The organism is Microcoleus sp. AT3-D2, assembly GCF_036705715.1.
Classification (GTDB): Bacteria; Cyanobacteriota; Cyanobacteriia; order Cyanobacteriales; family Microcoleaceae; genus Microcoleus.
Genome location: NZ_JAUBVE010000004.1, coordinates 1 through 162,303, shown reverse-complemented (window position 1 = coordinate 162,303; position 162,303 = coordinate 1). Strand labels below are relative to the sequence as shown.

138 protein-coding genes, 1 tRNA gene, 2 pseudogenes and 1 riboswitch are annotated in these 162,303 nt (G+C 45.5%); of the genes and pseudogenes, 79 read left to right on the top strand and 62 right to left on the bottom strand.

Annotated features, from left to right (window positions below):
- Nucleotides 1–6 precede the first annotated feature (6 nt).
- Nucleotides 7–444 carry a GUN4 domain-containing protein gene (locus tag QUB44_RS03485; RefSeq protein ID WP_333363141.1) on the bottom strand — a complete coding sequence of 146 codons (438 nt, stop codon included), beginning with the start codon at nt 442–444 and terminating at the stop codon, nt 7–9.
- A 228-nt stretch (nt 445–672) separates the two neighbouring features.
- A tRNA-Cys gene (locus QUB44_RS03480) sits at nt 673–743 on the bottom strand.
- A 201-nt stretch (nt 744–944) separates the two neighbouring features.
- Between QUB44_RS03480 and cpdA the strand changes: the two genes are divergently transcribed.
- The 3 genes from cpdA to QUB44_RS03465 all read left to right on the top strand — a co-directional run bounded on the left by cpdA (nt 945) and on the right by QUB44_RS03465 (nt 4,345).
- A complete protein-coding gene (gene cpdA, locus QUB44_RS03475) occupies nt 945–1,724 on the top strand; it encodes a 3',5'-cyclic-AMP phosphodiesterase (RefSeq protein WP_333363138.1) in 780 nt (259 codons plus the stop codon).
- Between the two features lie 191 nt (nt 1,725–1,915).
- The gene (locus tag QUB44_RS03470) at nt 1,916–3,394 is read left to right on the top strand and encodes an alpha-amylase (RefSeq protein WP_333363135.1); all 1,479 of its coding nucleotides are present in this window, start codon (nt 1,916–1,918) and stop codon (nt 3,392–3,394) included.
- Nucleotides 3,395–3,568: 174 nt separating this feature from the next.
- A complete protein-coding gene (locus tag QUB44_RS03465; RefSeq protein ID WP_333363132.1) occupies nt 3,569–4,345 on the top strand; it encodes an SDR family NAD(P)-dependent oxidoreductase in 777 nt (258 codons plus the stop codon).
- 129 nt (nt 4,346–4,474) lie between these two features.
- On the opposite strand, the gene cofG is transcribed toward QUB44_RS03465, so the two are convergent.
- Complete coding sequence (gene cofG / locus QUB44_RS03460) at nt 4,475–5,428, bottom strand: 7,8-didemethyl-8-hydroxy-5-deazariboflavin synthase subunit CofG (RefSeq protein ID WP_333363129.1); 954 nt, start codon at nt 5,426–5,428, stop codon at nt 4,475–4,477.
- Between cofG and QUB44_RS03455 the strand changes: the two genes are divergently transcribed.
- The 5 genes from QUB44_RS03455 (at nt 5,412) to QUB44_RS03435 (ending at nt 9,456) form a co-directional block, all read left to right on the top strand.
- Nucleotides 5,412–5,618 (top strand): hypothetical protein, encoded by a 207-nt coding sequence (locus QUB44_RS03455; protein WP_333363126.1) that lies wholly within the window; start codon nt 5,412–5,414, stop codon nt 5,616–5,618. The two genes, cofG and QUB44_RS03455, sit on opposite strands and share 17 nt — an antisense overlap.
- Nucleotides 5,619–5,790: 172 nt before the next feature.
- Nucleotides 5,791–6,873, top strand: a complete 1,083-nt coding sequence (gene psbA / locus QUB44_RS03450; RefSeq protein ID WP_333363123.1) for a photosystem II q(b) protein — start codon at nt 5,791–5,793, stop codon at nt 6,871–6,873.
- A 467-nt stretch (nt 6,874–7,340) separates the two neighbouring features.
- A complete protein-coding gene (cbiE, locus tag QUB44_RS03445; protein WP_333363159.1) occupies nt 7,341–8,549 on the top strand; it encodes a precorrin-6y C5,15-methyltransferase (decarboxylating) subunit CbiE in 1,209 nt (402 codons plus the stop codon).
- A gap of 170 nt (nt 8,550–8,719) precedes the next feature.
- Complete coding sequence (locus QUB44_RS03440; protein WP_333363120.1) at nt 8,720–8,992, top strand: hypothetical protein; 273 nt, start codon at nt 8,720–8,722, stop codon at nt 8,990–8,992.
- A gap of 74 nt (nt 8,993–9,066) precedes the next feature.
- Nucleotides 9,067–9,456: a hypothetical protein gene (locus QUB44_RS03435; protein WP_333363118.1), complete on the top strand. Its 390-nt coding sequence runs from the start codon at nt 9,067–9,069 to the stop codon at nt 9,454–9,456.
- Between the two features lie 66 nt (nt 9,457–9,522).
- Here the strand turns inward: QUB44_RS03435 and QUB44_RS03430 are convergent, their stop codons facing one another.
- Nucleotides 9,523–9,867 carry a helix-turn-helix domain-containing protein gene (locus QUB44_RS03430; protein WP_333363115.1) on the bottom strand — a complete coding sequence of 115 codons (345 nt, stop codon included), beginning with the start codon at nt 9,865–9,867 and terminating at the stop codon, nt 9,523–9,525.
- Between the two features lie 111 nt (nt 9,868–9,978).
- On the opposite strand from QUB44_RS03430, the gene QUB44_RS03425 reads away from it, so the two are divergent.
- From QUB44_RS03425 to QUB44_RS31075, 3 genes are read left to right on the top strand one after another with little or no spacing between them, the layout of a single operon-like run.
- On the top strand, nt 9,979–10,230 hold the full coding sequence (locus QUB44_RS03425) for a thioredoxin family protein (protein ID WP_333363112.1): 252 nt from the start codon (nt 9,979–9,981) through the stop codon (nt 10,228–10,230).
- Nucleotides 10,231–10,239: 9 nt separating this feature from the next.
- Nucleotides 10,240–10,776, top strand: a complete 537-nt coding sequence (locus QUB44_RS03420; protein ID WP_333363109.1) for an MOSC domain-containing protein — start codon at nt 10,240–10,242, stop codon at nt 10,774–10,776.
- A gap of 3 nt (nt 10,777–10,779) precedes the next feature.
- Nucleotides 10,780–10,887 carry a 3-alpha domain-containing protein gene (locus tag QUB44_RS31075; RefSeq protein WP_445299865.1) on the top strand — a complete coding sequence of 36 codons (108 nt, stop codon included), beginning with the start codon at nt 10,780–10,782 and terminating at the stop codon, nt 10,885–10,887.
- A gap of 62 nt (nt 10,888–10,949) precedes the next feature.
- On the opposite strand, the gene cphA is transcribed toward QUB44_RS31075, so the two are convergent.
- Together cphA and QUB44_RS03410 are read right to left on the bottom strand one after the other, a co-directional pair.
- The gene (gene cphA, locus QUB44_RS03415) at nt 10,950–13,667 is read right to left on the bottom strand and encodes a cyanophycin synthetase (RefSeq protein WP_333363106.1); all 2,718 of its coding nucleotides are present in this window, start codon (nt 13,665–13,667) and stop codon (nt 10,950–10,952) included.
- A gap of 337 nt (nt 13,668–14,004) precedes the next feature.
- Complete coding sequence (locus QUB44_RS03410) at nt 14,005–14,898, bottom strand: cyanophycinase (protein WP_333164500.1); 894 nt, start codon at nt 14,896–14,898, stop codon at nt 14,005–14,007.
- A gap of 330 nt (nt 14,899–15,228) precedes the next feature.
- Here QUB44_RS03410 and trmD point away from each other — a divergent pair, with 330 nt between their 5' ends.
- Nucleotides 15,229–15,924, top strand: a complete 696-nt coding sequence (gene trmD, locus QUB44_RS03405; RefSeq protein ID WP_333363103.1) for a tRNA (guanosine(37)-N1)-methyltransferase TrmD — start codon at nt 15,229–15,231, stop codon at nt 15,922–15,924.
- Between the two features lie 80 nt (nt 15,925–16,004).
- Here trmD and QUB44_RS03400 read toward each other — a convergent pair whose 3' ends face one another.
- Complete coding sequence (locus QUB44_RS03400; protein ID WP_333363100.1) at nt 16,005–16,364, bottom strand: hypothetical protein; 360 nt, start codon at nt 16,362–16,364, stop codon at nt 16,005–16,007.
- A 119-nt stretch (nt 16,365–16,483) separates the two neighbouring features.
- Between QUB44_RS03400 and ispF the strand changes: the two genes are divergently transcribed.
- The 5 genes from ispF (at nt 16,484) to larB (ending at nt 20,769) form a co-directional block, all read left to right on the top strand.
- Entirely contained in the window at nt 16,484–16,963 is a 480-nt protein-coding gene (gene ispF, locus QUB44_RS03395) for a 2-C-methyl-D-erythritol 2,4-cyclodiphosphate synthase (protein ID WP_333164498.1), read from the top strand.
- 67 nt (nt 16,964–17,030) lie between these two features.
- Nucleotides 17,031–17,579, top strand: a complete 549-nt coding sequence (locus tag QUB44_RS03390; protein WP_333363097.1) for a hypothetical protein — start codon at nt 17,031–17,033, stop codon at nt 17,577–17,579.
- Complete coding sequence (locus QUB44_RS03385; protein WP_333164475.1) at nt 17,557–18,129, top strand: PIN domain-containing protein; 573 nt, start codon at nt 17,557–17,559, stop codon at nt 18,127–18,129. The genes QUB44_RS03390 and QUB44_RS03385 overlap by 23 nt, the downstream gene beginning before the upstream one ends.
- Nucleotides 18,130–18,169: 40 nt before the next feature.
- On the top strand, nt 18,170–19,930 hold the full coding sequence (locus QUB44_RS03380; protein WP_333164473.1) for an ABC transporter substrate-binding protein: 1,761 nt from the start codon (nt 18,170–18,172) through the stop codon (nt 19,928–19,930).
- Nucleotides 19,931–19,965: 35 nt separating this feature from the next.
- A complete protein-coding gene (larB, locus tag QUB44_RS03375) occupies nt 19,966–20,769 on the top strand; it encodes a nickel pincer cofactor biosynthesis protein LarB (RefSeq protein WP_333363093.1) in 804 nt (267 codons plus the stop codon).
- A gap of 492 nt (nt 20,770–21,261) precedes the next feature.
- Here the strand turns inward: larB and QUB44_RS03370 are convergent, their stop codons facing one another.
- A complete protein-coding gene (locus QUB44_RS03370; protein WP_333164468.1) occupies nt 21,262–21,873 on the bottom strand; it encodes a hypothetical protein in 612 nt (203 codons plus the stop codon).
- A gap of 326 nt (nt 21,874–22,199) precedes the next feature.
- Between QUB44_RS03370 and QUB44_RS03365 the strand changes: the two genes are divergently transcribed.
- From QUB44_RS03365 to QUB44_RS03355, 3 genes are all read left to right on the top strand, one after another.
- Nucleotides 22,200–22,412: a high light inducible protein gene (locus tag QUB44_RS03365; protein WP_333084124.1), complete on the top strand. Its 213-nt coding sequence runs from the start codon at nt 22,200–22,202 to the stop codon at nt 22,410–22,412.
- A gap of 143 nt (nt 22,413–22,555) precedes the next feature.
- Nucleotides 22,556–23,095 (top strand): photosystem II reaction center PsbP, encoded by a 540-nt coding sequence (gene psbP, locus QUB44_RS03360; protein WP_333057481.1) that lies wholly within the window; start codon nt 22,556–22,558, stop codon nt 23,093–23,095.
- Nucleotides 23,096–23,214: 119 nt separating this feature from the next.
- Nucleotides 23,215–23,862, top strand: a complete 648-nt coding sequence (locus QUB44_RS03355) for a nucleoside triphosphate pyrophosphatase (RefSeq protein ID WP_333363090.1) — start codon at nt 23,215–23,217, stop codon at nt 23,860–23,862.
- Nucleotides 23,863–23,953: 91 nt separating this feature from the next.
- Here QUB44_RS03355 and QUB44_RS03350 read toward each other — a convergent pair whose 3' ends face one another.
- Nucleotides 23,954–24,868, bottom strand: coding sequence for a calcium-binding protein (locus QUB44_RS03350; protein ID WP_333363087.1), 915 nt, complete (start codon nt 24,866–24,868; stop codon nt 23,954–23,956).
- A 303-nt stretch (nt 24,869–25,171) separates the two neighbouring features.
- On the opposite strand from QUB44_RS03350, the gene eno reads away from it, so the two are divergent.
- Together eno and QUB44_RS03340 are read left to right on the top strand one after the other, a co-directional pair.
- Nucleotides 25,172–26,452, top strand: coding sequence for a phosphopyruvate hydratase (eno, locus tag QUB44_RS03345; protein WP_445299864.1), 1,281 nt, complete (start codon nt 25,172–25,174; stop codon nt 26,450–26,452).
- 30 nt (nt 26,453–26,482) lie between these two features.
- Nucleotides 26,483–26,614, top strand: coding sequence for a hypothetical protein (locus QUB44_RS03340; RefSeq protein ID WP_333363084.1), 132 nt, complete (start codon nt 26,483–26,485; stop codon nt 26,612–26,614).
- A 93-nt stretch (nt 26,615–26,707) separates the two neighbouring features.
- On the opposite strand, the gene argC is transcribed toward QUB44_RS03340, so the two are convergent.
- A complete protein-coding gene (gene argC / locus QUB44_RS03335) occupies nt 26,708–27,766 on the bottom strand; it encodes an N-acetyl-gamma-glutamyl-phosphate reductase (protein WP_333363081.1) in 1,059 nt (352 codons plus the stop codon).
- A gap of 438 nt (nt 27,767–28,204) precedes the next feature.
- On the opposite strand from argC, the gene QUB44_RS03330 reads away from it, so the two are divergent.
- On the top strand, nt 28,205–29,221 hold the full coding sequence (locus QUB44_RS03330; protein ID WP_333363078.1) for a sulfate/molybdate ABC transporter ATP-binding protein: 1,017 nt from the start codon (nt 28,205–28,207) through the stop codon (nt 29,219–29,221).
- Nucleotides 29,222–29,341: 120 nt separating this feature from the next.
- On the opposite strand, the gene QUB44_RS03325 is transcribed toward QUB44_RS03330, so the two are convergent.
- Nucleotides 29,342–29,683 (bottom strand): low temperature-induced protein, encoded by a 342-nt coding sequence (locus tag QUB44_RS03325; protein ID WP_333363075.1) that lies wholly within the window; start codon nt 29,681–29,683, stop codon nt 29,342–29,344.
- A 448-nt stretch (nt 29,684–30,131) separates the two neighbouring features.
- A complete protein-coding gene (hisF, locus tag QUB44_RS03320) occupies nt 30,132–30,923 on the bottom strand; it encodes an imidazole glycerol phosphate synthase subunit HisF (RefSeq protein ID WP_333363072.1) in 792 nt (263 codons plus the stop codon).
- 685 nt (nt 30,924–31,608) lie between these two features.
- On the opposite strand from hisF, the gene QUB44_RS31070 reads away from it, so the two are divergent.
- From QUB44_RS31070 to nadB, 4 genes are all read left to right on the top strand, one after another.
- Entirely contained in the window at nt 31,609–31,956 is a 348-nt protein-coding gene (locus QUB44_RS31070; protein ID WP_445299863.1) for a zinc ribbon domain-containing protein, read from the top strand.
- Nucleotides 31,957–32,509: 553 nt separating this feature from the next.
- Nucleotides 32,510–33,469 carry an adenylate/guanylate cyclase domain-containing protein gene (locus QUB44_RS03315; protein ID WP_333164454.1) on the top strand — a complete coding sequence of 320 codons (960 nt, stop codon included), beginning with the start codon at nt 32,510–32,512 and terminating at the stop codon, nt 33,467–33,469.
- Nucleotides 33,470–33,724: 255 nt separating this feature from the next.
- Nucleotides 33,725–34,159, top strand: a complete 435-nt coding sequence (gene psbU, locus QUB44_RS03310) for a photosystem II complex extrinsic protein PsbU (RefSeq protein WP_333164451.1) — start codon at nt 33,725–33,727, stop codon at nt 34,157–34,159.
- Nucleotides 34,160–34,480: 321 nt separating this feature from the next.
- Entirely contained in the window at nt 34,481–36,133 is a 1,653-nt protein-coding gene (gene nadB, locus QUB44_RS03305) for an L-aspartate oxidase (RefSeq protein ID WP_333363068.1), read from the top strand.
- A gap of 21 nt (nt 36,134–36,154) precedes the next feature.
- Here nadB and QUB44_RS03300 read toward each other — a convergent pair whose 3' ends face one another.
- The 4 genes from QUB44_RS03300 to btpA form a co-directional block, all read right to left on the bottom strand.
- Entirely contained in the window at nt 36,155–36,424 is a 270-nt protein-coding gene (locus QUB44_RS03300) for a hypothetical protein (RefSeq protein WP_333164448.1), read from the bottom strand.
- Nucleotides 36,425–36,998: 574 nt separating this feature from the next.
- The gene (locus QUB44_RS03295; protein WP_445299862.1) at nt 36,999–39,134 is read right to left on the bottom strand and encodes a CHASE2 domain-containing protein; all 2,136 of its coding nucleotides are present in this window, start codon (nt 39,132–39,134) and stop codon (nt 36,999–37,001) included.
- A gap of 542 nt (nt 39,135–39,676) precedes the next feature.
- Entirely contained in the window at nt 39,677–40,600 is a 924-nt protein-coding gene (locus QUB44_RS03290; RefSeq protein ID WP_333363062.1) for a vitamin K epoxide reductase family protein, read from the bottom strand.
- A 156-nt stretch (nt 40,601–40,756) separates the two neighbouring features.
- A complete protein-coding gene (gene btpA, locus QUB44_RS03285; protein ID WP_138921119.1) occupies nt 40,757–41,644 on the bottom strand; it encodes a photosystem I biogenesis protein BtpA in 888 nt (295 codons plus the stop codon).
- Nucleotides 41,645–42,439: 795 nt separating this feature from the next.
- Between btpA and QUB44_RS03280 the strand changes: the two genes are divergently transcribed.
- Nucleotides 42,440–43,426 carry a GDSL-type esterase/lipase family protein gene (locus QUB44_RS03280; protein WP_333363059.1) on the top strand — a complete coding sequence of 329 codons (987 nt, stop codon included), beginning with the start codon at nt 42,440–42,442 and terminating at the stop codon, nt 43,424–43,426.
- Between the two features lie 282 nt (nt 43,427–43,708).
- Here the strand turns inward: QUB44_RS03280 and QUB44_RS03275 are convergent, their stop codons facing one another.
- Nucleotides 43,709–44,761 (bottom strand): Gfo/Idh/MocA family protein, encoded by a 1,053-nt coding sequence (locus QUB44_RS03275; protein WP_006635844.1) that lies wholly within the window; start codon nt 44,759–44,761, stop codon nt 43,709–43,711.
- A 508-nt stretch (nt 44,762–45,269) separates the two neighbouring features.
- On the opposite strand from QUB44_RS03275, the gene QUB44_RS03270 reads away from it, so the two are divergent.
- On the top strand, nt 45,270–45,917 hold the full coding sequence (locus tag QUB44_RS03270) for a PEP-CTERM sorting domain-containing protein (protein WP_333363055.1): 648 nt from the start codon (nt 45,270–45,272) through the stop codon (nt 45,915–45,917).
- Nucleotides 45,918–45,953: 36 nt separating this feature from the next.
- Here QUB44_RS03270 and QUB44_RS03265 read toward each other — a convergent pair whose 3' ends face one another.
- The 3 genes from QUB44_RS03265 to def form a co-directional block, all read right to left on the bottom strand.
- Complete coding sequence (locus QUB44_RS03265) at nt 45,954–47,291, bottom strand: PrsW family glutamic-type intramembrane protease (protein ID WP_333363053.1); 1,338 nt, start codon at nt 47,289–47,291, stop codon at nt 45,954–45,956.
- Between the two features lie 177 nt (nt 47,292–47,468).
- Entirely contained in the window at nt 47,469–47,669 is a 201-nt protein-coding gene (locus QUB44_RS03260) for a hypothetical protein (RefSeq protein ID WP_199292547.1), read from the bottom strand.
- Nucleotides 47,669–48,229, bottom strand: coding sequence for a peptide deformylase (gene def, locus QUB44_RS03255; protein ID WP_333363155.1), 561 nt, complete (start codon nt 48,227–48,229; stop codon nt 47,669–47,671). The genes QUB44_RS03260 and def overlap by 1 nt, the downstream gene beginning before the upstream one ends.
- Nucleotides 48,230–48,330: 101 nt before the next feature.
- On the opposite strand from def, the gene QUB44_RS03250 reads away from it, so the two are divergent.
- The gene (locus tag QUB44_RS03250) at nt 48,331–48,843 is read left to right on the top strand and encodes a DUF1648 domain-containing protein (protein ID WP_333363050.1); all 513 of its coding nucleotides are present in this window, start codon (nt 48,331–48,333) and stop codon (nt 48,841–48,843) included.
- Nucleotides 48,844–49,081: 238 nt separating this feature from the next.
- Here QUB44_RS03250 and QUB44_RS03245 read toward each other — a convergent pair whose 3' ends face one another.
- Nucleotides 49,082–49,537, bottom strand: coding sequence for an aspartyl protease (locus tag QUB44_RS03245; protein WP_333363047.1), 456 nt, complete (start codon nt 49,535–49,537; stop codon nt 49,082–49,084).
- 119 nt (nt 49,538–49,656) lie between these two features.
- Here QUB44_RS03245 and QUB44_RS03240 point away from each other — a divergent pair, with 119 nt between their 5' ends.
- Nucleotides 49,657–50,952 (top strand): pentapeptide repeat-containing protein, encoded by a 1,296-nt coding sequence (locus QUB44_RS03240; RefSeq protein WP_333363044.1) that lies wholly within the window; start codon nt 49,657–49,659, stop codon nt 50,950–50,952.
- Nucleotides 50,953–51,656: 704 nt separating this feature from the next.
- Here QUB44_RS03240 and QUB44_RS03235 read toward each other — a convergent pair.
- Nucleotides 51,657–52,280 (bottom strand): TenA family protein, encoded by a 624-nt coding sequence (locus QUB44_RS03235; protein ID WP_333363041.1) that lies wholly within the window; start codon nt 52,278–52,280, stop codon nt 51,657–51,659.
- 55 nt (nt 52,281–52,335) lie between these two features.
- On the opposite strand from QUB44_RS03235, the gene QUB44_RS03230 reads away from it, so the two are divergent.
- The 3 genes from QUB44_RS03230 (at nt 52,336) to QUB44_RS03220 (ending at nt 54,212) form a co-directional block, all read left to right on the top strand.
- A complete protein-coding gene (locus QUB44_RS03230) occupies nt 52,336–52,530 on the top strand; it encodes a hypothetical protein (RefSeq protein WP_333363038.1) in 195 nt (64 codons plus the stop codon).
- 35 nt (nt 52,531–52,565) lie between these two features.
- Nucleotides 52,566–53,528 (top strand): glycosyltransferase family 2 protein, encoded by a 963-nt coding sequence (locus QUB44_RS03225; protein ID WP_333363036.1) that lies wholly within the window; start codon nt 52,566–52,568, stop codon nt 53,526–53,528.
- A gap of 84 nt (nt 53,529–53,612) precedes the next feature.
- A complete protein-coding gene (locus tag QUB44_RS03220) occupies nt 53,613–54,212 on the top strand; it encodes a glutathione S-transferase family protein (RefSeq protein WP_333363033.1) in 600 nt (199 codons plus the stop codon).
- Nucleotides 54,213–54,214: 2 nt separating this feature from the next.
- Here QUB44_RS03220 and QUB44_RS03215 read toward each other — a convergent pair whose 3' ends face one another.
- From QUB44_RS03215 to QUB44_RS03205, 3 genes are all read right to left on the bottom strand, one after another.
- The gene (locus QUB44_RS03215) at nt 54,215–57,694 is read right to left on the bottom strand and encodes a tetratricopeptide repeat protein (protein WP_333363030.1); all 3,480 of its coding nucleotides are present in this window, start codon (nt 57,692–57,694) and stop codon (nt 54,215–54,217) included.
- Nucleotides 57,687–58,718, bottom strand: a complete 1,032-nt coding sequence (locus QUB44_RS03210) for a caspase family protein (protein WP_333363028.1) — start codon at nt 58,716–58,718, stop codon at nt 57,687–57,689. The genes QUB44_RS03215 and QUB44_RS03210 overlap by 8 nt, the downstream gene beginning before the upstream one ends.
- A 403-nt stretch (nt 58,719–59,121) precedes the next feature.
- Complete coding sequence (locus QUB44_RS03205) at nt 59,122–59,337, bottom strand: hypothetical protein (RefSeq protein ID WP_333363026.1); 216 nt, start codon at nt 59,335–59,337, stop codon at nt 59,122–59,124.
- 188 nt (nt 59,338–59,525) lie between these two features.
- On the opposite strand from QUB44_RS03205, the gene QUB44_RS03200 reads away from it, so the two are divergent.
- Nucleotides 59,526–59,699: a DUF3122 domain-containing protein gene (locus tag QUB44_RS03200; RefSeq protein ID WP_445299861.1), complete on the top strand. Its 174-nt coding sequence runs from the start codon at nt 59,526–59,528 to the stop codon at nt 59,697–59,699.
- Between the two features lie 80 nt (nt 59,700–59,779).
- Complete coding sequence (locus tag QUB44_RS03195) at nt 59,780–62,503, top strand: cation-transporting P-type ATPase (protein ID WP_333363023.1); 2,724 nt, start codon at nt 59,780–59,782, stop codon at nt 62,501–62,503.
- A gap of 138 nt (nt 62,504–62,641) precedes the next feature.
- Here the strand turns inward: QUB44_RS03195 and QUB44_RS03190 are convergent, their stop codons facing one another.
- A complete protein-coding gene (locus tag QUB44_RS03190) occupies nt 62,642–64,606 on the bottom strand; it encodes an adenylate/guanylate cyclase domain-containing protein (RefSeq protein ID WP_333363020.1) in 1,965 nt (654 codons plus the stop codon).
- A gap of 773 nt (nt 64,607–65,379) precedes the next feature.
- On the opposite strand from QUB44_RS03190, the gene QUB44_RS03185 reads away from it, so the two are divergent.
- The 4 genes from QUB44_RS03185 (at nt 65,380) to QUB44_RS03170 (ending at nt 67,640) form a co-directional block, all read left to right on the top strand.
- Nucleotides 65,380–65,652, top strand: coding sequence for a hypothetical protein (locus QUB44_RS03185; RefSeq protein ID WP_333363018.1), 273 nt, complete (start codon nt 65,380–65,382; stop codon nt 65,650–65,652).
- Complete coding sequence (locus tag QUB44_RS03180) at nt 65,612–65,983, top strand: potassium channel family protein (protein WP_333363149.1); 372 nt, start codon at nt 65,612–65,614, stop codon at nt 65,981–65,983. The genes QUB44_RS03185 and QUB44_RS03180 overlap by 41 nt, the downstream gene beginning before the upstream one ends.
- A gap of 476 nt (nt 65,984–66,459) precedes the next feature.
- Entirely contained in the window at nt 66,460–66,732 is a 273-nt protein-coding gene (locus QUB44_RS03175; protein WP_333363015.1) for a hypothetical protein, read from the top strand.
- Between the two features lie 539 nt (nt 66,733–67,271).
- Entirely contained in the window at nt 67,272–67,640 is a 369-nt protein-coding gene (locus QUB44_RS03170) for a four-helix bundle copper-binding protein (protein ID WP_333363012.1), read from the top strand.
- 96 nt (nt 67,641–67,736) lie between these two features.
- On the opposite strand, the pseudogene QUB44_RS03165 reads toward QUB44_RS03170, so the two are convergent.
- Nucleotides 67,737–67,859, bottom strand: a pseudogene (locus QUB44_RS03165) (winged helix-turn-helix domain-containing protein); the annotation flags it as partial.
- A 351-nt stretch (nt 67,860–68,210) separates the two neighbouring features.
- On the opposite strand from QUB44_RS03165, the gene QUB44_RS03160 reads away from it, so the two are divergent.
- The 7 genes from QUB44_RS03160 (at nt 68,211) to QUB44_RS03130 (ending at nt 77,795) form a co-directional block, all read left to right on the top strand.
- Nucleotides 68,211–68,528 carry an HPF/RaiA family ribosome-associated protein gene (locus tag QUB44_RS03160; RefSeq protein WP_333363009.1) on the top strand — a complete coding sequence of 106 codons (318 nt, stop codon included), beginning with the start codon at nt 68,211–68,213 and terminating at the stop codon, nt 68,526–68,528.
- 165 nt (nt 68,529–68,693) lie between these two features.
- A complete protein-coding gene (locus tag QUB44_RS03155; RefSeq protein WP_333363007.1) occupies nt 68,694–69,848 on the top strand; it encodes a baeRF7 domain-containing protein in 1,155 nt (384 codons plus the stop codon).
- Between the two features lie 327 nt (nt 69,849–70,175).
- Entirely contained in the window at nt 70,176–71,237 is a 1,062-nt protein-coding gene (locus tag QUB44_RS03150) for an AI-2E family transporter (RefSeq protein ID WP_333363004.1), read from the top strand.
- Nucleotides 71,238–71,303: 66 nt separating this feature from the next.
- Nucleotides 71,304–72,113 carry a glucose 1-dehydrogenase gene (locus QUB44_RS03145; RefSeq protein ID WP_333363001.1) on the top strand — a complete coding sequence of 270 codons (810 nt, stop codon included), beginning with the start codon at nt 71,304–71,306 and terminating at the stop codon, nt 72,111–72,113.
- A 663-nt stretch (nt 72,114–72,776) separates the two neighbouring features.
- A complete protein-coding gene (locus QUB44_RS03140; protein ID WP_333362998.1) occupies nt 72,777–73,730 on the top strand; it encodes a polyphosphate kinase 2 family protein in 954 nt (317 codons plus the stop codon).
- Between the two features lie 1,256 nt (nt 73,731–74,986).
- On the top strand, nt 74,987–76,099 hold the full coding sequence (locus QUB44_RS03135) for a mechanosensitive ion channel domain-containing protein (RefSeq protein ID WP_333362995.1): 1,113 nt from the start codon (nt 74,987–74,989) through the stop codon (nt 76,097–76,099).
- Nucleotides 76,080–77,795, top strand: coding sequence for a mechanosensitive ion channel domain-containing protein (locus QUB44_RS03130; RefSeq protein WP_333362991.1), 1,716 nt, complete (start codon nt 76,080–76,082; stop codon nt 77,793–77,795). Before QUB44_RS03135 ends, QUB44_RS03130 begins: the two co-directional genes overlap by 20 nt.
- Before the next feature lie 114 nt (nt 77,796–77,909).
- Here the strand turns inward: QUB44_RS03130 and QUB44_RS03125 are convergent, their stop codons facing one another.
- Both QUB44_RS03125 and QUB44_RS03120 read right to left on the bottom strand, forming a co-directional pair.
- Nucleotides 77,910–79,538: a cation:proton antiporter gene (locus QUB44_RS03125; RefSeq protein WP_333363146.1), complete on the bottom strand. Its 1,629-nt coding sequence runs from the start codon at nt 79,536–79,538 to the stop codon at nt 77,910–77,912.
- An 87-nt stretch (nt 79,539–79,625) separates the two neighbouring features.
- Nucleotides 79,626–79,714: riboswitch (Fluoride riboswitch) on the bottom strand.
- A 221-nt stretch (nt 79,715–79,935) separates the two neighbouring features.
- Nucleotides 79,936–80,949 (bottom strand): Gfo/Idh/MocA family oxidoreductase, encoded by a 1,014-nt coding sequence (locus QUB44_RS03120; protein ID WP_333362988.1) that lies wholly within the window; start codon nt 80,947–80,949, stop codon nt 79,936–79,938.
- A 525-nt stretch (nt 80,950–81,474) separates the two neighbouring features.
- Here QUB44_RS03120 and QUB44_RS03115 point away from each other — a divergent pair.
- Entirely contained in the window at nt 81,475–81,774 is a 300-nt protein-coding gene (locus QUB44_RS03115; protein ID WP_106149950.1) for a ferredoxin, read from the top strand.
- 345 nt (nt 81,775–82,119) lie between these two features.
- On the opposite strand, the gene QUB44_RS03110 is transcribed toward QUB44_RS03115, so the two are convergent.
- The gene (locus QUB44_RS03110; protein ID WP_333362985.1) at nt 82,120–83,775 is read right to left on the bottom strand and encodes a SpoIID/LytB domain-containing protein; all 1,656 of its coding nucleotides are present in this window, start codon (nt 83,773–83,775) and stop codon (nt 82,120–82,122) included.
- Nucleotides 83,776–83,984: 209 nt separating this feature from the next.
- Complete coding sequence (locus QUB44_RS03105) at nt 83,985–85,172, bottom strand: M20 family metallopeptidase (protein ID WP_333362982.1); 1,188 nt, start codon at nt 85,170–85,172, stop codon at nt 83,985–83,987.
- Between the two features lie 301 nt (nt 85,173–85,473).
- Here QUB44_RS03105 and QUB44_RS03100 point away from each other — a divergent pair, with 301 nt between their 5' ends.
- The gene (locus QUB44_RS03100) at nt 85,474–86,940 is read left to right on the top strand and encodes a glycosyltransferase family 87 protein (protein ID WP_333362980.1); all 1,467 of its coding nucleotides are present in this window, start codon (nt 85,474–85,476) and stop codon (nt 86,938–86,940) included.
- Nucleotides 86,941–86,998: 58 nt separating this feature from the next.
- Here QUB44_RS03100 and QUB44_RS03095 read toward each other — a convergent pair whose 3' ends face one another.
- Nucleotides 86,999–87,223: a helix-turn-helix domain-containing protein gene (locus tag QUB44_RS03095; RefSeq protein WP_332942898.1), complete on the bottom strand. Its 225-nt coding sequence runs from the start codon at nt 87,221–87,223 to the stop codon at nt 86,999–87,001.
- A 222-nt stretch (nt 87,224–87,445) separates the two neighbouring features.
- Between QUB44_RS03095 and QUB44_RS03090 the strand changes: the two genes are divergently transcribed.
- Nucleotides 87,446–87,679: a hypothetical protein gene (locus QUB44_RS03090; protein WP_332942899.1), complete on the top strand. Its 234-nt coding sequence runs from the start codon at nt 87,446–87,448 to the stop codon at nt 87,677–87,679.
- Nucleotides 87,680–87,722: 43 nt separating this feature from the next.
- On the opposite strand, the gene QUB44_RS03085 is transcribed toward QUB44_RS03090, so the two are convergent.
- The 8 genes from QUB44_RS03085 to QUB44_RS03050 all read right to left on the bottom strand — a co-directional run bounded on the left by QUB44_RS03085 (nt 87,723) and on the right by QUB44_RS03050 (nt 103,371).
- On the bottom strand, nt 87,723–88,532 hold the full coding sequence (locus QUB44_RS03085) for a DUF3226 domain-containing protein (protein WP_333362975.1): 810 nt from the start codon (nt 88,530–88,532) through the stop codon (nt 87,723–87,725).
- Nucleotides 88,529–89,626: an AAA family ATPase gene (locus QUB44_RS03080; protein ID WP_333362972.1), complete on the bottom strand. Its 1,098-nt coding sequence runs from the start codon at nt 89,624–89,626 to the stop codon at nt 88,529–88,531. The genes QUB44_RS03085 and QUB44_RS03080 overlap by 4 nt, the downstream gene beginning before the upstream one ends.
- Before the next feature lie 81 nt (nt 89,627–89,707).
- Nucleotides 89,708–91,501, bottom strand: coding sequence for an aspartate--tRNA ligase (gene aspS / locus QUB44_RS03075; protein ID WP_333362969.1), 1,794 nt, complete (start codon nt 91,499–91,501; stop codon nt 89,708–89,710).
- A gap of 228 nt (nt 91,502–91,729) precedes the next feature.
- Nucleotides 91,730–92,317 carry a hypothetical protein gene (locus tag QUB44_RS03070; protein WP_333362965.1) on the bottom strand — a complete coding sequence of 196 codons (588 nt, stop codon included), beginning with the start codon at nt 92,315–92,317 and terminating at the stop codon, nt 91,730–91,732.
- A gap of 380 nt (nt 92,318–92,697) precedes the next feature.
- The gene (locus tag QUB44_RS03065; RefSeq protein WP_333362962.1) at nt 92,698–93,327 is read right to left on the bottom strand and encodes a macro domain-containing protein; all 630 of its coding nucleotides are present in this window, start codon (nt 93,325–93,327) and stop codon (nt 92,698–92,700) included.
- Nucleotides 93,328–93,676: 349 nt separating this feature from the next.
- Nucleotides 93,677–94,651 carry a diguanylate cyclase gene (locus tag QUB44_RS03060; RefSeq protein WP_333362959.1) on the bottom strand — a complete coding sequence of 325 codons (975 nt, stop codon included), beginning with the start codon at nt 94,649–94,651 and terminating at the stop codon, nt 93,677–93,679.
- Nucleotides 94,652–94,661: 10 nt separating this feature from the next.
- On the bottom strand, nt 94,662–97,757 hold the full coding sequence (locus QUB44_RS03055; protein ID WP_333362956.1) for a response regulator: 3,096 nt from the start codon (nt 97,755–97,757) through the stop codon (nt 94,662–94,664).
- 124 nt (nt 97,758–97,881) lie between these two features.
- Nucleotides 97,882–103,371 (bottom strand): PAS domain S-box protein, encoded by a 5,490-nt coding sequence (locus QUB44_RS03050; RefSeq protein ID WP_333362953.1) that lies wholly within the window; start codon nt 103,369–103,371, stop codon nt 97,882–97,884.
- Nucleotides 103,372–103,967: 596 nt separating this feature from the next.
- Between QUB44_RS03050 and QUB44_RS03045 the strand changes: the two genes are divergently transcribed.
- From QUB44_RS03045 to QUB44_RS03035, 3 genes are all read left to right on the top strand, one after another.
- Nucleotides 103,968–104,171, top strand: a complete 204-nt coding sequence (locus tag QUB44_RS03045; RefSeq protein WP_333362950.1) for a hypothetical protein — start codon at nt 103,968–103,970, stop codon at nt 104,169–104,171.
- Nucleotides 104,172–104,571: 400 nt separating this feature from the next.
- Nucleotides 104,572–105,969 (top strand): magnesium transporter, encoded by a 1,398-nt coding sequence (gene mgtE, locus QUB44_RS03040; RefSeq protein WP_333162129.1) that lies wholly within the window; start codon nt 104,572–104,574, stop codon nt 105,967–105,969.
- A 154-nt stretch (nt 105,970–106,123) separates the two neighbouring features.
- The gene (locus tag QUB44_RS03035) at nt 106,124–107,047 is read left to right on the top strand and encodes a hypothetical protein (protein WP_333362947.1); all 924 of its coding nucleotides are present in this window, start codon (nt 106,124–106,126) and stop codon (nt 107,045–107,047) included.
- A gap of 310 nt (nt 107,048–107,357) precedes the next feature.
- On the opposite strand, the gene QUB44_RS03030 is transcribed toward QUB44_RS03035, so the two are convergent.
- Nucleotides 107,358–107,876: a hypothetical protein gene (locus tag QUB44_RS03030; RefSeq protein ID WP_333162133.1), complete on the bottom strand. Its 519-nt coding sequence runs from the start codon at nt 107,874–107,876 to the stop codon at nt 107,358–107,360.
- Nucleotides 107,877–107,896: 20 nt separating this feature from the next.
- A complete protein-coding gene (locus QUB44_RS03025) occupies nt 107,897–108,979 on the bottom strand; it encodes a ParM/StbA family protein (RefSeq protein WP_172185049.1) in 1,083 nt (360 codons plus the stop codon).
- Nucleotides 108,980–109,301: 322 nt separating this feature from the next.
- Between QUB44_RS03025 and ftsH2 the strand changes: the two genes are divergently transcribed.
- From ftsH2 to QUB44_RS03000, 5 genes are all read left to right on the top strand, one after another.
- Complete coding sequence (gene ftsH2, locus QUB44_RS03020) at nt 109,302–111,188, top strand: ATP-dependent zinc metalloprotease FtsH2 (RefSeq protein WP_333162135.1); 1,887 nt, start codon at nt 109,302–109,304, stop codon at nt 111,186–111,188.
- 133 nt (nt 111,189–111,321) lie between these two features.
- Entirely contained in the window at nt 111,322–111,732 is a 411-nt protein-coding gene (locus QUB44_RS03015; RefSeq protein ID WP_333162137.1) for a hypothetical protein, read from the top strand.
- A gap of 237 nt (nt 111,733–111,969) precedes the next feature.
- The gene (locus tag QUB44_RS03010) at nt 111,970–113,259 is read left to right on the top strand and encodes an aminopeptidase P N-terminal domain-containing protein (RefSeq protein ID WP_333362943.1); all 1,290 of its coding nucleotides are present in this window, start codon (nt 111,970–111,972) and stop codon (nt 113,257–113,259) included.
- Nucleotides 113,260–113,570: 311 nt separating this feature from the next.
- Nucleotides 113,571–116,498 carry a PAS domain S-box protein gene (locus QUB44_RS03005; RefSeq protein ID WP_333362940.1) on the top strand — a complete coding sequence of 976 codons (2,928 nt, stop codon included), beginning with the start codon at nt 113,571–113,573 and terminating at the stop codon, nt 116,496–116,498.
- 6 nt (nt 116,499–116,504) lie between these two features.
- Nucleotides 116,505–117,734 (top strand): ATP-binding protein, encoded by a 1,230-nt coding sequence (locus tag QUB44_RS03000; protein WP_333362936.1) that lies wholly within the window; start codon nt 116,505–116,507, stop codon nt 117,732–117,734.
- 15 nt (nt 117,735–117,749) lie between these two features.
- Here QUB44_RS03000 and QUB44_RS02995 read toward each other — a convergent pair whose 3' ends face one another.
- The 5 genes from QUB44_RS02995 to QUB44_RS02975 all read right to left on the bottom strand — a co-directional run bounded on the left by QUB44_RS02995 (nt 117,750) and on the right by QUB44_RS02975 (nt 125,868).
- Nucleotides 117,750–118,331 (bottom strand): HAD family hydrolase, encoded by a 582-nt coding sequence (locus QUB44_RS02995; protein ID WP_333362933.1) that lies wholly within the window; start codon nt 118,329–118,331, stop codon nt 117,750–117,752.
- 282 nt (nt 118,332–118,613) lie between these two features.
- Nucleotides 118,614–119,738, bottom strand: coding sequence for an ATP-binding protein (locus QUB44_RS02990; protein WP_333362930.1), 1,125 nt, complete (start codon nt 119,736–119,738; stop codon nt 118,614–118,616).
- Nucleotides 119,735–122,140, bottom strand: a complete 2,406-nt coding sequence (locus QUB44_RS02985) for a WD40 repeat domain-containing protein (RefSeq protein ID WP_333362926.1) — start codon at nt 122,138–122,140, stop codon at nt 119,735–119,737. Before QUB44_RS02985 ends, QUB44_RS02990 begins: the two co-directional genes overlap by 4 nt.
- 1 nt (nt 122,141) lies before the next feature.
- A complete protein-coding gene (locus QUB44_RS02980; RefSeq protein ID WP_333362923.1) occupies nt 122,142–124,451 on the bottom strand; it encodes a WD40 repeat domain-containing protein in 2,310 nt (769 codons plus the stop codon).
- Nucleotide 124,452: 1 nt separating this feature from the next.
- On the bottom strand, nt 124,453–125,868 hold the full coding sequence (locus tag QUB44_RS02975) for a transcriptional regulator (protein ID WP_333362919.1): 1,416 nt from the start codon (nt 125,866–125,868) through the stop codon (nt 124,453–124,455).
- Nucleotides 125,869–126,164: 296 nt separating this feature from the next.
- Here QUB44_RS02975 and QUB44_RS02970 point away from each other — a divergent pair, with 296 nt between their 5' ends.
- Together QUB44_RS02970 and QUB44_RS02965 are read left to right on the top strand one after the other, a co-directional pair.
- On the top strand, nt 126,165–126,797 hold the full coding sequence (locus QUB44_RS02970) for an ATP-binding protein (RefSeq protein WP_333362916.1): 633 nt from the start codon (nt 126,165–126,167) through the stop codon (nt 126,795–126,797).
- A gap of 54 nt (nt 126,798–126,851) precedes the next feature.
- Nucleotides 126,852–127,592 carry a response regulator transcription factor gene (locus QUB44_RS02965; RefSeq protein ID WP_333362913.1) on the top strand — a complete coding sequence of 247 codons (741 nt, stop codon included), beginning with the start codon at nt 126,852–126,854 and terminating at the stop codon, nt 127,590–127,592.
- Nucleotides 127,593–127,688: 96 nt separating this feature from the next.
- On the opposite strand, the gene QUB44_RS02960 is transcribed toward QUB44_RS02965, so the two are convergent.
- A complete protein-coding gene (locus tag QUB44_RS02960; protein WP_333182164.1) occupies nt 127,689–128,651 on the bottom strand; it encodes a glycosyltransferase family 9 protein in 963 nt (320 codons plus the stop codon).
- Between the two features lie 172 nt (nt 128,652–128,823).
- Between QUB44_RS02960 and ispD the strand changes: the two genes are divergently transcribed.
- Both ispD and QUB44_RS02950 read left to right on the top strand, forming a co-directional pair.
- Nucleotides 128,824–129,516, top strand: a complete 693-nt coding sequence (gene ispD, locus QUB44_RS02955; RefSeq protein ID WP_333362910.1) for a 2-C-methyl-D-erythritol 4-phosphate cytidylyltransferase — start codon at nt 128,824–128,826, stop codon at nt 129,514–129,516.
- Nucleotides 129,517–129,640: 124 nt separating this feature from the next.
- A complete protein-coding gene (locus QUB44_RS02950; RefSeq protein WP_333362907.1) occupies nt 129,641–130,291 on the top strand; it encodes a Uma2 family endonuclease in 651 nt (216 codons plus the stop codon).
- A 75-nt stretch (nt 130,292–130,366) separates the two neighbouring features.
- Here the strand turns inward: QUB44_RS02950 and QUB44_RS02945 are convergent, their stop codons facing one another.
- From QUB44_RS02945 to QUB44_RS02930, 4 genes are all read right to left on the bottom strand, one after another.
- The gene (locus QUB44_RS02945; RefSeq protein WP_333362904.1) at nt 130,367–131,104 is read right to left on the bottom strand and encodes an SDR family oxidoreductase; all 738 of its coding nucleotides are present in this window, start codon (nt 131,102–131,104) and stop codon (nt 130,367–130,369) included.
- Nucleotides 131,105–131,208: 104 nt separating this feature from the next.
- Nucleotides 131,209–132,093 (bottom strand): NmrA family NAD(P)-binding protein, encoded by an 885-nt coding sequence (locus QUB44_RS02940; RefSeq protein ID WP_333362901.1) that lies wholly within the window; start codon nt 132,091–132,093, stop codon nt 131,209–131,211.
- Between the two features lie 14 nt (nt 132,094–132,107).
- On the bottom strand, nt 132,108–132,539 hold the full coding sequence (locus QUB44_RS02935; RefSeq protein WP_333362898.1) for a nuclear transport factor 2 family protein: 432 nt from the start codon (nt 132,537–132,539) through the stop codon (nt 132,108–132,110).
- 86 nt (nt 132,540–132,625) lie between these two features.
- Nucleotides 132,626–133,393 (bottom strand): SDR family oxidoreductase, encoded by a 768-nt coding sequence (locus QUB44_RS02930; protein WP_333362895.1) that lies wholly within the window; start codon nt 133,391–133,393, stop codon nt 132,626–132,628.
- Between the two features lie 176 nt (nt 133,394–133,569).
- Here QUB44_RS02930 and QUB44_RS02925 point away from each other — a divergent pair, with 176 nt between their 5' ends.
- Nucleotides 133,570–134,526, top strand: a complete 957-nt coding sequence (locus tag QUB44_RS02925) for an AraC family transcriptional regulator (protein ID WP_333362891.1) — start codon at nt 133,570–133,572, stop codon at nt 134,524–134,526.
- A 54-nt stretch (nt 134,527–134,580) separates the two neighbouring features.
- Nucleotides 134,581–134,913, top strand: coding sequence for a hypothetical protein (locus QUB44_RS02920; RefSeq protein WP_333149882.1), 333 nt, complete (start codon nt 134,581–134,583; stop codon nt 134,911–134,913).
- A gap of 165 nt (nt 134,914–135,078) precedes the next feature.
- On the opposite strand, the gene QUB44_RS02915 is transcribed toward QUB44_RS02920, so the two are convergent.
- A complete protein-coding gene (locus QUB44_RS02915; protein ID WP_333362888.1) occupies nt 135,079–136,011 on the bottom strand; it encodes a LysR family transcriptional regulator in 933 nt (310 codons plus the stop codon).
- A 261-nt stretch (nt 136,012–136,272) separates the two neighbouring features.
- Here QUB44_RS02915 and QUB44_RS02910 point away from each other — a divergent pair, with 261 nt between their 5' ends.
- The 4 genes from QUB44_RS02910 to QUB44_RS02895 all read left to right on the top strand — a co-directional run bounded on the left by QUB44_RS02910 (nt 136,273) and on the right by QUB44_RS02895 (nt 138,810).
- On the top strand, nt 136,273–136,566 hold the full coding sequence (locus tag QUB44_RS02910) for a hypothetical protein (RefSeq protein ID WP_333162172.1): 294 nt from the start codon (nt 136,273–136,275) through the stop codon (nt 136,564–136,566).
- Nucleotides 136,567–136,657: 91 nt separating this feature from the next.
- The gene (locus QUB44_RS02905) at nt 136,658–136,921 is read left to right on the top strand and encodes a hypothetical protein (protein WP_333162174.1); all 264 of its coding nucleotides are present in this window, start codon (nt 136,658–136,660) and stop codon (nt 136,919–136,921) included.
- A gap of 81 nt (nt 136,922–137,002) precedes the next feature.
- Nucleotides 137,003–138,067: a tetratricopeptide repeat protein gene (locus tag QUB44_RS02900; RefSeq protein ID WP_333362884.1), complete on the top strand. Its 1,065-nt coding sequence runs from the start codon at nt 137,003–137,005 to the stop codon at nt 138,065–138,067.
- 233 nt (nt 138,068–138,300) lie between these two features.
- Nucleotides 138,301–138,810 (top strand): N-acetyltransferase, encoded by a 510-nt coding sequence (locus QUB44_RS02895; RefSeq protein ID WP_333362881.1) that lies wholly within the window; start codon nt 138,301–138,303, stop codon nt 138,808–138,810.
- A 243-nt stretch (nt 138,811–139,053) separates the two neighbouring features.
- Here QUB44_RS02895 and QUB44_RS02890 read toward each other — a convergent pair whose 3' ends face one another.
- Nucleotides 139,054–140,631 carry an adenylate/guanylate cyclase domain-containing protein gene (locus QUB44_RS02890; protein ID WP_333362878.1) on the bottom strand — a complete coding sequence of 526 codons (1,578 nt, stop codon included), beginning with the start codon at nt 140,629–140,631 and terminating at the stop codon, nt 139,054–139,056.
- An 88-nt stretch (nt 140,632–140,719) separates the two neighbouring features.
- Here QUB44_RS02890 and QUB44_RS02885 point away from each other — a divergent pair, with 88 nt between their 5' ends.
- From QUB44_RS02885 to accD, 4 genes are all read left to right on the top strand, one after another.
- Complete coding sequence (locus QUB44_RS02885; RefSeq protein ID WP_333362875.1) at nt 140,720–140,980, top strand: hypothetical protein; 261 nt, start codon at nt 140,720–140,722, stop codon at nt 140,978–140,980.
- Nucleotides 140,981–141,299: 319 nt separating this feature from the next.
- On the top strand, nt 141,300–142,130 hold the full coding sequence (locus QUB44_RS02880; RefSeq protein WP_333362872.1) for a prepilin peptidase: 831 nt from the start codon (nt 141,300–141,302) through the stop codon (nt 142,128–142,130).
- 61 nt (nt 142,131–142,191) lie between these two features.
- On the top strand, nt 142,192–142,407 hold the full coding sequence (locus QUB44_RS02875) for a hypothetical protein (protein ID WP_333102041.1): 216 nt from the start codon (nt 142,192–142,194) through the stop codon (nt 142,405–142,407).
- 181 nt (nt 142,408–142,588) lie between these two features.
- Entirely contained in the window at nt 142,589–143,539 is a 951-nt protein-coding gene (gene accD / locus QUB44_RS02870; RefSeq protein WP_333362869.1) for an acetyl-CoA carboxylase, carboxyltransferase subunit beta, read from the top strand.
- Between the two features lie 142 nt (nt 143,540–143,681).
- Here the strand turns inward: accD and QUB44_RS02865 are convergent, their stop codons facing one another.
- A complete protein-coding gene (locus tag QUB44_RS02865; RefSeq protein WP_333362866.1) occupies nt 143,682–144,887 on the bottom strand; it encodes a transposase in 1,206 nt (401 codons plus the stop codon).
- 307 nt (nt 144,888–145,194) lie between these two features.
- Here QUB44_RS02865 and QUB44_RS02860 point away from each other — a divergent pair, with 307 nt between their 5' ends.
- The 6 genes from QUB44_RS02860 (at nt 145,195) to QUB44_RS02835 (ending at nt 149,973) form a co-directional block, all read left to right on the top strand.
- On the top strand, nt 145,195–145,386 hold the full coding sequence (locus tag QUB44_RS02860) for a hypothetical protein (RefSeq protein ID WP_006633443.1): 192 nt from the start codon (nt 145,195–145,197) through the stop codon (nt 145,384–145,386).
- 145 nt (nt 145,387–145,531) lie between these two features.
- The gene (gene psbV / locus QUB44_RS02855) at nt 145,532–146,020 is read left to right on the top strand and encodes a photosystem II cytochrome c-550 (protein WP_333035576.1); all 489 of its coding nucleotides are present in this window, start codon (nt 145,532–145,534) and stop codon (nt 146,018–146,020) included.
- A 154-nt stretch (nt 146,021–146,174) separates the two neighbouring features.
- Nucleotides 146,175–146,675 (top strand): photosystem II cytochrome PsbV2, encoded by a 501-nt coding sequence (gene psbV2 / locus QUB44_RS02850; protein ID WP_190733403.1) that lies wholly within the window; start codon nt 146,175–146,177, stop codon nt 146,673–146,675.
- 125 nt (nt 146,676–146,800) lie between these two features.
- The gene (gene petJ, locus QUB44_RS02845) at nt 146,801–147,139 is read left to right on the top strand and encodes a cytochrome c6 PetJ (RefSeq protein WP_333216837.1); all 339 of its coding nucleotides are present in this window, start codon (nt 146,801–146,803) and stop codon (nt 147,137–147,139) included.
- A gap of 512 nt (nt 147,140–147,651) precedes the next feature.
- On the top strand, nt 147,652–148,665 hold the full coding sequence (locus QUB44_RS02840) for a CHAD domain-containing protein (RefSeq protein WP_333363143.1): 1,014 nt from the start codon (nt 147,652–147,654) through the stop codon (nt 148,663–148,665).
- Nucleotides 148,666–148,890: 225 nt separating this feature from the next.
- Nucleotides 148,891–149,973, top strand: a complete 1,083-nt coding sequence (locus QUB44_RS02835) for a hypothetical protein (protein WP_333362863.1) — start codon at nt 148,891–148,893, stop codon at nt 149,971–149,973.
- Nucleotides 149,974–150,161: 188 nt separating this feature from the next.
- Here the strand turns inward: QUB44_RS02835 and QUB44_RS02830 are convergent, their stop codons facing one another.
- The 4 genes from QUB44_RS02830 to QUB44_RS02815 all read right to left on the bottom strand — a co-directional run bounded on the left by QUB44_RS02830 (nt 150,162) and on the right by QUB44_RS02815 (nt 156,757).
- Complete coding sequence (locus tag QUB44_RS02830) at nt 150,162–150,659, bottom strand: 2TM domain-containing protein (RefSeq protein WP_333362860.1); 498 nt, start codon at nt 150,657–150,659, stop codon at nt 150,162–150,164.
- A gap of 309 nt (nt 150,660–150,968) precedes the next feature.
- A complete protein-coding gene (crtA, locus tag QUB44_RS02825) occupies nt 150,969–151,805 on the bottom strand; it encodes a cyanoexosortase A (RefSeq protein WP_333362857.1) in 837 nt (278 codons plus the stop codon).
- 1,016 nt (nt 151,806–152,821) lie between these two features.
- Nucleotides 152,822–153,562: a PEP-CTERM sorting domain-containing protein gene (locus QUB44_RS02820; RefSeq protein WP_333362854.1), complete on the bottom strand. Its 741-nt coding sequence runs from the start codon at nt 153,560–153,562 to the stop codon at nt 152,822–152,824.
- 1,620 nt (nt 153,563–155,182) lie between these two features.
- Nucleotides 155,183–156,757, bottom strand: a complete 1,575-nt coding sequence (locus QUB44_RS02815) for an outer membrane protein assembly factor BamB family protein (protein ID WP_333362851.1) — start codon at nt 156,755–156,757, stop codon at nt 155,183–155,185.
- 127 nt (nt 156,758–156,884) lie between these two features.
- On the opposite strand from QUB44_RS02815, the gene QUB44_RS02810 reads away from it, so the two are divergent.
- A complete protein-coding gene (locus tag QUB44_RS02810) occupies nt 156,885–158,972 on the top strand; it encodes a thioredoxin domain-containing protein (RefSeq protein WP_333362848.1) in 2,088 nt (695 codons plus the stop codon).
- 163 nt (nt 158,973–159,135) lie between these two features.
- On the opposite strand, the gene QUB44_RS02805 is transcribed toward QUB44_RS02810, so the two are convergent.
- From QUB44_RS02805 to QUB44_RS02795, 3 genes and pseudogenes are all read right to left on the bottom strand, one after another.
- The gene (locus tag QUB44_RS02805; RefSeq protein ID WP_333362845.1) at nt 159,136–160,224 is read right to left on the bottom strand and encodes an ABC transporter ATP-binding protein; all 1,089 of its coding nucleotides are present in this window, start codon (nt 160,222–160,224) and stop codon (nt 159,136–159,138) included.
- Nucleotides 160,225–160,419: 195 nt separating this feature from the next.
- Nucleotides 160,420–161,481, bottom strand: a complete 1,062-nt coding sequence (locus tag QUB44_RS02800; RefSeq protein WP_333362842.1) for a spermidine/putrescine ABC transporter substrate-binding protein — start codon at nt 161,479–161,481, stop codon at nt 160,420–160,422.
- Between the two features lie 51 nt (nt 161,482–161,532).
- Nucleotides 161,533–162,129: pseudogene (locus QUB44_RS02795) on the bottom strand (ABC transporter permease); the annotation flags it as partial.
- Nucleotides 162,130–162,303 lie beyond the last annotated feature (174 nt).

The window sequence follows — 162,303 nt, the reverse complement described above, 5'->3', positions numbered from 1 at the left end:
CAAATGCTAAAACTTCGTTGTGCTTACCTCAACGACCTCTTGGCTATTTGAGGCTTTTGCAAAACCGGGATGCTCCCTAAGCCAGCCTTCTTCAGGAAGCCACCATTTTAGGTAACCAGCACCTAGTTCACTGAAGGTAGAGAAGCTTGCTTTAGCCCGTCTTTCCTGACAAATTATTTTCCATAGCCTATTTTGAATACTAAAACCAAACTTCGTATCACTGTAATACTGCCATAGTAAATCGATTGTGCATAAATCTGTGCAAGGGAATTTCTCAATATCTTCAATTGTTAAGGATTCATAATCTCTCTGATTTTTTCCACTAATCGTTAAGATTAATTTTGTTGTCTCAGCATCAGCTCGTAGCCAATTCTTTTTAACTAACAAGTCGTGTAGCTTGGTGTAATCTGCATCAACTTCAGATAAAAGTTGAATTTCAGCCATAGTATATACCTATTCGATCTATGATTACCTTTGATATTAGAAGATTGTCCTACTGAACTGAGTCAATCAAATCAATCCGCAATTTCACCATTAATCTCATCAATCAGCGCTTCTAGTCCATCTGAATTATGCACCAACCGAGCCGGCCGCTGTTATAAAGCCAAAACTCAAGAGGGTTTTCTCGATCGCCCAAACGGCATCTTAGCCACATCTAACAAAAATTAAAAAAGGCGGCACCCAGATTTGAACTGGGGGTGGAGGTTTTGCAGACCTCTGCCTTACCACTTGGCTATGCCGCCGTCACGTCTGAAATTTGACGTTTTCTTATAGTACACCAAATCTCGAAAATTTTAACATACCTGTCAAAAATTTCGTAAAGCGCAGCTATCCCCAACGCGCCTTGGTCCCCCAAGGGTAGGGAATCGCCCTTTTTTCCCATATCCCCAAAACCCTTGTGGGAAGGTAATCTAGAACTATAGCAACGACCCGCAACACCAGCCATGACACCAGTTTCTCCCCTACTCGTCGCCCAAATCACGGACACTCACTTGTTTGCAGAGATCGATCGAGAATGGAAAGGCCTCTCAACAGCCCGCACCCTCCAAGCAGTTCTCGATCGCTTGCAACAGATACAGCCGCCGCCCGACTTACTCCTACTCACAGGCGACTTGTCCCAAGACGAAACACCAGAATCCTACCAGCGCCTCGTATCCCTCATCGCCCCCCTAGGAATACCCGCCTACTGGATACCTGGGAACCACGACAACATCCCAGTCATGGCAGAAATCTTAAATCAACCGCCCCTTTCCCCAGAAAAATCATGGATGCTAGGAAACTGGCAATTTCTATTACTTTCGAGTGTGGAAGCCGGATGCGACGGCGGGCGGCTTTCCCCAGAAAGCTTGCATTGGCTCGACTCTCAACTGCAACAAACCGGCGATCGACCAGTTATCATTGCCTTGCACCATCATCCGCTGCCGATCGACTGTGAAATAATGGATGGAATGATGCTGCACAATGCCGATGAATTTTTGGCAATTGTCGATCGATATCCTCAAATCAAAATCGTCCTCTGCGGCCATATTCACCAAGAATTTCAACAACAGCGGGGGTTAGTTACCTACTTGGGGACACCCAGCACCTGCATCCAACTTTTACCCAAAAGCCATCCGATTATAGTTGACGAAATCCCCCCGGGATTTAGATTGCTTGAATTGGCGATCGACGGCACTTGGAACACCAGAGTTGAGCGAGTTGCCGAAGCATCGCCACCCTTTTAATAATTTTCTATAGCCTGAAAATAATTATTATCAAATTTACATTTTTTTGTCAATCCATCAACAGATAGATTGTGGTGAGCAACCCCATCTATTATGATATTTATTAACGATAGATTGCAGACCTACGTAAACTAGCAAGCTACGAACAAAAATCTATCTGGCAACATTACAAAATAGCAAAAACTAAATATATGTCTGAAGCCAATGGCGTCATGATGCAGTATTTCCACTGGTACAGCCCCGACGACGGCAGCCTGTGGAATCAGCTAGCGAAATCTGCAAAAGATTTAGCGAAAATCGGCGTTACATCTCTGTGGTTGCCACCCGCCTATAAAGGAACGGGCGGCGGCATGGATGTGGGTTACGGCGTCTACGACTTATTCGATTTAGGTGAGTTCGACCAAAAAGGGTCAGTACGGACGAAATACGGGACAAAAGATGAGTATTTGGCCGCGATAAAAGCTGCCCAAGATGCAGGAATTCGGATTTATGCCGATGTTGTCTTCAACCACAAATTAGGTGCCGACGCAGAAGAAGAAGCCGAAGCCACACCCTTCAATCCCGACAACCGGAATGACACCGTAGGCGAATATCAAAAAATCAAAGCTTGGACGAATTTTACCTTCCCCGGCCGCGATAAAAAATATTCCAGCATGGAGTGGCATTGGTGGCATTTTGACGCCATTGATTACAACGTTTACAACACAGAAACCCATGCGGTTTACCTGCTAAAAGGTAAAGAATTTGATCAAGGAGTAGACTTAGAAAAAGGTAATTATGACTACCTGATGGGTTGCGATTTAGATATGGACAACCCAGAAGTCAGCGGCGAATTAAAATACTGGGGTGAGTGGTATGTCGATACAACAAACGTTGACGGCTTTCGCTTCGATGCCGTCAAACACGTTAAAGCAGAATTTTTCCAAGAATGGTTGGAACACGTCCGCCACTATGCCCAACGCGACCTATTTGCCGTCGGCGAATATTGGTCTTACGAAGTGGAAGCTTTGCACTACTTCCTAGAAGCAACCAACGGTAAAGTAGCCTTATTTGACGCACCCCTCCACTACAACTTCCACGCTGCTAGCAAAGCCGGCAATAACTACGATTTGCGAACAATTTTTGATAACACTCTCGTCCAACAGCAACCCGCCCTCGCCGTTACCTTGGTAGACAACCATGATTCCCAACCCTTACAATCCCTAGAATCAGTTGTCGAGGCTTGGTTTAAACCCCTTGCCTACGCTTTAATTCTGCTGCGGCGCGAAGGATATCCGTGCATTTTTTACCCGGATTATTACGGCGCTAACTATAAGGATAAAGCAAATGATGGCAATGAATACGAGATTTGGTTAGACAAACATCAGTTTATGGTAGATAAGTTCTTGTTCGCGCGCCAAACTTATTCCTACGGCAATCAGTACGATTACTTCGACCACGCCAACACCATTGGCTGGACGCGACTCGGAGATGAAGAACATCCGGGCGGCATGGCTGTGGTACTCAGTAACGGAGGCGATGGCACTAAGTTTATGGAAGTCGGACAGCCGAATCGAACTTATATTGACATCACCGAACACATCCAAGAACCCATCACTACGAATGAGGATGGTTGGGCTGATTTTAGGTGTAACGCCGGTTCAGTTTCTGTCTGGGTGCCGCAGCCGTAAGGAGGGTGTTAACAGCAAAAAGTAAAAAGCAAGATATCTTTTTACTTTTTGCTTTCATATCTTTGATAACTAAAATCTATCTATAGTTAGGACTAAAGCTCTCTCTCTAGTCCTATTTTTAGGCTATGCGATCGCGTATAATATTTAATATTATTTTATTTTACATAAAAACTTATGAAACTTTCACAAAAAGTTGCCGTTATTACCGGCGGCGGGTCGGGAATTGGTCGTGCAGCAGCAATTTTAATTGCCAAGGAAGGCGCAAAAGTTGCTGTTATCAATCGCACTTTAGAAACCGGGCAAGAAACCGTCCGCCATTTGGTCAATGAAGGAGGCTGCGGGCTAGCTATTGCCGCAGATGTGGCGGATTCTCGGCAAATGCAACAGGCATTTCAAACAATTATTGACGAATATCAAAGAATTGATATTGTGTTGGCAAATGCAGGTATTAACGGTGTATGGTCGCCGATAGAAGAAATAGAACCCGAAGAGTGGGACAAGACAATTAACACCAACCTCAGAGGAACATTTTTGACTGTGAAATATGCTGTTCCTTATCTAAAAAAACAAGGAGGTTCCATCGTTATTACATCCTCGATTAATGGCACCAGAAGTTTCAGGAAAGTGGGGGCCACAGCTTACGCTTCCAGCAAAGCTGCCCAAGTAGCTTTAGCGAAAATGCTGGCGCTAGAACTTGCTCCCAGCCAAATCCGAGTCAATGTGATCTGTCCGGGTGGGGTGCTGACAGCCATTGAGGAAAGCACGGTTAAGCGCCATCTTGATGACATTCCACTCGATCCTGATGCGATTCAAGACCTGATTCCTTTGACTGATAATACCGCAGGTTCGAGCGAAGAAGTCGCCCAATTAGTTTTATTTCTGGTATCAGATGCGTCCAGCTTTATCACAGGTACTGAAGTCTGGATTGATGGTGGCGGTTCTTTGATTTAAAATCTCTATAGCAGCAATTTAAAGAATCTTGCTACCAATTCCCATTACCCATAATTAATAACTGACAATCAAGCAATTTGGTCACAAGCCCCCGGATTTATCAGTAGGCTCAATTCTTCAATCTAAAATCTAAAATCGATTGACTCTCCAGTTTTTTACAGCAGTTTGCAATGTCTGCGGCAGCCACTTATCGTATTGAGGATAAACAGGCAAACGCTGCACAAGTTGCCATCCCGATGCTGCTAAAATTTCTGTTAAAGTTTGGTGTTGCAAGTGAGGATAATCGGGATTAACTTCATCCCGCGGCCCAATCCCTCCTAAATCTCTAGCACCTGCTTCTAAACAAGCCAGCAATATGTCTGGTTGTGCAACTAAATTGGGCGGAATTTGTAGGGCAATTTCATCAGGTAAAATGCTGCGGGCGATCGCAATTACTTCCGGCATTTTTGTAGCATCAAAAACTTCACCGTCCCAACTTTGCTGATTTCCCGGACTGTGTGGCTGGAGGATAACTTCTTGAATGTGATAGTAACGCGAATGAATCCGGGCGATCGTTTCTAAAGTCTCCACCCAATCTGCCTCACTTTCCCCAATTCCCAGCAGCAAACCAGTTGTAAACGGAATCTTTAATTCCCCAGCCCATTCTAACTGTTGCAGCCGCAGCGCCGGCACTTTACTCGGTGCGTGTCGGTGAACCGTTTGTAACAAATGTGGGGCAAGCTGTTCTAGCATCAGCCCCATCGATACATTTACCTCTTTTAACAGTGCCATCTCCTCAAAGCTGAGTGGCCCCACATTAGTATGCGGCAAAAATCCCAGAGCAAGCGCCAGTTCGCACAAATCGTACATCCGCTGCAACCAAGCTTTTCGCCGTTGACTGTGAGGATGTACCTCGCCGCTGAGGATGAGAATTTCAATTACACCTTGAGTTTGCAGGAACTTGAGCTGTTTTTCGGCTTCTGCGAGTGTCAGCCAAGGACTTTGCAGCGGTTCTGCCCGAAAATTGCAATAGGTGCAGCGGTTATAACACTCGTAAGTGGGAACCAGAGTATAAGCAGGGCTGTAGGTGACGGTGCGGGACATTCCTTGGGACTTTTATCGATCGGACTTACGCAACAACATATATCTGTGCAGTGCGAGTTTTGCGGTTGGCGATCGCAACACTTCATCTATCTTAACACTGACGCCCGTCCCGAATCTCGTTGCCTCGGTAGATTATGAGTATTCTTCATTGGTGGGCGATCGTCCAAAAATTCCGCACTCTGCTTTTTAAAACACCATACAGCAAGCATTCTGGCTTATTATCAGCGCAGCTTATGACATTCATAATAAAAACTGTGCTTAAAAGGCCTTTACAAACTGAAATAAAAGCTTTATGTTTATTTACATGGCGGAACACAAAGCCGTCACGAACATTGAAAACCAAATAAAGCAATCATAAACAGATGACAACAACCTTACAGCAGCGCGAAAGCGCCAACGTCTGGGAACGCTTCTGCGAGTGGGTCACAAGCACAGACAACCGGATTTACATCGGTTGGTTCGGCGTCTTGATGATTCCTACCTTGCTCAGCGCCACCATTTGCTACATCATCGCCTTCATCGCTGCTCCTCCAGTGGACATCGATGGTATCCGCGAACCAGTAGCAGGTTCCTTGATGTACGGTAACAACATCATCACAGGTGCTGTTGTTCCTTCATCCAACGCCATCGGCTTACACTTCTACCCAATCTGGGAAGCAGCTTCCTTAGACGAGTGGTTGTACAACGGCGGCCCTTACCAATTGGTAATTTTCCACTTCCTGATCGGTGTATTTTGCTACATGGGTCGTGAATGGGAATTGTCCTACCGCTTAGGTATGCGTCCTTGGATCTGCGTAGCTTACTCTGCACCAGTGGCAGCAGCAACCGCAGTATTCTTGATCTACCCAATCGGACAAGGTTCCTTCTCTGACGGTATGCCCTTGGGTATCTCCGGCACATTCAACTTCATGATCGTGTTCCAAGCCGAGCACAACATCCTGATGCACCCCTTCCACATGTTGGGAGTTGCTGGTGTCTTCGGTGGTAGCTTGTTCTCCGCCATGCACGGTTCCTTGGTAACATCTTCCTTGGTTCGTGAAACAACCGAAACCGAATCACAAAACTACGGTTACAAATTCGGTCAAGAAGAAGAAACCTACAACATCGTTGCAGCCCACGGCTACTTCGGTCGTTTGATTTTCCAATACGCTTCCTTCAACAACAGCCGTTCCTTGCACTTCTTGTTAGGTGCATGGCCAGTAGTCGGCATCTGGTTTACCGCTTTGGGTATCTCCACGATGGCTTTCAACTTGAACGGTTTCAACTTCAACCAATCGATTATCGACTCTCAAGGTCGTGTCATCAATACTTGGGCTGATGTCATCAACCGCGCTAACTTGGGTATGGAAGTAATGCACGAGCGCAATGCTCACAACTTCCCTCTCGACTTGGCTGCTGGTGAAACAACTCCCGTAGCTTTGGTTGCTCCTTCTATCAACGGTTAATTTTTAACTTGAGATTAACAAAAAGCGCTCCTAGAAATAGGGGCGCTTTTTGTTTGGAGAAAAATATTTTTTTATACTTTATTCACATATCTAGTTCGGTAAAATAAGCGTTATAACTGGCATCTTGCACCATTGTTAATAAGCCTTTCACGGGCGGGTTCTCCTGCCCAACCCTACTCCCCACAAGAAAATCTACTCTTTGTGGAACAGGCCGGACAGCCTGTTAAGCGAGAAGGATGCAAGATGTGAGTTATAACTTTTGTACTGAGGATTTCAGTGCGATCGAGTTTTATGAGGACTGAAGTCCTCACTATAAACCAATTTTATTCTGGTTGTTCGAGCGGACATAATATGATTAACGATTAACGACTAATAACTAATAACTAATAACTAATAACTAATGAGTGATGATTATCGAGTTTGATGATTCCGATGCAGCCGGAAACGAGATTAGCGGTAAGCATTCAATGCACAAATGGCTTTCGGTGGTGGGGATTGGCGAAGATGGACTTTCAGGGCTGGGCCCGATCGCCTTTACCCTCCTCTCTCGATCTCAAGTCGTTGTTGGTGGCGCCCGTCACCTAGCAATGCTACCAACCAACGACACCCGCGAAAAATTGGTTTGGGCATCGCCTTTGCAGACAACAGTTGACGACATCATCCGCCGCCGGGGACAGTCTGTGTGCGTGATCGCAAGCGGCGATCCCATGTGTCACGGCATCGGCGTCACGCTGTCGCGCCAGATTCCCATGGAGGAAATGACTGTGATTCCGGCGGTATCGGCTTTTAGTCTTGCTTGCGCCCGTTTGGGTTGGCCGCTGGCCCAAGTTGAGACTTTCAGTTTGACAAATCGCCCGATCGCATCGATCGCCCTTGCTTTGTCACCGGGGGCGCGGTTGCTGGTGTTGAGCGCTGACAGACACACGCCGAGAAAGGTGGCACAATTGTTGACGCAGCGAGGGTTTGGTAGCAGTTTGATGACCGTGTTCGAGCGGATGGGAGGGGGATCGGAACGGCGGATCGAGGGGGTAGCAGCAGCCTGGAATGCAGCGGATTTGGCTGATTTGAACACGATCGCGATCGCAGTTGCAGCCGATCGCGAAACTGTGATTTTCCCTCGTACCTCCGGTTTGCCGGATGCTGCTTATCGCCACGACGGCCAACTTACCAAGCGGGAGGTTAGAGCCGTTACTCTGTCAACGTTAGCACCGATTCCCGGAGAGTTGCTTTGGGATGTGGGGGCGGGCTGCGGCTCGATCGCGATCGAATGGATGCGGAGTCATCCTCGGTGCAGGGCGATCGCGATCGAACGCCATCCGACTCGATTGCAATACATCGCTGAAAATGCCTCGACTTTCGGCGTTCCCGAACTCGAAATCGTGGCGGGAGAAGCGCCGGAAGCCCTGACAAATTTGCCTCAACCGAATGCTATTTTCATCGGCGGCGGTGTCACCGCAGAAGCTGTGCTGGAAAATTGCTGGAATGCTTTAGGTGAAGGCGGCCGATTAGTTGTTAATGCCGTGACAGTTGAGAGCGAGTTTAAAGTTTTGCAATGGCACGATCGTTATGGCGGGGAACTAATTAGAATTGGGATTCAGCGAGTAGGGGCGATCGGTTCTTTTCAGGGTTGGAAGCCGCTTGCGCCGGTGACTCAGTGGGCGGTTGTTAAGGGGTAATACCAATTCTGATTGGATCGGAATGATTTAACCACAGAGTACGCAGAGAACACAGAGGAAGAGATGAGAGAGATGAATCATTCCGATGAAGAGTGGATTTGATATAAAAGGCGATCGATCTTTTTCCAATAAAGCTATAATCAATAATATCCTCTGGAATGAGAGTGATAATGCCAGACGAATCATTTGTAGATCCTTATTTAGATCGACTGTTTGAAAACTATTCCAATACTGAAGTTATCGAACTACAGCAATATCTGTCTGAATGGGATAGAGGAACTTATCGAACTGTGGCCCAAAGTGTGTTAGACCATTCACAAAGAAAAGGATTTGATCCACTCAAATATTTGCGTAAAGCACACAACTTCAACACCAGAGGTGCTGTAAGTTCCTCGCACGGGATATCGGCAGGATGGAGCCGCTGTTTACCGAAAGGGCAATGAGTTTTTAATTGTGCGACCTGACCAGTATGGTGTTGAGAAAATCGTGACTTATGGCATTAATGAGGAATAGCGATATGGCACAAGTTCAGAACAAATTAGCGTTGGGGCAGGATATTATTGTGCAACTTTTGGCACAGTTGACAGTTGACTATCAAAACACTAAATCAGAGCGCAAAGAGATATCTCAGAGGTATCTTGGTTCCGAGGAAGATTTTTCGTTTCTGGAGGAGCTTGAGTTAGTAACAGTAAGTATTCGCGGTTATGCTAGTCAGATTGAGGAGCGCGCAGAGGTTGAGAATCGCGAGCAAGCGATCGCAAATTTACATCAGCTTAGGGTATTCGATCGTTCTGCGATCGCTCAGTTTTATGATGAGACGCGATCGGGCTATCTTCAAATGCGAGCCTATATCCGAATGCTGGACTATTTGCGGTTGCTGGTGTTGGAGTATTTGCAGATGCAATAAAGCTTGAGAATTGGCATTCAAAGAGTAGGGGCGATCGGCTTGCTATGTGAACTTAACCCACCTCTATCAGATACTTCCGAACTTGCGATGCAACGCTTCGATACGATCAAGAATTTCAACAAACTCCTGACCGAAGAGCGTTAGGTGATACTCAACGCGAGGTGGAACTTCTGGATAGCTTATTTTTTCAAGAATTCCAAACTGAACCATCTTTGCCAAACGCTCGTTCAGAACCTTTGTAGTCAACCCTTGCTTGGTTCTCACTAACGCTCTTGGGCGATTTACGCCATTGCGAATCTGCATCAGAATGTGAAGCGTCCATTTACACCCTACACAATCCTCAAACATGGCAACAAAGTTGCTTGAGGCTTCAGAAAAATTTTTGGCGCCCGGCTGGTCTGGTGGATTCACATTTGTAACCAAAACGTACCTACCTTACCAAAACGTACTCTCTTGCAAGCGGAACTTCGAGCCTTCTATAGTCTCCTGCATAGCCAACTATAGCAACAAGGAGCTACGGCAATGAAAAGCAAAGGAATTTTCTATATGGGTCGTGGAGATTGCGGGGTGTGCATTCAGGCGGATCGAGCCATTGTGCAGGCTCTCGATCGCGATCGTTACGAAGTCGAGTATGTCGATTTGACAGATCGCCCGGAGTGTGTAGCAGAAGCGGTGGCGGCGGGTGTTAAAACCGTTCCGGCGCTGGTTTTTGACGGGCAAGTTTTCCATATCAACTTTGGGGCGGAGTTATCAGCCCTAGAACTCGCGAGTTAGCAGCGACTTATGGATGTTCCTCTTCTCGTTTCAATTCAAGTGGGTTTGCCAAGACAGCTTGGTACTGAAGACGCAGCCGATCCAAGGTCGGGGCCTTGGACAACTGGATTCTTCAAGGAACGCATTACTGGGGCGGTTTATCTGGGCAAAACAAATCTTGTGGGCGATGGGCAAGCCGATCTCAACTTGCACGGTGGCGTTGAAAAAGCCGTCTTAGCTTATGCTGCAACACACTATCCCAAGTGGCAACAGGAGCTTCATTTACCGGACTTTCCCTACGGTGCATTTGGAGAAAATTTCACGGTAGCGCATCAATCTGAAGAAGATGTTTGCATCGGCGACATCTACAGGATTGGGGAGGCTCAAGTTCAGGTGTCGCAGCCACGAGAACCCTGTTGGAAACTGGCGCGACGATGGCGGATAAAAGACTTGCCAAAACGAGCGATCGCTAATGGACGACTCGGTTGGTATTTCAGAGTTATGACAGAGGGGGTAGTAGAAAGTGGGCTTCCTCTGATTCTTGTGGATCGTCCGCTACCGGAGTGAAGTGTGGCACGAGTCAACAATGCCTTCTATCGATATCGGGAGGATTCTTCAGAACTTGCTTCATGCCCGCTTTTATCTGCTAGTTGGAGGCGATATTTTCTGACTCGTTAAACAAATAGGTTGGGTTTCCTCAAAGTTCAACCCAACCTATTAATTAAATGAGACTTAAGAATTTAGCCTTGATTCACAACGGTCGGTTTCAAACTTTCCTCATTAGATCGATCAACAAAGCTTTGACTTACGGCAGATTCCTGAATCGGTTTCCGGGCTTCAATTAAACTCAGAGCTTTGTTGACACCTTCAGGTAAAATCACTACCAAACTGCCGGCAGGAGCCTCATCTAAAGCTTTGTTAACGGCCGTTGTTTCGTCGAGAATCAACTCGTATTCAACTTGAGATTTCTTTGCGGTTCCTGCAGAAATCGCCTCTGCAATTCCCTGGCAAATTAACTTTGCCACAGCACCGGGTTCTCGCCCGCGCCTGTCAATATCTTCTTTGACAATAATGCGATCGAACATCTCGGCCGAAAGTTTACCCAGCGTGACAAAATCTTCATCTCGCCGATCTCCGGGCGCGCCGACAACCCCGATCCGCAGCCCCGGCCAATTCAGCACGAAACTGCCCAAAGCTTTGTAGCTGTGCGGGTTGTGGGCGTAGTCGAGTAAAGCGTGATAGCTGCCCAAATTAAACAAATTCATCCGCCCGGGAGTTTGACCGACCGATGCTTGGAAGCTTGACAAAGCAGCCCGAATATCTTCTATTTTCAATCCTTGGGCAAAAGCCGCCAAACAAGCTGCTAAAGCATTAGCAATCATAAACGGCGCCCGCCCGCCCATCGTCAGCGGCACGTTCACAGCCTGCTCAATTCTCAGCGTCCAATCGCCTTTCAAAATCGACAAATACCCATTTTCGTAAATCGCTGCCAGCCCGCCCGCAGCGGTATGTTTGGCAACCAGTTCGTTGTCCGGGTTCATAGAAAAATATGCAATTTGAGCCTTGACACGCTGCGCCATTTGTGATACCAGCGGGTCGTCTGCATTCAAAACTGCATAGCCTTTGGGCATTACCGACTCGACGAGGACGCTCTTGAGTTTGGCTAGTTGTTCCACGGTGTCGATGTCGCCAATGCCCAAGTGATCGGCTGCGACGTTCAAGACGACGCCGACATCGCACTGATCGAAGCCGAGGCCCGATCGCAAAATTCCGCCTCTAGCGGTTTCCAGCACCGCCACTTCCACCGTCGGGTCAGACAAAATCAATTGAGCGCTCTGTGGCCCGGTATTGTCTCCGGTTTCTACCAAATAATCGCCGATGTAAGTGCCGTCGGTAGTCGTGTAGCCAGTAATCTGACCGGTCTGCTTGACAATGTGAGCAAGCAGGCGAGTGGTTGTAGTTTTGCCGTTGGTTCCCGTTACCGCTAAAATCGGCACCCGGCTGGGTTGAGGCGAGGGGAAAAGCATATCGAAGACGGCACCGGCCACGTTGCGGGGTAAACCTTGACTCGGGGCGACGTGCATTCTGAAACCCGGTGCTGCGTTGACTTCGACGATGACGCCGTTGACATCGCGCAGGGGTTGGGAAATGTCGGGAGTTACTACGTCAATGCCGGCGATGTCCAAACCGATAATTTTGGCGACTCTGGAAAACAGCCAGACGTTTTCTGGGTGGATTTCGTCGGTGCGATCGACTGCAATGCCACCGGTACTCAAGTTGGCTGTCGCCCGCAAAAATACTCTTTCGCCGGCCGGCACTACGGAGTCCATCGCGTATCCTTGTTTTTGCAGCAAATCCAGGGACAATTTGTCGATCGTGATCCGGGTGAGCACGTTGTCGTGTCCATCTCCTCGCTGCGGGTCGCGGTTTACTTCTTCAATAAGCTGTTCTACTGTATACCTGCCGTTGCCCACGACGTTAGCGGGTACTCGTTCTGCGACTGCTATGACTTGCCCGTTGACTACCAATACTCTGTGGTCACGGCCGACGTAATAGCGCTCTACTATCACGCTTTTTGTTTTTGATGCCGCGCTGGCTAAGTCGTAGGCTTCTTCTGCTGCTTCCCAGGAATTGATGTCGATCGTAATGCCGCGGCCGTGGTTGCCGTCTAGGGGTTTGAGGACGATCGGATAACCGCCGACATCTTCGATCGCCCCGCGCAGTTCATCCAAATAATTAATCACCGTTCCTCTGGGAACCGGCACACCAGCGCTGGCGAGGATATTTTTGGTACCTTCCTTGTCGCAGGCAAGTTCTACCCCCAAAACTCCTGTGCGGTTGCTCAGAGTTGCCTGAATCCGCTTTTGGTGAACCCCGTAGCCGAGTTGAATCATAAACCTGGCGCTCAAAGGTATCCAAGGAATGCCGCGCGCTTCTGCTTCCTTAATCAGTGTTTCCGTGCTCGGCCCCAAGGCCGCCGAAGCAGCAAACTCTCTCAGGTCTCTCAAATCTTGGATTAATTCTGCTGCTGGATAAGTGCCTGTCTCGGCAATGCTTTGGCACAGTCGCACGCCCGCCCGGGCTGCATAGCGACCTGCTTGTTCGTTTTGATACTCAATTACTACTTGGTAAATACCTGGGGTCGCAGTTTCGCGGGTACGGCCGAACCCGACCGGCATTCCTGCCATTTCCTGAAGTTCTAGGGCGACGTGTTCGATTACGTGTCCCATCATTGTGCCTTCTCTGACCCGTTGCAGGAATCCTCCCTGATGGCCTGGGGAACAGTGATGGTCGTTCAAACTCGGAAGTGCGGCGATCAACCCTTCATAGAATCCAGGAATTTCCGCTGTGGTTTTATCTGCCCACTCCTCTAAATCCAGACGCATCAGGACGAGTTTCTGGCGTCGGATGCTCCAGTAGTTGGGGCCGCGTAAAGTCTGGATTTTAAGTATTTTCATGGCAGTTAGAGGGGTATGGGGCGCGAAATCTTATAGATAATTGGAGCATTTATTCAATTTCGATCTAGATTGCTCGATCGACTGTTCGCTGCGAACAGTTTGGGAGTGAATTTCCAGTTATGGGCTACCCAATTGAAAATTCATGCCCCTGCGATCGGCTAAAAACAAGTACAGGTCAATGGCTAGCAAAAATTCAAAGCCCGAAGTTAGAATTTTCTGTGATTCTGCCTGCTGGGGTCAGCCCGTGGCTGCTTCGGAATCTATTCTTTGTTGTATCCATGATTCGGCCGGAATGCCGCCTAATTTCTGCCGAATCAATGACAAGAGATGTTCTACGTTAGTTGGCTGTGCGGCATTCGGGGGGCCAGCCAGACTCGGAACACGCTCCTGATGGCATTGGTTTGCCTTGGGGCATATTGTAGCAATCTCCGTGACACAGAACGTGCAACCGCATATTGAACAGACTTAAGGGTTCTGTCGCTCCTACCATAGACTCATTGGTATAAAAATTTTCCCTAGAATCAACAATAGTCACAGTGCCTTTACCGAGAATTTTCATAGTATCGTCTCCCTCAAACAAGGCGCAGGTATCTTCGTCAATACCAATAGCGAGGCGATCGGGATGGCAAGCCACAGCCGACAGCAAGCGAGCCATGCGGTTGCGGTTGTGAAAGTGCTGGTCTACGATGATCTCAGGAATAATGTTAAGTCCGTTTGCCATGTCTACTAAAGAGCGGTTCGGTGACGCACCACTCCCACCGCCTGCAATCATGTGATATCCCATCACCGCAGCACCTGCGCTGGTGCCAGCGAGGGTAATCTTGCCTTCGAGAGTTTCTTTGCGAATTTTCTCCATCAGCGGGGTGTCCGCCAGCAGCCCGCAGAGCCGCAGTTGGTCGCCGCCTGTGATGAATACGCCCGTACAATCTTCTAAGTAATCTTTCCAGACGGGGTTTTCGGCTTGTGCGCGTTCGCGGATGTCCACTACTTTGACGGCGCTAACGCCCATCTCGTCAAATATGGTGCGGTAGCGGTTGCTAATTCCTTCGGGATCTCGCGAAGCGCACGGGATGATGGCCAGCCGAGCGTTTGCACCCCCAGCACGGCAAAAAAAGGTATTCAGAATCTCTCGCCCGTGAACTTTGTCTTCGGCTCCCCCGATGACCATAATCGAGGTTTTTGTGCGCTGGGGAATATTGTGTTCAAGGGCTTGAGATGTCAACTGCTGCATGGTATGTCTTCCTCTGTTGGATGTGAAATTCAATTTTGCCGTTGCTGTGGGTAGAATAGGGCTTTTTAAGAATAAATATTTGTTTGCGAGCGAGGTGCGATCGCCGATCGCAGTATCCCGCAGTTGTTTGGGGGCGAGTTTACTTGCAGTCGCTGTCATGAAAAACCGATTATTTTTGTACAAAACCGACCCGCAGACACAGGAAGAGAATTTAACTTGCCAAAATTTTCAGAAATTATAAGAAATTATAAAGAATAAAGCAATTACTGAAAACTGAACTCCCTCTAAAGGTCAAACTAGAGGTGATGTATCAATGAAATTCCAATAATTGTGCGATTTGACGTTGTTACCCTATTTCCAGAATTTTTCCGGGCTCCCCTAGAGTCGGGACTGATGGGCAAAGCCTTAGCTAAAAAGATTGCTGAGGTGAATTTTGTCAATCCCCGCGATTTTACCACAGACAAACACCAGCGAGTCGATGATGAGCCTTACGGGGGGGGAGTGGGGATGCTGATGAAGCCGGAACCGATTTTTGCTGCGGTGGAGTCGCTGCCGATTTTGCCGCGGCGGGAGGTGATTTTGCTGACTCCCCAGGGGGAACCGATGCAGCAGGCGATGTTTCGGGAGTTGGCAGCCGATCGCGATCAGTTGGTGTTGATTTGCGGTCATTATGAAGGTGTGGACGATCGAGTGCTGCATTTGGTAACTCGCGAGGTGTCTTTGGGGGATTTTGTGCTCACGGGGGGCGAAATTCCGGCTTTAGCTTTGATAAATGGAGTTTTGCGATTGCTGCGGGGAACTGTGGCGAAGGAAGATTCCCTAAAGTTTGAGAGTTTTGAAGACGGACTTTTGGATTATCCGCAGTACACTCGACCGGCGGATTTTCGGGGATTGAAGGTGCCCGACGTGTTGCTGTCTGGTAATCACGCAGAAATTGCTCGCTGGCGCAAGCAACAGCAAATTGAAAGAACGCGCCAAAGGCGATCGGATTTGTACGATCGGTGGTTGCAGGAGAGGGGAGAATAAGGTTTGAGGATGTAGCCGTTATTAGTTGGATCTTCAGGGATGATTAGCACTTGAAAGCTAATAGAACTCCCCAGGCAGAACTAAGTTACAGTTTTGCTTATTGAAGCTGTCAATCCTTCAGCAGCTAAAAGATGTCTTAGTCGATCGGTCTCAGCTTTAGTTCCGACAAAAACAGAACCAGGCATCTTCTTTTTTAAGTTCATCGCTTCAGCTAATGACAATTCCATAGCCTGACGCAGGATTTTTGTTACAACTGTTGCACGTTGTTCTTTTTCCAATACAATCAAGTTCCAAGTCCCTTCTTTTGCTAAAATCTCTTTTCTCATTTCGTTAGGTATAGCATCACTATTATCTAACTCGATTGCCTCCCCGCAATAATGACAGCTATAAGATAGATGCCAGACAACTTTTTTGTCGAAGACAGACTGACCAACCGACATCTGTATGTCTTTGCTACAATTACCGCAAAGTCCGTAAATCAAGACCATTATTTTTCAGCAATCTCTCCGGAAACATGAAATAATTGTCTTTTGCTATACTTCCCAAACATCTACTTTACATGAACATCCGCATCGGCAACGGCTACGACATTCACTGCTTAGTTCCAGAACGCCCCCTCATCCTCGGCGGCGTCCACATTCCCCACGAATTAGGCTTATTAGGACACAGCGACGCAGACGTACTTACCCACGCTATCATGGATGCCATGCTTGGAGCTCTGAGCTTAGGAGATATCGGGCTGTATTTCCCTCCAACTGACCCGAAATGGAAAGGTGCTGATAGTCTCGTCTTGCTGGCACAAGTCAATCAGTTAATATTAGATAAAGGCTGGGAAATCGGCAATATTGATTCGGTGGTAGTGGCCGAACGTCCGAAGCTGAAACCGCATATTGAGCAAATGCGCGATCGGCTTTCTGCTGTCCTACAATTAAAACCTGACCAAATCGGCATCAAAGCTACTACCAACGAAAAATTAGGCCCGGTGGGGAGAGAAGAAGGAATCGCGGCTTACGCTGTAGTTTTGTTGGGCAAAAAATAGAACTATAGAATCTCTAATTGACTGTAAAGTTAATCTCAAATCCAACATCGCTAGGAAGCCTGAAATCATGGACACTGACACTTGGGAGTTACAATTACCCGTAGACGCGGATGTGATCGCGTTGGATAAGGACGATAACATAGTCGTGCTAATCGAGGTTAAAATTATTCAAGCTCAAGAACCAGCCGCGAAACAGAAAATTATCGATCGCGCGATCGATTGGCTGAAAGCTGTGTTAGCTAAGCTGTCTGAAAAAAACGCCCTCGTTCCCTATGCTATGTTTATTGACGCGGAACAAATTTTGATTTTCAAATGGGATGGTGTAAATTTATCGGAGCCTGTTTGCACTCTAAATACTGGTGAAATATGTCGCTATTATATGCCGAGTTTTGGCAGTCGATGGCTCTCTGAACGTACCATTGGGGGGCTGATAGAATCGTGGCTGCATGACTTAGATTATAACTGGAAATCCGAAATTCCTCCAGCATCAGAACAGATATCAGCCATCGGTTTGCTGCCATTACTCGCAAGTGGAACAACAAAATCAGGAGTGGAATTAGGTGGCAATTATATATATCGAGACCAACTTTCTGATGAGTATTGCTACAGGGCGTGAGGCTGAAGCAATTATGTTGCTCAGAGATTTGTCCTCATCAGTTCAGTTAGTCATACCCAGCGTTTGTTATATGGAGGCTTGGTCAGCTTTCGAGGACGAGTTGAAGCGACAAAACTCTTTTAAGGAACAGCTAAGCCGTCAAATTAGCGAAACAAAGCGAGATGTGACCTCTGAAAAGGTCGCCTCTCTATCTTTTCACCTAGAAGAGTCATTAGTTTACTATCTTGAACGAATAGATGAAATTGAATTGCGGTTGCGTGAAGCAATTTCTATGATGTCATGTAATGCCGAAATGATTGCATTAAATTCCGAGATTATTCAAGCAAATTTAAACACACCTATCATCAAAAAAGACCCAACAGACAATTTGATTCTACACTGTATCCTCAGTCATGCCCGATCGCATTCTACAGAAACCAAAGTATTTCTCAGCGGTAACGTCAAAGAATTTGGTCTACCGGAAGTTCAAGATGTTTTGCGAGAAGCCGGGATTACAAAGTATTTCTCTGTCACTAAAAACTTTCTCGGTTGGTTACAATCTCAGTCATAGTTGCACGCAGATGGTAAACTAAAAAATTATGAAAATTTCTATGATGCTACATTCAAGACTGCGCTGGCTGGCGATTTTACTGGCGGCAATTGCCACCCTAACTCTGTCTGCGTGTACTCCAGCCCGATCGAACTTAGTAAACAGACTCATCGTTCCCACCCCCAGCGGCCCGGCCACCTTTAACTACCCCCTCAATCAATCTGCATACAGCGTCTTTGGTTATATGTACGAGGGATTAATCAACGAAAACGGCTTGACATCCGAGTTAGAACCCGGTTTAGCTGAATCATGGGAAGTTTCTAAAGATGGCAAAAAGATTGTCTTTACCCTGCGAGAGGGATTGAAATGGTCGGACGGGGAACCGATGACTACTGATGACATTATCTTCAGTTATGAAAAAATTTATTTCAATGACAAAATTCCTAGCGGTTTGAAAGATATTCTGAGGGTTGGCATCAGTGGCGAATTTCCAAAAGTTAAAAAAATTGACAGCCGCCGCGTTGAATTTTCCGTTGCCGAACCCTTTGCTCCATTTATTAGATATGCTGGCGGAATCCCGATTTTACCAGGTCATATTTTACAGGAAGCTGTAGAAAATACAGATGCAGACGGCAACCCTAAATACCTGGCTACTTGGGGCACTGATACTGACCCTAAAAAAATTGTCGGAAATGGTCAGTACCGAATGCTGAGTTATACTCCTAATCAGCGCGTTGTTTTGGAACGAAATCCGTATTTTTGGCGCAAAGATGCTGAGGGAAATCCTCAACCTTACATCCAGCAAATTGTTTGGCAAATTATCGAAAATACTGATAATCAACTGCTGAATTTTCGATCGGGTGATTTGGATACTCTGAACGTGGAACCGGAAGTGTTTCCGCTGCTGAAACGGGAGGAAAAACGCGGCAAATATACGGTATTCAACGGCGGCCCCGATACTGGCAGCGTGTTTATGTGTTTCAATCTGAATAAGGGGCGCAATGCTCAAAATCAGCCGTTTGTAGACCCGGTTAAGTCTCGCTGGTTCGCGAGTAAGGAATTCCGGCAGGCGATCGCCTACGGCATCAACCGATCCGCCATGACTAACAATATTTATCGCGGACTTGGCGCGCCCCTGCATTCCCCAATTCCGGCGCAAAGCCCGTTCTACCTGTCCCCAGAACAGGGATTGAAAACTTACAGTTACGATCCGCAAAAAGCCAAAGAGTTACTGTTAAGTGCTGGTTTCAAGTATAATAGTAACGGCGAATTGTTGGATGCTGATGGCAACAAGGTGCGATTTACTTTGTTGATGGCGGCAGGTAAAAAAGTTCGGGAACAAATGGCAACGCAAATTAAGCAAGACTTGGGCAAACTGGGGATGCAAATTGATACGCAGTTCCTGAGTTTTAACACTTATGTGGAAAAGCTGCGGTTGACGCGGAATTGGGATACTTACCTCGGCGGTTTTACGGGAGGTACTGAACCGCACAGCGGCTACAATATTTGGTCTGTTAACGGCACGCTGCACAGTTTCAACCAGGGCCCGCAAGCCGGAGAACCGCCGATTAAGGGTTGGAAAGTTGACGACTGGGAACAGAAAATAGATGACCTTTACGTGAAAGCTTCTCAGGAGCTCGATGAGGCGAAGCGCAAGGAACTTTATGCTGAAACGCAGCGGATTATAGCGGAACAAGTGCCGTTTATCTATATGGTGAATCCGCTGACTTTTGAGGCCGTGCGCGATCGCGTTTCGGGAATTCGCTACAGTGCCCTCGGCGGTGCTTTCTGGAATTTGTACGACCTGAAAATAACAGAATAGTCAGCAGTCAGCAGTCATTAGTCAGTCATTAATTAATGGAACCTAAAATTTTACAGAAGTTACTCGAATCTGTCGCGACAGGGGATATTAGCCCGATCGCAGCTTTGGATAAATTAAAGCATTTTGACTTTGAACAAGTCGGCGATTTTGCCAAAATTGACCACCACCGCACTTTAAGAACTGGTTTTCCTGAAGTAATTTGGGGCCCAGGGAAAACGCCAGACCAAATTGTTGAGATTATCGAGGCGATGCGCGGGCGAAATTCTGCGGTGATGGCGACACGAATCGAACCGGAAGTTTTCGAGCAACTGCAACAAAAAATACCCGATTTGTGCTACTACCAAAAGGCTCGAATTTGTGCAATTTCTCCCAATTCCCCAACTCCGCAGCATCCGGGTACTGTGACTATTATCAGTGCGGGAACGGCAGATTTGCCTGTAGCGGAAGAGGCGGCAATTACTGCGGAACTTTGCGGTTTTCAGGTGCGACGTTTGTGGGATGTCGGAGTTGCCGGCATTCACCGCTTGCTGAGCAACCGGCACGTGATTGCTGATGCTGATGTGTTGATTGCGGTTGCGGGTATGGAAGGTGCTTTGGCGAGTGTGGTTGCGGGTTTGGCAGATTGTCCGGTGATTGCTGTGCCGACAAGTGTAGGTTACGGCGCGAGTTTTGGCGGGATTGCTCCTCTTTTAACTATGCTCAATTCTTGTGCGGCTGGTGTGGGTGTGGTGAATATTGATAATGGGTTTGGGGCGGCAATGTTAGCTTGTCAAATTCTCAGAAGTGCGGGCAGAGTGGGGAGAATCGGAGAGGGGGAGAATCGGAGAGAGGGAGAATAGTTACAAACCCCCTCTCTCAGATAAGACTAAGGCAAACTGCCACAGGACGATCGATTTTTAGGGTGCATCTTGCACCATTCTCGCTTAACAGGCTTTCCGGCCTGTTCCACAAAGAGTGAGTTTTCTTGTGGGGAGTAGGGGTTGGGCAGGAGAGCCCGCCCGTAAAAAACCTAATTGAAAATGGTGCAACATCTCAGGTGCGTCAGACTCCGTTATTGAAATATTATTGAAGATTTCGGGTAGTAGAGCACCTTATATCAAACCCGTTAGCATGGGAATAGTAAATTCGAGTTGACTGTTCACTGTCAACAGTCAACAGTCAACACTCAACAGTCAACATCATTCCGGTGGCACCGGAATGATATTACTATATATGTCAGTTGCGTCCAGGACTGCCAGACTCGGCGGTTGAAACCGCGTCTACACTTGCTTCTCGTCTCTGCAGAGGAGGACTAAAAAATACAGGAGGTATTATTAAAGCCGGGTTTGAGATTACTTGCTGCCTAGCCAAATCGGATAAGCAGAAGAATCCTCAGCTTTTAACTTTTGCGCCTGATAACTCTTGCTAGTCCAAGTAGCTACTGTTTGCAGGTTTTCTGTCAAACAACTTTCGCTGCCAAAAGCTTCAAATCCCAAAGTCCACCACGCGCTGCCGTTAATGTTCAACTGAGTAAGTTCCACGGTGCAACCTTGGGGAATTGGGGCTTCCACAGGCACAGACATCAGGGAACCAGGGGCCGAAACTTGATAAAGACGCTGCGCTCGCTTTTTCTTGACTGCCACCCACTTTCCTGTCGCTATAATATCCGCCGGTATCGGCGCCATCGTGTCCGCACAAACCCACTTCAGCCACTTTTCGGCTTTGCCTTCCCAGCGATTGGCGAACTGCATCGTCCCCAACTCTCCCTGACGCCACTTTACCTCCAAGGTTTTCCCACGTAGCTTCACTCCCAAGTAGTCGCAGCTTGGTATTAGTAAATATATGTCTTCCCGCTCTTCAGGAGGCGAAAGATACCCGCCGAGACTCTCGCTTCCAAACCATTGATTGATTGATTTTGGCAGTGCACCGCTATAAAACCACCGCATTTCCAGACTGGCCCGCATAAATTTTTCCTCCGTTCCACAATTTTCGTCAAACCCAGACTGGATTTGCCATACACCATCGACTTTTGTGCCTCTCCACTCTATCCTCCCCCCTCCGGGGCCCAGAGTCTACCCACAGTCATACCATTTTAGATTTTAGATTTTAGATTTTAGATTTGGAAAACACTGACTATATAAGGGTTTAGAGCTGGCCTACAGTTGGATTTTTTTTTAAATATGGTGTCAGAGCGAGGTCTTTAAAAAAAAATTCTCACAATCCTTTACATATCTTCACAAGTCTGTTACATTTAGTTACAGTACACTAAAAACCATTTAGGAAAAAAAACATGAGTAACCGAGGCTTAATGCTGGACGACCAAGGCAAAATGAACAATTTTGCGATCGAGCCGACAGTATACATCGATGACGAACCCCGCACCGGCTTTACCCCCTACGCTGAACGCTTAAACGGCCGCCTTGCCATGATTGGCTTTGTTTCTCTCTTGGCTTTAGAAGTTTCGACCAAGCACGGGCTGATTAGCTGGCTGACTCAGCTTTAATGACTTTGTTAACAATTAAACTATATGGCTATGGATCGCGGGCGGTACACAAACAGCGATCCATGGCTTAACTATTTTTAGGGGCAAGGTTTGGTGAGACAATTAAAATTAAATATTTTTGTTTTACTCTACCCGTAAAAAGAATGCTCAAACGAATTGCGGCAATACTTCTGGTGGTTCTAAGCCTCACCTTGACCGGTTGTGTGTCTAAAGTCACCGGGCTCAAAAGCTACGTTGATACTGGCGACGGCTATCAATTTCTCTATCCTAACGGCTGGCTGCCGATCGCGGTTTCTAACGGGCCCGATGTGGTGTTCCGCGATTTGATTCAGCAAACTGAGAACGTCAGCGTGGTAATCAGTCCAGTCGCGAAGGACAAAACTCTGGCGGATTTGGGTTCGCCGACGGATGTGGGATACAAGCTCAGCAAAAGTGCGATCGCCCCGGCTGATTCCGGCCGCGAAGCTGAATTAGTCAATGCAGAAGCTCGTGAATCGCGATCGAAAAACTATTACATTTTAGAATACGCCGTTAAGTTGCCAAACCAAGAACGGCACAACTTAGCGAGTGTAGCAGTCAGCCGCGGCAAACTTTTTACGCTTAACGTTTCCACTACCGAAGAACGCTGGCCCAAAGTAAAAGAAGCTTTTGAGAAAGTTGTTAAATCTTTCTCTGTTTATTAGGTTTAAAAAGTAATTGGGAATGGGGAATGGGGCATGGGCGTTGGGGATGGGGAATAGTTTCTTTTTGTTCCTTCTTCCTTCTTCCTTCTTCCTTCTTCCTTCTTCCTTGTTAACTTATTATGAAAATTCCAACTTTCGTATTAGCTTCAGCTTCTCCCGCGCGCCGCCGCCTGCTAGAAAATGCTGGCATTCAAGCTGTGATTTGCCCCAGCGACTTTGATGAAGGGCAAATACAAATGAAAGATGCCACTAATTTAGTGCAAGTTTTAGCAGAGGGAAAAGCTGAGGCTGTAGCTAAGTTTTTACTAGCTAATTCTCACCCCCAAATCTCCAATCCCAAATCTTGTTTGGTGTTGGGATGCGATTCAATTTTGCTCATAGATGGCGAAATTCACGGCAAACCCAAGGATGCGGAAGAAGCAATCTCGCGCTGGCACAAAATGCGCGGTAAGGTGGGCGAACTCTATACGGGTCATGCTTTAATTGATACTAGATTCGATGACTTTGATCAGGCAAGGTCGCGATCGCTCATTCGCTGCCAAGTTACAAAAGTTCATTTTGCCGAAGTTACCTCCCGCCAAATAGCGGCTTACGTCGCTACCGGAGAGCCCCTCGCCTGTGCAGGCTGTTTTGCACTCGAAGGTAAAGGCGGTTTGTTTGTAGAACAAATCGAAGGATGCCACACAAATGTGATTGGTTTAAGCTTACCTCTGCTGCGGCAAATGCTCACCGAAATGGGATATGATGTGGCGGATTTCTGGTCTTGAAATCCAGAATTGGGAAACGAATGGAATGGTTTGTAGCCAGGGCTTTAGATCCTCTCCTAGGACTCAAGTGCTTACTACAAACCTATGAGGATTACCCTAGAACGATCGCCTCATCCGATACAGATATAAACTGAAGTTGATCCGGCGAAACATCCTTCACCAAACCCAAGATATTGCCGGTGCTAGCTTCCCGAATCACCGTCGCCTTAGTATTTAAAATTCTAAAATCAGCAGTGCGAGGAATTCCCGGAGGAAAAGGGCCACTGCTGTCATAATCTCTGGCATCACCAATTGTTAAAAACCTTTCGCTCAAAACAATATCATTTCGCGTCAATCCAGACGCCAATCCAATTACATCACCTTCAGCCGGATTGTAATCGAGAATAAAATCTGCCGGCACTTCATCTACATCAAAATTGCCACTAGGAGGCGGTTGAATCGAACCAATTTCTCCCGAAGTGCCTCCCACTTCTGTGCGGAGGACAAACAAATCTGCGCCTTCACTTCCCCAAAGTCTATCAATTCCAGCATCACCGATTAGAGTATCGTTTCCACTCTCTCCTACTAAAGCATCATTCCCTTTACCGCCGCGAATAAAGTCATTGGCTGTACCTCCATAAACGTAGTCATCACCTTGATCTCCGCTGACAAAATCGCTGCCACATTCTCCATAAAGAATGTCAAAATCTTGGCCGCCGCGAATAGTATCGCTGCCGCAACCTCCGATTAAAGTATCTGTGCCGCTGTTACCGTTCATCAGTTCCGCACCACCGGAACCTCTGACAAAATCGTTACCCTCTAAAGCCCGCAAACCTCCGGGAGTATTCCGCAGAATTCCGTTTGCTAATTGAACTGCGTCGTCATTGGGAGTTAAGTCAAAAAAGTTGGGGTCACTGGCTGGATTTGGCAATGGCCCTGTGAGTAATTTGGTGTTTGGGGGATCAGCAATAATAGGGTCTGAATTTTCAGCTAATGCTCTAATTTCTCCAAGATTTGTTCCTAACATCCTAATTTTCTCCTTTTTTGATTGACTTTGTTGACATTCTGATTTTAACAAAAATTCCAATTAATAAATCTGCGGGAATCTGGGGTTAAAAACAATCAAATTACTGTCAAACTTGTCGGAGGTCTTTATTCAACAAGCCTAGCTTATTGACACCTGTCTGCTCGTCCAAATCCGCAAATATTTTGAACTGTGCACCAATAATTCTGGGGATCGCGTACTCTATTACCCGTCAGCAGTCAGCGTGGGAAAACCCGGAGACTGCTAATTGTCATGAAACCTTGAGTTAAGTCAGGAATAATTAATATGCTAGACACTGCGATCGAATCTATTCAAGCCAGAGAAATCCTCGACTCCCGTGGGCGCCCCACCATTGAAGCTGAAGTTTACCTAGCCAACGGTGTTGTCGGGATCGCCCAAGTCCCCAGCGGTGCCTCTACAGGCTCTTTTGAAGCCCACGAACTTCGCGACGACGACAACAAACGTTATAACGGCAAAGGAGTCCTAAAAGCCGTCGCTAACGTCGAACACAAAATTGCTCCGGCTTTGGCTAATCTAGATGCGATCGACCAAGCGCTGGTAGACAAAACCATGATTGACTTGGACGGTTCCCCCAACAAATCCCACCTCGGCGCAAATGCCATTCTTGGAGTCTCCTTAGCCACAGCAAAGGCGGCCGCCGAGACTTTAGGACTCCCCCTTTACCGCTACTTGGGCGGGCCCTTGGCGAACGTTTTGCCCGTACCACTGATGAACGTGATCAACGGGGGCTCTCACGCTAACAATAATGTGGACATTCAAGAATTTATGATTGTCCCTGTGGGCGCGCCATCTTTTAAAGAAGCTTTACGCTGGGGTGCAGAGGTATTTGAATCCTTGAGTAAAGTCTTAAAAGCTGAGGGTTTGCTGACTGGTGTGGGTGATGAAGGCGGTTTTGCGCCTAATCTTAAATCCAATCAAGCAGCTTTGGATTTGTTGATTGCAGCTATTGAAAAAGCTGGCTACAAACCGGGTGAACAAGTTGCTTTAGCTTTGGATGTTGCTGCTAGCGAATTTTACAAAAATGGGCAGTACACTTACGACGGTGTGGCTCATTCGCCTGCCGAATTAATTGATTATTTGGATGGTTTGGCCAGTCAATATCCGATTGTTTCCATTGAAGATGGTTTGCATGAAGACGATTGGGAAAGTTGGGTAGCGCTGACGCAGAAAATGGGCAGCAAAGTTCAATTGGTTGGTGACGATTTGTTTGTTACTAATCGCACGCGGCTGCAAAAAGGAATTGATTTGAAAGCTAGCAATTCGATTTTGATTAAGCTGAATCAAATTGGTTCTTTGACCGAGACTTTGGATACGATCGACCTGGGCAAACGGAACAGCTATCGAGCCGTCATCAGCCACCGTTCCGGTGAAACTGAAGATACCACAATTGCCGATTTAGCGGTAGCGACTCGCGCCGGCCAAATCAAGACTGGTTCTTTGTGTCGCAGCGAACGAGTTGCCAAATACAACCGTTTATTGCGGATTGAAGACCAATTGGGCGATCGGGCAATTTATGCTGGGTCGATCGGTTACGGGCCAAAATAATACTTGGTAATCGGGCATGGGGAATTGGGCATGGGGAATTGGGCATGGGGAATTGAGAATTGGGCATGGGGCATCGGGAATTGGGCATCGGGCATCGGCAATTTACATCCTGTAGGGGCGGGTTTTACCAGAAATAATTGCCTAAAACCAACAATCTCGTAAACCCACCAATTACCAATTACCAATTACCAATTACCAATTACCAATTACCAATTACCCATGCCCCATGCCCCATGCCCCATGCCCAATTCTCAATTAAGGATAGAAAGCCAATTGTGGCAAACCCAAAGTTTCTTCCCAACCCATCATCAAGTTCATGCACTGGATGCCTTGACCGGCTTGTCCCTTAATTAAATTGTCGATGGCCGATAGCACAATCACCCTGTCAGTACGCGGATCGACTTCGATGCCTATATAACAAAGATTCGTGCCGCAAGCCCATTTTGTTTGCGGGTAAACTCCAGCCGGCAACACTTTTACCCAAGGAGAATTACGGTAAAAAGCACTGAAAATTGTGATTAAATCTTCCCTCACCAAACCCGGATCGCGCAAAGTTGCGTAAACAGTCGCCAGAATTCCCCGCACCATCGGAATTAGGTGGGGAGTAAACTGAACTTTAATATCATGTCCGGCTAAATCGCTACAAATTTGCTCGATTTCGGGCGTGTGGCGGTGGCGGCCAACGCCGTAAGCGCCCAGAGAACCCTCTGCTTCAGCCAACAAGAGATTAACTTCGGCTTTGCGCCCCCCCCCAGAAGCACCGGATTTGGCGTCGATAATTGCTGTTTCTGGCACAATGAGGCCTTGTTTGAGCAAAGGTGCCAGGGCTAATAAACTAGCCGTGACGTAGCAGCCGGCACAGCCTACTAACTGAGCGTCTTTAATTTGATCGCGATACAATTCTGGCAAACCGTAAACAGCCGTTGCAGCTAAAGCAGAGTCCGATCGTTCGCCTCCGTACCAAGCTTTGTAAGTTTCCAGATTTTCAAATCTGTAGTCAGCCGACAAATCCAAGACTTTGCAGCCTTTTTCGAGCAGCGTCGGTGCCATTTTACAAGCTAAACCGTTCGGCAGCGACAGAAACACAACTTCACATTTTGCCGCTATTTTGTCTAGGTCGATCGCCTCGACTGTCAAATCAATGCAGTTAGTCAGATGCGGGTAAAGGCTGGAATAAGGTTTTCCTGCACTGCTATCCCCGCCCAAATAAACTACTTCAGCCGCCGGGTGGTCCGCCAGCAGTCGCACAAGTTGCACGCCGCCGTACCCTGAAGCGCCGATAATTCCTACAGGCACACGTCCAACATCTCCCATTTTCCTTTATCCCCTCAGCCGTTGAAGTCAAAAACGCTTGAACTTTTGCTGCATTGTAGTACCAAACGCCAACTTTGGTGGCAAAGAATTGTGTTGTTTTGTTCTGGAGGTGCATTTTTGTTAATTTTCGGCTGTTTGACACCGCCCAAAACCGATACAAAGCCCCGACTCCTTTCCTGGAGAGCCCAAAATTTTATACCAAAGTTCCATCTTCCAGATTCCAAGCTGCAAGTAAATCTAAAATCTAAAATCTAAAATCGACTGACCGATCGCCAAAACCCTAAAATTAACAAACTGATGTGCGATCGTGCTATAAAAAAACTTACCTTAACCCATCCACAAACCGGAGATTAACATTTTTCCCTCTTGCCTCTTGCCTCTTGCTTCCTGTATCCTGCCTCTTCCCTCTTCCCTCTTCCCTCTTCCTTCTTCCTACCTATGGGCATAGTCGTAGAAAACGTATCAAAACAGTTTGGCAGTTTCCAAGCACTCGATCGAGTCAGCTTAGAAATTGAATCGGGTTCCCTAGTCGCATTGCTTGGCCCGTCAGGTTCCGGCAAGTCTACACTGCTGCGACTGATTGCGGGTTTAGAAATGCCCGACTCCGGCAAAATCTGGCTGACAGGTCAAGATGCGACCAATACTAGCGTCCAAGACCGCAAAATTGGGTTCGTGTTTCAGCACTACGCGCTATTCAAGCACATGACAGTGCGAAAAAACATCGCTTTCGGGCTGCAAATTCAGAAAACACCACCCGCAAAAGTCAAATCGCGGGTAGAAGAATTGTTGAATTTAGTGCAATTGGCAGGATTGGGCGATAGATACCCGTCGCAACTTTCAGGGGGCCAGCGGCAGCGGGTGGCCCTCGCCAGAGCCCTGGCTGTGGAACCGAAAGTGTTACTGCTAGACGAACCTTTTGGAGCTCTCGATGCCAAAGTTCGCAAAGATTTGCGTGCTTGGTTGCGGCGACTGCACGACGAAGTACACGTTACCACAGTCTTTGTGACGCACGATCAAGAAGAAGCGATGGAAGTTGCCGATCGAATTACAGTAATGAATAAAGGTAAAATCGAACAAGTCGGCACACCTGCAGAAATTTACGACCATCCAGCTAGTGCTTTCGTAATGAGTTTTATCGGGCCAGTCAATGTATTGCCCAGCAGTTCAAGAATGTTTCAAGGCAACGGCTTTGACTCAGCCAACCCGGAGATTTTCTTGCGCCCTCACGACGTAGTAATTGAAACTACAGAAAATAGTGCAACAGTGCCTGCAAGAATCAGTCGCTTGATTCATTTGGGATGGGAAATTCAGGTAGAATTAACATTAGATGACGGTCAAGTAGTAAACGCTAATTTGACGAGAGAAAGATTCGATATTTTGCACTTGCAGCCCCAGCAAAGAGTGTTCGTAAAGCCGAAAGGTGCCAAGTCCTTTCCACTTTTTTATTCAATCTGATACCAATTCTGAAAAGTAGAGATAAATTTAGATTGGATACGACATTTCAAGGGACACGGCGCGACGCCGTGTCCCTAATCTTTTATACTGACAACTTTCGGCTGACAACTGCGCGCTGAGTTAGTCTTTGATGTTACCAACAGCTTTTTTGACTTGTTGCTCAAAGGATGTAGCGTTTGTGTTGGAAGGGTTTTTCATTTTTTCAATGTCAGCGGCTCCCTGAACTTCGTTGGGCCCTTCGCTCGCTTTTTTTTGAGTTTCTTCCAAGGACATTGGTTTTTTCAGTACAGCTTCTTGAGATTCTTTTTCAATTCCTAAAAGTTGGTCTTCACCTTTGGTGGGGCTGCTAGTAACTGCAAAAGCCGGGAAAGCATTAGAAACAAACATCAAAGCACAAAAACAAACAGCTATTAAAGTGCGAACTAAACGCTTGGCAGGAAAGTTAAAGCTGATAAAAGACATACACAATTTCTCCGTTTTTACAAATTTTAATTGCTGAGATTGTTGACAGGCTGAAGCTCACTCAACTTCTGCACAATCTTTAACTCAAGTTTGAGAAAAGCAAGTGTTGCTCTCTTTCAAATTGAGCTAATATATAATATTTAGCTGAAAAAACTGGTATTTGAAATCCTTCTCAGGGAATATTTCTAGATGACTGGCGTCGATCGCCCCAAGAGATTTATGTAGAAGGCACTTGTGTAGAATCAAAAAAATTCTCTATAAGTGCCTTCGGATGCGCCTCACATACCGGTATCAATGTCAGTAACTGGTTTGATCGTGGGGTGGGGGGGTTTATTTAGCCTGTTTGCAATGTGAGAGGGCGCTTGAGTGAACCCGCAGAGCGGTTTATGGAAAATGTTGCAAGAGATTAAGATATGTTCCCGACTATCCACTATCCACTATCCACTGACTAATGACTAATAACTAATGGCTGCTGCTGTCGCACGGGAACTTGACATTTTGCTAGATAAGTTTTAATTTCTCCTACACTGAGTTGCCCGTAATGCAGCAGGGAAGCCAGCAGTGCAGCTTCTGCTTTGCCCTCAGTCACGGCTTCGTAGATGTGGTGACAGTTGCCGGCGCCGCCGGAAGCAATGACGGGAATTTCGACAATTTCAGCGATACTCCGGGTTAATCCCAAGTCGTAGCCGGCTTGAGTGCCATCAGAGTCCATGCTTGTCACGAGAATTTCCCCCGCGCCACGCTGTTCGGCTTCTTTGGCCCAGGCGATCGCATCTTTGCCGGTATTTTCTCGCCCTCCGCGCACGTACACGTCCCAACCAGGATTGTTCGCATCTTGCCGTTTGCGGGCGTCGATCGCCACTACAATGCACTGATTACCAAATCGATCGCTGGCTTTGTCAATTAAACTCGGATCGCGCACCGCCGCCGAATTAATACTCACCTTGTCTGCGCCCGCCCTCAATAAACTTTTAATTGTGTCTAAGGATTGGATACCGCCGCCCACCGTCAAAGGGATAAATACGCGATCGGCCGTTCGGTACACCACATCGATCATAATATTCCGGTCTTCGTGAGTCGCCGTAATGTCCAGAAACACCAACTCGTCAGCACCCGCATCATTGTAAACCTGAGCCATTTCTACCGGATCGCCAGCATCCTGAAGATTGACAAAATTGACACCTTTGACCACGCGACCGGCTTTCACATCTAGACAAGGTAAAATTCTTTTCGACAACATACAATTCTCTTCCAATTTAACTTACTCGGCGGGAAGTGCCCCGCTATAACTGTACTCATCTTAGCGGTGGAATGAAAACCAGGGTTGTTTTTTGCCGTCCTGTTTGTGGTCTTCACTCTTAGCTGGAGAACGAGTTAAACAGGCAAGAAATAACCAATATCTCAGATATCACAAGACGGTAACAATCAATATTTTTTTTAAAATTTTGATAAATAACCGTAAATGTCGCAACGATTGCCACAACAAAGCCGTCAAAATCGAGATATATGAACTAAACCTATGCAGAGCATTTATCAACTTATTTGAATAACGAGCATCTTTCCCGAAGTTCTAGTTAACGCATGACAAGCAATCAATTTAGTACCCACAAAAAATACTAACTTTTTGTGATAAATTCCTCAAATTTATAGGAAAGATGGGGGTCGTTTTTGCTATTAACCACAAATTATAAAAATCTAAACTGTAAGCAGCATAAACTATATCGCAAACATCAAGATTCCAATCATCGCCCTAAAGCCCGTATAGTGCCATAGCTAACGAAAAGATGGCAAACGCTCGTGAGGAATCCTAGGAAAAAATGTCTCCCAAATTGGTGCCGGAAAACAAAATCATCCTTGTTGACAATTTGGCAGTAAATAACCGGGTAAAAAAATCCATGCCTAGCTAAAGTAATTAGCGATGGCGGATGGTCAAATTTGACCATACAAGTCAAAGACAAAGCTGCAATAGAGGTAAAACTTACCTCGAAATTGGTCGGTTTTTCGCACCATCGAGTAAGAGTTGCCACCTAGGCCTGAATCAGGTTGGTACCCAGCCGTTAGCAGTGCGTAGCTGGAGTTGTTCCAACTGCAAAACTAAGCACGATAGAGGTGTGAATTCTGCTATCATTATTGGCGATGAAGGGCTTGGATTATTAGCGTTAGGAACTAGCACTACTGCCCATGGACGGAATGTAAGTCTGATGGTTGCAAGGAAATCTTCGGTACGATCGGCTGTTCCGGTTGAAATTGGCAGCCTACACCATAGGGAGTAGTGGGCAGAAGTCTGGATCTGCATACCAGCCCACACCCCCTACCCCCCGCCTAGCTCTACCGTGTACAGACAAGTTGATCGCTGACCCATATTGTAGAACCCCTGTTTCCTAGATTCTTGATTTCTCGTTTTGCCGAATCAATAACTTAAAATTCATGAAAATAAGCTTCCTTTCTGAGATTCATGCGAAACTTGGGTTTCAGGAATTGTGTTGAAAGATTTCGGACTTGTGTGTACACGCTAGCCGCCTAGCCAGAGAGCCATTTTCCCACTTTTTTCTGGCCCATCAAAATAAATAAAAGTTGTCTCCCCTCCGGGGCAGGCAGTATGATCAGGTACAATCTTGGTAGACAGTCTGTTTTTACTGCCTGCTTTGGTAGAGCGAATCATAAATACCTTCGCTAGCTCGATCGAATTTATGGTTCACAAATCCTGCAGGGGCTAGGTGCATCGACGATAGACTAAAAAATCTAAAATCTGAAGTCTAAAATCTCAAATCGGTTAATTTTGTGTCGTTTCTAGGACTGTTGTGACGAGTGCAACCCAATCCACATATGGTACTTCGCACAGAAGGCGGCAATCGCTACTTGCCGCTCTCCGGCAGCAATTGCTGGACAGTAGGGCGGAGCGATGACAATAATTTTGTACTGACAGATCGCTGGATTTCCCGTAATCACGCGATGTTACAGCAAATGGAGACAGGAGAGTTCTACCTGATCGACTTGGGCAGCCGCAATGGTTCCTTTGTCAACGGGCGGCGGGTCAGTATTCCTGTCACTCTCCGAAATGGCGATCGGATTATTTTCGGTCAAACCGAATTGGACTTCTACAACCCAACCGCCGGCCACCGGCACGATCCACCAATACACGAGACAGACTCTGAAGATTTTACGGCGACTTTGACGGTGCGTAGCCTGATTAGCGTCATGGTAATGGATATCCGAGACTTTACAGTTTTGACTAGGCAGCTAGACGAAACCCTCCTCTCGGAAGTTATCGGCAATTGGTTCCGCAAAGCAGGACAGATCATTCGTGAACACGGCAGTTGGGTGGACAAATACATTGGTGATGCCATCATGGCAGTCTGGTTCCACAAAACCAGCGATGTCAGCAGCGAGGAAATGATGCGGATTTGCCAAGCTTTGAGCGAACTGCACAAAGCAACAGACGAACTCAGCAGCCGTTACCCCCTTCCTTTTCCTTTGCGAGTCGGGGCCGGAATCAATACCGGTTATGCAATGGTGGGAAATTCTGGCAGCAGCGACCGATCGGACTATACCGCCTTGGGAGATACTGTAAACGCAGCATTTCGCCTGGAATCTTGCACCAAGCAACTCGGCAAGGATATCGCTGTGGGAGAAACTACCTACAAATACTTGACGCAATTGGGGGCGCAGGGCGCTTTCGAGCAGCACACCGTTGCTTTGAAGGGTTACGAGAATCCCAGCGTGGCTTACGGCGGTACCTATGCTGACTTGAACGCTTTTCTCAAAACGAAAGGAAAAAGTTCTTGATAGCGAGAAAATTGGGGGCGGGGCAAAAATTAACTCTTTAAAAGGGCAGTCCGAGTTTTTAATTGGGAGTGCCTTTGATAAACTTGCCTGCGATGCTTAAAAGTCAGCTAATGTCATATATTGTCCGCCTTGTCAATACCCAAATGTAAAGTTTATAACAGCCCTCTACTTATTGCGGATTTATCTGAAAAACTGCATAAGCAAAATGGTAGTCTCTACATAAATGCTGTGTATGAAATTGGGAGACAAAACTTCATGAAACGATTGGGTCGTCTATTGGCAGTATTGGGCTTAGTGCTGGGCTGCTTTGCATGGGCTGGAGACCAAAGCGCGATCGCGGCGTCATTAAGCCGTATCGTCTTGCCATCATCCTCGCTCCTAGCTGTTGAAGCTCCGGCTAGAACCAATCGCGCCGATGAGAAGCTTGCCACAGAATACGGCAAAAAACTTGATTTGAACAACAGCGCCGTCCGGGACTTTCGCCAATATCGAGGGTTGTATCCCACTTTAGCTGGACTAATTATTAAGAACGCTCCTTACGAAAAAGTTGAGGACGTACTCAACATTTCAGGTTTGACGGAAGCTCAGAAAAAAGTGCTGCAAGCTAACTTGGACAAATTCACCATAACTGATGTCGAATCAGTCTTTATTGAAGGAGATACCAGGTTGAATAACGGTCTCTACGACTAGGTAGCAGCGGGCCTCATTTGAAGGCAGAAGTCATTGGGCAGAAGGCATTCGGCAGAAAGAAAAGATTTTTTCTCTTAGGCTGATGACTTCTGCCTTTAATTTATCAAGACTTACTTTCAACCACCATTCGGCAAAAGCCGACCAAAATTCGCTAGATTGAAATCAGCGGGTTCCCCTGATTCATCTAAAATCTAAAATCTAAAATCTAAAATCTAAAATCCGTTGACTGACATTAGTTCAAGTCCCCAGATTCATCTGTAGACTCAATTCTAAAATCTAAAATCTAAAATCTAAAATCTAAAATAGACTGGCGGCAGACTTATGACTGACAAATTTGACGTATTGGTAATAGGTGCTGGCGCGGCGGGTTTGTACACAGCACTTTGCCTGCCAGAGCATTTGCACGTGGGCTTGATCAATAAAAATACCCTGCCTGTTTCTGCCAGCGATTGGGCTCAAGGAGGAATTGCGGCGGCGATCGCCCCTGAAGATTCCGCAGCGCTGCACGTTCAGGATACACTGGCTGCCGGAGCCGGTCTTTGCGATTTGGAGGCGGTGAAATTTTTAGTCGAGGAAGCTGGTGCTTGCATTGACTCCCTCGTGAAAATGGGCGTTGCATTCGATCGCACCGGCCCAGATTTAGCCCTCACCCTAGAAGCCGCCCACTCCCGCCGCCGAGTTCTCCACGCCGCCGACACTACGGGCAAAGCCGTCATCAGTACGCTGACAGCAAAAGTATTAAGTCGCAAAAACATTCAACTCGTATCCCCTGCCTTTGCTTTGAGTCTGTGGCTAGACAAAACCGGGCGCTGTCAGGGGATTAGCTCGATTTGTGGCTCACAAGTCAAGTGGCTGCAGGCCAAAGCCGTGGTGCTGGCGACAGGCGGCGGCGGACAGGTTTTTGCTCAAACAACCAATCCGTCGGTAAGTACCGGGGACGGGGTAGCAATTGCGTGGCGAGCCGGGGTGCTGCTGCGAGATTTAGAATTTGTGCAGTTTCACCCGACGGCACTGAGCAAAGTGGGCGCGCCTCGGTTTCTGATTAGCGAAGCGGTGCGGGGAGAAGGAGCTCATTTGGTTGACAGTAAGGGATATCGCTTTGCCTTTGACTCTCACCCCAGCGGGGAACTCGCCCCTAGGGATGTTGTCAGCCGCGCTATTTTCCGCCACTTGCAGAAGACGGGGGAACCTCATGTTTGGTTGGATTTGCGCCCGATTGCGGTCGATCGACTGCGCTACAGGTTTCCGAATATTATTCAAGTTTGCGCTGACTGGGGAATTGATATTTTTTCCGAACCGGTGCCGGTGACGCCCGCTGCCCATTACTGGATGGGAGGAATTGTCGCTGACAAGTTTAACCAAACTTCGATTCCGGGTTTGTACGCGGTGGGAGAAACTGCCAGCACGGGGGTACACGGCGCTAATCGGTTGGCGAGCAATTCGCTGCTGGAATGTCTGGTTTTTGGGGCGCAGATGGGACTTTTGCAGCTAGAAGGTGCAAGGCCCGAGGCATTCGCCGATCAGTTCGAGGCAGGGGAAATTTTGGAAAAATCGATTTCTGAAAAGGACATTGAGGCGATCGAAAAGTTGCGGGTCGAATTGCCGAATTTGGTGTGGCAGAGTGCGGGAATTTGCCGGGGACAGCGGGATTTGGAAAGTGCGATCGTCCAACTTGAGATTTGGCGGCAAGAATTTGCTTCGTTGCCTTTGAGTCAAACGCTTGATAATTTACGACCCGGACAAATTATTGATTTTTCGCCTGCTGAGGCGGAGAATAGCTCAATTTTGCGAAATTGGGGAGAAGTTGGCAATTTATTGGATATCGGCTATTTAATTGTCAAAAGTGCTGCGTTTCGCACTGAAAGTCGCGGCGGTCATTACCGAGTGGACTATCCCCTCACCGACCCGGATTGGTGCAGCCATACTTTAATTAACCAATCCAATTGGTACAAATCTCCGCGAATAGAAGATTGAAAATTTATTGAAAATTTGGGGTCAGCGCGTTCCCGTACCGTCACTTTTGGGGTTCCCGTTCGGGTCTGGTTCGTATTGTTGGGGATTTCCCAACCTAGAGGTTGGTGCAAGTGTCCAAACTCTGGGAGTCGATCGCGTCGCGATCTTGCCCACGCTACGGGCTTTTGTGAAATTGCTAGTTGAGTTGCTGGCAAGTTGAGCCGCATTTGCGGTGCCGACTATATTCACTTGCAGGCAGGCTGCCAGGGTTGCCGTTGTTGTGAGCTGAATCAAAGTACGCATAGTATTCACAGGCTTATTCCAATCACCGCAATAGATCCACGTCTGTACCACCTATTATATCTATCAATTTCCGTATTTCCACTGATATCTTTACATTTACTTTAATTAACTTTCCTAAGTTTACATAAACTTTTTACATTAAGGCTTTTTGGCGATTTAAATTTGGTTTCAGGTTGTGATTTATTTTAATATTTTGTAACATTTAGATAAGACGGCAAGTTGGTCTCATAAGTTTCATCTTTGGCTAAATCTATCTAATGACAGATGACGGATTAGAGGATTTTAAACTATGTGATTTTAGATTTGAGATTTCACTACTTTGGACATTTTTTTGATCGGTTTCAAAAAGCTTAGAAGGCTTACAGTTTAAGGATCGAGCTATTTTTTAAAGTTAGCTGCACAGGGGACGCCTGAAATAATATCTCCCTCACGGCCCAATTAGGGTTTGAGGTCTAAAATTTACTCAAAGTTTGTCTGAAGTAATTGAAATTTTAGATAAAAAAATTGAATAATTATAAATGACTTATCAATATCGAGGTGGGGACTTTACCTACAGTTGCATTATATTTTTAACTTGTCTTGATTAATAAAAGTGATATTGATTTTTCCCGCGTTCCTTAGCACGATACATCGCAACATCGGCATTCTTAACTAAAATCTCTGGCTCCTGACCGTCAATGGGATATAAACTAATGCCAATACTTGTAGTTACAGAAACTGTATGTTCTTCTAAAATAAAAGGCTGCATGATGGCGTCGCAAATTTTTTGGGCTACTTTCGCAGCTTCCTCGTGACCGGGAATTGCGGGCAAAATGACTGTGAACTCGTCGCCGCCCAACCGCGAGATAGTATCGCTGCCGCGCAAGCATTTTTTGAGCCGACTGGCAACTGTTTTTAAGAGTAAATCGCCCACATTGTGTCCGAGAGTGTCGTTGATTGACTTAAATCCATCTAAATCTAAAAACAGTAAAGCTACCAATTCCTGAGTGCTGGAGGCTATTTCTAGAGACCGATGCAAGCATTCGTAGAACATTTGGCGGTTGGGCAAACCGGTAAGAGCATCGTGATAAGCTTGGTGGCTGAGCTCAGCATTTTTTTGTTCTAGGGCATTTGCCCGAAGTTGGCGCTCGGTAATGTCTCTGATTGCTCCGACTAAAAATAGGTTGCCGGCAGCATCTTGATGCAGGGATCTTTTAGTCGCAATCAGATGCGTAATTCCGTGAGCATCAGTAAAATATTCTTCATTTTCTCGCGGCTGGTGAGTTTGAAATACTAATTCGTTTTGCTGCCAAAATATCTCGGCTTCGGCTTGGGGAAATAAATCGTAATCGGTTCGGCAAGTTAAAATTTCTAAAGGATAGCCAATAAACCGACAATAGGCCTGATTCAAAACTATGCAGCGGTGATTTCGATCTTTGACAAAAATGGGGTCGGGAATTGTATCTATTAACGATTGTAAAAATTCTTTAGACCGTTTTAATTCTTCTTGCAAATGAGCCAGATAACCCACAACAGCAGCACCCGAACCCACAAGACTGAGGATTGGAGGAATTAAGGGTAGCCACCAACCTGCTAAGAATGCTAAGTATAAACTGGCACTGAGACCTAGACAGATACTTAATAAACAGTAAGCCGATCGACCAAGCGATCGCAAATTCCAACTCACATTTGCTCCCGCCCAAGACCAAAGTAAAATCCACAGCAACTCCGCAGCCTCTGGCCAGACATTGATACCCCCGCGCCCGTCGAGGGCTGCACTCAAAATTTGGCTCAAGAAATGAGCCTGAAGCTCGACTCCCGGTATTTGCTGGGGAGGACTAAACCAACCTGAACTGTAAGAATTTTGGTAAAAGTCTCTGAGGCTGGGGGCATTTGAGCCGATCAAGACAACGCGCGATCGTACAAAATCAGCAGGTACTTTGCCAGAAAGCACATCGCCCATCGATGCAGTGCGAAAACTGCCTCGCGGGCCGCGCAGGTTGGTCAAAATTTGATAGCCGCGGCTGTCCGATCGAACGTAAGCACCGTCATTCGGTTGAAAAGGCCGAAAAACCCCCTTGCCTAACTGCAAGTATTTAGGATTGACTCTTGCTCGTTGAGCGGAAATGCCTTCGCTTTTGAGGTAAAGCAAAGCCAGTCTGAGTGCGAAACTTTGATGAGTTTTGCCGTCTCCGGGCCAAGCGTAGAGCAAAGTTCGCCGCACTTTTGAGTCAGCGTCGATAACAACGTTGTTGAAACCGATTCGATCGAGCTTGTCAAGTACCGGAGGCGGGCGAACTCCGAAGCGGGTTTCGTCTGGCATCAACTCAATGCCGATTAAGTTGGGAATAGTTTTAAAAGTTTTGAGCAATTCGGCGTTACCCGGTTGAGTTGGCAAATCTCGGTAAACGTCGAGGCCGATCGCCCGCGGCTTGCCAGCGTGCAATTTTTGCAGCAATTGGGCCAATACAGCATCCGAAATTGGGTAGCCGTATTTTTGCAAGTCAGCTTCCTTAATTTCTACAATGACGATGCGCGAGTCAATGGGTTCGGCCGGCCGCCAGCGCACAAATTGGTCGAAAGCAGCCCATTCCCATACCTGAAAACATCCGAACCAGCGCATGACAATGACCGTACTAGCAACGGCACTCGCAGTAATCAATACTCGGCGTTCTCGATCAACCCATTTTTTGATAGTTTTTAGCATATTTTGGGGATTTTGGTCTCGCCCTGTGAGCATCTAAACTACTACTACGTATAGGTTTTACATCTCCGGGGCGAGTCGATTTTAGATTTTAGATTTTAGATTTTAGATTTTAGATTTTAGATTATCCAATTTTTTGGTTTTTTGGTGCGGGCGAGTCGATTTTAGATTTTAGATTATCCAATTTTTTGGTTTTTTGGTGCGGGCGAGTCGATTTTAGATTTTAGATTTTAGATTATCCAATTTTTTGGTTTTTCGGTGCGATCGGGCTGCAAAAGCAGAAACCGGGTTTCGCAACCAAAATATGTCATTTCAACAATCATTCTGGAAGCAGAAACCCGGTTTCTTGCATTTTTATGTAAAAGTTTTAGTAGTTATTCGCAGATCTAAATAGTAGAGGCCCACAACTTGTTTTATTTTTTTTCGTTCTCACTAACTTTTATTATTTTTTTATTGATTATAGATGCAAGATTTTAGATTGATTTCGCAGCACGAGCTAAGGATAAAATAAGTTAAAAACTAGGATATTTCCTGCCCATCAATCTAAAATCTGTCATCTATAATCTCCAACTTTCCTGTCAGTTTTGAAAGTTGCGGGGGCCGGTGTAACCCGATAAATCAGCGAGTTTATCCAAAGATTGTGTCCCCGCATAAAACTGACCATTAATCTCCCAAGTCGGGAAACCTTTAATATTAGCCGCAGCAGCTTGGCAAATCTCAGCGCGGGAATTTTGGCCTTTGGGATCGCATTCAAAATAATCAATTATTTTGGCTGCTTCTTTGCCGAACAGCATTTTTTGGTCGTGGCAGTGGGGACACCAGTAAGCGCCGTACTCTTTAGCGCCGATTTGTCGGAGGTGGCGGGCCAAAGAAATTTGGGCAGGACCGGAGGTTGTAGTGACGGCAGGGGGTACAAGTCCGGGGGTAGAGACAATAGGAGGAGGTGAGTTGACGCTGTTATAAAGTCCCAAGGCGCCGATCGAACTCACCATTGCCACCAAAATGCCTGTAAACACCAACTGTCCGATATCTTCCCACTCGCGCCCGACTAGCACCAGCACAAACAGCGACAGCGCAAATAAGGCGGAAGTGATGCAGTAAATGCACAGTTCCTGAATTTCAAAAGCCATCAAATACATCAAATAGCTGCTGAAAATTACCATCGCAGCGGTGATGATAAATAGCGCTTGCCAAGTTTTGTTTTCTAGTTGAGAGTGCAGTCCTTTATTGGTGGCGGGATTGACGGCTTTGGGGGCCAATGCCAGGACTGCTATGCTCAGGTAAGCCAGACAGCCTAACAAACTTAAAGGCACTGTGCCAAAGACTGTAGCGTAGGGGCTGTTGAGAACTTTGTCGCAGCCGCTGGTGGGACAAATGACCGAGCCAGTCGTGAATTTAGCGATCGTGAGATAGGCCGTTTCTACGACGCCTATGGCTGCGATCGCTGCCATCACAGTCCGAGACCAGCGATGAATCCAAGGGGTTGAACGTCGGCGAATCATTTTTTGATTTGGTAATTTGGGAATTGGGAATTGGGAATTGTTGACTGTTGACTGTTGACTGTTGACTGTTGACTGTTAATTGTTAACTAATGACTGATGACTGATAACTGATGACTACTGACTACTGCCAACAGTCAACAGTCAACAATTCCTATTTTACGTTTTACTTGTGACTTTGCCCGGTTCCGGTGTTGGCCCTCTTGAGCCATTAGCATCTCTATTTTCCTGTTCGCGCTCTTTCTGTGACAAGCTGCGGCGGGCGGCTTCTACAAACTGACTGACACGGATCGGATCTATAGGCTGCTCGATGCGGCCGTTTCGTTTCAGGGAACTCGATACGATTACGCCGTCAGCGGCCTGCATGAGGGTGGAAATGTTTTCCCACGAGGCGCCGCTGCCGATGAAAACTGGAATTCCCGCCGCTGCTGCACTCGCGAGTTCTAAGTCTTCGAGATTGGGAGGGCTACCAGTTGTCCAGCCGGAAAGGATTACGGCGTCGGCTAAAGCTCGCCCGATCGTCTCTTGGACGGCTGTGGTCAAATTAGGGCTGCCTAGGGGGCGCCCGTGCTTGACTAACACGTCTGCTAATATTTTGACATCGCTGCCCAATTCCCGGCGGTAGCGCAGTAGCTGGTGAGCTTGGCCTTCAATTAAGCCTTGGTCTGTAGCCATGATGCCGTTGAGGACGTTGACGCGGATGAATTGAGCTCCTGTGCAGGAGGCGATGGCGATCGCGCTGTGGGCGTCGTTTCGCAGCACGTTAACGCCGATCGGCAGCGTCACGAGATTTGTTAGCCTCTCAACTACCAGAGTCATGGCACTTACCACCGCCGGATCTACGCTGTCTTTAGCAAAAGGAGCGTCGAAAAAGTTCTCGACAATGATACCGTTTGCGCCACCAGAAGCCAGCGCTGTAGCCTCTTGCTCGGCTCTTCCGATAATAGCTTTGAGGTTCCCGCCCCAGCGGGGAGAAGTTGGCAAAGGCTGTAAATGTACCACACCGATTATGGGATTCGGCGTTTTGAATATTTGTTTTAAGTCCACGGATTTTCCTGAAACCACCAAGTTCACCAAAAAACGAGCGGGAAGCCCCTGACTTTACGCATGGGGATGAAGGCGGCTGCGACGACCGTCGCCTTAAATCCCCTTTCGGGGTTGGAGAGGTCGGGTGGCCTCTCCGGTGAGGCATGGTTGCCTCAATCTCCCTTTCGGGGTAATGTTCGCTTCGAGAATGTTTAGTGAGCTTGTTAGGCTGAAAGCACTGGTTTGACCCCATTAAGCCTGTTTAACTCTCAGCGATAGAGCGGAAAACTAGCGTCGCATTTTCCGGTATCGTGACTCAAAAAACGTAGGTCTGATCCTGTCTCTGGTAAGGTTTGGGCTTTCGGTTCAATCTCGCTCATAGAGCCGGACTGTCTTGAAAGCCCCCGCTTTTAAGCGTGGGGTTCCTTACTGACGGCTGACGGCGGATTTTGACGGTATATTCTAGAATTCTATATCCACGGGGGCGATTCAGTTGACTTAATCGGGTCGCCCAGTTGCTCAAACCCCGCAGCCATAACAGTTTAGATTTTAGATTTTAGATTTTACATAGGCGACCCGCTCACCTCACTTAAAGACGGATACTTGCTTCTAGGCAGGAGTCCTGGAAAGCAAAAAAGTTTATATTTTAGCGATATCTCCCAGATTCATCTGTGGAGTCAATGCTTTAATCTTTAATCTTTAATCTTTAATCTTTAATCTGCTGACTACAATCGGGGCTGAAAGCTTGACTGCAGTTGCATTCTTTTTTATACCTTGGTGTCGGCAGGGTTTATCCTTCTCTATCGAGGTTGACTGGTGGAAGTTGTTCTCATAATTTTGGCTGTCACCGCAGGATTGGGGGCGGCAATCGAAGTGCTGCTGCGGGTGCTGCTGGGTTTTGGTAATCCTTTGATTTACATTGCCGATGCCGAGTGCGGCTATTTGTTGGCGCCGAACCAGAAGGTGCGCCGCTTGGGCAACCGGATTGAGATTAACGAGTATTCGATGCGTAGCGGAGCGATCGCCCCGATCGCCCCTCCAGAAACTCTGCGCGTCTTGCTGTTGGGAGATTCTGTCGCCAACGGAGGTTGGTGGACACATCAGACAGATACGATCTCGGAAATTATGGCTCGGAATTTGAGACTGCTAGTACAGAATCTGGCGAGCGGTGCACAATTAGGTTCACAAGTCAACTATTTAAATTTTGAAGTTCTAAACGCCTCAGCGAATTCTTGGGGGCCGAGGAATCAACTTGCTTACGCCAAGCGGTTCGGTGTTTTTGGGGCAAAGGTTTTGGTTTTGCTGCTCAATACGGACGATTTGTTTGCATCGGCTCCTTGTGATCTGGTTGTGGGGCGCGATCGATCTTACCCGGATCACAAACCCCGATCGGCGACACTAGAGTTATTGAGCCGCTATCTGCTACCTGCAGTGCCGACTCCCCAATTGGCAGCACCCGGAGCCACCAGCGGCGATGTAGTAGGCTGCAACTTAGAGGCTATTCGCCAAATCCAGAAAATAGCTGTATCCGCCAACATCGAGTTTTTGCTAGCCGTCACGCCCAAGCGGGGCGAACTCGGCGGCCCGGGCCCTCGCGACTGGGAAGTCAATGCTAGAGCGCGTCTCGCCGAACTCGTAGAAACAGAGAAAATTACTTACATAGATTTTCTTCCCATTTTCAATTGTGCGGCCGAATTTCCAACTCTGTATCGAGACAGCATTCACCTCAGTCCTCAAGGAAATCAGCTAGTTAGCAAAACCATCAGTCGTCAAATAGCCGCTCTTTTTTGGCATAAATCGTGACTTCACCTAAAGACGGATACTTGCCCACGACTCCTGTTGTCGAGAGCAAAAAAGTTAAAACCTTAGTTCAAGCCCCCAGATTCATCTGCAGAGTCAATCTAAAGTCTAAAATCGTTCGACTGAGCGCAACTCGACGCACGCGCTCACCGAACTTCTCACGCCGAATTGTCCAATTTCAAATCGGCTGACATCGAATCCGGTTGCATGGGAACAGTTACCCTCTTCAACGAACAACAAACCCAAACTGTAAAAGCACCCGGAAACGACACGATTTGTCTCGATTTAGCTAACTTGCAAAGTAGACTCTAGCTCTTTCGGATACCAAGCTTGACCGTCGAGAGCCATTTGCTCAATCAAACTCGCAAGCCGCAGAGCTTTGAGAGCTTGTTCTCCTCCCACAGAAGGCTGATTTCCACCCCGCACGCAATTAATAAAATGCTCCAATTCTGCGTGGAGCGGTTCAATATTGCTAGTGTAAACTTTCTCGATCAACCCATCTTGACGGTAAAGCACCTGACCGTAATCGGTCACATAATTGGCGGTTGTTTGCCGGTGAATCAAGATTTCGTTGTTGAGAAAATCTGCCTCTGTCAGAGAATTCTTGCAGTGAGCCACGATTGAACGGAGTTTGCGGTGCGTCACCTTACTGGCAGTCAGGGTGGCGACAATGCCGTTAGCAAAGTTCAACGTCGCTGTCACGTAGTCTAAATAACCTGAATCTGAGGCCCTGCTGCCGCTGGCGGTCAGCTTCACCACTTGGGAATCTGCCAATTCCAAAAGCAAGTCGATGTCGTGGATCATTAAATCCAAAACTACCGATACGTCGTTAGCCCGCTGGGAATAGGGACTCATCCGGTGAGCTTCCAATGCCAGTAACTCTTCAGTTTTCAGCACTTTGCCGAGTTCCTGAAAAGCTGGATTGAAGCGCTCGATGTGACCCACTTGTAAAATCCGGTGGGCCTCAGCAGCCGCGTTGACCAAAGATTCGGCTTCGGCAATGCTAGCCGCGATCGGCTTTTCAATTAAAACGTGAACACCCGCTTGGAGACAAGACATCCCCACAGGGTGATGCAGGCGAGTTGGAACGGCGACGCAAACTGCATCTACGTGGGCGAGCAAATCTCGGTAGTCTTCAAAGAAGCGAACCCGGTATTTGCTTGCTACATCTATTCCCCGCTCTACATTTATGTCTGCAACACCCACGAGTTCGATATCTTTTAGCAAGCTCAGAACTCGCGTGTGGTGCTGGCCCATATTGCCAACCCCAATCACCCCAATGCGGAGGGGTTCGGGTTGACTTCGCTGGGCGAAAACGTTTGCGTATCCCAATGACATCCTATCTAGCACTCCTGGATTCTCCTCCACCACCACAGGAATCAAGCCCCTTGGCTTCCCTCAGCTACTCACAGCCATCCAGATAGTACCACAGTCAAACTATTTGTGAAGAATTTCTAAGTTCAGTTGCGATTATCGCATCCGGCTATTAAGCATTAGCTACTCATACACAAGGGCAGAATACTGGGGTAAGATGTCTGGAAACTGCGTATTGACAAAACCTCTTAAGTGTGTATAAGCATCGGGACGATCGTCCGCAGCATCACCACAACACAAACCGGTCGGAATATTTGGCGATAACGATCAAACATTTTTCTGGTTTCTGTTCACAAGTAATAGTGAAAGTCATAAATTATACAAATACAACAGATGACACATCCGTATTAGTTCGGTTATTTACATTCGGCAATCTTTGACTTCAAAAAAATTTACTTTAAGAATGCGGATAATTACGGGCGATCGCTCACTCAAATAAACTAGACTTACGTAAAGCTTAATATAAAAAACAATGAGTCAAAAACTAAGGCCCAGATTAGGAAGTGCGATCGCTAGCACAATTTTAAGTTATGCAGCAGTGTCATTCGTAGGAGTAGACAAAGCACAAGCCGCCGTACTCACCTACAATTTCCAAGTGGAAAATAGTTCACATAGCGGGTTTTTTAAGTTGAATAACTCCTCGCTTACAGGAATAGGATTTGAAGAAATTGCCGTTTCCGAGGGAAGATTGGAACGATGGGAAAAATATTACAATTTGGCAGGGACTACAGCTTCTTTTGAGCAAGGAGTTTTTCGCGGACTGTATGCAAGTGGCTACTACAGTGTGATGAATGAATATATCAGTCCTCCAGACGAACCAGGAGGGGCTTTTTACTGGGTGCATGAGAGCTACGAATCTTGGTCTATGGGATTGAGATATTTCTCGTGGAGTCACGAGACTGTGCACAAACAGATGAACTATCAATCATATATAGACGATGGATTGCTCATCGTCGATAGCTATATTCCATACTCTAGAGGGTGGGGGTCCTCTGATGTTTCATACACCCTAGTGAATACCGAACCAGAACCAGTTCCGGAACCTCTCACTGCTGGGGGTACAGCTTTAGCATTGGCAGGTTTAAGCTGGTTAAAACACAAGAAAAAAATGGCAGCTTGAGGTGCTCTGGCACATCAACAATTAAGCAGTCAGAAGTCACTTTTCAGAAAATATTCGAGTTGCAAAATTTTGCTCTCGATTCGGAGACAGAGCTCTGGCTTTCAAAATCGCGGCTACCAAAAACGCATAGGACAAAACTCCCACCAACGCCAACAAAAGTACGCTGGCGGCTCCTGACGCATTCCACAAAGCGTGAAGTGCGGAAGCGCTGAAATAACCTACGCCCAAAATTTGCCAGCGCTTCCTGGGTTTGAGGGCGCTCAAACCGATAAAATATCCCAAATAGCCGCTGTAAGCCATGTGTCCGGCGGCGGAACCCAAAATGCGGGGAATTAGCAACTGCAATCCTACTAATTGTCCGGCGTCGGGCCCTGCTTGCAGGGTGACATTTTGGATGACATTGGGAACGTACTGTCCCAGAGTTTCTAACAGTGTAAAGCCGACTGCCGAGGCACTTCCTAACAGAATGCCGTCTAAAGGTTCCCAAACACCGATGCGATCGCGCCACGGATTTTTTAGCCAATTTCCCAGCAACATCGCTCCCAAAACGGGCAGGGCTTTCAGCAATTCTTCCATCAGACCCGCCCCGAAAAACATTCTGGTCAAAAAAGGCAAAAAACTGATTGTTTCGCCTTCGATTGGCAGGCGACCGGGCAAAATTTCTCTAAATACGAATATAAATCCAATTAATAAGGGGCTGCTCAGAATCAGGACTGTAGCTAAAGCCGAACCAAGCAATACCCACCAAGGCTTGTGTTTGCCGCATAGTTGATAGATAAAGTAGTAAGCCGCACCGGCGAGGTAAGCTGACAGCAGCAAGTTGAATGCTGCGGAATTTCCAACGGCGACAAACATCGACACGACAACAATAACTGTGGCGATACCTGGATATAAGTAAGCTTTTTGGCTTAATTGTTTGCCAGTGGAGGCGATCGGGAATAATTGAGTTAAAGTGAGAGCGTCTTTTTCGCTACCAGCAAAATTGCCCGTTTGTAGTGCTCTTAATCCGGGTTGATTTTGGTAAGGGGTTACGGGAGATTCAAATATAAATTCAGGGCCGTCAAGGCCAAGACTGATGCGATCGCCTGTTTCTAAAGTTTGGCAGCGAGAGAGCTTTTTTCCGTTGATATAAGTTCCGTTAGCGCTGTTGAGGTCGCAAATTTCCCATCTCCTCAAAGTACCCTGAGTCAGGGGACGGACTGCGGCGTGGCGACGGGAAACCATGCCGTGGGCGATCGACTCTAAAGTTATTTGACAATTGCGATCGCGTCCGATGACCAATTCCCCATCTTCAGAAAGTTGGTACTTGGATGCTGGCGTTCCCAGAGCGTCTTTGGCTGGCACTTGTCGCAGAAATCCGATTTCATTAGTCATGAGTTATGAGTCATTAGTCATTAGTCATTAGTCATTGGTCATGAGCTCGCGAGCTGTTAGCTGATGTTATTTTTGAGCAATCTTTATTCCACAGTTATTGGTTGTTAGCTGCTGACTAATTACTAATTACTAATTACTCATAACTGCTGACTAATGACTAATGACTAATAACTCTGCTTATAGATTTGCCCTGGCATCCTGAACGGCTGCATAGAAAAATATGCCAGTTAGCGGTACGCTCAGGGCGAGGATGATGCCCGTGACTAAATTGCCAAGTTGAGCTTCTCCCGATGACAGCTCAAAGATGGAGCCGACTGCCGCGATCGCAGTGATGCACGAAAGAGCTAATAGTAAACCACTTTTCGGAGTTCCTGCCATCATACTGATTTTACTGCCTTTGGCGAAAATTTCTGCTTGACTAATGCTTCATTCAGTGCGAGCTTGTTTTCTACTCTGTCTACAAACAGCACTCCGTTGAGGTGATCCATTTCGTGCTGAATTGCCCTCGACAGTAACTCTGTTGCTATCAGGGTTTGTGGGCGGCCGTATTCGTCGCGGTAGGAGACTTCAATGACTTCTGGGCGTTTGACTTCTAAATAAACTCCCGGAATGCTCAAACACCCTTCTTGCAAGATGCAGATATCGCTGCTGCTACTTTTGATGGTGGGGTTGATCAAAACCATTGGGGGTGTGGCAGGGTTTTCCGGATCGCAGTCGAGGACGATTACTTGTTTGTTGACTCCGACTTGGGGGGCTGCCAAACCAATGCCATCCGCACTGTACATGGTTTGCAGCATTTCTCGGACTAGCTGCCGAATTTCTGCATCGACGCTTTTGACGCGCTTCGCTGGCTGCCGCAGGACGCGATCGCCTAATGTGTGTATTGTTAGGGGCGGTTTTTCTAACTTTTTCTTTTCAATCAAAACCTGAGCCGTCATAAAACCTCGCGGGATGTTTGGAAACCCCCAACGAAAGCTGTTGGGGAATGGAATTGGAACCAATACTATTATTTCCAATATTAATCTAATTTTAAGTAGCCATGACTGGAAACACACCAAACCAACGGCCGGTTATTTCTCTGGGACTTTCGCCTGTTGTAGTGGCGGTAGAGCTTTTAGCTGCGATCGCGCTTTTGCTGGCTGTTTTGCTCATCGTCAAGTTTTGGGCGGTTTTGCCCGATCGAATTCCGATTCATTTCGGCTTGGGGGGGCTGGCTGATGCTTGGGGCGACAAGGTGACGATTTGGATCGTGCCGGCGGTGGCTGCCATTATTTTTGCGGTTTTAACTGCGGTTTCGCGCTATCCCCACACTTTTAATTATCCGGTACGGATTACTTCTGAGAACGCTCATCGGCAATATCTGTTGGCGCGAGGCCTTTTGGCTGGGCTGAAGGCGGAGATTTGCTGGCTGTTGGCGTTTCTGGTGCGGCAGCAAATTCTTGTCGCTTTGGGCAATGCTCAAAGGTTTAGCGTGGAGTTACTTTTAGGGTTAGTTCTTTTGATTTTTGGGACGGTTAGCGTGTATTTGCTCAAGGCTTATTCGGCTCGCTAGATGTAAGGCAAAACTCTTACATATACCTAAAAACTTGGTTTTTGGGTTGACTTTTAACCACAGTTAATAATATCTAACCTATAAAAAATAAAGAAAGTTACTTTGTAACGAGGAATGAAATACTAAAAATTTTATTAGGAGTTTAGTCCTCACTACAAACATTTTTGAGGGCGGGTAATTGACTGGACATGATAGGAATCACAGGCGAGAGGTTTGTGCTACGGTAAACGCCGATTGACTAACCCATCAGATATGTTTGCTGATTGTTCATCGGCAATACTCGCAACCGTCGATTTTTCAAATCTGGTTCTAAGCCTAGTTCTTCCATTGGAATCACGCCCAACAAAACAGCAGAAACGCCTTCGGGCAATTCTAAACAATCAAATCTGCCTTCTCTCCCCTCTACAATAATTTGAGCGCCTGCAAAAATTCGACCTTTTTTGATGCCAGCCGATGTTTCTACATCTCTTTCTCCTACTTGTTTTAAGCCTAACTGGCTAATAATGGGAGCTGGCAAGGAAAGCAGAGTTGCTCCGGTATCGACAACAACGCTATCGAGGGTAACAGAGCGAACTTCCTCAGCAGCAATGAATCTCCGTTCGGCCATAACTAGATCGATGAAATTTGTGACGGTGATTGTAGTGATTACTTGACCCATTTGTTTCTCTTGCAGATTGGGGAGTACCAGGGCCATAGTATGTTACCTGTTTGAGTGTAATTAGTGGAGATTTATATTGTAATATTATCTAGAATCCTGCTTGGTTAGTTAAAATCGTTTTATTGACCAGCCACAGTTAGAATTTGCCTCAACGCATGACACCCGAACCAAACTCTTCTCAACCCAATCGCCCTGAATCTAATGTGACTGTAGAAAGTCTGAACGGTGCGAACCCTAATGTGCCACCAGACTCAGGGACAATCGTCGCTAGTCCTGAACCAGAAAAACCGCTGCCGCCCCCGCCTCCAACTCGCAAGGTTTTATTGCAGCTGCAGCCGGAACAAACGACTACTGAGAAGTCGGGGGCCGTGCTGACGCTGGGGTTGATCGCTGCGATGATTTTTGGGCTGGCCAATGACAACATTTGGCTGGGCTTAATTGGCGCCGTGGGTGCAATCAGCATATCGCTGCGGCTGATGTGGCCGAGTTGGGGCAAAATTTGGGCGCAGGTAATTCCGCCGACTTGGCGCACTCTGATCGTCGCCTGCTTCGGGCTTTTAGCTGGGATTGTTGGCTTGCTAATGCTCAGCGGTAGTAATACTGAACCGGGAAGCCGCAACATCCAAATCAACTGGGACGCCATCGGCGCTCTCGGCGAGTTGATCGGCGCTTTGGGCCAAATTTTGATCGCGATTTTGGGCGTTTACGTGGCTTGGCGGCAGTACGTGATCTCGAAAGATTTGACGATTCAGCAAAACAGAATTACGCAGCAGCAAACGATCGATGCTTATTTTCAAGGGGTTTCCGACTTAGCCCTTGACGAACAAGGGTTTTTGGAAGACTGGCCGCAGGAAAGGGCGATCGCAGAAGGCCGCACCGCTGCGATTATGAGCAGTGTAGATGCTGAAGGTAAAGCTAAAATTCTGCGGTTTTTGTCGCAGTCTAGATTGGTTACTCCTCTGAAGCGCGATCGGCTTTTAGGCCGCCCCATCCTTGACGGCGACGGCGGCTACGCTGAAGACAGAGATCACGGTATCCGCGTTATCGATCTCAATGTCATGTTAGCGGGTGCTGACCTGGCTGGAACCGATTTGCGGTGGACGGATTTGAGCGAAGCCAACCTCGTCCGCGCCAATCTCAGCAAGTGTGATTTAGTGAAAGCCAACCTCTCGCGCGCTGTCTTGTACGACGCCAATCTCGCTCGCGCCGACATGAGAGCCGCCGCATTATTCTACGGCTCGGCACAAACTGCATCCCCCCGCAGCCGTACCGAATTTCCCAACTATCAAACGGGCGAACATACCGGCGCTGTGGTTGAACGCGCTGATTTCACCGCTGTCAAGCGGCTGTCGGATGAGCAGCGCTATTACTGCTGCGCTTGGTGCGGCTCGAAGTCGAGAGAGACTATTCCCGGCGGCTGCGAAGGGATTCCCAATAAACTCGGACGTTAAAATTAGCAGTACGGCTGTACTTACGTATATATTTGGCGATCGCTCGGCAGCGGACTATACTTTAATTTTAAATCTACAGTCTTTCGCTGTTTTAGCAATGACAAATACTGATTTAGGGTTAGAAGTAATTCCGCGCCTGGAGCGATCCAAAAGCCGGGAATGGTTAATTTTTGTCGCTGCTATATGCTTCCTGATGGGACGGTAAATGGCACATATAAATCGCTAATTTAGGCTACAGCTATGCAGATGATGGGCATCAGCATTCTGTGGCTTTTTATCTGTTTCCTTTGGTGATGTGCGGCTTCACGACTCTTAGAATGCAAGTGGGAGTAGCAGGGCTAATAATTAATAGTTGGGCATTTTGGGGAGCATTTCGGGTGGTTGCAAGCTTTTAGTAAAGTTGCCATGATTTAGCGCGGTGGCTATTTATTGGATATGTGAAAAAGGTTGAGCATTACAGTCGGCTATTTCGGTTTTTGTTCTTTAGCGTTACTGATTAACTCCGGTGCTCTGCCACTGGTTGAGCCCTACGCTTACGGCATTGTCTCGCTTTTGATGGGACTCGGTTTAGTGTTGAGTAGTTAGCCTTGTTGGGAATATGCTGTTATGAAAGTATTGGCTACATTCCTGCTGTACATAACTGTTAAATTTACTGCGTGTAGGTAGCTTAAGATAGTTATCCATATCTTTTGCACAAACTTAATTTACTCTATTTCCCAAGCTGCCTGAAAAAAGTCTCTTTCGCATAGCATAGCGTAGCGATAGGTTGCTTCAACTTCTGGCCCAGCCTCTGTGTAGCGATCGACCAAACTTTCCAGCCGTTTTGCTAAAATCTCAAAATCCGGGCTGCTATAGGTGGAAATCCAGTCGCTAAAGGCGTGTTCCGGTATATTAGGTTTAGCTAGCTGCTGTCCCAAAAAAGCATACAACTGCAAGCAAGGAGTCATGGCGGCTGCTGTCAAACCTACACCACTCCCCCAGGCTGTCGCTAATAAAAAATCTGTGTAGCGGCGGGTAGCGATTCCCGGTTTTGCCTCTTGCAAGTTTACACCCCATTTGGCTGCATATCCTTGATGCAAACGAAGTTCTTCTAAAACGCCGCTAGCGAGATTGTGGAGGATTTCAAACCCCTCCCAATCGGGTGCTTTTGCCGCAGCGATACTGTAAGCGCGAGCGAAGGCTCCCAGAAAAAATGCGTCTTGTGCAACGTAATATGCAAAACTATTTTGGGGTAGGCTGCCGTCAGCAATGCCTCTGACAAAGGGATGTTGCAGACAAGCTTCGCTTAAGTCTTGATTTGCTTGCCAAAGATAATTAGAATTTGTCATGCAATTTTGAATCGATGGGTTATGATTGTAATTTTTATAGTCTGACTAAGCATCTATGATAACAGATGTTTTAGATTGGCGTGTGTCATTCTTATGGTATCTTTTATTTTTCGTATTTAAGAAAATAGATAAGTTTTGGTATGCGGTTATTTTGTGGGCTGCTGTTGTCTGGCTCAAAGAGCGAAATTACGTGCCGAACCTCTCTCGTGAAGCAGCTAGGGGGTTTGGGGAAAAAGAAAATTTTGATTAAACGGTTGAAAAACCGATTTTTAAACAGAAACTGCAATGAACGATACACCTAAGTATTCCTTTGTAATTCCTATCTATAACGAAGAAGAAAATCTCGCTGAATTGTATCGGCGAATTAGTGCCGTGATGGATCGAATGGACGGCCCAGTAGAATTAATTTTAATCAATGATGGCAGTCGCGATCGCTCTCTAGAACTTTTGCGAGAATTGCACGAAAAAGACTCGCGAATTTGTTACCTCAGTTTGGCCCGCAATTTCGGTCATCAAATAGCTGTAACTGCTGGTTTAAACTTTTCTAGCGGTCAAGTTGTAGTCATCATGGACGGCGATTTGCAAGACCCACCAGAGCTAATTATAGATATGGTAGAACAGTGGCGGCAGGGCTATCAAGTTGTTTATGCTCAACGCACTCAACGCCGTCAAGAAGGTTGGTTTAAGCGGTTGCCTGCTTATATGTATTATCGCATTTTGCGCCATCTTGCTGATGTTGATATTCCGATAGATACCGGAGATTTTTGTTTGATGGATAGGTGCGTGGTAGATGTACTCAACGCCATGCCAGAACGCAATCGTTACATTCGGGGACTGCGGGCTTGGATTGGTTTTAAACAAACGGCGGTTAAGTTTGAACGTGATCCGCGTTTTGCAGGCGAGGTTAAGTATACCTTCAGAAAATCTTTAAGTTTGGCGATGAATGGTTTAGTCTCTTTTTCAAAAGTTCCCCTCCGACTTTCGATTTATATGGGGTTATTTGCTGCATTTATATCTGTGTTAATGGCTTTTTTGATTTTGTATTGGCGGCTTTTTTATCCAAGTTCTGCCTTAACTGGTTTGACAATTGTGATGATGGCGGTTTTCTTTTTGGGTGCGGTGCAGTTGGTGAGTATTGGGATTTTGGGCCAGTATATAGGGCGTATTTACGAGGAGGTGAAGGGTCGCCCGCTTTATACGCTGGCAGAAGTTGCTGGTTTTGGCGATCGACACCGATCGCCAAAATAATTTTAGCAAACAACGGTTAACTCATCGTGTCTAAATTATCTAATTTATGAGATAATTTAAGATCGTAAAATCTTCTCAAGACTCATGTTTAAACTTTACGAGTATTCGCCCTCGGGCAATTGCTATAAAGTTCGCTTGCTCTTAACTCAACTTAATATCCCCTTTGATCGCACAGAGATTAATATTCTCCAAGGAAAAAGCCGCACACCTGAATTTTTGGTCAAAAATCCCAATGGCCGCATTCCGGTGTTAGAAATCGCACCGGGTAAATTTCTGTTTGAATCGAATGCGATTATGTTTTATTTGAGCGAAAAAACTGAGTTTTTCCCCACGGATAAATTTGAACGGGCTCAAGTCATGCAGTGGTTGTTTTTTGAACAGTACAGCCACGAACCTTTTATTGCTACTTCTCGTTTTTGGTATTTGACAGGGAAAGCACAAGAATATCAGGAAGCACTCCAACAAAAACAAGCACCAGGTTATGCTGCTTTGGGGGTGATGGAACAGCATTTAGCAGAAAATGAGTTTTTTGCGGGCGATCGCTATACAATTGCTGACATCGGTTTATTTGCTTACACTCACGTTGCTGACGAAGGCGGATTTGATTTAACGAGATTTCCAGCAATTCAAACTTGGATCGATCGCGTAAAAAGTCAACCTCGATATATAAAAATTACACAATGAAATTAAAATGAGGCTAATTGCATCAAAGCTCGAAATCGTTCATCATCTCGGATACTGTCAAAATCTGGGTTGTGTTTTGCTGCGCTTCGGCTTCGACGAGGTGCAATATCAATCGCTTTCTGTAGATTATCGATAGCCTGTCCAATATCACCTTGTAGTGCGTAGCAGCAGGCTTTACCGTAATAGCCACTCTCATGCTTAGGATCTTGCTTAATCGCTTGTTCACACTCAGCAAGGGCTTCTGTGTATCGACCAGCCCTAGCCAAAATAATGCCACGATTACCCCTGTATAATACTTCTTTAGGCTCTAAGTTAATTGCTTCATCAATAGCTGTAATAGCTTTCTCAAAATTCTTGAGAAGACTTAATGCTAGTGCTTGAGTGTTCAGTGCTTGATGATTCTTAGAATCAATCTCAAAAGCTCGATCGCAAGCAGCAAGAGCTTCTTCATATCGCTTTATATAAAGGAGAGCAATCCCTTGATTTACCCAATTTTTAACAGATTTAGGATCAAGGTCTAGGGCTTTTTGATAACTTTCAAGCGCTTCCTCATATCGATCTAGATTATAGAGTGAGATCCCTTGATTTACCCAAGCATCAACAGATTCAGTATCGAGGTATAGCGCTTTTTGCAAACTTTCGAGCGCTTTCTCATATCTCTCTAGATTATTGAGTGTCTTCCCTCGATTTAGCAAAGCATCAACAGATTTAGGAGCGAGGTATAGCGCTTTTTGCAAACTTTCGAGCGCTTCCTCATATCTCTTTAGATTAAGTAGTACAGCCCCTCGATTTACCAAAGCATCAACAGATTTAGGAGCGAGGCCTAGCGCTTTTTGATAACTTTCCAGCGCTTCCTCATATCTCTCTAGATTAAAGAGTGTATTCCCTCGATTTACCCAAGCATCAACAGATTCAGTATCGAGGTATAGCGCTTTTTGGAAACTTTCGAGCGCTTCCTCATATCTCTTTAGATTAAGTAGTGCAGCCCCTAGATGTACCCAAGCATCAACAGATTTAGGAGCAAGATCTAGCGCTTTTAGCAAACTTTCCAGCGCTTCCTCATGTCGCCCTAGCTTATAGAGTGAAACCCCTCGATTTACCCAAGCATCAACATATTCAGGATCGAGGTCAATCGCTTTTTGACAACTTTCCAGCGCTTCCTCATATCGCTCTAGATGGTCTAGAGCAACACCCTGCCCAAGAAAAGTGGATGCATTACCTTGGTCTAACTCCAGTGCTTCCTGATAGCAATCCAGTGCATCCTTGTAACGTTCTGCACTTAGCAGTAAGCCACCGAGAGTTGAAAAAAGAGCATACATCAGTTTCGGATGGCAGTGAGTTAATTTTTCACACTGGCTTTTCGCTTGCAACAGTGAATCAGTTCTTTCTCTGAATGTATTGCAACGTAAAGACTTATATATCAGTCCTGCACACTTTCCTAGACTATCCTTGAGATCGCCAACATATCCCAACAGGGATTGAATAGATAGCTTAATTTGTTTGGCCAATTCCTCAATTGCTTGTTCCGAAGGAGTATTCTCACCTTCAAATTTAATCTTGTAGTTTGTTGGGTCTGTATATATCAAAATCCCGCCAAAGCTAATAACTATTCCCGAATCTTCAAAAAATTTGCCTGTCGCTTTGGGAAGCAGATTCAGGTTCTCTTCACTCATCTCTGCACGAATGAAAGCAAAGGGAGCCATAAATACATCTGGTACTTGCAGATAAACTGCGGTAAAGACCTGTTCAATATATTTTTGGAGTCCTTCCTTTCCCTTGCCAAAAAGATTGTAATAGAGAAACTCTGCCATCAGTTCTCGCCACCCCTCATCCTCATACTGATCGGGTAAAAACATTTCAGGAGTAACAAGATCATCCGCTTGTTTCTGGAAGTAATCGGCTAGTAAAGCATGAGTTTTGCGAAACTGAGTTTGATCCTCCTGAAAATAGGACTGCCGAAAGACATCCCGCGCCACATCATCTAAGCGGTAGTGCCCTTTGGTAAACTCAACAAAATCTAAGTCTTTCAACGATTCAAAGTAACCCTCTGCATTATCCGCATCTTGTTGTAAGCCTAATTCAACACTTCCAAGCAAATATTGAATCATCGCCAGATCGAACCATCGACAACAAGCTACCACATACAAAACTTTCCGATTCCGGCGCTCTATCCCCTGCAAAAGTAAATCAGAGATCGCTTGGTTTCCTTTGGAAAAATCAGGTTTTTCACCTTGCTCTAGTTGCTTCCGTACCCAATCTAGATAATAGGGTAATCCCTGTGTTGCCTTGTAGATTTTGGCGCGTATACCGCCATTTTCAATGCCAATTTGCTTGAGATAGTCCTCTGTATCCTTCTTGCTAAACTTCTTAAGTGGCACCTCAAGGAGCAACTTCCGATCCTGGTTGAGCTTGCGCCAACCCTCATCTGCTTGCAGCGATCGCCGCCCTACAACCACGAGCCTTACTGGTTCAGAAGACAACGCAGTATCTTCGACCAAATACTGCCACAGCCATTGATTCAGGTAAGACTGTGCTTTTTCATAGGTATCCAAAATCAGCACCAGCGATCGTCCTCTGCTGTGGGCAATTTGCATCAGACTTTCAGCAAATGCCTGCGTCAGTTTGGAAACAGGCTGTAACATAAGAGCCTGTAGCTCAGGCTGGTCTTTGGTCGCAGGGTGATTCCGCACTCGCTGCTCGATCGATTCTTGCAAGCTGTCTGCATCCTCTCCGATCGCCGATAATGCAGAAAAACCTACCCCTGAAACATTAAAAGATGTCGGCTTACTTGAGGTGGAGGTCAAGCCTATTGGGCGTAGCCAGATGAAGCGTTGAAACCAGCTTGTAATCTTCTTTGCTTCTTCGCTGCTAGTTGTTTTACCATCAATTGACTCATGACTCAACTTGTATAGAGTTAACTCAAACTGCTGCTCTTTTTGTTTAAATGAATCAGTGATCGTTTCACCTCCAAAACGCTCAACAGCCTGCTCATGTACCTTTCGCATCAATTTTAGGGGAGTTTCGATATCAGGCGTTTTCGCAAAACAAATCTCCAGAAAATCAACTTTGCCTGCATGGGCATCCTTTAACCGCCCCAGTAACGTTGTTTTACCAACTCCGCCAGTTCCGCAAAGATTGAATAGCAAGGGTTGTCCCTCATATTCGTTGAGTGCTAAGGCAAAGCGTTCTAACAGCTTTTTCGCCTCCTCTCGTTCAATGTAATGTCTATCTGGCACTCGCGATCGCATCGGAGATTGACGATTCATCTCGGACTGAGCTGACTGCTGAGTCTTTTTCTTTGCTAATTGTGCCGCTTCTAATCGTGCCTTCAGGTTATCAACTTCTTCGCGTTTGTCCTTCAGTTCGATATTTAGATTTGACGGCCTTGTCAGGCTGGTGTAGCCTGCTGCCTTTTTCTCTAAGTCTGCAAGCACCGTTTGGGCAATAGCCAGTGTTTCTTCCAAAGCAGCGCAATCATCCATTGACTTCCCCATCTCTCAATCTTGCTTCCAATTCTGCCACCTCTCGCCGTTTTTCCTCTAGTTCAATCCGCAGATGACCTGGCATTTGCAGCCTCCCATAGCCAGCAGCCTGTTCTTCTAGAAAAGCCAGCGATCGCTTCGCCATTGCCAAGGCAGGGGTCATCACCTCTTGATTTGTCATCACCCTAGGCAACTCTGGACTCTGGGTTTGGCTGGGCAGTCCCTTGCCGCCGCGCAACAGTGCCACTGGGAAATCCTCCGTCGCTGCATCAAAAAACGGGGTTTGTTCTGCGTGACAGAGGTTACGGGCACTCTCTGAAACCGTTTTTCCCAAGTGAGTCATGACGTTGGAAATTGTGACGAGGCGATCGCCCGGTTGATTTGCCGCTCCCTTCAGCGCCTCAATCAGATGATAGGTATAGAGACTGAGGATGCGATCTGGACGCACCCAAGAACTTTGATTTCCTCGTGATGAGGTGAACACCGCCCGGCCTTCCCCCTGCTTCAGGGCATCAATCACCCCTTTCGGCAACGCTGTAGGCAAAAAGTCTGCGGGCAGATTATTCTTAGCGGTAGCCATCCCCTCCGCATGACAACTATCAATGATGACCCAGAGACGTTTAGCCTTGATATTGCGTAACTTCTCACTCAATGTTTGGGCTGAAAGGGCTGTTTGTGGAATGGCTTGCCCATCAAAATCATGTTGGAGTAAGTAGTAAGCATTACTGGCGAGGTCAAACATACCATGCCCAGAATAGTAAATGACGATCGTGGCCTCTGGGTCTGCCTCTGCAGATCCTTTTAACCAGTCCAGATCATCCAAAATGGCACTGCGAGTCGCACGCTGGTTCTGTAACAACCGGACATGATCGGGGGTATTGGGATATGCACAAAAATTTGCGTCAGTGAGCACATCTTTGAGCGCTTGAGCATCCTTGGCTGTTTCTGGAAGCGATCCCCTGGGGTCAGCAGTATTACCAACACCAATCAACAGCGCATAACCGTGGGTAAATAGATCGGACATCTAAAAAAAACTCCAGCACAAAACAACAATCCCTCAACCCGACTTAATAATATATAGTTACTAAACCCAGAATAAACTAAAAAACACAATCAAGCTAGCTCAAAAATAAATTCTCGACTAAGCTGTTAGTTTCATGGCTTACTCGTTATCGCTACCTTTCTCCCTGTTTCGCTCGCTCGCCTCGCAGCCTTTGCTACTTTCAAAGCCTACAAACTACGGACATTATTCACGTATAAATGCGTACCACTTGACCAATATTTCAACACCTATCTGTATCTTTTACAAGCCAACCGCGCCGCGTTCCTACTTTAATAGGGGGCAGATTTTCTCCCTGTATTAATTGACCGAATTCTGGAGTAAAAACCAGCGTTTATTCTGCTCCGTAGATGGTAAAAATGTTTTCCTACTGCCAATAATTCTGTCCTTTTCCATAAACAGCTTCAGCGACAAAGCCATTGGCAAAGCGCAACTGTGCGTTGCACAAACAAGCTTTGTAGAAATCCGGCTGAGTGTCCCAAAATATGGCATCTGCCGCCTGTTGAAGGAAAATCAATAGCACCGCAGCAAAAATCAGAATCAAGATAATCGGACTCTTGAACTGATTAAGCAACAGTATCAATGCGCTCGATTTACAGCACTTTCCGATGCTATGAGCTACAATTAAGAATTACGGCTTTCTGGCCGTAGTTGGATTTAGCTTGAAACTCCCTGCAACCAGAGCGGCTGCGCTCGATTTAGACCCGCTGTTTGTAGGTTTAGGACGCGGAGTTTGCTACTGTGACGTAAATCGAAGAATATCCAGCGCAAATGCTCTACCCATCCCGGCAAAACCTGCGAGATCACAACGGAAATTCCTGGCAGGCGATCGCCTTTAAGTGTATTCATCCCGATGGTACTGCGATTGTCTCTACTTTTTGGAGTTTACCGATCGATCGAGTGCGACCGCAGACATACTCTAAATCTGAGAGAGGTTTCGCCTGAAAAACCCTCCCAAAGACAGTCTTAAATTATCCCTAACAGAGGTTAATATAAGGCGGTTAAATTTATTCAAGCATCTGAGCATGACATCTTCTACTATTGACAATCTCACTCAACAGCAATGGCATAAGCAATCTGTTGCCGATGCTCAGAAATATCTGAGGACAGATTTAGAAGCGGGATTGTCAGAAGCAGAGGTGTCTGAACGTCAGAAACTTTATGGTTTCAATGAAATCAAAGGGAAAGCAGGGAAAAGCCCGATCGTCCGTTTCCTGATGGAATTCAACCAACCCTTGATTTATATTTTGTTAGTGGCTGGCATCGTCACCCTGCTGCTAAAGGACTGGGTGGATGCGGGGGTGATTCTGGGCGTGATGTTGATTAACGCCGTGATTGGCTTTATCCAAGAATCGAAAGCCGAAAATGCGATCGCCGCCCTAGCCAAATCTGTCACCACTGAAGCCACCATGATTCGAGATGGGCAAAAGGTTCGGCTCAACTCCCGCGAACTGGTTCCTGGCGATGTGGTATTACTGGCATCCGGTGACAAAGTGCCTGCTGACGTGCGGTTAGTTAATGTGCGTGACTTGCAGGTGAGTGAATCTGCATTGACAGGGGAATCTGTTCCCGTCCAAAAAGCAACCGAACCCCTAGCCGCTGAAACGGTTTTAGCCGATCGCAGCAACATGGCTTATGCCGGAAGCTTGGTGACATTTGGGCAGGCAAAAGGAATTGTGGTAGCCATCGCCAACCAGACCGAAACAGGGCGAATTTCGCAACTGATGGATCAAAGCACTGGGCTGGAAACACCACTTACTCGCAAGATTGAGCAATTTAGTAAGAGTCTGCTGTACGTCATTCTAGGGTTGGCAGCATTCATTTTTGCTGTAGTGATGGGCAAAGGAGGAAGCTGGACAGACGGGTTCAAGGCCGCAGTTGCCCTAGCCGTGAGTGCCATTCCCGAAGGACTCCCAGCCGTGGTGACAGTGACGCTAGCGCTGGGGGTGGAGCGGATGGCCAAGAAACACGCGATTATCCGCAAACTGCCCGCCGTCGAAACCCTCGGTAGTACGACGGTAATCTGTTCGGATAAAACAGGCACTCTCACCGAAAATCAGATGACCGTCCAAGCTATCTATGCTGGGGGGAGTTCCTACACTGTTAGTGGGGTGGGCTATCTAGAGTCAGGCTCGATTTTACAAAACGATCACCCCGTAGAGGTAAGTCAATTCCCCATATTGCAGGAATGCTTGCAGTGTGGCTTATTGTGCAATGACTCTCACCTCCAAGAACAAGAGGGGCAGTTATCTGTAGCAGGCGATCCCACCGAAGGGGCACTGATTGTCTCGGCGCAAAAGGCAGGGTTGACACTGCAAGAACTAGAGCAGGAACAACCGCGACTAGATACAATTCCTTTTGAGTCGCAGTTTCAATATATGGCAACCTTGCATCAGCAAAGAGAACTAGCCGATCGCCACACGATTTATGTTAAAGGTTCGGCAGAGTCTATTCTCAAGCAATGCCATCACCAAATTGATGCAGATGGTCAAAACATCGACTTAAATCTAGAGGAAATTGAGCAAGTTGTCGATCGGATGGCATCCCAAGGTTTACGGGTACTGGCATTTGCTAAGAAAGAAATCTCTGCCCAAAAGCAGGGGATCGATCGCGAAGATATTGACGACTATCTAGTCTTTCTGGGACTCCAAGGCATGATAGACCCACCCAGAGCCGAAGCGATCGCCGCCGTGCGAACCTGTCAGTCTGTGGGAATTCAAGTCAAGATGATCACGGGCGATCATGCCCTAACTGCCGCCGCGATCGCCCGTAAAATGGGACTGGGCCACGAAGAAGATGCCCTAGTGTTCACTGGGAAGCAACTGGCAGAAATGGACGATCGAGAACTGGCGAATGCCGTTGAAGCTAGTAATGTGTTTGCGCGGGTTGCTCCTGAACAGAAACTGCGACTGGTAGAAGCTTTGCAGTCCAAGGGCGAAATTGTTGCCATGACCGGAGATGGGGTCAATGATGCCCCAGCACTAAAGCAGGCAGATATTGGCATAGCGATGGGGATTACAGGCACGGAAGTTGCTAAAGAAGCAGCAGATATGGTGTTGACCGATGATAACTTTGCCTCCATTGAAGCCGCCGTAGAAGAAGGACGCACCGTTTATGGCAACCTGCTGAAAACCATTGGGTTTATCCTACCCGTCAATGGTGGAGAAGCGCTGACCATAGTGGTGGGAATCTTGGCTGGTACCACCTTGCCAATTTTGCCCGTGCAGATTCTCTGGGTGAATATGGTGAGTTCCGTAGCCCTTAGTGCCACTCTAGCGTTTGAGCCCAAATCGGCTGAGACTATGCAGCGATCGCCCCGCCGTCCCAATGAACCCCTATTAACGAAAAAATTGCTGTGGCGCATCCTGATTATTTCCATCTTCAATCTCATTGCTGTACTTGGAATTTTTGAATGGGCTTCGCAAGCCACAGGTAATATCAATTTGGCTCGGACAATGGCAGTCCATACGCTGGTTTCCGCAGAAACATTTTACTTATTGAGTATTAGCCAATGTATTCCATCTCTGTTTGCGTATTTAAAAGATCGCACTCAAGAAATTGCTTATATTCCTGCGATCGGTGTGGTTGCCGTGTTTATATTTCAAGTTTTCTTTAGCCAGTTGACTTTCATAAACCCGCTATTTGCTACCCAACCGCTTAGTTTTATCCAAGCTCTCATTTGTATCGGTGCAGGGATTCCAGTCATTGTGCCTGCTCTGTTGTTAAAGCGGTTTGCTCCTCTTGCATAATGTGATAGCGATCGCGTAGCACTCTCGTTACCTTAGTAGGAAAGGTGCTAGCATAGGCAGTTTTATCTCCTAGATAATTCAATAAATAACATTGAGTTAAAATAACCCTTAGTTAAGGTTATTTTAACAGTTATTCACCTATCGAGTGCTAGTGGCTAATATTCCTCCCCGCCGACCCAAAAGCCAATAGGTCATCATTTCTCCTCTTCCCTTGACCTCGATCGCGCCCCTGGGTTCTAGTAAGTATTTATTCTGTAATTTGAGATAAGTCGCATCGGTGACTTGAATGTATCCCGGTTTGCCGTGGGATTCCATCCTTGATGCGACATTCACTGCATCACCCCAAAGGTCATAGATAAATTTCTTAATCCCAATTACTCCAGCAATTACAGGACCCGTATTAATCCCCATCCGAATTTGTAGAGATTCTCCAAAAATATTCTGCACGTCTTGCATATAGACTTGCATATCCAACGCCATGTTGGCGATCGCTTCGGCATGATCCGGTCGAGGAACGGGTAAACCACCAACTACCATGTAGGCATCCCCAATGGTTTTAATTTTCTCTAAGCCATACTTTTCAGTGAGTTGATCGAAGGCAGAAAAAATTTGGTTCAAACCTGCTACCAATTGCAACGGCTCTATCCGGGCTGAGATGCTAGTAAAACCTACGATATCCGCAAACAAAATCGTGGCTTCTTCAAAATGTTCAGCAGGGGATTCATTAGTCCGCATCAGGCGATCGGCAATTTCCGCAGGTAAGATATTCAAAAGTAATTGTTCTGACCTTTCTTTTTCTTGGCGCAGTTCTCCAGTTCTTTGCTCCACTCTAGCTTCCAACTCTTCATTAGCCAAATGGAGGGCATTTAGAGAATCCTTCAGTTGTTTGGTCATGCTGTTAAAAACGTTGGCTAATTTGCCAAGTTCAACAATGGAGCTAACCTCCACTTGTTGGTTGAGATTGCCCTCAGCGATCGCTTCTGAAGCAGTGGTGAGCCGCTCCACAGGATGAATAATCCGGCGAGCGGTCAGGATACCCACCAAAATTGCCAAAATCAAAGTTGCTAAACAGAGCAGGATTGTAGTCTGAGTATTGGCATTAATTTGATTCATAAAGTCTGCTTCTGGAATAGTCACCACCACCAACCAGTCAATACCTTTACTATCTCGAAAAGGATCGACTTGGACAAAATAATTTTTACCATCGACGGTAAATTTCAGTTGATGAGATGCTTGGATATTTTGAAAATCATGAAATTGCTCTAGCAAAGCTTGACTCGCTTTTTGGGTGAGGGCGTTGCTACTATTGACAACCTTGAGTCGTTCAACTCGTTGCTCTGGCAGTTGGACAACCTTGTCTGGGTAATATTGAAAGGGCTTTTCCCCTGTAGAAGTGGCAATCATTTCTCCAGAACGTTCCAGAATAAAACTTTGCCCAGTTTTACCGATTTTGAGTTTACTTAAAAAATCCCCAAACATTACCAGATTTAAGCTGGTCATCCACACTCCTTGAAGATCTCCAGTCTTTGTATATATGGGTTTGCCAGCCGCAATGTATAGGTATTTACCTGTAATGTGAGGATACAGTTTTGCCCAAACAGCTTGCTTTTGCTGGACTGGAATTTTATAGTAGGGGCGTTTGCGGGGGTCAAAGTTAGATTTCCCGGCGTTGATAATTTCCCGGCGTTCCCCCTCTGGACTGGTGGTATAGGTAGTCAAAGTGTGGTTATTTTCTACCTCCGAAGTACGGATGACGATCGCGCCATCATCCTGCCGCTCACCAGCAAAAAACTCCTGATTGGGGGTAACAAAAGCTGCGGCAGCAACAAGGGGAAAGGCAGGGAGTTGTCGCCATAGAAACTTCTCTACATCTCTCCCATTATTCAGATAGATGCGGTTTTGGCTCAGGGCTGCATCATAGTTTTCAAAGGATTGAAAGGGAATAGCAACCAGATAAGTTAGATTTTCCTTAATGCGATCGCTAATATCATTCCGCAACTGAGTAGCTACATCATTTACTGCTTTTTGACCGTTTCTATAGGAAAGATAACCAACAACAGCCACTGCTCCAACTGTTTGGACAACAAATGGAACAATTAGCATTATTTGTAGGGAAATTTTTCTGAAAAGTCCAGGTGATAAGGGCATCCTTGATTTACCAAGTATAGTGACCGAAAGCATCCAGGATACAAGCCCCCGGATTCATCTGTGGAGAGATAAAAAACCTGTATCCGATGAAACTTGCCCCCCGAATTTATCCGTGGGGTCAATGCTTCAATCTAAAATCTAAAATCTAAAATCTAAAATCGATTGACTTCTCCCGACATTGATACCTAGCATAAGTTAATAGGAATTTAATTTGCATACGCCTACACCCTACACCTCATACCCCACAACCCTTTCGACAATTTCAATAGGCAATTTATTGCTCTTGTATCACTCTGATGGGAGTATAATAGCCGAAAACGACCCCAACTCTGTTGCTGTCTATGGATGAAGCCCGCCCATCTCGACCCACCATCAATTTTATTGATGAATATTGTGCCTCATGGGGGGGGTGGCAACGCGCCGCAAACCCATAGTTAGTAAGGATTGAGCAAACTTGTGGTCAAAAAAGATAGGCAGCAGAATTGTTACACGCTTGCTTATCGAAAAAAATAATGATACGAAGATTCTACCAGACTCATTTACAAAAATACCTGACGCCATCTCAGTCTTTGGTGATGACAACCTTGCCATCCTTGATGCAATCAGAAAAACAAGTGAGATTAGAACGGCTCTCCCTCCTCTTTTCCCTGTCTAATTACAGCCGAAAGTCGGCGACGTAAATTACAAAGTTTTTGAGATTTACCGAACTTAAAGATCCAATTAATTTGGTGCCCATTAATTACTTAGTCAAGAACCTAAAAAAAGATATCGAAGACGGAGTACATTTGGTGTTGGCGCAAGATGGAGAAAAGTGGGTTAATTATCTCGAACAATATTCTGATGAGGTGGAACAGTTAATCAAGTTAACTCGAAATAAACGCCGCTTTGATCAACAAGGTATGCGGGCTGCAACCCTGATTCGGTCTATCTCAATAGCCTCTTTGTCACCCCCCCAGAGCGATCGTCACTCTAATTGGCGCGGCTGGAATTTATGCGTTTGAGCGCGAACTTCCTAATGGTACTGGTGGCATTAATGACTATGGCACTGCGCTGTGGTGGACTGCAATGTTGATGAGCACGATCGCCTCTGATTACTTTCCGAAGACACCCCAAGGGCGGGTGCTTTGTTTTTTGCTGGCGTTGTGTGCGATCGCGCTAGGTGGTTATTTGACAGCAACGCTGGCCACATTTTTTGTGCGTCAGGATGCTGAGAGCGATCGAGCAGAAATAGCGGCTACACCATCAATTCAAGCTCTGCCAACAGAAATTACTGCACTGCCAACAGAGGTTCAAGCCTGCTTGACGAAAAGGTTTAGACCTGTGAATTGCTGACCTTGGATTTGAGCATGAGGTCGATCGAGCTCGATGCGATACTAGAGAAACGATGATGTCTGTCCAATTATAGATCACCTTTTACTCTAAACTATTCCAACCGAGAGATGAAATTTAAAATTTTGAATCTTACTATAAAAATACCCTCTAAAAAGTCAAATAAAAAACCTTTAAAAGGATGGCTAAAAAAAGTTTAATAAATTCATAATAGCGAATTCCAAAAAACTTGATCCAGGATAAATCTCATATTGAACAGTTAAATAATGTTGACAGTTTTTCTTAGGGTTCAATGGCTAATTTTCTAGGATTTTGAGCCACTGTGGATAATTAAATCAATGTCATCTCCAGTCCTGACTTGCATTTAATTTGACTTTTTTATGATGCTTGCTCTGTAAAGCTTCTAGTATCGTTCCAAAAAGTGTCTGGAGTATTTACTGTTAACCTAGTTCTGTTTATTACATTTACAGGAGAAACTCATGGAAAATACATTGTTTGATCGCACATTCCGCGACAGCGAAGGCCAAATTGTTATAGCTCAAATGCCAAATCTACCACTGAGTGTCGGGATTGTAGCTAGTTTATTAACGCTCATTGTTACAAATGGTAAAATTAATTTAGGGTTGCAGATAGTAGGCTTTGGGTCTTTGTTTACTTGGGCTTGGGAAGAATTGTTTCAAGGCGTTAATTACTTTCGTAGAGCATTAGGTCTGATTGGGCTTGTCGGTCTGATTGCATGGAAATTTCAATAATTAGGTAAGCATAAATCAAATTAATAAGATATATAGCACTTCTCAGTAAAATGAGGTATCGTGGGTAATTGGTAATTGGTAATTGTTAATCAACAACTGCTAATCTCTCCTCTGCATACCTCACTTTTTTGATAAGCGCTATATATTTTTTTATTCTGTAGGTTGGGTTTCGTCCCTCAACCCAACCTACTAATAAGGAATTTTGCGGAAGTAATCGATTGTTCATGATTGATTTATTGTGTAACTACAAAATACCTTTTTAGCATTTTATGCTGTTTTTAGTAAAAGGTTCTGAAAATCAGCTATAACCTGCAATCTACTCCCCTTAAGCCAATTTTTTATTATCTCATAAAATTATTTTGCAAGAGGTCTAGTTATCAGATAAAAATGAAATTAGTGTGAAATCCCCCTAGCTCAATAGAAATAAATGAGTCTTCCCTCATTAGATAGATGTGAGGGGATATTCAAGATCTTAAGGTGAAGCCATGAAGGTGATTACGCCTTTACACTCAACAGAATAAGTTAAAGAGGTTAAAAACATGACACACAATTTGACATTAAACCAAGTTAACCAAGACGTTCAGCAGTGTATTCAAAACTGCTTAGACTGCCACAGTATTTGCTTGAATACGGCTGTCACTTACTGCTTAAAAATGGGGGGAGCACACGCAGAACAGGATCACATTCGGCTGATGCTCGACTGCGCTGAGATTTGCCAAACTAGCGCTAATTTTATGCTCAGAGGCTCGAACCTCCATGCCCATACCTGCGGCGTTTGTGCTGAATTGTGTCAGCGATGCGCTGAAAGCTGTGAACGGATGGGTGACGATGCTCAAATGAAAGCCTGTGCCGAGATGTGCCGGCGTTGTGCTGAGACTTGCCGGAATATGTCGATGGCAATGGCATAAGTATTTCGTTGTATTGCTGGTTGCCGCTATGCAGTGCTTTTCTACACGCACCGCTGTGTAGCGGCAGCGAATTGTTAAGAGCCGAGCCTGTCAAATTTATGATGATTGGTTTGCAGGATTAAAACGATATCCTAGCCCATAAACAGTTTCTATTAGCTGATCGTAGCCGTTTTCTTGCAGTTTGCGTCGCAGCAGACGCATCTGCGCTGCCACTACATTTAAAACTTGGAACTCCATCATTTAAAAAAATATTTTATTATAGCATAAAATTATTTTGCAAGAGGTCTAGTCGTGCAAGCACCATGATGGGAATGCAGACAGTGAGAATCGAAAATTCTGGACAAACCTATGCTGAAAGGCTGATTTTAATTGTGCGATCGCTTGCTATGGGTTAAGCGTGTCACTATCTACCTTTGAGTAGGCCACTTCGGTCACGGAAAGGTCGATGATCGTAAGGGAACGAGTTGTCGAACAAGGGTTGATTAAACCGATCGACACGATGCTGTATGCAGGGAAAAGGGCGCTAATCGCACCACTCCCATAAGACAGCTATTAGAAGAGGATAGACACATGAAAGTTCAGCTCAATACTGATGCCAACATCGAAGGCAACGAGGCGCTGTCTCAACAGGTAGAAGCCATAATTAACGACACCTTAGATCGCTTCAGCCAGCATATTACACGGGTGGAAGTTCACCTTAGCGATGAGAACAGCAGCGAGAAGTTTGGCGCTAATGATAAACGCTGTTTGATCGAAGTCCGTCTCGCTAACCATCAGCCAATCGCAGTCAGCGATCAAGGCCAGATATTGCAGCAGTCCATCAGCGGTGCTGCCGAGAAAATGAAAAAGTTGCTAGACACTACTATCGGAAAGTTGCGCGCTCGCTAAGCGACTAATCTTGACCACATCTCTGAGGCCAACTCTGACCGTCAGGGAAGTTACTCTCCGAAATTTCTCAGGACAAATCAGAAAACAGCAGATGTCCCAGAAAAGACATTCAGCCTGTCCTACCGCTGAGAAAAGCTTGAAAGAAACATTGAACAAAGGTACAAAATGAATTTATTAGCCCTTGATGAATTAACAACTTTAGCCACACAATCAAACTCAACCTGTATTTCGATCTACACGCCAATGGAGCGTTTAGGAGCCGAAACCCAACAAAATCCAATTCGGTTCAAGAATCTGGTACGGCAAGCCGAAGAACAATTGCTGGCGATGGGAATGAGTGAACAGGATGCCAAACAGTTGCTGCAACCGATTCACGAGCTAGATACCTATGAATTCTGGCAGCATCAAAGCGATGGACTAGCAATTCTGCTATCTCCCAATCACTTCCGCTACTACTGCTTGCCGATCTCCTTCCCAAAATTAACGGTAGTTACCGATCGCTTCCACCTCAAACCATTGCTGCAACTGTTGTCTGGAGATGGGCAGTTTTATATTCTGGCACTAAGCCAAAATCAAGTTCGATTGTTTCAGGGAACTCGTTATCACGTCAACGAGGTTGAGTTGACTGATGTACCCACCAGCATTGCAGAAGCATTGCAGTATGACGATCCAGAAAAAAGCCTGCAGTTTCATACGGCGAGCTCACAAGGCAGCAGTGGTGGCGATGGTTCTGCCATATTTCATGGACAGGGAGCCGGTAACGATGACCAAAAAGATCGACTGCTGCGTTACTTCCGCCAAGTTAGCAAGGGGCTAGAATCCTTCTTAAAAAACGAGCAAGCGCCACTAATTTTGGCAGGGGTTGATTATCTCTTGCCAATTTATCAGCAGGCAAACACCTACGCTCACCTACTGCCCGACGGCATCACAGGCAATCCAGAAATGTTGAAACCGGAGGAACTGCATACAAGAGCGTGGCAGATTGTACAGCCTTATTTTGAGCAAGCAAAAGAAGCAACGATCGCCCGCTACCAGGAACTACAAGCCACCGAAAAAACTGCTAGTACGATCGAACAGGTTGTGCCGGCTGCCTATTTCCAGCGCGTTGAATCGTTGTTTGTTCCCGTTGGCGAGCAAGTTTGGGGAGTGTTCGATCCGGAGGCGAATTCGGTTCATATTCACGCTCAACATCAGGCAGGGGACGAAGATTTGCTGGATTTAGCAGCACTGCATACCCTGACCAATGGTGGTAATGTTTACGCCGTAGAGCCAGAAAATGTTCCTCAAGACAAGGCGATCGCAGCCGTTTTTCGCTACTGATGTCATCCCTTCTTGTTGTGGCAAACACTGTCTTTAATGCTGGCTGGCGATCGGCAGCCGTGACAGATTCTCTTGCTACAACAGTTCATGCTCAGGCTTGGGCGCAAACCCCTTTCCCATCGCTAGCTTCTCCCACCATACAATCAGCAGAAAGCCTTTTTTGCTGATCTCCTTGTGCCATGACAACCGATCTTTGGGCCGGGAGAACTGTCTCTGAGAAAAACTCCCCCTACAGGCTCTACAATTCGTCTCTTTAGGTAGATGACATCAGTGTGTCTTTTATTTAATACTGCGGATGAGGAACGGTGGAGAGGTTGACAGGCTGTAATGGACAATCCAAAAATTAACACCAATCGGATGTGGGAACATCTGAACAATGCTCAACTCATTCGCTACCTGCTACTCTTTGCGCTTGGCTGGGCGATCGTGCAGGTGTTGACATATTTTGAAAAGGTTCTGATTGTTTTTATTTTTGCAGCTATTCTCGCCTTTGTGCTGAACTACCCAGTCAAATTTGTATCTCGTTTCATCCCTCGTTGGGTAGCGGTTGTGTTGGTGTTTTTACTTGCCTTGTTGATTCTAGGTGGGTTAATGGCAACGTTAGGATTAGCTATCATTTCCCAAGCACAGCAGTTATTGGGACAGGCTCCTCAATTTTTAGAGTCGGCGATCGCACTGTTGGAAACACTCCAATCGTTTCTGCAAAAGCGCAATATTACGGTCGATTTCAGCACCTTTGAGACACAACTGCGCGAACAAGCCCTCGGCATCATCGGCATTGGTTTTTCCACACTGCAAAATGTGTTATTAAACTTGCTAGATGTGATTGTGATTGCGGTGGTTGGCTTCTTTATGCTGCTAGATGGTAGACGACTATGGAATCTGATCGTGAGGTTGTTTCCAGCCGGCTTACGCGATGATTTAACCAGGGCAATTCAAAAGAATTTTCTGGGTTTCTTTTGGGGTAGGTTGCTATTATCAATCTTCTTCGGCATCTCTACCTTTCTGGTGTTTATTTTGCTGGGTATTCCCTATGCACTGGTCATGGCTGCGGTTGCAGGCGCATTTGACCTGATTCCCGGTATTGGCGCAACGATTGGGATTAGCCTAATCTGCCTGATTATTCTGCCTCAAGGAATTCTGCTCAGTTTGAAAGTTTTAGTGGGTTGCATTGTCTTACAGCAGGTTGAAGAAAACTTACTCATGCCCCGTATTATGCAAGGCTCCATTAATATAAATCCAGTCATTATGTTCTTTGCGCTATTAGTGGGGGCGCGAGTCGCTGGATTGGTCGGAGTTTTTCTGTCGATCCCGATCGCGGGCGTGGCGATCGGCCTCCTGGATATTGATGAAATGCGTGGGGAAAAGATAGAACAACCTTCTGGTTGATGTAGAAGCTAATTGGCTTGAGGTTTCGGTTAAGATATTTTGTTGTGAATCTCTGGGAGAGAAATTATGAAAGGTTTAAAGGGAAAAAACGCACTAATTACTGGAGCGAGTTCAGGCATTGGGCAGGCGATCGCGATTCGTCTTGCTCAAGAAGGTTGCAACATTGCCGTTAACTATCGCAAAAGCCTAGAAGAGGCAGAAGATACTGAAGAAATGGCGATGCAAAAAGCCTGTGGCCAGGCAGCAGAATGCGGGGTTGAAACGCTGCTGATTCAAGGTGATGTTTCTAAAGAAGAGGACATCGTGCAAATGGTGAATCAGGTTGTCGAGCAGTTCGGTAATATCGATATCCTGATTAATAACGCTGGGATTCAAACAGAAAGCGCCTCACATGAAGTTCCAACGGATGAATTCGATCGCGTGATTGCAGTCAATTTACGGGGCGCATATTTGTGTGCGCGGGAAACCATTAAGCACCTATTGAGTGAGCAACGCCCTGGCGTGATTATCAATGTTTCGAGTGTGCATGAAATCATTCCCCGCCCGATGTATATCAGCTATTCCATCAGCAAAGGCGGCATGGGAAATCTGACTAAAACCCTAGCGTTGGAATATGCAAACCGAGGCATCCGTGTCAATGCTATTGCGCCCGGTGCAACGATTACACCGATTAATGAAAGCTGGACGGACGATCCAGAACAAAAGGCAGTAGTGGAAAGCCATATCCCAATGGGACGGGCAGGCACATCGGAGGAAATGGCAGCATCTGTTGCCTTTCTCGTATCAGATGAAGCGGCTTACATTACGGGACAAACGCTCTATATTGATGGTGGATTGACCCTCTATGCTGACTTTCGCGAATCTTGGTCTGCGTAAGTTTTGTTGGAGAAACTATTTGCATGAAATAGGTGATCGCTGTAATTTTACCTAAAAAGTATTTGTTTGGGCGATCGCTTTCTTTACTCACCGGACACTAGATCAAACCGCACTAAGGTGTCATGCAGATATGATTGAACGTGGCAGCCAGGAAGTCATTGCGGATGAGTTAAACCGCCAAGATGTCAAGTAGTGGTATCTTGCTGCTGTGAAGGCGATCGAGCAGGTCTAACCTCTCACTTTAGAATAATTAAAGCAGGTATTCCTACTTCATAAACTTGGAATACGTTGTACCTGGTTTGGGTTTGCCATTGTTATTAAGTGTGCAACACGATCCCATTTATGCAATGTTGTCAAGTCCCATTCGTTGGCATGATTAATATCAAATCCGCACTTCATCGTCCGGCGTAAAATCGAGTCAACAGTCAACCACGGACGGTGCAACCGGAATTTATATAATTTTCATCTGCGTTAATCTGTGTTTATCTGCCTGTATCTGCGGTTTAAAAAAGATAATTTATCGGGTCGCAGATGATAATGGATTGACGCTGATTAACGCAGAGGTCGAGAATATAGATATAAATAATTCCGATGCTAACAGATTGATTTGATATAAGCCCGTCAGAACAAGTCTATTTACCTTGACATTAGAGAGTTAAAAGTATGTCCGATAAACCGAGCAAAAATGATACATCATTAAATCCATTTCCGCTCAAAAATCTTGACGATTTGATTCGTCCTTTTATTGTTCCACCAAAGCAGCAAATTATTATGCCATCAGAGCGAGGAATTTCTCTAACAAAAGACTATGACCCAGCTTACAAAGCCAATCATCTAAAGAAGTCGAAAGCTAAAAGTCAATTAAAGAAAGGTATTAAAGCTTTAGCAGAATATCAAGATATTCTGTATGCCCAAAAAACCCATGCTGTACTAATCATTTTTCAAGCAATGGATGCTGCTGGTAAAGACAGTACGATCAAACACGTAATGTCAGGAATCAATCCCCAAGGATGTCAAGTGCATAGCTTCCAAGCGCCATCGACAGAAGAGTTAAATCATGACTATTTATGGCGTTGTTCCAAAGTTCTACCAGAACGAGGACGGATTGGAATTTTTAATCGCTCTTATTATGAAGAAATCTTGGTAACACGAGTTCATCCAGAAATCCTAGAGCAGCGACCAATTCCACCTAGTTTAATCGACAAGGATATTTGGAAGCGGCGCTTTGAAGAAATCAACAACTTTGAAAAGCGATTAGTCAATAACGGTACGATCATCCTCAAGTTTTTTCTCAATGTTTCTAAGGAAGAGCAGCGAAAACGTTTTTTAGAACGGATCAATCGTCCTGAAAAAAACTGGAAATTCTCTGTTGATGATGCTAAAGATCGTACTTTTTGGGATGACTACATAGCTGTCTATGAAGATATGTTTAATCACACCAGTACGGACTATGCTCCTTGGTACATTATCCCAGCCGATCGCAAATGGTTCACTCGTCTTGTAGTAGCTGGCATCATTTACACTCAGTTGAAGCAACTGAACCTTGAGTACCCCAGTGTCAGCGAAGAAAAGCATCAAGAACTTTTGCAAGCAAAGCTAATTCTTGAGAGCGAGTAATTAAGGTAACGATGAAATCGGGTTAGCCATAATCTGTCACTTTAGAACGATTAAAGCAGGTAAATTTAGACGAAAAGAAAGATATAGACAGCTCTTTTATCAATCCATAACTTCTTCTGATCACGAATTTCTTGATTGTACAAGCCCCCGGATTTATCCGTGGAATCAATCCAAAATCGAAAATCGGAAATCCTCAAGCCCCCGCATTTATCCGTGGGGTCGCCTCTAAAATCTAAAATCTAAAATCTAAAATCGATTGACTCACTCTACAATTCAATTTTTGACTTTTGTAACTGAGCCAAAACTCGCTTTGAGGAAATTTAGAATTACCAGTCTCTTATTTGGGCTTGTTACTTTAGTGTGAGGAATTTGCCAGGAAATCTCTACTTTCGTGGCTGGTGGATTGGATAACGGTGCAGAAATTACCTACAGCCGAAAGCCCAACTATATTAACATTAAGCAGTTTTTAGGCGGTTAGCGATCGCGATTGCAGGATTTACTCTAGTGCTGGCGATCGCGCAAGAAGAGTCACTTTGGTGCTCGTTTTCGTGCATTGATTTGGGTACGCAATCGCATGATCCACAAGTTGCAGCATAAATTACCAACGAGTCTCAATGCACATTAGTTCGCAAAAGCATCACCACCTATGAGGCACTAAAAGATATGAGCGCGAAGTTGGGTTGAGAAGAATTATCGCAAGGCATCGTAAAGTTGTATTCCCATCGCGGGCTTGAGAAAGTTTTCTCACACAACCTTTCTTTACAACGGCCCAGTTTACGGGTTTGACAGGTAAAATAGTATAATTATAAGATACCTTAGAAGGATGCGATCGCATCCTCAATGAGGAGTTTTCGGATACACCCGAAACATCCCTCTAGATGATCGGCTCAATTGAAGAAGCCGTAAAAGCAGAAAATATCCGTCTTAAAAAAGGGGAAGAATTAATTTTCCTTTTTAACGGTTACTCTGGGGAATCCAAATTCCGAAAACTGGAAAAAAAATCATGACTTCTATCCAATCATAAAGACCGTCAGAAATGCAGCTTAAATTTGTCTTCCCCCACCAAAAGCCTAATCAAAACAACTGCGCTCAAAGTAATTGCGGAAGCAGAAAATGTAAGATAGTGGCATTTTACATTGGCTGGGTTGTTGCCTTTTGGGTATTTGTGCAAGGGCTAACAATGCACCCAATGCTACAAGCATTGCACGAGATTCCGACTTTGAACCAACCCGAAACTTGAATGATTAAACTTTGCTATGACAGAAACAATTAATCCGCTTTATATAGCCTCCGAACTGGCTTTAAATAATGGCGATGGCTTAGGGCAAATAAGCTCTGTTTTGGTAGCAGGAGTGGTGACTGCATTAGCGGGAATTGCGCTCTTTTCTATCTTAAGATTACCGTTAAGTTTGTTCGCTCCAGAATTATTAACCCAAACTTATATTCGTGTAGTGGTTGGCTCAAAAAACATACTTTTGGTGTTACTGACTTTCTCAGCAATGGAAGTAATGTTACTTCTAATTTCTCAAAATAAATCGCTTAGTTTAATCGAGTTTTGCCTGAGTATTGGCATCACTATACTTAGCGGCTGGATGCTGTCAAGACTATTTAGAGAATTTTTTAACACCACAATTTTAGGAGTAACTTTTGAGTCAAACCCCAAAGTTAAAGGCGAGTCAATCTTCTTAATTCGGTATTTTGGAGACTTTGCGATCGCTGTAACGTTAATTTTAGTTTTTTGTATTAGCCATAACATCAACGTTGTCGGCATAGTTGCCAGTTTGGGGATTGGAGGTATTGCCATTGCCTTTGCCGCTCAAAAGACTTTAGAGCAATTTTTGGGGGGGATTGTCTTAACCCTCGATCGCCCGTTTACTGTTGGTGACTATATCGGCTTATCCGATGGGCCTACGGGTAAGCAAGGTACTTTTGGTAGAGTAGAAAGTATCGGCTTAAGATCAACCAAAATTCGCACTTCTGGTAAAGGCACGCTCACAATTATTCCGAATAATGCGCTTACCCAAGCTACCATTGAAAATTTTTCAGGTGCAAAGAAAGTCATGTCTGTAATGATACTTGAGTTTCTTAAATCAATATCTGCCGATGAGCAAGCATTGATCCGCCAAATTGTGATGGACTGTACTATGGATATTTTTGGTTTAGATTGGCGTAGTACAGAGGTTTCTTTTAGTGAAAATCAGGCTCAAGTTTCCTTTTTTATTCTGGGTTCTAATGAGTTATCGATGGAACTAAGACGACAATTGCTGGATTTGGCTACCCAAAAAATTACCAAGCAACTTCAAAAACATGATATTTCTTTTATCCTTAACCAACCAACGATTTATGTGGATGCCCCAATTTCTATCTAAACAAGTAATTAGGCGAGCAATTAAACTGACTAGCTTATTTTTAGTGGGTTGTTTGTTGGTGTTTACTCCCATGAGTTTGGCTCAAAATCCTGCTCAAAATTTTAGTCAGGGTTTTGTTAATGGAAGTGCTCCGGTGGTTGTTGATGGGATTCCCCTTTTTAATTTGCAAGCTTTGGAGCGATTTACAGCAAAGGAGCGCACCCAATTTGCTAATAATATTCTCATGGAGGCGATCGCTACTGATCAACCCATAACTTTTGATGTACAGAATGATGATAGTACCAGCGCTACTTCTATTTCCTTAAATAATAACTACCTTCTCACCGTTACAGCAAATGATGTTCTGCCAGGGTTTTCTCGAACTCAACAAGCTAATCAATGGCGGGCTATTCTAGAAACAGCGATCGCCAAAGCTAAAAAAGAACGCACTCCCCAATATCTTTGGCAGAGAAGTCTATGGATTTTGAGCGTAATCGCAGCGCTGATCGTAGTGCGGCTTTTTTTGGGACTAGCAACCAGAATATTTAAGTTTCAAACTGGAATTTTCAGCAAGATTTTTTTTAGTTTTAGCTGGGGTGCGATCGCCATAGTCAGTTCCGAGTGGTTTCCCATCTTACGCAGTCTACGCTATCAGTTTCTTTCCCCATTTTCTCAACCCGACTGGCTGATATTTTTTGGAGCACTAGGAGGCTCTTTTGTCTTGAGCCACTACGCTACAGATTTAGTAAAATTAGCGCTTAAAAAACTAGCTCCCCCTGCCCTAGAAACTATCTATATAGAAATTGTTCAACCGAGCGATCGCCTTTTGGAATTTGCAGTTCTCAGTATTGGTATCAGTTGGTCTGTGAGCTTATTAGAACCATTAGTACCAGTCGTTTATAATCTCCTAAAGCCGATTGTCAATCTATTTTTAATTGGAAGCTTATATTGGTTATCAGTAAAACTAAGTAGCCGCTACCTGCGTACCTACGGATTCAAATTGGGCGGCAAATTTAGCCCTAGTAGTGATGATGCCATTCTAGTGTTTGAGACCATTATTCATATCTTGATCTTTATTGGAGCTTTAGTTGCCTTTGCCAGCAGCCTCAACTTTGACTTGATTGGATTGGTGGCAAGTTTGGGGTTGGTGGGTTTAGCCGTCGCCTTTGCTGCTCAAAAAATTCTCGAACAACTGATTGCGACTTTAGTTCTATATCTTGATCGTCCTTTTGTTACTGGTGACTACATCCGCTTACCAGGTGGAGAATTAGGAAAAGTAGAAAGTATTGGTTTGCGCTCAACCAAAATCCGCTCCCTTGGTACTGGCACAATTATTGTGATGCCCAATTCTATCCTTGTAAGTGTAGAAATTGAAAACGTTACTCTTGCAAAAAAAATCATGGTGTTATTTTATATGGACTTTGCTAGTGTTTTAGGGGAACGAGAATATGCCCTAGTGCAGCAAGTGATCATGGAAAAAACCGCTTACCTATCAGGGATTGATACTAACAGCACAAATATCTCTCAGGCTGATGGAACCGGAAAAAGATTAAGGGTTAGTTTTGCAATTTTAGGTTCTCAAGATAATGCGATTGAAGTGCGTAAACGTCTACTAGAGTTGGCAAGGGCTAAAATTGCCAAATCGCTCTCGATCCATGGGATTGTCTTTACGATGGAAGACCCTACAGTTTATGTGCAGTCCCCGATTACAATCTGATTATTGTTTTGGAGTGTTCAACTTAGGAATTAAAAATCAATAAGTTGCACAATTAAACCCCAGAAGCCTTGCTCCAAGGTAAACTATTGCTCTATTAGTCACCTTATTTATTTTTCATTCCTTATGACGACATTCCACTAGAATGACAGGAATAGGACTGGTTTCTAAGACGGCTTGAGAAACCGATCCTACTAGCACTTCTTCCCAAGGTTGATGCCCTCGTTTCCCGATCACAATATCTGTTACTTGCCGAGCTTGCGCCACGCGGACAATCTCTTCAGTCACAGTGCCAGAAAGACTCAGGAACTCATAGCAAATATCTGATAAGAGTCGTTGTGCTTGTTCTTGTAATTGGGCGATCGCCTTTTTATCTCCCAGGTTATCCACATACAAAACAATCACATCCCCATCACTGCGCCGAGCTAAGTCTGCGGCCTTAGTTAAAACATCTGTTGTTAAGGGGGAAGCGTCTACTGCTGCGAGAAAAACTGGACGACCGGAAATCGCTACTTTTGTCGGGTCAACTTCGCCTTTTTCTAATAGTTTGGGAGCAAAGGTAGGAATTGCCCAAGCACCCAAGGGAGCCGTTACTAAAATTGAGAGGGCTGCGATCGCCAAAATCGTCTCGCCACCAGCAATGCCCTGAGCTAGAGGAATCGCCCCTATCGCCGCCTGTACCGTTGCCTTAGCGGAATTTCCTGGTAGCAGAAACAGCCGTTCTTTCCCAGTCCAATTACTACCCAAGGTGGAAAGATACCAACCGAGCGATCGCCCAATCAGAGTCCCAATCGCCAACACCAGCAAACCAACCAGCAAGGTATTCCCTAATACATTAAGTTGAATACTGGCTCCCAGCAACACAAACAAAATAATTTCCGCGATCGTCCACAAACTATCAAAGCCACCCCGCAATCTTCGTGCTAAAGGCGCATCCAACTCAATCAGGAAAAACCCCGCCGCCATGACAGCTAAATAGCCAGAGAAAACCGGAATATGTTCGGCTGATACTACCAGCCCTAGGGCAAAGCCAGCAGCGACTAGGGAGTCCTGAACCGCAGTTTGAGTCCAGTTTTGCTTGACTAATAGTGACACCAAAATTCGAGCACTAACCCATCCCAACAGCACCCCCAAGGTAATTTGGATGATGATTTGAAATGGCAGCAATTGCAGAGGGCTGAGGGTGATTCCTCCCAGTAAGGTAATGGCTGTAGCTTTCCCTTGGGACAGAAATGCTAGCAGTAGGCTAAACACCAGCAAAAGCAATACATCTGACAAGGCACTTCCCGTCAGAATGGCATCGGGAATTCCTTTTTTTACTCCCCAACCTAGACTTTTTAACCGCAGCATTCCGGGAACAATTACTGCTGGAGATTCTGCGCCAATGATGCAGCCTAGCAGTAGCCCCGTCAAAAAATCAAACTGAAGTAGCCACATCGCAGCGACAGCAATGGCGATGGCCTCGCAAGCTGCAGGCAGAAAGCCTAATCGCAGCGCCACGGTTCCCTGTTGAGATAGCTTTTCGCGATCGAGTCCTAACCCCGCCTTCATCAAAATCACCATCACAGCAATGGTGCGAAGGGAATTCGCTGCGCCCAAAACCTCTGGGCTAATGACATTTCCCAGTTGCGGGCCTAATAAAATGCCCACCAGCACCATACCTACCAGTGCAGGAGCTTTCAGCCGTCGAGCAATCTGCCCGACAAAAAAGCCCATTAATAAAATCCAGATCATACTTTCTAACATCACGCCCCCTTGAAGCTGAATGGATGAACGTGACTTGTAGGGGAAAGATCGAGCCATCCGCACCATCCTACCCTTCCGCCACAAGTCGGAACAGTAGGAGCCATCAGCCTTTTAAACGTTATGAAGATTATTAATAACGAAGGGCGGTTTCGGCGAGCTCCATCGCCATCATTACTTTTATACCACTATTGTTATTAATACCTGTTATACCCAGCCTGAGTATACGAGCGCGATCGCCCAATCGGCCTACTATATGGCTAGTCGGCGTTTTCACCAGACCAATATCGATCGGCAGATTGCGGATTTGCTGAGCAGCACTTTTAGCTGAGTTGTCCTAATGTCTTATGAGTTATAAGCGTTTTTTCCCAAATTCAAATAACCTCCTGTTCGCTCCTTTTTACGAATTTATAAGTGCGATAGTTTGCCCAATCTCGCTCGATCGCCTCGCAGCATCTGCCACCTTCAAAGCGTACAAACTACTGGCATTATCTACGTACAGAGGCGTACCGTTTGACAAATATTCCAACACCATATCGGTGTCTTTGGCAAACAAGCCGCGCCGCGTTCCTACTTTGAGGTTGCGCCGATTTTCTCCCTGAATTAATTGACCGGATTCAGGAGTAAAAACCAGCGTTCCTGCTTCTCCGTAGATGGTGAAAATGTTTTCAGACTGCCAAAAAGTCTCTCCTTTTCCATAAACAGCTTCAGCGACAAAGCCATTGGCAAAGCGCAACTGTGCGTTGCACAAACAAGCTTTGTAGAAATCCGGCTGACTGTCCCAAAATTGAGCTTGACAGTTAACGCTTGCCACTTCCCCGAACAAATCAGTAAATCGGTGCAGTCGCGAAATTGCACCAACTAACGGAAAGCCAAAGAGGGAATGTTGATAAGTCCACCGCTGCGGCGCTGGATGTTGAGGAGTAATAGTAATGTAGCGGGCGTAAAAAACTTTACCGACTAATGGCAAAGATTCTTTGATTGAGGAGTGCAAACCGCCTAACAGTTCGATGTGTTCGATGTGGAGGAGTTTTTGCTTTTGGGTGGCAAGTTCGATCGCCCTTTCTGCTTCAGATACGTCTAAAGATAGAGGATATTCCACCACAACGTGCTTGTCATTTTCTAGGGCCGCCAGGACGATCGCCCCGTGATCCCGGTTCACCGTACAGACAATTACCAAATCTAAATCGTCTCTTTCTACTAGCTTGCGCCAGGAAACCGCAGCTTCTGCCCCGAACCCTTGACAAAATGCTGCGGTTTTATCCGGGGAGTGACCCGCAACTGCTACCAAGTTCGATCGCCCATCAGCTTGAATTGTCTCGGCCCTCAACTTAGCTGCAAAACCAGTACCCACAATCCCCACGCGAATTGGAGAATTAACCGAAAAACCAGAGCGAGTATCAATATTAGTCATGGGATTTGAGATTTAACATTTTAGATAGTTACAGGCTTGTGCTGCAGGGGTTTAGGGTTCTATCGCCCCGATTTTAAGCTGTGGTTGTGGTGCGATTTATTCGATCGAGCCTTCAACACCCAAGTCTTGATGCGATCTAACTATACATTTCAACGCCGGCAGGGACTTGCCTTGCAGCCAGTCTTGCTGAAACTCGATCGACACACCGCATACCAACAACCCGGTTTTTGTGCTGTAGGGCTCAAAACAGGATTTTTCCTAGAAACTGGATTATTTAGCGCAAGTCTTGCGGCAACAGTATCACAAGGCTGAATCCAAGATAGGTATAAGTAATAAAGATGAAATTAGAAAAAGTTATAACTAATCCCATTCAAATTTTTTGTAAATAAGTGTTGCAACCTTGCTTCTTTCCCCTACTATCATAGAGGGAACGAACCTAAGACCTAACCTCAAAGCTAATAGAGCCTTGAAGGTTGCATTAGGAAAAATTATCAATCTTGTTGAATTTTTGAGAGGATTTAGTGCATGGCAACTTACAAAGTTACCCTCATCAGCGAAGCCGAAGGAATTAACCAGACCATTGACGTTGATGACGATACTTACATTCTTGACGCTGCTGAAGAAGCAGGACTCGACCTTCCCTACTCTTGCCGCGCTGGAGCTTGCTCCACCTGCGCCGGCAAAATCACCAAAGGCGAAATTGACCAATCCGACCAATCTTTCTTGGATGACGACCAAATCGAGGCTGGATTTGTCCTCACCTGCGTCGCCTATCCCAAGTCTGACTGTACGATCGAAACTCACCAAGAAGAATCGCTCTACTAAGAAAGGACGCTCTGCGTGATACCCTAAGAAACCCGGTTTCTGGTTTCCCAAATTAAGCTGAAATAGCGCAATTACTTTATGAAACCGGGTTTCTGTGTCTAACATTGCAACAAAGCCGCCAGCAGTCTGTCACTCCCAGCTATGAATTCATAGCGGTTTGAGCAGATAGCTGACCAAATAATTTTAGATTTTAGATGGCAGATTTTAGATTAACTGTGAAACAAATCTAGAATCCAAAGTCTAAAATCTAAAAGTTTAACGGCTAATATTTAGTCCGCAAAGGCGGGCTTTGTTTGTGTAGTGGCGATGATTTAAATCGCTGACTATTAGGCCGAGTCCGATCGACTATTCGCGCCAAAATGTAATGTTATCGCTCAGAGGCAAAACTTGAGCGCCGGGAAAATAAAAGCCCAGAATTCGAGATCCATTCCAGCCCAAATTAGCCAAATTGTAAGAACCAGTCTGACTCATTCCCACTCCGTGCCCGAAACCACCTCCGACAAAAGCATAACCATTGAGAGTTTTGTCGGGATTGTAAATTGGTTCTAGGTAAAAAAGCGTGCTAATCGGCGGGTAAAAAGCATTGCGAATCTCGTCTTTGTCGATATCAATGGGGCCCAAGTCAGTTTGAACCTTCATTTTCAAAACTCGGCCTGCGGGCGACCTTTCTACCACTTCCACCTGAGTGACAGTTTTCAAATTAGCCAGCGGGTGCTGTTTCTTCTGAAGATACTGTTTGAGAAATCCACCAATCGCTGTCAAAGAAGCGGGTTCGCGCCACCGAAATGTGTCTTCTTTTTCCTCATTAAACCCTTTTTCCAAACTGATAAAGCGGCGGAAATTGTTTTCGTCAGACAAACTCTGCTTCGACAAATCCCAAACATTATTAGGGGAATCGACGAGCGATCGCAAATATGGACGTTCCGCGCCCTGCCACACATCGTTAAAAGAGGCTGTCACGCCGCCGCTAGACGCGGAATAGAGCGCGTCTACTAGCTGATTTTCGTAAGTTAGCACCAAACCGCTCGTTTGGGCGATCGCCTTATCACTTTGCGGGTAAACCTCGGTCAAACCCTTATAAACTTGACAGTTAACATCAGCGCACAACTCATAATTATCCACAGCAAACCGACGCAAATTTCTCAGGGCGTAGGTTCTCGCCAAAATAGTTTGAGCGACAATCGCAGCGTAAGGCGAAAAAGCCCCAATTTCGTGAGGAACAACACCCCGCAAATAAGTTTCCGTCAGCACTTTATTCACCAAAGTATAAGTGCCGTAAGAATTTTTTTGCAGGTGCAAACTGCCGCCATAACGGTGAGTTTGTTGAATTGCTTTTTCTGGTTCAGTAGCTGTCGCCTCTTGGGTGGTTTGTTCCAATACCTCAATCACATTTTTCCCAGCAGTCACATCCAACTCATTGCGGTTGAAACGAAAGCCGTTTAAAACCCAAAATGCCTGGGGTATTTGTTTTAAAACTTTGGAATCCAAAAAAGCTGTTTTGTTCCCTTGAGCTTGCAAACTTTGCAACAGCCAGCGCCGCACCAAAGGAGAGTTGTAAATATCTCTTTTCGCCCAAACTTGCCAGCGAAAAGGTTGAGCAATTTCTACTTCTATTCCCTGGGCCCGCCACTGATTGGCGCTATCTTCTGCACTCTCGAAACTGCGGTGGGAGCTCAGAACAACTCGTTCTTCTACTAAGGGCGATTCCAGCGGTTTCGGGGCTATTTCTAACTTGACGCTAGCAGCAGTTTTGGTTTCTATGCCTTGAGGAGTTTTGTAACTCAATGTTAAGCTGTCGCCCGGTAATGCTTTCAGCGTCAGTTTGTCGGTTGCTTTGGTGCCAAACCGCTGCACTACGCCGATTTTGATGGGTCTATTTTGGGGAGTTTGGGCGTATCCCGCAGCGCCCAAAAGGGGCAACAGGCACAATGCGGTGAAAACAGTGCTAGAAATGCAGCTAAACCATTTGTAATTGGGAGTTGGAGGTGCTTGAGCGGACACAGTTATCTATCTCCCGATAGTTGAAATTTGGGGATTTTTGATTGTACGTTAGCACATTTGGCGGCTGCTATAGGGGAATTGCGGAAGATAAGGTGGTTTGGTTGCCAGAATTCTGTTAATTAAGTAGGCGCAAATAAACTTTACACCGAGCAATTTTGAGCCATTACCCACCCCACAATCTGATTGTGGGTAATTGAAGGAAAGCGAATTTACCTACTTACTTGGTGTTTCCAATATTGGTAGGCGGCATAGGCCAAGGTGACAGCGCCGGTGACAATGGCTGCTTCATCAACCTCAAATTGCGGGTGATGGAGGGGATAGTTCGGTTTGTCAGTCAGTCCCACTCCTAAGCGAAACATGGTTCCCGGTGCGTGTTCTAAGTACATCGAAAAATCTTCCGCGCCGAGGGATGGTTCTGGTAAAATCTGGACGCGCGATCGACCTAAAGCTTCTAAAGCCGCAGTTTCGACTAATTGCGTGAGTTTTGGGTCGTTTTGGACTCCCGGCACGCCGCGCTTGTAGGTGAGTTCGTACTTAGCGCCGTAAGTCCCGCAAACGCTAGAAACAATTTGTTCGATCCAAGCCGGCAGGTTTTCGTGGGTTTCCGGATGGAGCGATCGCACGGTTCCCAATAATTTTACTCGATCGGCAATCACGTTCGGCGCTCGTCCGCCGTTAATTTGCCCGATCGTCAAAACCAGCGGCCTCAAAGGATTTTGCGTGCGGCTAATTGCCTGCTGCAAAGTGGTAATTATCTGAGAAGCAATCCAAATTGCGTCGATCGCCTCGTGGGGACGCGCACCGTGGCCGGATTCGCCCATCACAATCAATTCTATGTCATCTGCCGCCGCCGTCAGGGCCCCGTGGCGGATACCGATGCAGCCGCCGGGAATCGTCGGAAAAACGTGCACTCCGAGGATGCCGTCAACATCTTGCATCGCCCCATCTTTAATCATCCATTGAGCACCTTGGGCAATCTCTTCGGCCGGCTGAAACAAGAAGCGGACGTGACCGGGCAATTTTTCCCCTAGCTGAGACAATATCATTGCTGCGCCCAAACCGACGGTGGTGTGGATGTCGTGGCCGCAGGCGTGCATGACTCCCTCGTTGCGGGAGGCAAATTCTAAGTTAGTGCGTTCTTGAATCGGCAAAGCGTCCATATCGGTGCGAATTGCCAGCCACCGGGACTCGCTGCTGTTGCCTTTGATTTCGCCGAGCACTCCTGTTTTGCCGATTCCTTCGATCGCGCGGACTCCGCTGGATGCGAGAACTCCGGCTACGTAGGCGGCGGTTTGATATTCTTGGCCGCTGAGTTCGGGGTGGGAGTGGATGTGACGGCGAATTTCGATTAAGCGGGGTGCTAGGGTGGCGGCTAATTCTTTGATGCGGGGAAGCATGAATTTAGTTGGGGAGTGCGGTACAAGCTGTAGTCAACTAGGGTAACGCAAATGTTTGGGGGTGAACAGGGTTACAAGGGGCTAAAGTGCGATCGGGCTTTTAGATAGCAATCCTATTTCGTTTGTGAATAGGATTTTTTTTTTACCGCAGAGGGCGCAGAGGACGCAGAGAAAAGAGAGAAAAGAGAGTTAGGTTGAAACGGGGAACAAAAGTCAATGTTTTAGGTTCAAATGCTGATTTTTAGTTGACATTTTTTGGTTGTGATATCATCGAAGAGTAATTTTAATAAAATTATTTCCTATGATTAGCTTTGGATTCTGGAATGTAATTATTTTAATTACGATCGCTTTGTTTCTCAAATTCAATTGGCGATTAGATGGCGAAAAAGCAGCATGGCAAGATTCTTTGTTTTTAAAACATCCTTCGATCCAAAGGTTGACTCAGTTTTTTCGTCAACCTTTCGTTAACTTTATTTTGCAAGCAGTTATTGTATTAGTTATCACCCGATTTCTCTGTTATACCGGTTGGTTGGTTTACAATCTGACTACTCGGCTTGAACCGCCTTACTGGGATTTTAAGTGGTTTTATGTGGCGAGTAGATTAGCCCATCAGCATTTGAGTCCCTTTAATGTGGAGGTATTTAACATCGGTTTCTGTAACATCACAAAAGTGTGCGGGTTTATTCCATCTTTTGTTTATCCACCTAATATCATTCCTCCGCTGTGGTTTTTGGGCTATTTCCCGATGAAGACTGCATTCACAATCTGGACTTGGCTGCATCTTATTGCCACAGGTTTTGTTTTATGGGGAGCGAATATCCTGTTAGAGTCGCACTCACGAGCTTTTCGGACTATTTGTAGTATATCAGTTGCATTCCTCTACGGTTTTGTCTTCGATCTTCAAGTTGGCAATGTGGCAACTTTTATTGCGGTTCTGCTCTTGTGGATGTTTATTTGTGCTAGAAAAAATCGGGATATAATTGCAGGAATTTTCTTAGGAATTGCCCTTTTTAAACCAACTTTAGTTATATTGTTTATTCCTTATTTTTTAATCAAAAGACGGTTTCAGCTAGTTTTTATATCTCTAGTGACGGTAACTTTTTTGGCAGTTATAGGTCTAGCTGTAACGGGCAATTCTTTAACAGGATTTATACAGGATGCGACTCGTGGATTTCCACTCTGGCTAAACGATCCATCGAATAATGCTTATATTTCTATGAGTCGCCTTGATTTAAGGGTTATGGGGCCGAGATTTTTCCCCGATAGTCCCTTCGTGGCGAAGCTATTTTCTGACTTGATTGTTCTGCTGCTAGTTGGTTTAGTGAGTTGGTATTTTTACAAAAAACAATCTCGCAATGCTTGGTCAAAAAAGGTTGATTTATCTGAAATGGTGCTAATTTCCACTTTGAGTATTGCTATCAACTATTCTCAGCCCACCAGTTCTGTGATGTTAGCACCGGCGGTGGTTTTTTTGCTGAATGATTTATGTTTTCAGATTAAAAATTGTGCCTTCTCTAGGCAAAGAATGTCGGTTTGGTTATTGGGCGTTGGCTGTGTCATGGTGCAAACCGCTGTGATTCATGGCGGGCTGTTGGTGTTTCTAGGAAAGCGGTGGAACTGGAAGGGGGGGGAATTGCCTTATTTGTTTAAAGTAACTATTTTTTCACTACCGAGTTATGCGATTTTAGGCCTTACGTTAAGTGTTTTAGTCTTAGCAATTACCTCTCTTGGTCGAAAACAGATTGCTGAATTTGACCAACCGAGCTGAAGCAGCAAGTAGACATTAATCTGGCCAAGAGTAAGTAATAGGTAGCGTGTTCACCATGTCATTTTAAGTCATCGGGATTGTCCTCCTCATACACCATTAAATCCCCAGGCTGACAGTTCAGTGCTCTGCACAAAGCGCTAAGGGTTGCTTCGTCAATTCTGGTGAGTCGGCGACGGGTTTTGATTTTAGACACAGAAGTTGGGTGCATCCCAATTAAAGCAGCCAATTCTTTATTGCTGATATTGCGATCGGCCATCACAACTGCCAATTTCCAACGGATCACTGCTGATGCTCAACTGCTAGCGATAACTTTGCAAGCAGATGTTACCATTCTGCAACCTTGACTATCCCTTAAGTTGTCGCTGCGACCATTTATTTTGTCGTAGCGATTGACAAAGGGCAGCGATTGAACTAGACTGAGGATGTACAAACGGAAAAGCGATCGCCCCTGGCCTGGAAAACTTGAGGGCGATCGCAATTCCACTATTCGTGTAATTCAAACTCTATGATATCACAGCCAAAATCAGTTCCCGAACTGCTCCGGGAAGAAATTCCTGATGTACCTCAAGGTAAGCAACCGATTCGTTTGCTGTTGTGTGGCGTTCCCAAAGCGGTAGACAGCATTGTTAATCTGTTGCACGTTTTAGGTTTTGCAGAAGTTGGGGAATGGAGCCCGCCTCTACCATCGCCTCTAGCGGGTGAGGTGATTCGGATTTTAACCCGTTACTGGAAAGAGTAATGTTTGAGGGCGATCGTATCAATTGAAAAAGTGCGATCGTCCATTAACTCACTTCCAAAAGTTGGCTCAAAAACTCAATAAAATTTGCCAAAGCAGGAACCTGCTGTTGCGTCTGTTCGCTCACCCAATTATTATCAGCAATACTTGTTGTATTAGTCTTCCCCGGTTTGAGAACGCTGACAACAGTAGCAACTAAAGCTTTTTCTCTATCAAAATTTTTCCACTTTAAAGATTTTCTCTCTGACTCAGAAAACTCATTTAGATAAGAACTAGCTTTCTCCATGTACGCGGGATAAGCTATCTGTCCGCACTCACACAGCAAAGTATCCAACACACCGGGCGAAGCGTTATCTGGCAAAACATATACTCCTGTACGCGGGCTATTGGTATTTACAACACCAGGGCGATCGGGAAAATTAGGAAAATAACTTCGGAATTTCTTAGCATAGGGTTCGACAATGCGATCGGGAGTTGATTGATCGCAATCGGCAACTATCCCGAATGCTGCCAAGTTTGTTTGATACTCATAATTTGCGAATAAAATGTCATCCAAATTAGTCACAAGATTGCTGCTGCCTTCACCGGCAAAAATTGCTACAGAAATACTATCATTAAATAGAATAGAAGGCATATCAAGACGTTTGTACAAATCTCCTTGTTTGGGATAACGGGGAATAAACTTGTGCCAAAACTTGTCAAATTTACTTTCCAATTCTTTTGACATATCCAATCTTGTCAACTTATCTAATTTGTTCCACTCGTCCCGAAAATCCTTAAAACCCAAAAGCTTGAGAACCTTGCCCGTAAATGCTTGATCGTGAGGTCCTTCTACTCCAATAATGGCGTATTTCACACGCGAACCTCCTGCCCCAAATCCTCCCGCAATCTTTGCAATCTTTCTCGTTCAATTCTAACTGCTTTAGTTTGTGACTCCCGTTTCTCTAAACGATAAAGAACTAAGTCTGTCTCCAAATCGCTAGCATCCAACATCGCATCAACTGTTTCTAAACTATGGGTAGTTGCAAATAATTGAACATTCATTTGCTTGCACCACTGCACAATCCAAGCAAATGAACTACGAAGTGCTTCAGTATGAATTGCTGTTTCTATCTCATCAATTAGCAAAACTCCACCTCTGACTTTTGTCAGCGTTAGAGCAATAAATAGCAAGCGGCGTACTCCATCACCAAAAGAACTTAATGGTGAAATTCCCACTTGTTTGTGGTCAATATAGAGACTGCTACGATTGCCGCCATGCGAGAGAATCACTAAATCAATAATTCCTGAATCCATCACTTGCAATAGCTTAATCACTTCCGGCTTAAAACGCTGAAAAATAGCTTCTGAGAGCAAGCCAACTTGTGACTGTTCTATGCGGTGAGAAAAAGGTGTCACAGTATCAACTGACAGCATTGCATCTGAGCGAATTCGCCGATTCGTTAAACGCTCATTTTCCCAAATTTCAAAAAATTCAGATAATTCATTTGGTGAATCAGATATAATAGCTTTGAGCTCTATTTCTGCACCTCGCAGAGTATTATCAAATCCAAGATCGTCTGAGGATTGACTGTCGTCATCTTCCGATAATTCCACTCCCTCAAATTCTTGGTAAATTGCCCTCGACTCTCTTACTGAAAACTTACCATTACCAGAAACATGAGTTTCCATTGGGTAAAAATCCAATTGTTCTTCTTCTTTATTTTGAGGAAACAGCCATTTTAGTGCCTCCAGTCTTGGCTTGCGAGAATATTTGATTTCTCGTCGCCACGATGTGTTCAGCCATTCCAGCGGATCTAAGGGGCGACAATAGGTTGATATCGCCTCTAAAACGCTGGTTTTACCTGAGTTATTCCCACCAACCAATATGTTGATTTGACCCAAGTCCTGGAAGGTTAAATCTCGCAGGCCTCGGAACCGATGAATGGTTAAATTGTCAAGGTGTTTCATAATTATGATTTAGGCATTTCAACTGAGATGCTTCGCTTCTCTCAGCATGACACATAGGCTTTGCCTAAGTCCCGATCGCCCTTATGACTTGGGCGTATAAGTCGATCGCACTTGCAACTCCTTCAACTGCTTCTCATCCACCCCAGCCGGCGCATTCGTCAGCAAACAACCAGCCTGCTGCGTCTTCGGAAACGCAATCACATCGCGAATAGATTCCTCACCAGCCAACAGCATCACCAACCGATCCAAACCGTAAGCAATGCCTCCGTGGGGCGGAGTTCCATACTCAAACGCATCCAACAAAAAGCCAAACTTATTGTAAGCTTCCTCAGTCGATAAGCCGATCGCCTCAAACACCTTTTCCTGAACTTCCCGCTGATAAATCCGCAGAGAACCGCCGCCGACTTCTGTACCGTTTAACACCAAATCGTAAGCTTGAGCCCTCGCAGTTTTCAAATCATTAATATCGTCAGGATGCGGCGCAGTAAACGGGTGGTGCAATGCTTCCAAACGCTTCTCATCAGCGTTCCATTCAAACATCGGGAAATCTGTCACCCACAGCAGATTCATCTTGTCTTTATCAATCAATCCCAATTCGTTACCCACGAACAAACGCAATCTATCCAAAGTCTTATTTACAGTTGTCACATCAGCCGCTGCGAATAACAACAAATGACCTGGTTGCGCGCCCGTGCGATCGAGCAATTGCTGTTTTTGTGCTTCCGTCAAATTATCCTTAATTGCGCCGATCGTATCAATTTCGCCGTTATCCCGCACGCGGATGTAAGCCAATCCCTTAGCACCGGCTTCGCTGGCTTCCTTAAACAAATCGCCTTTGGAACCCGGTTTAATCCGCACGTTAGAAATCGCATCATTCCCGCCGGGAATCGGCAAAACTTTCACAATTCCGCCCGCAGCAACCGCCCCGGAAAATACCTTAAATCCCGAATCTTTCATCAAATCGGAAACATCGACTAATTCCATACCGAAGCGAGTGTCTGGTTTGTCGCTACCGTAGCGATCCATCGCTTCAGCGTAAGTCAAGCGCGGAAAAGGACGAGGCAATTCTATGCCTTTGACACTTTGGAAAATCTGGGAGACTAAACCTTCGTTTAATTCGATAACTTCTTCTAAAGACATGAAACTCATTTCCATGTCTAATTGTGTGAATTCCGGCTGTCTGTCGGCGCGCAAATCTTCATCGCGGAAACAGCGCGCAATTTGATAATATCTGTCCAAACCCGAAACCATTAACAATTGTTTGAACAACTGCGGCGACTGCGGCAAAGCGTACCATTCGCCCAAATTGACGCGACTGGGCACTAAATAATCTCTCGCACCTTCAGGAGTCGATCGCGTTAAAATTGGTGTTTCAACTTCAATAAAACCTCCCACATCTTCCAGGTGGCGGCGCATCGCTTTGACTACTTGGTGGCGAAGCTGCAAATTGCGACTCATACGATCGCGCCGCAAGTCCAAATAGCGATATTTCAGCCGCAAATCTTCCCGCACGCTTTCGGTATCCGCCGTGGCCACCTGAAACGGTAACTGTTTGCGAACCGCATTTAACAACTCAATTTCGTCAGCATAAATTTCCACCTCACCCGTAGGCAATTTCGGGTTGAGGGAATCTTCGGGGCGGCTGCTGACTCTACCCGTAATTTTAAGCACGTATTCGCTGCGTAAAGCCTCAGCCCCGTGATAGGAATCGGGGGTGCGTTCAGGATCGCTGACAATTTGTACAATACCCGATCGATCGCGCACATCCAGAAAAATCACCCCGCCATGATCGCGGCGGCGATCCACCCAGCCGTAAAGGGTGACAGTCTCTCCGATGTGTTCGCTTCGCAGTTCGCCGCAGTAGTAAGTTCTCATGGTTGGGGGTTATGGACTAAAAATAAAGCTTTTTGATTATAGCGCTTAGTGTCAAAACCTTTTATGAACAGGCAAGATGCCTGTTCCACAAGAAAATTCAATCTTTGTGGAACAGGCATCTTGCCTGTTCTTTAAATATCAACAGGCAAGATGCCTGTTCCACAAGAAAATTCAATCTTTGTGGAACAGGCATCTTGCCTGTTCTTGAAAATGGTGTCATATCTGAGTTTAATGCTTCTTGTCAAAAAACGCCGTCAGCGCGTTCCATGCAGACTTAGCCGCATCCGTCAAGCGAGTGCCGATCGACTCAATTTCCCTCACAATAACGTGCCAATTCTTTTCAGCTTCCGTGTGAATGTGGTCAACAGCTTGTTCGATGCGATCGCGTTCGATCAATTTATTTTGTTCCACCGCTTCTCGCGCTTGTCGCACTGCTTTCAAATAAGCTTCGCGACTGACAACGCCGGCATCTTGCACCTGCGCTTGCGCCCGCGTTTTAATCGCATCTACCACCAGCCAATTTTTCTCAGTTTCTTTTTTAATCAGCCTGACTGCTTCTGTGACTCTCTCGTGGGCGAGATCCTTATTTTGTTCGATCGCCCCGGAGGCCTTATTCACAGCTTTTAAATAAGCTTCGCGGGTGAGTTCGCCCGCTGCTTGCACTTCGGCAGTGGCGCGTTTTTTAATTGCTTCAAACAGCGCCGCAGTTTCTGCGATCGCCTCATCAGTCGCGTCGGGCATCTCTTTTTTGACGAGATCCGTCGTTTCGACTGTTGCCTCTAAAATTGGTTCTTCGGTTACTTTTGGATCTGTCATATCAATCTTCTCCTTTGGTAGCAAACATTTTCAAAAAATCTCACAGTCCCTGGATGCAGACTTTGTAGGTGTAGCGCCAGAAGGAATTGTGGTTTTTTATACGGACTTTGTACGTGTAGCGCCAGAAGGAATTCTGGCATTTAATAAGAACTAGGCAATTCTTGTTCCAGCTATATCAACTTTTGCATCCGCGCTTACCTAGTTGGAATGATCTCAGTTCTATTACATTATATCTACCAAAGTTGCTCTCATGTGTAGGATACCGCCAACTTGTAGGTACGGTTTAGCGCACTTAAATTTGTGATAAGTCTCTATACTAAAAAAACACACACAAATAAACTTGGTTTCTCAACACAACAAAATGGGCAAATTTAATACTTTCAATTTTCTAACTGCAAATCTTCGCTCTCGTCAGTATATAACAAGTGGTGACGCCTTTGAGCGTGCAGCAAAGATTGAGGAAATTCGTACTGAGATAAGAGGATATCTTCGAGCGCAACTTTCATTTGATTGGCGCAGATATGTGGCGGCAGTTTGCCCATTCCCGTACCCATGCCGGGAATAGCGATAGTTCCAATGATATGTTTGACTGGCGTTCCATCTGGGACTGAGCCAAATTTTACGAGAGTCAAAATAGCGCGGGTTGCTAGATAAACATTTACTGTTTCTCTTAAAACTGTGGGAACGCGCATAATTGGTGCCGCTATTAAATAGGGAATTTCAGCATGATCGGTGTCTACAATTTCTGCCCTTCCTACTAATAGTTCGCCGTGATGTCGAGACTGAATTAGTTTTTGCAAGCGTTCAAGAACCTGCCCTCCAAAATATTCGGAAATTTCTAAATCTAAGCCGTCGTCCATGAAACCAAAACTATTCCCCGGACTAACAATAGCATCACATTTCACATCAAATATTGAACCGTGATGTATCTTTACATTTTCCATACTGCCGCAAGTGCTTTCCCACGCTCTAACTAAGCCATCGTCTAAGGTAGCCAGCACAATTTGCATAAATACTCTCTCTTAATTTTAATTGCGAACAGCTAGAGCGATCGCCAATTTAATCCTACAATACTTTACATAAGGCCGCTGAATTTAAAATTTATCTCAATTTAAACTAGCAAATGTTCAATAGCTACGACATTTTTTGCTCGCACACACCCTTAACCTAATACAGGGAGAGCTTTTAACATGGTTGCCACCCTGTCAGGTTTAAATGTGATGAGCTATACTGCATCGTGTTTTCTGGCTGAGGGTCTAAAGTCTGCAAGCTGTTTCCCTATCTTGTTTTCAGTTTACTCTTTCTCGGTTGAACTCACGTTTAATAAATAATGCTTATGGCGCTCCGATATCGCTGTTCTCAAAAGAACTGTTGAGGATTTAAACAGCGTTTGGTGCGTTTATGCTCGTACATGAGTTTGTCAGCCTTTGCCAGCAATTGTTCTAATAAAACTTCATTATTTAAATCCCCAAACTGCACACCAAGACTTATTGATATATAAGCTCGCTCGGACTGTTGATTAAAGCGATCTATATTTTCTTGCAGCCGGGCATGAAAATTAGTAGATGAATTACCCGAAAAGTTAGGAATAAATAAAGCAAATTCATCTCCTCCCAGTCGAGCAACAATATCCGCATCACGAAAGGTTTGCTTCAAAATTTGAGCTGCGTCAAAGATTACTCTGTCTCCCATTTCGTGTCCTAAAGTGTCGTTAATCTTTTTCAAACCATCTAAGTCAGCGAACAAAATAAAATAGGATGTTTGCGTGCGTCGAGCAATTTTCAATTGTTGATCGGCTAGTAAAAAAAAGCCTCGTCGGTTATATAATCCAGTTAATTCATCGGTCACGGATAGCTGCCTTACTTCTGCTTCTGCCCTCAGACGTTCTTGGATTTCATGTTCTAAACGTTGATTTTGTTCTATCAGTTGTTGGCGTTGCTGTTGGATGAGTAATTGATTTTTTACTCGCATCAGCACTTCCTGCTCTTGAAAGGGTTTGGTAATATAGTCTACGCCACCCAGTTCAAAGGCTCGTACCTTGTTTTCCAGTCGTTCGAGCGCACTGATAAAAATAACCGGTATCTGAGCACTCGTTTCCGATGCTTTTAACTTTTGGCAGACTTCGTACCCATTCATCTCCGGCATATTGATGTCAAGTAAAATCAGACTCGGTGGGTCGCGATGAATACCTTGGAGTGCCATTCTGCCGTTGAGGGCTTTACGGACAATATAGCCCTGTGACTCTAGAATTTTGGCTAACAAGCGCAAATTGTCTGGCGTATCATCCACGATGAGAATATTCGTTTGAGCCGCAAGTTTGAATAAAGCTGTCATGGTCTTATTCCTAAATCTGGGTGAGAGTTGCGATCGCTTCAAGCTGAAAGTTATGGACCAGAGATGTCATCGCCGCGATGAAATCTTGTTTCTCCTTGGGAATTTGAGCGATAAGTTCATAAAGCTTATTATCATTAAGATCGAGTGCTGCTTCATGAACTTCTTCAATCCACTGGGTTGGCATCGTTTTCAAGTCTGGAGTAAATATCTTTGGTGGCGAAGCTGATGAGTCTGGCCGAACTTTTTCGGCGTAGCAGTAGCGCACACCCAAGTGATGAGCTATTTTCTCGAAAAGTGTGTCTTCAGTAAACGGCTTGGCAATGTAGTCATCGCAACCGACTTGCAGGCTGGCGACACGATCGTCCTCAAAAGCATAGGCAGTGAGGGCAATGATGCGTGTGATTGGTCTTTTGTCCTGTGACATTTGCCCTGAGTTATCTGCTGATGACTCATGACTCATGACTAATGACTGTTGTGATCGAATCTGTCTCGTGGCTTCATAACCATCCATGACAGGCATTTGAATGTCCATCAAAATCAGGTCAGGGTTCCATGTTTGCCAACGATCGATCGCCTCGGCCCCATTCTCCACCGCACACACCTCAAACCCAACTGACTCCAGCAGTGTCACCAGCAGTTGCCGATTTTCTGGAACGTCTTCTACTACTAGAATTCGGTAGATAGGTTGCCCAGGTGCCAGCCCGATAATCCGATCGCTCGTTTCAGGTTCCTCTAAATCAAGGGACTCTGGTAGTTCCAAAACGACTTTGCAGGTAAAAGTCGAGCCTTGACCTAGGGTGCTTCGCACGGTGATATCGCCTCCCATCAGACGCGCAAACTGACGACTGATAGACAGTCCTAAACCTGTTCCTCGATCGTTGCGACCGCGATTGGTTTGCATGAAAGCGTCAAAAATTGATTCTAAATCTGAGGGAGAAATGCCAGATCCGGTATCCTCAACTTCGAGACACAGGGTAATAGTTGGTTTAATATCAGGTGGATTAGTGGCGCGATCGCGAATTGTACCAGATGGCATATCATCTGATGAAAAAGCTAGTCCGCGCAGGGCTATGCTTCCTGTTGTTGTAAATTTGATCGCGTTCCCCAGCAGATTAATCAAGATTTGGCGAAGTTTTGCTTGATCGCCACAGACATAACGGGGGACAGTAGCATCCCACTCGCTGCTCAGATGTAACCCTTTCTCAGGCGCTTTGATGCTGAACATCTCGTTAATAGAACCCAGCAGTCGATGCAGATTAAAACAGCTTGCACTCAGTACCAATTGCCCTGCTTCAATCCTAGACATTTGCAAAACATCGTCGATCAATGTCAGCAGGTGTTCTCCACTACGGGTAATGATCCCTAAATGCTCTTGAAATTCTTCTGGGATATAGGGGCTGCGGTTCATAAGCTGGGTAAATCCCAGAATGGCGTTGAGTGGCGTTCTGAGCTCGTGGCTCATGTTGGCAAGGAACTGGCTTTTGGCACGGTTGGCTATTGCTGCCCTTTCTGCAGCGTGTTCTAGGGCAGCTTGCGAAAATTCTAACACCGCCAGCATGAGGATATTTCTCATTTCGGCGGCAGCTTCTAACTCTGCCATCTGCCACGGATAAGACATTTCCCGCACTGTCTCTTTCCACAGTTCAAAGGATTTGCGGGGAGACAGGTGCATTTTTCCAATTTCGTCGATCGACACAGAATCGTGTGGATTACCTGCCCAGTTTATGGTTTGAATTTGTTCTGGCCTGAACCAAAGGATGTGGTATGACTTTTGTATGGCGTAGGATAGGAAGATTGAGATTACTAAAACACCGCTAGCTAGCTCTTTGAATTGCTTCGCTTGGGGATACAACTGAGACAAAGAAGCTGTTGCAAACACTCGTTCTTTGTTCTGTTGCAGCAACCACTGCACAAGCTCGTCAACCTCAGCTTCAGATGGTGTTTTACCCACCAATGTCAGACGACCATCGAGCAGAATTGCAGCTCCCTGAGCATGAACTAAATCTAGCATTTGAGAAGCATTTTCGGTCAATACTTGTTCGATAAAATTAGACTCTCGCCGGAATGCCTGCTGAAGTTGCTCCTGAATATTTTTTGCCTGCGATCGGTAAACGTTCAATTCTCGATCTTGCTGATGCACCAGTTCGATCGAGGCAAATTGTCCTAAAAATTCACAGGTTTTGCGAGTTTCGTAATCTACCAATCGCGGGCTGTAATGGTGACAGGCAATTAATCCCCAGAGACGCCGATCGTCAATTAACGAAATCGTCAGTGTCCCAGCCACTCCCATATTCTGCAAATATTCAATGTGGTAGGGAGATACTCCCCTTAACACACAAGCACTTAGATCCTGGGGTGTATCGCTTACGGGATGGTTGGTAGGAATTAGGCGGGCCGGAGTGTAATTGATATTGGGAATTTGGCGCACCCAATTGCGGTAAAACAATTTGCGGGCGGGTACGGGAATATCGATCGCCGGGTAATGCAATCCCAGGTAGCTTTCTAGATAGCTTTCTTTCTCTTCGGCAATCACCACCCCATGGTCATCGGCTTCAAAGCGATAGACCATCACGCGATCGAACCCAGTCATGGCTTTCACTTCTCTAGCAATGGTTTGAGCTAAATCCGAAAAATCGATCGCACTGCGAAAGTTGAGGATAACTGTTTGCAGACGCTGATAAAAATCGATTGAATGATTATTTTCAATAGTCAATTGGGGTTCCAGCTCCAGAATTAACTCATCTGGTAGCTGATGCAGTGTGGTTTTGTATGTATGAATCGTGCCGTCTTTGAGAGGGATTTTTAGATCGAAAACCTTATGAATGTCTAGTGGTTCTTGATCTAGACACCTAACAATTTCTTGTACTCGATCGTGACCAAATAACCCTGGCAATGGCTGACCTAGCAATTCTTCTGCCGAAATGCCAAATAACTGTTCTACATTTTCACTTACTTGTAAAATATTGAGGCTTTTTTCTTGCATCAATAAAACGATTCCATGTGGCTGAATATGACCGGGAGCATATACGGATTCTTCGCTGCATTCCTCTAAATCATTTAAATCAACAGGAGTAAACTGAGAAATTTTGGGTATTTTATTAGGCATCTTATAGCAGTAATTATTAATAAAAATCAAGAGGGTTTTTCACTAATTACCAACAATTAAATTTAATTATTTTTGGCTGTTCCTAATTCCCTAGTCCTAATCAAACGTTTAACTGCACAACAGCTTATAAATCCAATGGAGGAATTCCAATTGGGAAATGGTCTTGAATTAGATTAAGAATTTTTTCAAATTGATACTGGTTGGCGAGTTCCGTCAGATAAGTACCGAATTGAGCGAGTTCTGAGGAAAGTTGAGCTACCAGTTCAATTATCGCAAAATCATCCCCACATAAAGCAGCATCTTCCAACTGAACAACCCATACTGTTGGTAATGTCGCCAAAAGCATTGGATCGAAGGAATCTGAAACAGAAGAGGCAACAGAACAGAGGTAAGAAGGAAAACAATCTGTTCCCCGTTCCCCCTTTTCTGTTTCCTCTTCGTCATATACATACTCTAACCCCAGGTATTCGGCCATCTTAAGAAATAGGGTTTGTTCCCGGAAGGGCTTGCTGATGTAGTCGTTGCAGCCAGCAGCTAAGGCGAGGGCGCGATCGCTCTGGGAAGCCTGGGCCGTAAGTGCAATAATGATACTGTTCTGTCCGTCTTCCATTGCCCGAATTTGCTTCGTAGCCTCGTATCCATCTAACACGGGCATCCGAATGTCCATCCAGGTTAGGTCGGGTTGCCATTGTTGCCAAATCTGCACAGCTTGCTGTCCGTTGGTAGCTTCTTTTACCTCTAATCCTAATTGTGTCAGTAATCTGACCATTAGCAAGCGATTTTCTGCTTGATCATCAACCACCAAAATGCGATGATCCCCTTGACTGGGAGCCAGCCCAATCACGAGGTGATTATTCTCTTCGGGTGTAACATTAACTCCACTGATGGGGCTGACGGGAAGGGTAAATGTGAAGGTACTCCCCTGTCCCAGAGTGCTGCTAACAGAAATTTTTCCGCCCATGAGTTCCAACAATTTGCGACTAATGGTTAGACCTAGCCCAGTACCGCCGGTCAATCGCTTCCCAGCTTGAGCTTGCACAAACGCATCGAAGATGGTATTAAGTTCGACCGATGCAATCCCTAAACCTGTGTCAGCTACTACAAACTGGAGAATCCGCCGAGTTGTGGTTAATGCCCCTGTACCAGAAGCCTGAATGCTGACTTGCAAAGTAATGCTTCCCCGATCGGTAAATTTGATAGCATTACTCAGCAGATTGAGCAAAACCTGGCGCAGTTTTTGAGCATCGACAAGCATAAATTGGGGAACTTCTGGCGCAATCTCGAAACAAAGGCCAAGTCCTTTAGAACTTGCTCGTTCCGCCAACATATTTCGCAGGGAATGCAGCAGCGCAATTAAGTCTAATCCGCTGTCTTCAACTGTGCAGTGTCCCGATTCAATTTTCGAGAGATCCAACACATCGTTAATCAAACTCAAGAGGTGATCTCCACTCCGTCGAATTGTTTGCAGATCTTGTTTTTGGTTGGGAGTTAGGGAGGAGTCATGGGCCATCACCTGAGCAAATCCTAGAATTACGTTGAGAGGAGTGCGTAATTCGTGGCTCATATTGGCTAGGAAGGTACTTTTTGCCAAGTTCGCTGCTTCTGCTGCTTCCATTGCGTGCTGCAGTGCCAGTTCTTTACATTTGCGATCGCTGATGTCTTTGTGCGTTCCAATCATCCGTAAAGGCTTACCATGTTCATCGTAGGCAACGACTTTCCCGTAGTTAGCGATCCACTTCCACTCACCTGACTTGCAACGCACACGATAGTCAAAGGCATACTTAACTGAGCTATCTTGCAAGTGACTATTGAGATCCTCAAAAACCCAGAATTTATCATCAGGGTGAATCATCTGTTCCCACACGTTCACATCCATCACCAACTCGCCGGGCTTGTAGCCCAGCATCTCCTGGTAGTAGGAATTAATGTAAACTTCTCCAGTTTCAATTTTCCAATCCCATAGTCCATCTCCAGAGGCTTCTAGTGCCAGCATTAAGCGCTCCTCACTCAGTTGTAAAGCGGTTTCTGCTTGATGTTGTCGTGTCACATCGATCGCCACACCACCTACTAACATTTGTCCAGATAAGTCGGGGATGAGAAATTTGTAAACCAGAAACTCACCCAGGGTTCCATCTCGACGGGAGGCAATCTCAATCGTTTCAATTAGCTCGTTGGTGTGAGCAACGGTTTGGATATTGTCTAGAAATTGTTGGGCGATGGCGGCGGGGTAAAGTTCAAAAAGGGACTTTCCAATCACATTGTCAGTGGGTAGATCGAAGGTATTGAGATAAGTCTGGCTGGCATAAAGCATTACACCATTTTCATCGGTAATCCAGGCAGGGGCAGGGCTGTGATTCATGAAGGCTTGGAAGCGAGTTTCACTCTCTCGGAGTGCCTGTTCTGCTTGTTGGCGTTCCGCTTCGTTGCGTTTGCGATCGCTAATATCCCGGCAGATACAGAAGTTCATCATCTCATCTTCTAATTCCACCCGGTTCCAGCTAATTTCCACGTCATATACAGAACCATCCTTGCGGCGATGTTGCGTTTCAAACAGCGGAATAACCTCCTCTCTCTGGAGCATAAGTTGTAGTTCTTCCCTCCTCCATTCAGCATCCCAATCAAACACACTCAGATTCAGGGTTTCTTCTAGGGTGTAGCCCAGCATTTGAGCAAAACTGGGACTAGCTTCGACAACATTTCCGACCGAATCCATGACCACAACACCGTCCAGTGAAGTGTTGAAGAAGGTTTTACTCCGCAGGAGTTCCTGTTCTAGTGCAAGTTCGGCTTTTTTGCGATCGCTAATATCTTTCATGAAGCAGTAATGCCCCATAAATTGGTGCTGTTCGTCGTAAGTTGAAATCATCACCACTTGCTTATAAAAAACCGAACCGTCTTTACAAAGTCCTTTCGTTTCAACTTCAACTCTGCCCTCTTGCACCATCAGCCCATAGGCTGCAACCAGTTTTTTCAACTCATCGGGATCTACGGTTTTTTCCCAGGACATCCCGATCATTTCTTCTGGCTGATAGCCTGTCATGTCAGCATAAGCTTTATTCACATAGAGGTAGTGCCCTTGCACATCCAGTTTGGAAATGCCGGACACCGCATTTTTCATCACCTCACTCATTTCTCTAAGCTCTGCTTCTGCGTGTTTGCGATCGGTGATATCTTCAGAAAAACAAAGTAGGTACTGGGGCTGATGCTGCTCGTCGTAAATGGGAATCTTCACCGTATGCAGCCAACGTTTTCCCAGACAATGACTATCAATGATTTCTTCAGCAATATCCTCCGTCTTACCTTTTTCAAAAGCTTCTCTATCCTTTTGGTCAAAAAAGATAGCCTGTTCTGTTGGAAAAAAATCATAGCCACTTTTACCGATCGCTTGTTCGGCTGAAATGCCAAATAACCGTTCGCTGGTTTTATTCCAAAACTGAAATACGCCAAATCGTTTAGGCTGTGCATCCTTAACAAAAACCGCCACCGGTAAATTATCCAGCAGTGCTTGTAAGAAATTGCGAGTGTTTTGGATGTCCTGCTCTACTTTCTTTCGTTTACTAACATCAATAAACGTGACTACAACTTGTATGATTTTACCGTTTTGATCGAACTCCGGGTAGGCATTAACTAATACCCAAACACAACTATCAATTTCTTTTTTAATTCCTAAAACATAATTTTTGAGTGAACTTCCACTGGATAAAACCTGATTTACCGGATATTCCTCTAGGGGCATAACGCTGCCATCTTCCCGCACAAAATGCCAGGTCGGAGATATGGCAGTTTTTCCCAGCATTTGATCCATTGAAAGCCCGAGTAATTCACAGGCTTTTTCATTACATAATTGGATGCTGGTATCTGTCGCATGAATCACAAAACCCGCATTTAAATTATCGATCAATTGCCGATATCTCGCTTCGCTTACCTGTAAAGCAACTTCAGCTTGCTTGCGCTCCGTAATGTCGCTGTGAGAGCCAGCCATCCGAATTATATTACCTGCATTATCCCAAAGTGCCTGACCGCGATCGAGAATCCATTTGTAGGAACCATCTTTGCAGCGAATACGATGTTCTGTGAGATAGAAAGGGGTTTTCTTGGCAAAATGGTCTTGAACGGCTTGCATTACCCATCCCAAATCATCGGGATGTACCCGATTTCTCCATTCATCTACAGTGTTTTGAATTTCCTTCTCTTCATAGCCCAGGATTTCCTTCGAGCGACTAGAGAAGAAGACTTCGTTGGTTTGAACATTCCAATCCCAAATGCCGTCGTTATTACCGCGTACAGAAAGTTCCCAGCGTTCTTCACTTTGACGTAGTGCTGCTTCTGCTTGTTTGCGGTCAGCAATATTCCGGGTAATCTTTGAGGCTCCTATTATATTGCCTGCTTGGTCTTTAATGGGGGAGACACTCATCGAGACATCGATTAATGTTCCATCTTTCCTCAGCCTCTTGGTATCGTAGTGTTCAATGCGTTCTCCTCGCTGGATTTTGGTGAGAATTTCGTTTTCCTCATTTCGATAGTCTGCGGGAATCAGTTTTCTGCCTGATTGCCCTACTATTTCGGCCGCTGTATAGCCAAAAATTGTTTCTGCTCCTACATTCCAACTTGTAACTACACCCTCTAAATCTTTGCTGATAATGGCATCTTCCGAAGATTCAACGATCGCAGCTAGTCGAGCGATCGCAATTTCTGCCTGTTGTCGCTGGTGAATTTCCCATTGCAACTGGCGATTGGCTTTTTTGAATTTATCGACTTCGCGATAACTAACTTGTGCGAGATACACGACCAACATCAGCAGCCAAACTAAAACCAAGCCACCAATTAACACAACATTTGGTAAATGAAAATTCTCCCTTTCTACTAAATCTAAAGTTGGAAAAACATCTATTCTCCAGTCTACATCATAGGCTTTCACTACAACTGTTTTTTGATATGAATTTTGAGAGAAAGACTCTTGACCGTGGAGCAAACTTGTGCCAGCATAGATAGCCACCTTGTACCCGGGTGGCACTTTTAAAATACTTTCAAATAGAGTTTCAAACTTAAAAACTCCGACAATAAACCCATCAAACCGCTTCTCTACAAATAAAGGAAAACTTGCTAGAAATCCTTGACCCCCTTGAACGAGGGAAATATTGCGACTTAAGATAGGTTGACGCAAATCACGAGCTACTTGCAAAGTAATTTTGCGACGCAGTTCCCGATTATAATCGAGGTTTTGCGCTGCCTCATTCCCTGCCAGTGGCACAACCCATCGCACTTTAAATGATGGATCGACTAATGCGATCGCCTGATAACCGTAGAAATCCTTTACATAAGCCTCAGCATCGGCTTCCCAAAGAGCCTTTGGTGTACCGCCATTGGCTTCCCAGCGATTCGCCATTTGCCGAAGCGTCAACACCCGAATGGATAATCCTTCGGTCAGTTGTGACTGAATCGCATTGGCTTCCTGCTGAATTAACTGCTCGATGTGAATTTGTCCGTTGATGGTTAGCTGTTGCCACGTAAATAAAACAGCAAGAGAAGCCACCACACCAAGCAAAAGAGGTAGCAATCGTTTAAGTGGTGTTTGGCCTAAACTTATAATTACTTTGCGTCGAGGGATTACCATAAATTAAGCGATAGATGAATAGATCTGTCTTCATTTTTTTGGGCTATACTTGGGTAGTTTTATGTTGCAGGAAAACCAAGTTTTTAGCCTGAAAACCCGTTAGCGATAAGGAACTTTATAAAGTTTATACCCCCTAACTTGAGCTGTCAAATTCCATAGGCAAAAAATGTTGTTCCTGAACCCATAGCCCTTTAACTAGATTTAGAGAGGGCGATGAGCCACATCTGTTCAAATTGTAAATAGGTATTGTTTGCCAACATTGCCGACAAAACCAGTAGATTTGATGCTCACGAACGTGACGCAGCATTTGATTCGAGCAGCAGGAGCAGTGTGTAATAAAGACCTTTTTTTTAACTAAAGAGTATTTCACTCTTGTTGCAAAGTGCTGTAAGCTCGCTTGAAGCAGCAATAACATGACCCTAGGGAAAAAAATCAAGATGCACTAAAGAATACAACTGCTTAAGGAAAAGACACAACTTTAAACATTTTGTAATAATATTAATAGCGCCAAGAATGTTTATCCCACAATACGCACATTGTTACACACCTTGTAAGGTCACATCTGTTTTTTGAGAATTCTACACTATTCAGAGGCAATGTATGAAGGTATCACGGGCCGACAGTCGGGTGTAAAAAATGCGGTATCCGGAACAATCGATTCCTTCGCCACCGAGGGGATGCTGTTAGTCCCAGAAGCACTGAGACAGGGTGTAACTCAAAGTCAATATTCTCTTATACAGCAGCAGCCTTTAACCTGCATTTCCTACGGCATGATCTTGCCAGTAAGCGACACTGAATGAAAAGAAACAGTCAATAATTTTATTCGCAATCAAAGTTCGACGAACCTGTTGGAAAAAGTGATCGGGCGCAATTCTCCTTTCCTACCAATGAGTGTCGCCGAGCAAGATAAATGTATTTAATCCCCAATCGGCTAAGGTGCTTAGCGCGCACCCGATGGATAGGGGTAATACTAAATCCGCGTTAAAAACCCCTTGCTGCGACTTGACGATTGAAATCGCTCAAGAGTCAAACTTTCGTCCTCGTTGAGAGCGACTAAGAAACAAAGGGGTATTTAAGCCGGATTTCATATAAGCTGCGGATATTGTCAGGGCAAGTGTGATGACCACTGCAACCAGTGGCGTCAATAGGCTCTAAACTGGATTCAGGAAGGCGCGCAGCACAGGTTTAGGAGGGTCATCAGTGACAGAAAAAAGTTATCAATCGTCTTCTCTACCCACCTACGCGCGAAAGGAACTGCGGGAATTAGTTCGATCGCAGTTAAGGGCCCTGTTGGAAGAAGGAGACTTTAAAGGAGCAAAAGCGATTTTGCACCCGGTGCAGGAAGCAGACATAGCTGAAGCTATCGAAGGCCTGCCAGAAACCATGCAAGTAATAGCTTTCCGCTTGCTTTCCAAAGACGAAGCGATCGCAGTTTACGAATATCTCGACTCCAGCGTTCAGCAGTCCCTCTGCGAAAAATTCAAACGCCAAGAAGTCATTGACATTGTAGACAAAATGTCCCCGGACGATCGAGCTAAACTCTTTGACGAACTGCCGGCAATATTAGTCCGCCGCCTCTTAGGTGAATTGAGCCCAACGGAACGCGAAGCTACGGCTCAACTTTTGGGTTACGAAGCCAGTACCGCCGGTCGGATCATGACCCCGGAATATATTTCTCTCAAAGAAAGCTTTACCGTCGCCCAAGCTTTAGACAGAATTCGCTCTTTGGCTAAAACTACCGAAACAATTTATTCTCTTTACGTCACCGACGCCGGACGCAGCTTGACGGGTATTTTATCCCTGCGGGATTTAGTCACTTCGCCCCTCGACAAAACTGTCGGCGAAATTATGACCCGCGACGTAGTTTCTGTTCAAACAGGAACGGATCAAGAAGAAGTAGCTAGGCTGATCCAGCGTTACGATTTTTTAGCTGTGCCCGTTGTAGACCGCGAACAGCGTCTGGTCGGCATCATTACAGTTGACGATGCGATCGACATCTTAGAACAAGAAGCAGCCAAAGATATTTATACCTTGGGTGGCGTCCAGTCCGGTGGCGACAATTATTTTCAGACCGATTTAATCACTGTTGCCCGGAAAAGGGTGGTGTGGCTGTTTGTTCTGCTTTTAACTAATACTGTCACCGGCGCAATTATTCGAGCTCAAGAAGATATTTTGAACCAAGTAGTTGCCCTAGCAGCCTTTATTCCCCTGCTGACTGGCACTGGAGGCAATGTCGGAGCTCAGTCCTCAACTGTTGTAATTCGCGGTTTGAACACTGACGAAATTACAGCAATGGGCCCGTTTCAAGTAATTATTCGGGAGGGGATGGCGGGAGCGCTGCTAGGAGCTATATTGGGGACTGTAGCGACGGGCTGGGCTTACACTCTGCAAGGGAGTTTAGAAGTGGCACTCGCGGTGGGAGTGAGTTTGTTTGCGATCGCAATTTTAGCTTCTATTGCCGGTTCAGCTCTGCCGTTTCTATTTCGTTCTTTGGGTTTAGACCCCGCTTTAATGTCTGCTCCTTTTATTACCACCGCAGTTGATGTCCTCGGGGTGTTGATTTATTTCACTTTAGCTCGAGTAATTTTGCAAATTTAATATATTTAAGTATATTGTTATATAAAAAAAACTATAGTAATTTTCAATTCGGCGATCTACAGCCTCCCTATGCCCTATGCCCTATGCCCTATGCCCTATGCCCTATGCCCTATGCCCTATGCCCTATGCCCAATTCCCAATTCCCAATTAACTTATGTCATCATCCAATTCACCAACGAAAATCCAAAATCCCACGTCCAGCAATTTGTTAGAAACTGCTGAATTGGTTTTTCTTGCTGCCTCTGCTGTGGGTTTGGCTGCTAGTTTGGTTTGGGAACAGAGCGTTTATGCTCAAGTGCCTGTAGTGATTTCGTTGGTGTTGAATTTTGTGAACCGGCAGAAGCTGCACAGGCAAGTTAAAACAAGTACGGCGGCCACGTTCGATCGGGTAAATCAACAAGCAGCTACTACCGATCGCGCGATCGAGGAATTGCAACTCGCTGTAAATGCTTTAGACGAAGCTGTTGCTCAAACATCTCGCGAAAATCTCAATGTTGCGCCTGGAGAAAACGTACACTCTCTAATTTCAGCAATTGAGAACCTGCGCCAGCGACTAATAATTTTAGAAAAAACTATTAAAATGATTCAAAGCGAGATCGAACTCACCAGCCGCCAATTCAAACAGCGACCGGAGTTGCAACAAGTCGAAACTTTGACAACAATAATTCTGGACTTGCAGCAGTTTATCAACGAACTGCCACAGTGGGGCAGTTTGCAGCAGCGGCAGCTAACAGAACTTCAGCAAAAAGTAGACAATGCTTTGGCTGAGCTTTCAGAAGAAATTGCTGTAATTCCCAACCGCGTGCAAGAGGCGCTAGCTAGTCGCGGTGGGGCAATTAACCCACAGTTGAGTTCTGGTTTGAATGCCGATCAAAAGAATGGTTATCGACCTAAAACCCAGAATGAGAAAATTCGCCAGAAATATCCCAGAGCTTATGTCAAGTGGAGTCAGGATGAAGACGAAAATTTGAAGAAAGAATATGCTAGCGGGCAACAAATTGACGAATTAGCTCAGAGATTTCAGCGACAGCCTAGTGCCATTCGTTCGCGATTACAAAAATTAGGATTAATCGAATAATGGTAATATCATTTCCGGTTACACCGGAATGATGTTGACTGTTCACTGTTCACTGTTCACTGTCAACAGTCAACAGTGAACTCGAATTTACTATTCCGATGGTAACGGATTTGATATAATTTGTAACCACAAAAAACAGTCAACAGTCAACAGTCAACAGTCAACAGTCAACTGACAAATAACAAATAACAAAGCGATCGCCCTTTTTTTTCAAAAGAGCGATCGCTTTGTTTATGTATTCAGTACCGGCTGCCAACAGCGGGCCACTAACATCACATCTCAAGGCTTTTTAGCCTTGGTCTACCTCATTTTAGAAATCTTGGGGTAACAAAGAACTTAAACGCTCCAACAAAGGATCGGAATTCCGAGGAGGAGCAACTTCAGCATCAGACACTACATTATCATCCGCCACAGACTCAGACTCAATTGGGCCAGGCTCTACTACTTTTGAAACTTGGGCAAAAGAAACTTGAGCAAACTTACTGTTAACACTTCCCTGCAACTGATCCAACTGGGCGCTGAGTTGATTCAGGTGATGTTCCAGTCCCTCCAAACGGCTTAATTCCTCTGCCGAAACATTGTGCTCAAACTCAGCAAATTTGACCACAAGTTCAGCAATACGCTGTTCCAACCGCTGAAAGCTCTGTGTAGAGCTAGCAGACTCAGATACAGACAAAAACTGCCACAAAGCTTGCTTGCAGAGATTGCTGAAAGTCTGATACTTCGTAAAAGCCAACTCTTTTTCAATAGCGGCCAGCAAAGTTTGATCCGCAGCATCTTCTGTAAACGCCACCGAGAAATTCGCCTTATTTTTTGCCCACAGTGCCATAGGGTTCAAGCCTTAATGCGTTACTTAATCGTGGCTAGCTGAGCCTCAGCATAAATAAACTGTCCCAAAGCATTAGCTTTCCGGGAAGGCTGAGCCAAGTGAGCCTTAAGATTGGCGTCTTTAAGCAAAGGTTGCAAAACCTCCCAGAAAAACTCGCCGCCACCGCCAGTCAGAACCACATCCGTCACCCGTTCCGGCAGCCACTGCACCAAACGTTCGGACAGTTCGTTAGCGAAAGCCTCTCGCAAATCCTTAATAATCGGATCTAAATTAGTCGGCTTAGTCGCTCCTCTCGGACGGTAGAAACGCTGGCCTTCCGGTTTATTCACCGCTTCCAGTAAAGACAGAGATTGAGGGTCTGCTCCCGGAATCTTTGAGGCAACTTGTTCGTAGAACTTGTTCATTGCGAAGGAATCGCTCTTAGAAGCTGCCCGGGCGAACCGGAAACGATCGACCATTAACAAATCGGTAGTTTGGTGTCCAATATCAACAACCGCCACCGACAGTTCGGGCAACTCCGGCGTAAACTCCTTGTTATCTTGAGCCTCGCACCAAATCAGGCTGCCGAACCCTTCCGGCATCACCCAAACGTGACTGATATTAATATCCACACGCTCGCCCCGGTACACCACAACGTGGGGAGAGCGCAGTTGGCTGATAATCTCTTCCTTTTCCTTCTCAAACTGATCCTGCGAATAAAACGGCAAACCCAGCACAACTGCTATTTCGCCCTTCATCTGGAAATATCCAGCACAGGAAAAGACCTTAACCAAAGCATCTACTACTTTCGACTGGTCAGCGCCACCGAGATTAGCGCCAAAATCTGCAGCCAATTGGCCGATCGCGTAGCCCTTGCCCTGGTACTCCAGCCACATATCCAACAGAGGGTCTGTTGCTTTCGACTCAAAGCTGCCGCCACGAACCTTTTCAACGGGCATAGCAGCCACGTTGGCAGGGATGAAAACCACGCTGCTCGGGTTGCGACTCACGCAGGCTTTAGTTGCCGTCCGACCCAAATCAGCACTAATAATCGATTTGTGAGAAGCGATCTTAGTCTGCTGCGTCAGCATAGCCGAATTAGGAACAAGCTGTCTAGTTGTCATTGAAATGTGTTACCTCACTGAGCCTCACCATTATCATGCCTTATCCCTTGACACTGCCACGCTTAAAGACAGTTGGTTTTGCGGCGATTCTTCTAACTCTACCGAGATCGGTATCGAAATCAGCACCAAACATTATATTCGGGACGATCGCCCTTACCGTAACTAACCTAACTTTTTCTGGAGCCATCGTCCTCGAAGCTCTGTTGCCTGAGAGTGCATTGTTAAGTTAAATTTAGTTAAGATTCTGAGTGTAAACTTTTGTCGCACTTCTCCGACACCGCGATCTTACCCGATCTGTCCCCAATTCAAGGCATCCGCATTTATGAAAATTTCTTGGCGAACTATACTACTTTGGACTTTACCCGCCTTAGTCATCGGCTTTTTCTTGTGGCAGGGGGCCTTTGCCCCATCCCCCGCAGAAATGAGCAAGAACACCGCCAGCACCCGTCTGAGCTACGGTCGATTCTTAGATTACTTAAACGCCGGTCGAGTGACCAGCGTTGACCTTTACGACGGAGGTCGGACGGCTATTGTCCTAGCAGTCGATCCCGAACTGGACAATCACGAGCAGCGGTGGCGGGTAGACTTGCCCTCAAATGCCCCGGAACTGGTTTCTAGGCTCAGAGACTCCAAAATCAGCTTCGACACTCACCCACTACGCAACGACGGCGCTGTCTGGGGACTTTTAGGCAATCTAGTATTTCCCCTCTTGTTAGTAGGAGGCCTGTTTTTCCTCTTCCGCCGCGGTGGCAACGTTCCCGGCGGCCCGGGCCAAGCCATGAATTTTGGCAAATCCAAAGCTCGCTTTCAAATGGAAGCTAAAACAGGCGTACTGTTCGACGACGTAGCAGGCGTTGAGGAAGCCAAAGAAGAACTTCAAGAAGTGGTGACATTCCTCAAAAAACCCGAACGCTTCACCGCAGTCGGGGCGAAGATTCCCAAAGGCGTGCTGCTAGTGGGCCCTCCCGGAACCGGTAAAACCCTGCTGGCAAAAGCGATCGCAGGCGAAGCAGGCGTGCCTTTCTTCAGCATCTCCGGTTCGGAATTTGTGGAAATGTTCGTCGGTGTCGGCGCTTCCCGCGTTCGGGACTTGTTCAAGAAAGCTAAAGAAAATGCTCCTTGCATCATCTTTATCGATGAAATCGATGCAGTGGGCCGCCAGCGTGGTGCCGGTATCGGCGGCGGTAACGACGAACGGGAACAAACCCTGAACCAGTTGCTGACCGAAATGGACGGTTTTGAGGGCAATACTGGCATTATCATCATTGCTGCTACGAACCGCCCCGACGTGCTCGACTCAGCGCTGCTGCGTCCGGGACGTTTTGACCGCCAAGTTAGCGTAGATACGCCGGATATCAAAGGCCGCTTGGAAATTTTGGAAGTTCACGCGCGCAACAAGAAGCTGTCTACAGAGATTTCTCTGGACGCCATCGCCCGCCGCACTCCTGGTTTTACCGGCGCTGATTTGGCTAACTTGCTCAACGAGGCTGCTATTTTAACCGCCCGCCGCCGCAAAGAAGCGATTACGATGCTCGAAATTGACGATGCAGTCGATCGCGTGGTAGCAGGTATGGAAGGCACTCCTTTGGTGGACAGCAAGAGCAAGCGTTTGATTGCTTACCACGAAATCGGCCACGCGATCGTCGGTACAATCATTCAAGCCCACGATCCAGTTCAAAAAGTTACCTTAGTTCCTCGTGGACAGGCCCGCGGCTTGACTTGGTTCATGCCCAGCGAAGACCAAGGTTTGATTTCAAGATCGCAAATTTTAGCCCGGATTAGCGGTGCTTTGGGTGGCCGCGCAGCCGAAGAAGTAGTTTTCGGCGATGCCGAAGTAACCACCGGTGCCGGCAACGACTTGCAGCAAGTAAGCGGCATGGCGCGGCAAATGGTGACTCGCTACGGGATGTCTACCTTGGGCCCGATCGCCCTGGAAGCCCAGCAAAGCGAAATTTTCCTCGGCCGCGACTACACAGCGCGATCGGAATATTCCGAAGAAATAGCCTCTCGGATTGACGGACAAGTTCGAGCAATTGTCGATCACTGTTACGACGACGCCCGCCGAATTATTCGCGAAAATCGCACGGTGATCGATCGCTTAGTCGATTTGTTGATTGAAAAAGAAACCATCGACGGCGAAGAGTTGCGCCTAATCGTCTCTGAATACACTTTTGTTCCTGAAAAAGAACAATACGTTCCTCAGCTTTAAGACTTGTTTAAAAATTAAGGGCACGGGAATCCCGTGTCTTTAAAAAGTAGGGACGCAAAACTATTGCCACGTCCCTACTTTTTTATTAAACTGTCAATAATATTAAACCGCATCTAAACACCAATTAACGCAGATGAATACTACATTTGCCCTACATACTAAGAATTCGTCATTTTTTTTAATAGCAGCTTTTATTTTTGTTGGTGTCAATACTTTGAGCGCCCGCGCCGAAAAATCAAGATGTTTTGTAGATATTTGCATCGACTCCAGCAGCGTTGAATTAAGCAAATCCGATATTCCCGGTGCTCCCTCTTATCCAGTCAGAACTATTTTAGTAACTCAACAGTTTAGTAACGATAAATTGTTGGCGCAAATGGAAGTTGACTGCCAGCAACGACAGTTGAGAACTGTCAGAGTTAGCCAAGATGGCGAAAATTGGTCGAATTTCTCTCCGAAATGGACTTTAGTCGATGGCCACTCATCTTTGTCTCGGCTGGTTGACTATACTTGTAAATTGGCGATCGCAGAACAAGAGAATAAATAAGTAGACCCAGAAAAAAACCGAGCACCTATATCTTCAACCCTTGCCCCTTGCGCGTGCAAGTCTGTGTACTCGTAAAATCAGCCGTTTCAACCGCCGAGTGTTAATATTACATTCAATCTAAAATCTAAAATCGGATGAGTGTTAATATTACACTCAATCTAAAATCTAAAATCTAAAATCGGATGAGTGTTAATATTACACTCAATCTAAAATCTAAAATCTAAAATCTAAAATCGAATGACCAACCCCACCGAATATCGGCAAAGACGCGAACAATTAATGGCAAAAATTGGCAGCGGGACGGCGATATTTCGCAGCGCGCCCGCAGCCGTCATGCACAACGATGTAGAATATGCTTACCGACAAGATAGCGATTTTTTCTACTTAACCGGTTTCAATGAAGCTGCGGCGGTAGCAGTGCTCGCGCCACACCATGAAGAACACAAATTTGTGTTGTTTGTGCAGCCAAAAGACTTGGAAAAAGAAACTTGGCACGGTTATCGCGCCGGAGTAGAAGGCGCTAAGGAATTGTACGGCGCGGATGAAGCTTTCCCCATCGCCGAACTTGCCGAAAAATTGCCGAAATATTTAGAAAATGCCGATCGCATATACTATCACTTCGGGCGCGATCGTAGTTTCGACCAAACAGTCCTCAATCACTGGCAGCGCTTGATGGCAACCTATCCGAAACGCGGCACAGGCCCCACAGCAATCGAAGATTCCAACATCATTTTACACCCGATGCGGCTGGTGAAAAGCGAAACAGAATTAGCATTAATGCGAAAAGCTGCTAATATCTCAGTTGCAGCGCACAACCGCGCCCAAGAATTCGCTAAACCGGGCAGATACGAATATGAAATTCAAGCTGAAATAGAACATACTTTTGGCTTAAATGGCTGCACTCCGGCTTACCCTTCAATTGTTGCATCCGGTTACAATTCCTGCGTCCTCCACTACATCGAAAACAACCGCCAAATGCAGGAAAACGATTTGCTGCTAATAGATGCCGGTTGTGCTTGCGACTACTACAACGCTGATATTACTCGCACCTTTCCTGTTAGCGGCAAATTTACAACTGAACAACAGATAATTTATGACTTAGTTTTGCAAGCACAATTGCAGGCAATTAGTCAAGTATATCCGGGAAATCCTTACAGCAAAATTCATGAAACGGCAGTGCGCGCTTTGGTGGAAGGTTTAATGGATTTAAAACTTTTGGTGGGGGACATTGAAGAGATAATTAAAGAAGAGAAATACAAGCCATTTTATATGCACCGTACTGGTCATTGGCTGGGGCTGGATGTGCACGATGTCGGCGTTTATCAGTACGGCGAAAATTCGCAAGTTTTGCAGGCAGGACAAGTGCTGACGGTGGAACCAGGGATTTATATTTCTCCTTATATTAAACCCGTTGAAGGACAGCCGGAGGTTCCTGAAAAATGGCGGGGTATTGGCGTGAGAATTGAAGATGATGTTTTGGTGACGTTGGAAAGTCATGAAGTCTTGACGGCGGGAGTTCCTAAATAATTGTTGAGTGTTGACTGTTGAGTGTTGACTGTTGAGTGTTGACTGTTGAGTGTTGACTGTTGACTGTTGACTGTTGACTGTTGACTGTTTGAACAATACCGATGCAACCGGAAACGATTTATGTAGCGTGCGGATCTGTTCTATGGTTCAATGGAATTTGCTCCTGGACGGGTGGCGACGCACCTTACTTACAACTTGATTGTGTGTACCGCATATAAATTGAATCTGCTGTAAGTTGGCAGTGCAGGCTTGAGCTTTGTTAGTATTGGCTTGAAAAAGCTCAAGCCTTTACTGCTAAACCTAGAGCAATTATGTGTATTGATCCTACCAAGATCGATCGACCTCTGGAAACCTGCGAAGCATTAGTAGCAGAGCAAAAAGAAAAAATTCGGCAACTTGAAGAGGATTTGCAGCAGCAGAGAGAATTGTGCCAGAAATTAGAAGCACAACTCAAAGCAGTCGAGAATGCTAGCTTTTCGGGTTCCGTAACTGAATTTGATATCACCGAGGACGATCGCATTCGGTTAATCGCATCTCTGGAAAAAAGCCAGGAAATGTACCGAACTCTCATCAAACATTATCCGAATGGTTCGGTCTTTTTGTTCGATCGCGATTTGCGCTATACTCTGGTTGACGGCCAAGGTTTGGCAGTAGCTGGTTTGTCCAAAGAACTGTTGGAAGGCAAAACATTGTGGGAAGTATCCCCACCTGAAGATTTGCCCCTTTTTGAGACTACATATCGCGCTGCTTTGGCAGGAAAAGAGAATACTTTTGAATATAAATACGGCGAGCGCATTTATTCAACAACAATTGCTCCAGTCAAAAACGACCGGGAAGAAATTTTTGCAGGAATGGTCGTTACTCAAGATATTACCGAAAAAAAACAGGCAGAAATAGCGCTGGAAGACATCAAAAATCAGCTAGAAATTAAATACCAAAAGCGCACTGAAGACTTAAAAATAGTCAACAATCAATTGCAGGAAGAAATTCTCTCTCGGTGGCGCGCCGAAAAAGCTCTGCGGGAAAGCCAGGAACAGCTAGAATTGTTTTTCTCTCAATCTTTAGATGGCTTTTTCTTTATGATGCTGGACGAACCAGTGCACTGGGACGATACAGTTGATAAAGAAAAAGTCTTGGATTACATATTTGCTAACGGGCGGGTAACGAAGGCAAATGATGCTTTGATAGCTCAATACGGAGGTATTAGGGAACAGTTTATTGGCCGCACGCTTGACTCTTTATTCTCCCACAACTTTACTGGCTGCAGAGAGATAATCAAGCAATTTTTTGATGAAGGTCGGATTCATATCGAAAATGAGAATCGCAAGTTTGACGGGGTTCCAGTTTGGGTGGAAGGCGACTATATTTGCATTTATGATTCCCACGGCAGAATCGTCGGGTATTTTGGCGTGCAGCGCGATATTAGCGATCGCAAAAAAGCAGAAGCAACCCTCAGAGATAGCGAAGAACGCTTTCGGGCGACCGTCGAACAAGCAGCAGTAGGTATTACCCACCCTGACCAAACAGGCCGCTATTTGCGAGTCAATCAAAAATTCTGCGAGATAGTGGGATATACTGCGAGCGAACTGCTATCGCGAACTTGGATGGACGTTACTTACCCAGAAGATATAGATGCAGATTTAAAACAAAACAAGCAATTATTTGCCGGGGAAATTGACAGTTTTAAAATGGAAAAACGCTTGCTGCACAAAGACGGCAGTCTAGTTTGGGTAAATATTACAGTATCGCTAATCAAAGAACCGCTGAGCGGGGCAATTTACAATGTAGTAGTGACAGAAGATATTAGCGATCGCCAAAAAACAGAAGCAGCGTTGAAAGAAAGCGAAGAAAGGTTCCGACAGCTAGCAGAAAACATTGAAAGCGTATTTTGGATGGTAAACGTTCAACCCCAAGAAATTATTTATATCAGTCCGGCTTACGAAAAGATTTGGGGCAGAAGCTGCGCTGATTTGTATGCTTACGGGCGCTTTTTTGCAGATTCCCTCCATCCAGAAGATCGCGAGCGCGTTATTGCTAATTTAACTAGAAAAATTGAGTTGGAAGACGAAATAGAATATCGAATTGTCAGGCCGGACGGCAAAATCCGCTGGATTCGCGATCGGGCTTTTCCGATTATAAATCAATCTGGTAAAGTTTACCGCATCGTGGGCATTGCAGTAGATATTACCGCACGCAAACAGGCAGAAAAAACCATCCGCGAAAGTGAAGAACGCTTCCGCCAGTTAGCAGAAAATATCCAAGATTCCGTCTGGCTAATGTCTGCGGAATTCACCGATTTATTGTATCTGAGTCCAGCTTACGAACAAATCTGGGGGCGCAGTCGCGAAGAATTGTATGCCGAACCCTTAAAAATGATGGAGTGGGTGCATCCAGAAGATAAATGCCTGTTGGAAGAGGCAATGGGGCAAGTGTTGCAAGGCGAGTCCACCAATACCGAATATCGGATTTTTCTGCCAGACGGCACAATTCGCTGGGTGTGCGATCGAGCTTTTCCCATTTACGACGAATCGGGCAACATTTACCGCATCGCGGGTATTGCCGAAGATATCAGCGATCGCAAATTTACCGAAGCCCGCATTCAAGCAGCACTCCGCGAAAAAGAAGTATTGCTCAAAGAAATTCACCACCGAGTCAAAAATAATATGCAGGTAATTTCCAGCCTGTTGCAACTTCAAGCTCAATACATTGAAGACGAAGCAACGCTAACTTTATTTGAAGAAAGCCAGACTCGCATCCATTCGATGGCTCTGATTCACGAGCAACTTTATCAATCCGAAAATCTCGATCAGATCGCCCTGTCCCCCTATGTCGAAAACTTGGTTGCTAATTTGTATCAATCTTTTGGTTGCGGCAATACTTCAATCCAATTTAATCTCAAAATCGCTCCCATTTTTTTAAACATAGAAACAGCAATTCCGTGCGGTTTAATTATTAACGAACTGGTTTCTAACTCTTTAAAATATGCCTTTGTTTCAAGTTTGTGTGGAGAAATAACTATTAATTTTTATGAAATAAATTGCCACCAATTTCATTTAACTATTCAAGATAACGGTCGTGGATTTCCGGCGGATTTTGACGTGGAAAATACTGAAACATTAGGATTGCGATTAGTAAGAATGTTGGCTTACCAATTAGAAGCAAGTATTGCCATTGACAGTCAGCGAGGAACCTGCTACACTCTAATTTTCCAAGAGTTAAATTATCGGCAGCGTATTTAACGAAAAATGAACCCTATACAAATTTTGGTTGTAGAAGACGAAGTTATTGTAGCCCAAGACATAGCAGGCCGATTAAAAAAACTGGGATATGCAGTAACAGCTACAGTTTCTTCAGGAGAAGAAGCTATTCAAAAAGCGATAGAAAACCCGCCCGACTTAGTGTTGATGGATATCGTGCTTAAAGGTGACATGGACGGGGTAACAGCAGCCGAGAAAATCAGAACTAATAGGAATGTGCCGACAGTATTTTTAACAGCTTATGCCGACGATAAAACGCTGCAAAGAGCGAAACTTACAGATCCATTCGGTTATATTATCAAACCATTTCAACAAAATGATTTGCGGGTGGCGATCGAGATTGCCCTGCACAGACACGAAATCGAAACCAAGATGCGAGAATCTCTCAAAGCTGCGGAAGCAGTCAGAGAGTCGGTGGAAGAAAAATCGCACCGCCAAAACCAGTATATTTCAATGGCCGCTCACGAATTGCGGAACCCGCTCAACGCAATTTTAATTTCTGCGGAACTTCTCGATCTAGATCGAACTCGCAGCAGTGACGAATCCCAAGTTAGAACCCTGCGGCTGGTGCACTCAGCTACCCAAAAGATGAACCAGCTAATCGACGATATGCTGTTCATGGGCAGGGCAGAATCAGGCCAACTCAAATGCAATCCATTACCGATAAATTTAGTCGAGTTTTGTCAAGACTTGCTCGCTCAATTGCAGTTAGGAAATGAAGCCAAGCACAAACTAACATTAATCCCTTCAGATGTTACCAGTGCAATATTAGATCAACAATTACTGCACGGCATTATTTCTAACTTAATCGTCAACGCCATCAAGTATTCCCCAAACGGCGGGCAAGTCACCTTGGAATTGGAATACCGTCAACCAGGCGAGGGAGAAAAAGAAGCTATTTTCTGCTTATCCCCTCAGTGTTTGTTTGGCAATTCCCAATTTACAAATATTAACTCTCCCTTACTAATTATGCGTATCCGAGACGAAGGCATCGGTATCCCAGAAACTGAAGTAGGGAAAATATTTGAAATGTTTTACCGCTGCAAGAATAGTGCAAAGATTAAAGGTAATGGTTTGGGGTTAACCATTGTTAAAAAAGCTGTGGAATTGCAAGGAGGGGCGATCGCCTGCGAAAGCAAAATGGGCGTGGGTACAACCTTCACAGTCGCCCTTCCTTACGTAGCACTTTCCTGTAAGACTCAACGACAAACAACTTAAATGCCACTACAAACACTAATCAAAGTGTTGCAAAATCCACTCCACAGCCGTCGCTAAATTTGCTGTAATAAAATCCGGTTTAGTATGATGCTGATACTCACCGCTCAACACGCTTTTCCCGTAACCAGTCTGCACCAAAATGCCAGTACAGCCGGCATTGTGAGCCATATCAACATCAGTCGCTTTATCCCCCACCATAAAACTATTCGGCAAATCCAAATCGTATTCCCAAGCCGCCGCTACCAACATCCCCGTATTTGGTTTTCGCCAAGTCGAATACCGCGTAAATTCGGGGTTTGTTCCGCCTTCGGCTGCGCTTAAATAAGGACAGTAATAAAGAGCATCTAACCTCGCTCCTGCTTCATTTTCTAATAGCTGACACAGGCGTTTGTGCAAAGCTTCTACGTGGCTGATCGGATTATAATCCCTCGCTGGGCCCGATTGATTGGAAACCAAACAGCAAAATATTTCTTTGTCATTTAAACGGCGTACAGCTTCAGCTATTCCGGGGATTAAATGCAAATCTTCTACTTTGTGGATGTAACCGACTTCGATATTGAGAACGCCGTCGCGATCGAGAAATACTGCTCGTTTCATTGTTGTATTGTTGCTTGAAAATTGGGTTTAGGGTGAGGATGCGGCAGTTTTCATTGGTGTTAACTTAAGCCTAAAAACCTTTGTATCTATCGTTTATAGTCGAGTCTAGATCCCCCTAAATCCCCCTTAAGAAGGGGGACTTTGAGTGTTCCAGTCCTCCTCTTTTTCCGCTTGGGACTTTGACTACTCTTGTCCCCCCCTTATTAAGGGGGGTTAGGGGGGATCGGGAAGACTGGACAAGGAAGACTATAGGCTGGCACAGCGAAAATCTAGGTACGAGCGTCATTCTAAAATAGATTGTTTGCCTAGCCATTCGCGGAAACTATCATGATACAAACTATAGCAAACTTCTCCTCCAATTTCTTGTTTATTTAAGAACTCGATCCAATTGTCTAACACTTTTTCAACATCGTATTCATCCCGATCAATTATATTGGATATCGCACTTACAGACAAACCTGTTGTGGATTGTACCAAAACATTGAGGACAGACAAGTCAACTGCCGATAAGCCCTCACCTCTAATCCGCAGCCAGTGGTTTTGATAATACGCTGCTAAACCGGGAGGAAGTTCAGAGGGAAGTGAGGACTCTCCCAGATTAGCATCGGGATGTGAATTCTCGCCGATCGCCCTTAACGTCTGACTCAGATACATGAAATTGTTTTCGCTGACTGTGGCGAGTTGTTGGCAGAATTCGGGTTGAGTTAAATCCGGTGCGGTTGATAGGTATTGCTGAATGTAGTTAAGGACATCTTCCCGATTTTGGGGGGGATAATCTCTTAAATCGAGAGTTTGAGAGGGGGTTTCAATTAATAAACCGGATTTCTCTCTCAAAAACGGGCGGCGGGCGAGGATAAAATAAGTACGATCGCCCAAATATCTCGGCAGATAAAACAGATTTGTGCTGGGAGGCTGACTCGTGCGGGCGATCGCGTCTACAGAATCAATGACTATTATCAACTTTTGGCGATCGTTTAATTTATCGCTAATTTGCTGAAGCAACAAAGACAGAAACCAACTCCCATCATCTGATTCGAGATTTTGAAGTTGAGATCTTAGCTTGACAATTTCCGATGTTTCCCCATTGGTGGCAAGGTATTTGTCAATCAGTTGAGTGCAGACAGAAGCGAGAAAATCTTCAGCTCGATTTTTGCCTTCAACTCCAGCGTTGTAATAGATACTGCGAGGATGGGCGGTGACATATTGGGCGAGGATGGAACTTTTGCCGCAGCCGGGAGTGCCGACAATTGTGAAATAACCGCGGCTGTGGGAGTCTAGAAAGTCGGATATCGCAGAAAAAACAAACTTGCGACCTGCAAAATTCTCGGTTTTTTCTCGCAGGAGTTGCTGAAATTCTATTGGGTAAGCGGCGGTAGAGATGGGAGTTGAGAGAGGTGAGGAATTCATGTTAGTGCCTCCACCCCTTCTAGCCGCAGGAAATATAAGCGACCGGATGTGCCACCTGCGACGATTGTTACTCCATCAGGGGCAATAGCGCAACAGATAATCGCACTTTCACCCGTGAAACTGGCAATGACATTTCCAGTGGCTAAATCCCAGACTTTGAGGTTTTTTTCCCAGGAACCAGAAATCGCCCGTTTGCCATCAGCAGTCACGGCTACTGATTTTACCAAATCGCTGTGACCAGTGAGAGTAAACTCTTCCTTTCGAGTTGTTAAATCCCAAATTTTAATAGTGTTGTCATGTGAACAAGAAATTGCCCGCTTCCCATCAGCAGTGACAGCTACTGCATTTACTGCGTAGCTGTGACCTTTGAGAGTAAACTCTTCCTTTCCAGTGATTAAATTCCAGACTTTGATGGTGTTGTCATCTGAACCAGAAATCGCCCGCTTCCCATCAGCAATGACAGCTACTGCATATACTGAGTAGCTGTGACCTTTGAGAGTAAACTCTTCCTTTCCAGTGATTAAATCCCAGACTTTGACGGTGTTGTCATCTGAACCAGAAATCGCCCGTTTGCCATCAGCAGTGACGGCTACTGCATTTACCCACTGGCTGTGACCTTTGAGAGTAAACTCTTCCTTTCCAGTTGTTAAATCCCAGACTTTGAGAGTATTATCTCTTGAACCAGAAATCGCCCATTTACCATAAGCAGTGACGGCAACTGAATTTATCCAGTCGCTGTGACCAGTGAGGATCAACTCTTCTTTTCCAGTTGTTAAATTCCATACTTTAATGGTCTTGTCCCACGAGCCAGAAATCGCCCTTTTTCCATCAGCAGTGACGGCGACTGCATTTACCCATTGGCTGTGACCCGTGAGAGTAAACTCTTCCTTTCGAGTTATTAAATCCCAGACTTTGGTGGTATTATCTCTCGAACCAGAAATTGCCCGTTTGCCGTCGGGCGTAACGGCAACTGCATTAGGCGAGTCGCTGTAACCCGTGAGAATAAATTGTTCCTTTCCAACTGGATTTATCCAGTCGCTATGACCAGTGAGAGTAAATTCTTCCTCTTTAGTTGTTAAATCCCACACTTTTACGGTCTTGTCCCACGAACCAGAAATTGTTCGCTTGCCATCAGCAGTGACGGCTACTGCATTTACCAAGTGACTGTGACCTTTGAGAGTAAACTCTTCCTTTCGAGTTATTAAATCCCAAACTTTGATGGTTTTGTCTATTGAACCAGAAATCGCCCGCTTACCATCAGCAGTGACGGCTACTGCATTTACCCAGTCGCTGTGACCTTCGAGAGTAAACTCTTCCTTTCGAGCTATTAAATCCCAAACTTTGAGAGTCTTGTCTGTTGAACCAGAAATTGCCAGTTTGCCATCAGCAGTGACGGCTATCGCATTTACTGCTTTGCTATGACCTTTGAGAGTAAACTCTTCCTTTCCAGTTGTTAAATTCCAAACTTTTACGGTGTTGTCATCTGAACCAGAAAGCGCCCGCTTGCCATCCTCCGTGACAGATACTGCATTTACAGAGTTGCTGTGACCTGTGAGAGTAAACAGTTCCTCTCCAGTTGTTAAATCCCAGACTTTTACCGTGTGATCAGATGAACCAGAAAGCGCCCGCTTACCATCCTCCGTGACAGCTACTGCATTTACCGAGTTGCTGTGACCTTCAATGCTAAACAGTTCCTTTCCACTCGACAAATCCCAGACTTTCAACGTGTTGTCCGATGAACTAGAAAGTGCCCATTTGCCATCCTCTGTGACAGTGACTGCATTTACCGAGTTGCTGTGACCTTTGAGAGTAAACTCTTCCTCTCCAGTTGTTAAATTCCAGATTCTGACGGTGGTGTCCCAAGAACCAGAAATCGCTCGTTTACCATCCTTCGTGATAGCGACTGCATTTACCCAATGGCTGTGACCTTTGAGGGTTCGTAGCAATCCCCTGCGAGGGGGAGTTAAACAGGGTGTCAAAGGACGCAACCAAGGTGCTGCTTTCCACTGCTTTGCTACCTCCAGCATTGTCTGAATCAGAGGTATTTCAAAGTACCGTAAGCGCCCTAACAATTGCCCTGCCAGTTGCGTCTTATCTCCATCCAAAATATCGGCTGACATCCACAGTACCGCTTGAATCAAGTTCAGGGCTTTCGCTGCTTCTGGGTTGTAATGTGGGTGAGTTACTACTTCTGAATCGTCTACTAAATTAAAATCATCAATAAGTGCCTGCACTCCCAACTCAGGATGCTGAATCTTTGCCATCAGAAAGTTAAAATCTGTCAGTTTTTGATAATACTTTTCTAAATTCCCTGACTTGACATGATTTGGCAGTAAGCTGCCCAGATAAGCGCGTTGATAGGAAAGTGGTTTGGCAGCTAACTTGTCAGTAAATTCTCCCATCTCACGCTATCCCCTTTTCTAAATACTCAGTAATCCCTTCTAGCCGCAGGAAATATACTCTGCCGGATTTGTCGCCTGCCACAATTGTGACTCCATCGGGTGCAATAGCGCAACAGGCGATCGCACTTTCACCGGTGAAACTGGCAATGACATTTCGACTCGACAAATCCCAGACTTTGAGGGTTTTGTCAAATGAACCAGAAATTGCCCGCTTGCCATCCTCCGTGACGGCTACTGCATTTACCGAGCTGGTGTGACCTGTGAGAGTAAACTGTTTCTTTCGAGTTGTTAAATCCCAGACTTTGAGGGTGTTGTCAGATGAACTAGAAATCGCCCGCTTGCCATCAGCAGTAACGGCGACTGCATATACTGAGTACCTGTGACCTTTGAGAGTAAACTGTTCCTTTCCAGTTATTAAATCCCAGACTTTGAGGGTGTTGTCCGATGAACCAGAAAGCGCCCGCTTGCTATCAGCAGTTACGGCGACTGCATTTACCGATTTGCTGTGACCTTTGAGAGTAAACAGTTCCTTTCGAGTTGTTAAATTCCAGACTTTGAGTGTGTTGTCATCTGAACCAGAAATCGCCCGCTTGCCATCAGCAGTGATAGCGACTGTATTTACCGATTTGCTGTGACCTTTGAGAGTAAACTGTTCCTTTTGAGTTGTTAAATCCCAGACTTTGAGGGTTTGATCCCACGAACCAGAAATTGCCCGCTTGCCATCAGCAGTGACGGCGACTACATATACTGAGTTGCTGTCACCTTTGAGAGTAAATTCTTCCTTTCGACTTGTTAAATTCCAGACTTTGAGGGTTTGATCCCACGAACCAGAAATCGCCCGCTTGCCATCAGCAGCGACGGCTACTGCATATACTGAGTCGCTGTGACCTTTGAGAGTAAATTCTTCCTTTCCAGTGGTTAAATCCCAGACTTTGAGGGTGTTGTCCCACGAACCAGAAATTGCCCGCTTGCCATCAGCAGTGACGGCTACTGCATTTACTGAGTTTCTGTGACCTTTGAGAGTAAATTCTTCCTTTCCAGTGGTTAAATCCCAGACTGTGAGGGTGTTGTCCGATGAACCAGAAATTGCCCGCTTGCCATCAGCAGTGATGGCTACTGCATTGACTGAGTTACTGTGAACTTTGAGAGTAAACAATTCCTTATGTAATGAGTTGCTGTGAACTTTATTTACTGAGTTACTGTGAACTTTGAGAGTAAACTGTTCCTTTCCAGTGGTTAAATCCCATACTTTGAGGGTGTTGTCCGATGAACCAGAAATTGCCCGCTTGCCATCAGTAGTGACGGCGACTGCATATACTGAGTTGCTGTGACCTTTGAGAGTAAACAGTTCCTTTCGAGTTGTTAAATCCCAGACTTTGAGTGTGTTGTCATCTGAACCAGAAATCGCCCGCTTGCCATCAGCAGTGACGGCTACTGCATATACTGAGTCGCTATGACCTTTGAGAGTAAATTCTTCCTTTCGAGTTGTTAAATCCCAGACTTTGAGGGTTTTGTCAAATGAACCAGAAATCGCCCGCTTGCCATCAGCAGTGACGGCCACTGCATTTACCCAGTCGCTGTGACCATTGAGAGTAAACTGTTCCTTTCCAGTTATTAAATCCCAGACTTTGAGGGTGTTGTCCGATGAACCAGAAATCGCCCGCTTGCCATCGGGGGTGACGGCGACTGCATTTACTGATTTGCTGTGACCTTTGAGAGTAAACAGTTCCTTTCCCGTTGTTAAATTCCAGACTTTGAGTGTGTTGTCAACTGAACCAGAAATCGCCCGCTTGCCATCAGCAGTGACAGCGACTGCATTTACCGAGTTGCTATGACCTTCGAGGGTGCGTAGTAGTCCCCTGCGAGGGGGAGTTAAACAAGGTGTCAAAGGACGCAACCAAGGTGCTGCTTTCCACTGCTTTGCTACCTCCAGCATTGCCTGAATCTGAGGCATTTCAAAGTACAGTAAGCGCCCTAACAATTGTTCCGCCAGTTTTGTCCGATCTCGATCCAAAATATCGGCTGACATCCACAGTGCCGCTTGAATCAAGTTCAGGGCTTTAACTTTTTCTGGGTTGTATTCTGGGTTAGTTACTGCTTCAGAAGCGTCAACCAAATTGAAATCATCAATAAGTGCCTGTACCCCAAAGTCAGGATGCTGAATCTTTGCCATCAGAAAGTTAAAATCTGTCAGTCTTTGATAAAACTTTTCTAAATTCCCTGACTTGACATAATTTGGCAGTAAGCTTCCCAGATAAGCACGTTGATAGAAAAGTGGTTTTGCCGCTAACTTGTCAGCAAAGTCTCCCATCTCAATCCATCCCCTGTTCTAAATACTCAGCAATCCGTTGATTGACTTCTTTAAAAATCTTCCGCTTTGAATCCATCTCCCGTTTGGCTTTCAGAAAGTCAAGGAAACTAGCATGATAGATGGTGTAGCAGATTTCTCCTTCTACATTCTGCTTTTTTAAATACTCAACCCACTCGTCTAGAACCTTTCCCACATTGCATTCATCCTTCTCGGCAATTCCAGCAATCATCTCGCAGGGAATCGGCGTGGCAATCTCTAGTAAAATATACAAGACAATCTCCATCAATTGCCCTGGCTTAGCTTCCATCCCCATTCGCACCCAATGGCTTTGATAATACTCTTGCAGCCCGTCTGGTAATTGCTTTAAATCCAAGTCTTTGTAATAGCCCTTAGCAATTGCTGGCAAAACATACCGCAAATACATAAAATTGTTTTCGCTTTTGTTTGCCACTTGCTCGACAAAACTTGTATCGGTAATGCTGCGGGTTTGAAGCCATTTTCTCAGTTTATTTTTATATTCAGAATCGGTATTTATCACATAGTCAATATAATTTTTGATATCCTTCTGATTGAAATGAGCATAGTCGCTGTCTCTTAAATCCAACTCTTTTACCGGAACTCCCGGAGATACAGCCAGCCGCCTTTGACCGAGGTTAAAGGGTCGCCGCGTCAGCAGAAAATATACGTTATCGGGCAGAGTTGTCGGCAAATGTAAAAGATTTTCTCCCGGTTCTTGTTCAACTTCATCCAGTGCATCTATCGCAATTACCAAACGATCGCCCACCGTGAGTTTTGCCGCCACCTGTGCCAGTAAAGTTGGTAAATCGGCGTCTTCTGATTTTGGCAATTGATAGCGGTCAATTAATTGACGGCGAATGCTCTTCAAAAACAATTCTGGTCTGTTGCGACGTTCGACGAGAATATTGAAATAGCAGGGAGATTTATGTTCCCAGACGTATTTGGCAACGATCGAACTTTTCCCCATTCCCGCATCCCCGACGATTGTAAAATAACCGTGAGGATTTTCGGTGATAAATTTCTGAAAAGTATCAAAAACAAATTGGCGGCCGCAAAACCTGCGAATTTTTTCTTCTATTAACGATATAAATTCTTCAGGGTAGGGGGCAACTACTGGTTGTGATGGTTGATAATACTTCTGTTTTAATTTAGTATGCAGAATCCTCGACTTACCTGCACCTTGGTGGTTATCAAGTTCTGGAAAACTGGCTGAAAACTTCCTGTAAATCTCTCCCATCCGTTGTTTTACAGTAGGTTCTGATATGCTTAATGTTAATGAAAGCTCTGTCTGATTTAGGGGTACTCTTTCACGAGAGAAGAGTGCTAATAATGTTTCTGTTTGTTCCATAGATAATTCATATCTCCCAGATTCGCCTGTAAGGAATTCTTGCCAATCCATCTAGGTTAACCCCCAATATAACTTTATTACAACTTACGCACTGTCATGCACTTAAATCATCCTGAGCCTTGCCAAGGAGCTGTGAGACGGCTGGGATGCTTCGCAGTCCTGAGCCTTGCGAAGGATAGGGACTTTGCATGACAGTAGTTTAATTATACCTTGAGTATACTTTCATTATACCGACCTCTAATAGACCTAACTTTATACCTCTGGTCAACTTCACTTAATTAAAGTGATGCCATGATTTGATCAGAACACAGACAAGCAGTTATTGATAAACAAGAGAGGTCAGTCAAATGAATTTTAAATTATTCGGAAACTCGCACGGTGACGAAGATTTTAGCGAAATCGATGAAATAGGCAAAATAGGTATAAAACTTATTGGCAAAATTGCCGATGAGCTAAGTTATACCCGCACGTCTGCCGGTCGAAACTGTCTGTTAATTGTCAAATATTTTCAGCCCGGTATAGTATCACCCCAACCTAGCACTCAAGCGGATTTTTTTAAGCGTGCAATCGACGTTTTACATAGCTTTAACTGGCTTCAAGAGCAACGAACTCCCCAATCCGATCGAAGTTATAACCAGCCACTTCAGAAAATAAAGCTTCAAGTAAGTAGCGATCTCAAGGCTGTTACTCAAGTCCTGTGGTGGGTTGAGCAGTTAGAGCCTCTACCCATTCCCGAAACAGTTTTGCAGCTTTGTAAGCTTGCTGCGATCGAGGGTTTTGCCCATGCTGTGCGCCACGCCCACACAAATCAGTCAGTGGAAACTCCGAAAATCGAGCTGGCGATCGCAGTATTTAACGAGCGCCTAGAAATCGAAATATGGGATTGGGGAAAGCCTTTTGACCTCAAGACCAAGCTGAAAGAAGAATTGCCAGAAAAAACTCTGTTTAGTTGGAACGACTTGAGCTTTACTCTTCACTAAAGCTGTTCGGAAATAGCTAGCTTAAAATTGACAAGAGAAAGGAACTTTTTTGTGATGATTACTGATACTACTCCCAAGATTCTCGTTGTGGATGATGACGCTTCCATCCGCACTCTAGTTCATCGCTTTTTAAATCAGAAATATCAAGTAGATTCGGCAGCAGATGGCGAGACGGCTTTAGAAGTGTTTGAGAAATTAAAGCCACTGCTAGTCGTTCTAGATTGGAATTTACCAGATACTACAGGTTATCACCTCTGCCAGGAAATGCAGCGCCGTACTAATGTTTTTGTGATCATGCTAAGCAGCCGCACAGACGAAGCTGATAAACTTAAAGTCCTGTCCGCCGGTGCTGATGACTATATCTGTAAACCCTTTGGTTTGGCAGAGTTGGCAATTCGTATAGAAGTTGTGTTGAGACGGATGAGGCCAGTCACTCCCTCACGTATTGTATTCGATCAATTTGCGATCGATTCAGCGCGTCGGGAAGCAACACTCAACGATCGCATTATCAAGTTAACAGCCTTGGAATTTAATATCTTGTATTTTTTGGCAAGTCATTCCGGTCAATCTTGGAGTCGCAAACAGCTAATTGAAAAAATCTGGGGGTGGAACTGCGACGACACAGGAGAAGAGCAAGTTGTTAGCGTACATATCGGTCAGATTCGCAAGAAAATGATTCAAGTTGATGCTACTGGATCGCAGTTTATTAAAACTATTCGGGGTTACGGTTACAGGTTCGATCCGCCCGTTAGCGAAGCCCTCGAAGAGGATCGCACTACAATGGCAATTTCCTAAGCTCATCGGCATAAACCACTTGATTTTCTGACAAACCTAGCCTCTAGATATGGGTTCCCAGGCTGTGCCTGGGAACCAGCTAAGATATCTTAGTTCTTAGCCGCCCCAAACCTTCTTCAAAACATCTTGAGGAGAGATGTCTGCCATTTTTCCAGTAGGAGATTTAATGCCCAAAAATCGATCGCTCTTTGGCAGCAATTTCGCCGGTTCAGTCGGGCCAAACAAAGCTATTGTATAAGTTTGAACCGCCACAGCTAAGTGCATCGGCGCACTGTCAGTACATATCATCAAATTAGCAGCAGCAATAGTGGCAGCCAACTTGCCGACATCATCCGGCGAGATAACTTTTACATTCGGACATGACTCGACTAACTTTGTCACGAAGTCTGCATCTTCTGGGCCTTTCACAACAACAACCGGCAAATTCGGCTGCCGCTGCTGACAATCTTCAATTATTTGCTTCCAGTTGTCTGTAGGGTAAATTTTGTCAATACCTTTAGACACAGCTAATTGACTCGAACCGCCGTGAATTAGAATGTAACCGCTTTCTTTTACGCCCAACCGCTGCTGTTCGGCTTCCGCCCACTGAATGTCCTGTTTTGGTACATTAATTGCGATCGCCGGACAAGGATTTGTAATGTTAAATCCTTGCAGCAAATCGTGGTACATTGAAGCGGCGTACTGTTCAGTTTTCAGCGGTACAGCAGCGGTGAGAAATCGAGCACCGTTGGTTCCAGAATAGCCAACTCTCTGCGGAATGCCGGTCAGCCACAGCAGCAGCCCTACAGTCCACCGCTGGCCTAGGGAAATCACTGCTTCGTATTCGCGATCGCGAATTACGCCCAGTAAATTGCCCAAATCTGCCATAGCGTTGCGGTCTTTGAAATTGTACGTCAAGACTTCTTTGACGGATTTGCAGACTCGGTAAGCACCCTTTGCCCTCGGTTCCACGATGACATCAATTTGCGCGTCGGGATAGGACTGCTTGAGGTCATCAAGAGTGGGGAAAAATAAAATTTGGTCGCCAATCCCGCCAGGGACAAGTGCTAGTATTCGCATCATAAACGATCGGGCTATTATTGATCGAGGTAGCTCTCAGAGATCGGCTCTCAACTATCAGCTTATAGTATTTCTAGACCTTAAAAGCTACTGGCTGACAGCTAAACAACTGACTCAAAAGTACAGGACGCTCTTATTATATATATCTAGTTGGGTTAAAAACGGTTAGTAAATGCACTTATTAATTCCTGCAGCGGGTTCGGGGCGACGGATGGGGAGTCAGCGGAACAAACTGCTGCTGACTTTGCTGGGAAAACCTTTGCTGAGTTGGACTTTGGCTGCTGCTGAAGCTTCGCAGCACATTAGCTGGATTGGCATCATGGGCCAGCCAGACGATTTTCCTGATTTTAAGGCAATTCTGAGCGATTTATCTTTGGTTAAGCCCGTGGAACTGATTCAAGGTGGCGCCACCAGGCAAGAGTCAGTTTACAACGGTTTGCAGGCTTTGCCGCCGTCGTGCGATCGAGTGTTGATTCACGACGGCGCGAGGTGTTTGGCAACTGCTGAATTGTTCGATCGATCGGCACAGGTCCTCTTGAGCTGTCCGGGCTTGATTGTCGCCGTCCCGGTCAAGGATACGATTAAGGTCGTAGATGAGCGTCGGATCGTGCGAGACACCCCAGAAAGAAGCAATTTGTGGGCAGCCCAGACTCCCCAAGGATTTGAAGTGAAATTGTTAAAGCAGTGTCACGAAGAAGGGCGACAAAAAGGTTGGGAAGTGACAGACGATGCAGCTTTGTTTGAAAAATGCGGTTTACCAGTGCAAATTGTGGAGGGAGAAGAGACGAATTTGAAAGTCACAACCCCCGTAGATTTAGCGCTAGCTGAATTTATTTTGCGGCAGAGAACAGATAAGAGCAAATAGTATTTGTTGACTATTTTTAAGAACGGGCAAGATGCCCGTTCCACAATCAATAATTTGTGTGTGGAACAGGCATCTTGCCTGTTCCTTATGTTATTGTAGAAATATCATAGCTGGAAGTAAACATATGATTTCTGTTGCACCGATCGCACCACCGTTACCCATAGGCGAACAGCGAGTGGTGTTTAGAAATATTACTTGGCAGGGTTATCAACAACTGCTACAGATTTTGGGCGATAAACGAGCGGCTACATTGATATTCGACCGAGGGATTTTAGAAATTACCATGCCTTTAGAAGAACACGAATTTTCGGCACGCTTAATCGAACGACTGATTATTATTTTGGCTGTAGAGTTAGGTTTAAAAATCAAAACAATGGGTTCGACAACCCTCGACCGATCGGACTTAGAGCGCGGTGCAGAACCAGATAATGCCTATTACATCCAAAATCAGCCCCTCGTAGCCGGTCGTACAGTAGATTTAGCCACAGATCCGCCACCCGATTTAGTCGTAGAAATAGATATCACCCATACCGATATTAACAAGCCAGCTCTCTATGCCAGTATGGGAGTACCGGAATTTTGGCGTTACAATGGTAGAGAATGGCGAATTTATAAGCTAGAGAATGATGAGTATTTGGAAGTATCGGTCAGCCCCACTTTTGCGATACTTCCCAAGTCCAAGCTCTACGAATTTTTAGCCGCAGCGCAGCTAGATGAGGTAGAAGCAGAGGTGAATTTACGCAACTGGGTGAGAGAGATGACGAAATCTAACTAGCGAATTGGGCATTGGCGATCGCCAGATTACGAGCTTCATCATACCGTATTTTCAAGAGAGAAGTTTCCTGTTTCGTTAGTAAGGGCTTGCTGTTGGTCTGACAATAATTTCGCTAACATCAACATCGTCAGGTTGTTCGATCGCAAATATAATCGATCGCGCGATCGCAGCAGCAGGAATAGCTATTCTGCGGAATTCTTGCATTCCCGATCTTGCAGTTTCATCAGTGATGCTCTCGGCTAACTCAGACTCCGTTACTCCAGGAGAAATCACCGTCACCCGAATCTCGCCCCCAACTTCTTGTCTCAATCCTTCTGAGATTGCGCCAACGGCGAATTTAGTAGCACAGTAAACAGCAGCAGTAGGAGAAACCGCGTGTCCGCCGATCGAGGAAATATTAATAATCTGACCAGATTTTTGTGCTTTCATCACAGGAAGTGCTGCCGCGATGCCGTACAAAACACCTTTGATATTGACATCAATCATTTTATCCCATTCCTCAACTTTCAGTTGTTCGAGTGCGGATAGTGGCATGATGCCAGCATTGTTAATCAGGACATCTACGCGATCGAACTTGCTTTGGGCAAATTGAACGAAATCCTCCATTTGACTGCGTTGCGTCACATCAAGAGCCTGGTATTCGACTGTTCCACCCTCCGCACGAATGTCCTTGGCGATCGCTTCTAGGCGATCGGTGCGACGTGCGCCCAAAACCACTCGTGCGCCTTGATGAGCGAGCATACGGGCTGTGGCTTCCCCAATTCCACTACTGGCTCCAGTAATGATGACAACCTTTCCATTTAAGTTCGACATTGAAATCTCCTATTTTTGTGATGTTACTGGAAATTTGTTTTTGTTACGGTGGTGATATAAATGACTTCCATCAGTATTGAAACCTCCTAGCAATGTCAAGGCATTCAGCAGATATTGGGAAGTAGTTTGTTTTTCACAAACTGCTCAAATGTCGTTGGTGTAACCGCTTCATGGGTTCGGGCTGTCGCATAATAAATTCCGTCAGGATCGCCAAGGGCAATAAACAGCTTCCCTAACTCTTTTTGTACATCAGGTGTTGCTCCGATCGATGCCAGTTGCTGCTGGATAGATTCAATTGTCACTTGCACATATTCTATCGGGCAATCGAGCAATTGTGAAAGAATAGCCGTTGTTTCCAAGATCGTTAAATTTTCTGGCCCCATCAAATTACGAGTCCACTTACCTGCCCAACGATCGTCGAGTAGATATTTTGCAGCCTCATCGCCGATATCGTCAGTGCTAATCCACGGAAGATCATGGTCGCTGGCATAGGGGAAGTATACGGTATGGTCTTGCTGAATCAACTTGACTTGACTTAGAAAATTCTCCATAAAATAGCCGGGACGCAGATGCAGTACATTGGCTCCCGTTTGGTTGAAAATCGATTCAACATCACCAACGAATGAGACTGTACCTAAATTTGGTTTTGCACCTGCACCAATGCTAGAAATATTGACGACTCGCTTAATGCCGTTTTCACGCACTGCTGTGGCTCCAGCCATTGCCGTCTGGATGTACCAGTTGGATAAGCTTGGTGTGTCGAGTTTCGGTGGAGTCAGCCAAAACAAAGCATCTGCATTTTGTGTTGCTTCGCTCAATCCTTGAGGATCGTCACTGCTAATTTGCTTCACTGTCGCACCTCGCTCAACTAGATCGGCTAATTTCTCTGGATGTCTTGCCAAAAGAACGGTTTCGGCTCCAGCTTGTATCACTTTCTCGGCGGTGCGCCGTCCAATATTGCCTGATGCGGCTGCAATGACAATTTTCATAGCTTTCCTCTCTTTTATGTATTAGCCTCGGCTGAAAAATTGGCGAATTTTTGGGTGTCGCCCATTGCATCAATAACGGGGACAGGGTTCCAGTATTCACGGTAGTGAACGATCTTTCCATCCTTGGTTTCTAGTCGCATCACGTAATCTTGTTGATAGTGGCGGCCTGTGGCGACAATCTCGGCTTCTCCATGCACTTCAGCAAGTAGTACATTAGGGTTGGACGTTTGATATTCGCGAACATTCGTGAATACTAAATCTTGCATCTGTGCCACCATCTTTTTCATGTGGTTGTAGATGGCAGATTTACCTTCAAATCGTTCTGGCAAACTCAGAGCAGCAGCATACGGAAATTCCACAACTGCATCTTCAGCAAATAAATTTATCCAAGCTTCGGTATCCTTGCCAATCAGTGTGAGATGGTCGGTCAAAAGCTGTGTAGTCATATCGTCCTCTTCTATTTCACCTTAAAATTGGATGGCTCTTACTCGAAATCTCCTATTTCTGTCCCTTCTGTTGAGCTTAGTTTGAATTAAAGAAACTGACCGCCAGAGACTTCGATTCTCTGTGCATTCACCCATCTGTTTTCTTCGGATAGCAAAGCTGCGATCGCACCGCCGATATCATCAGGAAGACCGACGCGACCCAAGGCAGTTTGCGAAGCGATAAAGCTGTTAATCTCAGGATTGTCACGCACCCCACCACCAGTGAAATCCGTTTCAATCGCGCCTGGGGCTACCACATTCACAGCAATCTGTCTGTGTCCCAATTCCTTAGCCATGTATCGGGTCAAAACTTCGATCGCTCCCTTCATGCTTGCATAAGCTGCATAGCCAGGTAGGGTAAAACGAGCAAGTCCAGACGAAATATTCACAATCCTTCCTCCATCATTGATCAAAGGCAGAAGTTTCTGTGTGAGGAAGAAAACGCCCTTTACATGAATATTCATCAAGCGATCGAAATCATCTTCGGTGGTATCAGCAAAAGACGCATGAACTCCAATACCAGCATTATTAACAAGGAAATCAAAATGCTCTGTCTGCCATTTATTTTTGAGTGACTGCTTGACTTGTTCCACAAAACCGTCAAAGGTTTTGGTGTTTGAAGTATCCAGTTGCAGGGCAACGGCTTTAGCCCCGATCGCTTCGATCGCAGATACAACGCTTTTGGCTTCTTCATCGCTATTGTAATAAGTCACGATGACATCGACTCCTTTTCTGGCAAGGGTCAAAGCCGTATTTTTGCCAAGTCCTCGGCTCGCCCCTGTTACCAATGCGATTTTTGTCTGGTCTTCCGTCATTGCCTTATCCTTTTACTGTTTCATTCAGATGTGTTCATCGTATGAGTAAAAGCAAGGGTTTTAAATACACATACCTCGCAATTTATTGCCTAATCCTCCAAAGCAAGATTTTATGAACGGATAAAGATGCTCTATAATGATCAAAAGGGAAAGGTTAAATCAATCAAAAAACTAGCATGGCGATTGAAATGCTCAACCAAGTAATAAACCAAGATGCGTTAGCGAAGCCCTCGAAGAGGATCGCTAATCAATGTAAAGAATTGGCGGCATTAGTAACTCGGCACACTGAAGGCAAGGGGAACGGTTTTCATAAAACAGCTATAGATAAGCTGGAATTTACGCGAGAATCTTCAGTTGCCGCCGCACTGCACGGTGTCTATCAACCTATTCTCGGCATCATCGTTCAGGGCAAAAAAGAAGCGTTGCTGGGTGAGGAAACCTATCGTTATGGCGCGGCTCAATATCTTGTGATCTCAGTTGATTTGCCACTGAGCGGATTTGTTGTAGAGGCCACTCCAGACAAGCCGTATTTAGGATTCAAGTTGAATTTAGACCCACGCCAACTCTGTGACATTATTACTGCCCAAACCAGTCCAAGCGCCAGTAAGAAAGAGAACTCTGTCAGAGGCTTGTTCGTCAGCACTGCTGATGCACCATTGCTCGATTGCGCCCTTAGATTGACAAGGCTTTTGGATACGCCACAAGATATCCCTATCCTCGCACCGATGATTATCCGCGAAATCTATTATCGTCTTTTAATGGGTGAACAAGGCGAAGCTGTTCGCCAAATTGCGACATCTGGCAGCAATATGCAGCGGATTGCCGAGGTGCTCGAACAGATTAAGACTGATTTTGCACAACCGATGCGGGTTGAGGATTTGGCAGGACAAGCCAATATGTCTCCTTCATCTTTCCATTACCATTTCAAGGAAGTGACATCGATGAGTCCACTTCAATATCAAAAGCAATTAAGACTATTAGAAGCACGTCGCCTGATGCTTGCCGAAAACTCCGATGCGGCAAATGCTGCCTATCAGGTGGGTTATGAAAGCCCCTCACAGTTCAGCCGCGAATATTCTCGTATGTTTGGTGCGCCGCCGATCCGGGATATTGAGCGTTTGCGTACTGCTTGAGCGTAACTGTTTCGACTATATTGGTTTTGTTCCCGTTAATAACACAAGTGGAGGATGAAAGCAATGGAATATAGCGGTACATGGCGGATCACAGAGATGGCAATGTGGGATAGTGATTATTTGGACATGGAAGTTGAAGCCTATATCGAGATTGATGAAACAGGTTCAGGAGAATTTCAATTCGGTTTAGTATCAGGTGAAATTGACGGCGAAGTCGTAAAAGATGGAAAGGATCAGCGATTTGAGTTTACATGGGACGGTAATGATGAGAACGATCCTGCATCTGGTAGCGGTTGGCTCAAATTAAAGGATAAAAACTCGGTAGATGGTCGAATCAAATTCCACCAAGGCGACAGTTCTAGTCTTGTTGCAAAACGCATGAAATAGGCAATCAGTGATCGCACTATTGGTTATGCGATTTTTTGTTACCGCAGATGAACGCAGATAAACGCACATACAATCCCATCCGCGTTAATCTGTGTTCATCCGCTGATATCTGCGGTAACAAAATCCCAATCTAACGAATAACCAATAACAACTGACTTAGGTTTCTCATGAAGGATTAATCGCAAACTCGCCCTCACTATCAACCTCTGCCGCACTTGTCACTACATCCAAAAACGCAAACACGGCCGGAACTAACAGCGCATCCCTCAAAACAGCCACCCCAATTACTCTCTCAAAATCCGCCGGAAAACTGCAAATTTTCACCTTAGCAGGTATCGGTTCCGCAGCCAAACGGGGCAGAATTGCTGCACCCAAACCTTGCATCACCATACTGACAATAGTTGAATCTTCGCTGAGTTCGTAAGCGATATTTAAGGGAAACCCCGAAGTTGTCAAATATTTGCGAAGCGGTACAGAACAAGCGGTTTCCGGTGGCTGCAAAATCAACGGATAAGCCGCTAATTCTTCCCAGGTAATCTTAGCACTTGACAATTTGGCATTTGGCGGCAGCAACACAACATATTTATCCCGCAAAATTTCTCTAGTTTCAAATTCATCGGATATGGGAAGAGAGACAAAGCCGATGTCTGCTTTGCCCGATCGCAAAGCCTCTTCCACAGCTTGGGTATAATAAACTTCGGTAATGCTGACGGCAATTTTGGGAAAGCAACTGCGAAATTTAGCAATAATACCCGGTAGGATATGAGTTGCGACACTCCGAAAAGTAACTATCCGTACCTGGCCTCCCTGCAAACCTTTTTCTAAATCCGCTTCTTTGACCATCCTTTCTAAGGCGCAGGCTATTTGACGCCCGTGAAGCAGCACCCTTTCCCCCACCGGCGTCAGTTGAGCACCGTGTCGCCCCCGGTGGAACAGTTGCACTCCTAATTCTGTTTCTAAAGAGGCGATGGCGTGGCTGACTGCGGATTGGGACAGTTCCAATTGCAAAGCCGCCTCGCTAAAGTTTTCACAGTCTGCTACTGCGATAAAAGCCTGAATTTGAGAGAGTTTCATCCGCCGCGTATTGATTTCGTTCATAGCGTTTGTGCCAGTAGTACCCAAATTGTCACAAGGGCTTCGATATATCGATTTTATTCATACAACCTATGCAAGCAATGCTTTGATTGTCAATTGCCCCAGAGTTAAGGTTAATTTATCAGGTAACAGATAGACTTTTACAGAAATTGCACGACAACTATATTGTGCTGTAATTGCGATGAAAATATTGCAGTTAAAAGCTATTTTTTGTAATTTTATTGGTGCAATATTTGTAAAAATTATCACTTTAAGGTGTTGGCTATGTCTACTTACAAAAGTCGGATAAATCCCCGAATAATGATGTTTTTTTGGATGGCAGATCGAGCTAAACCATCCGAAAAACTGAAAGGGCAATATCTCTTTTCAGCTATAAATCAAATTGGGCAGTTTTTCCTCTACCTCATTTCTGGTGAAAACGAACTGAGAATTTGGCAGACGTGCGATCGCTATGGTAACACTTGGTGGCATGGTTGCGATCGGGCGACTGGTCGTTCTACCTGCGTGGCGACGGATGATGAAATGCGCGCTTGGATCGATCGGCGTTATTGCCAATAGTAGTGTTTGGGTTGCGTGGAAAGGAAGTGAAATACAGTCCTCAATTAGCAATTACTAATTAGCAATTACCAATTACCAAGTAGGAGATGCTATGCTTCAAATATCTTGCGAATGTGCAGCGCCAGATCGCATTATTCTGATGGAAAACGAGGTATACAGATTGCCTCAAACTCATCGAGAAATTCAAGTTTTGTCAGGAATTGCTTGGATCACGCTTGACCAACAGGACATCATCTTGCAAAGCTCTGAAAAAGCATCGCTTCCACCCAGCAAAAACTTTGCTCTCATATCCGCTCTCAACAATATGCCGCTGATTATGGCAGTCTGGCAAGACAAAAACCCAGTCAGAACCTAGAGATTGAGAAAAAATTTGGCAGGAACACCCCAAAAAGCTCTATCTTAATAGGTATAACTTGGCTATTGGAGGACTCGATCGGTGTACAGCCGCTCTTACCACTTCCGCTATCTCGCAGCTATAAGTATTGTCTTATCGCCCGCACTCACCTTGCTAGCAATTTCAGACGCCCGGGCTTATGCGCCAATTATAAATGCGAGGCGCGCCCAAGCGAGCGACCACGCTCAGGCAACTGACCCCAAAACGCAAGCAGACGAACTCTTTGAAACAGGAGTAAAACAGCACCGCGAGGGTTTGTTTCGAGAAGCAATCGAAACTTTTGAGCAAGTTTTGGCAATTCGCAAGCAACTAGGCGACCAAGCGGGAATCGGAGAAACCCTCAATAATATGGGGGAAGTTTATGGCGAAATGGGTTTGAGGGCCGAAGCTTTGGAAGTTTTGCGGCAAGCTTTAGTCATTCACCGAGAAATCAGCGGAGGGCGTCGTATCGCGCGCACTCTCAATCTCATAGGTTTCGTCAACCGGATTGGGGACAATTTTTCCGAAGCGATGAAACTGCACCAAGAAGCTTTGGAACTTGCCACAACTACCGACGACCAAATTGAAATTGGAGAATCCCTCCACAACATCGCGGCCGTGTACGCAGAACAGGCAGATTACGCCAAGGCGATCGAATTTTATCAGCAAGCGCGGACGATTCGCACGGCTGTCGGCGATCAGCGCGATTTAGGTCGTACCCTCAATAACATGGGCGGCGTCTACTACAACATCGGCGACTTTAATAGAGCGATGGAATTTTACCACCAAGCTTTAGCAATTCGCCGGGAAATCGGAGACAGGGCTGGCGTCGGCCGCCTCCTCAACAACATGGCACTTACCTCCCGCAAACTCGGCAAAGATACTCAAGCGCTGATCTATTTTCAGCAAGCAATACCGATGTTAGAAGCAATCGGCGACAAGACAAGTATCGGACGCTTGCTCAACAATATGGGCGCAATTCATGAAAGTCTAGGTCAATATGCTGAAGCTCTCGAATCCTACGAGGGAGCTTTAAAAATTGCCCGTGAGGGCGGTGACAAAGCCGGAGAAACTACAGCGATGGAGGGCATTAAGCGATTGTCTTCAAGTCAGCTTGTACCGCAATAAGGAGAGTTAAGCGGTTCCGCATCGGGCGTGAAGATTGGAAGCGATCGACTTTGGCGACGATTTGGCATTCATCTGCAAGTCTTTGTATAATTGGTTGCCAAAAATATATAACTCAAAAAGACGAAAAAGGCTTCAGGGGCGCTATAATTTGATTAATATGGCGCTTGCAAGATAGAAACAGTTTCTGTAGTAATTCGTCTGCCAGAGCGGCTGCACAACACTTAATTTAAGCTATGGATATCCGTATCGAAAAACCAGAAGATTTAGAAGCTGTTCGCAACATTAATATTGCGGCATTCGGGCGAGAAAATGAGGCTAACTTAGTCGATCGATTGCGGGGAATTGCATCTACATTTTCCTTCGTTGCGGTACAATCCGATCGCATTGTCGGACACATTTTCTTCAGTCCGGTTGTCGTCGAAGGAAAATGTTCTAGGAATTTGTCGATTCAGGGGTTGGCCCCAGTCGCAGTTCTTCCCGAATATCAGCGGCAAGGTATAGGAACGCTGCTGATTCAGGAAGGTTTAAAAGAGTGCGGGCGATCGGGGTTTCAAGCAGTAGTTGTGCTTGGTCATCCAGATTTTTATCCGCGTTTTGGGTTTATTCCTGCTAGTAGAAAGAGTTTAAAATGTGAATATGATGTGCCCGATGAAGCGTTTATGGTGTTGGAGTTAGAAAGTGGAGCCTTGCAGGATTGCAGCGGAACGGTGAAGTATCGATCGGAGTTTAGTCTCTGCGAGTGATATTAATTCCGCCCCTCATCGGAATTATTCACCTCTCTCTGATCTCCCTCTGCATTCTCTGCGTTCTCTGCGGTTCAATCATTCCGATGCAACCGGAACTGATCTGACGAAGTGGCGGTTTTTATTGTGATGTATCGTAAAGAATTATAAAAATAACATTTAGTAGTCACAGTGGAAAGCGGTTGTGCTGTACTTGCCTTTGTGAAGCATAAAAACTGTACAACTATTGTCCAGCAAAGTTATTTAAACGCCCGCTTTTCCCTTCTCCCCTTTTGCACCTTGCAAAGCAAAAATCGGAGTTTGAGCAGATTTCCCCTTCAGAGAAACAGCTCCCAAAGCCTCGCAAATGAAGTTTAGCCCGATCGACTCACACACCCTTTCACCAATCAAAATTTGGTTTTCCCCCGCCTTGCTCATCAACCGAGCCGCCGTATTCACCGTATCGCCGAGGATATTAAACTCCCTGCGCCCTCGCGGTTCCCCAACCTCAGCAGCAAACACCGGCCCCAGGGATAGCCCAATTTGACAACTTACTTTTACTTCTTCACCCGCGATAATTACCAGAGGCAAACCTGCAATGATATCTCGGATCGCAATCGCCGCACTAGCTGCGCGGCTGGCGTCATCAGTGTGAGCGTCGGGCACGCCAAAATAAATCAGCATATCCGAACCGTCTAAGTGCGCCGTTACTTTTTGCAACACGCCCCCTTTAGCTGAGACTACAGCATCGATCGACGCAAACACCCGAGAAAAAGACACTATCAGATTGACTTCTTCCTCCAGCGAAGCTTTGTCCACAGACTCCGGTAAACCAATCAAGTTGACAAACATCACCGTCGGTTCAGGAAAATCCGGCGGGATTTTGCGCTGATCAGCATTTTCCACCAGCAGTCTCAGAATCGCTTTGGGAATATAACTAGCAAGGGGTTCAAGCCGCTGCACAGATTCCCCGATTTCTTTTACCAAGCCCGCTACGCTGCGATCGAGCAATACCGAACTCGGCATCCGCCGCCCAGTCAAAGTGATATCATACTCTCCGAGTCGATCGTCCGTGAAATCGTCCCTCACCAAGAAATAACCGTGTTTCCCGGCTTCAAAACGAAATTGCTCTCCCACAGACTCTCTAGCCGTTTCAGTCACACAAACCCGCCCCACAGTTCCAGAACCCTCAGCTTGCTTAGCTTGCTGGACTGAATGCCCCAGCAGTACGTGAGCCATTCGCAGCGGGGTACCGATGTCAGCACTAATATAGCGGCCGCAGTGGATACCCACCCGCATCCTCAAAGACAAAACACCCCGCGCCGTTTCAATATTGGCAAATTCAGCCATCGCCCGCTGCATCCGCAAACCCGCCCGCACCGCCCTGGCTGTATCCTCTTGGTAAATTCCTGACGAAAACTGCACCAGCATCGCATCTCCGGTAAACTCCAGCAAATCCCCGCCCGATTTGCTGACAATTTCGATCATCGAGGCAAAATAGTCGTTAATCACGCCCAGCAGGCTTTCAGCTCCCTTGCGCCCTTGGGCCGCGTTCGCTTCCAACAGCGAGGTAAACCCTGCCAAATCGGTGAACAGCAAGGTGCCTGTTTGCCACTGGTAACGCACCTCGCCCGGGTTGGGCGGAGATTCGGACACGGGCCTGGGCACGTAGTCGTGGAGGATGTAGCGCAGAGTTCGCAGGTGATCGAAAACCCCCATTAGCGTTGCGGGGGACGGATCTACCCACGCAGCAGCGTACAGTTGGGCGGAAAGGAGCGATCGCAGCCGCAGTTCGATCGCAGCCAAGGGAGGATTGTAGGTTAATCTATTAATAATTTCCACCTAAGTTTATTCTTAAAAAATAGGGTAAGTTTGATCGATCGAGAGGCAACACCAATAACTCGACCTATACCATTATGATAAGTTTCCAGTGAACCCATACCAGCCCAACCCAGAACCCACTATAGAAACTTCCGAAAGTCACAGCTTGCTAGCTCTCGATTTGATCCGAGCTGCTCGATCGGCCTATGGTATGTATCTGAAAGTGCATTCCGAGCAGATGCAGCGTCCGGCCGGTGTAGTTGTCAGTCAAGGAAGCGATCGAGGCCAGGTAATTTTTGCTTCGCAGCCAATTTTATTGCCCGGTGAACGTTTTGTTACTTTTGACGAAATTGAATCTCAAATGTATTAATTAGTAATTGGTCATTGGGCATTGGGCATTGGGCATTGGGCATTGGGCATTGGGCATTGGGCATTGACAACTAATATTTATGTTTGCTCGAACGAGTGTCAAAAAATAGGTTTGTGGTGAGAACTTTAGTCCTCAGAATTTGACTTTTGACTAAAGTCCCTACTACAAACCTTATTGGTAATTGACCGAGAACAATCTAACAATTAATAAATAACCACAGTCAACAGACAACAGTCAACAGTCAACAGTCAACAGACAACAGTCAGCAGACAACAGACAACAGTCAACAGTCAACAGACAACAGTCAACAGTCAACTTAATGGAAATTATCTTTAATTCCCTTGTCACGGCGATCGTCTTTATTTTAGGCTCGGCTATTGGCAGCTTTCTAAATGTGGTAGTTTATCGGTTGCCTGCGGGTTTGTCGGTGATCCACCCTCCTTCTCGCTGTCCCAAATGTTTAAATCAACTCAGAAATTACGAAAATATACCCGTTTTCGGTTGGCTGTGGCTGCGGGGACGCTGCAATCACTGCCACAGTCGCATTTCTGCCCGCTATCCGCTGGTGGAAGCAGCTACGGGTTTGCTATTTTTGCTGATCTTCTGGCGGTTTGGCGTAACAGTGCAAACTCTTGGTTTTTGGGCTTTGTTTAGCTGGCTGTTAGCTTTGTCTTTGATTGATTGCGATACAATGACTTTGCCTAATTCTTTAACTCGATCGGGTTTGGTGCTCGGATTGGTTTTCCAGGTGGCGAAAGGTTGGTGGCCGACATTTAGTCCGATCGACTCGGTAAACTATCTGGTACTCGACGGGATCGCCGGAGCAGTTGTTGGGTTGTGGCTGTTTGACGCGATCGGACTCGCCGGGACGATCGGACTGGGGCAGAATGCTATGGGGGCCGGAGATACCAAATTGGCGGCCTTGATGGGAGCTTGGCTGGGCTGGAAATACTTGCTGCTAGCGGGATTTATTGCTTGTGTCGGCGGGGCTTTTGTTGGTGGCGGGGCGATCGCTATCGGGTTACTCGATCGGCGTCAACCCATGCCTTTCGGCCCGTTTCTGGCTCTCGGTACAGCAATTACTGCTCTGTGGGGCGAAGCGATCTTATCTACTTATTTGCAGTTGTTTTTCCCGAATTTTAGTTTCTGATCGGCAGGTAGTCAGGCGCGATCAAACATAATATTGTCTCAAAAATTGGTAAAATTGTTCCGTGTCTTGGATTACACTTACAACTACTAGCTTTCGTTGGGAAGCGGAATTAATGCAGCAGCTCCTAGCTGCTCATGAAATCCCGGCCCGGATTGTAGACTTGGGCATAGCATCTTATTTCGGGGCTGGAAGTGCTACAGCCCTGCAGGTTCTTCCACAACACCAGCGAACAGCATGGCTCCTCATCAGTCCAGTTGAAGAGGACAATAGTCAGTAGTCAAGTCTGTTGTTTATTGTCTGTTGTTATGGCTTATTGGTTATTAGTTATTAGTTATTAGTTATTGGTAGCAGCTAACAACTCACAAATAAAAACAGCCAACAGCCAAAAGTCAACAGTCAACAGTCAACAGTCAACAGTCAACAGTCAACAGTCAACAGTTAACAATTACCAAGTTTTAATGTCTCTATTTGATTGGTTTGCAAATCGACGAAAATCAGTACCGAACTCCCAAGAACGGCCGGAACGAGAAATTGCGGACGGACTTTGGAATAAATGCGAAGCTTGCGATGCCCTGAGTTATACCAAAGACCTGCGAGCAAATCAAATGGTTTGCTTGGAATGCGGGCATCATATCAGAGTTTACAGTGACGATCGCATCGAGCAGTTGATCGATCCCAATACCTGGGTGCCCCTTAACGAAGGACTGCACGCCACCGATCCCCTGAAATTTCGCGATCGAAAAAAATATAGCGATCGACTCCGAGAATTTCAAGAAAAAACAGGCCACCTAGACGCCGTAGAAACAGGCATCGGCAAACTCGAAAATTTGCCAGTCGCCCTCGGAGTCATGGAATTTCAGTTCATCGGCGGCAGCATGGGCTCAGTTGTCGGAGAAAAGCTGACTCGCCTCATCGAACACGCCACGCGGGAACGCTTGTCCGTGATCATTGTCTGCGCTTCCGGTGGTGCAAGAATGCAAGAAGGAATGCTCAGCTTGATGCAAATGGCTAAAATTTCCGGGGCTCTGGAACGCCACCGGGAAGCGAGACTGCTTTACATCCCGATTTTGACCCACCCGACCACCGGCGGCGTCACCGCCAGTTTTGCCATGCTGGGAGACATTATAATTGCAGAGCCAAAAGCTACTGTGGCCTTTACGGGCGGCCGGGTAATCGAGCAAACTCTGCGGGAAAAGCTGCCGGAAAATTATCAAACTTCCGAATACTCCTTCGCCCACGGTTTTGTAGACTTGATCGTACCTCGGACTCAATTAAAGAAAACTCTTGGTCAGCTCATCAGCCTCCACCAGCCACAGCCTTTCTTGGCCGGCTCGGAATTCCCCGCCCTCGAAGCCAGCGATAACCACGCTTTGCCCCCCCAGACTCACGCTTTCAAACTTTCTCCCTAAGCTGCTGCGCCGGAGGATTGTCTGTTGGTGAGTGCGGGGCACAGAGGGAAATTGCTGAGGAATTGCGAAAAACCCGGCTTCTACCAAAAATATTGAGTTTGTTGACATCCTCCCCGGCGTGAACGCACGGGGATTCCAAGAATCACTTCTTGGGCTTCCTCTTTCCACGACTCGACTTACATTGAGGAGTTGCCTCACCAATGCAGAGGTCGATGTCTCCAGAGGCGTTTAACGTTCCCATGTGCCCCACGGTACGGAGTGCTAACTCAAGTATGTTAATTGCTGCATTCCAGTCTCGGTCTATTACAAAACCACAATGGTGACAGCGATGTGTTCTTTGACTCAAAGACTTCTTGATGACTTCCCCACAGTTGGAACAGTTTTGAGAAGTGTAGTGCGGTGGTACGGCAACCGTTACCACGCCAAACACCTTGCCAAAATATTCTAACCATTGACGGAAAGCCGACCACGCAGCATCAGATATTGACTTTGACAGTTGTCTGTTTCTAACCATGTTACGCACCTGCAAGTCCTCATAGGCAACCAAGTCGTTAGACTGGATGACGCATCTTGCCAACTTCACGGCAAAATCTTTACGCTGCCTACTTACCTTGAGGTGCTTTCGACTCAGGCGATTTCTCGCTTTGACTCTGTTTTTCGACCCTTTGGTCGTGCGAGAAAGTTTACGACTAAGACGCTTAAGCGCTTTCTCGGACTTTCTCAGATGACGGGGGTTCTCGATTGTCTGACCGTCCGAATCGGTGTAGAAGTGAGTCAATCCAACATCCAGTCCAACAGTCTTACCCGTTGGCTTTCTCTTCTCTACCCGTTCTTGGTCAAGGCAAAACTGAACGTAGTACCCATCAGCTCTACGAACAACACGCACTCGCTTAATCTGCTTCAACTGGTAGAAGTGAAGGTCACGAGTTCCCCACATCTTGAAGCTTCCTGCTTCAAACCCATCAGTGAAGGTGATAGTTCGTCTATCGAACGACAACTTCCAGCCCGTTGTTTTATATTCAACAGAGCCATGTGTTTGATGCTTCAAAAAGCGTGGGAAGCCTTTCTTCCCAGGCTTGTTTTTTTTGCAGTTGTCATAAAACCGAGCGATAGAACTCCAAGCCCGATCGGCAGAAGCTTGTCGAGCTTGGGAATTAAGTTGGCCGGCCCAAGGAAACTCTTTGGCGAGAACAGCGCAATAGGCGCTCAACTCGTACTTACCCATCCCCAAGTTGTCCAACCAGTATCTAAGGCAGCTATTGCGGACAAAGCGAGCAGTGCGAATGGCTTCATCGAGCCGCTCGTACTGCTGTGCAAGTCCCTCTAGTTTTGCCTCAAAAACAAGCATATTTACGCTGACATAACTAGCGTAAGTATACCACAGTTAAAGAAAGCCGTCAAGCGAAGGACGGGGCTTTAAACCCATTATTTTTGGTAATAACGACCCAGCAGTGGGATGATATTGATCGGAAGTTGATTGGCCCTGAAGTTGGGCTGGGCAAAAATGCCTAGTCGCAGTTAGCGGTTAGTTAGCTTGCGATCGAACAAAATCTCAGAACAAACTAACAGAACAAGCTAACAGCGCTTTCTGAAATTGTCCGGCTTTGAGTTAATAGCCGTCAACTCAATTTTGACCTGTCAGCGACCTAAAAATTATGGGTTTTGCAGACCTGTCCATCGCAGAAATAGCAGAGGACTTCAATGTCCCTGTTGAAGACGTGATCCGCTTGTGCGATGAGTTGGAAATTGCCTACAAGCACCCTCAAACCCGTTTGGCTTTGGAGGATGTTAAGGCAATTATGTCCACTCTCGAAAAAAGGCGCGACTCAAAACTTCTTGCAGATTAGATCGCAAAATTCCTCTACCTTTAAAGGTATGGCTGCACAAACTTTCGCCAGTTGTTGCAGAAGGAGGGAATTTTGAACACAAATCTGTTTGCCAGCTACACTCTCTTAGCGTTCAATAATTTGCCGGATTTTTTTAAGGAGAACCATGCTTAAAAGATATTTCATTGCTCTGACCGCTGTATTCTTGAGCTTTCAGTTATTTGTCAGCAGTGCGATGGCTGTCGAACTGAGTCCTGAACTTCGCACTGTGACTTTGAATGACAAGGGTGCTCCCGTGGTGCTGAGCCTCAAACAAGTTCAGCAAGGCAAACGCCTATTCAATTCGGCTTGCGCTCAATGTCACGCTGCGGGCATGACAAAAACTGACCCCAACGTGAATTTGAGCCCGGAAACTCTGGCTTTGGCCAACCCGCCCCGGAATAATATTGAGTCCCTGGTGGACTTTATGAAAAATCCCACGACTTATGACGGGTTTGAGGAAATTTCGGAACTGCATCCGAGCATGAAGAGTGCGGATATTTTCGCTGAGATGAGAAATCTCTCGGATGACGATTTGTACGCGATTGCCGGTCACATTCTGTTGCAGCCGAAAATTGTCTCCAAGCAGTGGGCTGGTGGCAAAGGCGCTCGCTAATCGATTTTAGATTTTAGATTTTAGATTTTGGATTTTTGATTGGGAGAGGGCAGAAGTTCGGCAAGAATTGCTGGCTCGTCGTTTTTCGCTCTAAAATCTGAAATCTAAAATTTACCTCCTGCTCATTGATTATCGCAAAAGGTTGTAGTCCCTCATGCTGCGTCGTGGTGCTTTTGTCTGCTTTCTGTTGGGGATGTTAATTATTTTGCCACTCGTGCTGTTGGCTCCTCAACCTGTTTTGGCTGCTGCCGATTCTTACGTGAATAGGTATTTACAAGCCAGCGAACCTGTGGCTCTGGAGTTGGACTCTGAGGGACATACTCGCTTGTTTTCGGCTCAGGATTTGTCTGCGGGCAAGGTGTTGTTCGAGCAAAGTTGCCTGAATTGTCACGTCGGAGGAGCTAATTTGCCAGATCCGACGATATCTCTGTCTTTGGCTGACCTCAAAGGGGCAACGCCTCCCCGCAACAACATCAATAGTCTGGTGGCGTATCTGAGAGAACCGATGACTTATGACGGTACTGAGGAGACTTTTTGGTGCCGCCAAGTACCGGAAAGCTGGATGCCACAGGCTGAGATTGAAAATTTAGCGGCTTTTGTGATCCGGGCTGCTCAGAAAGCTCCGGGCTGGGGCGTGGAGAATTTTGAGAGTTGAACTGCCACTGCCAAAAAGTGGTAAATTACTCGGAAGAAGGCGATACGAGTGTGCGATCGCGCCTGTTTTAACAGGTAAAATATCTAAAGAATCACCCTTTGCGTGTCCATTAGAGGAGAACTGCGTTGAAAAGACTCTTATCGATCGCCCTGTTAGCGATCGCAATTTTTACCGTCGGCTTTGGCCGCCCTGCTTTGGCAGGAGATGCCGCTAACGGAGCTAAAATCTTTAGCTCGAACTGTGCTGCGTGTCACATCGGTGGTGGCAACGTGGTTATGGCTATGAAAACCTTGAAAAAGGAAGCTCTTGAGAAGTACGGCATGAATTCTCTGGAAGCTATTACCACTCAGGTAACTAAGGGCAAAAATGCTATGCCTGCTTTCGCCGGCCGCTTGAAGCCCGAACAAATCGAGGATGTAGCAACCTACGTGCTCTCGCAATCTGAGAAAGACTGGAAAGGCTAAACTGCCTCTTTGAAGTCGGGCAGCCTGGGCGGGTTTGATTTAATTTAAAACTTGTCCTCCCGATCGCACCCTCTCTCACCCTTTGGCGAATAAATATCGGTTTGCAGCGATCTTAACCTATTTGGGAAAGCGCGCCAGAAATCCGATTTTTATTAGCTCAAGGGCGAGGGAGGGTAATTTTATTTTAGATTTTAGATTTTAGATTGGAGATTGAAGATTGAAGATTCGACATTGGAGATTGGAGATTGAAGATTGAAGATTCGACATTGGAGATTGGAGATTGAAGATTGAAGATTGGAGATTGGAGATTGGAGATTGGAGATTCGAGATTCGAGATTGAAGATTTGAGATTGCTCAATGCTGATTTTGTATAAATTGTCAAGCATTTTATATTAAGATTTATTCGGGTTGCGCTTGCTAAATTAAAAGTGTGTGCTAGGATATAACCCCTTATTAGCAAAGCTTTGAAATCGAGATTAAAGTCGATCTGCAAAGTGGAATCTACACCTGCCATGAACGTAAAAACATCAGCAAAAGTTAAAACTCAAGTTAAAACTCTCGGAGACGCTGCATCTGGGGCGATTGAGAAATATTTCCGCAAAAGTTTAGCGCACGAGGCTGAAGTTATCAAAGACAAAGACGCGGAAGAACTTCATCAAATGCGCGTGGGATTGAGACGTTTGCGATCGGCTGTGACTGGTTTTGCTCCGGTTTTAGATTGGCCAAAAGAGGCTTCGGAAGGCAAAATTGGTAAGGTGGGGCGGATTCTGGGAACTCTCAGGGATTTGGATGTGATGCTCGAAAGTCTCCAAAACCGCTATTACCCGAATTTGCCGACTCAAGAACAGAAAGTTTTGGATAAAGCTTTGTTGAATTTGCTCAAACAGCGACACCGGGCTTTGAAAGAGGTGAGGGCGATTTTAGAGCACAAAAGCTACGAATCGCTGAAGCAGTCGATCGAGGATTGGCTGGAAAAACCGCAGTTTCAGGCGATCGAACATTTGCCAATTGCTGAGGTTTTGCCAGATTTACTGTTACCTCAAGTCAGCGAGTTTTTCCTGCATCCGGCTTGGCTGTTGGGTACGGAATATGAAGATGGCAAAGTTAAAGTTGTTGATGACTTAAATGCTGAGGCTGTCGAAGAGAAGTTAGCAGCCGAGGGAACTATTCTGCACGATTTGCGGAAGCAAGCGAAGCGGGTTCGCTATTTGATGAATCTGTTTGGCGATTTTTACAGCGAGACTTACGAAGTTTATGTCGAAGATGTGAAAGCTATTCAGGAATGTTTGGGCGATATTCAAGACAGTGAAGTTTTAGGTGAGTTTCTGACAGATTTTGTCGATCGCGATCTGAAAAAAGAGTTGCCGAAGTTGGCTGGTTTGTTGGCCGAAAATCGCTATGCAGCTTGGCAAAAATGGCAGATTTTGCAGCGCAGGTATTTGAGTTCGGAAATTCGGCAAGGTTTTCGATCTGCTTTAATTCATCCTGTGGTTGAAGATGCTGCTAAGCAAGATTCCCCACAGTAATTTTAGTGGGTTTGCAGTTAAACTTGGGCGCACTTTGGGTGCAACTGCAAGCAACACAGAAGTAGCTAGTTCTAATTAAACGTAAGACGCTCTATACTAGCGAGACCCTACCCCCTGCTCTTAAAATTTTGATTGTTTATGTTAAAATTCAGTGGCAGCGGGGAGAGTCCCTGCCTGTCAAGATTTCGGTGGAAAGTAAAGAAAAATTTGCTCTGGAGATAAAAAATGAGTGACCAGCTTAACAAACCTCTGGAAATATGGATATATGAAGATTTACTACTTCCTGGGGTACGCCCAGCCCCACTGCTAATGCACCTCAGCCCGCCGGACACTAATCCACAGTTACAGTTTTGGAATTTGCTCAGGGATAAATTACCGGAGCTAGTCAAGATTCACCGATTTACAGACTTGGCAGATGCAGGCAAGATTGTGGTAACTCCACATTTTATTTCAAGTTATTATGGCCTTAATAAGGAAGCTGAATTACATAAATTCCGGCGCCAAGTATTAGGATCAAAAAGGACGCTCGTCACCTTTGCAAACTGTTTGGAGTGTCAGCCTTATCCAGGAGAAATATTGTTTGCCTCGGCAACTTACCGTGATAAAAAAGAAAAATCAATACCCATGCCCCCATGGATTTATGACCTGGGAGAGAAGGTAAATATGCCAAAACCATCAATGCCTACTGTCGGTTTTGTGGGAAATGTTGAATATCCATCCCGACTAAATTCGCTGATATTACGTTATATTAAATTTTCGGATTCTATGGTTAACTGGATGGCATGCAACCTTTTTGTTAATCGTAATTTGAATTTGGGAATGCGAAGGTTGATTGCACGATTAGTCAGACAAAAAATAATTAATGAAGTGCGAAAAGCGAAAAATCTACAAACATCTTTGATTGAAAGAAAGGGAGATTTTTTTAGTCTTCCATTGGAAGAAAGAAACCGCCAAAGAGCAGAGTATATCGAAAATATCGAGAATAATGCTTATATCTTGGCGATGAGGGGAGACGATAATGGCTGTTACCATCTCGGGGAGGTTATGTCAGCAGGGAGAATTCCGGTTTTCATTGATACCAATAAATCGTTACCGGAGTTGAGAGGGATGAAATGGGAAGATTTTTGCGTCATCGTTCCTTTTTCGGAAGTGCATCGGATTGGAGATTATGTCCAAGCTTTTCACGATAAACTTTCGGATGACGATTTTGCTCAGGCCTGCCGGAAATCTCGCGCTGCTTTTGAGCAGCTACTCCCTCACAATTTTGTTCTCAGGATTTTGGAAATAATTGCCAAAAGTACCAACTAATGATATATAAAAATGGCGATAGGAGGGCAGCGAAGAATGTCGGAGCTAACTTAAATATCGGATAAAATTACAGCAGTTATTAATCATTTGCTCCAGTTTTTCCGGCAGGATAGTTATCTTTTGCTAGTTCTTTGTATGGGCGGTACTTGATTTGAAGAAAAAGCGATCGCTTTTTTCTTAAGAGAAAATCACGACTGCAACCACTTCATAAACTTATTAGTTGCAGTACCAATAGACTCTCCGACTTGTTTCTTCAACCGCCACCGCTGAAACGCTTTTTCGTAATCTTCCCCTTCAGTTTGATAAACATTCCAAGCATTCAGCGACAATCCTAATCCCCATGTTAGTAAAATGAAGAGCGACCAAGAAAGCTCGTGCGAGCCTGCTAGATTAAACAAAACTAAAAAAGTATTGATAATGCCGTACTTTGTCACATTTTTCTGTAGTTTGCGACGACGGTAAGAGTTAAAAACCAGCTTTTCTTGAAATTCTCCTCTAGTTGCTAACCATTGCTGTTCCGCCGCTACAATATCCTGTTCGGAAATGCCCAATTCCGCTGCAATCTCGAAAAGCTGCACTCTGGATAATTCTCCTTCATCTTGTCGCCGCGCGATCGCAAGCTGTAAAATACCCTGAGCATCCTCTGAACCGTAAATTTGATTTATTTGACTTTCATTTGTCGCCATAACAGGTTTCCGATAATTCCTGACATCCTTTCTATGATAGATATAAGCGCAGTTAAACGACAGGTAGTGACATTGGCGGATTTCAACACCCGGACATTTGAGTGATTGAGACTCCTAACCAAGAATTTCAAAGGTGGTACCCGCCACGTGATTTATCCGTGGAATCAATCCAAAATCTAAAATCTAAAATCCTCACGCCGCCGAATTTACCCGTGGGGTAAATCCAAAATCTAAAATCTCAAATCTAAAATCGAATGACTATGGGAGGGGAAATCGAAGAACCGATATATTTCCTCAAATTGCAACTAATTAATTTCCCGAACTTTGACTAAGTTTGCTATCTCGTTTCAACATATATTGATAAAATATCCCAAACAAAATCACCGCAATCATGCCCACGACTAAAGAACCTTCACCCTCATGCCAATATTTAAACAAATCTAGGCGATTAGATGCAACTAACAATGCCATTCCCGCAACTCGAAAAACATTAATAATAAAACCAAAAATGACAGCGACACCTATTACCAAAGCCTTATTTTGTTTAGTAGGAAACATCACCAAACAAATTACCGCTAAACCTAATAAGTAATTCATTGCCTCTATACCCGAACAACCCCCATTTACCAACACCCTTCCTGTTGGCAAAGCAACATAATTACCGTCGCGTGTTACATCAAAACCGACATACCACAAAGAATAATGAGCAAATTTAGCAGTAAGTGAGGTAACAAAATCCACGAAAGGTAACGTAAGGACACTGGGAGTGCCATGAAAAAATAGTATTACCAATTCACGCCAATATAGTTTTAAGTTTTGAAAACCTACCGCAATTAGGCTCAAACCTAAACCAGACAAAAAAGGTACAACTCTTAAAAAAGGATCGAATTTACTGGAAACCACAGCACTTTGAAAGAGAATAAAAGCTATTAATAGCGTCCCTGCTATTGTCGATAATAGGTCACTTTTGATCTCACGCTGTTTGAGAATATCCTGGTTGTCCCAAAGCAGGGAACCCACAGCGAACCAAAAAACTATACTCATCCAAAAATGAGCAACATCGCCCAGTTTCCACAGGAGTGTCATATTCAGAGTTACTAAAGCTGTGGCGATAATGATGAGCCAAAAAAGTTTTCTCTTGAACATTTTAGATATTAGTTATTAGTTGATTGAGGAGAGCCATACTGCGGACTGTTTTTGATTGCCAACCCTAGAATAAGGGTTTCTCGGCGATTCGGCAATCGAAGTACCAACGGAAAATCCAGGGTTTCAGACTCCGAAGTAAAAACAGTCCAGACTATTCTTAGATCATATCATAAAAATAGTAGGGGATGTGGACAACTCAGTAGCTTGAACCCCTCCTACGGAAAGGACTCGGAGGGTGTTAATCGCCGTAAATCATGAGATGAGGTTAGTAGATACTCTGGAATTTGATGAATGGTGAAACTCAGATGCAACGCATAGCTCAGCATTAGGACACCTAGTGAAAAGACTGTTACTCGAAATGATTGGTTGGATTCCTAGCGCTTGCTTACTTTGCCCCTGTAAGCAAATACTAAAAAGCGAGTGAATAAACAAAAATTAAAAATAAGTAGCCTCAATGAGGCTGGGATTTCTTGAGAGTAGACGCAATTGGCACCGCGCAGTGTGTGACACTGAGGTTCGAGTAAATACGGCTGAGCGAGTTAGAGTTCGAGTAACGATCAATGGTGATTATCTCCTTTTAAAGAATCTCAGTGTATTTAGAGCGGAAATTCTTCAGAAACAGCTTTACGGTAGTTCTTAAATGCTCTGTCAAGGGGCGACTTGACGTTCAATACCAGTACCCTGGGGTGCTGTAATTACGCCATCCATCCAGCAATTATTCGCCCTTTAACAGTTCCGCATCAATTCGGATTAGTCGGTTGCAGGGAGTGCTCGCCCTCTAAGATGTTTCAATGCCTAGTTGATAAATTTGATTCCCAGGACTCAATTATAGATCTTAATAACAGCGGTAACGCTACAACTGCGTTTCATCTGGCCTTAAAAGCCCGGGGTTTTCACGGCTGCGCGCTATCAGATACTAAGAAACCTGGTTTCTTGGTGAAACCAGGTTTTTAGTCCTATCCTAAAATAATCAGTTTGACATCAAGCTAGAATCAAAAACGAGTTCAAATGATAGCTTATTCAGCTTTTTGAGCCCGATCGCGTTGCTTTTTGAACATAGTACCAAAACCAACAGCGGCTCCAGCAGCAAGCATTGTTAAAGGTTCAGGAGTAGCTTCAGTGTTGCTAGTGCTGCTGATGTAAGAATCGCTTGCACCATTGGGTAAGGCTTGAACGTGCAAACCTAATTTTAAGGCACCGGTATTCAAAGCGGAAACTACGTTAGCATAATTTCCAGTAAAGCTCAGTCCCAAAGTTTCGCCACCTTGGATACCCCATTTATTACCACCACCAGTGTTACGTGAGAAGGCATAGTCTGTGGTGAAGCCATTACCACCTTGAGGCAACTGATCGTTACCAGCACCACCAGTAAAAGCTACATTACCAATGTTAGCAACGTTAGCCACTGCATTAGAGAGATAGCCATTATCATCAAACAGAACTTTACTGATAAACATATCAGAGGCTGTGGGATTTCCAGAGTTGAAGATATTAAAAAGAACTGATGAACCCTGGTCAATTACGTCAAATGAAAAGCTATTTGCATAGGCATCTCCTGGCGTATCCCCACCCACGATATTAGCAAAGCTGAAGGCAGAGGCAGGTGCCAAGCCGATGGCAGAGGCAGGTGCTGCGGATACTGCACTAAGAGTAGCGACACCGGCAACAGCTAAAATATATTTGACTAAGTTTAATTGGGATTTCATGGTTGACACCTTTATTTTTATGTTGACTGGAAGCAGGTTTTTTTCCTTCACATATTCAATCTAAACGGAAGCACAAGTTAATGCAAGTAGTTTTGATAAAGATTCGATGAAGATTCAGAATACGCTGATTGGATTTAGCCAAAATGCCTAAATTGATGAGTTATAGCTAGCTATTTGCTATGGCGTACATCAAAAAATAGGGGTGCTGCCACCCGGATTTTAGTCCTGACTTTTCTCTCTTTCAAAAAGCTATAACCACCTTCCTAACCTGGGTTTTCACACAGCATAATTACTGATAAAACTCTTTTTAAGCTCTAAATTATGCCCTTAAAAAGTTTTTTATCCGTTAATGTACGGTAGAAAAGTTTAAGTGATAGCTTGATTGCTGGGTAAAAATAGGTAAAAACCGATGCTGACAGTTGAAGCTGCGGAATCTGGGCTATAACTCAGGACAAAATCTTGGATCATATTCGGTGCGTCGATTCTCGCTTTCGGATTCAGCAACAAGCGCCATTTAGACTTATATGTTGCACCATTATTAAGAACGCGCCCTCCGGCCCGTTCCACAAAGAATGAGTTTTCTTGTGGGGAGTGGGGGTTGGGCAGGAGATCCCGCCCAAAACAGGCTTATCGATCGTGGTGCAACATCTCAGTTTAGAGACCAATGGTTTCGGGGGTCGTTATTATCTGTGACGCCGGAACTTTGACCAACTAAAGGGACGACTCGACTTTCTGGGACATAGTTTTCGGAACGCCTCTACCGTCAGGGCTGTTTCATTCTCAGGAAAACCAGCTTTTTGTACGGTTCGTGCCAAGAATGCCGACCCATCCAGGATTTGTTAGGCATTTGGTGGGATTGGATCAGCCACGGAGGGCTGCCCCTACAAGAGAATGAAACAGCCCTGCGTCTACCGTGGAAGGCGGGGTGGTCGTTATCTACAAATGTTGGGACTAATAATTCTATTTCTGGGTCTGCTTTGGCTAAAAATTGGTTAATATTATTTTTCCGAAAACGCTCGATTCCAAGATTTAACGGGTGATAAGCAAGTAGAAATACTTGACGCAGTAAGGGTTTGAGTAGCTTGTCATCAAAAAAATGTGTGCGTGCGATCGCTAATTTTTAGGCTTTCTGCAGGGCCTAATCACGATTGTTCGTGTTCGCTACCATCAAAATTGTCAATAAACTTGTGATAATTACTAATCTCTTGAGGGAGGTTGAAGAGCCTAAACCATTTATATATCAAGGTTTCAGCGGCGTTGTCACTCCGTCAATTCCCAGATTCAGTTTGGCACTGTTTGAGGACAGCAGGAGGAACCGTCGCAGTCAGCAAAAATTATCCCAGCCGTTGATTGAAGGTTCTCCGAGACGATCGACTCATTTGACATCTAAATGATCGGTGATCGCCTGATTGATATGGCGATCGACTAACTCACTCTTTTAAGATACAAGGGGCGGGTTTCTGAGGTTGTCAATTATTGGCAGGTATGGTTGGTGAACCCGCCCCTTGTAAGAGGGGAGGGAGTAAGAAATTCACAAATGATGCGAGGATTGCTATATAACAGGTTTCCGATAAGCGCAGTTAAACGGCAGGTAGTGGCATTGGCGGATTTCAACATCTAGAAAATGAGGATGTGATCGCACTTCCGAGAGTCGCCAAGACTGTAGGTAGTTCACCCCAAAGTATACATCCAGCCATCCCTGGCGCAAATCCTCACAATTCCGTCCCAAACTACAGGCGTCGCCTCAAATGACAAACCCGGCTTAAATCTCCCCGATTCTATTACTTTCAAACGGTAAAACTCCCCTTTAGCATTTTTCAAGGCATTCTGATCCCCCGACTTCGCTCGTTCCCAATTCAAATTGAACAAATAAACACCGTTGTATCCCGCACTGATCAGTTTATTGCCATCGGTAAAAATCGGAGTCGAAATTGAAGAACCAATCGCTTTTTTAAATACTATTACCGGAGTATCGTAAGACTGGTTTCGCCAAGGCACAGCAATTTTTTTACCTGTAATCATATCTTGGGAACCGATGTACAAATTGCCGTCGAGCGCATTTGTGGCAAACAGCGCCGGAAACTCCCCTGAATTGTACTCGTCATTCAACGCCACCGAGCCAATTATCCCCCCTTCCCAGCTAGAAACTCGGCGATTTCCGGTAGGCAAAAACCATTCGACGCTGGCATTCGGTTCCTTGTTTGGATTCAGCTTCAGCACTCCGCCGTTGCCCTGAATGTATTGTTTTTCAATGGCACAAAATAGTTTCCCTGATTTAGAGATTACAGCACTTCCATCCAAATCTGAACCAGTATAGAAATCCCAAACTATCTTTTTAGTTTCAATGCTAATACCGTAAATATGACCGGAACCAGCAGCTATAAATATTCTATCTTTGAGCCTTGATGGCGATGATTCCGCTACCAAGTTGCCGCCGTGTTTGCTGATATCTCCTGCTGCATAAAGCTGTACTTCCGACAAGATATTTGGCTGCTTTATGCCTTCTTTGATTTTTGCACTGGTTGTGGAACTATCAAGAAAATAGCCGATCGCATTTTCCCCCGCATTGAACAAAACGCCACCGCCGATGTCCAAAGCGCTGCTGTCATTATCCCGGCTGTAGCTGGGCGTTTTCCTGATGTCCAATTTCCACAGTTCTTTGCCAGTTCTAAAAGATATTGCCCTAAAACTAGGCACTACTTTTTTGCCACCACCCCCACTGCGGCTTCCCTGCAAAATTACAATTCTGTTTTCGGCGCTAGCTTTTTGATCGATATAAATCGTTGATGAACCTTTGATTACATCATCAAATTTATAGCGCCAAACTTCTTTATTAGTAGCAATATCTATTTTTCGCAAATTGTGGTCATAAGCACCTATAATTAAATAAGTTTTTCCCCCGTCTCTGGTAATGGTCGGCTGTCCTGTCCAACCGGCACCGCTCCAAACTACAGACCGCCTTCCCAGAAAAGTCCGGCCGCTCCCTAGTTGAAATTTGTCGATTAACTTCAAGCTTTTCGGAACACCTCTGCCGTAGAACCGACGCTTGTCGTTACCTAAAAAGGTTGGGACTAATAATTCTATTTCTGGGTCTGCTTTAGCAAGAAGATTGTTAAGATTAGTTTCTAATAAAGCTTGCTCCGAGGATTCAGTTTGGGTCAGTTTGATAACAGCAGGAGGAACAGCAACACTCAGCAAAAATTGTCCTAGCTGTTGATTGAAGGTTCTCCGAGATGATAAGCTCATATTATATCGAGATAATCAGCCTTAATATTAAAACATAATTATCAGCAACAACTCAACTAAAACATCTCGCGCTAAACTGCTAGAGAACTGACAAGCTTACCCAGTACGAGTGAAAGTGGATTTGATTATGGTCAACCGTCTTGCTCAATCCCAAAGCCTTTACCTGCGGAAACACGCCGAAAATCCGATCGACTGGTGGCCCTGGTGCGACGAAGCTTTGGAAGCGGCCCGAAGCGAAAATAAACCGATTTTCCTGTCAATTGGCTACTCTAGCTGCCACTGGTGTACGGTGATGGAAGGGGAAGCATTTTCCGATGGCACGATCGCCCAATACATGAATTCGCATTTTATACCGATAAAAGTCGATCGTGAAGAACGCCCGGATATCGACAGCATTTATATGCAAACCTTGCAAATGATGACCGGCCAAGGCGGTTGGCCGCTCAACGTTTTTCTCACTCCCGACGAGCGAGTTCCCTTCTACGGAGGCACTTATTTCCCCGTAGAACCGCGCTACGGACGGCCGGGATTTTTAGAAGTTTTGCAAGCAATTCGCCGCTTTTACGACACAGAAAAAGGCAAAGTAGAAGCCTTCAAAGCAGAGATTTTAGGCAACCTCCAACAGTCGGCAGCGCTGTCAGGAGTAACCGCCGAATTAAATCGCGAACTCTTCCAAAAAGGCTTAGAAATCAACACCGGAATTATTGCGGGCAGCAACCCCGGCCCCAGTTTTCCGATGATACCTTATGCTGAGCTAGCACTGCGGGGAACGCGATTTAATTTTGAATCAAAATACGACAGCAAACAAGTCTGCACTCAGCGCGGATTAGACTTAGCCTTGGGCGGCATTTACGACCACGTAGGAGGCGGATTTCACCGCTATACGGTTGATGCGACTTGGACTGTGCCACACTTTGAAAAAATGCTCTACGACAACGGTCAAATTGTTGAGTATTTAGCAAATTTGTGGAGCGCGGGAATACAAGAACCGGCTTTTGAAAGTGCGATCGCGGGGACAGTAGAATGGTTGAAGCGAGAAATGACCGCGCCGACAGGTTATTTTTATGCTGCACAGGATGCTGACAGCTTTAACACTTCTGAAGAAGTTGAACCGGAAGAAGGAGCATTTTATGTCTGGACTTATGCCGAGCTGGAACAACTATTAACTGCTGAGGAATTGGCAGAAATTAAAGCACAGTTTACTGTTAGTCGCAGCGGCAATTTTGAAGGCAATAATGTATTGCAGCGCCGCCATCCAGGAAAACTGAGCGACACAGTAGAAACGGCTTTGGCTAAACTCTTTCAAGTTCGCTACGGTGGCAATCTCGATACTGTAAAAACCTTTCCGCCAGCCCGCAACAATCAAGAAGCTAAAAACGACAGTTGGCCGGGTAGAATTCCCGCCGTTACTGACACGAAAATGATTGCTGCTTGGAATAGCTTAATGATTTCGGGTTTGGCCCGCGCTGCGGCTGTTTTTGGGAATTGGGAATATCTGGAATTAGCTGTGAAAGCTGCTAATTTTATTTTAGACAATCAGTGGACGGATGGGCGGTTTCAGCGGTTGAATTATGACGGACATTCTGCTGTAACCGCGCAGTCGGAAGATTATGCTTTGTTTGTGAAAGCTTTGTTGGATTTGCATCAAGCGAGTTTGACTTTAGGTAACGGGGAAGAGGCAAAACAGTTGCCGAATTCTCAGTTTTGGTTAAAGAAAGCTGTGCAGGTGCAAGAAGAGTTTGATGAGTTTTTGTGGAGCGTGGAATTGGGAGGATATTACAATACTGCTAAGGATGCTAGCGGAGATTTGTTGGTGCGGGAACGCAGCTATATAGACAATGCAACTCCGGCGGCGAATGGAATTGCGATCGCCTCTTTGGTTCGCCTCGCGCTGTTGGGCCCGAATTTAGAATATCTCGATCGCGCGGAGCAAGGTCTGCAAGCTTTCAGCAGTATTGTACAAGATGCTCCCCAAGCTTGTCCGAGTCTACTTTCGGCGATCGACTGGTATCAGCATTCTACCCTGATTCGCACGACTCCCGACCAGATTTCGGGGTTGATTTCGCAGTATTATCCGACTGCTGTCTGTCAGATTGAGGCTGATTTGCCTGAAGGTGTTATCGGGTTAGTTTGCGAGTGTTTGACTTGCAAGGAACCTGCTAAAAGTCAAGAGCGACTGTTGGAGGAAATTGTGCAAAGTCAAACGCGAGTTTAGCACCAATACTGTCTATATTATTGAACCGCGAAGACGCTAGGGAAGAAGGAGGAAGGAGGAAGCAGAAGGAAGAAGTAGATTATCTTCTACCGGGAAGGAAGTACATCTTCAATCCGCTCCTCAATCTTCCACAGAATCTCAGTGGCTTCAGCCCGCTTGAGTGTCAACAAATGCAAATACTTTCCGGGGGCACGGCAACTCGAACGCTGTCGCCGACTTGGTGTCGCTGCAAGTCATCTCTGTGCAAGTTTTGTCGGCGAAGGGCGATCGAACTTTTAGCAGTCAACCGCACCGTATAGCGCGTATCAGTGCCAATATAAATAGCCTCTTCTACTATTCCCGGCCAGCTATTTTCAACATCATAATTAGCCGGATAAATAGCAGCTTTTTCTGGTCGCAAGACCAGAGTAACAACTTTCCCAGCGGGCATATCTTCTGCTGTCGCAACTAACACGGCTAACTGCTGGTCAACCAACACGATTATTTTACCATTTTGCTTTTCTACTACTCGACCACTTAAAAAATTGCTGTCGCCAATAAAATCAGCAACAAACCGCGTTTTAGGATATTCATAAATATCAACAGGCGTGCCGACTTGTTGCAGTTTTCCTCCATCCATCACTGCAATTCTGTCCGACATTGTTAGTGCTTCTTCCTGATCGTGAGTCACATAAATAAACGTAATTCCCAATTTGCGCTGCATTTTTTTTAATTCTAACTGCATCTCTTTACGCAATTTTAAATCCAGCGCTCCTAGGGGCTCATCCAACAGCAAAACAGACGGCTGTTTGACTAATGCTCTTGCTAGCGCTACTCGCTGCTGCTGTCCCCCTGACAGTTGGCGGGGATAGCGTTTTCCTACCTCGGTTAACTGTACTAATGCTAAGGCTTCAGCAACGCGATCGCGAATTGTTTTCTGAGGTATATTCTCCATTTCCAAGCCAAAAGCGACATTTTGTGCTACTGTCATGTGCGGAAATAAAGCATAATTTTGAAATACCGTATTTACTGGGCGGTGAAATGGCGGGCGATTTTGCATCGGTTGGCCGTGAATGTAAATTTCGCCCGCTGTGGGAATTTCAAAACCAGCGATCATTCGCAAAGTTGTAGTTTTGCCGCAGCCGGAAGGGCCGAGTAAAGAAAAGAATTCTCGATCGTAAATTTGCAGGTTGATGTTATCTACAGCTAAGAAATCTTGACTGCGGACACTTTTAAATACTTTGGAAACTTCTAAAACTTCGACAGAGTGCATTATTATATATCCTGGTAGGGTGCGTCAGTGATTAGCCTATAGTTTATCTAGAAAATTACGCTGTGCTGACGCACCCTACGAATTCTATCTCAGCTAATCAGGATTTAAATTGCTTATCAAATAATTTAACTCTTGTGGGGAGTAGGGGTTGGACTTCTAGCCCGCCCCCAATATGCAAGTTAAATGGGGGATAGCTTACTTTCCGGCCCCTGCTTTAACTTCCGTCCAAGCTCGATCGTACAATGCAGTTGCTTTCCCGACATCCTGCAATAATTTCATTTTACCAAACACCTCAGCCGGCGGGTAAATTTGAGGATTTTTAAAATCTTTCGGGTCAATTAAACCTTGATCAATTGCTGCTTTGTTGGGCGATCCGAAGTGGGTAAAATTGGAAATTTGGGCGCCGACTTCTGGCTGCAAAATAAAGTTAATAAATTTCTCCGCTAACTCTTTCTGGGGCGCACCTTTGGGAATAGCCATGTTGTCAGAAAAAATGATTGTTCCTTCTTTGGGAATAGCGTAACGGAGATTAGGATTTTCTGTCATCACTTGGAAAATATCACCGCTCCATTCCATTGTCAAATTTACTTCTCCTTGATCTAGCATATTTTGCCCGGTGTCGGGGACAAAAGCTGCAATGATATTTTTACTTTTAATCAGCAAATCGCGGGCTTTGTTAATCTCTTCGGGATTGGTGGTATTTGGATCAAATCCTAAATACATTAAAACTCCTGCTAATGTGTATCTGGCATCGTCTTGCCACGCGACTTTTCCGGTATATTTCGGGTCGAACATCACCCCCCAACTGTTAATTTCTCCCTGGATTGTTTTCACGTTATAGCCAATTCCCATGGTTCCCCACTGGTAGGGCAGCGAATATTTATTTCCCGGATCAAAAGCTTGATTGATAAACTTAGGTTCTAGGTTCTTTTGGTTGGGAATATTGTTTAGGTTCAGGGGCTCAATTAGATTTTCTGCGATCATGATTTTCACCATGTAATCTGCGGGAAATATTAAGTCGTAACCGGGGTTTCCCTGTTTAAGTTTGGCATAGAGTGCGTCGCTGTTCTCGAAAGTGTCGTATTGAATTTTAACATTGTTCTCTTTCTCGAATTGGGCGATCGTTTCTGGGGCGATATAACTTGCATAATTGTAAATGCTGAGCAGTTGCTGTTGGTTGCTACCTGTGCGGCTACACCCGAAAGCCATTGTTGCACTCATCACGAACAAAAGTAGGAAAGTCAGCAGGCGTTTCATAGGTTGTGTTAGTTGCAGACAAAAATAATTATGACACAGAAAGCAATTATTTTAACTTTTCTGAACTTTTAACGATGATATAACCAGCAACAAGGAAGCCAACAACATCAAAGTTGAAATGGCATTAATCGCTGGCGTCACTGAGAATTTTATCATGCCATAAACAAATAATGGTAGCGTCATGGAACCGACGCCGGTGGTAAAAAATGTCACGACAAAATCGTCTAGCGACAGAGTAAAAGCCAGCAGTGCCGCGCTGAAAATAGCGGGCCAAATCAGAGGTAGAGTGATGCGCCAAAAAGTCCGCCATTCGTTAGCGCCTAAGTCAAAAGCTGCTTGTTCTAATTGAGGATCTAGTTCCGCCAAACGCGCCCTGATAGTAATAGTCACAAAGGAAATATTAAAGACAATGTGACCGATAATTACGGTAGGTAAGCCGAGATTCAGGCGAATTCCCGTAAGATTTTCTACGATCCGAAATACTAGCGTAAAGAAAACTAGCAGCGAAATGCCGATCGTAATTTCGGGCATGATAATCGGCAAAAACAGTAAAGCTTCTACTGCTTTGCGCCCCGGAAAATGAAAGCGTTCCAGTGCTAGGGCGAGCATTGTACCAAAAATTGTCGCTAACACCGTCGAAATAGCTGCAATTAAGTAGTTAGACAGAATTAATTACACAAATACATAGTATAATGATATTCAGGCAAAATTATGAGTTAATTAGAATTTCATATGATGTTTATCCGGGAAATAAATCCTCTTTCGTCTAAATTGTTACAGCGAATTTATCGCCAAAGCCGACATCATCAGGTACGTCAACGA

Excerpts from the sequence above, each read along its gene's own strand:
- QUB44_RS03485 (WP_333363141.1), bottom strand. The coding sequence starts at position 444 with ATGGCTGAAATTCAACTTTTATCTGAAGTTGATGCAGATTACACCAAG.
- cpdA (WP_333363138.1), top strand. The coding sequence starts at position 945 with ATGACACCAGTTTCTCCCCTACTCGTCGCCCAAATCACGGACACTCAC.
- QUB44_RS03470 (WP_333363135.1), top strand. The coding sequence starts at position 1,916 with ATGTCTGAAGCCAATGGCGTCATGATGCAGTATTTCCACTGGTACAGC.
- QUB44_RS03465 (WP_333363132.1), top strand. The coding sequence starts at position 3,569 with ATGAAACTTTCACAAAAAGTTGCCGTTATTACCGGCGGCGGGTCGGGA.
- cofG (WP_333363129.1), bottom strand. The coding sequence starts at position 5,428 with ATGTCCCGCACCGTCACCTACAGCCCTGCTTATACTCTGGTTCCCACT.
- psbA (WP_333363123.1), top strand. The coding sequence starts at position 5,791 with ATGACAACAACCTTACAGCAGCGCGAAAGCGCCAACGTCTGGGAACGC.
- cbiE (WP_333363159.1), top strand. The coding sequence starts at position 7,341 with ATGCACAAATGGCTTTCGGTGGTGGGGATTGGCGAAGATGGACTTTCA.
- QUB44_RS03440 (WP_333363120.1), top strand. The coding sequence starts at position 8,720 with ATGCCAGACGAATCATTTGTAGATCCTTATTTAGATCGACTGTTTGAA.
- QUB44_RS03435 (WP_333363118.1), top strand. The coding sequence starts at position 9,067 with ATGGCACAAGTTCAGAACAAATTAGCGTTGGGGCAGGATATTATTGTG.
- QUB44_RS03425 (WP_333363112.1), top strand. The coding sequence starts at position 9,979 with ATGAAAAGCAAAGGAATTTTCTATATGGGTCGTGGAGATTGCGGGGTG.
- QUB44_RS03420 (WP_333363109.1), top strand. The coding sequence starts at position 10,240 with ATGGATGTTCCTCTTCTCGTTTCAATTCAAGTGGGTTTGCCAAGACAG.
- cphA (WP_333363106.1), bottom strand. The coding sequence starts at position 13,667 with ATGAAAATACTTAAAATCCAGACTTTACGCGGCCCCAACTACTGGAGC.
- QUB44_RS03410 (WP_333164500.1), bottom strand. The coding sequence starts at position 14,898 with ATGCAGCAGTTGACATCTCAAGCCCTTGAACACAATATTCCCCAGCGC.
- QUB44_RS03400 (WP_333363100.1), bottom strand. The coding sequence starts at position 16,364 with ATGTCGGTTGGTCAGTCTGTCTTCGACAAAAAAGTTGTCTGGCATCTA.
- ispF (WP_333164498.1), top strand. The coding sequence starts at position 16,484 with ATGAACATCCGCATCGGCAACGGCTACGACATTCACTGCTTAGTTCCA.
- QUB44_RS03390 (WP_333363097.1), top strand. The coding sequence starts at position 17,031 with ATGGACACTGACACTTGGGAGTTACAATTACCCGTAGACGCGGATGTG.
- QUB44_RS03385 (WP_333164475.1), top strand. The coding sequence starts at position 17,557 with ATGAGTATTGCTACAGGGCGTGAGGCTGAAGCAATTATGTTGCTCAGA.
- QUB44_RS03380 (WP_333164473.1), top strand. The coding sequence starts at position 18,170 with ATGATGCTACATTCAAGACTGCGCTGGCTGGCGATTTTACTGGCGGCA.
- larB (WP_333363093.1), top strand. The coding sequence starts at position 19,966 with ATGGAACCTAAAATTTTACAGAAGTTACTCGAATCTGTCGCGACAGGG.
- QUB44_RS03370 (WP_333164468.1), bottom strand. The coding sequence starts at position 21,873 with ATGCGGGCCAGTCTGGAAATGCGGTGGTTTTATAGCGGTGCACTGCCA.
- QUB44_RS03365 (WP_333084124.1), top strand. The coding sequence starts at position 22,200 with ATGAGTAACCGAGGCTTAATGCTGGACGACCAAGGCAAAATGAACAAT.
- psbP (WP_333057481.1), top strand. The coding sequence starts at position 22,556 with ATGCTCAAACGAATTGCGGCAATACTTCTGGTGGTTCTAAGCCTCACC.
- QUB44_RS03355 (WP_333363090.1), top strand. The coding sequence starts at position 23,215 with ATGAAAATTCCAACTTTCGTATTAGCTTCAGCTTCTCCCGCGCGCCGC.
- QUB44_RS03350 (WP_333363087.1), bottom strand. The coding sequence starts at position 24,868 with ATGTTAGGAACAAATCTTGGAGAAATTAGAGCATTAGCTGAAAATTCA.
- eno (WP_445299864.1), top strand. The coding sequence starts at position 25,172 with ATGCTAGACACTGCGATCGAATCTATTCAAGCCAGAGAAATCCTCGAC.
- QUB44_RS03340 (WP_333363084.1), top strand. The coding sequence starts at position 26,483 with ATGGGGAATTGGGCATGGGGAATTGAGAATTGGGCATGGGGCATCGGG.
- argC (WP_333363081.1), bottom strand. The coding sequence starts at position 27,766 with ATGGGAGATGTTGGACGTGTGCCTGTAGGAATTATCGGCGCTTCAGGG.
- QUB44_RS03330 (WP_333363078.1), top strand. The coding sequence starts at position 28,205 with ATGGGCATAGTCGTAGAAAACGTATCAAAACAGTTTGGCAGTTTCCAA.
- QUB44_RS03325 (WP_333363075.1), bottom strand. The coding sequence starts at position 29,683 with ATGTCTTTTATCAGCTTTAACTTTCCTGCCAAGCGTTTAGTTCGCACT.
- hisF (WP_333363072.1), bottom strand. The coding sequence starts at position 30,923 with ATGTTGTCGAAAAGAATTTTACCTTGTCTAGATGTGAAAGCCGGTCGC.
- QUB44_RS31070 (WP_445299863.1), top strand. The coding sequence starts at position 31,609 with ATGGTCAAATTTGACCATACAAGTCAAAGACAAAGCTGCAATAGAGGT.
- QUB44_RS03315 (WP_333164454.1), top strand. The coding sequence starts at position 32,510 with ATGGTACTTCGCACAGAAGGCGGCAATCGCTACTTGCCGCTCTCCGGC.
- psbU (WP_333164451.1), top strand. The coding sequence starts at position 33,725 with ATGAAACGATTGGGTCGTCTATTGGCAGTATTGGGCTTAGTGCTGGGC.
- nadB (WP_333363068.1), top strand. The coding sequence starts at position 34,481 with ATGACTGACAAATTTGACGTATTGGTAATAGGTGCTGGCGCGGCGGGT.
- QUB44_RS03295 (WP_445299862.1), bottom strand. The coding sequence starts at position 39,134 with ATGCTCACAGGGCGAGACCAAAATCCCCAAAATATGCTAAAAACTATC.
- QUB44_RS03290 (WP_333363062.1), bottom strand. The coding sequence starts at position 40,600 with ATGATTCGCCGACGTTCAACCCCTTGGATTCATCGCTGGTCTCGGACT.
- QUB44_RS03275 (WP_006635844.1), bottom strand. The coding sequence starts at position 44,761 with ATGTCATTGGGATACGCAAACGTTTTCGCCCAGCGAAGTCAACCCGAA.
- QUB44_RS03270 (WP_333363055.1), top strand. The coding sequence starts at position 45,270 with ATGAGTCAAAAACTAAGGCCCAGATTAGGAAGTGCGATCGCTAGCACA.
- QUB44_RS03265 (WP_333363053.1), bottom strand. The coding sequence starts at position 47,291 with ATGACTAATGAAATCGGATTTCTGCGACAAGTGCCAGCCAAAGACGCT.
- QUB44_RS03260 (WP_199292547.1), bottom strand. The coding sequence starts at position 47,669 with ATGGCAGGAACTCCGAAAAGTGGTTTACTATTAGCTCTTTCGTGCATC.
- def (WP_333363155.1), bottom strand. The coding sequence starts at position 48,229 with ATGACGGCTCAGGTTTTGATTGAAAAGAAAAAGTTAGAAAAACCGCCC.
- QUB44_RS03250 (WP_333363050.1), top strand. The coding sequence starts at position 48,331 with ATGACTGGAAACACACCAAACCAACGGCCGGTTATTTCTCTGGGACTT.
- QUB44_RS03245 (WP_333363047.1), bottom strand. The coding sequence starts at position 49,537 with ATGGCCCTGGTACTCCCCAATCTGCAAGAGAAACAAATGGGTCAAGTA.
- QUB44_RS03240 (WP_333363044.1), top strand. The coding sequence starts at position 49,657 with ATGACACCCGAACCAAACTCTTCTCAACCCAATCGCCCTGAATCTAAT.
- QUB44_RS03235 (WP_333363041.1), bottom strand. The coding sequence starts at position 52,280 with ATGACAAATTCTAATTATCTTTGGCAAGCAAATCAAGACTTAAGCGAA.
- QUB44_RS03230 (WP_333363038.1), top strand. The coding sequence starts at position 52,336 with ATGATAACAGATGTTTTAGATTGGCGTGTGTCATTCTTATGGTATCTT.
- QUB44_RS03225 (WP_333363036.1), top strand. The coding sequence starts at position 52,566 with ATGAACGATACACCTAAGTATTCCTTTGTAATTCCTATCTATAACGAA.
- QUB44_RS03220 (WP_333363033.1), top strand. The coding sequence starts at position 53,613 with ATGTTTAAACTTTACGAGTATTCGCCCTCGGGCAATTGCTATAAAGTT.
- QUB44_RS03215 (WP_333363030.1), bottom strand. The coding sequence starts at position 57,694 with ATGGATGATTGCGCTGCTTTGGAAGAAACACTGGCTATTGCCCAAACG.
- QUB44_RS03210 (WP_333363028.1), bottom strand. The coding sequence starts at position 58,718 with ATGTCCGATCTATTTACCCACGGTTATGCGCTGTTGATTGGTGTTGGT.
- QUB44_RS03200 (WP_445299861.1), top strand. The coding sequence starts at position 59,526 with ATGCTCTACCCATCCCGGCAAAACCTGCGAGATCACAACGGAAATTCC.
- QUB44_RS03195 (WP_333363023.1), top strand. The coding sequence starts at position 59,780 with ATGACATCTTCTACTATTGACAATCTCACTCAACAGCAATGGCATAAG.
- QUB44_RS03190 (WP_333363020.1), bottom strand. The coding sequence starts at position 64,606 with ATGCTAATTGTTCCATTTGTTGTCCAAACAGTTGGAGCAGTGGCTGTT.
- QUB44_RS03175 (WP_333363015.1), top strand. The coding sequence starts at position 66,460 with ATGGAAAATACATTGTTTGATCGCACATTCCGCGACAGCGAAGGCCAA.
- QUB44_RS03170 (WP_333363012.1), top strand. The coding sequence starts at position 67,272 with ATGACACACAATTTGACATTAAACCAAGTTAACCAAGACGTTCAGCAG.
- QUB44_RS03160 (WP_333363009.1), top strand. The coding sequence starts at position 68,211 with ATGAAAGTTCAGCTCAATACTGATGCCAACATCGAAGGCAACGAGGCG.
- QUB44_RS03155 (WP_333363007.1), top strand. The coding sequence starts at position 68,694 with ATGAATTTATTAGCCCTTGATGAATTAACAACTTTAGCCACACAATCA.
- QUB44_RS03150 (WP_333363004.1), top strand. The coding sequence starts at position 70,176 with ATGGACAATCCAAAAATTAACACCAATCGGATGTGGGAACATCTGAAC.
- QUB44_RS03145 (WP_333363001.1), top strand. The coding sequence starts at position 71,304 with ATGAAAGGTTTAAAGGGAAAAAACGCACTAATTACTGGAGCGAGTTCA.
- QUB44_RS03140 (WP_333362998.1), top strand. The coding sequence starts at position 72,777 with ATGTCCGATAAACCGAGCAAAAATGATACATCATTAAATCCATTTCCG.
- QUB44_RS03135 (WP_333362995.1), top strand. The coding sequence starts at position 74,987 with ATGACAGAAACAATTAATCCGCTTTATATAGCCTCCGAACTGGCTTTA.
- QUB44_RS03130 (WP_333362991.1), top strand. The coding sequence starts at position 76,080 with ATGCCCCAATTTCTATCTAAACAAGTAATTAGGCGAGCAATTAAACTG.
- QUB44_RS03125 (WP_333363146.1), bottom strand. The coding sequence starts at position 79,538 with ATGTTAGAAAGTATGATCTGGATTTTATTAATGGGCTTTTTTGTCGGG.
- QUB44_RS03120 (WP_333362988.1), bottom strand. The coding sequence starts at position 80,949 with ATGACTAATATTGATACTCGCTCTGGTTTTTCGGTTAATTCTCCAATT.
- QUB44_RS03115 (WP_106149950.1), top strand. The coding sequence starts at position 81,475 with ATGGCAACTTACAAAGTTACCCTCATCAGCGAAGCCGAAGGAATTAAC.
- QUB44_RS03105 (WP_333362982.1), bottom strand. The coding sequence starts at position 85,172 with ATGCTTCCCCGCATCAAAGAATTAGCCGCCACCCTAGCACCCCGCTTA.
- QUB44_RS03100 (WP_333362980.1), top strand. The coding sequence starts at position 85,474 with ATGATTAGCTTTGGATTCTGGAATGTAATTATTTTAATTACGATCGCT.
- QUB44_RS03090 (WP_332942899.1), top strand. The coding sequence starts at position 87,446 with ATGATATCACAGCCAAAATCAGTTCCCGAACTGCTCCGGGAAGAAATT.
- QUB44_RS03080 (WP_333362972.1), bottom strand. The coding sequence starts at position 89,626 with ATGAAACACCTTGACAATTTAACCATTCATCGGTTCCGAGGCCTGCGA.
- aspS (WP_333362969.1), bottom strand. The coding sequence starts at position 91,501 with ATGAGAACTTACTACTGCGGCGAACTGCGAAGCGAACACATCGGAGAG.
- QUB44_RS03070 (WP_333362965.1), bottom strand. The coding sequence starts at position 92,317 with ATGACAGATCCAAAAGTAACCGAAGAACCAATTTTAGAGGCAACAGTC.
- QUB44_RS03065 (WP_333362962.1), bottom strand. The coding sequence starts at position 93,327 with ATGCAAATTGTGCTGGCTACCTTAGACGATGGCTTAGTTAGAGCGTGG.
- QUB44_RS03060 (WP_333362959.1), bottom strand. The coding sequence starts at position 94,651 with ATGACAGCTTTATTCAAACTTGCGGCTCAAACGAATATTCTCATCGTG.
- QUB44_RS03055 (WP_333362956.1), bottom strand. The coding sequence starts at position 97,757 with ATGCCTAATAAAATACCCAAAATTTCTCAGTTTACTCCTGTTGATTTA.
- QUB44_RS03050 (WP_333362953.1), bottom strand. The coding sequence starts at position 103,371 with ATGGTAATCCCTCGACGCAAAGTAATTATAAGTTTAGGCCAAACACCA.
- QUB44_RS03045 (WP_333362950.1), top strand. The coding sequence starts at position 103,968 with ATGTATGAAGGTATCACGGGCCGACAGTCGGGTGTAAAAAATGCGGTA.
- QUB44_RS03035 (WP_333362947.1), top strand. The coding sequence starts at position 106,124 with ATGTCATCATCCAATTCACCAACGAAAATCCAAAATCCCACGTCCAGC.
- QUB44_RS03030 (WP_333162133.1), bottom strand. The coding sequence starts at position 107,876 with ATGGCACTGTGGGCAAAAAATAAGGCGAATTTCTCGGTGGCGTTTACA.
- QUB44_RS03025 (WP_172185049.1), bottom strand. The coding sequence starts at position 108,979 with ATGACAACTAGACAGCTTGTTCCTAATTCGGCTATGCTGACGCAGCAG.
- ftsH2 (WP_333162135.1), top strand. The coding sequence starts at position 109,302 with ATGAAAATTTCTTGGCGAACTATACTACTTTGGACTTTACCCGCCTTA.
- QUB44_RS03015 (WP_333162137.1), top strand. The coding sequence starts at position 111,322 with ATGAATACTACATTTGCCCTACATACTAAGAATTCGTCATTTTTTTTA.
- QUB44_RS03010 (WP_333362943.1), top strand. The coding sequence starts at position 111,970 with ATGACCAACCCCACCGAATATCGGCAAAGACGCGAACAATTAATGGCA.
- QUB44_RS03005 (WP_333362940.1), top strand. The coding sequence starts at position 113,571 with ATGTGTATTGATCCTACCAAGATCGATCGACCTCTGGAAACCTGCGAA.
- QUB44_RS03000 (WP_333362936.1), top strand. The coding sequence starts at position 116,505 with ATGAACCCTATACAAATTTTGGTTGTAGAAGACGAAGTTATTGTAGCC.
- QUB44_RS02995 (WP_333362933.1), bottom strand. The coding sequence starts at position 118,331 with ATGAAACGAGCAGTATTTCTCGATCGCGACGGCGTTCTCAATATCGAA.
- QUB44_RS02990 (WP_333362930.1), bottom strand. The coding sequence starts at position 119,738 with ATGAATTCCTCACCTCTCTCAACTCCCATCTCTACCGCCGCTTACCCA.
- QUB44_RS02985 (WP_333362926.1), bottom strand. The coding sequence starts at position 122,140 with ATGGGAGAATTTACTGACAAGTTAGCTGCCAAACCACTTTCCTATCAA.
- QUB44_RS02980 (WP_333362923.1), bottom strand. The coding sequence starts at position 124,451 with ATGGGAGACTTTGCTGACAAGTTAGCGGCAAAACCACTTTTCTATCAA.
- QUB44_RS02975 (WP_333362919.1), bottom strand. The coding sequence starts at position 125,868 with ATGGATTGGCAAGAATTCCTTACAGGCGAATCTGGGAGATATGAATTA.
- QUB44_RS02970 (WP_333362916.1), top strand. The coding sequence starts at position 126,165 with ATGAATTTTAAATTATTCGGAAACTCGCACGGTGACGAAGATTTTAGC.
- QUB44_RS02965 (WP_333362913.1), top strand. The coding sequence starts at position 126,852 with ATGATTACTGATACTACTCCCAAGATTCTCGTTGTGGATGATGACGCT.
- QUB44_RS02960 (WP_333182164.1), bottom strand. The coding sequence starts at position 128,651 with ATGCGAATACTAGCACTTGTCCCTGGCGGGATTGGCGACCAAATTTTA.
- ispD (WP_333362910.1), top strand. The coding sequence starts at position 128,824 with ATGCACTTATTAATTCCTGCAGCGGGTTCGGGGCGACGGATGGGGAGT.
- QUB44_RS02950 (WP_333362907.1), top strand. The coding sequence starts at position 129,641 with ATGATTTCTGTTGCACCGATCGCACCACCGTTACCCATAGGCGAACAG.
- QUB44_RS02945 (WP_333362904.1), bottom strand. The coding sequence starts at position 131,104 with ATGTCGAACTTAAATGGAAAGGTTGTCATCATTACTGGAGCCAGTAGT.
- QUB44_RS02940 (WP_333362901.1), bottom strand. The coding sequence starts at position 132,093 with ATGAAAATTGTCATTGCAGCCGCATCAGGCAATATTGGACGGCGCACC.
- QUB44_RS02935 (WP_333362898.1), bottom strand. The coding sequence starts at position 132,539 with ATGACTACACAGCTTTTGACCGACCATCTCACACTGATTGGCAAGGAT.
- QUB44_RS02930 (WP_333362895.1), bottom strand. The coding sequence starts at position 133,393 with ATGACGGAAGACCAGACAAAAATCGCATTGGTAACAGGGGCGAGCCGA.
- QUB44_RS02925 (WP_333362891.1), top strand. The coding sequence starts at position 133,570 with ATGGCGATTGAAATGCTCAACCAAGTAATAAACCAAGATGCGTTAGCG.
- QUB44_RS02920 (WP_333149882.1), top strand. The coding sequence starts at position 134,581 with ATGAAAGCAATGGAATATAGCGGTACATGGCGGATCACAGAGATGGCA.
- QUB44_RS02915 (WP_333362888.1), bottom strand. The coding sequence starts at position 136,011 with ATGAACGAAATCAATACGCGGCGGATGAAACTCTCTCAAATTCAGGCT.
- QUB44_RS02910 (WP_333162172.1), top strand. The coding sequence starts at position 136,273 with ATGTCTACTTACAAAAGTCGGATAAATCCCCGAATAATGATGTTTTTT.
- QUB44_RS02905 (WP_333162174.1), top strand. The coding sequence starts at position 136,658 with ATGCTTCAAATATCTTGCGAATGTGCAGCGCCAGATCGCATTATTCTG.
- QUB44_RS02895 (WP_333362881.1), top strand. The coding sequence starts at position 138,301 with ATGGATATCCGTATCGAAAAACCAGAAGATTTAGAAGCTGTTCGCAAC.
- QUB44_RS02880 (WP_333362872.1), top strand. The coding sequence starts at position 141,300 with ATGGAAATTATCTTTAATTCCCTTGTCACGGCGATCGTCTTTATTTTA.
- accD (WP_333362869.1), top strand. The coding sequence starts at position 142,589 with ATGTCTCTATTTGATTGGTTTGCAAATCGACGAAAATCAGTACCGAAC.
- QUB44_RS02865 (WP_333362866.1), bottom strand. The coding sequence starts at position 144,887 with ATGCTTGTTTTTGAGGCAAAACTAGAGGGACTTGCACAGCAGTACGAG.
- QUB44_RS02860 (WP_006633443.1), top strand. The coding sequence starts at position 145,195 with ATGGGTTTTGCAGACCTGTCCATCGCAGAAATAGCAGAGGACTTCAAT.
- psbV (WP_333035576.1), top strand. The coding sequence starts at position 145,532 with ATGCTTAAAAGATATTTCATTGCTCTGACCGCTGTATTCTTGAGCTTT.
- psbV2 (WP_190733403.1), top strand. The coding sequence starts at position 146,175 with ATGCTGCGTCGTGGTGCTTTTGTCTGCTTTCTGTTGGGGATGTTAATT.
- QUB44_RS02840 (WP_333363143.1), top strand. The coding sequence starts at position 147,652 with ATGAACGTAAAAACATCAGCAAAAGTTAAAACTCAAGTTAAAACTCTC.
- QUB44_RS02835 (WP_333362863.1), top strand. The coding sequence starts at position 148,891 with ATGAGTGACCAGCTTAACAAACCTCTGGAAATATGGATATATGAAGAT.
- QUB44_RS02830 (WP_333362860.1), bottom strand. The coding sequence starts at position 150,659 with ATGGCGACAAATGAAAGTCAAATAAATCAAATTTACGGTTCAGAGGAT.
- crtA (WP_333362857.1), bottom strand. The coding sequence starts at position 151,805 with ATGTTCAAGAGAAAACTTTTTTGGCTCATCATTATCGCCACAGCTTTA.
- QUB44_RS02815 (WP_333362851.1), bottom strand. The coding sequence starts at position 156,757 with ATGAGCTTATCATCTCGGAGAACCTTCAATCAACAGCTAGGACAATTT.
- QUB44_RS02810 (WP_333362848.1), top strand. The coding sequence starts at position 156,885 with ATGGTCAACCGTCTTGCTCAATCCCAAAGCCTTTACCTGCGGAAACAC.
- QUB44_RS02805 (WP_333362845.1), bottom strand. The coding sequence starts at position 160,224 with ATGCACTCTGTCGAAGTTTTAGAAGTTTCCAAAGTATTTAAAAGTGTC.
- QUB44_RS02800 (WP_333362842.1), bottom strand. The coding sequence starts at position 161,481 with ATGAAACGCCTGCTGACTTTCCTACTTTTGTTCGTGATGAGTGCAACA.